The sequence below is a fragment of the Pelorhabdus sp. sgz311002 genome (assembly GCF_056134285.1).
Genome location: NZ_JBWBCL010000004.1, coordinates 57,672 through 288,357 on the forward strand (window position 1 = coordinate 57,672; position 230,686 = coordinate 288,357).

The 230,686-nt window shown below is 43.4% G+C and carries 184 protein-coding genes, 4 riboswitches and 1 other annotated feature (2 of these 189 only partly in view); of the genes, 144 read left to right on the top strand and 40 right to left on the bottom strand.

Features of this window, described 5'->3' with window-relative positions:
* On the top strand, nucleotides 1–611 hold the 3' portion of the coding sequence (gene splB, locus AC0NJP_RS08075; RefSeq protein WP_474699431.1) for a spore photoproduct lyase. The gene continues 412 nt to the left of window position 1, outside the view; the window shows 611 of its 1,023 coding nt (coding positions 413–1,023); the start codon falls outside the window, past its left edge; the stop codon is at nucleotides 609–611.
* Between the two features lie 61 nt (nucleotides 612–672).
* On the opposite strand, the gene AC0NJP_RS08080 is transcribed toward splB, so the two are convergent.
* Nucleotides 673–1,125, bottom strand: coding sequence for a staygreen family protein (locus AC0NJP_RS08080; RefSeq protein ID WP_474699432.1), 453 nt, complete (start codon nucleotides 1,123–1,125; stop codon nucleotides 673–675).
* Nucleotides 1,126–1,405: 280 nt separating this feature from the next.
* Between AC0NJP_RS08080 and catA the strand changes: the two genes are divergently transcribed.
* Nucleotides 1,406–2,071, top strand: coding sequence for a type A chloramphenicol O-acetyltransferase (gene catA / locus AC0NJP_RS08085; RefSeq protein WP_474699433.1), 666 nt, complete (start codon nucleotides 1,406–1,408; stop codon nucleotides 2,069–2,071).
* A 151-nt stretch (nucleotides 2,072–2,222) separates the two neighbouring features.
* On the opposite strand, the gene AC0NJP_RS08090 is transcribed toward catA, so the two are convergent.
* Together AC0NJP_RS08090 and AC0NJP_RS08095 are read right to left on the bottom strand one after the other, a co-directional pair.
* A complete protein-coding gene (locus tag AC0NJP_RS08090) occupies nucleotides 2,223–3,506 on the bottom strand; it encodes an SGNH/GDSL hydrolase family protein (RefSeq protein ID WP_474699434.1) in 1,284 nt (427 codons plus the stop codon).
* A gap of 163 nt (nucleotides 3,507–3,669) precedes the next feature.
* Complete coding sequence (locus AC0NJP_RS08095; RefSeq protein WP_474699435.1) at nucleotides 3,670–5,316, bottom strand: Cache 3/Cache 2 fusion domain-containing protein; 1,647 nt, start codon at nucleotides 5,314–5,316, stop codon at nucleotides 3,670–3,672.
* A gap of 233 nt (nucleotides 5,317–5,549) precedes the next feature.
* On the opposite strand from AC0NJP_RS08095, the gene AC0NJP_RS08100 reads away from it, so the two are divergent.
* The 6 genes from AC0NJP_RS08100 (at nucleotide 5,550) to AC0NJP_RS08125 (ending at nucleotide 12,752) form a co-directional block, all read left to right on the top strand.
* A complete protein-coding gene (locus AC0NJP_RS08100) occupies nucleotides 5,550–6,878 on the top strand; it encodes a sigma 54-interacting transcriptional regulator (protein ID WP_474699436.1) in 1,329 nt (442 codons plus the stop codon).
* A 287-nt stretch (nucleotides 6,879–7,165) separates the two neighbouring features.
* Entirely contained in the window at nucleotides 7,166–8,413 is a 1,248-nt protein-coding gene (locus tag AC0NJP_RS08105; protein WP_474699437.1) for a hypothetical protein, read from the top strand.
* Between the two features lie 104 nt (nucleotides 8,414–8,517).
* Nucleotides 8,518–9,234: a CoA transferase subunit A gene (locus tag AC0NJP_RS08110; protein WP_474039699.1), complete on the top strand. Its 717-nt coding sequence runs from the start codon at nucleotides 8,518–8,520 to the stop codon at nucleotides 9,232–9,234.
* Between the two features lie 38 nt (nucleotides 9,235–9,272).
* Nucleotides 9,273–9,965, top strand: coding sequence for a 3-oxoacid CoA-transferase subunit B (locus tag AC0NJP_RS08115; RefSeq protein WP_474039698.1), 693 nt, complete (start codon nucleotides 9,273–9,275; stop codon nucleotides 9,963–9,965).
* Between the two features lie 171 nt (nucleotides 9,966–10,136).
* Nucleotides 10,137–11,141, top strand: coding sequence for a hypothetical protein (locus tag AC0NJP_RS08120; RefSeq protein ID WP_474699438.1), 1,005 nt, complete (start codon nucleotides 10,137–10,139; stop codon nucleotides 11,139–11,141).
* A gap of 333 nt (nucleotides 11,142–11,474) precedes the next feature.
* The gene (locus AC0NJP_RS08125; RefSeq protein WP_474699439.1) at nucleotides 11,475–12,752 is read left to right on the top strand and encodes an MFS transporter; all 1,278 of its coding nucleotides are present in this window, start codon (nucleotides 11,475–11,477) and stop codon (nucleotides 12,750–12,752) included.
* 39 nt (nucleotides 12,753–12,791) lie between these two features.
* Here the strand turns inward: AC0NJP_RS08125 and AC0NJP_RS08130 are convergent, their stop codons facing one another.
* A complete protein-coding gene (locus tag AC0NJP_RS08130; RefSeq protein ID WP_474039695.1) occupies nucleotides 12,792–13,118 on the bottom strand; it encodes a hypothetical protein in 327 nt (108 codons plus the stop codon).
* 334 nt (nucleotides 13,119–13,452) lie between these two features.
* On the opposite strand from AC0NJP_RS08130, the gene AC0NJP_RS08135 reads away from it, so the two are divergent.
* From AC0NJP_RS08135 to AC0NJP_RS08145, 3 genes are all read left to right on the top strand, one after another.
* Nucleotides 13,453–14,742 carry an MFS transporter gene (locus AC0NJP_RS08135; protein WP_474699440.1) on the top strand — a complete coding sequence of 430 codons (1,290 nt, stop codon included), beginning with the start codon at nucleotides 13,453–13,455 and terminating at the stop codon, nucleotides 14,740–14,742.
* A gap of 689 nt (nucleotides 14,743–15,431) precedes the next feature.
* Complete coding sequence (locus AC0NJP_RS08140) at nucleotides 15,432–17,411, top strand: methyl-accepting chemotaxis protein (RefSeq protein WP_474699441.1); 1,980 nt, start codon at nucleotides 15,432–15,434, stop codon at nucleotides 17,409–17,411.
* A complete protein-coding gene (locus tag AC0NJP_RS08145) occupies nucleotides 17,411–17,584 on the top strand; it encodes a hypothetical protein (protein WP_474699442.1) in 174 nt (57 codons plus the stop codon). The genes AC0NJP_RS08140 and AC0NJP_RS08145 overlap by 1 nt, the downstream gene beginning before the upstream one ends.
* Nucleotides 17,585–17,769: 185 nt before the next feature.
* On the opposite strand, the gene AC0NJP_RS08150 is transcribed toward AC0NJP_RS08145, so the two are convergent.
* Complete coding sequence (locus AC0NJP_RS08150; protein ID WP_474039691.1) at nucleotides 17,770–18,066, bottom strand: hypothetical protein; 297 nt, start codon at nucleotides 18,064–18,066, stop codon at nucleotides 17,770–17,772.
* A gap of 322 nt (nucleotides 18,067–18,388) precedes the next feature.
* Between AC0NJP_RS08150 and AC0NJP_RS08155 the strand changes: the two genes are divergently transcribed.
* The 13 genes from AC0NJP_RS08155 (at nucleotide 18,389) to AC0NJP_RS08215 (ending at nucleotide 34,827) form a co-directional block, all read left to right on the top strand.
* Nucleotides 18,389–18,973 carry a TetR/AcrR family transcriptional regulator gene (locus tag AC0NJP_RS08155; protein WP_474699443.1) on the top strand — a complete coding sequence of 195 codons (585 nt, stop codon included), beginning with the start codon at nucleotides 18,389–18,391 and terminating at the stop codon, nucleotides 18,971–18,973.
* A gap of 23 nt (nucleotides 18,974–18,996) precedes the next feature.
* Complete coding sequence (locus tag AC0NJP_RS08160; protein ID WP_474699444.1) at nucleotides 18,997–19,359, top strand: response regulator; 363 nt, start codon at nucleotides 18,997–18,999, stop codon at nucleotides 19,357–19,359.
* 28 nt (nucleotides 19,360–19,387) lie between these two features.
* On the top strand, nucleotides 19,388–21,499 hold the full coding sequence (locus AC0NJP_RS08165; RefSeq protein ID WP_474699445.1) for a chemotaxis protein CheW: 2,112 nt from the start codon (nucleotides 19,388–19,390) through the stop codon (nucleotides 21,497–21,499).
* Between the two features lie 130 nt (nucleotides 21,500–21,629).
* Nucleotides 21,630–22,118: a chemotaxis protein CheW gene (locus AC0NJP_RS08170; protein ID WP_474699446.1), complete on the top strand. Its 489-nt coding sequence runs from the start codon at nucleotides 21,630–21,632 to the stop codon at nucleotides 22,116–22,118.
* A gap of 57 nt (nucleotides 22,119–22,175) precedes the next feature.
* Complete coding sequence (locus tag AC0NJP_RS08175) at nucleotides 22,176–24,428, top strand: HAMP domain-containing methyl-accepting chemotaxis protein (RefSeq protein ID WP_474699447.1); 2,253 nt, start codon at nucleotides 22,176–22,178, stop codon at nucleotides 24,426–24,428.
* A 50-nt stretch (nucleotides 24,429–24,478) separates the two neighbouring features.
* On the top strand, nucleotides 24,479–26,191 hold the full coding sequence (locus tag AC0NJP_RS08180; RefSeq protein WP_474699448.1) for a methyl-accepting chemotaxis protein: 1,713 nt from the start codon (nucleotides 24,479–24,481) through the stop codon (nucleotides 26,189–26,191).
* A gap of 54 nt (nucleotides 26,192–26,245) precedes the next feature.
* Complete coding sequence (locus AC0NJP_RS08185) at nucleotides 26,246–26,743, top strand: chemotaxis protein CheW (RefSeq protein ID WP_474699449.1); 498 nt, start codon at nucleotides 26,246–26,248, stop codon at nucleotides 26,741–26,743.
* Between the two features lie 15 nt (nucleotides 26,744–26,758).
* Nucleotides 26,759–28,609: a methyl-accepting chemotaxis protein gene (locus AC0NJP_RS08190; protein WP_474699450.1), complete on the top strand. Its 1,851-nt coding sequence runs from the start codon at nucleotides 26,759–26,761 to the stop codon at nucleotides 28,607–28,609.
* A 14-nt stretch (nucleotides 28,610–28,623) separates the two neighbouring features.
* On the top strand, nucleotides 28,624–29,439 hold the full coding sequence (locus AC0NJP_RS08195) for a CheR family methyltransferase (protein WP_474699451.1): 816 nt from the start codon (nucleotides 28,624–28,626) through the stop codon (nucleotides 29,437–29,439).
* A gap of 3 nt (nucleotides 29,440–29,442) precedes the next feature.
* A complete protein-coding gene (locus AC0NJP_RS08200; RefSeq protein WP_474699452.1) occupies nucleotides 29,443–30,480 on the top strand; it encodes a protein-glutamate methylesterase/protein-glutamine glutaminase in 1,038 nt (345 codons plus the stop codon).
* Nucleotides 30,481–30,522: 42 nt separating this feature from the next.
* The gene (locus AC0NJP_RS08205) at nucleotides 30,523–33,219 is read left to right on the top strand and encodes a PAS domain S-box protein (protein WP_474699453.1); all 2,697 of its coding nucleotides are present in this window, start codon (nucleotides 30,523–30,525) and stop codon (nucleotides 33,217–33,219) included.
* 15 nt (nucleotides 33,220–33,234) lie between these two features.
* A complete protein-coding gene (locus AC0NJP_RS08210; RefSeq protein ID WP_474039678.1) occupies nucleotides 33,235–33,639 on the top strand; it encodes a response regulator in 405 nt (134 codons plus the stop codon).
* A gap of 84 nt (nucleotides 33,640–33,723) precedes the next feature.
* Nucleotides 33,724–34,827 (top strand): HD-GYP domain-containing protein, encoded by a 1,104-nt coding sequence (locus AC0NJP_RS08215; RefSeq protein WP_474699454.1) that lies wholly within the window; start codon nucleotides 33,724–33,726, stop codon nucleotides 34,825–34,827.
* An 86-nt stretch (nucleotides 34,828–34,913) separates the two neighbouring features.
* On the opposite strand, the gene AC0NJP_RS08220 is transcribed toward AC0NJP_RS08215, so the two are convergent.
* On the bottom strand, nucleotides 34,914–35,729 hold the full coding sequence (locus tag AC0NJP_RS08220) for a substrate-binding domain-containing protein (RefSeq protein WP_474699455.1): 816 nt from the start codon (nucleotides 35,727–35,729) through the stop codon (nucleotides 34,914–34,916).
* Between the two features lie 266 nt (nucleotides 35,730–35,995).
* Here AC0NJP_RS08220 and AC0NJP_RS08225 point away from each other — a divergent pair, with 266 nt between their 5' ends.
* The 3 genes from AC0NJP_RS08225 (at nucleotide 35,996) to AC0NJP_RS08235 (ending at nucleotide 38,345) form a co-directional block, all read left to right on the top strand.
* Complete coding sequence (locus tag AC0NJP_RS08225; protein WP_474699456.1) at nucleotides 35,996–36,844, top strand: AraC family transcriptional regulator; 849 nt, start codon at nucleotides 35,996–35,998, stop codon at nucleotides 36,842–36,844.
* Nucleotides 36,845–37,074: 230 nt separating this feature from the next.
* Nucleotides 37,075–37,521: a MarR family winged helix-turn-helix transcriptional regulator gene (locus AC0NJP_RS08230; protein WP_474699457.1), complete on the top strand. Its 447-nt coding sequence runs from the start codon at nucleotides 37,075–37,077 to the stop codon at nucleotides 37,519–37,521.
* Nucleotides 37,522–37,646: 125 nt separating this feature from the next.
* Nucleotides 37,647–38,345 carry a pirin family protein gene (locus AC0NJP_RS08235; RefSeq protein WP_474699458.1) on the top strand — a complete coding sequence of 233 codons (699 nt, stop codon included), beginning with the start codon at nucleotides 37,647–37,649 and terminating at the stop codon, nucleotides 38,343–38,345.
* A 161-nt stretch (nucleotides 38,346–38,506) separates the two neighbouring features.
* Here the strand turns inward: AC0NJP_RS08235 and AC0NJP_RS08240 are convergent, their stop codons facing one another.
* Nucleotides 38,507–38,899 (bottom strand): MerR family transcriptional regulator, encoded by a 393-nt coding sequence (locus tag AC0NJP_RS08240; RefSeq protein WP_474699459.1) that lies wholly within the window; start codon nucleotides 38,897–38,899, stop codon nucleotides 38,507–38,509.
* 97 nt (nucleotides 38,900–38,996) lie between these two features.
* Between AC0NJP_RS08240 and AC0NJP_RS08245 the strand changes: the two genes are divergently transcribed.
* On the top strand, nucleotides 38,997–40,436 hold the full coding sequence (locus AC0NJP_RS08245) for an aldehyde dehydrogenase family protein (RefSeq protein WP_474699460.1): 1,440 nt from the start codon (nucleotides 38,997–38,999) through the stop codon (nucleotides 40,434–40,436).
* A 245-nt stretch (nucleotides 40,437–40,681) separates the two neighbouring features.
* Nucleotides 40,682–41,308 carry a lactate utilization protein gene (locus AC0NJP_RS08250; RefSeq protein ID WP_474699461.1) on the top strand — a complete coding sequence of 209 codons (627 nt, stop codon included), beginning with the start codon at nucleotides 40,682–40,684 and terminating at the stop codon, nucleotides 41,306–41,308.
* A gap of 53 nt (nucleotides 41,309–41,361) precedes the next feature.
* Here the strand turns inward: AC0NJP_RS08250 and AC0NJP_RS08255 are convergent, their stop codons facing one another.
* Nucleotides 41,362–42,501 carry a 5-methyltetrahydropteroyltriglutamate--homocysteine S-methyltransferase gene (locus AC0NJP_RS08255; RefSeq protein ID WP_474039668.1) on the bottom strand — a complete coding sequence of 380 codons (1,140 nt, stop codon included), beginning with the start codon at nucleotides 42,499–42,501 and terminating at the stop codon, nucleotides 41,362–41,364.
* A gap of 97 nt (nucleotides 42,502–42,598) precedes the next feature.
* Nucleotides 42,599–43,534 (bottom strand): LysR family transcriptional regulator, encoded by a 936-nt coding sequence (locus AC0NJP_RS08260; protein ID WP_474039667.1) that lies wholly within the window; start codon nucleotides 43,532–43,534, stop codon nucleotides 42,599–42,601.
* A gap of 228 nt (nucleotides 43,535–43,762) precedes the next feature.
* Here AC0NJP_RS08260 and AC0NJP_RS08265 point away from each other — a divergent pair, with 228 nt between their 5' ends.
* From AC0NJP_RS08265 to AC0NJP_RS08280, 4 genes are all read left to right on the top strand, one after another.
* Nucleotides 43,763–45,490, top strand: a complete 1,728-nt coding sequence (locus AC0NJP_RS08265) for a methyl-accepting chemotaxis protein (RefSeq protein ID WP_474699462.1) — start codon at nucleotides 43,763–43,765, stop codon at nucleotides 45,488–45,490.
* Nucleotides 45,491–45,697: 207 nt separating this feature from the next.
* The gene (locus tag AC0NJP_RS08270; RefSeq protein ID WP_474699463.1) at nucleotides 45,698–46,801 is read left to right on the top strand and encodes a GGDEF domain-containing protein; all 1,104 of its coding nucleotides are present in this window, start codon (nucleotides 45,698–45,700) and stop codon (nucleotides 46,799–46,801) included.
* Nucleotides 46,798–47,226 (top strand): N-acetyltransferase, encoded by a 429-nt coding sequence (locus AC0NJP_RS08275; RefSeq protein WP_474699464.1) that lies wholly within the window; start codon nucleotides 46,798–46,800, stop codon nucleotides 47,224–47,226. The genes AC0NJP_RS08270 and AC0NJP_RS08275 overlap by 4 nt, the downstream gene beginning before the upstream one ends.
* Nucleotides 47,227–47,565: 339 nt before the next feature.
* Nucleotides 47,566–49,278, top strand: a complete 1,713-nt coding sequence (locus AC0NJP_RS08280; protein ID WP_474699465.1) for a methyl-accepting chemotaxis protein — start codon at nucleotides 47,566–47,568, stop codon at nucleotides 49,276–49,278.
* A gap of 172 nt (nucleotides 49,279–49,450) precedes the next feature.
* Here AC0NJP_RS08280 and AC0NJP_RS08285 read toward each other — a convergent pair whose 3' ends face one another.
* The 3 genes from AC0NJP_RS08285 to AC0NJP_RS08295 form a co-directional block, all read right to left on the bottom strand.
* Nucleotides 49,451–50,854: a DASS family sodium-coupled anion symporter gene (locus AC0NJP_RS08285; protein WP_474699466.1), complete on the bottom strand. Its 1,404-nt coding sequence runs from the start codon at nucleotides 50,852–50,854 to the stop codon at nucleotides 49,451–49,453.
* Between the two features lie 15 nt (nucleotides 50,855–50,869).
* The gene (locus AC0NJP_RS08290) at nucleotides 50,870–51,694 is read right to left on the bottom strand and encodes a beta-keto acid cleavage family enzyme (protein WP_474699467.1); all 825 of its coding nucleotides are present in this window, start codon (nucleotides 51,692–51,694) and stop codon (nucleotides 50,870–50,872) included.
* A gap of 235 nt (nucleotides 51,695–51,929) precedes the next feature.
* Complete coding sequence (locus tag AC0NJP_RS08295; RefSeq protein ID WP_474699468.1) at nucleotides 51,930–53,306, bottom strand: sigma-54 interaction domain-containing protein; 1,377 nt, start codon at nucleotides 53,304–53,306, stop codon at nucleotides 51,930–51,932.
* 120 nt (nucleotides 53,307–53,426) lie between these two features.
* Between AC0NJP_RS08295 and AC0NJP_RS08300 the strand changes: the two genes are divergently transcribed.
* The 12 genes from AC0NJP_RS08300 (at nucleotide 53,427) to AC0NJP_RS08355 (ending at nucleotide 65,512) form a co-directional block, all read left to right on the top strand.
* On the top strand, nucleotides 53,427–54,305 hold the full coding sequence (locus AC0NJP_RS08300; RefSeq protein ID WP_474699469.1) for an NAD(P)-dependent oxidoreductase: 879 nt from the start codon (nucleotides 53,427–53,429) through the stop codon (nucleotides 54,303–54,305).
* A gap of 289 nt (nucleotides 54,306–54,594) precedes the next feature.
* On the top strand, nucleotides 54,595–55,641 hold the full coding sequence (locus AC0NJP_RS08305) for an ABC transporter substrate-binding protein (protein ID WP_474699470.1): 1,047 nt from the start codon (nucleotides 54,595–54,597) through the stop codon (nucleotides 55,639–55,641).
* 18 nt (nucleotides 55,642–55,659) lie between these two features.
* Nucleotides 55,660–56,439, top strand: coding sequence for an ABC transporter ATP-binding protein (locus tag AC0NJP_RS08310; protein WP_474699471.1), 780 nt, complete (start codon nucleotides 55,660–55,662; stop codon nucleotides 56,437–56,439).
* Complete coding sequence (locus tag AC0NJP_RS08315) at nucleotides 56,439–57,230, top strand: ABC transporter permease (RefSeq protein WP_474699472.1); 792 nt, start codon at nucleotides 56,439–56,441, stop codon at nucleotides 57,228–57,230. The genes AC0NJP_RS08310 and AC0NJP_RS08315 overlap by 1 nt, the downstream gene beginning before the upstream one ends.
* 215 nt (nucleotides 57,231–57,445) lie before the next feature.
* Nucleotides 57,446–58,180: a hypothetical protein gene (locus AC0NJP_RS08320; RefSeq protein ID WP_474699473.1), complete on the top strand. Its 735-nt coding sequence runs from the start codon at nucleotides 57,446–57,448 to the stop codon at nucleotides 58,178–58,180.
* Between the two features lie 17 nt (nucleotides 58,181–58,197).
* Nucleotides 58,198–59,268, top strand: coding sequence for a magnesium/cobalt transporter CorA (corA, locus tag AC0NJP_RS08325; protein WP_474699474.1), 1,071 nt, complete (start codon nucleotides 58,198–58,200; stop codon nucleotides 59,266–59,268).
* Nucleotides 59,269–59,560: 292 nt separating this feature from the next.
* Nucleotides 59,561–60,157 (top strand): LysE family translocator, encoded by a 597-nt coding sequence (locus tag AC0NJP_RS08330; protein WP_474699475.1) that lies wholly within the window; start codon nucleotides 59,561–59,563, stop codon nucleotides 60,155–60,157.
* A 5-nt stretch (nucleotides 60,158–60,162) separates the two neighbouring features.
* Nucleotides 60,163–60,939, top strand: a complete 777-nt coding sequence (locus AC0NJP_RS08335; protein ID WP_474039653.1) for an AraC family ligand binding domain-containing protein — start codon at nucleotides 60,163–60,165, stop codon at nucleotides 60,937–60,939.
* A 149-nt stretch (nucleotides 60,940–61,088) separates the two neighbouring features.
* Nucleotides 61,089–61,886: a TrmB family transcriptional regulator gene (locus tag AC0NJP_RS08340; protein ID WP_474039652.1), complete on the top strand. Its 798-nt coding sequence runs from the start codon at nucleotides 61,089–61,091 to the stop codon at nucleotides 61,884–61,886.
* A 45-nt stretch (nucleotides 61,887–61,931) separates the two neighbouring features.
* Nucleotides 61,932–62,762 (top strand): pyrroline-5-carboxylate reductase family protein, encoded by an 831-nt coding sequence (locus AC0NJP_RS08345; RefSeq protein ID WP_474039651.1) that lies wholly within the window; start codon nucleotides 61,932–61,934, stop codon nucleotides 62,760–62,762.
* Nucleotides 62,763–62,783: 21 nt separating this feature from the next.
* Nucleotides 62,784–63,101: a pyrimidine/purine nucleoside phosphorylase gene (gene ppnP, locus AC0NJP_RS08350; protein WP_474039650.1), complete on the top strand. Its 318-nt coding sequence runs from the start codon at nucleotides 62,784–62,786 to the stop codon at nucleotides 63,099–63,101.
* 437 nt (nucleotides 63,102–63,538) lie between these two features.
* Entirely contained in the window at nucleotides 63,539–65,512 is a 1,974-nt protein-coding gene (locus tag AC0NJP_RS08355) for a methyl-accepting chemotaxis protein (protein ID WP_474699476.1), read from the top strand.
* 70 nt (nucleotides 65,513–65,582) lie between these two features.
* Here the strand turns inward: AC0NJP_RS08355 and AC0NJP_RS08360 are convergent, their stop codons facing one another.
* Nucleotides 65,583–66,170, bottom strand: coding sequence for a TetR/AcrR family transcriptional regulator (locus tag AC0NJP_RS08360; RefSeq protein WP_474699477.1), 588 nt, complete (start codon nucleotides 66,168–66,170; stop codon nucleotides 65,583–65,585).
* Nucleotides 66,171–66,190: 20 nt separating this feature from the next.
* Entirely contained in the window at nucleotides 66,191–68,188 is a 1,998-nt protein-coding gene (locus tag AC0NJP_RS08365) for an oxidoreductase (protein WP_474699478.1), read from the bottom strand.
* 245 nt (nucleotides 68,189–68,433) lie between these two features.
* Here AC0NJP_RS08365 and AC0NJP_RS08370 point away from each other — a divergent pair, with 245 nt between their 5' ends.
* The 21 genes from AC0NJP_RS08370 to AC0NJP_RS08470 all read left to right on the top strand — a co-directional run bounded on the left by AC0NJP_RS08370 (nucleotide 68,434) and on the right by AC0NJP_RS08470 (nucleotide 94,889).
* Nucleotides 68,434–71,643 (top strand): EAL domain-containing protein, encoded by a 3,210-nt coding sequence (locus tag AC0NJP_RS08370; protein WP_474699479.1) that lies wholly within the window; start codon nucleotides 68,434–68,436, stop codon nucleotides 71,641–71,643.
* A 118-nt stretch (nucleotides 71,644–71,761) separates the two neighbouring features.
* Nucleotides 71,762–72,886 carry a radical SAM protein gene (locus tag AC0NJP_RS08375; protein ID WP_474699480.1) on the top strand — a complete coding sequence of 375 codons (1,125 nt, stop codon included), beginning with the start codon at nucleotides 71,762–71,764 and terminating at the stop codon, nucleotides 72,884–72,886.
* Nucleotides 72,887–73,065: 179 nt separating this feature from the next.
* On the top strand, nucleotides 73,066–74,676 hold the full coding sequence (gene glpA / locus AC0NJP_RS08380) for an anaerobic glycerol-3-phosphate dehydrogenase subunit GlpA (RefSeq protein WP_474699624.1): 1,611 nt from the start codon (nucleotides 73,066–73,068) through the stop codon (nucleotides 74,674–74,676).
* Nucleotides 74,660–75,919 (top strand): anaerobic glycerol-3-phosphate dehydrogenase subunit GlpB, encoded by a 1,260-nt coding sequence (gene glpB, locus AC0NJP_RS08385; protein ID WP_474699481.1) that lies wholly within the window; start codon nucleotides 74,660–74,662, stop codon nucleotides 75,917–75,919. The genes glpA and glpB overlap by 17 nt, the downstream gene beginning before the upstream one ends.
* Nucleotides 75,912–77,096, top strand: coding sequence for an anaerobic glycerol-3-phosphate dehydrogenase subunit C (locus tag AC0NJP_RS08390; protein ID WP_474039643.1), 1,185 nt, complete (start codon nucleotides 75,912–75,914; stop codon nucleotides 77,094–77,096). Before glpB ends, AC0NJP_RS08390 begins: the two co-directional genes overlap by 8 nt.
* A 308-nt stretch (nucleotides 77,097–77,404) precedes the next feature.
* Nucleotides 77,405–78,487 (top strand): NADH:flavin oxidoreductase, encoded by a 1,083-nt coding sequence (locus AC0NJP_RS08395; RefSeq protein ID WP_474699482.1) that lies wholly within the window; start codon nucleotides 77,405–77,407, stop codon nucleotides 78,485–78,487.
* Between the two features lie 166 nt (nucleotides 78,488–78,653).
* A complete protein-coding gene (locus AC0NJP_RS08400) occupies nucleotides 78,654–79,559 on the top strand; it encodes a carbon-nitrogen hydrolase family protein (protein ID WP_474699483.1) in 906 nt (301 codons plus the stop codon).
* Between the two features lie 147 nt (nucleotides 79,560–79,706).
* Nucleotides 79,707–80,345: an alanyl-tRNA editing protein gene (locus AC0NJP_RS08405; RefSeq protein WP_474699484.1), complete on the top strand. Its 639-nt coding sequence runs from the start codon at nucleotides 79,707–79,709 to the stop codon at nucleotides 80,343–80,345.
* A 289-nt stretch (nucleotides 80,346–80,634) separates the two neighbouring features.
* A complete protein-coding gene (abc-f, locus tag AC0NJP_RS08410) occupies nucleotides 80,635–82,113 on the top strand; it encodes a ribosomal protection-like ABC-F family protein (RefSeq protein ID WP_474699485.1) in 1,479 nt (492 codons plus the stop codon).
* 73 nt (nucleotides 82,114–82,186) lie between these two features.
* Nucleotides 82,187–82,633: an acetyltransferase gene (locus AC0NJP_RS08415; protein WP_474699486.1), complete on the top strand. Its 447-nt coding sequence runs from the start codon at nucleotides 82,187–82,189 to the stop codon at nucleotides 82,631–82,633.
* A 48-nt stretch (nucleotides 82,634–82,681) separates the two neighbouring features.
* On the top strand, nucleotides 82,682–83,518 hold the full coding sequence (locus AC0NJP_RS08420) for an MBL fold metallo-hydrolase (protein WP_474699487.1): 837 nt from the start codon (nucleotides 82,682–82,684) through the stop codon (nucleotides 83,516–83,518).
* Nucleotides 83,519–83,676: 158 nt separating this feature from the next.
* The gene (locus AC0NJP_RS08425; protein WP_474699488.1) at nucleotides 83,677–85,398 is read left to right on the top strand and encodes a sensor domain-containing diguanylate cyclase; all 1,722 of its coding nucleotides are present in this window, start codon (nucleotides 83,677–83,679) and stop codon (nucleotides 85,396–85,398) included.
* A gap of 179 nt (nucleotides 85,399–85,577) precedes the next feature.
* A complete protein-coding gene (locus tag AC0NJP_RS08430) occupies nucleotides 85,578–86,738 on the top strand; it encodes a methyl-accepting chemotaxis protein (RefSeq protein WP_474699489.1) in 1,161 nt (386 codons plus the stop codon).
* Between the two features lie 268 nt (nucleotides 86,739–87,006).
* A complete protein-coding gene (locus AC0NJP_RS08435; RefSeq protein WP_474699490.1) occupies nucleotides 87,007–88,308 on the top strand; it encodes an ABC transporter substrate-binding protein in 1,302 nt (433 codons plus the stop codon).
* 120 nt (nucleotides 88,309–88,428) lie between these two features.
* Entirely contained in the window at nucleotides 88,429–89,334 is a 906-nt protein-coding gene (locus tag AC0NJP_RS08440) for a carbohydrate ABC transporter permease (RefSeq protein WP_474699491.1), read from the top strand.
* A complete protein-coding gene (locus AC0NJP_RS08445) occupies nucleotides 89,324–90,145 on the top strand; it encodes a carbohydrate ABC transporter permease (RefSeq protein WP_474699492.1) in 822 nt (273 codons plus the stop codon). Before AC0NJP_RS08440 ends, AC0NJP_RS08445 begins: the two co-directional genes overlap by 11 nt.
* Before the next feature lie 43 nt (nucleotides 90,146–90,188).
* The gene (locus AC0NJP_RS08450; protein ID WP_474699493.1) at nucleotides 90,189–91,274 is read left to right on the top strand and encodes an ABC transporter ATP-binding protein; all 1,086 of its coding nucleotides are present in this window, start codon (nucleotides 90,189–90,191) and stop codon (nucleotides 91,272–91,274) included.
* Nucleotides 91,275–91,276: 2 nt separating this feature from the next.
* Nucleotides 91,277–92,071 carry a sugar phosphate isomerase/epimerase family protein gene (locus AC0NJP_RS08455; RefSeq protein WP_474699494.1) on the top strand — a complete coding sequence of 265 codons (795 nt, stop codon included), beginning with the start codon at nucleotides 91,277–91,279 and terminating at the stop codon, nucleotides 92,069–92,071.
* A 236-nt stretch (nucleotides 92,072–92,307) separates the two neighbouring features.
* Nucleotides 92,308–92,730, top strand: coding sequence for a MarR family transcriptional regulator (locus AC0NJP_RS08460; RefSeq protein ID WP_474699495.1), 423 nt, complete (start codon nucleotides 92,308–92,310; stop codon nucleotides 92,728–92,730).
* A gap of 24 nt (nucleotides 92,731–92,754) precedes the next feature.
* Entirely contained in the window at nucleotides 92,755–93,951 is a 1,197-nt protein-coding gene (locus AC0NJP_RS08465; RefSeq protein WP_474699496.1) for an MFS transporter, read from the top strand.
* A gap of 122 nt (nucleotides 93,952–94,073) precedes the next feature.
* On the top strand, nucleotides 94,074–94,889 hold the full coding sequence (locus AC0NJP_RS08470; protein WP_474699497.1) for an alpha/beta fold hydrolase: 816 nt from the start codon (nucleotides 94,074–94,076) through the stop codon (nucleotides 94,887–94,889).
* Nucleotides 94,890–94,949: 60 nt separating this feature from the next.
* Here AC0NJP_RS08470 and AC0NJP_RS08475 read toward each other — a convergent pair whose 3' ends face one another.
* Nucleotides 94,950–95,813 carry a LysR family transcriptional regulator gene (locus tag AC0NJP_RS08475; protein WP_474699498.1) on the bottom strand — a complete coding sequence of 288 codons (864 nt, stop codon included), beginning with the start codon at nucleotides 95,811–95,813 and terminating at the stop codon, nucleotides 94,950–94,952.
* Nucleotides 95,814–95,923: 110 nt separating this feature from the next.
* Here AC0NJP_RS08475 and AC0NJP_RS08480 point away from each other — a divergent pair, with 110 nt between their 5' ends.
* The 5 genes from AC0NJP_RS08480 (at nucleotide 95,924) to AC0NJP_RS08500 (ending at nucleotide 102,244) form a co-directional block, all read left to right on the top strand.
* Complete coding sequence (locus AC0NJP_RS08480) at nucleotides 95,924–97,360, top strand: MFS transporter (protein WP_474699499.1); 1,437 nt, start codon at nucleotides 95,924–95,926, stop codon at nucleotides 97,358–97,360.
* Nucleotides 97,361–97,455: 95 nt separating this feature from the next.
* Nucleotides 97,456–98,709, top strand: coding sequence for a purple acid phosphatase family protein (locus AC0NJP_RS08485; protein ID WP_474699500.1), 1,254 nt, complete (start codon nucleotides 97,456–97,458; stop codon nucleotides 98,707–98,709).
* Nucleotides 98,710–98,746: 37 nt separating this feature from the next.
* Nucleotides 98,747–99,607, top strand: a complete 861-nt coding sequence (locus AC0NJP_RS08490) for an MBL fold metallo-hydrolase (protein WP_474699501.1) — start codon at nucleotides 98,747–98,749, stop codon at nucleotides 99,605–99,607.
* Nucleotides 99,608–99,910: 303 nt separating this feature from the next.
* Complete coding sequence (ahpC, locus tag AC0NJP_RS08495; protein WP_474039622.1) at nucleotides 99,911–100,474, top strand: alkyl hydroperoxide reductase subunit C; 564 nt, start codon at nucleotides 99,911–99,913, stop codon at nucleotides 100,472–100,474.
* Between the two features lie 93 nt (nucleotides 100,475–100,567).
* Complete coding sequence (locus AC0NJP_RS08500) at nucleotides 100,568–102,244, top strand: FAD-dependent oxidoreductase (protein WP_474699502.1); 1,677 nt, start codon at nucleotides 100,568–100,570, stop codon at nucleotides 102,242–102,244.
* A 70-nt stretch (nucleotides 102,245–102,314) separates the two neighbouring features.
* On the opposite strand, the gene AC0NJP_RS08505 is transcribed toward AC0NJP_RS08500, so the two are convergent.
* The gene (locus AC0NJP_RS08505; protein ID WP_474699503.1) at nucleotides 102,315–103,334 is read right to left on the bottom strand and encodes an alpha-hydroxy-acid oxidizing protein; all 1,020 of its coding nucleotides are present in this window, start codon (nucleotides 103,332–103,334) and stop codon (nucleotides 102,315–102,317) included.
* A gap of 144 nt (nucleotides 103,335–103,478) precedes the next feature.
* On the opposite strand from AC0NJP_RS08505, the gene AC0NJP_RS08510 reads away from it, so the two are divergent.
* The 3 genes from AC0NJP_RS08510 to AC0NJP_RS08520 all read left to right on the top strand — a co-directional run bounded on the left by AC0NJP_RS08510 (nucleotide 103,479) and on the right by AC0NJP_RS08520 (nucleotide 108,424).
* A complete protein-coding gene (locus AC0NJP_RS08510; RefSeq protein WP_474699504.1) occupies nucleotides 103,479–104,015 on the top strand; it encodes a hypothetical protein in 537 nt (178 codons plus the stop codon).
* Nucleotides 104,016–104,177: 162 nt separating this feature from the next.
* On the top strand, nucleotides 104,178–105,509 hold the full coding sequence (locus AC0NJP_RS08515) for a methyl-accepting chemotaxis protein (RefSeq protein ID WP_474699505.1): 1,332 nt from the start codon (nucleotides 104,178–104,180) through the stop codon (nucleotides 105,507–105,509).
* A gap of 164 nt (nucleotides 105,510–105,673) precedes the next feature.
* Complete coding sequence (locus AC0NJP_RS08520) at nucleotides 105,674–108,424, top strand: EAL domain-containing protein (protein WP_474699506.1); 2,751 nt, start codon at nucleotides 105,674–105,676, stop codon at nucleotides 108,422–108,424.
* Between the two features lie 69 nt (nucleotides 108,425–108,493).
* On the opposite strand, the gene purB is transcribed toward AC0NJP_RS08520, so the two are convergent.
* The gene (purB, locus tag AC0NJP_RS08525; protein WP_474039616.1) at nucleotides 108,494–109,849 is read right to left on the bottom strand and encodes an adenylosuccinate lyase; all 1,356 of its coding nucleotides are present in this window, start codon (nucleotides 109,847–109,849) and stop codon (nucleotides 108,494–108,496) included.
* 283 nt (nucleotides 109,850–110,132) lie between these two features.
* On the opposite strand from purB, the gene AC0NJP_RS08530 reads away from it, so the two are divergent.
* Nucleotides 110,133–111,860 (top strand): methyl-accepting chemotaxis protein, encoded by a 1,728-nt coding sequence (locus tag AC0NJP_RS08530; RefSeq protein WP_474699507.1) that lies wholly within the window; start codon nucleotides 110,133–110,135, stop codon nucleotides 111,858–111,860.
* An 82-nt stretch (nucleotides 111,861–111,942) separates the two neighbouring features.
* On the opposite strand, the gene AC0NJP_RS08535 is transcribed toward AC0NJP_RS08530, so the two are convergent.
* Complete coding sequence (locus tag AC0NJP_RS08535; protein WP_474699508.1) at nucleotides 111,943–112,248, bottom strand: hypothetical protein; 306 nt, start codon at nucleotides 112,246–112,248, stop codon at nucleotides 111,943–111,945.
* 223 nt (nucleotides 112,249–112,471) lie between these two features.
* Nucleotides 112,472–112,715: a binding site (T-box leader), on the top strand.
* A gap of 67 nt (nucleotides 112,716–112,782) precedes the next feature.
* On the opposite strand from AC0NJP_RS08535, the gene AC0NJP_RS08540 reads away from it, so the two are divergent.
* From AC0NJP_RS08540 to AC0NJP_RS08560, 5 genes are all read left to right on the top strand, one after another.
* Entirely contained in the window at nucleotides 112,783–114,471 is a 1,689-nt protein-coding gene (locus tag AC0NJP_RS08540; RefSeq protein WP_474699509.1) for a carbon starvation CstA family protein, read from the top strand.
* 159 nt (nucleotides 114,472–114,630) lie between these two features.
* Nucleotides 114,631–115,611: an alpha/beta hydrolase gene (locus AC0NJP_RS08545; RefSeq protein ID WP_474699510.1), complete on the top strand. Its 981-nt coding sequence runs from the start codon at nucleotides 114,631–114,633 to the stop codon at nucleotides 115,609–115,611.
* A gap of 341 nt (nucleotides 115,612–115,952) precedes the next feature.
* The gene (locus AC0NJP_RS08550) at nucleotides 115,953–117,626 is read left to right on the top strand and encodes a ShlB/FhaC/HecB family hemolysin secretion/activation protein (RefSeq protein WP_474699511.1); all 1,674 of its coding nucleotides are present in this window, start codon (nucleotides 115,953–115,955) and stop codon (nucleotides 117,624–117,626) included.
* A gap of 12 nt (nucleotides 117,627–117,638) precedes the next feature.
* Nucleotides 117,639–121,463 (top strand): two-partner secretion domain-containing protein, encoded by a 3,825-nt coding sequence (locus AC0NJP_RS08555; protein WP_474699512.1) that lies wholly within the window; start codon nucleotides 117,639–117,641, stop codon nucleotides 121,461–121,463.
* A 214-nt stretch (nucleotides 121,464–121,677) separates the two neighbouring features.
* Nucleotides 121,678–123,744 (top strand): methyl-accepting chemotaxis protein, encoded by a 2,067-nt coding sequence (locus AC0NJP_RS08560; RefSeq protein ID WP_474699513.1) that lies wholly within the window; start codon nucleotides 121,678–121,680, stop codon nucleotides 123,742–123,744.
* Nucleotides 123,745–123,862: 118 nt separating this feature from the next.
* On the opposite strand, the gene AC0NJP_RS08565 is transcribed toward AC0NJP_RS08560, so the two are convergent.
* Both AC0NJP_RS08565 and AC0NJP_RS08570 read right to left on the bottom strand, forming a co-directional pair.
* Nucleotides 123,863–125,254 (bottom strand): tryptophanase, encoded by a 1,392-nt coding sequence (locus AC0NJP_RS08565; protein ID WP_474699514.1) that lies wholly within the window; start codon nucleotides 125,252–125,254, stop codon nucleotides 123,863–123,865.
* A 219-nt stretch (nucleotides 125,255–125,473) separates the two neighbouring features.
* The gene (locus tag AC0NJP_RS08570; RefSeq protein WP_474699515.1) at nucleotides 125,474–127,099 is read right to left on the bottom strand and encodes a sigma-54 interaction domain-containing protein; all 1,626 of its coding nucleotides are present in this window, start codon (nucleotides 127,097–127,099) and stop codon (nucleotides 125,474–125,476) included.
* A gap of 408 nt (nucleotides 127,100–127,507) precedes the next feature.
* Between AC0NJP_RS08570 and AC0NJP_RS08575 the strand changes: the two genes are divergently transcribed.
* From AC0NJP_RS08575 to AC0NJP_RS08595, 5 genes are all read left to right on the top strand, one after another.
* The gene (locus tag AC0NJP_RS08575; RefSeq protein ID WP_474039606.1) at nucleotides 127,508–127,771 is read left to right on the top strand and encodes a TM1266 family iron-only hydrogenase system putative regulator; all 264 of its coding nucleotides are present in this window, start codon (nucleotides 127,508–127,510) and stop codon (nucleotides 127,769–127,771) included.
* A 31-nt stretch (nucleotides 127,772–127,802) separates the two neighbouring features.
* Complete coding sequence (hydG, locus tag AC0NJP_RS08580) at nucleotides 127,803–129,221, top strand: [FeFe] hydrogenase H-cluster radical SAM maturase HydG (protein ID WP_474039605.1); 1,419 nt, start codon at nucleotides 127,803–127,805, stop codon at nucleotides 129,219–129,221.
* A gap of 196 nt (nucleotides 129,222–129,417) precedes the next feature.
* Entirely contained in the window at nucleotides 129,418–130,056 is a 639-nt protein-coding gene (locus AC0NJP_RS08585) for a TetR/AcrR family transcriptional regulator (RefSeq protein WP_474039604.1), read from the top strand.
* Nucleotides 130,057–130,060: 4 nt separating this feature from the next.
* The gene (locus AC0NJP_RS08590; protein ID WP_474699516.1) at nucleotides 130,061–131,110 is read left to right on the top strand and encodes an HlyD family secretion protein; all 1,050 of its coding nucleotides are present in this window, start codon (nucleotides 130,061–130,063) and stop codon (nucleotides 131,108–131,110) included.
* A 1-nt stretch (nucleotide 131,111) separates the two neighbouring features.
* Entirely contained in the window at nucleotides 131,112–132,665 is a 1,554-nt protein-coding gene (locus AC0NJP_RS08595; RefSeq protein ID WP_474699517.1) for a DHA2 family efflux MFS transporter permease subunit, read from the top strand.
* A 63-nt stretch (nucleotides 132,666–132,728) separates the two neighbouring features.
* On the opposite strand, the gene AC0NJP_RS08600 is transcribed toward AC0NJP_RS08595, so the two are convergent.
* Genes AC0NJP_RS08600 through AC0NJP_RS08610 form a run of 3 tightly spaced genes read right to left on the bottom strand, consistent with a single transcriptional unit; the run spans nucleotide 132,729 to nucleotide 135,831 of the window.
* On the bottom strand, nucleotides 132,729–134,729 hold the full coding sequence (locus AC0NJP_RS08600) for a hypothetical protein (protein WP_474699518.1): 2,001 nt from the start codon (nucleotides 134,727–134,729) through the stop codon (nucleotides 132,729–132,731).
* A 23-nt stretch (nucleotides 134,730–134,752) separates the two neighbouring features.
* Entirely contained in the window at nucleotides 134,753–135,361 is a 609-nt protein-coding gene (locus AC0NJP_RS08605) for a PulJ/GspJ family protein (protein ID WP_474699519.1), read from the bottom strand.
* Between the two features lie 14 nt (nucleotides 135,362–135,375).
* Nucleotides 135,376–135,831 carry a type IV pilus modification PilV family protein gene (locus AC0NJP_RS08610; protein WP_474039599.1) on the bottom strand — a complete coding sequence of 152 codons (456 nt, stop codon included), beginning with the start codon at nucleotides 135,829–135,831 and terminating at the stop codon, nucleotides 135,376–135,378.
* A 307-nt stretch (nucleotides 135,832–136,138) separates the two neighbouring features.
* On the opposite strand from AC0NJP_RS08610, the gene AC0NJP_RS08615 reads away from it, so the two are divergent.
* The 14 genes from AC0NJP_RS08615 to AC0NJP_RS08680 all read left to right on the top strand — a co-directional run bounded on the left by AC0NJP_RS08615 (nucleotide 136,139) and on the right by AC0NJP_RS08680 (nucleotide 150,338).
* Entirely contained in the window at nucleotides 136,139–136,750 is a 612-nt protein-coding gene (locus AC0NJP_RS08615) for a type II secretion system protein N (protein ID WP_474699520.1), read from the top strand.
* Nucleotides 136,740–138,029 (top strand): secretin N-terminal domain-containing protein, encoded by a 1,290-nt coding sequence (locus AC0NJP_RS08620; protein WP_474699521.1) that lies wholly within the window; start codon nucleotides 136,740–136,742, stop codon nucleotides 138,027–138,029. The genes AC0NJP_RS08615 and AC0NJP_RS08620 overlap by 11 nt, the downstream gene beginning before the upstream one ends.
* A 19-nt stretch (nucleotides 138,030–138,048) precedes the next feature.
* Nucleotides 138,049–139,716: a GspE/PulE family protein gene (locus tag AC0NJP_RS08625; protein WP_474699522.1), complete on the top strand. Its 1,668-nt coding sequence runs from the start codon at nucleotides 138,049–138,051 to the stop codon at nucleotides 139,714–139,716.
* Between the two features lie 17 nt (nucleotides 139,717–139,733).
* Nucleotides 139,734–140,789, top strand: a complete 1,056-nt coding sequence (locus AC0NJP_RS08630; protein WP_474699523.1) for a type IV pilus twitching motility protein PilT — start codon at nucleotides 139,734–139,736, stop codon at nucleotides 140,787–140,789.
* Between the two features lie 36 nt (nucleotides 140,790–140,825).
* Nucleotides 140,826–142,046: a type II secretion system F family protein gene (locus tag AC0NJP_RS08635; RefSeq protein ID WP_474699524.1), complete on the top strand. Its 1,221-nt coding sequence runs from the start codon at nucleotides 140,826–140,828 to the stop codon at nucleotides 142,044–142,046.
* A 35-nt stretch (nucleotides 142,047–142,081) separates the two neighbouring features.
* Complete coding sequence (locus AC0NJP_RS08640; RefSeq protein ID WP_474699525.1) at nucleotides 142,082–142,498, top strand: type II secretion system protein; 417 nt, start codon at nucleotides 142,082–142,084, stop codon at nucleotides 142,496–142,498.
* 107 nt (nucleotides 142,499–142,605) lie between these two features.
* Nucleotides 142,606–143,355, top strand: coding sequence for a prepilin peptidase (locus AC0NJP_RS08645; protein WP_474699625.1), 750 nt, complete (start codon nucleotides 142,606–142,608; stop codon nucleotides 143,353–143,355).
* Nucleotides 143,356–143,377: 22 nt separating this feature from the next.
* Complete coding sequence (pilM, locus tag AC0NJP_RS08650) at nucleotides 143,378–144,451, top strand: type IV pilus assembly protein PilM (protein ID WP_474699526.1); 1,074 nt, start codon at nucleotides 143,378–143,380, stop codon at nucleotides 144,449–144,451.
* 3 nt (nucleotides 144,452–144,454) lie between these two features.
* On the top strand, nucleotides 144,455–145,009 hold the full coding sequence (locus AC0NJP_RS08655; RefSeq protein WP_474699527.1) for a PilN domain-containing protein: 555 nt from the start codon (nucleotides 144,455–144,457) through the stop codon (nucleotides 145,007–145,009).
* A gap of 3 nt (nucleotides 145,010–145,012) precedes the next feature.
* Nucleotides 145,013–145,699, top strand: coding sequence for a type IV pilus inner membrane component PilO (locus AC0NJP_RS08660; RefSeq protein WP_474699528.1), 687 nt, complete (start codon nucleotides 145,013–145,015; stop codon nucleotides 145,697–145,699).
* Between the two features lie 92 nt (nucleotides 145,700–145,791).
* On the top strand, nucleotides 145,792–146,286 hold the full coding sequence (locus tag AC0NJP_RS08665; RefSeq protein ID WP_474039589.1) for an acyl-CoA thioesterase: 495 nt from the start codon (nucleotides 145,792–145,794) through the stop codon (nucleotides 146,284–146,286).
* A 204-nt stretch (nucleotides 146,287–146,490) separates the two neighbouring features.
* Nucleotides 146,491–147,852 carry a PTS galactitol transporter subunit IIC gene (locus tag AC0NJP_RS08670; protein ID WP_474699529.1) on the top strand — a complete coding sequence of 454 codons (1,362 nt, stop codon included), beginning with the start codon at nucleotides 146,491–146,493 and terminating at the stop codon, nucleotides 147,850–147,852.
* Nucleotides 147,853–148,022: 170 nt separating this feature from the next.
* Nucleotides 148,023–148,946 (top strand): EamA family transporter RarD, encoded by a 924-nt coding sequence (rarD, locus tag AC0NJP_RS08675; protein ID WP_474699530.1) that lies wholly within the window; start codon nucleotides 148,023–148,025, stop codon nucleotides 148,944–148,946.
* Between the two features lie 33 nt (nucleotides 148,947–148,979).
* Nucleotides 148,980–150,338 (top strand): hypothetical protein, encoded by a 1,359-nt coding sequence (locus tag AC0NJP_RS08680; RefSeq protein WP_474699531.1) that lies wholly within the window; start codon nucleotides 148,980–148,982, stop codon nucleotides 150,336–150,338.
* Here AC0NJP_RS08680 and AC0NJP_RS08685 read toward each other — a convergent pair.
* A complete protein-coding gene (locus AC0NJP_RS08685) occupies nucleotides 150,319–151,671 on the bottom strand; it encodes a hypothetical protein (protein ID WP_474699532.1) in 1,353 nt (450 codons plus the stop codon). The genes AC0NJP_RS08680 and AC0NJP_RS08685 overlap by 20 nt on opposite strands.
* A gap of 303 nt (nucleotides 151,672–151,974) precedes the next feature.
* Between AC0NJP_RS08685 and AC0NJP_RS08690 the strand changes: the two genes are divergently transcribed.
* A complete protein-coding gene (locus AC0NJP_RS08690) occupies nucleotides 151,975–153,225 on the top strand; it encodes an MFS transporter (RefSeq protein WP_474699533.1) in 1,251 nt (416 codons plus the stop codon).
* A gap of 66 nt (nucleotides 153,226–153,291) precedes the next feature.
* The gene (locus AC0NJP_RS08695; RefSeq protein WP_474699534.1) at nucleotides 153,292–154,911 is read left to right on the top strand and encodes an N-acyl-D-amino-acid deacylase family protein; all 1,620 of its coding nucleotides are present in this window, start codon (nucleotides 153,292–153,294) and stop codon (nucleotides 154,909–154,911) included.
* 87 nt (nucleotides 154,912–154,998) lie between these two features.
* On the opposite strand, the gene pdxK is transcribed toward AC0NJP_RS08695, so the two are convergent.
* A complete protein-coding gene (pdxK, locus tag AC0NJP_RS08700) occupies nucleotides 154,999–155,808 on the bottom strand; it encodes a pyridoxine/pyridoxal/pyridoxamine kinase (protein ID WP_474699535.1) in 810 nt (269 codons plus the stop codon).
* 340 nt (nucleotides 155,809–156,148) lie between these two features.
* Here pdxK and AC0NJP_RS08705 point away from each other — a divergent pair, with 340 nt between their 5' ends.
* The 3 genes from AC0NJP_RS08705 (at nucleotide 156,149) to AC0NJP_RS08715 (ending at nucleotide 161,421) form a co-directional block, all read left to right on the top strand.
* On the top strand, nucleotides 156,149–157,435 hold the full coding sequence (locus AC0NJP_RS08705; protein WP_474039579.1) for a lactate racemase domain-containing protein: 1,287 nt from the start codon (nucleotides 156,149–156,151) through the stop codon (nucleotides 157,433–157,435).
* A gap of 196 nt (nucleotides 157,436–157,631) precedes the next feature.
* Nucleotides 157,632–160,514: an ATP-binding protein gene (locus AC0NJP_RS08710; protein ID WP_474699536.1), complete on the top strand. Its 2,883-nt coding sequence runs from the start codon at nucleotides 157,632–157,634 to the stop codon at nucleotides 160,512–160,514.
* Nucleotides 160,492–161,421, top strand: coding sequence for a GGDEF domain-containing protein (locus AC0NJP_RS08715; protein ID WP_474699537.1), 930 nt, complete (start codon nucleotides 160,492–160,494; stop codon nucleotides 161,419–161,421). The genes AC0NJP_RS08710 and AC0NJP_RS08715 overlap by 23 nt, the downstream gene beginning before the upstream one ends.
* Here the strand turns inward: AC0NJP_RS08715 and AC0NJP_RS08720 are convergent.
* From AC0NJP_RS08720 to AC0NJP_RS08755, 8 genes are read right to left on the bottom strand one after another with little or no spacing between them, the layout of a single operon-like run.
* A complete protein-coding gene (locus AC0NJP_RS08720) occupies nucleotides 161,378–162,514 on the bottom strand; it encodes an amidohydrolase (protein WP_474699538.1) in 1,137 nt (378 codons plus the stop codon). The genes AC0NJP_RS08715 and AC0NJP_RS08720 overlap by 44 nt on opposite strands.
* Before the next feature lie 41 nt (nucleotides 162,515–162,555).
* Nucleotides 162,556–163,509, bottom strand: a complete 954-nt coding sequence (locus AC0NJP_RS08725) for a S66 peptidase family protein (protein ID WP_474699539.1) — start codon at nucleotides 163,507–163,509, stop codon at nucleotides 162,556–162,558.
* The gene (locus AC0NJP_RS08730; RefSeq protein ID WP_474699540.1) at nucleotides 163,509–165,104 is read right to left on the bottom strand and encodes a peptide ABC transporter substrate-binding protein; all 1,596 of its coding nucleotides are present in this window, start codon (nucleotides 165,102–165,104) and stop codon (nucleotides 163,509–163,511) included. Before AC0NJP_RS08730 ends, AC0NJP_RS08725 begins: the two co-directional genes overlap by 1 nt.
* Nucleotides 165,101–165,904 (bottom strand): serine hydrolase, encoded by an 804-nt coding sequence (locus AC0NJP_RS08735; protein ID WP_474699541.1) that lies wholly within the window; start codon nucleotides 165,902–165,904, stop codon nucleotides 165,101–165,103. Before AC0NJP_RS08735 ends, AC0NJP_RS08730 begins: the two co-directional genes overlap by 4 nt.
* Nucleotides 165,905–165,945: 41 nt before the next feature.
* Complete coding sequence (locus tag AC0NJP_RS08740; protein ID WP_474699542.1) at nucleotides 165,946–166,914, bottom strand: ABC transporter ATP-binding protein; 969 nt, start codon at nucleotides 166,912–166,914, stop codon at nucleotides 165,946–165,948.
* Nucleotides 166,911–167,918 (bottom strand): ABC transporter ATP-binding protein, encoded by a 1,008-nt coding sequence (locus AC0NJP_RS08745; protein ID WP_474699543.1) that lies wholly within the window; start codon nucleotides 167,916–167,918, stop codon nucleotides 166,911–166,913. Before AC0NJP_RS08745 ends, AC0NJP_RS08740 begins: the two co-directional genes overlap by 4 nt.
* Before the next feature lie 11 nt (nucleotides 167,919–167,929).
* Nucleotides 167,930–168,841, bottom strand: a complete 912-nt coding sequence (locus AC0NJP_RS08750; protein ID WP_474699544.1) for an ABC transporter permease — start codon at nucleotides 168,839–168,841, stop codon at nucleotides 167,930–167,932.
* A gap of 4 nt (nucleotides 168,842–168,845) precedes the next feature.
* Nucleotides 168,846–169,778, bottom strand: coding sequence for an ABC transporter permease (locus tag AC0NJP_RS08755; RefSeq protein WP_474699545.1), 933 nt, complete (start codon nucleotides 169,776–169,778; stop codon nucleotides 168,846–168,848).
* 195 nt (nucleotides 169,779–169,973) lie between these two features.
* On the opposite strand from AC0NJP_RS08755, the gene AC0NJP_RS08760 reads away from it, so the two are divergent.
* Together AC0NJP_RS08760 and nfsA are read left to right on the top strand one after the other, a co-directional pair.
* Nucleotides 169,974–171,323: an MATE family efflux transporter gene (locus tag AC0NJP_RS08760; protein ID WP_474699546.1), complete on the top strand. Its 1,350-nt coding sequence runs from the start codon at nucleotides 169,974–169,976 to the stop codon at nucleotides 171,321–171,323.
* 78 nt (nucleotides 171,324–171,401) lie between these two features.
* A complete protein-coding gene (nfsA, locus tag AC0NJP_RS08765; RefSeq protein WP_474699547.1) occupies nucleotides 171,402–172,136 on the top strand; it encodes an oxygen-insensitive NADPH nitroreductase in 735 nt (244 codons plus the stop codon).
* 34 nt (nucleotides 172,137–172,170) lie between these two features.
* Here the strand turns inward: nfsA and AC0NJP_RS08770 are convergent, their stop codons facing one another.
* Nucleotides 172,171–174,396, bottom strand: coding sequence for a HelD family protein (locus AC0NJP_RS08770; RefSeq protein WP_474699548.1), 2,226 nt, complete (start codon nucleotides 174,394–174,396; stop codon nucleotides 172,171–172,173).
* Nucleotides 174,397–174,698: 302 nt separating this feature from the next.
* On the opposite strand from AC0NJP_RS08770, the gene AC0NJP_RS08775 reads away from it, so the two are divergent.
* The 5 genes from AC0NJP_RS08775 (at nucleotide 174,699) to AC0NJP_RS08795 (ending at nucleotide 181,619) form a co-directional block, all read left to right on the top strand.
* Nucleotides 174,699–176,729: a methyl-accepting chemotaxis protein gene (locus AC0NJP_RS08775; RefSeq protein ID WP_474699549.1), complete on the top strand. Its 2,031-nt coding sequence runs from the start codon at nucleotides 174,699–174,701 to the stop codon at nucleotides 176,727–176,729.
* Between the two features lie 90 nt (nucleotides 176,730–176,819).
* Nucleotides 176,820–176,892: riboswitch (glycine riboswitch) on the top strand.
* Nucleotides 176,893–176,904: 12 nt separating this feature from the next.
* Nucleotides 176,905–177,003: riboswitch (glycine riboswitch) on the top strand.
* Between the two features lie 171 nt (nucleotides 177,004–177,174).
* On the top strand, nucleotides 177,175–178,341 hold the full coding sequence (locus AC0NJP_RS08780) for an ABC transporter substrate-binding protein (RefSeq protein ID WP_474039564.1): 1,167 nt from the start codon (nucleotides 177,175–177,177) through the stop codon (nucleotides 178,339–178,341).
* 393 nt (nucleotides 178,342–178,734) lie between these two features.
* On the top strand, nucleotides 178,735–179,916 hold the full coding sequence (locus AC0NJP_RS08785) for an acetyl-CoA C-acetyltransferase (RefSeq protein ID WP_474699550.1): 1,182 nt from the start codon (nucleotides 178,735–178,737) through the stop codon (nucleotides 179,914–179,916).
* 12 nt (nucleotides 179,917–179,928) lie between these two features.
* Nucleotides 179,929–180,786 (top strand): 3-hydroxybutyryl-CoA dehydrogenase, encoded by an 858-nt coding sequence (locus AC0NJP_RS08790; RefSeq protein WP_474699551.1) that lies wholly within the window; start codon nucleotides 179,929–179,931, stop codon nucleotides 180,784–180,786.
* Nucleotides 180,787–181,010: 224 nt separating this feature from the next.
* Entirely contained in the window at nucleotides 181,011–181,619 is a 609-nt protein-coding gene (locus AC0NJP_RS08795) for an acetate uptake transporter (RefSeq protein WP_474699552.1), read from the top strand.
* Nucleotides 181,620–181,701: 82 nt separating this feature from the next.
* Here the strand turns inward: AC0NJP_RS08795 and AC0NJP_RS08800 are convergent, their stop codons facing one another.
* Nucleotides 181,702–182,184: a pyridoxamine 5'-phosphate oxidase family protein gene (locus AC0NJP_RS08800; RefSeq protein WP_474039560.1), complete on the bottom strand. Its 483-nt coding sequence runs from the start codon at nucleotides 182,182–182,184 to the stop codon at nucleotides 181,702–181,704.
* A 197-nt stretch (nucleotides 182,185–182,381) separates the two neighbouring features.
* Between AC0NJP_RS08800 and AC0NJP_RS08805 the strand changes: the two genes are divergently transcribed.
* Nucleotides 182,382–183,476, top strand: a complete 1,095-nt coding sequence (locus AC0NJP_RS08805; protein WP_474699553.1) for an iron-containing alcohol dehydrogenase family protein — start codon at nucleotides 182,382–182,384, stop codon at nucleotides 183,474–183,476.
* Between the two features lie 65 nt (nucleotides 183,477–183,541).
* Here the strand turns inward: AC0NJP_RS08805 and AC0NJP_RS08810 are convergent, their stop codons facing one another.
* On the bottom strand, nucleotides 183,542–184,762 hold the full coding sequence (locus AC0NJP_RS08810) for a (Fe-S)-binding protein (RefSeq protein WP_474699554.1): 1,221 nt from the start codon (nucleotides 184,760–184,762) through the stop codon (nucleotides 183,542–183,544).
* A complete protein-coding gene (locus AC0NJP_RS08815; RefSeq protein ID WP_474699555.1) occupies nucleotides 184,759–186,177 on the bottom strand; it encodes an FAD-binding oxidoreductase in 1,419 nt (472 codons plus the stop codon). The genes AC0NJP_RS08810 and AC0NJP_RS08815 overlap by 4 nt, the downstream gene beginning before the upstream one ends.
* A gap of 235 nt (nucleotides 186,178–186,412) precedes the next feature.
* Here AC0NJP_RS08815 and AC0NJP_RS08820 point away from each other — a divergent pair, with 235 nt between their 5' ends.
* Together AC0NJP_RS08820 and AC0NJP_RS08825 are read left to right on the top strand one after the other, a co-directional pair.
* Nucleotides 186,413–187,483 (top strand): HD-GYP domain-containing protein, encoded by a 1,071-nt coding sequence (locus tag AC0NJP_RS08820; RefSeq protein WP_474699556.1) that lies wholly within the window; start codon nucleotides 186,413–186,415, stop codon nucleotides 187,481–187,483.
* A 12-nt stretch (nucleotides 187,484–187,495) separates the two neighbouring features.
* Nucleotides 187,496–188,011 (top strand): lysozyme inhibitor LprI family protein, encoded by a 516-nt coding sequence (locus AC0NJP_RS08825; RefSeq protein WP_474039555.1) that lies wholly within the window; start codon nucleotides 187,496–187,498, stop codon nucleotides 188,009–188,011.
* Nucleotides 188,012–188,079: 68 nt separating this feature from the next.
* On the opposite strand, the gene pgtP is transcribed toward AC0NJP_RS08825, so the two are convergent.
* Nucleotides 188,080–189,438 (bottom strand): phosphoglycerate transporter PgtP, encoded by a 1,359-nt coding sequence (gene pgtP / locus AC0NJP_RS08830; protein WP_474699557.1) that lies wholly within the window; start codon nucleotides 189,436–189,438, stop codon nucleotides 188,080–188,082.
* A 153-nt stretch (nucleotides 189,439–189,591) separates the two neighbouring features.
* Here pgtP and AC0NJP_RS08835 point away from each other — a divergent pair, with 153 nt between their 5' ends.
* The 9 genes from AC0NJP_RS08835 (at nucleotide 189,592) to AC0NJP_RS08875 (ending at nucleotide 200,373) form a co-directional block, all read left to right on the top strand.
* Nucleotides 189,592–190,536 carry a substrate-binding domain-containing protein gene (locus tag AC0NJP_RS08835; protein WP_474699558.1) on the top strand — a complete coding sequence of 315 codons (945 nt, stop codon included), beginning with the start codon at nucleotides 189,592–189,594 and terminating at the stop codon, nucleotides 190,534–190,536.
* Nucleotides 190,537–190,543: 7 nt separating this feature from the next.
* Entirely contained in the window at nucleotides 190,544–191,962 is a 1,419-nt protein-coding gene (locus AC0NJP_RS08840; protein ID WP_474699559.1) for an ATP-binding protein, read from the top strand.
* 4 nt (nucleotides 191,963–191,966) lie between these two features.
* A complete protein-coding gene (locus AC0NJP_RS08845) occupies nucleotides 191,967–192,638 on the top strand; it encodes a response regulator (RefSeq protein WP_474039551.1) in 672 nt (223 codons plus the stop codon).
* A 120-nt stretch (nucleotides 192,639–192,758) separates the two neighbouring features.
* Complete coding sequence (locus tag AC0NJP_RS08850; RefSeq protein ID WP_474699560.1) at nucleotides 192,759–193,493, top strand: 2-phosphosulfolactate phosphatase; 735 nt, start codon at nucleotides 192,759–192,761, stop codon at nucleotides 193,491–193,493.
* Nucleotides 193,494–193,799: 306 nt separating this feature from the next.
* Complete coding sequence (locus AC0NJP_RS08855) at nucleotides 193,800–194,657, top strand: aminotransferase class IV (RefSeq protein WP_474699561.1); 858 nt, start codon at nucleotides 193,800–193,802, stop codon at nucleotides 194,655–194,657.
* A gap of 228 nt (nucleotides 194,658–194,885) precedes the next feature.
* A complete protein-coding gene (locus AC0NJP_RS08860; protein ID WP_474039548.1) occupies nucleotides 194,886–195,947 on the top strand; it encodes an HD-GYP domain-containing protein in 1,062 nt (353 codons plus the stop codon).
* 158 nt (nucleotides 195,948–196,105) lie between these two features.
* Nucleotides 196,106–198,109, top strand: coding sequence for a methyl-accepting chemotaxis protein (locus tag AC0NJP_RS08865; protein ID WP_474699562.1), 2,004 nt, complete (start codon nucleotides 196,106–196,108; stop codon nucleotides 198,107–198,109).
* 155 nt (nucleotides 198,110–198,264) lie between these two features.
* Nucleotides 198,265–199,170, top strand: coding sequence for an alpha/beta hydrolase (locus AC0NJP_RS08870; RefSeq protein ID WP_474699563.1), 906 nt, complete (start codon nucleotides 198,265–198,267; stop codon nucleotides 199,168–199,170).
* 84 nt (nucleotides 199,171–199,254) lie between these two features.
* Nucleotides 199,255–200,373 (top strand): M20 peptidase aminoacylase family protein, encoded by a 1,119-nt coding sequence (locus tag AC0NJP_RS08875; RefSeq protein WP_474699564.1) that lies wholly within the window; start codon nucleotides 199,255–199,257, stop codon nucleotides 200,371–200,373.
* Nucleotides 200,374–200,389: 16 nt separating this feature from the next.
* On the opposite strand, the gene AC0NJP_RS08880 is transcribed toward AC0NJP_RS08875, so the two are convergent.
* On the bottom strand, nucleotides 200,390–202,396 hold the full coding sequence (locus tag AC0NJP_RS08880; RefSeq protein ID WP_474699565.1) for a cache domain-containing protein: 2,007 nt from the start codon (nucleotides 202,394–202,396) through the stop codon (nucleotides 200,390–200,392).
* Between the two features lie 180 nt (nucleotides 202,397–202,576).
* Nucleotides 202,577–202,773, top strand: a riboswitch (cobalamin riboswitch).
* Between the two features lie 86 nt (nucleotides 202,774–202,859).
* Between AC0NJP_RS08880 and cobT the strand changes: the two genes are divergently transcribed.
* Nucleotides 202,860–204,815, top strand: a complete 1,956-nt coding sequence (gene cobT / locus AC0NJP_RS08885) for a nicotinate-nucleotide--dimethylbenzimidazole phosphoribosyltransferase (protein WP_474699566.1) — start codon at nucleotides 202,860–202,862, stop codon at nucleotides 204,813–204,815.
* Between the two features lie 4 nt (nucleotides 204,816–204,819).
* Here the strand turns inward: cobT and AC0NJP_RS08890 are convergent, their stop codons facing one another.
* Entirely contained in the window at nucleotides 204,820–205,476 is a 657-nt protein-coding gene (locus AC0NJP_RS08890; protein WP_474699567.1) for a response regulator transcription factor, read from the bottom strand.
* Between the two features lie 236 nt (nucleotides 205,477–205,712).
* Here AC0NJP_RS08890 and AC0NJP_RS08895 point away from each other — a divergent pair, with 236 nt between their 5' ends.
* The 20 genes from AC0NJP_RS08895 to AC0NJP_RS08990 all read left to right on the top strand — a co-directional run.
* Nucleotides 205,713–206,309 carry an N-acetylmuramoyl-L-alanine amidase family protein gene (locus AC0NJP_RS08895; protein WP_474699568.1) on the top strand — a complete coding sequence of 199 codons (597 nt, stop codon included), beginning with the start codon at nucleotides 205,713–205,715 and terminating at the stop codon, nucleotides 206,307–206,309.
* A gap of 118 nt (nucleotides 206,310–206,427) precedes the next feature.
* The gene (locus AC0NJP_RS08900) at nucleotides 206,428–207,732 is read left to right on the top strand and encodes a hemolysin family protein (protein WP_474699569.1); all 1,305 of its coding nucleotides are present in this window, start codon (nucleotides 206,428–206,430) and stop codon (nucleotides 207,730–207,732) included.
* 268 nt (nucleotides 207,733–208,000) lie between these two features.
* Nucleotides 208,001–209,323, top strand: coding sequence for a TIGR00366 family protein (locus AC0NJP_RS08905; RefSeq protein WP_474699570.1), 1,323 nt, complete (start codon nucleotides 208,001–208,003; stop codon nucleotides 209,321–209,323).
* Between the two features lie 169 nt (nucleotides 209,324–209,492).
* On the top strand, nucleotides 209,493–210,980 hold the full coding sequence (locus AC0NJP_RS08910; RefSeq protein ID WP_474699571.1) for an ATP-binding protein: 1,488 nt from the start codon (nucleotides 209,493–209,495) through the stop codon (nucleotides 210,978–210,980).
* Nucleotides 210,973–212,334, top strand: a complete 1,362-nt coding sequence (locus tag AC0NJP_RS08915; RefSeq protein WP_474699572.1) for a sigma-54-dependent transcriptional regulator — start codon at nucleotides 210,973–210,975, stop codon at nucleotides 212,332–212,334. The genes AC0NJP_RS08910 and AC0NJP_RS08915 overlap by 8 nt, the downstream gene beginning before the upstream one ends.
* A 174-nt stretch (nucleotides 212,335–212,508) precedes the next feature.
* Nucleotides 212,509–212,772, top strand: a complete 264-nt coding sequence (locus AC0NJP_RS08920) for a hypothetical protein (protein ID WP_474039536.1) — start codon at nucleotides 212,509–212,511, stop codon at nucleotides 212,770–212,772.
* A 205-nt stretch (nucleotides 212,773–212,977) separates the two neighbouring features.
* On the top strand, nucleotides 212,978–214,339 hold the full coding sequence (locus tag AC0NJP_RS08925) for a TrkH family potassium uptake protein (protein WP_474699573.1): 1,362 nt from the start codon (nucleotides 212,978–212,980) through the stop codon (nucleotides 214,337–214,339).
* Nucleotides 214,340–214,351: 12 nt separating this feature from the next.
* Nucleotides 214,352–215,011 carry a potassium channel family protein gene (locus AC0NJP_RS08930; protein WP_474699574.1) on the top strand — a complete coding sequence of 220 codons (660 nt, stop codon included), beginning with the start codon at nucleotides 214,352–214,354 and terminating at the stop codon, nucleotides 215,009–215,011.
* A gap of 187 nt (nucleotides 215,012–215,198) precedes the next feature.
* Nucleotides 215,199–217,232: a methyl-accepting chemotaxis protein gene (locus AC0NJP_RS08935; RefSeq protein ID WP_474699575.1), complete on the top strand. Its 2,034-nt coding sequence runs from the start codon at nucleotides 215,199–215,201 to the stop codon at nucleotides 217,230–217,232.
* Between the two features lie 99 nt (nucleotides 217,233–217,331).
* A complete protein-coding gene (locus AC0NJP_RS08940; protein WP_474699576.1) occupies nucleotides 217,332–217,988 on the top strand; it encodes a hypothetical protein in 657 nt (218 codons plus the stop codon).
* A 103-nt stretch (nucleotides 217,989–218,091) separates the two neighbouring features.
* Nucleotides 218,092–218,181, top strand: a riboswitch (cyclic di-GMP riboswitch).
* Between the two features lie 197 nt (nucleotides 218,182–218,378).
* Nucleotides 218,379–220,067: a methyl-accepting chemotaxis protein gene (locus AC0NJP_RS08945; RefSeq protein WP_474699577.1), complete on the top strand. Its 1,689-nt coding sequence runs from the start codon at nucleotides 218,379–218,381 to the stop codon at nucleotides 220,065–220,067.
* A gap of 132 nt (nucleotides 220,068–220,199) precedes the next feature.
* A complete protein-coding gene (locus tag AC0NJP_RS08950; protein ID WP_474699578.1) occupies nucleotides 220,200–221,606 on the top strand; it encodes an isochorismate synthase in 1,407 nt (468 codons plus the stop codon).
* Nucleotides 221,607–223,442: a 2-succinyl-5-enolpyruvyl-6-hydroxy-3-cyclohexene-1-carboxylic-acid synthase gene (gene menD / locus AC0NJP_RS08955; protein ID WP_474699579.1), complete on the top strand. Its 1,836-nt coding sequence runs from the start codon at nucleotides 221,607–221,609 to the stop codon at nucleotides 223,440–223,442.
* Between the two features lie 3 nt (nucleotides 223,443–223,445).
* Nucleotides 223,446–224,279 carry a 2-succinyl-6-hydroxy-2,4-cyclohexadiene-1-carboxylate synthase gene (gene menH, locus AC0NJP_RS08960; RefSeq protein WP_474699580.1) on the top strand — a complete coding sequence of 278 codons (834 nt, stop codon included), beginning with the start codon at nucleotides 223,446–223,448 and terminating at the stop codon, nucleotides 224,277–224,279.
* A gap of 16 nt (nucleotides 224,280–224,295) precedes the next feature.
* Nucleotides 224,296–225,117: a 1,4-dihydroxy-2-naphthoyl-CoA synthase gene (menB, locus tag AC0NJP_RS08965; protein WP_474699581.1), complete on the top strand. Its 822-nt coding sequence runs from the start codon at nucleotides 224,296–224,298 to the stop codon at nucleotides 225,115–225,117.
* 81 nt (nucleotides 225,118–225,198) lie between these two features.
* Nucleotides 225,199–226,737, top strand: coding sequence for an o-succinylbenzoate--CoA ligase (locus tag AC0NJP_RS08970; protein ID WP_474699582.1), 1,539 nt, complete (start codon nucleotides 225,199–225,201; stop codon nucleotides 226,735–226,737).
* A gap of 12 nt (nucleotides 226,738–226,749) precedes the next feature.
* Nucleotides 226,750–227,877, top strand: a complete 1,128-nt coding sequence (menC, locus tag AC0NJP_RS08975) for an o-succinylbenzoate synthase (protein WP_474699583.1) — start codon at nucleotides 226,750–226,752, stop codon at nucleotides 227,875–227,877.
* A 205-nt stretch (nucleotides 227,878–228,082) separates the two neighbouring features.
* On the top strand, nucleotides 228,083–229,138 hold the full coding sequence (locus AC0NJP_RS08980) for an HD-GYP domain-containing protein (protein ID WP_474699584.1): 1,056 nt from the start codon (nucleotides 228,083–228,085) through the stop codon (nucleotides 229,136–229,138).
* 117 nt (nucleotides 229,139–229,255) lie between these two features.
* Nucleotides 229,256–230,131 (top strand): DMT family transporter, encoded by an 876-nt coding sequence (locus AC0NJP_RS08985; RefSeq protein WP_474699585.1) that lies wholly within the window; start codon nucleotides 229,256–229,258, stop codon nucleotides 230,129–230,131.
* 174 nt (nucleotides 230,132–230,305) lie between these two features.
* A protein-coding gene (locus AC0NJP_RS08990) for a PucR family transcriptional regulator (RefSeq protein ID WP_474699586.1) crosses the window boundary here: on the top strand, nucleotides 230,306–230,686 show its 5' end (the start). It continues 837 nt past the right edge of the window; 381 of the gene's 1,218 nt are visible here — the first part of the coding sequence; it begins with the start codon at nucleotides 230,306–230,308; the stop codon falls past the right edge of the window.

A 230,686-nucleotide genomic window follows, 5' to 3' on the forward strand; every position in this document is an offset into this window, starting at 1 on the left:
CGGCCACTTCTGACCCTATTCCTACGGAATATTTAACGGGAGTATTGAGGCAATCGATTGAATTCTTTGCGAATCGAACGTTGGGGCGATTTCGGTTTGTAACTAAGTATACAGATGTTGACTCACTATTGACTGTTAGGCATAATGGCCGGACTCGGTTCAGATTTAGTATTAATGCTCCAACTGTTATACGGGAATATGAGCATCTGACCCCGACGGCGGCAGAAAGGGTGGCAGCTGCGGTCAAAGTAGCTGATGCTGGTTATCCGTTGGGTTTTATAATTGCTCCTATTTTGTACTTCGAAGGTTGGGAGGCAGAGTATAACTGGCTATTTCAATCTCTATCTGGTCAGTTGTCCAAGACTGCTCGTCGGGATATTACCTTTGAATTTATCAGTCATCGTTTTACAAAACGAGCAAAAAATCAGATACTAGATCTGTTTCCGCAAACAACTCTTCCCATGGACGAGGGAATGCGACGATTTAAATATGGACAATTCGGTTATGGCAAATATCTTTATCAAGAGGATACAATGACTAAATTAAAGGAGTTTATGTTTGCTCAGGCAAAGCAGTATTTTCCAGAAGCAAAAGTGGAGTACTTTGTTTGAATTGATTGGTATAGCAAATAGTGGCTCTTTCTGTTATAGGAAGCATTTTAGAGCTGAATAGTTATTCCGTCCTATACAGACTTGGGGTTCCCCAATATTGGATTCCCTTATATTCGGGGTACCTAGACGAGAACGAAATCCAAATTGGAGCATCGTCCAATGTAGGATGGGCGCGAAAAAACTTTCTGTCACCATAACGGATAGCTTCCAAAGCTAAAGGTAGATTTTCCTGGAATATCTTATATCGCACTGCGGATGCAACTTTATTTTCATCCTGGGAATCTACTTGAACACGACCGAACAAGGCATAGCCGTTTTTATGACGATACCATTTAGCTAGAACTTCATCGCGCATAGGGCCAATAGCTTCATAAGCAAATTTCCATCCCACTGCAAGAAATAGCTCTGCGGTTACATCCGAATGGGTAAGGGTGTAGTTGCGGGGTATAACCGGTTGTATAGGGGTAACACCATGAAAGGTCGTGCTTAACTTCTTCGGGTCTAGTGTTTTCATCTAAGGTAATCCCCCTTTGCCGCACAGCATGTTGTATACTATGTCAAATCAGTCTCAAATGATACGGGAAGGCGACAAAGAGGTGTTTGGGATCGATCAAACAGAATCCTCAAATATTGTCCTAATAGTCCGATTCCATATATAATGGAATAAAGTCATCTGTTGATATAGTGAGAAAAATTGTTGACTCAATTTTTATATGATAAGGTGAGAACATGAAAAAGACAGAGAAATAGCCTCCTAAAAGAAGAATTCATTTAATCTTTTAGGAGGGTAAACAATGAATTTTAATAAGATTGATATGGAAAAATGGGAACGTAAGCAACATTTTGAGCATTATTTAAGGAGTGTAAAATGCGGCTTTAGCATCACATCCAATATAGATATTACAGCGTTAGTGCCAGCGGTCAAAGCAAAATCATTAAAGCTTTACCCCGTATTTCTTTATATGATATCCAGTGTAGTCAACACACGTCAGGAATTCAGGGTATGTTTCAATGAGGATAAGGAATTGGGATATTGGGATAGGATGAATCCTTCTTATACGATATTTCATAAGAATACAAATACTTTTTCGAGTCTTTGGACGGAATATATGAATGATTTTAGTGAATTTTATCAAAATATTCAGGTTGATATGGAGAAGTACTCGAATAGCAAGGACCTTTTTCCGAAACCTGATTGTCCACCTAATTGCTTCCCCATTTCCTGTATTCCGTGGATGAGCTTTACTGGTTTTAACCTAAATTTATTTGACGATACCGAGTTTCTTTTGCCTATTATTACAATAGGTAAGTACTTTGAACAAGGTGATAGCTTACAATTGCCAGTATGTTTACAAGTTCATCATGCTATAGCAGATGGTTATCATGCATCGCAATTTATGAATGATTTGCAACAGTTTGCTTCAGCATCTGAGAACTGGATGATCATAAACGACCAGTAGTTTGATAATCTATTTTAAGATAAAGTATAAAAGTAGTCAGCAAACTACCTTATTGTATGGGAATCCGGAAATAATTAAAACCCGCGAAATTCGCGGGCTTTTTACTATGCATTTTTTTTTGAGGTTTCAGATTGCTGCATCAAGTTGTATTTCAACTTTCATCAAAAGTACGAAGGAACTTAATTACCGCGTCGGCGATTACTTTTTTGCCGGAGATATCAGGATGTAACCCATCTTGAGAATACCTGACAGGCAAAATGCCGTTATTGTCGCTTAACAAAGGATTGATATCAATTACATATTGCTGCTTTTTTAGGAATGCATTTACGATGTTAGTTTGATATTGCCAGTCATCAACAGATGGCTTATGAAAAACTTGTTCAATTCTGGCCGGATTGATGGGGGGGATGGTTAAGAAAATGGGGGTTATGTCATTTTTCTCACATTTCTTTATTAGCTTTTGGAATTGGTCAATGACATCCTCTGCTTTTGTTCCGCCTCTTATACCGTTAGCGCTCGCGAGGATCAACAGATATTTGGGATGGAAGGGCAAAACGTCATTGTTGAAACGCTTGACTAACAATTCCACACTGTCACCGCTTCTTCCCAAGTTTTTCATTTCATAAGGTAGGTAGGATGAGTAATCAAATCTAATATCTGAAGGCGGGTTGGATACAGCTCCGCCGCCATGGGTAATGCTGTCGCCCAAAACGGCCCACGTGTAATGTTTTAAAGTAACATGAAAAGGAATGGCATCCGAATAAGTACCTATAGGTTGATCGTCACTATTTAGCGCCAGTACTCTCCAGTAATAGGTACCTTCTTCTACGTAGGCATGTTGGTCATAACAATCAGCCCCTCCATCTACGTCGTAACTACGCACTCGGTTTTTTGAGGGGGTGATTCCATTGGGATTTTCTGGAGCTTCTTTCGTAATCTCAATAGTATAATGGGTAGCTCCGAGTACTGGAATCCAAGAATAGGTCGGGTAAAGCGGTACGGGCCGATTGGTATTAAAAAGAGCTGTGGGCTGCGGTTTTGTCGGATTTAATTGACCGCTAGATAGTGGCATCGGTTTAGAAAAAGGCCCAATAGGCTTTCGGTCTAAATCTAAGGGTCTAATTCGATAGTAAGTTTTATCAAGATCAATCTGTGCAAGAGCAGGCTCATTTAAATCTAGTTCAACACCTGGCGTAAAAATAGCTGTGGTATGGTAGAGGATATTTTCTTTTGGTACGGATTCATTTGCTTGATAAGGTTTTGACAGGATCTCTAGTTCATACATCACAACATCTTCCCCATTATTCCAGGCAAGATAAAGCTTATTGGTTTGAAGCGTGGGGGTACTTGCGGGTCGGGAGAAATTAGAGGCTGAGGCATAACCGCATAGTAAGGCAATAATAATAAGCAAGATGGCAAATTTAATTACTTTCATAGGGACTCCAATCTAAAATAACGAGCATGTAGCAACCCGCCAAAGCGGAATGTTCATTGTATTCTTAGTTATATTATAGCAATTTCAAGGAGCAATTTGGCAAAAATTGCAGAACTTGATGTAAAAAACGCCAGCCGTGGTTACGGTGGCGTTTTTGTGTTGGTTATTCATCTTTCTCAATTTTAAAAGAATTCACATGGCGATCCAGTGATAAGGCAATATCGTCAAGGCTTGAGGCTGAGGATGAAATATTCTTTAGCAAAAGTTTCAGTTTTTCCACTTCGACTTCTAAATGAGATATTTGATTCATCGGGTGAATCGCTGCTTCCGGTGTTTTCTGGTAGTCACTCGGAGAAACTATGGGGTTTGCTTGGCACATGGTTGATATTTTCTTTAGAAGATGTAAGGCTTCTTCGGTTTTGTCTAATTGCTTATTCAGTATGATTTGTTCAAGCAGTTGATTTAGTTGGTGAACGGTTTCTTGAAACTCAGTATGTAAGGCTTTATTGGAGGCAAAGGCGTAGCTTTGTAATAAAGGGATAGAATCCCCTTGTAAATCCTTCACGCCCTTTTCAATTCCCTGTAAGGCGTCTTTGGATTCGGTGATGTCAATGAGTAAGCGTTGTGAGGCTTCTTTGAGTTTGGTGGAATTCGAAAGGATTCTTCCGATGAGTAGTGAGATATTGTTAAGCATGACATTGAAAGCATTGCCTAGCACGCTAAATTCATCATCAGAGAAATGCTTCAGTCTTACCGTTAGATTCCCGCTTTGACACTGTCGCATTACTATCATCAGTTCATTAATTGGTTTAAAAAAAGTATTGGATAATAGTAATGCAATTGATGCGGAAATAGCGACAACGACCAGTATAGCAAGAATCAGCATTTTAGATAATTGATGGGTGGTATTAAATATTTCAGATTCATAACTTCCCGTGACAATATACCAGTTCCAAGGCTCATAGTACATAAAATAAGCAATCTTGGTTCGACCATTAAACTCATAAGTAACGGAGCCATTTTTCTTCTGAATGATTTCTTTCACCCAGGGATACTCTAAAGCATTTTTGCCTTGTAAAGTAGGATGGATAATCATCATTCCTGATGGGTCAAGAATAAAAGCATAGCCAGTTTCACCAACTACAATATTTTTTATTGCAGCAATCATTTCGTACTCCTGCTCGCGACGTCCGAGGACGAAAGCGCCAATGAGTTTCCCACTACTATCCCAGATTGGCTGATAAATCGTAGCATGCATAATTCCTTCGACGCTGGCTCTGCCCAGATATTGCTGGCCGTTTATTAGCCTTTCGTAAACATTACCTGAATCAATATATGTTCCAGAAATTCTAGAACCGTCTGGCTGTCTGACATTTGTACTGACTCTAATAAATTTGTTATTATGTAATTGAAAGATCGTAGCTGGCAATTTTTCCTTTCCGATTAAACTATCAACTAAAGTAGAATCGTCGGTTATTTTTTGATTCCCAATATACCAAGTGGGCAGACGATAACCACCAATATCCACCATATTATCATAATCAAAACGACTATTTCCTAAAGAATTTAGTCTTTCTACAAAAGATGCGTCGGCGCTCTCTAACCAACGTGACAATACCTTTTGCTGCGTATCAACCATATTATAAATACCTGTATTAATATTGGTGATCGTTTCTTCATTCTGTTTTGCAATCTTTTGAGAGATCAGGTAATAACTGAATCCACCTATGACGATCATTGGAATTACGGCGGCAAGAATGAACCAAATAAATAAACGTGATTTAATGCTCGATTTAATGCTTGGCTTCATAGGTGAACCTCCCTTTTACAAACAGGTAATAAATATGCTAACATTATACTATCTTGTTACTTATTGTACAATTTGATAAAATCAAAGTATACTAATTTTTTTGAAATATCTTAATTTTAGAAAAAAATAATTTAGATAAAGCTCAACTATGGAACTTAGTGGAATTCCCTACTTATAAGTGCGAATGAAATGGTAAGTTAAGGAGGAGGATATCCTTGAAGATAAGGCAAATTATGGATCATTTTTTTACGATATGTTCCTCCTCTGACACTATTTCAGCAATTGCCGAAAGAATGGCAATCTCTAAAGTCTCTTTTGTTATAGTTGTTGATCATAGAAATATGTATAAAGGTGTTATTAGGGCTTCCTCATTATTGGTTAGAAATTGGCAGGAGCATTCATTAGGGGATTTCTTACAGGAAATTCCTCCCCTGGTGGAAAGTGATCATATAACTTCGCTGAAGAAGGTTGTCTTAGACATTGTACCGGTAATCAATGAGGAACGGAATGTTGTGGGGGTTATCAGTTTTAGAAGCTTGGTGGATTATCTACCTGAAGTGATGGCTGGCTGCGAGGAGCGAAATCTGAGTATTGTCAGAAAGGATAAGCAGCATAAATCCAAGTATACGATTGACGACATTATTGGCAAAAGTCATACTATATTGTCACTAAAGGAACGGATTATAGCGGCTGCGAAGACAAAGTCAAATGTTCTCATCTTAGGCGAGACAGGCACAGGAAAAGAGTTGGTGGCTCACGCCATACATAGGCTGAATAGCAGAAGGCACCAAGCCTTTGTTCGAGTAAATTGTGCTGCTATTCCCGACAACCTGCTTGAGTCAGAGTTATTTGGTTATGAGCAGGGGGCGTTTACCGGTGCTGGTAAAGGCGGCCACCCAGGAAAATTCCAAATGGCTGATGGGGGAACCATTTTTTTGGATGAAATCGGCGATATGCCTCTCTCGCTACAATCGAAGATACTGCGGGTTTTACAAGAACGGGAAATTGAAAAGGTTGGTGGCCATTTTCCAGTTCCCATTGATGTTCGAGTGATTGCCGCTACTCATCATGATTTGCACCAGTTGATCAAGGAAGACAAATTCCGTCAGGATTTATTCTTTAGGTTGCATGTTATACCTATTCATATGCCGGCGCTAAGAACACATCCCGAGGATATTCCTTTATTAGTAGAGCTGTTTTTAGAGAAAACCGCAGATGAATTAGGGATTGAAAAACCAAAAGTAGAACATGATTTTATGAAGGCGCTATTTGAGTACCACTGGCCTGGAAACGTGCGAGAATTGGCCAATATAATAGAGGCAGCTGTATCTTTGTCAGCGAATGGAATTATCACTTGTGAGTATATACCGGATTATATCTATGCCGCTAGAATTCCCAATAGTGGCGAGGCTTTGCGAGCCCAGGCGGATGAGGCGGAACGGGACGCCATTTTGAAAGCAAGCAAGACTTACAAGGGTGATAAGCTAAAGATTGCGGAAGCTCTGGGAATTTCACGTAGCAGCCTCTACAATAAAATGAAAAAATTTAATATTGATATTTGACGGGATAAACCGTAAAGTGTTAGTTGCTGTACCAGGTAAGAAGTGGTATAGCCAGTATAGGTGATTGAGGGTTACTTAACCTCAATCACCTTTTAAATTTATGTACAGAGTAAATAAACCATAGGAGCATTGAAATTATAACAAGATGAAAATCCAAGAAGCTGGACGAATTTTCAGAAAAGTAAATGCTTTGTTGGAAGGGGCCGCGATAAAGCAAGGGTTCTTGCTTGGCACAAGAATTGCAATAGTATGATATTGGCAAATAAAATATGAAAAGAGGGTGGCGTATGACAGAGTATCTAGTCAAAAGGCGTTTTGAGAGTCCTCTTACCACAGGTGTCGTATTAACAGTTATTTGTTTTATGGTAGCACTGATTTATTGGCCCATTTGGGGATTAATTGTCAAATCAATAGCGATTAGTTTAGCTGGTCCGGGTCTAGCAGCCGTTGATGCTAAGGTGGCAGCAAAGTATATTGGCGTTTTAGGCGAAGGAACTTTTTTTTGGATGGTTATTAATGCTTGGATTTGGCAAACATTACTTTTTGGTAATTACGGCAAGTATCATGTAACTGAATTGCAGCCCAAGGCTGGTATTCGGTATAGTTTGATTGGACTGCTCACAGGGATTGTTGGATTTTTTATCTTAATTGGGTTTATCGGCATATGGTGGAAACCTTTCAGTCTGGGAATTTTATTCATGCCTAAGACCGCGGCAGAAGTTCAACTAGCAATCGAAGGCTGGGAAGTCGGTAATTTTTATTGCTTAGCCGTTATTATTACGCAAATTAGTTATGTCGCGCTCTTTCAAAAGTGGCCGTTTGCTGGCAAAGCTGCTGCGCCGATCGATAGTGTTGGGGCAATGGCGATCAGTACGGTTCTCGCATTAATCGTTTGGTTCGCCATGTTTTTCCCCAGCTTGATGAGTGGTTTATCCTTGGGCGGACATGGAATTGTTGATAAGCCATTTGGGTCGTGGGCCGCATTTTTAGCTTTCTGCCAGGCTTTTATCTTCTTCTTTTTAATCCCTGCTGAGGGGGGCGAGCGTTACCCACAGAAATTGTTTGCAAAAACCCAACCTTATGCTGGTTTGGTGGGGCTAGCCATTGCCTTGGCAGCAGCACTGATTGTTCCGCCGACCTTGCGTGCGATAGTAGAACCGTTGAATCTCGTGCCTGGAGTACCAGCTGATTTAGTGGTTGCTTCACTAGAATTATCGACAATCTGTTTCCAATTGACCTGGCATCACTTGTTTGATGATTATCCCAGCGCCGAAATCGTTTCTAACGATTTAAATAGGGCACTGATTCGTTTTGGAATTTGGCTAGGCGGCGGGATGATTTTTGGTCTTCTCTGGTTGCAAACGTTTAAGCTTTTATCTTATGGCGGTAATGACTTGGGACTTGGCTATCCGGTCATGGGTCTTCTTGCTGGTCAATTTGCCTTGTTGATGGTGATTTTGTATTGTAATACCTTCTTCGACAAATGGCCATTAGTTTATAAAGTACCTGTTAAAGTTTCAAATAAAAAAAGCTAGTTCAATTTCTGATTAAAGATGACTTCTAAAGCATAAGCAAGCTAGAAGAAGCTACGCAAGCTTATCAGAGCTTTAAGGTGATAATCATAGAAGGGGGAAAATGTATGAACAAAGTTATGAATTTAGACGAAGTTATAGAAAAAGTTTGCGATGGGGCTACCATTATGATTGGCGGGTTTCTTGGTATTGGGTCACCGTTAAAGTGTATTGAAAAATTGGTCGAGAAAAAAGTAAAAGATTTAACGGTTATTGCTGTAGTGTGTTCGTATCCTGGCGGTGATTTTGATTTGGCGCCGCTATTCAAAAATAAGCAGGTTAAAAAATTTATTACCGCTCATGCTGGTACTTGTCCAGAAGCCTTGGAGGTCTTTAAAAATGGCGAGCTTGAAATAGAATATTACCCAATGGGTTCATTTATTGAAAAAATTAGAGCAGGCGGTTCTGGTCTTGGCGGTGTGCTAACGCCAACTGGCAATGGCACTTTAGTAGCAGAAGGGAAAGAGAAGCTCACGATCAATGGCAAAGAGTATCTGCTAGAATTGCCGCTTACAGCCGATTTTGCTTTTATTAAGGGATATCGTGCTGACAAACTAGGCAATGTCCAATATCGCGGCGTATCACTTAACAGCAATCCAGTAATGGCAACGGCTGCAACCTTTACTGTTGCTGAAGTAAACGAGATCGTAGAAGTTGGTGGAATTAACCCAGAACTTGTGGGTACTCCCGGGATATTTGTAAAGGCTGTTATCCAAGGGGACTCCTTACAGGAACAGCAGGATGTTCTTAAAGAATTATGGGTGCGGACTGGTCGACTGGCTTAACAGAAAGATTGACGAAATTGGGTAGGGAGGTATATAACATGGATTTTAGAGAAATGATCGCCCGCCGGGCTGCTTTAGAGCTTAATGATGGTGAAGTGGTAAATCTCGGTTTTGGTATGCCAACGGCGGCCGCTAATTATATTCCACCTGGTGTCAATGTAATTTTACAGTCGGAGAATGGGTGCCTGATGTTTGGACCGACTCCCAAGCTGGGAGCGCAAGATGCTGACGTGGCTAATGCCGGCGGGCAGCCGATTACGTTACTGCCAGGCGCGTGCATATTTGATCTGTCAACATCTTTTTCGATTATCAGAGGGGGGCATGTAGATTCCACGATTCTCGGGGCATTAGAAGTAGACCAGGAAGGGAGTATTGCGAACTGGGCGATGCCAATTGCTCCCGGTAAATATTCTCCTGGTATGGGAGGGGCCATGGATCTCGTTGTTGGGGCTCGTAAAGTGGTTGCTACGTTGCAACATAATGACAAAAAGGGGAATTCTAAAATCTTAAAAAAATGTCTCCTTCCCTTGACTGGTAAAGGCGTAGTCGATGTTATCATAACCGACAAAGCCGTATTTAGCGTGACTCCGCAAGGCTTGATACTGAAGGAAGTGGCTCCAGGTTTCTCGGTGGAAGATATCATACAGATGACCGAGGCTGAGTTCACAGTCGCGGATGACCTGTGTGAGTATCGATTATATCCAGGCAGTGCTAAGCTGATCGAGCGATAATCGTAGAAACAAGGAAATCGAAGCAAAAAGATGTCTTAAGCGCTCGTCAGATACTTGACGGGCGCTTCTACTGCAATTGCTGAGAAAAATAATGGCGACACTTAAAAAGTCTCTAATAGAATACGATGTATAGTATGTGAAAGTAATTTTATCAAGAAAGAGGGGGACTCTATGCCGATAAGAATGTTAAGTCCATTTTCGCTGACTAATGTAAGCACGCAACTTTCGCCGCAAATCGAAACAAGTATCCAGCTGGATCCTGAGGCTGTAAAAGAGATGATGGCCAAAACTGCTGAGAATCCACTACCATCAGTTGTGATAAGTCAGGACCAATACAACTCAATCGCACAAAAGTGCGTTTCATCTGAGATGCAGAATGATGACTTTGCTTTTTCGGTTTCTGATTGCACTTCACCCCAAGATGCGCAAAATTGGCAGGACTATTTCAAAAAAACGGCACTGACATCGCAAAGCATTCGGCAGGATTTGGCTGCGACTAATCCTGATAGTATTGACGGTAATGTATATTACCAAGACTTTAATGGGCCGCGTATTACTTCTGTTACTGACAATGGTACAGACTATCTTAATAATCTTATAGTCAAGACAAGTTTCTACAAGAGTGAGCTGCAAAGCAATTTCCAAGGTGATGATCTGCAAGCACGGGTAAACAGCTTGGATGATTACGTTAATAATCTTGTCGGGAATTTTGCTCAGAAAACAGCCGATAAAATCTATAATAAGCTACAAACTACCGATCCCACGAGTAGCCTCACTAACGAAAAAATAAAAACAGACATTCTAAATATTTTCCAAGATAATTCGCGGCAAATGCAAGAAATTATAAGTAATAACCCGGACAAATGGCAAACGGTTTTAAAAACAGGGGGCGATTATTTAAATTATTTTAGAAGCAAGTTGGAAACAGCTACGACAACTGCCCCTACTACAAACATAGCCGAGAGTAATACCGGCGATGCATTAAATTATTCTGGTCTAAAGAATTTGATTCAAACTACGGCAGGTATAGTCGCTCCTCAAGAAGTTAGTCCAATAAACTTAACTACCAATAATCTTGATGGTATTATCTCTAAAGACATAGATTCTATTATAAGAAAAACGTATCTTTCCAATTACTCTGAAAATCAGCCGTATATACTTTATATAACTGCATAATAAGTTACTTATCTTTGTGGATGAAATGACCTTTTTTCTTCGCAGCTTCATTTTTATTCTTAAATAATGCCTGTGTAGTCAATATCGGTTTTTTGCGGCTTTACTTGATGTGGGGAAAATTAGTATTGACAAGCTTAGAGGCTCCTTCCGAGTTATTGAGTAATTGGGAAGGGGCTTTTAATTTCAATGGAAAAAAGAATGAAGTGTAAGATTTTTGCAAAATATTCTTCCAGGCAGTTAAAAAACTGAACAGGGAGGTTTTGCCTACTAAGGTTTACTTTGGAGCGGTTTTACGATATATTGGGTGATATAATGCAGCTACAGGGAGACGTTATGTTACCAAGAAAAAGTAACAGATCGGGAATTACTGTTGAGATTATTGAAACAAGAAAACCGTGGTGGCAAGAGATTACTATTTCGCAGTGGAAGGCTTTGGCTGCGGCTTTTTTTGGTTATACGCTTGATTCATTTGATGTGATGGTATATGCATTTGCTCTGACTACGATTGTGCAGGAAATGCAGTTGACTACAATTAGTGCTGGCTTTTTGGCGTCGCTTACTTTATTTGCTTCGTCCTTTGGTGGTGTTCTTTTTGGTATTGTGTCAGACCGCTTTGGCCGGAAAAAGGGGATTATGCTGACTGTCTCTATATTTGCTGTGTTTTCCTTTTTGAGTGGTATTTCACAAAATGTTATACAGTTGGCTTTAGCCAGAACTTGTTTGGGGATTGGTATGGGCGGTCAATGGACTGCAGGCGTTCTTCTACTGGCAGAAACATGGCCTCCCGGGCATCGGGCGAAAGCGATGGGACTGATGCAAAGTGGCTGGGCATTAGGCTATGTACTGGCTGCCTTGGCGACAATTATGCTGTTGCCGTCTTATGGTTGGCGTGCTTTATTTATGATTGGTCTGCTGCCGGCGATTTGTATTTTATGGCTTGTCTACTACATTGATGAAACAGTACACTGGAAGAAGGCACAGGCGCAAAGCAAAGAAAGTCGTATGGACTTTTTCCAGATTTTCCGGCCTGCTTTACGGCGGTATACGGTTGTGATTACGTTGATTAGCACCTTGCTGATGCTGGGGTACTGGGGACTGTTTTCCTGGCTGCCAAGCTATCTGAGTATGCCTGCAGAAAAAGGCGGGGCAGGACTCAGTATTGTTCAATCATCACAGTTTATGATTCCTGTGATGATTGGTGCATGGCTTGGCTATGTGACGTATGGTTTTTTTGCGGATCGTATGGGACGACGACCGGTTTTCTCTTTCTATCTTATGGTTGCTGCTTGTCTCGTTTATTTTTACGGAACTTCACGCGATCCGGAAATGCTCTTTCTTTTAGGCCCATTTGTCGGTTTTTTCGGTTCTGGCGCTTTTAGTGGTTTTGGTGCATTCGCCTCCGAGATATTTCCTACTCAGGCTCGGGGATTTGGAACCGGATTTACGTATAATATGGGACGGATATTCAGTGCAGGAGCGCCTCTGTTTATTGGTTATCTGGCTTTGTTTTACGGACTTGGCTCAGCTCTTTTGTTTACCGGAGCCGCTTACTTCTTAGCTGCCGCAGCGATCTTTCTGCTTCCGGAAACGAAGGGACGTGAATTAGAATAAGTTTTTACAAAAAATAAACTCCTGACATGTGTCAGGAGTTTATTTTTGTTTTTTCTTAATGACAAGCTGAATGATTGCCTTAATATCAGCTCGTGCTTCTTCGCTGAGCGGTTGTCCATCAACAGTTAACTCTTGTTGATCAAGAATATCGATGAGATCAGGAATATGAGGCGTGTTTAAACAGAAAAAATCAATCAAAGCATTTTGGAGTTTTGTTGTTAAATTGGTTCGCTCGTTTCGCTCAATCATACTCAAATAGGCACCAGAAAGACGCACATTATAGCGATTGCGGATCAGCTCAGCAGCTTCATCTAAAGTTATATGTGTATGGAGTCTTGCTGTACGGACTTGTTCACCAAGATTCATAATCATCACCACGTTATTAGTTTTTTATTCGTATGCCTATTGACAATGGATTTAACTAGCAGTTAAAATAAAACTACCTGTAAAAATGTCACATTTCAAATAATAGGATATTACTAAAAATATATCATATTTCATCTTCTATGGCTAGAAGTGAAAAGCAGTTCCTTAAAACAGATCAAAGAAGTGTTTTCTTTTTTTATTTGAAAAATTTACTGGCAGTTAATATTTGAATGACTGAGTAATCAATGAAATCAATTATGAGGAGCTCTATGTAAAAAATATAAACTATCAGTTAATATAGGTGAAATCAGCAAAAATAATGAGGAGGTTTGGAATGGAAGCTGTAAAGCAAGGTGTTGAAGAGGAACTGGATAGGGAAAGAAAGAAGGAAGACGTGGCGCAATCCTGGTGGCGAGGCGTTACAAAGAAAGAATGGAATGCCCTAATTGCCGGCTTCTTCGGGTATGCACTAGATGCATTTGATGTCATGGTATATGCATTTGCTCTTACAACACTGCTGGGAGAGTGGGGACTTAGTGCCGTGGAGGCAGGTTTTCTTGCCACAGTTACTTTGTTTTCCTCGGCAGTAGGTGGTATTGGTGCAGGGCTGTTTTCTGATAAGCTGGGGCGGAAAAAAGCCATTATGACAACAATTCTTTTGTTTTCTATTTTTACAGGACTGAGTGGTTTGGCGCAAAATCTGGTGCAGCTGGCAATTGCTAGAACGATTTTAGGCCTTGGCATGGGAGGACAATGGACTGCCGGTGTTCTTTTGATTTCAGAGACATGGTCAACTAAAAATCGTGCAAAAGCAATTGGCATTATGCAAAGTGGCTGGGCATTTGGCTACGTTATGGCTGCGATTGCTTCCATGGTTATTCTTCCTGTCTGGGGTTGGAGAACATTATTTATGATTGGAATTATCCCGGGAGCACTGCTTTTGGTCTGGCTTGCAGTTGCTGTAGAGGAAACTGATATGTGGAAATCGATGAAGCAGGGAGAAAATGCACAAAGGGTCAGTGTATGGCAGATCTTTAGTCCGCAGCTCATTCGTTATACGCTGGTGATTACGCTTTCGAGTACTTTTATGATGTTTGCTTACTGGGGGCTATTTACCTGGCTGCCCGGTTATTTGAGCACTCCCGTTGAAAAAGGCGGTGCAGGACTTAGTATTCTTAAGTCTTCCGGCTTTATGATTCCGACGATGCTGGGGGCTTGGGTCGGCTATGTTACATATGGTTTTTTTGCTGATAAGTTTGGTCGTCGCCCTGTATTTGCTATTTATTTAATGATTGCGGCTGTTTTAGTCTATTTCTATGGTTCGGTACGCGATGTTACTACCCTGATGATCTTAGGGCCGCTTGTAGGGATCTTTGGCTCCGGCTCTTTCAGCGGATTTGGTGCGATTTGCTCAGAGTCTTTTCCCACAGCTGTTCGTGGTGTAGGAACGGGCTTTACTTATAATGTTGGGCGGATGATTAGTGCTGTATCGCCAATGGTGATTGGTTATTTTGCCGGTCTGTACGGAATGGGATCTGCACTAGGGCTTACTTCCTTTGCTTATTTTTTGGCCGGAGTCAGTATTTTTCTGATTCCTGAATCCAAAGGAAAAAGTTTGGAATAGGAAAGTGGTCAGCTAAGATTTTTCTTTACACCAGCAAACTCCTTGTGTCATATATAACGAAATTGCACAGGTAGCTTCAGCAGGAATTCATATTAACAATGGAAGTAAGAGTGACATTGATATAGTAATTCAAAATGTTAAGGAGCTTATAAAGCAGCTCATATTCATTGCCAATAATCAGCAATAACTTTGGCACTAGGTAAATATGAAAATATGGAAAATAAAGAAACCCTAGTGTATGATATTAGTATTGTAATCTTTATAATGTAAGGAGCGGACTATGAAAACAATTGGGTTAGGTGGTATGAGTTCCATAATATTATTTACAATGAATTATGCAGCTGTTGAATATGCACTAAAATAGCTTTATTTATTGGGGTTGAAACAAAACGAACGGGCCTGCATCAGTGCTGATACAGGTCCGTTCGTTTTGTAAATAGGGAGTGCGCGTACCGATGAATATCAAGCTGATAATAATGAGTCTTGTGTTTTTTTGTATTTTTGATAAACTAGTTAATAATTAACAGGTTATTTATTGAAAAAAAACTGTTCTTAAGCGAATACATAAGAAAAAAAGTATGCTTATGAGATCAATAACATGATAGCGTTTAATAATGAAAATGAGTGTAACTATGCTGTAATTATCTCAATCAAAACGAATGATGGCAAAGAGGGGTGTGAGATTACGAATGAAATTGAAAGCAAAAATAGTAACGGGACTTTTTTTATTAATTACATTGCCCTGTCTGACTTTAGGAATCCTTTCATATCGACAAACTGCGGATTCTTTAAAGGTTAAGAGCGAAGAACAGACCGTAAGTATAGCGGAAAAAATGGGCTTGGTGCTAGAGGCAAATATGGAAAGTGCAGATATTTTAGCATATACAGCAGCGATGGATGGTGTTTTTCGCGAGTCGGTATTGTCCGGTAATGGTGAAATGGCCAGAACGACACTGCAAAATTTACAACAACAGAATCAAGAATTATTAGATGGAATATTCATTGTCGACGCCAAGGGAACCATTATTATATCAAGTCAGGATGGTTCGGCAGGCTATTCTGTAAAAGAACGTGATTATTTTAAACAAACTATGGCAGGCCAAAAAGTTACCAGTGAAGTATTGGTATCAAAAACGAATCATAAATCGATCATTCTTATTACCCAGCCTATTAAGGACAATGGGAAAATCGTCGGTGTATTGGCGGCTAGTGTCAATTTTGACTATCTTGTCCGCCAGGCAGATAGTTTAAAAATTGGCGAAACGGGCTATGCTTATTTGCTCAATAACAAGGGGCAGTTTGTGTCTCATCCCAATAAGGAGCTTGTTTTAAAGGACTCCTTGCTTGAAAGTAAAGATCAGGGGACCGCGGAACTGGCTAAAGCGATGACTACTGGAAGAAGTGGGCAGGGATTTTATGTAGAGCAAGGCCAAACGATGTTAGCTGCATATGTGCCTGTTAAGCAATTTTCATTGGCTGTGACACTTCCTGTTAAAGAGTATATGAAAACGGCTGATCGAATTTTGTATAATACGGTAGCGATACTAGTTATAGCCTTGGCGTTGGCTTTAGCGATCGCGTATATACAGGCTAATTCTCTTGTCAAACCAATTGAACACTTGCGCAGCTTAATGCGCAAAGTGGAGCAAGGGGATTTGACCCAAGGAGTTACAAGTACCAGAAAAGATGAAATTGGTGATTTATTTCGCTCCTTTGACGCTATGCTGCGAGGGCAGGCGGGCATCGTAAAAAACGTGCGAAGCAGTAGTGACCATTTATTTGCTAGTTCGTCACAAATGGCGGCCTCTATCGAACAGGTCGTAGCAGCAGGAAATGATATTACGGAAAATACGCAGGATGTAGCAGAAGATGCTAGGGTTGGCAATGAAGATTTGCAAAAAACCAGACAGATACTGGCGGAATTAGCGCAACTCATCGGGGATGCGAAAATAAAGGTTGATACGGCGGTAGAAAAGTCGCATGCTACAAGCTTAGCCGGTGAAGCGGGGCGCCGTAAAGTTAGCGAAACTGTGAGCTGTATGCAGGATATTAAAGCTGAAACACAAAGTACAGGGAAAGCTATTGAAGAACTGAATCAGTATGCTCAGCAGGCTGGACAGATTATTGAAATGATTACGGCTCTAGCTAAGCAGACTAATTTGCTTGCTCTAAATGCTAGTATTGAAGCGGCGCGAGCTGGTGAACACGGCAAGGGGTTTAGCGTTGTGGCCGAAGAGGTGCGCAAATTAGCGGAGCAATCCGATAGCGGAGCGCGTGATATTAGTGCATTGATCTATAAAATTACGGAAAACACCAGTAAGGTTGTGGAAGCAATCGATAAAAATGCTCATCAGGTTGCCAAGGGAGTTTTGGCAGCACAGAGCACAGATGATTCCTTGGCACAGATTGATCAGGCTGTAGCGGATACGGTTTTGGCAATTGCAGAGATTAATCAACTCGCCGATCAGGAATTGGCTAATTCAGAAGAGATCGTAGGTCAAATTGAAAAAGTAGCTGCTGTCATGGAAAAGGTAGTAGCGAGTTCGCAGCAGGTAGCTGCAGCCATGGAAGAACAAGCTGCAGGCATGCAGACACTGGCTGCCGGTGCAGAAGGAAATAAAGAGATGGCAGGAAATTTGCAAGCGCTGACTTCTCGGTTTGACGTATAATGCTGGAGTTTCGTACCTATCCGTTATTAAAGTTTGAGGAAAATATAATTTTATATCATCACGAAAAGCTCGATGGAATGGGATTTTTTGGCGTGGTAGAGGATGAAATTCCGCTAAAATCGCAGATTATTAGTTTTGCCGACTATATTGATGGTGGCAGGCGGGTTTATTGATAGATAAATTGTACAAGACATAAATCACGTTTTTGACTGATATCTGAGATGAGTCGCGTCGCCTTTTATGCATCATTTGTAGTGAAAAAGACAAGAAGGCCTGCCAAATTAACAAAAATTTGGCAGGCCTTCTTGTCTTTTGGGGGATTTCCTCCATGTCCCCGCTTTGCTATTTCCTTCGGCCGTTACTGTTGCGGCGTATATGCTGAGTTAATCGTATTTTGTATCATTTGGACGGTAATTCCTTCTGTCCATTTATCAAAATAGCATGGATAGTAGGTTCCGCAGCTCTTGCATTCTATATATTGCTTACCATCCTTTTGTTCTCGCCTATCATACATATAGGGAAGAAGCTCTTGGGTATTATTAACTCCCGGGGCATTTGCATCTATTCTATAAGAATATTCATAGGTAGCTTGGTATTTTAACATCAATTTATCAGAGTTGCAAACTGGACATACAACTCGATTATTATGATGCATATTCGTTCACCTCTATTGTAATGTGCTGATATAATTTTGGCTTCGTGAGGAACTAACGTCATAAGAACTAGAGTTATTCAGTGATATTATGTCCATAAGATAATAGACTAATGCTGACATAAAACTTTTGGGAAAATATCATCGAAATGAAAAAGATACTATCAAAACATCTTTGTTCGACAATTTCCCCGCTTACTTTACCATAATTGTTAAATTTATGTAAATGAGTAAAAAATTATATTGAAAAATGTTGACAAGCAGTTAGGCGAACTTATAAAATAAAATAAAAAAGCGAGTGATCACTCGCTCGGGTGGTAGAGTTATGAACAGTTTTTTACATCGAAAAGAGAGAGTTATCCTTTCGGCAATCGAAATCATTGATGAGTTGGGCATCCAGGGCTTATCAACGCGTGCGATTGCAACACGACAGGGGATTTCGGAGGGAACGCTTTTTCGGCATTTCAAGTCAAAGAACGAGATTATTCTGGCAGTCCTGGACCATTTCTCTCAATATGACGCTGATATTTTTCAATCGGTCAGGTTGAAGGGGTTGCGGACGAAAGAAGCTATAACTTTTTTGGTTGATTCTTATGCTATTTACTATGAAAACTATCCAGCCATTACCGCTTTGACACAAATTTACGGCGTACTATCATCAGAGCCTGAATTTGAAGATAAGGTACATAACATTCTGTTCAGTCGCAAGAACTTTCTCACGGAAGTTATTGAGAGGGGACAAAAGCTGGGAGAAATAAAAGAAGACCTAGACAGTGCAATACTAGCTGATATTATTTGGGGAGCTTTCAGTAGTATCTGTTTATCTTGGCGGATGAACGATCGTAATTTTTCTCTAAGAGAAAAGATCCTTACCGCCCTGGATATGCTGCTTGAAGCATTTTGTTTATAAAAAAACATAGCTGGAGGAAGAAGATGAAAAGAGTATTGGTAGTTGATGATATGGTTTTTATGCGGTTAGCCCTGAAGGGAATGCTTGAGAAACATGATTATGAGATAGTAGGAGAAGCGGAGGATGGTGCCCAAGCGATAGAAAAATACAAGAGTTTAAAGCCTGATATCGTGACAATGGATATTACCATGCCTGTAAAGACTGGAATCGAAGCGCTGAAAGAGATTATGGCCTTGGATCCTCAGGCTAAGGTTGTTATGGTTTCGGCTATGGGGCAGGAACGTTTCGTCAAAGAGTCCATTATGAACGGTGCCAAATATTTCGTGGTGAAGCCATTTAAAGAACCGCAGGTGCTAGAAACGCTTAACAAGGTCGCGGCGTTGTAATAGAGTACAGTGAAGGAGGAGATGGGCGATGTCGGATCAGAATACTTTGGAGCCAATGCTTGATCTATATCTGTTTGAAACAGCGCAGCTACTAGAACAGTTAGAGCAAACGGTAATTGGCAGTGAAGAGTCGGGTTGCTATGGCGCCACAGAGATTAATGAAATATTTCGGGTGATGCATTCCATTAAAGGCGCGTCGGCTATGATGCTGTTTGATAACATGGCGACTCTCGCCCATTCTCTTGAAGATGTGTTTTTCTATCTTCGCGAGGCGAAACCGGAAAAGGTAGATTGTTCACAATTGTCGGATCTTATTCTCAGTGGCGCTGATTTTATTAAGAACGAGCTAGAGAAGATCCGAAACGTCGGTAGTTCCGATGGGGACGCGAGTTCTCTTATCAGCGCCATAAAAAGTTTTTTGGATGAGATGAAGACTGCTAATCTCGATTCTACAAAAGCCAAAGCCGAATCGTCCCCAGCCGAGATTAAGACTGAAGCTCCTGTAAGCAAGCAGCAGTATTATATCAGTCAGGACAAATCTGGCAGGGCCTTCGATAAACGATTTTTTTCGGCGACGATATTCTTTGAGGATAATTGCGAGATGGAGAATATTCGGGCCTATACCATTATCCCTACACTGAGGGAGACGGCCGAAGATATTTCTTACATACCGGACAATATTATGGAAGACGATTCCACGGCCGCGATTATCCGTAGAGACGGTTTCAAGCTATTTTTCGCCACAGAACGAACGTACGACGAAATCTATGAGCTTTTGGATAAAACGATTTTTCTTAAAAGCCTTGAACTGATCGAAATCAGTGAACCAGCCCCAGGCAAGATTACGCCGGTCGCTCAGATTGTTCTGGACGAGCCTGAGGTAAAGATACCGATTCCCAAAGAAAAGAACATCGCCGAAAAACGCACTAGCGAAAAAAATGCTGGTGTAGCTGCGGCAAGCAATCAGAGCATGATCAGTGTCAATGTCGCAAAACTGGACATGCTGATGGATTTGGTGGGCGAACTAGTGATTGCAGAGGCTCTAGTCACGCAAAACCCTGATCTGAAAGGGCTTTCCCTGGATAACTTCACCAAAGCGGCGCGGCAGCTAGAGAAGATAACGAGCGAGCTACAGGATACGGTAATGTCGGTTCGAATGCTGCCGCTTACGGCAACTTTTCATAAAATGCACAGGATTGTCCGCGACATGAGCAAAAAGCTTGGCAAGGAAGTCCGGCTGAACCTAGTGGGAGAAGAAACAGAGGTCGATAAAAATATTATCGAGCATGTCTCCGATCCGTTGATGCATTTAATCAGAAACTCCATTGATCATGGAATCGAGTCTGGTGAGGAGCGGGTGGCGGCAGGAAAACCGGCCGCTGGGAGTATTACGCTAGAGGCGAAGAACGATGGCAGTGACGTCGTAATCGTCATTAAGGATGATGGCAAGGGTTTGAATAAAGACAAGATATTGAAGCGCGCTAGGGAGAATGACCTCATTCACAAGCCTGAGAATGAATTGACCGACAAGGAAATCTTTTCTTTCATTTTCTCACCAGGATTTTCCACGAAGGATAAGGTGACGGAGTTTTCTGGCCGCGGCGTGGGAATGGATGTAGTAACCAAAAATATCAACAGTATTGGCGGGGCGGTGCTGATTGACAGCTCTCCTGGCGCCGGAACGACTATCTCGCTGCGGATTCCCCTCACTCTGGCGATTATTGACGGTATGACGATAGGTGTGGGAAACGCCCGTTACACGATTCCGATCGCTGTGATAAAAGAATCGTTCAGACCCAAAGAACAGGAAATTATCATTGATCCTGACGGCAACGAAATGATAATGGTTCGCGGCGAATGCTATCCGATTCTGCGTATCAGTCGGGTTTTTAAGGTGGATCAGGCTGTCACGCGTATTTCGGAGGGCATCATTATTATGGTGGAAAATGAGAACAAAGCGACTTGCCTGTTTGCGGACGAACTGATCGGCGAGCAGCAGGTGGTTGTAAAAGCGTTGCCGACCTATATCAAAAATATTAGGCAAGTGGAAGGTTTGGCGGGATGCACTCTCCTGGGAGATGGTGGCATCAGCCTAATACTTGATATTGGCGGGTTGATGAATCGAAAATACGCCGAGTAGGCGGTAAAGCAAGTTCGCCAAGTATTTCTTAATGACAGTAAATTCGGAAAATAGTGGTATCGTCTGGCACTAGCTAAAAAGGCGAGCAAGAGCGGTTAAAAGTGATGGGATGAATATGGGAGGAGTGCTTGTGTCCGAAAAAGTGGAAATGGAGTTAGAATGCGAGGAAGATACCCAGAAGGACAAATTTTTGACATTTCCTATGGGGGCAGAAGTTTATGGCTTGGAAATCAAGTTTGTTACGGAGATCATTGGACTGCAGCCTATTACTAAGGTACCGGACTTGCCGGAATACGTAAAAGGCATTATCAACCTCAGGGGAAAGATCATTCCGGTTATTGATGTACGGCTTCGGTTTAAGAAACCCGCGATGGAGTATAATGATCGGACATGCATTGTCGTAGTTGATATCAGCGGGATTGCCGTCGGCCTTATTGTCGATACTGTCGCCGAAGTATTGACAATCGGCGAGTCGGATATTGTTCCACCACCGGAATTGAATCATGGGAGTTATCAGCAGCGATTTACAAAGGCGATCGGTAAGGTGAGCGGCGCAGTGATACTGATTCTGGATTGTGACAGATTGCTCGGCGATGATGCGATGCCGAAGATCGATTAATCAAGATGCAGCGAAACATTGTCTTAGGTCAACTCAATGAAGTAGGAGGAGTACTAAATGTTTTGGTACAAAGATCTGAATATCAGCAAAAAATTAATTCTCGGCTTCGTTCTCGTCAGCCTGATTACCGGGTTTGTGGGACTTTTTGGTATCTATAATCTACGCCATATCACTGCGGAGGACAAAGTACTTTACGAAAAATTCACGGTGCCTGTCGGGGAACTAGTGGATATGACGGAGCAGTACTGGGTTGTCCGAGTGGAGTTTAGAAATATGCTGTTGGAGAAAGACCCCAGCAAGCGAGGTTCATCGGCGGCTAAGATCAAGGAAGCCATGCAGAAACTGAAAGCTTTACTGCAGAACGTCGAACAAACCACTTATACTGATGAGGGCCGCAGGATAATTACTGCGTTTCGGGCTGCTATCGGTGAATATGAAGCTTATCTGGACAAGTTGATCGCTCTAGCTCAGGCGAACCAATTGGATGCGGCAACGCAGCTTATGGAAGCTGATGGACCTAGGATTAATAAAGCGATGGATGAAGGCTTGAGTGGACTTCAGACCCTCAAGATTACACTAGCCAAACAAAAGGCCGAAGCGAACCAGGAAACCGCTGACAAGGACACAATCGCTGTTGCCGTAATTATAGCGATCGCGATTGCTCTGGCGATATTCCTGGGACTGATGATATCGCGTATCATCAGCAGGCCGATTGGCAAGTTAGTCGAGGCGGCGGATAAGCTTGCCGTAGGCGATGTGAATGTTACTGTTACTGCCACATCAAAAGACGAAATAGGAACTCTGATGCACTCTTTTGCCAGAATGATCGAAAGCATTCACGAGCAGGCGCTTGTCGCCGAGAAGATCGCTGCTGGCGATATGACCGCTCAGGTAAAAATAAAATCGGAGAATGATCTGCTAGGAAAAAACTTACATAAATGCATTAATAATATTAATCAGATGGTTACAGATGTCAATATGCTGGCTTCGGCAGCCGTGGCAGGCCAACTGGCAACCCGGGCCGACGCGGCAAAACATGGCGGTGAGTTCCGGAAAATAGTCGAGGGGATTAATTCTACTCTAGACGCTATTGTTAGGCCGCTCCAGGAAACGACGGAAGTTTTGAAGGAAATGTCAGTCGGCAATCTCCATGTCGCCGTTAAAGGCGATTATAAAGGAGATTATACCATTATCAAGGATGCTCTCAATGGCACTATCGACTCTCTTCTGGGATATATAAGTGAAATATCACAAGTTTTGAGCGAAATGGCCAGGGGCAATATGAATGTCGATATTACCAGAGATTATCGGGGCGATTTTGTCGAAATCAAAAATGCGCTCAACCAAATTATCATTTCCCTAAATGAAATTCTGGGAAATATTAATGAAGCCTCGGAACAAGTGGCGTCGGGAGCTCAACAGATTGCTGAATCCGGCGAGGTTTTATCGCAAGGGTCTACTGAGCAAGCTAGCTCGATCGAAGAAATCACGGTTTCCATGGAGCAAGTTGCCGCCCAAACGAAAGAAAATGCGATGAACGCTAGTGAGGCCAACGAACTGGCCACTGTCGCTAAGGATAATGCGGTTCAAGGAAATCGACAAATGCAAGAAATGGTTCACGCCATGGCCGAGATCAATGAATCTTCCGCCAGTATTTCTAAAATCATCAAAGTAATAGAAGAGATTGCTTTCCAGACCAATATACTGGCGCTCAACGCTGCTGTTGAAGCCGCTAGGGCCGGTCAGCACGGCAAAGGCTTCGCCGTGGTGGCGGAGGAAGTTCGGAATCTGGCTGCTCGCAGCGCCAATGCCGCGAAGGAAACGACTGCAATGATCGAAGGCTCGATCAAAAAAGTCGATATCGGAACAACGATTGCCAATGAAACGGCTGAAGCCCTCAATGGCATCGTGGATGGGGTGGCAAAAGCGGCCACGCTGGTTGGCGATATTGCGGCAGCTTCAAACGAACAGGCTACGGCGATTGCCCAAATCAATCAGGCGATCACCCAAGTTTCCCAAGTGGTGCAGACCAATTCAGCCACGGCAGAGGAAAGCGCCTCGGCCAGCGAAGAACTGGCAAGCCAGGCTGATCTGCTGAAAAAGAATATAGCTAAGTTTACTTTAAAGCAGTCTTTCGCAAGATTTTCAGATATGGGAAATTTGAATACGGATATGTTGCGGACCATTGAAACGATGATGAGGAATAAAAAAGAAAGTCACAGGCAAGGGGAACGGATCGGTAAATACGAGCCTGAGTTGGCGGCAAAGGGGAAAATCATCCTTGACGACAGCGAATTCGGTAAGTACTAGTAGGTGGGGTCAGAACAATGAGGCTAACGTTGAAGGGAGACGAATAACGAATGAATTGGTTTCAGAATCTCAAAATCGCTAAAAAGCTGATTGTCGCTTTTCTCGGCGTAGCCCTAGTGGCTGGCGTCGTCGGGGCGGTCGGCATAAATAATCTTTATAGATTGGCTGAGGAAGATACCAGTCTGTTCGAGAATTATACTGTGCCCATCGAGCTAATCGGGAGTATGTCCGATGCCTATCAAAGAAGCCGCATCAATATAAGGGATCTAGTGTTAGATAGGGACCCCGCCCATCAGGCGGAAAACGTAAAGAAAACAGCCGAACGCATCGCCGAAATGAAGGGGGCGACAGCCAGGCTGGCCAATGCCATGAGCAGCGAGGAAGACAAGAAGCTTTACAAAACAATAGCAACTGCTGTTCCCGAATACGAGGCATATAGTAAGAGACTCATTAGTTTGATTCAGTCGGGTCAGTACGAGCAGGTCAGTCAGCTGATGGCGACCGAGGGGATCCGCTATGCTGATACTTTCCGAGACTCGCTCGGTAAAATTACCGAGCTGAAAATTCAGCAAGCCCAGCAAAAAGCGGCTAAAAATAAGCAAGACGCTAACGCAGCTATCACCATAATGATTGCTTTCGTTATCGCTGGAATTACCTTGGCGATGGTGCTCGGTATCTACATAGCTCGGGCGATTTCTCGGCCAGTGAACAAGCTGCTTCAGGTAGCCGATAAGATTGCCGAGGGGGATTTGAACGTCGAGGTGGAGGTCAAGACCAAGGATGAAATCGGTGAATTGTCCCAGGCTTTCAATGTGATGGCCAACAATGTAAACAAGACGATGTTTAATATTAATTCGGCTGCGGAGCAAGTGGCTGCAGGCGCTCAGCAGATTGCCGCCTCGGGCGAGGCACTCTCGCAGGGATCGACCGAGCAGGCCAGTTCTATTGAAGAAATTACGGCATCGATGGAGCAGGTGGCGGTTCAGACGAAAGAGAACGCCATGAATGCTAGTCAGGCCAATGAATTGGCCACTGTCGCCAAAGACAACGCGATCCAGGGGAATCATCAAATGAAGGAAATGGTCCAAGCCATGGCTGAGATCAACGAATCCTCAACTAATATTAACAAGATCATCAAAGTTATCGACGAGATTGCTTTCCAGACCAATATCCTGGCCCTCAATGCTGCGGTGGAAGCCGCCCGGGCGGGACAGCACGGCAAAGGCTTCGCCGTGGTCGCCGAGGAGGTTCGCAATCTCGCCGCCCGCAGCGCCAATGCCGCCAAGGAAACAACAGCCATGATTGAAGGCTCCATTAAAAAGGTAGATGCCGGTACAAAAATTGCCAATGAAACGGCAGAAGCTTTGAATGGTATCGTAGACGGGGTAGCGAAAGCCGCCACGCTAGTCAGTGATATCGCCGCCGCTTCCAATGAACAGGCTACAGCCATATCCCAGGTAAATCAGGCGATTGCCCAAGTCTCTCAAGTGGTGCAGACCAACTCGGCCACAGCAGAGGAAAGCGCATCTGCTAGTGAGGAATTGGCCGGTCAGGCTGAGATGATGAAAGACAATGTCGCTAAATTTAAACTCAAGTCCACAGGCTTTAATTCACTAGGGGATGATGGCTTGAACCCTGACGTATTGCGGGCGCTAGAGGACATGATGGATAAAAAGCGGCAAAAACAGTCTAAGTCTGAACCTACGCTGGCTCAGACAAAAGCCAGAATCGTTTTAGATGACAACGAATTTGGTAAGTATTAACAAATGGATGCCGGAGTGTGTTGATGCGTTAAAACGCTTGGGAGGGGAAAAGTCATGACTGAAGAATTTGCAGCAGAGCTGGAAGCGGAAGATACCCAGAAAGACAAATATCTTACTTTTTCCTTGGGCGCTGAGGCCTATGGCATCGAGATTCAGTATGTCACAGAGATTGTCGGCATGCAGACCATCACTGGACTGCCTGATCTGCCGGATTATGCCAAGGGGATCATCAACCTCAGGGGGAACATCATCCCGGTTATCGACATGCGATTGCGGTTTAAAAAATCTTCTGTCGAAATTAATGACCGAACTTGCGTGATTATAGTGGATATCAAAGGAATTGCCGTAGGCTTGCTTGTCGACACGGTGGCCGAGGTCCTAAATATCGCTGAAGCAGATATTGTACCGCCGCCGCAACTGAACAATGGCTATCAGCAGCGGTTTATCAAGGCCATCGGCAAGGTGGGCGATGCCGCCAAACTGATTCTTGATTGTGACCGTATTCTGACAGCTGATGAGGTAAACAACCTAAGTGACTTGAACGATAAATAGAGGAGGGCGATGAATATGCAATGGTTTTACGACAAGAAAATTGGGACAAAACTTATTATCGCTTTCGTTGTTGTTGCCGTTATGGCGGGCATTGTTGGGGCGGTTGGCGTAATCAATCTTTATAAACTGGCTGAAGAAGATACGAGTCTTTTTGAAAATTATACGGTGCCGCTGGAGGAAATAGCGAATGTAAAAGAGGCTTATCAAAGAAGCCGCGTGAATATAAGAGATGTGGTACTGGATAGAGAACCTAGCCATCAGGCGGATAATATAAAAAAGGCGGGGGAGCGCATCGCTGAGATGAAGGGGGAGACAGCCAAGGTGGCCAGAACCCTAGTCAGCGATGAAGGTGGGCGACTACACAAGACGATTGAGACCGCCATTCCCGGATATGAAGCGTATACTAAAAAGCTGTTTGGGATCATTCAGAATGGCCAATATGACCAAGCCAATCAATTGATGGCGACTGAGGGCGCCCGGTATGCTGATCTTTTTCGGGACACACTTGATAAGCTGACGGATAGCAAAGTCGAGTTGGCCAAAGAAAAAGCAGCAAAGAATAGGCAAGACGCTAATAGGACGATCACCATTATGATTATTGTTGTCCTTGCTGCAATGCTGGCGGGTATCGGTCTAGGTATATTCATTGCCCGGATCATTAGTAATCCGGTGAAGAACCTTATGGCAGCAGCGAATAAGCTGGCGCTTGGCGATGTCAACGTTAGCGTTACTGCTACTAGCAAAGATGAGATCGGAGCTTTGGTGCAGTCTTTTGAAAAAATGGTCGAAAGCATTCGGGAGCAGGCGCTGGCCGTGGAACGGATCGCCGCTGGCGATCTTACGGTAGATGTCAAGGTGAGGTCGGAACAAGACCTTCTGGGCCAGAAGCTTAGCGAGATGGTCGAAAAAACGAACGAAGTGCTCAATACAATCCAGACGGCATCCGAACAGGTGGCCGCAGGTTCCCAGCAAATTGCCGCCTCTGGTGAGGCGCTGTCTCAGGGTTCTACCGAGCAGGCTAGTTCCATCGAAGAGATTACTGCCTCCATGGAGCAGGTGGCCGCCCAGACAAGGGAGAATGCTATTAATGCTAACCAGGCCAATGAACTGGCTACTGCAGCCAAGGACAAGGCACAAGAAGGCAATGATCAGATGCGAGAGATGGTTCAAGCCATGGTCGAGATCAATGACTCTTCTGCTAATATTTCCAAAATTATTAAAGTGATTGACGAGATCGCCTTTCAAACAAATATTCTTGCTCTCAACGCAGCAGTGGAGGCCGCTCGGGCTGGCCAGCATGGCAAAGGTTTTGCCGTTGTGGCCGAAGAAGTAAGGAACCTTGCCGCTCGTAGCGCTAACGCGGCCAAGGAAACCACCGCGATGATTGAGGGATCCATCAAAAAAGTCGAGGCAGGCAGCAAAATTGCTGATCATACTGCAGAAGCGCTGGATTCCATTGTTGATGGCATCACAAAAGCGGCTGTACTTGTCGGTGATATTGCCGCCGCATCTAATGAGCAGGCTACAGCTATTTCGCAGGTAAATCAAGCCATCAACCAGGTATCTCAGGTTGTACAGACCAATTCTTCCACAGCGGAGGAAAGCGCTTCAGCCAGCGAGGAATTGTCCGGCCAGGCCGAAGTACTAAGAGAAAATGTGCGTAAATTCAAGCTCAAGCGAACCCATCGCCTAGTAAGCGGCGGCGATGGGATGAGTGACGAGGTTTTACGGGCGATTGAAATGGTGATGGAAAAGACGAGAGCAAATCAGGCCAAGACCGAAAATGGGAGCGGACTACGAGGGTTAACCCTGGCTCAGGCTAATGGAAAAATTGTGCTGGATGACAGCGAATTCGGAAAGTACTAGGTGGCGGATGACTGATGGAACAAATAACTACACAGGAATTTAATGATCTTGTCCAATTTATTAAGAAAAATTACGGCATTAATCTGTCACAAAAGCGGACCCTGGTAGTGGGCCGATTGCACAATTATATCACCCAGAGCGGTTTTGATAGCTTTTCTGAGTACTTTCAGCATGTGGTCCGTGATTCGACTGGTAAGATGGGGATCACCCTTGTCAACAAACTGACAACTAACCATACTTATTTCTTGCGGGAACCAAAGCACTTTGAGTTTTTGGAGCAAACAGTACTTCCCCATTTCGCCAAGACGGAGGGTCAAACCAAAGACCTCCGTCTGTGGAGCGCCGGTTGTTCAACAGGAGAAGAACCGTATACTCTAGCTATGGTTATTGACACCTACTTTGGCGCTGAAAAGTGGCGTTGGGACACGAAGATTTTGGCTACCGACATATCGACCGCCGTCTTGGAAAGGGCTGGGCAGGGAGTATATCCCAGAAGTCAGATGGATACTCTGTCAGGCAACTGGCAGAAGAAATATTTTCGTAATATAGATGATGAGTCATGTGTTATCAATGAGAAGATCCGGCAGGAAGTCATATTCCGCCGGTTCAATCTTATGAATGAAGTATTTCCCTTCAAAAAAAAGTTTCATATCATTTTTTGTCGCAATGTTATGATTTATTTTGACGCTAAGACAAGACGGGATCTTATCAATCGGTTTTACGAGCATACGGAACCAGGAGGATATTTGTTTATTGGCCATTCCGAATCCGTCAACCGCCAGGAGAGCAAGTACGAATTTATAGCCCCTGCCGTCTACAGAAAGGAATAAAATATGAGCACTGCTAAAAGACGGATCAAGGTGCTAGTGGTTGATGATTCCATTGTATTTCGGGAAACTTTGGCCAGGAAAATAGCCTCCGATCCATTTATTGAAGTCGTGGCGACCGCGTCCGACCCCTATATGGCTAGAGATAAAATACTTGAGTTTCAGCCTGATGTGATGACACTGGATGTTGAGATGCCAAGGATGAATGGTATTGAATTCTTGCGTAAGCTCATACCGCAGTATCCTATTCCGGTGGTTGTTGTCAGTGCGACCAGCGAGAATATCTTTGATGCACTTAATGCGGGGGCTGTGGATTTTGTTACGAAGCCGGATACAAAGTCATTTAATCAGGAAGTATTCGTTCGTGAGTTGATTATTAAGATCAAGATTGCATCGACCGCTAAGGTCGAACAGCCGAAAAGGGAACTCGGTGGCGATCTGCCTGTCTCCGGCGGTGTTGAGCGGGGCGGCCGCGAAAGAATCATCGCTATCGGCGCATCTACAGGCGGTACGGAGGCAATCTATGAAGTTTTGCGGGCTTTGCCGCGGGAAGTGCCTGGCATTGTTATAGTTCAACACATGCCGCCTGTTTTTACTGCCATGTATGCTAAGCGACTGAACGGATCCTGCTGCATCGAAGTAAAAGAAGCGCAAACAGGCGATGCTGTCGTGCCAGGAAGAGCGTTGTTGGCGCCAGGCGGCTATCATATGCGTCTTGACCGCAAGGGCGGCAAATATGTTGTGGAAGTTTTTAAGGGCGATAATGTAAATGGACATTGCCCGTCAGTAGATGTTCTGTTCAATTCGGTGGCGGACAAAGCCGGATCGGCGGGACTTGGCGTTATTTTGACTGGTATGGGTTACGATGGGGCCAAGGGATTATTAAAAATGAAGCAAGCAGGTGCGATTACCTTCGGACAGGATCAACAATCTTGCATTGTTTATGGAATGCCTAAAGTTGCCTATGAGATAGGAGCTGTGGAGAGACAAGCGCCGCTAGCCAATATTCCGCGGCTTATTTGCTCAGCAATTAATAGACGGTAATAGAGGCGACGAAGGCTTAAAGCTTTAGTGCAGGTGATGATGATGGATAAACGATTGATGGCTCAGTTATTGACTTCCATCGGAGATGGAGTCATCGCCGTCGACTCGGCGGAGAAAATCATATTTATGAATGAGGCTGCCGAGCGGATTACTGGTTGGGAAAGCGCCAAAGCGCATGGGCAGCCCTTCGATGTTGTATTCAATTTATATCATGCCCAAACCAAGAAGCGACTGGCTAGTCCTGTCGCCGAGGTTCGGCAAAGCGGCCTTGCCACCGGTCTTCACGATCAGACCGTTCTGATTACCAAGGATGGGGCGATGAAATACTTGTCGGCAAGTTGTGCGCCTATCGGTCCTCAAGGCAAGTATTTTTCTGGCGTGGTGGTCGTTTTCCGCGATATCTCCCGCTACAAGGTGATGGAGAAAACAATCGAGAATGAAAAAAACAATCTACGGACAATACTCAATTCCGCTCCAGTGGGAATGTATATTGTTGATGAGTCTAGAGCGATAAGGCAGATCAATGGCGCTGCCCTTAAACTTCTGGGCAGGAATCTTGGCGAGGTTATCGGACGTACTTTCGGCGACGCCTTTTGCTGCAGAAATAGTCTGGAGAAGGAAAAAGGTTGCGGCTATAGCGACTCATGCCAGTACTGCGAATTTCAGCGGGCTGTGTCGCTCGCTTTTGAAGGTTTGGCAGTATCCGGCATTGAGTGCAGCAAAACAATTGTGCATAATGGTAGAGAGGTGCTGTTCTGGTTTCGAGCTAGTGCATCTCCGATCGTTGTTGATGGGAAACCCATGGTAATGGTTGCTCTTGTTGATATTACCGACCAAAAACAGAAGGAAAGTTCCATCATCAAAACCAGGGATTATTACCTGCGTATTTTCGAAAGCTTCCCAACAATTATCTGGAGAATCAATATAACAGGTGAAATGGAATCCATCAACGAAACATGGCAGACTTTGACCGGTCAGACTATTAGTCAAGCGGCAGGGCATGGTTGGCTAGAGCGGGTTCATCCTGAAGATCGAAGAAAATGCTTTGATCCAAATTACAGCAGAATTAATGAGAAAGGCTTGTTTGAAGGCGAGATTCGAGTATTGGACTTGAGCGGGCAATATCGCTGGCTGTATTGTGTTCATAAGTTGTACTCCAATATGACCGGTATTGCCGAAGGGTATATCGGTATGGGGATTGACATTACCGACAGGAAAATCGCTGAAGAACAGCTCAAGGGAGCCAGGGATAAAGCCGAGGCGGTCAATAAGGCCAAAAGCGAGTTTCTCGCCAATATGAGCCATGAAATTAGGACTCCCATCAATGGAATTATGGGTATGATTGATTTAACACTCTTGACGGGGCTAAACACCGAGCAGAAGGAGAATCTGGCGACAGCCAAGTCTTGCGCCCGATCCTTATTAGGCATTATTAACGATATTCTTGATTTCTCCAAAATGGAGGCAGGAAAACTTTTGTTGCAGAGCCATAATTTCAAGCTGAGAACACTGTTGGATGAGGTGATCAAAGCCCACTCGCATCGAGCTAAGAGAAAGGGGCTTGACCTGGACTACACTTTTTCCACCGCTATTCCAGAGATCTTGAGCGGCGATTCTAACAGGCTGCGCCAAGTACTAAACAATTTGATCGACAATGCGATAAAATTCACTGAACATGGCGGAGTAGCTCTGGCCATTAAAGCCAGCGAGACGGGAAAGGGCTCAGTCGAAATCGTTTTTGTCGTCAGGGATACGGGTATTGGGATTGCGCCGCATGAGATGGACAAGTTGTTTAAGACTTTCAGCCAGGTGGATGGATCTACTACTAGACGCTACGGCGGAACCGGATTGGGCCTGGTTATTTCCAAGCAACTCGTTGAAATGATGGGTGGGAAGATGTGGGTAGAGAGTGAGAAAGACCTGGGAAGTACTTTTTACTTCACAATTCCGTTTCAGGTTGGCAGGGAGTTACCGGACAGCCAACAGAAAAAAAGAAATGCGGCCACAGCCAAATCGCCAATGAATTTGTTGTTGGTCGAGGATGATCCCCTCAACAGGATTGTGATTCAAAGACAGTTAATAACGGCAGGCCACGCCGTTGATTTAGCTGAAAATGGCGCCGTGGCGCTAGAACTTTGGCGAAAGAAAAAATACGATGCCATTCTGATGGATATTCAAATGCCTGAAATGGATGGAATAGAGGCGACGAAAAAGATAAGGGAAGCCGAGGCTGATACAAAAGCGCATATACCCATCCTGGCTCTTACCGCCCATGCGCTTGTCGGAGACAGGGAAAGGTTTCTGGCGGCAGGAATGGACGAATATATGGCGAAACCGGTGCAAATGGAGGATCTGTCAGAAATGCTAGAATCGTTTTCACCGCGTAAACAAAGTTACCGGCTGGCCACTAGCGGCAGCGTTCAACTTAATGAAAGTGGTGATATTGTCATCGCCCCTAGCACCACAAACTCTCTCTCAGCAGACCTTCCTGTTCTGGTCGATATTGAGTCTTTAGTAGCCAGCATTGCCGACGAAGTCCCCTCCGACATGGAACTGATTGAAGGAATTGCCCATAAGATTAAGGGCTTGGCAAACAAAATTGGTTCCGATGAAATGAAAAGTGTCGCTTTTAAAGCGGAGCTGGCCGCGAGACGGGGAAATCAGGAAGAAGCTCTGGAACATATCTGCCACATCAGGAGGATGAGTGAAGCCTTTAAGAAAAACGGGTTTATTTCATAGAAGGAGGCGGGGAAAATGAGAATATTGATAGCCGAAGATGACATGATCAGCAGAAAGTTTCTTTTTAAATTCATGTCTCAATATGGGGAATGTGATTTGACCGTAGACGGGCTGGAGGCTGTCGACGCATTCCTGATGGCGCTGAAAGAAAACAAGTGTTATGATTTAATCTGTCTGGACATCATGATGCCCAAGGTAGACGGGGTAAAGGTACTGAAAACCATCAGAGACCTGGAAAATGAAAATGGCATTGCTCCGGAAAATAGAGCCAAGGTGATTATGACAACGGCTCTGGGAGAGACATCCTATGTTCAGCAGGCTTTCGATATTGGCTGTGAGGCTTATGCGTCGAAGCCTATCGATGTCGAAAAACTGGTAAAAGTTATGGAAAAACTGGGGCTGATTGGTCAGCCCACTTGAGTAGACTGTTATGCTGTGTCAATTTTGTTATAAGCAGCGACAGCCGTTCTGAGTTTGTTTAATTGGTATTTCAGGGGGATAATTATGCTTCGTTTGACAGTGGATCAGCTTCAACCCGGGATGGTGACTGCCCGAAATATTTTCAGCGCGAACGGAAAGCTCTTGCTGGCGCAGAATATTATACTGGACGAACCGATGATTTCCAGGTTGGAGACCATGGGTATCGATTCGGTTTTCGTCAATCATCCATTCTTGGAGATTGAGCCGCAAGAGATCATTAACGAGGCGACTCGGATAGAGACCATCAAATTGACTCACCGAGCCTTTGAACATTTTGAAAAAAAGCAAACTCTCAATTTAATGGGGATACACCAGGTGATGCGTAAGGTCATTGAAGATGTCCTGGAAAATCGCTATGCTCTGGTACATCTTACTGATATCCGGATTCACGGCGATTACACTTTTGGCCATGCTATCAATGTTTGTCTGCTCTCGGTAATGATGGGGGTAAAGATGCAACTTGGCCAGCAGGAACTGTATGAACTGGCTATGGGAGCGATTTTGCATGATCTGGGAATGATGCTGGTTCCGGCCGATATTCGGGACAAAGACGGCCCGCTTTCGTCTGATGAACAGAAAATAGTGAAGGGGCATACGGAAGACGGGTTCAATATTCTTCGCAAGGTAGGTCCGATTCCGCTGGTGTCAGCCCATGTGGCCTATCAGCACCATGAAAGCGCCGATGGCTCGGGGTATCCACGAGGACTGTCAGGAGAAAGCATTCATCTGTACGCAAGAATTGCTGCAGTTGCCGATCTTTACGACGCCATTACTTCCGACAGGCCTTACCGCAAAGCGTTTCCGCAGCATGAAGCCTATGAAATCATGCAAGCTTCCCGCGGTTCCAGGCTTGATGCCCAGTTGGTTAGTTTTTTCTTGGAAAGCGTGGCGCTCTATCCGATGGGAGCTACTGTTCTCCTGGATACCGGCGAAATCGGCGTGGTTGTGGAGGTTTTCCCGAAATTACAGGCGCGACCACGGGTGAAGGTTATCGCTGATAAGGCCGGTCGTCCGTGGACCGGCCCGGAAAAAGTTGTTGACCTCACTAAGGATCTAATCAGGTCGATTGTCAAGGTATTATCGCCGGAAGAAATCTTTCAAGCGCGCAACATGGGAAAGCTGTCTTGAAATAGGAATACCTCGTATCTATTGGATGATGTTTTAACCAATGATACGAGGTATTTTACTTGTGGTATGAGAAGTTGGATACTTAATTAATGAGTAGCTGCTTCTAAACCTTGTTTTTTGATGATTGGTAGGGCGTCAGAAGAAGTAAGGAATTCAATCAGTTTATTTCCTTCAACGGATTGTTGTGATACAGCAGCGATCCCTGCCGAAAATATCGTGACTTTTTGAATGTCATCCGGAATGGTTCCTACAAAGTCAATACCAGGAATGGGGAGTATTTCGCTTACTTGCTGAAAGCCAATCTCAAATTCTCCGGCAGCAACTCGTGAGGCAACCCGATCCTTTACAACCATTTTGGTCTTATCTTTGATTTCGTTCCATATACCAAGACGTGGGAAGAGTTCCTTGGAAAGATATGTACCGCTTGCGCTTGCTGAGTAGCCTATTGATTTTGCATCCCGTAAGGTTTGTATAAAAGCTTCGGTGGTGCTGATATCCGGTTTAGGCGCACCTGCCGGAACACACATTCCTATTTTTGAAAGAACAAGATCTACATGGCTTCCTGAAACAACAAGTCCTTCTTCGGCTAACTTATCAAGTTCCGTACCTGCCATGATTATGACATCCGCTTTCTCTCCACGCTGAAGTCGAGCGGGAATCGCTGTTGGCGAGGATCCCATCGAAGAACCTGATATTAAGATAACTTTTTTGCCGGTCTTTTTTTCATAAATGGGGGCAAGCTCCTGTAGCGTGGAATAAAATCCACCGGAACACATAACTGTAACTTCCTTTTCGTTGCTTTTTACTGCGGGGTGGTCAGCGGTTTGAGCAAAAGCTGTTCCGCCCAGAGAAGATACCACTACTAGCATAAATGACAAGACCTTAATTAGCTTTAACTTCATAGAAAATCCTCCTTATAATTTGTATAGTTCCGTTTCAGTAACCAGAATATATAGATTACTCAGATTTTATCTTACAACTATTGCAAATTAATATGAAATATATTTTTTATATGGATGTCCATATAATTATTTGATATAGAGGGGGTTATGTTAGGGGAGACTCTTAGCGGTGCGTGGAAATTTGTTTTTATCCTGTCATTAGATAGCAGGTAAAGACAGGAAAGATGATTCGGACAGGTATACTATATTATACATGGAGGAGTTCTATGGATTGGCTTAATGCAATGAACAAGGCGATAGAATATCTGGAAGAGAATATTACGGAAAAGCTTGATATTGCAAAGGTAGCGAAGATTGCATTATCGTCCCCGTTTCACTTTCAGCGGATGTACCATATGATGACTGGAATTACAATAGCAGAATACGTCCGAAGAAGAAGACTGACACTTGCTGCGCAGGATATTATATCTGGTGAGAAAATTATTAATGTGGCTTATAAATACGGATATGAAACACCGGAAGCATTTACAAAAGCTTTCGGAAAAATGCATGGGATGACTCCTTCTGCTGCACGGGAACCGGGGCGAAATCTTAAGGCATATCCTAAACTCTCATTCCATATTTCAATAAAAGGAGATAAAGATATGGAGTATAAAATTGTTGATAAGGAAAGCTTTACGGTAGTAGGTAAACAAAAAAAGATAACGATGGTTGATGGAGAAAATTTTAAACAGGTACCGCAATTTTGGGGTGAATGTATGAATGATGGAACCTACGATTGGATTTGCAATAAAGCCGGGAAACTTGGTATCTTAGGTGTGTGTAAGGATTTTGAAGAAGATAAGTTTAACTATATGATAGCCGTTGAGGGCGTGAACGAAGACCTGCCTCAGGGCTATATTTCAGCTAAGATACCAGCAACAACGTGGGCAGTATTTGAATCAGTTGGAGCATTACCTGATGCGATACAGGAGCTGACTCGACGGATATTTACAGAGTGGCTGCCAGCGACTGGGTATCAGTATGCTTGTGCCCCCGAGATTGAGGTTTATCCTAAAGGCGATACAACTTCTCCCGAGTATCGGTGTGAGATTTGGGTTCCTATCAAAAAGTGAAAGTTATAGAAGTGAAAATAAGAGCAAGAAGTGTTTTTTGAATTTGAGAATACTTCTTGCTCATTTGCGATTTGAACTTGTTTTTATAACATTACAATACTGTTTTCTGGAAGGCGTATGGGACAAGAAAGCTGTTTTTTATAGGAGATATTCTATTTTCTTGACAGCCAGAAAAAGGTGTTTTATAATATCTTTAATTCAAGATATTATAAATTGCGATAGGTGATACAGTGGAAAATGACGCCATGCCAATTAATCGACAAGCCATGCGACTTTATATTGCATTAACTAGAACCTACAAGAAGTTGCTTGATCGGGATTTGCAAAATATTCGTGGCTATGGACTTAATGCGACGGAATTTGGAGTATTGGAATTTCTCTATAATAAAGGAAGTCATCCGTTGCAGCAAATCGGAAATCACATTCTTATTACGAGCGGTACAATTACCTATGTGATTGATAAGTTAGAAAAGAAAGGCTTGATTACTAGGCGGTCTTGTGAGAAAGATCGACGCATCATTTATGCGGAACTCACAGAGGCTGGTCGGAATAAGATGTCTGAAATTCTACCGATTCATTATGCAACTTTTGATGAAGCCTTTGAAGGTCTTACTCCTATTGAAATGGAACAGACAATAGATTTATTAAAAAAAATAAGCTTTTATTCTAAGGAATAAAAGAAATTTTTTTACTTTAAAATCTTTAAATTAAGATTCTTTGATTGAAAGCATAATAAACATATCATGAAAAAATAGTTTAATAACGAGAATTACTGTTGCTTTAAAATAAGGAGGGAAATACTATGGTAAAGAAATATCCTGCAGCTAAGCATGGAAGAGCAGACCACGGTTGGTTAAGAAGCCTGTTTCACTTTTCCTTTGCGGAATACTATAATCCAGAGCGTCTGGATTTTGGCGTTTTACGGGTCGTGAATGATGATTTAGTGGAACCAAATACTGGTTTTGAGATGCATCCTCACCGTGACATGGAAATTGTGTCTTATGTTATCGATGGCGAATTAACACACGGTGACAGCATGGGGAATCAGAATACCATTTCCCGCGGACACATTCAGTATATGAGTGCTGGCACTGGCGTTTTTCATAGTGAGCATAATTTAGGCTTAAAGACAGCTCGATTCTTGCAGATTTGGATAAAGCCTAGTCAAATAGGGCTGAAACCGCAGTATGGCGACCATCGATATGAGTGGGATTTAAGAAAAAATAAATTATTGCATCTAGTGTCATCGCCAGAGGGGGGGGCCCCAGTCCAGTTAAACGCAGATGCCAACTTCTATGCTTTAGAGCTTGATAGCGGATTGAAAATGGAGTTTACGGTGAAACCCGATCGACAAGCCTATGTCGTTCAGATTGAAGGAAGTTCTGATATTAATGGGATAGAATTAAATGCAAAAGATGCTCTCGAAAGTGTGGGAGAGTCTTTGCAAATCAAAGCATTGGAAACAATGCACCTATTAATCATCGAAATGAAAAAAGCGTAAGCCAACTTGCCCCATTATTGTTTTTTCTAAAAGACTGAGGTTTGTCCTACGCTGATAGGTACGAGATTTGTGTAAGCAAATAGAAAAATGAGGGATAGGGAGCGTATTTCATCAAATTTGAAATACAATCCCTATCCCTTTGCTTTTTAGGGGAGATAAACTCATTTATCAGTTAGCTTTTCTTGATAATTATGCTTTTTATGTTCAATAAAAGCCAGTTGTTGTTCAATTTCACTTTTTTTGGCTAAAAGAAGTTCCTCTTGTTTCAAAACAATTGAATAACGCTCTTTAAGTTCAATTTGGTTTTCATTAGAAAGGTCTATATAATGACGGATTAGATCGATTCCCATTCCTGTGCTTCGCATACATTGGATCATTCGCAATCGCATAATTTGATCATCGGAGAATAAACGAATATTATTCTTATCTCGAGCTATATCTTGGAGTAATCCGATATCCTCATAATAACGTATGGTAGGTTTAGATAAGTTTGTTATTTTAGAAACTTCATTAATTGTATATTTGGGTTCAGATCCATAAATAAAATTTCCCATAAAAAATCTCCTACATTTTCTTGACTTAAAGTTACTTGAATGTATTAAAGTGAGTGTAACACAGAGAAATACGAAAATCAATTTTGGAGGTAAAGAAATGGATAATAATAAAAAAATGAACCGAATTGATAAAATTTACATTAATGGAGAATTTGTAAGACCTAAAGGGACAGACTCAATGGATATTATAAATCCTTCAACAAAAGAAATCATTGGACGTGTCACATTAGGAAATGAATTGGATGCACAAAAAGCCATTGCAGTCGCTAAAGAGACATTTAAGACATTCTCAAAAACTACGATAGAAGAGAGAAGTGAAATGCTTAAAAGTCTTCATGCTGCTGTAATGTCGAGAGCGGATGAATTAACTCAAGCATGCGTAGAAGAGTATGGCGCTGCAATACAGGCAGCTGAAGGTCGCACGAAACTTACTGCTAATAGTTTTCTATGGGCTAAGGAAGTGTTAGAAGAATTTGAGTTTACGAAGTACATTGGTAAAGCCAAGGTTGTCCTTGAACCTTTAGGCGTAATTGCTTTGATCACACCTTGGAATGCAAACAATTCTCAGATTGCTATAAAATTAGCAGCAGCTATTTCGGCAGGATGCACCGTAGTTATAAAACCCAGTGAATATTGCGCAATACAGACACAAATTCTAGCGGAATGCTTTCATGGAGCTGGAATACCAGCAGGCGTAATTAATATGGTACATGGTCTAGGCGGCTCAGTTGGGGCTGAATTAACGCATAATCCAGATGTTGCAATGATTTCTTTTACTGGCTCTAGTAAAACCGCTAAGATAATTCATCATGGTGCTGTTGATACCATGAAAAGAGTTGTTCTCGAATTAGGGGGTAAATCCCCTAATATAATTCTTGATGATGCTGATTTTACCAAAGCTATTCCACGTGCAGTTAGGAGTTGTTTTGGAAATAATGGACAGATGTGTATTGCAGGAAGCCGTCTATTAGTTCCAGAACACCGTCTTAATGAAGTTAAAGAACTTATTAAAATGGCTGTTGAAAATATAAAAGTAGGCTATCCCTGGGAAGAGGATACGTTTATCGGCCCTATGATAAATGAAAATCACTATAATAACGTTCAAAAATACGTAAAGATTGGTATAGAAGAAGGTGCAGAATTAGTCGTTGGCGGGGAAGGGCATCCAGAAGGACTGGATAATGGTAATTTTGTAAAGCCAACGGTTTTTGCAAATGTAACTCGGGATATGACAATTGCTAAGGAAGAAATATTTGGCCCCGTTTTGTCTATCTTAACCTATAGAACCGAAGACGAGGCTGTAGAAATTGCAAATGATACAGAGTATGGCTTAGGCGCATATATAAGTTCTTCTAACATAGAAAAAGCAAATCAGATTGCATCTAAAATAGTTGCAGGAACAATTTATATAAATGATGTCATGCTTGAAATGAAAGCTCCTTTTGGCGGTTTTAAGCAGTCTGGAATTGGTAGAGAGTGTGGCATCTACGGACTTGAAGCGTATTTGGAACCTAAAACAATACTCGTTTCCGATTAGTATGACAGTCGTTTGGTGTGAAACAAAGGCAATATGGTTAAGTAATTGCTTATTTCGGCATTATAATTGATATGGGGAAAGGTATCAGGTATAGTTATAGAGAGTAAAGACTTGCGTTATTGTAAATTTAATTTGTTTTAGTCAAGAGTGTGGCATTAGTTTACAGGTTTTTGATGCTTATCTGTATAAATTTGATAGATTTTTTAGATTGGAGGAGTTTAATTTAAAAAAAGGAGGAGATAATCATGTCACTTTTAGAAATTTGTCAGAAATCGCTTTTGAAAAATAATTTTAACTGTGAAATCGTAGAAAATGCAGTAGAAGCAGGTAATAGCATAAGAAATCTTATGGAAGGTATTAAGCCTAAAACTGTATCATATGGTGATTCGGAAACTCTTAGAAGTACAGGAATTATTGAATACTGTAAAATTTGTAGTGATTTCAAATTCATTGATACATTTGACCATGATAAATCATTTAAAGAACAGATCGCTCTAAGAAAAGAAGCACTCTCTGTGGATTTGTTTTTAACCGGAACAAATGCAGTAACCGTTGATGGTGTTCTTGTGAATCTAGATATGATCGGCAACCGTATTGGTGGAATCATTTTCGGACCCAGAAAGGTTATTTTAACTATAGGAATAAATAAGATAGCACCGGATATTCATTCTGCTTTTAAAAGAATTCGCGAGAATGCCGCACCGAAAAATGCGGCGCGGCATCCTGAGTTAAAGACTCCCTGTGTAAGCACTGGTATCTGTATGGATTGTTCTTCGCCGACAAGAATATGTAACAACTGGTCGATAACAGAGAAGTCCTATCCTAAGGGAAGGATACATGTAATTCTTATCAATGAAGAACAGGGACTCTAGTCAGCCACACCTTGGGGGAGAAATTGGTTCTCGCGGGACGGGGGAAGTGTTGTCTAGCCCCACACTTGTTCGGCGATTTCTTTAATAAAAGCAATCTTTTTCCATTGCTGATCTTCGGTCAGAAGATTCCCCTCTTCGGTGGAAGCAAAACCGCACTGGGGACTTAGAGACAAGCAATCCAGCGGAACATACTTTGACGCTTCATGAATGCGAGCAATAATCTGTTCTTTATTTTCAAGTTCTCCTGTTTTAGAGGAAACCAAGCCAAGCACTACTTTCTTATCCGCGGAGATTGATTTTAGCGGCGAAAAATCACCAGCGCGATCCGTATCATATTCTAGGAAGAAGCCATCAACATGGCATTTGCTGAATAGTGGTTCCGCTACAGCTGTATATCCCCCGGAAGAAAACCAGGTAGATCTAAAATTGCCACGACAAATATGCATGGTAATAGTCATATCTGTCGGCTTATTTTGTATAGCCAGATTGATCATCTCTACATACTTTTCAGCAACTTTATCCAAATTGATCCCTTTTTGTGCATAGGCTGATCTTTTTTCCGGATCACAGAATTCTCCCCAGGAAGTATCATCTAACTGCAGATAACGGCAGCCTGCATCGTAGAAAGATTGAATGATTTTTTGATAGGCTATTGCAATATCAGAATATAAGGCATCCTCATTTTTATAACGTTCAATGGGGATATATTGCTCGGCTCTGATGCAAGCAATTAAATGCAGCATCGATGGTGAGGGAATTGTCAGCTTGGCTATGTGGTTTCCCGCAACTGTTTTTAAATATTGAAAATGATCAAGAAAAGGATGCGTGGTAAAGTCGACTTTATCGACAATTTCTAAGGTTGCAGCTTTTGGCTGATGGCCTTTAAAGTCTACAGACCAACGTTCAGCCTTGATTTCTTTGACTCCAGCTAAAGCTGCCAAAAAATCAAGATGCCAATATCTTCGCCGAAATTCCCCATCGGTAACAGCTTTTAGTCCCACAGCTTTTTGTTTATCGACGAGTTTTTTTATTGCTTCATCTTCAACGCGTGTAAGTTCTTCCTGAGTGATTTTATTTGCTGTAAATCCTTCTCTAGCTTCTTTTAAAGCCTGTGGGCGCAAAAAACTTCCCACTATATCATACCGAAACGGTCCTGTTGCTGTTTTGGTGGTATTTACTAATCCATGATCCATCGGGGATCCTCCTTGCTATTCATAATTTTTGTTAGTATAGCATAGGAAAAGTGATATAGGGTAACATATAAAACTTATCCAGAGATATAGCTTTTAGCTATATCTCTGTCTGTGTTGTGCAGGAAAGTCCGTAGCTTTGGATTACTAGCTCTAATTCCTGTAAATAAGCACTTGCTTGTTTGCTCAGTTGCAGCTGATGATTGGAAATCCAGCCAACATCGATCTGATCATCAACTTTAAGCGGAACTGATATGATATTATCACCATTTAAATCGGCGCTGACAATTCCCGTAGAAATCGTATAGCCGTTCAAGCCGATCAAAAGATTAAATAGCGTGGCCCGATCACTGACATAAATGCTTTTTTTATGAAATACCGTACTTAAAATTTCTTCTGAAAAATAGAACGAATTAAATTCGCCTTGTTCAAAGGACAAGTAAGGATATTCCTGTAAGTCATCTAGTGTTACAAAGTCTTGGTTTGCAAGCGGATTTTGTGTACTAATAAAAATATGAGGTTTGGCCGTAAATAGGGGATGAAAATCAAGACGATTTTCTTTCAGCAGCTTCTCGATGACTTTTCGATTAAAGGGGTTCATATACATAATGCCAATTTCACTACGCATATTTTTAACATCTTCAATAATTTCATAGGTTCGTGTTTCCCGTAACGTAAATTCATATTCATCAGCGCCGCTTTGTTTTATCAGATTGACAAAAGCATTGACAGCAAAAGCATAATGTTGAGTAGAAATAGAGCAAAGCTGTCGGGACGGCTTATTATTCAAATATCTTTGTTCTAAAAGTCCGGTCTGTTCCACAACTTGTCGAGCATAACCAAGGAATTCCACACCATCGCGAGTGAGCACGATCCCTTTTGGTGTCCGAATAAAAAGCTCGATTCCAATTTCAGTTTCCAGTTCTTTAACTGCATTCGACAAACTAGGCTGTGTAATATAAAGTCTTCTTGCCGCCTCATTTATTGATCCGCAATTTACAATTTCGATTACATATTTTAGCTGCTGTAGTGTCATTGTGCCCTACCCCTTTTGCATTAAGCTGACTTAATATTTGTTTTGCCAACAGGTTACTTGGATTTATTGTACCATTATTGTAAGGACAAATCTGATTCAAAATTAAATAATTACCGGATGGAGGATTTTGTCATAATAAGTCCGAATATGAGATGATAATGAAACAATCGAAAGCAAATACCTAAAAGAACTTGTGGCTAAATTTAAGATTAGAGGGGGATAGAGTTTATGAATATCATTAAAAGGATGAGCATTGGGAAGAAAATACAAGCAATTTCTTTTTTGTTAATTGTGGCTTTAATTGTGAACGCAATAATTAGTTTTTACTTTGGTAAAGAGACAAACAAAGATGTTGATGAGGTCTTTTCACATCTTTATATGATTGAATGGGCGAATGATCTGCGACAACATAACCGAGCGGCTGAAGGAGATATGTTTAAAGCGATTAATGCCGCTAATGATACGGATAGAAAAGCCTTTTTAGATAGCTTAACTAAGCGCGATCAAAGTTTTGAAAGTCTCTTAGGCAAAATTGAGTCACATGGAGACTTAACGAATGATGAGAAGTTGTTGGTCAAAAAGGTGCAAGATAATCTTAAAATTATACAAGAAAAAAGACCTTTGATTATTGCGCTTACGCAGCAAGGCAAGCAGAGTGAAGCCTTTGTTCAAATGGGGCAATTACAACCGACCTATGAGAATGTTGCTTCTGGTCTTCGCGATTTAGCTAGTGAATTTTCAAAACAAGCAGGGATATTAAAGATCAGTGTGAATGAAAAATATAGCAATTCAGTCCGAATCCAGTTAATTATTATTGTTTTATCTGTAATTTTTGGCATAGGGGTAAGTTGGATTATCGCAAGAATCATAACGCGAGTTCTTAAAGCAATGGTAGCACAAGCACTCACTATCGCTAAAGGAGATTTGACGGGGTGCCGGGACGAAAATGCTTGTGTGGAAAATTATAGTCAAGATGAGATTGGTCAATTGGAAAAAGCTTTTGGTGAAATGTGCGTAAACCTTCGCGTATTAATCGGGAAAATTATTGATTCAGCTGTGCTTATGGCCGCATCGGCGCAGCAACTGAGTGCAAGTGCGGAACAATCGGCGCAGGCTTCGGAGATGGTGTCAGTTTCCATTCAACGCGTAGCCGATGGAGCGGAAGGGCAAAATAGTGTAGTTAGCCAGGGAAATAGTGCAGTTGCGACAATTGTCAGCCAGCTTGGTGAAACAGCGGAAAATGTTCAAAGAGCCATTGTTATTAGTGACAATATGACGACAGCTACTACGAAAGGCGTCAGTGGTGTTGAGCAAGCGATTGCGCAAATGAAGAGTATAGGCGATGGAACTAGACAAGTTAAAACTGCCGTAGATAGTCTCGCACAAAGTGGACGTAGTATTGGTGAGACCGTAGGGATTATTAGTGAAATTGCCGGTCAAACCAATTTACTCGCTCTCAATGCAGCAATTGAAGCGGCTAGAGCGGGAGAACAAGGCAGGGGATTTGCCGTTGTAGCGGAAGAAGTTCGTAAACTTGCCGAACAGTCAGAGTCAGCGGCGAAACAGATTGCTTTGATGATAAAAGAAAATCAAGTGCAAATTGATTTGGCAGTACAAGTGATGGAGACCGGAAATAAGGAAGTTGACAATGGTATTGTTGTTGTGGATGAAGCAGGCAATGTTTTTATGCAAATTGCTGACTTAGTAAAACGATCATCGGTTGAAACGGGTGATATTTCGAAAATCGTACAGAGTATGGTGAGTGACAGCCGCAATGTTAGCTCAGCTATGGCGGAAATTTCAACAATTAGTAAAGAGACGGCGAGTGAAAGCCAAACCGTATCTGCTGCGACAGAAGAGCAGACGGCGGCCATGCAGGAAATTGCTGAGGCAAGCAAAAAAATGGCTCATATTGCCCAGGAACTCCAAGATGCGAGTAATCGTTTTCGTCTGTAATGATTTCTTAATAAAAGAATTTTCTGAATTGAGTTGCTGATAAATGTAATTTTTTAGCAGGAGATGGTGTTTTGAAAATAGAAATAACCCATACCTTATATTGTCAAAGGTGTGGGTTATTTCTATTCTTCACCGCTGAGCAAGGGGAGGGGTGGAAGGGGTGAATGAATAATTAACACAATGCTGGTAGTTCAGCTGAATTTTTTTATGGTCATATTATTGTCAAGCATTGCTGTTCATGCTTGGTTTAAGTTAGATAGAAAAGAAACCCTGCATAAGTTGTTTTTAGGATTAATACTCATAACGACATTCATCTTACTATTAGAAATTTTAAGTGTCTTATTGAATTCTACTACGTACATTCATTTTATTACCATACATAAAATAGTGGATACTTTGGGATTTTTGCTGGCGCCATTAGTACCGATTTGTGCAGTATTATATGTATATGAGAGAATGAATAAAAGCACAAGTATAAATAGAAATCAGTTTCTCTGGCTAGGGTTACCTTTGGCGGTAAATAGCATTATATCGCTGGGGTGTTTGAATTTTAATTGGATTTTTTCGATAACGGATGAGAATATTTATGTACGAGGGCCGCTGTTTTTGGTTTCGCCAATCACAAGCTACTTCTATTATTTGGCCAACTTAGTCATTTTATATCGAGCTCGCGCTAAGATTTCGCGAGAAGAAATGGCTATATTGAGTTTGCTTACCCTTATTCCTTCCGTGTTATCAATCTTTCAACTATACTACTTTATCTATCTAACGATTTGGAATAGCGTAGCCATTGCGGTTGTCATTAATTATGTTTTCCTAGTACAAAGTCAGGCGAGGATCGATCCGCTAACACGATTAGGTAACCGCATTGCATATAATGAATACCTTGCAGCCTTGGCTAACAAAAGTAATATTGTTTTGGCCGCAATCAATATTGATTTAGATGATTTTAAGAGTATTAATGATAATTATGGACATCATGAAGGCGATCGAGTGCTGCAACTTTTTGCGAGGCAACTAGAAGAAGTTTTTGAAGGAAAAGGTGCTTTGATTCGTTGGGGCGGTGATGAGTTCATTATATTGATCAATGAGAACCGGCCAGAATTTCTAAAAGGGTATATAGAAATGCTAAACAATCATATTAACGCTTATAATGTTAGCAGCAACAAACCGTATCACATTAAATATAGCTGTGGAATGGCTATTTTTGATAACACCTACAATACGATACACGAACTAATCGAATATAGTGATAAGCTCATGTATGAAGCAAAAAATGAAAAACGTTTAATGAAGAAGGAACCGATATGATTGCAGAATTTAACGCAAATGAAATTGATGAAGTCATGGAGATTTGGCTTAATACCAATATAGATGCTCATGTGTTTATCCCTAAAGAGTATTGGCTTGAAAATTATAGCGTGGTTAAAGAGCAGTATATGCCAATCGCAAATACCTTCGTGTATAAAGTGGATAAGGTTGTTATTGCATTTATTAGTATTATTGACGCCTCATTTATCGGCGCTTTATTTGTAAAAAAGGAATATCAAAGACAGGGAATTGGTTTAAAACTAATCAACTACTGTAAAACTCTATATCCCCTTTTAAAACTAGCTGTTTATGTTGATAATGTGAATTCTGTTGCGTTTTATAAAAGTTGTGGGTTTGTAGTAGAAGCTGAACAAGCGAATGAAAGCTCTGGCTTTAAGGAATATATAATGAGTTGGGGAAAGTAGGAATTGTAAGCTGAAGATAAAAAATACTCGCTAGGTACAACAGACAACAGAAAAAGAGAAGCTCGATAAATGCTTTATTTATCAGGGCTTCTTTTTTTATCACATTGAGCGTTTGTATGGAGATAATTGATCGAATAGTTAGAATTTAGCAATTATTTTTCTTGCTGGGGAAGGATGGGGAGGTGTGATGTCGAATTGTATTCTAAAATGTCAAAAAAGATAGCGGGATTAAATATACGGGGGATAGTCTGGGTAAATGGCACATTCGATAAAGTGGGGAGGGATTTAATTCATTATATTTCAATAGTTCATGAGTAGTGGAGAAGGGAAGTGGCGTAGTTGAATTTTGGAAATTTAGGAATAAAGAAAAAGTTGATTGTCAGTTTTCTTACGGTGGTACTCTTGTCATCATTAGTAAGCGGCTTTGCTATCCTAAAAATATTAGGCATGCGGGATAATGCTAAAGAAGTCAATGATATGTGGTTACCGAGCCTATCTATGATGGCGTGGATGAATGGCGCTGTTTCTGATGTTCCTCGTTTAGTTTCGGCTATTGTGATAGAAACTGATGCCAGTAAAATGGATAAGCTTGAGATAGAGCTGAATCAGTTGCTTAAAGATCTAGAGAAGAATCGAAGAATCTATGAGAAAGATCTCATTAGTGGTACTGAGGAGCGTAAGCTCTATGAGGATTTCTCCCAAAATTGGGGTCTGTATATGGAGAAACTCCCCGGTATCGTAGCGGCCGGAAAGGCGAACGATATTGCTTTATCAGGCCAGCGATTTATTGAAGCGGTTCCAGTTTGGAACAAAGCCAATGATCGCATTTCAGACCTTATTGAATTCAATAATAAAGGGGCTGAAAAAGCAGGGCGGGATTCGCTCGCTGATGCTCAGTCGGCATATATTTGGGTCGCAGTTCTTTCAGTTAGCGTTGCCGTACTTGCAGTTTGTTTTGGGTGGCTTATTGCTCGCATGATAGCTAATCCGTTAATCGTTATGGTAGATCTCATTGAGGAAGTTGCTAATGGTAATCTTGCTATCAAGCAAGTAGAAGTGACGACAAAAGATGAAGTGGGACAGCTAGGAACCGCGTTCAATACCATGAGCACCAACCTACGAAATCTAGTACGACAAGTATCGCAATCAGCTGAACTAGTCGCCTCATCCTCGGAAGAACTAACGGCTAGTGCTGAGCAATCGGCACAGGTGACCAATCAGGTAGCAGTATCTATTTCGGATGTGGCGCAGGGAGCTGATAATCAGGTACGGGCTGTAGGTGAGACCTCTGCAGTCATTGAGCAAATGTCAACAGGCATTCAGCAAATTGCTGTAAACACCAACAATATGGCAGGCATATCTGATAAAACAGCTAATGCAGCCAAGAACGGCAGTACAGCGGTTCAGACAGCTGTGAACCAAATGGTAAACATCGAAAAAACCGTGACGAGTTCGGCTGAAGTAGTGAGTAAATTGGGAGAACGATCCAAGGAAATTGGACAAATTGTAGATACTATATCTGGAATTGCGGGACAGACCAACCTTTTGGCGCTTAACGCTGCTATTGAAGCAGCTCGTGCCGGTGAGCAAGGAAGAGGTTTTGCCGTAGTAGCAGATGAGGTTCGTAAATTAGCAGAGCAATCTCATGAGGCAGCTCAACAAATCGCGAACTTGATTAGAGAAATTCAAGGTGATACAGATAAAGCCGTTGTGGCTATGAATGACGGTACTCGTGAGGTGAAGTTAGGGGCCGAAGTTGTAAATACTGCAGGAAAGGCGTTTGGTGAAATCGAGATGCTGACTAACCAAGTGTCGGAGCAAGCGACCGACATTACGGCGTCAATCCAGCAGATGGTTAGTGCTAGTCAGCAAATTGTGACCTCTGTGCGGGAAGTCGATAAAATAGGTAAAAACATTGCAAGTCAGACGCAGACGGTTTCGGCAGCTACGGAAGAACAATCTGCATCAATGGAACAGATCGCAAGCTCAAGCCAGAGTCTGGCCCACATGGCGCAGGAGTTGCAACATGCCGTTAGTAAGTTTCGGGTATAGTTAGCGAGATAGAAGCGGCGTAGAATAGAGAAGGCGTACTAAATATGGGAAAATATCATTTATAGTGTAAGCAACGATGTAAGAGGAAAAAGAACAAGGAGACGGTAGAACCGTCTCCTTGTTTTATGGCTTTTCTAATTAACATAATGTTGTTTTGCGCGAAAAACCGAATCTACCACAATCCTAAAACCTTCCACCAAGCAAGTCCCACGCCAAGCCAGCAGACTAGATAGACTAGTGACATGGTAAATCCGATACGCCACCAAGTCCCTTGCGACATATAGCCAGCTCCGAAGTAGATGGGGCCGACGCCGTTGCCGTAATGCGTCAGGCAGGAAAAAAAGTTAGAGAAGAAGCCCATTGTCAGAGCCACAAGCATCGGAGGAGCGCCAGCAGCCCCGGCCACAGCAATAAATGCCGGGTACATAGCTACAACATGTCCTGTAATGGAAGCGAAGAGGTAATGGGAATACAGGTAGATTACCAGGATTGCAATTAAGGTCAGCAGCCAAGGAATCCCTACAAGCGAGGCCGTTGCGGCTTTGCTAAACCAAGCAATTAACCCGTGCTTATTTAGCAGGCCAGCAATCGTACTTAATACGCCAACCCATACCATAGCATCCCAAGCGCCATTTTCGTTCAATACGTCTTTCCAAGTTAGTACGTTCGTTACCATCAGAATAGCGCCACTGCCAAGGGCGATGAGGGTCGCGTCGATATTTGTCATAGTAGCCGTAGCCCAGAGCAGAATACTGCCAATAAATACGATGAACATGATCTTTTCATCAGGGGTCATGGGGCCCATTTTTTTCAACTCTTCACGAGCCAAAGTTGGAGCCTCTGGCGTGTTCTTCTGTTCCGGCGGTAGGATATAGTACATGAGCACTGGGATTAGAATCATCGCTAATGTACCGGGAACAAATGCGGCGATGGCCCAGTCCATCCAACTGATTTTCAGTCCGAAAGCTTGCTGCGCAAATACAACCATAACCGGGTTAGCAATCATTGCTGTCAGAAAGAGGCTGCCACTCATGCAGTTGGATTGAAATCCGACTTGCATGAGATAGGCGCCAATTTTTTTTGCGGTCGGCCCAGGCTCCGAATTAAAGGCAGCAGCTAAACTACGGGCAATGGGATATACAATAGCGCCACCGCGAGCGGTAGTAGAGGGGGTAGCAGGACTAAATACATATTCACTTAACATGATGGCAAAACCAAGCTTCATTGCCTTATCGCCGAAGTTCGATATTAAGAGATAGGAAATACGACGTCCCAGCCCCGTTTTACCGAAGCCTCTAGCTAGTAGAAACGCAGACACAATCAGCCAGATTGTTGAATTAGAAAACCCAGCCAGTAATTCGTTGATTGTTGCCAGACCCAGAAATCCCACAAGGCAAAGACTTACCATTGAGATGGCTCCCAGCGGAATGGGTTGGATGATACAGCCCACAATTGTGGCGACGAATACAGCTAGGAGTTTCCAGGCAATGGGTTTAACACCTGTGGGAATGGGGATTAGATAGATCAGCAGGCCGGTGAAGATTACGATAAGCCATTTTTTAATTTGGTCATTCACGTTAAGTCCCCCGTTCTACTGTTTCTTTAACCCTAGAATCTCTCTTGCTTCAGTTGGTGTAGCAATTTCTTTACCCATCGCTAGGACAATATTTTTTATCCGGTTAACGAGGTCAAGGTTTGTAGCTAGGACTCCTTTGGAATAGTATATATTATCTTCTAAGCCGACGCGTACATTGCCGCCGAGTGATAAGGCCATGACGGATAAGCTGACATGATCTTTGCCGATAGCGGAAATGGTCCAGTGGACATCTTTAGGCAAACACTCGAATAAGTAGAACAAGCCCTTCGGCGTTGCTGGTTGTGAACCGGGGACTCCCATTACGAGATTGATTTGGAGCGGTTTAGCAATCAATCCTTTTTCGGCTAATTGAATGGCACTAAATAGCATGGCTGTGTCAAAGACTTCTATTTCCGGCTTCGTTCCATACTGGTTCATTTCGTTGGCTAAATACTTGACTGTTTCCGGATCATTCAAATTTGCTTTGGCGGGAAAGTTCGAGGAGCCTGTTGCTAGACTCGCCATATCAGGAGCTAAACAGATCATTTGACCTCGTTCGGTATAGGAGTTGCCGGCTCTGCCTCCGGTGGAAAGCTGCCGAATAATATCACAGTCTTCATATTTATCTAGTTCAGCCATAATTTCTCGGTAGACATTTACATCAGATGTTGGCTTTCCTTCTTTATCACGGGCATGGATATGGGCTACAGCAGCCCCGGCTTGCCAACATTCATATACTTGGGCGGCAATTTCTGCCGGCGTTACCGGTAAATTCGGGTTCATTTCCTTTGTTGGAACATTTCCAGTAGGGGCAATGGTAATAATGACCTTGTTATTCATCAGGCACACTCTCCTTTAATTTTTTTCATTTATTGCAATTTTGTTGCTATTTATCTTTGCAAGTTATATGCCAACAAAAAAAGCCAGAATGTATCGACAGTTTACTCCAGAGTAATTCCGAATATCTGGAATAATGGATCGAACAAATCGGCTTATTTTTAAGCAGGACAAGTATTTATTTAACAATATATTTATTCTGGTTTTCTGGAATAGTATTCCGGAAGTATAGAATGGTTCAAATGTTATATTTCTTTATCTTTTCATAGAGTGTTGAAACTGAAATTTGCAGCTCTAAGGCGGCTGCTTTTCTGCCCTTTAGCGTTTGATCATGTTTAATAAGCACCTTTCGAATTAACTCTTTCTCATAAGCAAGCATTTGTTCGCCTAAGGACTTTTTTACAGATCGTAGCCCGCTCGCAGGAACAGCGGCAATCAATGCTTGCGGTAAGTGATCGGCTTGAATGGTGTCGCTATCACTAAGCGCCGTAGCCAATTCTAAGGCATTGATTAGCTCTCTGACATTACCGGGCCAAGGGTAGTTTGTAAGAATCTCCAGGGCGTATTCACTGATTTTGAAGTGCTTTTTCCGGCGTTGGCTTATCGCAGCTAATTGGGCTGAAACAATGATTGGGATATCTTCTTTTCGTTCCCGCAGTGGGGGGATCATAATTTGGGCTACATTTAAGCGGTAATAAAGATCTTCACGAAATTTATTTTGAGAAACGAGTTTTTGTAAATCTTGGTTTGTTGCAGCAATTATGCGAATATCTAAGGCGATTTCCTCTTGACCGCCGACGCGGCGGATTCGTTTGTACTGGAGCGCTCGCAGTAACTTTGCCTGTAACTTAAGGGGCATTTCCGCAATTTCATCAAGAAAAATGGTGCCTCCATTCGCTAGCTCAAACAAGCCGACTCGTCCGCCTTTTTTTGCGCCAGTGAAGGCGCCACTGTCGTAACCGAACAATTCACTTTCCAGTAACTCGGCGACAAAGGTTGCACAATTTACTACCACGAAGGCTTCGTTGGTCCGTTCACTGGCCGAATGAATCGCGTGAGCGAACAGTTCTTTGCCTGTACCACTCTCACCAGTCAGCAGAACGGTTGTGTCAGCTCGGGCTATTTTTTTGGCAATTGTGACGATATTTTTCAAGCCGCCGCCATGGCCGACAATGTCATTAAATGAAAAGTACGCATGGTGTAAGCCCTTTACGCCGTCGTGCAGCTCTTTCACTTTTGTTTTCATTTCGGTGAGTTGCTTGATTAACGACTTTACCTCAGTCAAATCTTTCGCAACGGTCACAGCGCCAAGTACTGTACCATTTTCTTTAATGGGCTCGATACTAACAGCATATTCAGCATCGTTAGCTTCTTGCTTTATTACATTCACGATCGCTTCACCGCTTTTTACAACTAAGGGCAGCAAGGCATTGGGGCGAACCTGCAGGATGGGTCGGCCAATAATATCTTCGGCACGAACTCCGGTCATTCGGCACCAAGCGGGGTTTACATATTGCACAATTGTATTCTTATCGGCAACGACAATGCCATCATGAAGTGAAGAAATAACAAGTTTAAACCATTTTTCAATAGAGGCTTCTATTGCTTCGTTCATATCTCTTCCCCTTATTTTCTATGGTATGTATTTTACAATAAATCGAAAGGATTTCACTAGAACGTACTGGAATGGTTATATATTATACTTTTAATAGCTAACGTACAAGGGGGACATCATATGAAACTTGGATTCATTGGATTAGGACAAATGGGCAGACATATGGCACTCAACTTGAGTAAATACGGCGATAAATTTATTGTCTGCGACAAAAGTTCAGCAGCATTTCCTATGTTCGAAGCAAAGGGCATTGAAGTAACTACGAATCAAGTCGATTTAGCGGATTGTCCAATTATTTTCCTCTGTCTACCGAATACAGAAGTGGTGACGGACGTTATAAATCACTTATCGCCCTTACTACAAGCCAATCAAATCATTGTCGATATGAGTACCATTGATTACACGGCAAGTGTAGAGTTAGCCAAGAGTCTGAAAGCTAGAAACGTAGAATTTATTGATGCCCCGGTAACTGGTATGGAGGCGCGGGCTATTGACGCTACTTTGACGATCATGTGCGGCGGCAATAAAGACACCTATGAAACTGTGTTGCCCTATTTCAAATTTATGGGCAACAACGTGCTGCATATGGGGGCGCATGGCGCCGGTCAGCTCACTAAGACCATTAATAATATATTATTTGATATTAATATTTCGGGACTAGCAGAAGTTCTTCCCATGGCCGTTAAACTTGGCCTAGATCCCGAAAGTATTGGCGCCGTTATTAACAGCGGATCAGGCAGAAGTTATGCGTCAGAGTTCTTTATCCCACGTATTCTTGCAGCGAATTTTAAAGATGGGTATCCCTTAAAGCATGCCTATAAAGACCTAGTTGCCGGTGCGACAATTTCGGCGAATCATAGTATTCCTTTGCCAGTAACCCATGCGGCCACGTCAACCTATCAAATGGCTTTACTAAAAGGACTGGGTGACAAAGATAAGGGAGCTATGATCGAAATATTTGAAGAGTTACTTGATACGAAGTTCCGTAAGAAATCGTAAATCGATTTGCCGATACGCGTCTAAAATGTCATGGCTTTGACAAGAACTAAGCAGCAATTCGGGTTGGGATATGAATAATGCACACTCCATAAAGACATCGGTTGTATAATTGCATAAAAATCTTGAAGGTCGCTATAAGCTGTGTTATATTAGTAGGAAATACAAGACCTGCGAGAAAAGTTCTCGTCTTTAACCGGATGAGAACTTTTGCATTCTTAGGGGGAGACAAACAACTAGGAATTTTGTAGGATGGTAGTATGGAGTGGTAATGAAATGGGGGAATTGGACAATGTGTAGAAACGTAGGCAAAGTAGGTAAGGGAATATTGTCAATCCTGGTAGGCGTTTTCTTGGCAGCCCTGTTGCTGACTGGCTGTGGTAAGTCAACTGAGCCGGAAAAAGTTAATGTAGGCTTGTTGAAACTTACGAGTTCCGCGCCCATCTTTATTGGGATTGAAAAGGGCTTTTTTAAAGAAGAAGGGTTAGATTTAAATGTGGAGTGGTTTGAAGCGGCCCAACCTATTGCTGTTGCGACAGCATCTAATAAAGTGGATATTGGTGCGACAGGCATCACGGCTAGCTTGTTTAATATGGTTGGCGGTGGTCAATCGCTGTCTATTGTCGCCGATAAAGGCCGGGAACAGGCGGGATATTCCTCTTCGGCTGTTCTGGTAAGAAAAGCGTTGTGGGATCAAGGAGTAAAAAAAGTTGAGGACCTAAAAGGGAAGCGCATTGGCATTACCCAGAAGGGATCCACTTTTCATTATATGATAGGCCGCTTATTAGAGGAAAAAGGATTAACCCTAGATGATGTAGAGATCGTTTCGCTTGGCAGTATTGGTTCGTTGATGGCCAGCTTGCAAAGCGGGCAAGTTGATGCGGTTATCTTGAATGAACCCAATATTAGTAAGGTCGAATCCGCTGGTTACGGCAAAGTAATGGTACAAGTTGGCGATGTCATGGATTATCAGACTTCAGGGATCTTTTTTTCACCGAAATTTACTAAAGATAAAAATGTAGCGACAAAATTCCTTAAAGGTTATATAAAAGCAACTCGCTACTACTATGATGCGGTACTCAATAAACAAGACGGCAAAGTAGTGCCTGGTGCAAACTATAATGAAGTCGTTGATATTATTGCTAAATATACGGGAGTTCCGGTAGAAGATGTGAAATCCGGGTTACCCTATATTGATCGTGACGGGAAACTGTTAAGTGCCGATATCCAAACACAGATTGACTGGTATGTCAGCCACAAAATGATGGATAAACCGATTAGTGGTTCTCAAGTCGTCAATACAGATCTGTGGGAAGCCGCATTGAAAGAGCTGAAGTAGGGCTTTCAGGAGGATAGAATGAGAGTAATTATTGAAGACGTTCATAAGAGTTTTTCGACGCGAGGGCAAGCGACAGTTGCCCTTGAAAAGATAAATTTTTCGATTGAAGAAAAGGAATTTGTTGTTTTAGTCGGCCCAAGCGGCTGTGGTAAATCGACACTCTTAAATATGGTAGGGGGGCTGCTTAGTCCCACCTCGGGAAAAATTTATGTAGAAGGCTTAACAGTGGATCGCGATCCTTCGATTGGGATTGTCTTTCAGGAAGTGGGCCTTTTTCCGTGGATGACTGTTTCTGAAAATGTGGCCTTTGGTTTAGAAGCCATACAATTACCGCAGGCAGAGCAGCAAAAGCGAGTACAGTATTATACGGAGCTTGTTGGTTTAACGAACTTTAGTCAAGCTTTTCCGCACCAGCTTTCCGGGGGAATGCGCCAGCGCGTTGGAATTGCCAGAGCTTTGGCGATTCAGCCGGACATCCTCCTGATGGATGAGCCTTTTTCAGCCCTTGATGCGCAGTCTAGGACGTTGATGCAGGAAGAGTTGCTGCGGATTTGGCATCAGACGCAGCTAAGTACGCTTTATGTAACCCATAATATTCAAGAAGCCGTCTACTTGGCAGATCGTGTGATTGTTTTGTCGCGGCGTCCTGGCCGCATCGTGAACACGATACCCATTGATTTGCCTAAATTCGGCAGAGATGACAGTCAATATATGACCGCTTTTAATGACTATGCAGAACAAATTTGGCAGATGATCCGTAAGGACGCCCAAGATGCCCTGCAGGAGGGAGACGAATAATGGCTTATCAACGTGAAGTTGTGAATCGTTTAGCTTCTATCGAAAAAGACGCAGGCAAATGGGTTTCTGTCGTGGCCATGTTATTCCTATTTGTGCTTTGGGAATTGATTAGTCGCAGCGGTGTTGTATCAGAATTGTTTTTGCCTGCACCAACCTCCATTTTGCTGACTGGCTGGGATATGGTGACAAGCGGCGAATTACTCATAAATGCGCAAGCTAGCTTGATCCGCATCTTAATTGGGTTCTTGATTGGCAGTACGGCGGGAATTTTAATTGGACTACTCTTAGGATTTTCTAAATTGGCTGATGCTATGGGCAATCCCGTGATTTATGCTCTATATCCTATCCCTAAACTTGCTTTATTGCCATTAATTATTCTTTGGTTGGGCATTGGCGAGTTATCGAAGGTTTTGATTATTGCTCTGGGTGTGTTTTTCCCTGTTGTAATCAACACCTATTCCGGCGTGAAAAATCTTGATCCACTTCTCATCAAGGTTGCGGTTAGTTTCAAAACGACTAAGTACAACATACTTCGTAAGGTGATTTTGCCAGGGGCTATGCCGGTCATTTTTGCTGGATTAAAGCTTGCCGCTGGGACAGCTTTGCTGCTCTTAGTTGCGGCGGAGATGATTGCAGCGAAGGAAGGCATCGGCGCGATGATTTTGCACTATGGCGATCTAATGTTGACAACGAAACTCATGGTTGGAATCTTGACGCTATCGTTGATGGGCGTTATTTTAAATCACTTTTTGCAATGGGTGGAAAAGCGTCTTATTCCCTGGAAAAATTAACTCATACTGTTTTCATAGACATTAAATCGTGGTGCCTGCCTTATAATGAAAATCCATTATAGTGCAGGCGCTTTTTCTTACTCAGAACGATTGTTGGTGAATCTAGTATTAGCTGTGTCAGAAAAACTTTAAGGCTAGAAAGGGAAAAAGCTTTACTTGTCCAATACTGAGAGAAATAGGAGTTTTATATTACAAAATAAGGGAGATGATATGAATTGAAAGCTAAAAGGATTTTTCTATTGTTTACTTTTGTACTATTTTTATCAATGTCAATCTGTCAGGCAGAAGAACGAAAAGATGAATGGAAAAGTCCTAGCTTTAATTTTGGTAGTGTGAAAACTGTAGTTGTTACTATGGCTATTGCTCCTGAAGCAAAGTTCGATGAATTTAGTTCGCGTAAGTTGGAAAATATTTATTTAAATACATTTTTTCAAGATAGAAATAGATGGGCAAAAAGTCATTTTCAATTTATTACGCTAAATCAATTAAAAGATCGAGTTAGTCAGGCGACAGGAGAAAATATTCGACAACTTGAAACGGAAGACCCAGTTCGTTATAAATCCGAAATTGATAAATTTACGCCGATCATAGCAGATGCTGTTTTAAATATTAAAGTAACTGCTTTTGGCTATGACAAACGTTTTGTGCCAGAATCATCTTATACTTACACGGAGCAAGTTGAGTCGGAAGCGGATATGGAGGTTCTAGACTCAAATGGCCGTTGGGTACATAAAAAAATGAAGGTCAGAAAACCGGTAGAGCGAACTGTAGTAACACCGGCTCACTATGATACCTACGCAAATGCCGGAATGGAGTATATTTTGCTTGATAGTAAAACTAATGAAGCAATTTGGATGCTACGTGATATTCGAGAAGCGAATGGGAAAGATCCCATGGGGATGACAGAACGCATTATGAATCGGGCAGCAGATTATATGTTGAAGCTTTAAGATTAGAGGGATCATGCATGAAGAAAAAAAGACGTTCAATAGCTGAAAAGGTGGGACTTCCGCCCGGAACGTTATTACATATTGGTGATGTTTATTCTGAGGAGGTTAAGATTCGCGTAATCCATTATAACGAGAATCTTATCGAGCAAAAGGAGAATCCGCCGCTGGCGCAGTTGAAGGACTTAATGCATCAATCTGGCGTGACTTGGATTGATATTCAAGGATTGAACGCTCAGGTTGTTGCAGATATCGGAATGGAGTTTTCAATCCATCCATTGACCTTAGAAGATATATTAAATACGAATCAACGGCCTAAGTTTGAAGACTATGGCGAATATCTCTGTGTCATTGCCAAGTCCTTAACAATCCAACAAAATCAAATGGGCTATGAGAGTCAACAAATTAGTCTTATTTTGGGAGAGGGATATGTAATCTCTTTCCGGGAGAGGACTGAAGGCATTCATGATGTGTTTTCCGGCGTTTATGAACGGGTTATTCAAGGTCGCGCAAAGTTGAGAACAAGAAAAGCCGATTATTTACTTTATGCTTTGTTAGATAATATGGTGGATCATTATTTTCTTGTATTAGAACGAATAGGAGAAAAAATTGAGACGGTGGAAGAGCAGATTGTTATACATCCCTATGAAAGGCTTTTACAAGAATTACATCAACTGAAGCGAGCTATGTTATTTATTCGCAAGGAAATCTGGCCAGTTAGAGAATTGATTGGCGAACTGGAGCGCGGCGAGTCGGTACATATTCAAGAAGCGACTTATATTTATCTGCGCGATATTTATGATCACGTGATTCAAGTTATAGAAACCGTAGAGATTTACCGGGACATGCTGTCAGGCATGCTGGATATTTACCTATCTAGTATTAGTAACCGTATGAATGAAGTGATGAAATTACTTACAGTAATTTCGACAATCTTTATTCCCTTGACTTTTATTGCGGGCGTCTATGGAATGAATTTTGAAAATATGCCAGAATTGAAATGGCAGTATGGCTATTATGGCGTTTTAGTAGTTATGGTTTGCTTGACTTCGGCCATGGTAATTTATTTCCGAAGAAAGTCCTGGCTGTAATGCCAACCATATCCGTGGGAGATATTGATTATTTTACTTGCAATGAAAGGATTTGCTGAGCAACTGGCTGACTCCGCTGTCGAACTGAACAAATTAGTTGCAACCTTTACAAGTTGCTTAAAGATTTGGATAGATCTACATATAGAAAAAGCTGTTACTGATTTATTTCAGTAGCAGCTTTTTTGCGCAAATTCGAGGATCTGATTCGTTTTCTTGCTTTGCAATAATGTACTATACCTACTTATCTTTTAGCTGTATTATCCTTGATAACAACTATTGAGGGGTGTATATCATGGATATTACAACTTTTTTTATATACTGCATTATTATAACCTTTACCCCTGGGCCGACTAATATTGTCATATTAGCTACAGTACAGGGATATGGAGTTAAAAAAGCGATGCAATATACCTATGGAGCAACGATTGCCTTTAGTATTTTACTTGTCATTTCCGCAATATTAAATACCATACTTGTAAGTGTAATACCTAAGATTTTGCTGATCATGCAGATTGTTGGCGGCTCTTATATCGCGTATTTAGCTTATCAGATATATAATATGGATACAGTAGATACAGCTGTAGCGGGAGTCGCCAACTTTAGCTCAGGGTTCATTATGCAGTTCGTAAATCCTAAGGTCGTGTTGTTTACTATGACAGTAATTCCAGGTTTTATTATGCCGTACTATACGGAATTGTATATGTTGGCAATATTTGTTGGGGTTATTAGTGTTATTGGCTTCTTAGCATTTGTGACTTGGGTGCTGTTTGGCGCAATTTTTAAAGAAATACTGCTGAAGTATCAAAAAATAGTGAATATAAGTATGTCACTTTTTTTACTCTATTCTGCTATAATAAGCTCGGGCTTGGTTGAAATGATTAGGTGGTGATGGGCGTGGAAAAGTTTATATATAAAAAATTGTCAAATATCACTGCATTATCGGCTAGTTTTACTGATTTCATGTATAAAAAGCATTGCCATGAAGAATACGCCTTAGGTGTAACGCTACGTGGTATTCAAGAGTATAATTTAGAAGGCAGTTTACATTCATCCTATGCTAGTGGGGTTATGCTGTTTAATCCCGAACAGATACATGATGGTAGGGCGCATGATAGGACGGGCCTTGATTATGTTATGCTTTATATTCAGCCACGGGTGTTTTTAGAGATACTAGGGAAAAGGAATATAGTTCGGTTTGTATCGCCTATTGTCTATAATCAAGGCCTTAGAAAACATATTTTGAGTCTTTCCAATGCCGTTTTGAGTGGAAAAGATGAGGACTTGTGTAACGAATTGCTGCTGTCTCTTATAAGTAAATTTGGACCAACTGAGATTTGTAAAGCGGATAAGAAAGATAGTAAACTAGTTACAAAGGCGAAAGAAATAATTTTTTCTAAACGAGAAGCGGTACTTAGTCTTGATGAAATATGCCAAGAACTTGCTATGTCGAAGTTTCAGTTTATCCGTTTATTTACTGCTAATACGGGAATTTCACCGTATCAGTATTTTATACTTTGCAAGGTACAGCGGGCCAAGCAATTATTAGAACGCAATGAAGATGTTTACTCGGCGATTGCCGAATGTGGTTTTGTAGATTTATCACATTTGAATCGGCACTTTAAGAGAATCTATGGAATAACAGCTTTTGAGTACAAAAGACATTTAATGTAATAGCAAAGAAGTGGCAATCCCTAATATGGGATTGCCACTTCTTTGCTATTATATTTTATTCTACTCAATATCAGTAGTTATTGCCTTTATTCTTACTCTTAGAGTAGTATATAGGTAAAAGCAAGGTAGCTGGTTAAAAGGAGGGTATTATGGATGATTTAATTCATAAGTTGACTCAATTAGGGTTCTCTACCTATGAAGCGAAAGCATATCTTGCACTTCTGCAAAAGAATCCGGCTATTGGATATGAAGTAAGCAAGATTGCCAAAATACCAACAGCAAAGATTTATGAAACTTTGACGAATTTAAAAAACAAAGGATTTATTCTATCAAGTACGTCTGAGCCGGTATTATATTATCCCATAGATCCTGATGTACTTCTGAGCAGAATTCATCGGGAATTTGACGAAAGAATGGAAAGCTTGAACGGGTTGCTAACTAAGGTAACACCAATACCGGATATTGATTTGACTTGGAACCTTTCAGGCTATCAGTCTGTAATTGAAAAAGCCGTTGAAGTTATTCAACATGCAACGAAAGATGTATTGGTTTCACTTTGGCCGCAAGAGGCTGAGGTGCTAAAAGAGCAGCTTGTTTTAGCAGAGCAGCGAGGAATACGGGTTATTGCTGGAGTATTTGGCTCTTATAGTCTCGGGTGTGCCTATACGATAAATCTGGATTCTTGCGGGGATAGCTCGCAAACACGACTAGGTAAGCGATTAAATGTCGTAGTTGGCGACTCAAATGAAGTTGTAGTTAGTGAGATGAGCGGTGATAAGGCAGCGACGGGAATTTGGACGACTACACCTTCCATCATCCTAATTACAAAAGAATATATCAAGCATGATATTTGGGGGAAAGCGCTTATTGATAAGTTAGGAAAAGAATGTTTTGATGAACTGTGCCAGGAAAGTGAAACCTTATCCTACTTAATTCGAAATCGTTGAAAGATCGCAAGATCACTAAATGCTGTAAAAGGAGGGATTTTCTTAATGCGTAAGCAACTAGAGTTACTGAATAACCTCAAAGTTGGAATTGTGGGATGCGGCCATCTCGGGCAAGCCATTACGCAAGTACTTCTCAGGCAAGGAATAAAAAAAGAAAATCTCCTTATTTCATACGGCGGAAGCCCTCAGACATACCAAAAGCTTGCAGCGAAGGGCTTGGATTCGTGTCTTACTACGAATCACCAATTGTTCCAAAGCGCGGACATTGTTTTAGTTACACTAAAGCCACTGGATATTTTTGTACTCAAGGAAGTTGCTATATCAAATGAGGTTCTCGTTGTCTCCTGTATGGCGGGAGTATCAACAGAAATGCTGGATCGGATACTAGGAAAGAAAGTCTATCGGATGATGTTTAGCGGACCGGATACGATAGCATCAGGCAAAGGGGTAGTAACGATGTATCCAGAGAATGATCTTTTGAAGGCGCTGCTTTTCTTGATGAATCAAACCTATGTTGATACAATGACGGAAGCTGATTTGGATATTTTTACTGTTGGCGTTTGTATGCCAGCGGCAATTTTGAAGCTGGAAAGTCCAGTCCAACAAAAAAAGGCGATTGACAGAATTAGCGTCGAATATCCGCTGTTTTCAGAGCTTTATACCTGGGCTTTAGGGGTGTTGCCTTCCTTTCAAAACGGTTCCGATAAAAGGGCCTATATTGAGAGAATGATTACGAAAGGAGGGGTTACCGAAGCAATTATTAAGAGTTTGATTAGTGGGGGCCAACTCGATGATTCCTTAAGGAAAGGAATTGCTCGGACAAAAGAAATCGTTTTTGAAATTCAGCAGTCAATTGATAACCAGGAGGAAGAGTAATTTATTTAACGGAGGGATACTATGGACAAGTTTGAAAATGCTACTATTGTTAAAAAGGCCAATGTGTATTATAACGGAAATGTAACGAGTCGTACCATTTTATTGGAGAATGGAATGAGAAAAACATTGGGCTTGATTTTACCAGGTCAATATGAATTCAGCACACAAGATAAGGAACAGATGGAGGTACTCGCAGGAAAGCTGGAGGTTTTGGCACCTGGCAGTACCGAATGGGAATGCTTTGAAGCCGGACAAACTTTTGAAATACCTGCCAACTCTACATTCAAGGTGTCTACGGATCAAGTGTCTGACTATTGTTGCTCATACATCAAGGCATAAGATTTGTAAATTGCAATAACCAATTTTAGAGCGTGAGATTTAATTTGTAAAAGGGGAAATTGCTAAAGTCACTGAAAGCGGTAGCCGAGGCATTGACGCCATGCAAGAATTTGCTGATCAACTGGCTGAGTTCGCTGCCAAGTTGAATAAATTAGTTGTCACCTTCAAAATCTAGTTGTTGCTTCAAGCTTTGGATAAATCTAACGCACAGAAAAGCTGTTACTGATTCATTTCAGTAGCAGCTTTTTTGTGCGAAACGGTTTAAAGGATGGCTTGTTATTTTTGGCAGAGGAAATTAATTACAAAACTTGTTATTTTCATGTTAATATTTATCAGAATTATGAGAAAAATAGCAGGGATTGTTCACTAATTAACGAATAGCTTAAAAACATAGCCATTTTAATAACACAAATTTTAAAAAGAGGAGGAACCGAAGCGTGAAGAGCATTCAGACTAAATTGACAGTTATAATATTGAGCATTTTTGTAGTTGCTACAGCGACTTTAGGGGGATTAAACTACTGGAAAGCTAGGGCTATTATTTTTGAAGATGTAACAACAAACTTGAAGAATGAAGCGCAAGATACGGCTGGATTGATTGATAACTGGCTTGAAACTAGTAAGCTGGAATTAGCCGGTATTGCTACATCGCCGGTACTTCAAGCAGCAAAAGGTGAAGAAATTGTTCCTTATCTTAAGTATCTTAAGCGGGAAAGAGGACGTTATGAAAATTACGGTTTTGTTTTTCCTGATGGTAAATATTATGATGAGGCAGGGAGTAGCGGTTCGCTGAAAGATCGAGCTTATATTCAGAAAGCTTTGCAGGGAGAAGCAGCGGTCTCAGATCCGGTTATTTCGCGCGGAACCGGAATATTAGTTACCCTTGTAGCTGTTCCGGTTAAGTCCAACAATCAAGTGGTTGGCGCTTTGTTTGGTGCAATCAGTATGGAAAATATGACAGAAAAAGTGCTGGGAAAACAGGTGGGTGATACTGGCTATGCGACGCTAATTCGCTCTGATGGGCTTACGATTATTCATCCTGATAAAAGTTTTGTAATGCAAGTAAATCCTGTTACAGATACTCGATTTTCTGAAGAGATTCGCTCTATCCATGCGAATATTATCAAAGGTGGAAAAGGCGTAACGCAATATTCTTATGCAGGTGTTTCGAAAATAGTAGCGTTTACGCCGCTAAACAATGCGAAATGGTTTCTCACGATCAATGTCCCGACTGCAGAAGTGACGGAATCGTTATCATCCTTAACCTGGATTTCACTAGTGACTATTCTCGTTGTTCTTGTGCTTACTGGTATTATTATTGCGTTCTTTGCTCGGCGAATTGCCCAACCAATTCAATCACTGGAATTGGCAGCTAATAAAATAGCGTCTGGTGATTTGTCACAAACGAATCTCAACATTCAATCGAATGATGAAATCGGGCGCCTGGCCAAAAGCTTTGAGAAGATGACCCAAAATATTAGTCGGTTAATTCAGCAGATATCGAATAATGCAGAACAGCTAGCTGCGTCTAGTGAGGAGCTCACGGCTAGCGCGGATGAGTCAACGCAGGCAGCCAATCAGGTTGCTGGTTTGATTCAGGAAGCTGCCACCGATGCATCAACGCAGATGAGAGCAGCAGATGAATCATCTGCTAGTGTAACTGAAATTTCGCTTCGCATCGAAGAGGTTGCCAGTAATGCCAATTCTGTGGCCAATCAGACCGAGTCGGCAACGGCTAAAGCGCTTCAAGGCGAAGCCGCGGTAGACAAAGCGGTTACTCAAATGGGACAGATTGAACAAACTGTCAACACCTCGGCGCAAGTGGTAGTAAAATTAGGAGAACGATCTCATGAAATTGGTCAAATTGTGGAGGTTATTTCTGGAATTGCTGGACAAACTAATTTACTTGCTCTCAATGCTGCTATTGAGGCTGCTCGTGCAGGAGAACAAGGGAAAGGTTTTGCTGTAGTAGCGGAGGAAGTGAGGAAATTAGCGGAACAATCTGAGGTAGCAGCGAAAAAGATCTCTGATCTGATTGTTGAAATTCAAACAGATACGGGTAAGGCTGTTCAGGCTATGGAACAAGGGACTCAAGAGGTCAAAATCGGAGCAGAAGTTGTAAATGCCGCAGGCGTTTCTTTTCGGGAAATTGCTGTTTTGGTGACTGATGTATCTGGGCAGGTTAAAAATATGTCTAAGGCGATTCAAGACATGTCGCAAGGCAGCCAAAGAATTGTAAAATCCGTCAATGCGATTAATGGCTTGAGTAAGAAAAATGAAGGGGCCTTCCAGGGGGTATCAGCAGCAACGGAAGAACAATTGGCATCTATGACTGAAATTGCACGAGCTAGTCGAGCTTTGGCAACACTGGCGCAAGAATTGCAAATTGCCGTAAAAAATTTTAGAACATGATTGATTTATGAAATAGCTTTATAAAAAGGACAAGGAATTTGACGTTGCGTCAGTTCCTTGTCCTTTTTCGTTAGGCCTGGTAGCGCAGGCCATTTACCATGATTTGCATAACTCGTTTCATTTCCTGTTTTAAGTCGATAGAGCCGTCGTAGAGGCACCATTCATAGACGACGCCGCGGCCTGCTATGAAGAGAATGTTAGTTATTTCTTGGGGCGATAGGCTGGGAGAAATCTGTTGCGACTGTTGTCCTGCTACAATAATTGCACAAAGTATGTTTTGCATAGCGCGGCCTTTAGTAATAAACATCTTATTGTCTGCCGTATAGAGTTTTTTTACCATGTCTAAGCCGTTTAATAGGGTAAAGTCAGCATAGCGATCAAAGAATTCAACGATTTGATCTAAAGGCTTTTCTGCTTCTAGCTGACTTTCCACGTGGTTTTCAAAGTATTCATCAGCCTTCTTGAAAATTTCACTAAATAACTCAAACTTAGAAGGAAAGTAATAGTAGTAGGTACCGACGGAAACGCCTGCATCCGCAGCAATTTGTTCTACTGTAACCTTATCAAAGCCGTATTTTCGAATGAGCTTTACGCCACAGTCGAAAATTTTTGCTTTGGTAGCGGCAGCTTGTTTGGCGCGGTTTGTCATAGTAGACATAAGATCACCTCGATCAATCTCTATAGATGGGCAGCTACTTCATAGGCATCCCAGATTGCATACATAATGTTTGACACTTTGCGGGCGTCGCCGATTAGATGCAGTTCAGCGATTTCATATTTAAATGCCTGGTACAGAGAATTTTCCGAAGTGTAGCCTACGGCTAGAATTACACTGTCAGCAGGGGAGTCCTGCTCTTGTCCATTATGCTGGATTAAGACGCCTGTTGGTGTGGTTTTTAAAACTTTGGCATCTGTTAGTACAGTAACGCCGCAATAGGGAACTAGTTTTTCTAGCATATCTGAATTGGCATGACAGAGGGGGCCGTTTAGGGCGAGTAGCTTGTCTTGAATTTCCACTAGAGTAACCTTTGTATTGGCTTTGGCCAGCCAAATAGCAAGTTCGCAGCCCACTAAGCCGCCGCCGACAATCACGACCTGATTACCTGGTTCAACTTGTTTTAGCAATACTTCGGCAGCCGAGTATACCTTGCTGTTATCGCCGAGACTGAATCGCTTTGGTTTAGAACCAGTTGCGATTATCAGGGAATCGGCGGAAGTTTCTTTTATCATAGAAGGAGTCATTTCTGTATTGAGATGGATTTCTACTCCCAATTTGTTGAGGGTATGTTCATACCAGGCGACAAGGGCGTGATCATCCTCTTTAAAATCGGGCGCTCCGCCGGGAATCAGATTTCCGCCAAGGCGGCTAGTTTTTTCATAAATCACTGGGCTATGTCCGCGCAAGGCTAAAACTCTAGCGGCTTCACAACCAGCAACACCACCGCCGATAATGGCGACTTTTTTTCGGATTAAGGCGGGCGTTAATGCAGCTTCTTTTTCCCGGCAGGCCGCAGGATTTACGGCGCAATTTAAGGCCGAGTATTCTTGAATGCGTCCCATGCAGCCTTCCTGGCAAGAGAGACAGGGACGAATTTCAGCTAACTTATTGGCACGAAGTTTATTTACGTAATTTTCGTCCGCTAAGAGGGGGCGACCGAGGCTGATCATATCGCAAGCGCCATCATTGACAGCTTGCAGGGCTAAGGCGGGGTTATCCATTCGTCCGGCACATAGAATGGGCACGGAGACGACGTCTTTAATGATTTTCGCGTAGGGGATATAGAGACCTTTTTCTTGATACATCGGGGGATGGCTCCACCACCAGGAGTCATAGGAACCAACATCAATATCGAGGGCGTCATAGCCATAGGCGACTAACAGTTTGGCTGCTTCAATTCCCTCGGGAATATCCCGGCCTTTTTCTTCAAATTCCTCGCCAGGCAAAGCGCCTTCCCGCCAGTCTTTAATAAAGCTTTTCGGACTGTAGCGTAAAGTAACAGGGAAATCCTGACCGCATCTTGCTTTAATTTCTTCCACAATCTCCCGAGCAAAGCGCAGGCGATTCGGCAAGGCTCCGCCGTACTCGTCGGTGCGATTATTAAAGAAGGAAATGGCAAATTGATCGATAAGATAACCTTCATGTACAGCGTGAATTTGTACGCCGTCAAAACCAGCGCGTTTAGCCTGAAAGGCCCCCTCGCCAAATTTTTTAACGATGGTTTTAATTTCTTCGATAGTAAGCTCCCGGCAGGTTTTATCAAGCCAGCGATGTTTGATTGGCGAAGGCGCCACCGGGGGGAATTCTCCTAAATTAGTTGGGATTGTTACCCGACCAAAGCCGCCGCTAAGCTGCAGAAAAATTTTCGCGTCATAGGCGTGGATGCGTTCCGTCATTTCCCGGGCGGTACGGATAAAGTGGAGCGGATTATGGGTGGAACAGGGAACACTGGGCATGCCATGCTCTTCAATGACGTTATCAACAAAAGTTACGCCTGTAATGATCAGACCAGTGCCGCCGCGAGCGCGGGCCGTATAATATTCGATGCCGCGCTGGTTAAAGCCGCCCTCGGCGTCGGCTAGACCTAATGGACCCATCGGCGCCATGGCAAAACGATTTTTAATTTCTAGGGAACCAATTGTTACAGGTTCAAAGAGTTTTTTATATTTGTACGACATACAAGACATCCTCATTTCATCTAGTGTATTCAGTGAATTGATTAAGTTAATTTTATAACAAGCAGAAAGAAGCGTCAAGGCTTGGTATTTTTGTCGATAAATTACCCTGATATGTTTATTCGTTGACAGTTGATTCCAATAACAGTACTATTTAGATAATAATTACGACTAAAATGATGATTATAGCTGAACTGTTGAAATAAAATTTGCCAATATATCAAACTTTAGCCCAAGGAGTGAGACATGTGCATGATTGGAAGGAGAAATATCAGAAAAATATCAATAGTACGATCCCACTGGCGTTTCAATACATTGCGGAACGGGTCTTGGATGGGATTTTAGTATTTGATTGTTCGGGGAAAGTGGTATATACCAATCATGCAGCGTCTAAGATTTATGGGTATTCTGCTGAGGAGTTTAAGCAACTTAGCTTTCATGAATTGTATGCGATCCAAGAAGAAAGTTGTTTTGACAGACTGATGAGATCCGCGCGACAAGAGGCTGTCTTGTGTCAAGAAATTCACAGGAAGCGGGATAAGCTGACGTTTGCGGTAAGAATAAAGTATTGTAAAGTTCGGTTGGAAGAAACTGAATTTCTGATGGGCATTTTTAATGGGAAAGAAGGAAATCAGGCCGATAAGCTGCTTCCTGACGACAGTGAAAAGAACTATCAACTGCTTCACGAAGAGCTACTAGCCGCCTATGAAGAGCTCATGGCATCGGAAGAAGAATTGCGACAGCAATTCGATGAACTTCTAAGCAAGGAAGGAAAAATCTATCAACAAAATACAGTACTGAACTTGCTGCATGAAATGACGGCAGGCCTCATGACAGATAATGATTCTGATGATGCTATCTTTGAAAAGATTGTCGCCGGAGTTAAGGAGCTGTTTCAAGCTCCTCATACATATGTGCATGTTTTCGATGAAGCTAAGGGGACCTATACAGTAAAAACAGGGACTGGGATGTTTACCACTCATAAAAATGAAGTGGATATTACCAAGGCATTAGTCGGACAGGCTTACCGAACTGGTAAAGTTGCCGCTGTAAGTAATTATCATGCTTGGAAAGATCGGTTACCTCATTCTATATTTGACAATGTAGATTATTGTGTGGTAATGCCGCTTAAACAAAAAGACAGGATGTTTGGCGCTCTAGGGCTCGTCTTTGTTGAGCCAGGTCGGGTTTTATCAGAAGAAGAACTTTTTTTGTTGCAACGCTTTGCTGATCTGGCAGCCATTGCTTTGCGTAACTTTTTCTTAGTAGCTTCTTTGCGCAAGAAGATCGAAGAGCATCAACGAGAAGCTAAGCAGCGCAGGCAGTCAGAAGAAAGATTTTTTACAGCTTTTCAAATGAGCCCTAGTGCTGTAGCCATTGCCAGAATCGATGGCACCTATGCCGATGTCAACGAAAGCTTTTGCCAAAGTACGGGTTATACGAGAACTGAATTGATCGGCAGTACACGAGAACAAATTGGCCTTTGGCATGAAGCAGATAAAAAGCGATTGTTAGAGGAGCTCGAAAAACAGGGGCAAGTAAATAATCTAGAAGCATGGTTTCGTCGGAAAGATGGACGAGAAATTTGCGGACTGATGTCAGCGAGAATGGTCACCATTGAAGATGAAAGATATATTTTAACGATTACTCATGATATTACGCAGCGAATACAGGCGGAGCGGCAGCGCAGGCAACAGGAAGCGGCACTGATCGATAGCCGGAATATGCTGGCTGTCGCAGCTGGGCTGGCGAGTTTAGGACCATGGGAATATACTCCGTCAACGGGGCTATTTACTTTTAGCGATGAGTTTTATAATATATATGCTACGACTGTAGAACGCGAAGGACCCTCGATGTCGTGGGATCACTATGCTCAAGAATTTGTTCATCCCGAAGATCTGTGGATGCTAAAGAATGAACAGAACTTTCTTATTTTCGGTGAACGGGACGAAGCAATTGAACCGGTCGATGATCTGGTTCATCGAATTATCCGGCGAGACGGTCAAGTCCGTACTGTTCTGGTGCGGCGATTTGCTGTAAAAGATGCGGCAGGTCGCTTTATCAAAGTTTACGGTACCAACCAAGATATTACTGAACGCGTGAAGATTGAAGCCGAAAGAACTCGGCAGGAGGAAGCCATTAAGCATATGGCTTATTTTGACTCATTGACAGACCTGGCCAATCGGCGGCAGTTAAATGAATGGTTAGCTGCTGAAATGGAACATGCTCGTAAAGGTCAGGTTTGCGGCGCTGTTTTGTTTATCGATTTAGATGACTTAAAACTCATTAATGATACTTATGGCCACACTTATGGCGATAAAATTATTGTGGAGGCAGGGCTTAGAATTGTTAGTATAGTGGGAAAAGATGTTTTTGTGGCTAGAGTAGGCGGCGATGAGTTTGTTGTCGTTCTTTCAGGCATTAAGGAACACAGTAAAATCAAGAAAATTGTCTATGAGCTAAATATGGCATTAGGAAGAACCAAAGAAATTTTTGGCAGCCAGTTTCACATGGCGGCGAGTATTGGTATTGCTGCTTATCCTGCTGATGGCAGTACAACAGAAGAAATCATTAAAAATGCCGATAATGCCATGTATGCTGCGAAAAGAGGCGGCAAAAATTGTTGGCGCTTTTATACAGAAGAGATGCAACAGGAAGCCTATCAGGAAATGCGATTGACTAACTCGCTGCGTTATGCCTTGGCGTTACAGGAGTTTTCACTTGTTTATCAGCCGCAGATTGATCCTGTCAGGAAAAAAATCATTGGCTTTGAAGCGCTGTTGCGTTGGCGTAGCGCCGAACATGGCATAGTATCGCCGTTGCAGTTTATACCGCTTGCTGAACGCGCTGGTCTGATTCCTGATATTGGACAATGGGTGCTCAACGAAGCCTGCCGCTTTGCTCACCGTCTGACAGATCAAGGGTGGAGCGAAGTTCATGTTGCCGTAAATATATCGGCCAAACAAATTATCAGAGATGATTTTATTGCTATTGTTTTAAGTGCGATTGAAGCAGCAAAGATTGAAGCGCAACAGTTGGAGTTGGAAATTACCGAGAGCTCGCTGATGGCGTCAATGGAGGATGCTGTCAGTAAACTAATTCAGCTTAAGAACCTAGGAATAAAGCTGTCCCTTGATGATTTCGGTACGGGCTTTTCCTCATTGACTTATTTACTGAATTTACCTGTGACAACACTTAAGATTGATAAGTCTTTTATTGATATGATCACAGCTGAGGTTCCCGGGGTAAAAATTATCAGTTCGATCATTAACATGGCTCACGATATTAATATGAAAGTTGTGGCGGAAGGAGTAGAGACGGAAGAACAATTGGCCTATTTGCTGGATCACCGGTGTGATTATATTCAAGGCTATTTGTTTAGTCGCCCGCTTACCGAAACTGCGGCAATTCAACTACTTATAGAGCAGGCAGAGAATCTATATAAGCCGATAAAATAGTCTAGTGTAGTTAAAGTAGTTGAAGGAGATAAGTAAGATTTATGGAAATATAATAAGTTTGGCACAAATATGTGTTATATTTTTAATATAAAACAATGAATAGATAGGCGGATAGATAATGAAGATTTCGAAGCAAGATGCGTTAATCTGGTTTGATTATTTTTCACAAATGGGCGATAACGAAGCATTTACTGTAAAACATGAAGAGATTGTTTATGCGGTCTTTGCTCAAATTGAAGCAGCAATTGATCAGCGCAATGAACAGCTAATGGCTGAAATTACAGACTTAAAAAACTTAGAAAATAGGACTTTGTTTGTTGGTAATGACAGCAAATTTCCCAAAGGCTGCCGCTCCTGCCTGCTTGGGACAGGGCTAAGTGCAATTCGAAAAACGAACAAATGCAATTTGGAATGTAAGTTCTGTTATAATTATGGCGAGCTAGATGATATTCGGCCCGTTGGCGAGGGCTTATGGGATATTGGCGGCACGAAATTTTATGAGAAGGATCTCGATTTGCTTCTCTCCATTCACAAAAAGCCAACAGGGATTTCTTATGTTTATTTAGAGCCGTTCATGGAAATTGAAAAATACTATTCTATTATTCGAAAATTTAGCGAAGCTCAGATTCACCAGCACTTATACACCAATGGCACATTAGCGACCGAAGAAACTTTGAAAGCCTTAGGCGAAGCGGGTCTTGATGAGATTCGCTTTAATCTCGGCGCTTCTAACTGTGCCGATAAAGTCATTGCGAATATTGGTTTGGCAAAAAAATATATTAAAAATGTAGGAATTGAAACGCCTATGACACCGGAGTTTTTCGAAGCGTTTTTCAAGAAGAAGGAAGCCATTTTTGCCACTAAACTTGATTTTATCAATTGTGCCGAACTTCATTTAAATGCCAATAATATTGATAATTACTATGGGGAGAATATGTATATTTCTCGCCATGGTTATATATCACCGATTTGGAGTCGAGAACTGACTTTGAAATTCATGAAAATTGCTGCGGCAGAACAATGGGACTTGGTTGTTCATGACTGTTCTAATAATACCAAATTTGCCCGTAGCTTAAATTTGAGCAGCAAAGAAGGCATGTGGTTTGGCGCCAGTAATTATGCCTGTGAGTTTGCGATGATTCCTTATGAAGTTTTTATGCCAATTCTCAATGATGATAATTTTAAGTTTTTACAGGAAGAAGAACTGCCTGAAGAATATAAACCGGAACTCGTTGTGTTGTAGATTTTTACTTTTTAAAAAGTTTAGAATTGAAAAGGAATTTTGCCTGTCTATAGCTAATATAATTAGGCACGTATCTTATAATATATAAAGCGGATCAGAGAATAAGAGAGGTCCAATTACTTCCGGCAAGCATCGCTGCCGGAGTAATTGGGCTTTTTTCTTTTGGAGGAGGGCATATGATAAAACATTTTGACGTAATTGTCATTGGCGGCGGCGCAACAGGTACAGGAATTTTGCGCGACTTGTCTATGCGCGGCATTAAGGCGCTCTTAGTAGAACAGCGTGATTTGGCTTATGGCACAAGCTCGCGGTTTCACGGGCTCTTGCATAGTGGCGGCCGTTATGCTGTGAAAGATGGCGCGGCAGCGCGGGAATGTATTGATGAAAACACCATATTGCGACGTATTGGCAAGTATTGTGTGGAACCAACCGAAGGTTTTTTTGTTCAGGCGAAGGGTGACGGCGAAGAGTATGCGCTAAAATGGTTGAAAGCTTGTGAAGAAACGGGAATCCCTGTATCAAAGCTATCCGTTGACGAGGCGCGCAAACTAGAACCCGCATTATCGCCAGATATCGAGGCGGTTTATCGTGTGCCTGATGGGGCGATTGATGGCTTCCGACTAGTATGGCAAAATGTCCAGTCGGCACAGCGCTATGGCGGCGTTGTTCAGACTTATACAGAGGTTGTAGCGATCCATCATAGTAATGGGCAGGTTACTGGTGTAGTTGTCCGCAATACTTTGAGCGGCGAACAGGAAGAACTTAGCTGCAATATGATCGTGAACGCTGCCGGTTCCTGGGTGGGGAAAATTGCGGCTCTAGCGGGAGTCGAAGTCAATGTTCATCCTGATCGCGGTACGCTCATTGCTTTCAATCATCGGTTTACGAACCGGGTTGTGAATCGTCTGCGTCCGCCGGCGGATGCTGATATTTTCGTACCGCATGGTTCGATTACCATTCTTGGCACTACCTCAGTCGCTACAGATAGACCCGATGATTTTGCTGTTAGCAAGGATGAAGTTGTGCGTCAAATGAATGAAGGCAAGGCGTTGTTTGGCGATATTTATGATTACCGTATTTTACGGGTTTTTTCGGGCACGCGGCCCATTTATAGCCCCGGCGGAGCAGGACGGAGCGCCTCGCGCAATTTCGCGATTCTTGATCACGAAGAAATTGATGGTTTGCACGGTCTTGTTACCATTGTTGGCGGCAAGTTGACAACATATCGCCTCATGGCTGAAAAAACGGTAGATAAAGTATGCCAACTGCTCGGGATTCAGGCAATTTGTCGTACTGCCGACGAACCTTTAGTGGCGCCTGTCCCCGAGTCAATTATGAGTGCGGCTAAACAGCATTTACCAGCGTTTGGCGTGGAACGGGCGGCAGCGCGGCTCGGCAGTCAGATGGAAGCGGTGGCGCAGTGTATCGAGAAGGATAAAACAAAGAGTCAGCTTGTCTGTGAATGTGAAATGGTGACTTTGGCTGAAATCGAAACAGTGGCAGCTGATGCGGCAACTTTCACGCTTGATGATATTCGGCGTAAAACACGTATGGGCATGGGAACGTGCCAGGGCGCTTTTTGCGGCTTGCGGGGAGTCGGTGTTATGGTAACGCAGGGACTGCATCAAGAGCGACCGGCGACGGAAGTACTCTCTGAGTTTTTGGAAGCGCGGTGGGGCGGCGTGCGTCCTGTCCTGTGGGGCAATCAATTGAGAGAAACAGAGCTTACGCGTGCGATTTATGGTGCGACATTAAATATCAATGGAGAGATGCATGATGAAAAAGAGTGATGTCATTGTCATTGGCGCAGGCCTTGCTGGCTTAACAGCGGCATCAGCGGCGGCGAAAGGCGGCCACAGTGTGACCCTATTGACGAAAGGGGTCGGAACACTGGCCTTTGGCGGCGGTGTCATTGATATACTAGGCTATGCACAGCAGCGTTGCCTGCAGAGCCCCCGTGAAATTTTTGCGGCTTTACCTAAAGAACATCCCTATGCAATTAGCGGTCAAGCGGCTGTGGAACAAGGCGTCGAATATATTCGCAATCTTTGCGCGGCAGCGAATTATCCTTTGGACGGTTCACTTGATGAAAATATTTTCATTCCGACAGCGGCGGGAACCTTGAAACCAAGCTGTTTGGTACCGAGAACGATGAATGCCGCTGATATGCCAGCAGCAAAGGCAATTACCGTGATTGGCTTTGAAGGCCTTAAAGATTTTTATCCGGCTATGGTTATTATGGGCCTTAAAGGTCACAAGGGATATGGCGAGAAACAATTTTCATCCCTAATGGTACGGACTGATTTAGCGCAAGGCCGAGATATTACGAACTTAGATATAGCCAGATGGCTTGATCAGGAAGCGGCGCAGAACAGTCTAGTTCAGCAGATTTCTGCAACTGTTGCCCCTGGTAGCTATATTCTCATGCCACCTGTGCTGGGAACTGAGCCAAGTTATGATTTGTGGCAGAAGGTAGAAGCAGCCACAGGCTGTCGCGTTGTGGAAGTAGCAGCGCCGCCGCCAGCAATTACGGGCAGTCGGCTGCGGACGTTACTCATGCGAACGATCAAAGCGCAGGGGATCCGGCTGATTGAGCATACTCATGTGAGACGGGCCGAATATGAGGGAAAACGCTGCAGCGCTGTGATTACGCAGCATTTAGATCGGGAAAGAAGATACGAAGCGGGAGCTTTTATTTTGGCGGCAGGCGGATTTTTAGGCGGCGGCTTAGACGCGACGCCGGAAGGCTTCTATGAACCCATTTTTAACCTGCCTGTTACTTCAGAAGGCTTAGCTTGCGCGCCAAGCGGCAGCTTGTTTGATTCGAATGAAGTATTTCGCGCCGGAATTCGTGTCGATGCTTTGCTACGGCCTTGCGACGCCAAGGGCAATATGCTGTATGAGAATCTCCATGTGGCTGGAAAAATGCTGGCAGGTTATGATTACTCTGTTGAGAAATCCGGCAATGGCGTGGCTGTTGTTTCGGGATTTCAGGCAGCTCAGGCTGCGGTAAGGAGTGGGAAAAATGATTAAACAAAACACAATTGATCGCTGCACAGCCTGTGCGTCCTGCGTTATTGAGTGCCCTGTTACGAAAGCGACTGGAGAATTTCGCGGTCCGAAACTGCTCGGACCAGGTCAGGAACGGTTTCGTCTATTTGAAAACGATTTAGAAGCGTCCATTGACTACTGTACGAATTGCAAGAACTGCGATATTACTTGCCCCTCGAACGTGCCTGTATCGACATTGAATATGCTGGCTAAAACCGAGCTGTATCGCAAAAAGGGCCATCGCCTGCGGGATTGGATTTTATCTCATGGCGAATTGTTTGCGAAGCTAGGCAGCCCGGTAGCGCCGTTGACGAACTTTGGCATGAATTTTCCTGTCACCAAGGCCGTCTTGAGCTCCATTGGCATCGCAAACCGTCCGCTGCCATCTTACGCTAGCAAAAGCTTTTATCAACGCTTTAACGCTTATAAGCAAAAGCCAAGCGACAAGAAAGTCGTTTTCTATCCCGGTTGTTATATTGGCTACAATACGCCACAGGTCGGGATGGATCTTGTCGAGATTCTCCAAGCCAACGGTATCGAAGTCATTGTACCTGATGTTGTCTGTTGCGGTACGCCAGTCGTTTCGAATGGTTATATGGATACGGCTCGTGAAAAGGCGAAACATAATATTGCCGAGCTAGCCAAATGGGCCGAGAAGGGCTATCCGATCCTGACTTGCTGTACGAGCTGCGGGTTGATGCTGAAACAGGAATACTTGGAGTTGTATCAGATTGATGGCGCTGAAACAGTAGCGCAGCACCATTATGATGCTGGTGAATATTTATTAGAGTTGCAAGAAGCCGGGAAATTAACTGTGAACTTTACAGCGCCGCCGGGAGAATTTTTATATCATGCGCCTTGCCATATGCGGGCGCAGGGGATTGGTCTGCCTGGATTTGAGCTGCTAAAGGATATTGACGGAATGCAGATCATCGAAGCAAACGCTGGTTGCTGCGGAATTGCCGGAAGTTATGGTTTTAAGCAGGAGAAATATGATATTTCCTTGAAAATCGGTGAAAAACTTTTTGAAGCAGTCCAGAAGAATCCTGAGGCAATTGTTGTTACGGAGTGCGGCACTTGTCAATTGCAAATCACGCACGTAACCGGGCGAAAAGTGCTTCATCCCATATCGCTCTTGCGGCAAAGCATGACTAACTAATTATTTTAATAGGCTCCAACCTTGGCATTGTAGCAGCAACGGTTGGGGCTTTGTTTTCATTGAATTATTCTATTTAGTACGGCTAGTGGTGTTTGCATTTTGTAAATGCTGGTATCTAAAAGGTTACTATAGTACTTTAAAGTGCGTACTTGCTAAAAGAACACTAATGCTATATTATAAGTTCATAGCAGATTTAATTTAGTAGATTTAGCTATACCGCAAGCCGTTTTGTTTTATCTAAGGCTTGCGGTATAAAAATGGCATATTGGTGTATATGCACGCTATAATATAAATTAGGAGGAATTGTAATGAAATCTTTATTTGACTCAGTGAACTTAGCGGGAATGTCAGTTAAAAATCGGTTGATCCGTTCTGCTACTTATGAGGGGATGGCCAATCAACAGGGGCATTTGACGCAAGAGTTATTTCAACTTTATGAAGACCTAGCCAAGGGCGAAGCTGGTATCATTATTACTAGTGTTACGGCTGTGAGCCCACGTGAAAAATGGATTCCTTGGCAACTCGGCATTGACAATGATAGTTTTATCGAAGAATATAAAAAATTAACTGACACAGTGCATGAATATGGTGCGAAAATTATTATGCAGATTGGGGCAATTGGCGCTCAGACTATGGATGATAACAATCCAGATCGTGCCATGAAAGGTCCTAGCGCGGTCACCGATATAGGTTATGGTACTACACCGCTAACCTTGGATCAGGAAGAGATGCTGGCTTTTGAAGAAGAATTTGCTGCCGCAGCTTGGCGAGCAAAACAAGCTGGTTTTGATGGAGTACAGGTGCATGCTGCGCATGGTTATTTGCTAAGTAAATTTCTTACGCCCTATTATAATTTGAGAACAGATCAATATGGGGGCAGTATCGAAAATCGCAGTCGATTTTTAGTCGAAACATTTCAGCGAATTCGCGAACGAGTTGGTGTCGACTATCCGATCCTGCTCAAAATAAATGCTGACGATTTCATGGAAGCTGGCATGTCTTTTGAAGAATGTAAATATGTGTGCCAAAAGCTGAAGATCTTTGGTTTAAGTGCCGTAGAACTGAGCGGCGGAAGTCGATCTTCGCGACAAGGCGAGGGATATTCACGTCCCAATCCGCGAGTTCACTCCTATTTCTTTTCCTATGCGAAAGAACTACAAAAGGAAGTTGCGGTTCCGGTTATTGCAGTCGGGGGAAATCGTGATTTTGTGGCAGTTACTAATTTGCTCAATGAAAGCGAGATAGACTTCTTTTCTTTTGCCAGACCGCTGATTCGGGAACGAAATTTGTTCAGTCGCTGGAAGTCTGGTGACACGGCGCCTGCCTTGTGCATTTCCTGTAATCGCTGTTCTAAGTTTGGAAATAATCATTGCATCTTTAACGAAAAATGATATGAAGCTGTTCTTATTAATAGTGATAAAATGCAGGGTAACTTTTGCTATTTAGAAAAGATGGTGCTACAATTTAAATTATACATAATGTACAAAGAAGTGCAGGACAGTGCTAATGCTGTCCTGCCTTTTTTTGTAGCTTATGAATTTTAGGAGGTGTTCTAGTATGTTTAAAGATGTACTAACTATTTCTGTTGTTACGTTTAACGCCGTATGGGGAAATAAGGAGAAAAACCTCAATCGAATTAAGGATTACATTGAATGCGCCGCTCGGAAAGGAAGTCATTTCGTAGTGTTTCCAGAGATGTGCTTGACTGGTTATGATGATGAGGCAGCTAAACCGAAAGCCGAAAAAATGCAGAGCTTGTTGGCTGAGACTATTCCTGGACCGGCAACGAATCAAATTGCTGAACTGGCAAAACAATTTGGACTGTACATCATTTTTGGTATGCCGGAAAAAGACGCGCAAAAATCCGATACAATCTATAATGCGCTGGCTATTTTCTCACCTGAGGGACTCGTCGGTTCTTATCGTAAGATGCATTTGCCTTCCCCGGAACCAAACTGGGCAACGCGGGGCGATAAACCATTTATTTTAGATACACCATGGGGGCCTGTAGGCTGTAATATTTGCTATGACTCTTATTGTTTTCCTGAAATGGTTCGTTATTATGCCGCTATGGGTTGTCGGCTATATATCAATTCGACCGCTTTGGCTAAATGTCATGGCCGCGGCTTGGGGACAACAACGTTGGAAGCCAGTGTGATTCGAGAAGGCGTTTATATTGCTTCGGCCAATCTTGGCGGTTTAGATGTAGATAATTACTTCTGGGGCGGTAGTAGTATCATTGGTCCTAGCCGAAAGACTTGGGAACCTTATTATTACGCTGGCCACAAATTTACAGATGAAGTGGCTGATGAATCGGAGATGTTTACTGCAACTATTGATCTGTCGCTGGCGGAGCGCGGGCTTTATAAGCACAATCCCGCTGTAGATGGGACTGATTTTAGACCTGATAAGTATATTGCTATGTACCAAGAAATTCTGAAGAATCCTGATTTCGGTAAATAGCATTGGCTTAACTATAGTAGAGCAAGGCATCGATTCCTGTAGTACAGGGGATCGATGCCTTTTGCGCTTTGAAAATGAGATTAGATTCGTTATCCTTAAAGTGATATAATAAAAACTAAAATGTTGACGTGATAGGAGAAGCGAATCATGTTTGTTATAAAAAAGTTTTGGGAAGATCCTTATCTAACCGAATTAGACGCTAAAGTAACGAGTGTTGATGGCGATCATGTCACAGTTGACCAGACGATAGCCTTCGCCTTTTCCGGCGGGCAAGAATCAGATACTGGCACTATTGGTGGCTATAAGATCTTGAAGGCGGAAAAACGAGATCAGCAGATTGTCTATCAACTGGAAGGCCATAATCTTTCAGTTGAAGACGCTGTTTTAATCAAGATTGACTGGGAACGGCGTTATCGTCTTATGAGACTGCATTTTGCAGCAGAGATTGTTCTGGAGCTGGTAACTCAGCGATTTAATCATCCCGAGAAGATTGGGGCGCATATTTCCGAAGACAAGGCAAGAGTCGATTTTTATTGGCAAGGCAACATCTCGCAAATTTTTGATTCGTTGCAAACAGAAATAGAAACTCTTGTTAAAAGCAATTTGCCGATCCGAAGTGACTTTAGCGATACTCTAAATGAGGTTCGTTTTTGGGAGATCGAAGGCTTCGCCAAAGTTCCCTGTGGGGGAACTCATCCGAAACGAACTGGCGAAGTTGGCGAGCTTTTGCTTAAAAGAAATAATATTGGTAAAGGTAAGGAAAGAATTGAGATATATTTAAAATAGTCCAGGTTTTGTTTATTGAATTTCAAAAAACGCTATGATATGATGAAGACAAATAAAAAGACTGGAGTTGAAAAGATGATTATTCTTTCTTGCTAAGTTTACAAAGCATAATAAATGATAGAGCGAGGACGCCTCTTGTTTTGTTATGCCTAGGCAAGAAAGATACTAATTCTTTTCACTCAAAATATATCCTTGCCATGCCCATTTTAGGGCTTGGTTTTGCTGTATTTATGAGCTGCAAGAAAGTACTTTCTTGCAGCTTTATAATTTTATTACAGGAGGATAATTTATGTCTTTAATAAGTGTTTCAAATGTAAGCTTCGCCTATGATGGCAGTTATGATAACATTTTTGAAAATGTGAGTTTTCAAATTGATACAGATTGGAAATTAGGCTTTATCGGAAGAAATGGTCGAGGCAAGACTACATTTCTCAATTTATTGCTTGGTAAATTTGAATATCGCGGTACGATTAAGGCTAAGGTCAATTTTGAATATTTTCCTTTTACAGTAACTTGCCCTGAAAATAGCACTATGGATGTCATCGAAAGCATTGATCCGGATTGTCTGCAGTGGCAGATCATGCGGGAACTTTCGCTGTTGCAGGTCTCTGAGGATGTTTTGTATCGCCCTTTTGCTACGCTATCTCAGGGAGAGCAAAGCAAAGTGCTGCTTGCTACTTTATTTCTTAAGGAAAATAGTTTCTTACTGATTGATGAGCCGACGAATCACCTGGACATGACCGCTAGAAAAATTGTTAGTGATTATCTAAAAACAAAACATGGCTTTATTTTGGTGTCCCACGATAGAGCTTTTGTCGATCACTGTGTTGACCATATTCTTTCGCTGAATAGAACAAATATTGAAATTCAAAAAGGCAATTTTTCGTCTTGGTGGGACAATAAACAACAACAGGATCGTTTTGAACTTGCCGAAAATGAAAAATTGCGCAAAGACATTACCCGCCTCCAGTCCGCTGCTAAGCGTACAGCCGATTGGTCTGATAAAGTAGAGAAGACCAAAGTAGGTACAAGAAATTCAGGTTTACGGCCAGATCGAGGCTACCTAGGACATAAATCCGCTAGAATGATGCAACGCGCCAAGTCACTAGAAGCAAGACAAGAAGCGGCTATTGACGATAAGTCCAAGCTACTTAAAAATGTTGAAACTTCGGCTCGATTGAAACTTTCCCAAAGTTCTTTTTATGCGGAGCGTCTGGTAGAACTTGATCAAGTAACGATAGATTATGACAGCAAGATCGTATGTGAGAATATAAGTTTTACGATTGAACGAGGGGATCGAGTAGCCCTTTATGGTAAAAATGGTTCAGGAAAATCTAGTCTTATGAAATTAATCTGCAGCGAAGACCTTTCTTATCGGGGGACGCTAAGAAAAGCAAGCCAGCTTCGCATTTCTTATGTCCCGCAGAATACTTCACACCTTACAGGGAATCTTACTGATTACGCCAGAGAGAATGGGATTGATGAAAGTATTTTCAAGGCTACTCTAAGGCAACTTGACTTTTCTCGAGTGCAATTTGAAAAAGATATGGCTCATTTTAGCGGCGGACAAAAGAAAAAAGTGCTGATTGCTAAGAGCCTTTGCGAGAAAGCGCACTTGCATATCTGGGATGAACCACTTAATTTTATTGATGTGATTTCTCGCATGCAAATCGAAGAACTGCTGCTTGATTACTCACCGACCATTTTATTTGTTGAACATGATAGTGAATTTTGTGATAATATTGCAACAAAGATTGTTAGACTCTAAATTTATTGTAAAATGAAATTTGATAGACGGCATAAATGAGTGAGAGAATCTGTGGTAACGAAAGGGGAAAAACATGATTATTCAACCGACTGTAAATGAATATGGTACGTTAATCAAAATTTGGGAAAACGCAGTTCGAGCAACACATGATTTTCTTACAGAAGAGGATATCCAGTTTTATAAACCACTAATTTTGAACGAATATTTTCAACAGGTGAAATTATTTTGTCATAAAGATAGTAAGAATCAAATTACTGGCTTTATGGGTATAGCCGATGGAAATTTAGAAATGTTGTTCATTGATCCTAGATCACGGGGCCAAGGCCTAGGAAAAGCGTTACTGCTTCATGCGATAGAGCAAGAAAAGGTCGAACATGTCGATGTGAATGAGCAGAATGATCAAGCGATTGGTTTTTATAAGCATATAGGATTTCAAGTCATAAGTCGTTCTGAATTGGATGGACAAGGGAAACCATATCCTATTCTGCACATGAAATTGACTACTCACGCGGGGCGTTAACTAATCTAAATAAGAAGAAAGGCGTTAGAAATAACGTAAGAAGTAAAAATGATTCTAAAAGTACTTGTTGATAATAATACGCTCATTGACCGGTATTTTTTCGGCGAACCAGGCGTATCTTACTATATTGAAGAAAGCGGCATAAAGTTGCTATTTGATGTTGGTTATAGCGATGTATTTTTAAAAAATTCCCGTAAGATGAATATTGATTTAGGAGCAATCAATTCGGTTGTGCTTTCACATGGACACAATGACCATACGGGAGGACTCTTTTATTTAATTCAATATTATACGGAGCTTTTTATGGAGCATGGCATATATAACAAGCCCCAACTGATTGCTCATCCTGTGGCGTTTGAGAATAAGTGGGAAGGTCAAGTCGCTATAGGCTCATTAATTAACGAAGATAAATTGAGGCAGCATTTTGATTTAATATTAAGCAAATCAGAGCTATGGCTGACTGACAAGTTAGTTTTTCTAGGTGAAATTGAACGGGAAAATAGCTTTGAAAACCAAAGGTCGGTCGGAACAATTCGCTGTGAAAGCGGCGATGCGCCTGATTTTGTCCTTGACGATTCGGCGTTGGTTTACAAGTCCGTCGACGGTCTAGTTATCATAACAGGCTGTTCTCATGCGGGAATTTGCAATATCATCGAAACAGCGAAAAAAGTTTGTAATGATACAAGAATTGCCGATATTATCGGCGGGTTTCATTTGTTGAATCCTAGTCAAGATTTGCTTGACAAAACGTGTGAATATATGAAGAAAAATAACGTTACCCATATAGCTCCTTGTCATTGTACGGATTTGTCTTCTAAAGTTGAGTTAGCTAAAAATTTTTCGATACAAGAAATTGGTGTTGGCTTTGTCCGGGAATACAAATAATATGAAGAGATACTATATAAAATCCTCCTGGATCAGAGCTGATACAGGAGGATTTGCTTTGAAATGGCCGTAAAAGCAGGGGAATGTTTTTTGATAGCAGGGATTGTAGCTTATTTGCCGAAGAGCTTTTTAACTACTTTAACTATTTGGTGTGTGCGATGGCTAATTTATATGTGCGGAAAATAAGCATATTTTTTTCTCTGATTGTTCTGGTGTTGTTACTGGGGAGTGCGAGCTCCACGTATGACAAAGATCAGAGCTCACAAGTTGGTCCATTCATTTTTAACTTTGACATATTAGAGGATAAAAATGCTGAGGAAGACATACAAACTGTGAGTGATCCCCAAAACGTTTCTCAATTCCGTTACTATAGTAAAAACGCGATCTCCCAAGGAATTTCACCATCGATCTATTGGGTAAGATTTGTGTTGCCAAATAATAATTTAACGGGGGAGAAACGTTTTCTCGAATTTATCAGCCCCAATTTTAGTAAAATTGATATATATTTTCCGACAGGGATAGTGAATGGTACAACGCAGTATACGGTAAAAAAGGTAGGGACTTTTAGACCGACAAGAAATAATGATGTTTTAAATAATACATGGACGATTGCCGTTCCAACGGAATATATGACTGGACAGTTTGTTTATTTACGGTTAGATACGGTATCTGCTTTTCGATTGCCTGTCCGAATTTGGGATGAAAAGGACTTTTTAGCACAGGCTCTTATTAAACATTTAAGTTACGGGATTTTTTTCGGCATAATTATTGCCGCTTTTTTATATAATTTTCTTGCTCTTTATATTTTAAAGGATAAGGCCTATTTCTTTTATGTCTTTTATGTGGCAGCTTCCTTTATTTATCAGATTGCGGCTTGTGGCTATTTGCGACTTTTACTCGATCTAAGTTATCCGATGTATCGAGGGATTTTTTGGGCGTCATTGTCGCTAGCCTTCATGTGTTCTATTTTTTTCACTGGTTTTTTTCTTCGGGTACGTCGCGGTGAAATGATTTGGTTTAGGCTATTGGGCTCGTTTGTGGTTATTGCTTTGCTGGGAGGCGTTTTAGGAGTCTTAGGCTATGAACTTTCGGCGAATCGGATTGCGTATGCTTTGGGAATGACTTTGTCTGTTGCGTTTATGATTTTGGCATTTATTCGCTTTCGACAAGGGTATCAGCCGGCAAGGTTCTATTTGTTGGCTTGGGGCGTATTAGCGGTGGGCGTTTTCATTTGGACTATCTTGCCTTATCGACTTTTTGGTGTCAATGGCTTACTCGTGTCATCCGTAGTTGAAATGTTGTTATTATCCTTGGCACTATCAGAGCGATTTAAGCAATTGAGATTACGAGAGTTAATGCTTACAAAGCATATTGATTACTATAAAGATTTAAGTGATATTGATGAGTTAACAGGACTTTATAATCGACGTGGCTTGAATCGTGTGATCCAAAAAGCCATTAAAACAGCCGCACAGGAGAAGCGTAACTTGTCAATCATGGTCTTAGATATTGATTTTTTTAAAAACTATAATGATAACTATGGTCATTGGCAAGGTGATCAAGTCTTAGTTTCTCTGGGCAACTTACTGTTAAATAATCTTGAAGTAGCTAAAATGGCATTCCGTTATGGCGGCGAAGAATTTGTTGTTTTAGTGATGGATATACAACAGGCGGAAGTGATGAGGATTGCCGAACAAATCCGACAAGATTTTGCTAAAATGGAGTTTACGCCGATTCAAAATCAGAAAGTATCTGTAACATTAAGTATCGGCGTAGCGGCGTTTAAGCCAAGTGATTCTATGGCAAGCTTATTTGAGCGTGCCGATAAGGCTCTATATGATGCGAAAGCGCAGGGGCGGAATCAGGTTGTTCAATTATGACAGAAGTAAAAAAGTATACCGACTATAATTATAAAAAGTCTACGATGAAATTATTCGAATTAGCAGGAAAAAAGTCGAAACAAAAGAATTCATGCAATATAATAGGTGTCATTGCTAAAATTACTTGCGTTTACTCATGGCATAGCTATGAGGATATTAATTAGCGGGAGTGGAATTGTATGGATGATTTTCGTGTGCATCAACAAGACTTGAAATTCCTTCAGGGGTTTTTTGGTATGGCAATCTATGCATTTGAAGATGGTGCTTGTTTTTTTGTAACAGATAAAGAAAAGGTAACCTTTAAATTGGAAAATGGCTTTCATATCCCGGGATTAGAGGTTGGCGGCGGTTTCAGTGACAGCGGCCCAGCGGCGCAGGCGATGAAAGCGCGAAAAGTTATTTCGATTCGTATTTCGCGAGAGGTCTATGGGGTCAGACTCATTGCTATAGCGGGGCCTGTTTGGGATGCTGCAGAATCGGAGGTTGTAGGCGCTTGGGTTCTGCCAATTCCGCGACAGCACACGATTGTAAAGGCTTTTGATTCTTTTGCACCGATTCTCGCAGAATTGATGCCTGAAGGCGCCTTCTTATATTTGAGTGACAGACAAAAGTTTTTAAAACGCCAGTCGTCTAAGAAGTTCGATATGCCAACGATTCAGGCGGGAGACCCAATTCGTCAGGGAAGCACGGCTGATAAAGCGATGAATAGCAATCAACAGTCTTTAGAGGAGATTGACGCTAGTATCTATGGTTTTCCAGTATTAGCTGTATCATCTCCGGTGAGTGATGAAGAAACGAAAGAGGTTGTTGGTTCGTTTGGGATCGCTGTACCCAGAAAATTAGCCCAGGAGTTAAAGCAAGTTGTGCTTTCTTTAGAAGAGGGGCTAGGCGATGTATCAGCGGCAGTAGAGCAGATTACGGCAGCAACTAGTGATATTAACGGGAATCAACAGACCTTACATAAAGAAATCGGGACCGTTGCTGAATTAGTTCAAAAGATTAATGAGGTGATGACTTATATTAAAAACATTGCCGATCAAATCAATATGCTGGGCTTGAATGCCGCCATTGAATCGGCTCGTGCTGGTGAGTTAGGTCGAGGTTTTAGTGTGGTAGCGGAAGAGATTAGAAAACTGTCCGATGTTTCGAAAAATACGGTCTTGCAAATTCGAGAATTAACAGATCAAATTGAACGGTCTATGAATACAACGAAGGCATCGTCGTCGGCAACGCTGACGATTGTACAGCAGACCGCTGCTTCGACGCAGGAAGTGAATGCCAGTATTGAAGAAATGACGGCCATTGCTAAAAACCTTGCCGTTACAGCTAGTGAGTTGTAGGTTGGTTGCAGCCAGATCTTACATTTCAACAGCCTTTGTTTTTAAATTTAATAAAGCTTTGTTATAAAAGGTGTTTTTCTTTGTTGGTAAAGTCTTGCAGAGTTGCTAAGTCAGTAATTCTGTGGGACTTTTTTGTTTGTAATAAGACTCGTATTCTGTTGCTTAGTAAAAATTTACATATTCTTCATCTTATCTTAAAACTTATTGCTCTAATCCTTGTTATACTAAGGCTGAACTTTTAAGAACCTAGAACGAAAGGACGCTGAAGATGAAAAAGAATATTATAAAGAGTATTGCCCTGGCTTTGGTCAGTACGGTCCTGTTAGCTGGTTGCGGAGCGTCTTCAAACTCTGCGGGCAATGGTGACGCTGGGAAAAAGGTTAAAATTGAATATTGGCATTGCAATGCGGAAACCCAGGGGGGCAAAACGGTAGATGAACTCGTCAAGGAATTCAATGCCCAAAGTACGGATGTAGAGGTTGTAGCGCGATATAATCCCGATATGTACAAAGGTTTAATGCAGAACCTGCAAGCCGAAGTAGCCACAGGGAAATCTCCTGCTGTTGTACAAATCGGCTGGGCTTTCCTAGACTATTTTTCCAATAATTTTCAGTACGTAGAGCCGCAAAAGATTATCGACAGAGATTTTTCTGATGATAAAACCTTTTTGCAGGATAAATTTTTACCTAATGTGTTGGGGCTAGCAAAAAATAGCAAGGGTGTTCAGGTTGGGATTCCTTACTCCTTAAGTACGCCGGTATTATATATCAATAAGGATTTACTGCGGCAAGCTGGTTTAAACGAAAATGGCCCGAAGACCTGGGAAGAAGTGATCCAGTTTTCTAAAGTGATTAAAGAAAAGACTGGCAAGTACGGTTTCTATATGCAAGAGCCAGCCGATAATTGGGCGCAGCAGTCTCTGATCGAGAGTAATGGCGCAAAGATGATTACGGATGGTAAAGCAAGCTTCGCGTCGGAAGACGGGATTAAGGCTTATCAAGCGTATGCTGACATGGTGACAAAAGATAAATCAGCGCTGCATATTTCTTGGGGAGAAGGCGTACAGTCCTTTATTGATGGCAATGTGGCGATGCTCTATACCACGATTGCGCAGCGAGCGAATGTTCAAAAAGGGGCTAAATTTGATGTTGCAGCGGTAAGTTCTCCTGTATGGCAGGGAAAACCAAGACGATTACCAGCAGGCGGCTGTTTCCTCGCGATTACGGCACAAAAACCAGAAGAGCAAAAAGCTGCTTGGGAGTTTATGAAGTTTTTGTATAGTGTAAAATCGATGGCGGAATGGACGAAGGGAACTGGCTATGTACCACCGCGTAATGATGTAGCTGAGGCCCCGGATGGTCTGAAAGATTTCTTAGCGAAAAATCAAATGATGGTTGCTGCCACTTCGCAGATGGATGGCGTGGTACCTTGGGCATCCTTCCCTGGTGACGCTGGCTTGCAAGCGGAACAGATTTTGCTTGATGTACGTGATCGGATTTTACAAGGCACAACTCCTGTTCGTGAAGGCTTGACAGAAGCGCAGAATAAGATCAATGCGTTGCTTAAATAACGATTGATTATTATTGGGAGAATTGTGAAAACGGTGGCGCCAGAAAGTCATTCTGGACCATCGTTTTCACGTATTTAGGTTCAAAATTCGTAAGAAAGATCGGAACAAAGGGGTGAGAGCGTGGATAAAAAGCAAAAGCTTTGTGGCATCAAGCGCAGCACTTTGTGGGCCTGTGGCTTGATACTTCCTTCCTTGCTGGTTTTTACAATATTTATGTTTTATCCGCTGATGTATACGGTTTATTTAAGCTTTTTTGACTGGAATATGATTAAACCTTTCAAAACCTTTGTGGGATGGGCCAATTATGCGGCTGTCTTTCAAGATCCGCTTACTTATGTAGTACTTAGAAATACGTTAGCTTATCTGGTCATTTTGTTGCTGCTTAACTGCGCCGCTCCTTATGTACTTGCCTTTGTTCTATCCTTTGTGGTTAAGCGGGGGCGAGGCTTTTATAAAAGCGCCTTTTTTCTACCAAGTGTGATTTCACTCGTTGTTGGCTCCATATTGTATTTGTGGATACTCAATCCTATATCAGGGCCAGTGGCGATACTTGCTAAATATTGCGGTATAGTCCTGCCTGTCTGGAGTAAGACACCAGGGCTGGTGATTATGGTGCTAAGTCTGATTACAACTTGGAAAATATTTGGCTATAATTTCATCGTTATATTTGGCGGCGTAACCGGTGTACCTCAGGAAGTGATTGAAGCTGCCCGTATCGACAATGTGCCGCTGCACCGGATTTTTTGGGATATTGTATTGCCCATGAGCGGTGCTACGGGGATCTATATTTTTATTATCACCATAGTGCAGGGACTGCAGTATGTATTTACGCCGATCAAGGTAGTGACGCAAGGCGGGCCTGATAATGCCAGTTCGAATTTGATCTACAATGTCTACCAAGAGGCCTTTACTTTTTATCATACCGGCGTGGCTTCAGCCTTTGCTATTATAACGATGGTGCTGTTTGTAGCCTTACTCTTGCTGGAATTCAAGTATGTAGAGAAGGGTATCTATTATGAAAAATAATCAACAGTATACGTGGCACGTGTTGTTAGGGATTGCCTTGTTTTGCTCGCTTATGCCCATTGTTTTTGCTGTCTCTAGTTCCTTCAAAGAACTCAGTGAGGCCTATAGTAACGTGTTGGGCCTTATTCCCCAGCACCCAACGTTCAATAATTATACGCAGGTTTTTTCGCAGCTTCCTTTTGGGCGCATTGCCACGAACACCTTTCTCGTTGCCGCAACAGTTACGGTATTTCAGATCATTACGAGTGTGCTGGCGGCTTACTCTTTTGTATATTTTGAATTTAAGGGGAAAAATGTGCTGTATTTTGTCTTGATTAGCACGATCTTTATTCCTTTTACGGTTACGATGATTCCCAACTATCTCACTGTATCGCAGTTAGGTTTTAGGGATCATATTATCGGTGTTATTTTACCGCAGCTTAGTGATGCGACGGGGATTTTTCTGATTCGCCAAGCCATGCGAACCATTCCGTATTCTTTGGTGGAGGCCGCTCGGCTGGAACAGGCCGGACACATGCAGATCCTCTGGGATATTATCCTTCCTTTAATTAAACCAGCCGTGGTGTCCACAGCGATTATGTTTTTTATTAACTCCTGGAATGAATTTGTCTGGCCAGTCATGATCTTAAAAGATAAGATGAATTTTACGCTGCCGCTGGCCTTGCAGTTATTTATCAGTGCCGAAGGCGGTACGGATTTTACGTTGGCTATGGCTGTAGCGGTGATTACTATGGTGATTCCTTTAGTACTTTATCTCATTTTCCAACGTTATATTATTAGCACTTTTACTTCCTCGGGCGTAAAAGGGTAGACTCCTATCGAGCTAGATCAGTAGTGAAGAAAGGCGGGCAGACATGAAAGAAATTATTTTTGAAAATGTGTGTAAATCCTACGAAAAAGCAACAGTCATCGATCACTTAAACCTGACGATTCGTCCTGGTGAACGGCTGATTTTGCTCGGGGCCTCAGGGTGCGGTAAGTCGACTACTTTGCGGCTGATTGCCGGGTTGGAAGAGATTACTTCAGGTAACTTGTATATGAACGGGCAAAAAGTGAATGATGTGGACAGTGGCGCCCGTAATGTAAGTATGGTCTTTCAAAATTACGCTCTGTTTCCTCATATGACAGTCGCTGAGAATATTATTTATGGGTTGAAGGTGCAGAAACTGCCGCAGGCCGAAATGAAGGAACGGCTGCAGACAGCGCTGCAGATGTTGGAACTCACGGGTCTGGAGAACCGAAAACCCAAGGACTTATCAGGTGGTCAGCGACAACGAGTAGCTTTGGCGAGAGCTGTTGTCAAACGCAGCGACGTGCTGTTACTTGATGAGCCGCTTTCGAATCTCGATGCTCAACTACGTGGTCATGCGCGAAAAGAACTCGTTAAAATTCATCAGGCTTATGGCCAGACTTTTGTTTATGTAACTCATGACCAGGTAGAGGCCATGACCGTAGGCGAGCGGATTGTTCTCATGGATAAAGGTCGCCTGCAAATGATTGATACGCCGCATAATGTATATCATCGGCCAGCTAACGTATTTACTGCTAAATTTATCGGCGCGCCGCCTATGAATATTTTTACGGCAGTCTATGAGAATCGACTATTACGGTTAGGCAGTCAGACGGTTTCCTTGTCAAATGCCTGGAATGATTATATTGGCAAGATCGGTTGCAACCTGATCTATCTGGGTATTCGACCGGAGCATATTCAATTGCAGACAGAACCCGTAGAAAATGCTTTTGCCGGAACCGTAAAGTATATTGAAGAATACGGAAATCGCTGCGGTATTTACTTTGAAATCGAAGGCGCCGAGGCAATTGCGATTTGCGATCAAACGAGTTTGCAGCCAGGTCAGCCAGTATGGTTTGCGCCAGATGCCGCTCAACTGCATGTTTTTGATAATCAAACAACAGCCAATATTGGCTATCCCGAGGTGTAATTATGAATTTATATATTAGTACGAATATGTATGGGCCGGAAGACTTGCCTAATATTTTCCCCCTACTAGCAGCTTCTCAAGCAGAGTGTCTGGGGATTGAACTTTTTCCGGAGTGGCATGATCCGGTATTTTCTACGGTTATTGAAAAATATGACGAGGCGTTTAGCCAATATCCGATCTCCTTACATGGCCCCTATTATCGCACCGAACATAGTAAACCGATAGGCAGTAAGGAATATCTCCAAGCCATGGATTTCTTTCAGAAAACTATTCAATTATCGCAGCAGTTTGATAGCAAATATATTGTATATCATCATAATAACTGCCGCGTTGCTGCTAACGAACGTGATGAAATGGTGCGTGTTGCCGACGAAAACTTAAAGCAACTTAGTGAAGTGGCCAAGCCGTTTGGCGCTCAAATCATTGTTGAAAATGCCGGTGTTTTATCGCAAGGTAACATGCTTTTCGATGAGGCTCAGTTTATCCAAATGGCGCAGGAAATTTCGCAAGCTATTTTAATTGATATTGGTCATGCCCATGCGAATGGTTGGAATTTGGAGCGACTGATCGAAAAACTAGCTCATAAAATTATAGCCTATCATGTGCATAATAATGATGGGAGAGAGGATCAGCATAATCGTATTTTAGATGGAACACTTGATTTTGATCGATTTCTAACTTTATATAAAAAGTTTACGCCGCAGGCCGATCTTGTTATTGAATATGGGAAACATTGTGCGCAAGATACTGCCGGTATTCTTGCTGATGCAGCCTATATTCGTGAGAAACTACGGTAGGAAGAGATGGTTGGTGTGACTCCGGGAATTTATATAAAGTCCGTAAAATAATAAGAATAAAAACGATTTTTAGGAAGCTGCCAGCGTATTTGAGTTGGCAGTTTTTTTTATAACTATAATTATTATTTTGAAAAAATGTTTACATGGAAACAAAATAGGAGTATGATTATATTGTTTCCATAGAAACAAAGGAGGAGATCGTTATTATAGACTATAATGTGGCGATTATAAAATCGTTGGCGAGGATACAAGAACGGGCTGGTATTTTTGAGCATCACCACGCCGACGTTATTGGTGTCGCCACTTTGGCGGAAGCGCATTGTATTGATAAAATCGGTTCGATCGAGTACGCCAATGTTACCAAGGTAGCGGCGGAAATGGGTATGACACGGGGCGCCATAAGTAAGATCACGAAAAAACTGCTCAATAAGAAGTTAATTGCTAGTTACCAAAAGCCAGACAATAATAAGGAAATTTACTTTTCTTTGACGCAGCTGGGCAAGCAAGCCTATGAAGCCCATAAAACGTGTCACGAGCAGATCAGAAAAGAAAAATTAGCGATTTTATCAACATATAGTGAAAGTGAACAAGTGATTATTCTGCGGTTTTTGAATGAAATGAATCAAAATTACGATAAAAAAATGGCGGAAGAAGAGTAATTTAGCTATAAAGGGGCTGAAGATATGAATCGAAATTATGTGTATGTAGTCGCATTAGGGCATTTTTTCTGCGATATTGGCATGGGAGCCTTGCCAGCGATTTTACCGTACTTTATTTTACAGTATGGCATGGATTATCAATCCGTGGCAGGTCTTATGTTTGCCTCCTGTTTTTTATCTTCCGTAGTACAACCGACCTTTGGCTGGTTGGCTGACCGTACATCTAAGACTTGGCTTATGTCGTTGGGGATTTTTTTGTCAGGGGCAGCTATGGGGCTTGCTGGCCTCTTTACAAATTACTGGGCGATTTTTGCCGTCGTAACAGTGAGTGGTATTGGCAGTGCTATTTTTCATCCCGAGGCGGCTAGAATGATTCACAAGCTTTCGGGTACGAAGCGTGGTACGGCGTTGAGTATTTTTTCCGTAGGCGGTAACGGCGGTTTTGCTGCTGGCCCGGTTGTTGTTGTTGCGGCAATCAGCGCTTTTGGCATGGCAGGAACGACGGTATTTTGTGTGCTGGCGGCTACAATGTCTATCGCTTTATTGCTAGTTGTTCCCAAGATGAAAGCCTATATCGAGAAAAATGTTGTAACGACTGCAGGCGGGTCAGTCAATAGCGCGACATCTTCTCAGCAATTTCAAAACGATTGGAGTTCCTTTGCTCGTTTGACCTTGCTTATTATTTTTAGTTCAATTGTTATTTGCGGTTTGCGCAGTTTTATTCCGCTTTATCTAGTCAAGGTTACTGGTCTTTCTGCAGCAGCGGCTAGCTCAGCCTTAACGATACTATTTATGTTTGGCGTAGTGACTACGTTGATCGGAGGAATACTAGCTGATAAAATCGGTTATTTGAAGGTTGTGCAGCTTAGTTATGGACTCTTAGCGCCGATGATTGGTTTATTATCGCAGTCGACGAGTGTGTTTGCTTGCTATGCTTTAATGATTCCCATTGGTTTTGCTATGTTTTCGCCCTTTAGTTCTATTGTTGTGTTAGGACAGAGTTATTTAGCGCGTAGCATTGGTTTTGCTTCAGGTGTGACGCTAGGTCTTAGCTTCAGCGTCGGCGGTATCTTTGTTCCGCTCATTGGCCGATTCGCCGATACGTATGGGTTGACAGCTACGATGGAGCTTTTAACAGCTTTTGCCTTAGGCGCTGCATTCTGCTCAATTTTTTTATCGCAGCCGATCAAGAACGAAGTAAGCAAAGCAAAAGCTATGTAATAGAGAAGATTGCTAGGTCATGTTAATAATAAGTGAATACAAAAAAGTGCGCTGATTTAGCGCACTTTTTTTGTATTTGAATAAACTGTAAGAGACAGTTTATTGGGCAGAGGAGTGAGTGTATGGGCTATTATGTTAAAGCAGAAAAGGATGTAAAAATCTATGTGGAAGATATAAACCCGACAGGACGTGAAACGATACTATTTATTCATGGATGGCCAGCAAACCATAAGATGTTCGAATACCAATATTCGGAGCTTGCTTGTAGAGGCTATCGTTGTATCGGTGTTGATACAAGAGGTTTTGGCAAATCAGATAAGCCCTTTCACGGCTATTCTTATGATCGGTTGGCAGATGATATTCGTTGTGTGATTAATGCACTGGAGCTAAGAAATATTGTTCTAGCTGGTCACTCTACTGGCGGGGCAATTGCTATACGCTATATGGCGCGCCACCAGGGGCACGGTGTAGCCAAACTGGCGCTGTTTGCCGCCGCAGCGCCGAGTCTGATTCAGCGGCCTGATTTTCCTTATGGAGTAAAGCGGGAAGTTGTACTAAAAATTATTCAAGATACATGCCAAGATCGTCCGAATATGTTAGTTGGTTTTGGCAATCTGTTTTTCTTTCAACATGTGACGCAAGCCTTTTCTGATTGGTTTTTCCAGCTTGGTTTGGAAGCGGCTGGTTGGTCTACTGTGGCAATAGCCAAGACCTGGCTTGATGAAACTCAATTATTCGCGGACTTAAGGCAGATTTGCGTTCCCACGTTAATCCTTCACGGGATTCATGATCAAATTGTTCGCTTCGAGTTAGGCGAGATCCAAAATCAAGCGATAAGAAATTCCAAGTTGATTCCTTTGCAATACAGTGGTCATGGAGCATTCTACGATGAGCGTGAAAAGTTTAATCATGAGTTGATTGGTTTTATTAAAGCATAGACTTTGTTGTTGTCTCAGTCTCTCTTTGGAGGTTGAGGCTTTTTATTTTCATTACAAATCTTATTTAGAGTGCGTTATATTTTTAACCAGAACGATAAATTCTTTTAAAGCCTTTGTCATTATGGTGTCCTTATGGCGTATTAGAAAGGTTTGCGAAAGACTATATTCTGGCGGGACTGTAAATGTTTTTAGCATACCCATTGTCTCATAATAACTAACTGTTGAATGGGGTACTAAGGATACTCCTAATCCGGCGATTACACCACTAATAATGGCATCAATATTGTTAAACTCCATGAAGCGGGGATGATTTACACCGTTGACTTTTAGCCATTTTTCGAGCTGAATTCGACAAGGGCAGTTAGGCGGATTCATTAGAAAAGATTGGGAGTAGACATCTGTCGATGTGGTAATTAATGGATGGGTAATGAGGACAAGTCTATCCTCTAAGATCAACTCGCTTATTAAATTTTCGTGTTGTACTGGTACGGTAATAAAAGCGCTATCTAATTGAAAATGCAATATCTTTTCTACTAGCTCCTCAGTTTGACCTGTCGTAAGCGATAAGGCTATTTGAGGAATTTGTTGATGATAGTTAGTTAAAATTTTAGGAAGGTTTATTGTAGAGAAAGTCTGGTTGGCGCCGATTTTGAGCTCTCCGCTTAATTCATCAGCGTTTATTAAAACTTGGTTCGCTTCAGCAAGTAAATGTAATATTTTTTCGGCGTACTGTAATAATATTTCACCCTTTGGGGTTAATATCATGCCCCGCTGCCGATAGAAGAGCGGACTTTGTAGTTCTTCTTCTAATTGTTGGATTCTCGCTGTGATATTTGATTGCACATAGCCTAATTGTTGAGCTGCTTTTGTAACGCTGCCAGTGTGAGCTACTGTACGAAAAATTCGCAGATCATGACTTTCCATTCACATCACCCTACATATCATTTTAAATGAAGTATTAAATCACATATATTCATTTTACTTGATTCATATTTCTGTGTAAACTATAAAATAAAAAAGTGAAGGGGAAACTTATGAAGCATCTGCATAAAAAATGGTTTATTTTAGCGGTTATTACGCTAGTTTCTTTTATTACAAATCTCGATGCGACCATAGTTATCATTGGTCTGCCTGCTCTGATGGAAGGATTGCATATTTCTGTTGTTACGGGAACTTGGATCATTACTTCGTATCTTATTACAAGTACGACTTTTTTGTTGCCGGCCGGGCGTTGGGCGGATTTGTGGGGCACAAAGCGAATTTTTATTGCGGGATTGGCAATTTTTACTGTTGCTACGGCTTTATGCGGTGTAGCAGATACGGGAGTCATCCTAATTTTTTTCCGTTTTATAAAAGGTATTGGCGCAGCTTTGGCGTTGGCTACAGCGACTCCAATCATGATGAAAAGTTTCCCATCCCATCAACTTGGGCTGGCTATCGGCTTAAATTCTACATCTTGGATTATTGGATCTCTCGCGGGCCCTGTAGCAGGCGGATTTCTCATTGAACAATTTAGCTGGTCAGCTATCTTTTTGGTTACTGTTCCATTTGGTATCGCAGGAATCATAGCAGCGTGGTTTCTTCTTGATGATACTTTTATTCGGATTCGCAATAAAACGGATTGGAAAGGCGTGATAACCTTTGGTTTGGGGCTTATTTCGCTGCTAAGTGTTTTGTCCGAGGGACAATCTTTAGGGTGGGGATCAGTGCCGATTCTTTCTTTGCTGATTATTTCTGTTATATCAGGAATTTCCTTTATACGTGTTGAACTGATCAATCCTTGTCCTTTATTTAATTTAAAACTTTTTCGCAATACACGCTATACAGCCGGACTAGGTATTACAATCACTTACTGCATCGCTTATTTCGCTGTTTCATTTCTTATTACGTTCTACCTGCAGGGTATTTTGCAGGTAACGCCGCAAACGGCTGGGATGTTAATGATTCCACTTTCGGCGCCACAACTGCTAATGGGGCCGATTGGCGGGATTTTTGCTGATCGTTTTGGTTCTTTGCGCATGATATATATAGGTATTACTTTATTAATTAGCGTTACTTATGTGTTAGGAACCATAACGGAACAGTTTTCTATTGTGGCACTTATTGTTTCGTTAACAATTCTTTCGATAGCCAATGGCCTTTCCTGGCCGGCGTTGGCAAAATTAGTGCTATCATCAGGTTCGACAGAGCAGGCGGGGGCTATTTCAGGCATGTTTTATACAGTATATAATGTAGGCAGAGCTTTAAGTCAGCCATTAGCGATAGCTGCGATGCAATTTGTTATACCAGCTGATATGGTTTCAAAAGTATTAGATAAGGCAATTCCTATTGATAATATTAGCAAGGTTCTATTTACAGGATCTATCAACACCGCGTTTCATTTGGTTTGTTTTATTTTTATACTTTCGCTATGCATTACCTTATTTTTAGATTGGCAAATGAAATATCAAGTGCGTAATGAAAATTCTTAATGCAGTAAGGCCACTTTTAGAGCAGGATTTGTTAAATCGTTGCTAGAAGTACCCCCCATAACTAAAATTAAGAGCTTGTTTTGGGGAGGCTGAGGATGCTAAAACAGCAACTGGAAGTGTTACTTAAGCGAAAGCGGTTTTTTCTGGCTTTCATCGGTATTGCAGTTTTGCTATATGGGATCACTCTCCCTCCATTTCGTTTACAACCTCGTAACATAATGCTTACTTGGACCGGCGCGCCAGATTCTACACAGACCATTTCCTGGCAGTCAGGCCGCCATGCTGCTTCAGGCAAGGTCGAATATGCTCCGATTGATGAGGCGAGCCATCCGCTTTTACAGGAGGCTATTGCCAGTAAAGTAGATACTGACGGCGGGATGATTTGCACCTATGCCGCTGAGCTAAAAGACCTTAAATCGGAAACTACCTATCGATATCGCGTCGGGAATGGCTTTTTTTGGAGTTCCTATTATACGTTTACCACAGCTCCTAGCAAGGTAAGACCTTTTAAGTTTTTGCTGTTTGGCGATTCGCAGGGGAATTCTTATCGTGTATGGCACAAAACTTTACGAACTGCTTATGACAGCAATCGCGATGCTTCGTTTCTCATCAATATAGGGGATTTAGTGGATATCGGCCTTAATTACGAACAGTGGGATGATTGGTTTCAAGCAGGTCGAAAGGTGATTGATACAATCCCAGTTATGGCGGTCATGGGAAATCACGAGACGTATACCAGCGACTGGAAGATTGCTCGGCCTTTGCTATATACAGCTTTTTTCCGTCTGCCCGCTAATGGTCCGGAAGCATTGCGGGGCAAAGTATATTCCTTTGATTATGGCGACGCTCATTTTTCAATCCTTGATAGTCAAGTGCAGGAAGAAGCAGCGTGGCTGCCAGATATGCTGGCGTTGCAACAAGCCTGGCTGGAGCAAGACTTAGCAAAAACACAGAAACGTTGGAAGTTGGTATTGCTCCATAGACCGCTTTATCATAATCGTCCGAGCGAAGGCGATCAGGATTTGCGTGATACCTTTGCACCGTTATTGGATCGTTATAAGGTAGATGTTGTTTTTTCTGGCCATGATCATGTTTATGCGCGATCTTATCCGATCTTTGCCAGTCAGTGGAGCAATGAACAAGGTAACGGTACTGTGTATTTTACTAGTGGACGAAGCGGCAAAAAGACGTTTCCCCGTGCCGTGGCAAAAGATTGGGATGCCCTATTTTATAACCCTGTGGACGAACCGAATTATTTAACTATTGAAGTGAGTAAGCAGAATATAACTGTTACAGCATTTTCTTTAAATGGCGATATTATTGATGCATGGAGCAAACACAAAAATTAATGATAAATAGGGTAAATGTAATAAGGAGAGTGGTGACATGAAAGTAGGCGATTACACAGTTTTCGTATTATCAGATGGCATCAATCGGCGGACTTTGGCGCAGCAGGCCGAGTTATTGCAAGGCGACAAGGCGGAGATGCAAGCCGCTCTAGCCAAAGCGTATCCTTTAGGTGAGATCGAATCGACAGTCAATGCGTTTTTAATTTGCCGCGGCGAGAAACTGGTATTAATTGATACAGGCAATGGAACGTTTGGCGCTCCCACAATGGGGAAAGTCGTTGACAATCTGCGGTTGATCGGATATCAGCCAGAACAAATTCATGAGATTTATTTGACGCACATGCATGGCGACCATGTTGGCGGGCTGGTTACTGCAACAGGAGAGCCTGTTTTTGCAAACGCAACGGTTTATGCGAATGAATATGAAGCTGCTTATTGGCTTGATATGAATCATTTTGATTCCGCACCGGAAGCAACGAATCGGACTTTCCATACGGTAAAAGCGGCGTTAGCTCCTTATCAACAAGCGGATAGGTTCAAGACCTTTCAGGGAAATTGCCAATTATCTATGGGGATTCATGTTAGAGATTTATTTGGTCATACGCCGGGACATACCGCTTTTTGTATTGAAAGTCAGGGGAAAACCTTGGTTTTATGGGGCGATATCATCCATGTAGCCGCGATTCAATTTTACGATCCTGCTGTAACTATTGCTTATGATAATGACAAACAGGCGGCAGCTAGCATTCGTCAGCACATTTTGGCGGAGGCGGCACGGCAGCGTTGGCTTGTTGGCGGCGCCCACTTTGCTTCACCAGGTTTTGGATATGTACAAGCCCAAAAGAGCGAAAATAAGAAGTATCGTTTTATTGCAATCGAAGATGACGAGGACATTTAACTACATAAACATATAAGAATCGGTTAGGTTAGGCGAAACAGGGAACTATTTGGTTGATGATAAATAGTTCCCTGTTTTTTTTGCAATACCTCAATTGCATATTGTGAAATTACTTACAAGTTTTGATTGACAAAAGATGTGAAATAGAGTAATTTATTAACTGAGAAGAGTTATTGATACTAATTAATAATAAATATTAATTAAGTAGAACCGATTCAATAAGTTCAGGCAAAACTCTTACATGTGGAAACCTAGTGATCTTAAACTTTAGGATCACTGCTAAATAAAAAGGAGGCTTATATTATGTCTTTAATTGGAAAAGAAGTTAGTGATTTTACAGTGCAGGCTTTTGTCGATAAGGATTTCAAAGAAGTTACGAAGCAAGATATCTTGGGAAAATGGTCGGTCTTCTTCTTCTACCCTGCGGATTTCACTTTTGTGTGCCCAACAGAGCTAGAAGATTTAGCTGATAAGTATGAAGAGTTCCAGCAAATTGGCACTGAAATTTACTCTGTATCTTGCGATACCCATTTTGTTCATAAGGCTTGGCAGGATGCATCGAAAACCATTCAAAAAATTAAATACCCGATGCTAGCTGATCCTACCGGAGCACTGGCTAGAGATTTTGATGTAATGATTGAGTCTAAAGGCCTTGCTGAAAGAGGTACTTTTATTGTGAATCCTGCTGGGGAAATTGTTGCTTATGAAGTTGTCGCAGGGAATATTGGCCGGAATGCTGATGAACTGCTTCGTCGCGTTCAGGCTTTGCAGTTTGTTGCGGAACATGGCGATCAGGTATGCCCAGCTAAATGGACGCCAGGCAAAGAAACTTTAAAACCGAGTCTTGACTTAGTCGGTTTATTATAAACACAAAATCTGTATGCGGCAGCGGACGATGGTTTCGTTTACTGCATACAGATTTCTTTTATTATGATGTTAAAGGGGGAGATTGCCGCAAACATGGAACGCTATGATGCAATTGTGATTGGTTCAGGCCCAGCCGGAATGACGGCTGCTTTATATTTGGCGCGAGCACGTTATCGTGTCGCCGTTTTGGAGAAGGATAAGGCTGGCGGCCAAGTAGGAACTACAGCAGAGGTCGTCAATTACCCAGGAATTCGCACAATCAGCGGTAGCCAGCTATCGGCTACGATGCGCCAGCAAGCGGAAGACTTTGGCGCTGAATTTATCAATGGAGAAGCGATTGGGTTTGATGCAATCGGCGACATTAAAACAGTACATTTAGCTGATGGCAGGTCGCTAACAACTTTTGGCATTGTTTTGGCGCTGGGAGCCAATCCTCGTAGGGCTGGATTTCGCGGCGAAGACGAATTTCGCGGTAGGGGCGTAGGCTATTGCGCCACTTGTGATGGGGAATTTTTTACGGGAAAAGAAATTTTTGTGATTGGCAGCGGTTTTTCCGCAGCGGAAGAAGCGCTTTTTTTAACGCGTTATGGGCGGAAAGTTCACTTGCTCGTGCGTGGCGATAAACTGAAGTGCGCGGCTTCGATTACGGAAAAAGTGGTAAAACATCCTAAGATTGAAGTACACTATCATACGCAGGTCTTGGAAGCTGGCGGCGATTCTGTTTTGCAGTATCTTGTCTTGGAAAATCGACTGACAGGCGAGACACAAAAATATATACCAGCAGAAAAAGATAATATAGGCGTATTTGTTTTCGTTGGCTATGATCCGGCGACGGAAGTTGTTAAAGGACTTGTCGAAACGGACGAAGCAGGGTATTTGCTTACCGATCGAAATCAAAGGACGAATGTAGCTGGCATTTATGGCGCTGGTGATGCCTGCCGTAAGAATTTACGACAAGTCGTGACGGCCGTGGCTGACGGAGCTGTAGCGGCTACCGAACTAGAAAACGTGCTTGATGAAATTTATGAACGGCTGCAGTTAGAACGAGTTGCTATAGTAACGCAACAAGTTAAGGCAGTCGAATCTTTGGCAACGGTTGAAATGCCGCCGGAATCAGCTCAAGAATTTTTTGATACGCCCATGCAGAAGCAGCTAAAACAAGTTTTTAAGAAGCTGACAAAACCGGTGACTTTGCGAGCTAGGCTTGATGCACGGGCTGTTTCTACAGAGCTTCGCCAGTTTGCGCAGGAAATCGCTGCTTTATCAGATCACTTGTTATATGAAGAAGAACAGGGCGAGCCAGACGAACTGTTGCCGGAGTTATGTCTTGATGTGGCTGGGCAATACAGTGGCTTAAGTTTTCATGGCGTTCCTGGCGGGCACGAGATCAATTCATTTATCGTTGCGCTCTATAATTTGGGTGGCAGCGGTCAGCCCCTTGATAGTCAGCTTGTTGCCCGGACGCAGGCAATTAAGTCAAAAGTTCAACTGGATCTTGTTGTAACTCTTTCATGTACAATGTGTCCGGAACTTGTTATGGCGGCACAGCGAATTGCTGCTTTAAATCCGCAGATAACGACTCATGTTTATGATTTGAATCATTTTCCTGCTTTTAAACAGCAGTATGAGATTCTAAGTGTTCCTTGCTTGATTATCAATCAGGAGAAGGTTTTGTTTGGCAAGAAAGATATCCCTGCCTTGCTAGCTTGTTTGGAAGAGTATCTGATAGACAAGAAAATGGGAATTAGGCCTTTAGCTTCGGCCATGTAATAAAAAAACTCTCGACGTGATTCAACTGAATCCCACCGAGAGTTTTTTGTTAGGGTTTTAAGTTTGTTTGTTAGGGTCTTAATACCATGTCTTTCGTAATTTCATTTAAAGTGAAAGCACCGCACATAGCCATGGTATCTTTTAATTCTTCTGCGAGCTTTTCAATATAAATTTTTACGCCCTCCGCATCGCCGCCATACACTGCTGTAACAAAGGGACGGGCGATAATTACGGCATCAGCGCCAAGGGCTAGAGCTTTGAATATATCAGTGCCGGAACGAATGCCGCCGTCGACGAATATTTTCATACTGTCGCCTACGGCTGCAACGATATCTGGCAAAACTTCAACAGTGGCCGCACACTGGTCAAGAACGCGACCGCCGTGATTGGAAACGACAATAGCTTTAGCGCCAGCTTCTTTGGCTTTAAGCGCACCTTTTACTGTCATAATGCCTTTGACGATAAAGGGAGCGTCGGCTATTTCAGCAATTTGCCGCAGTTCTTCTACGGATTTACTGCCGGCAGGCGGCGTCATGTTTTTTAGAAAAGGCAATCCGGCGGCATCGATATCCATGGCTACGGCAAAAGCGCCTGATTTATGGACAAGTTCCATTTTTTCTTGAATGACCGCAAGATTCCAAGGTTTTACCGTCGGAATTGCGCTGCCTTCTGCTTTAGCAATCGCTGCTGTAGCGCTTTTCATCACTTCTGGATTTGCGCCATCGCCAGTGAAAGCGGCAATTCCGTTTTCTTTGCAGGCGGAAACCAGAATGTCGTTATAAGTCATATCAGTATGTTTATCGCTGTAGTGCAGATTGACAGCACCGACAGGACCGGCAAAAAATGGGTATTTGAAGGTTTTTCCGAATAAATGGAAGGTTGTATCGACAGGCTTATTTTCACAAAGCGTGTCCATTTGAACGCGGATTTCCTGCCATTTTTGATAATTGCGAATTGCTGTATCGCCCACACCTTTAGCGCCTGGACCGGGCATTGTGTTTTTACAGGCAATTCCGTTACAGACTGGGCAGGCCTTGCAATGTGTTCCGAGGGCGGTGCGGGCGCTTTCTAGTAGTTCTTTATAATTCATACAAATTCACCTTTTTCTTTGACATTATTTTACTAAAGACTTCCATAACTGTGTCAGAAATCCTGCTCTGATTGTTATTTTTCCCTCGCATCAGCTTTGAAAAATGCGAAACACTAGAATTAAACCAAAGCGAGGGGGAATAGTATGATAAAAAACTTAGCAAAACGGAAACAATTACGGCGAAAATTACGGCGCCGTGCGGCGGCTTTAGTGGGAACAGCTATCATGACAGGCGCCGTTTTAGCGGGCGTGCCTGTCAGTAAAACTTTTGCATCAGAGGCCCCGCTAAGTCCACAAACAGCAAAAATTGCTCAAGAGCAGGCCGCAAAAGATCAGTCTATGGCCAGAGAAGGCTGGCATGAGCATAAGCATAGCTGGCCAGGATCTGATGAAAATGAAGCATGGTATAAAGACGGCAAGCTGTATTATCGTAGCGGACAAGACAATGAAGACACCTATTTTAATGAGTATGCCTATTATGACCAGAGTCCTGTGTCTTATGTGCAAGACCATGCAGGAGATTATGGGTTTAATACTGCAAAAGACACTTTTTCTTTAGTTACTGTCAATCGACACAGAGCATTAGTGCAGGTGATTAAAGCTGATACAGGCCGACAATATCGAGTCATACTGCGCTGGGGTGACGATGGTTGGACGATTCGGGGCGTTATACCAGCTTAAAGGCAGAAAATCTGCCTTTGTTTTTTTATTGAGAAATAATTTTGAATCGATTGACAATAAGGCAAAACGAAATGTATACTAAAGCGGTAAGGTATAGGGCGACTTTTGAAATCTGTTCTAGGTACTGTAAGTATTAGCTTAGATCACAGTAGGGGGAGAGCAATGGACAACATATTAGAACAATTTAGTTTATTTGCTTTTTCGCACTCAAGTATTGTGCGGTGGTGGTTCAATCTGAGACTATCTTGGAAGTTGGTTCTGGCTTTTACGGTTAATGGAGCTATTACAATGATTGCTGGATTTATTACATATTATTTTGTTAAAGAAGGAACCGAATTTGAACAGCAGGCGGTTCTTGTTCTTATTGCTTTGGCTAGTTTGCTGAATATTGTATATGGCTGCTACATTGCTTATTTAACAACGGCGCCGATTCGGCGTAGTGTTCAATTTGCTGAAACGGTAGCTCACGGTGATTTGACGCCCAATTTAAGCTGTATGACGGAAAAGGACGAAATTGGCCAGCTCTGTAAATCGTTGAATATCATGGTAAATCGGTTTCGGTCACTTGTCGGCGATATTTCCCAGGGCGTTGATGTTTTTGATGAGACGTCTACCATTTTATCGGGACAAGCCGAGGCGACGATGCAAGCCGCGCAAGAAGTGATTGATGCAGTGAGCCAAGTGGCGGCAGGGTCACAAAGTCAGGCTGAACGGATTGATGAAATTAAAGTAGCCATAGATAAAATGCTGATCGGTCTTAAAAATATTGAAAGGAGTGTACAGACGACCAAGGAGGCGGCAGGGCTGGCTTTACAAATTGCCCAGGCCGGTACGGACTCAGTGGAGCAAACAAACTCGCAAATGGTTCATATTCATCAGAGTGTGGAAGAAACGAATCAAATTATTCTAGAACTTGGTAATAAATCAGCTCTAATCGGCGGAATTATCGAGACGATTAAAGCCATTTCTGATCAGACTAATTTACTAGCCCTTAATGCCGCTATTGAGGCGGCGCGGGCGGGAGAGCACGGCCGCGGATTTAGTGTAGTCGCGGAAGAAGTTCGCAGACTTGCTGAACAGTCGACCTTATCTAGTTCTCAAATCGGAATAATCATTCAGGATATTCAACATAATGTAGAACGAGCCGTGAGTAGTATGAAATTTGAAACAGAAGTTGTTATGGCTGGTTCGCAAGTGATTCAAACCACGCAGCAATCGTTTCATCGTATTGTCGATAGTGCCAAAACGGTGAATCAGCAGATTGGCGAAGTTTTTGGTTTTGCTAACACGATTGCCGTTGGTTCAGATGAGGTTTCTGATAAAATGAATGAAATTGCTCATATTGCGCTGGAAAGTAGTGCTCAGGCCAAAGAAGCGGCAGCGAATGGCGCCAACCAGCTAGGAGCTATGCAGGAAGTCAATGCTTCTGCGAGTGAACTGTCTGATGCCGCTCATAAATTGCAAAGAGCATCAAGACAATTTAAGTTAGCTTAGGGTAGATTTTTAGATTAGCTGTTGATTCTGAGTGTAGATTAGTCTTGCTTATTTCGAGCATTTTCTTTTTTGGAGCACAAAGGATTTTTAGAGGCTAAAACAGAAACTTCCCAGTAAATAGACAGTAGGCGCTAGTATGTTGCGGCCCCAAGGAGAGTGCTCCGTTGTATAAGCAAGAACCGGAAAAGCAAATTGAAACCTTATTTGATTGTGATGGATTTCAAATTTTTTCAGAGCAGGTTGATGATGGAATCCTGGTTATTGATAATCAGGGAAAAATTTTATACAACAATGAAGCGGCTTCTTTGCTTTATGGTTATTTGGCAAGTGAGTTTTGTATTTTGACTGCGGCTGATCTGTATGCTCCGGAGAAAGCAGAAACCGTTGCGGCACAACTAAATGCAGGCCGAAAGACGCCTATTGTCTTGCAAACGGTTCATCGTCGGCGCGATGGCGGGCTTTTTCCTGTTGAAATCAGTTTTCAACAGGCTAAATGGAATGGCAGTAGCGTTTTAATAAGTTCCGTGAAAGATTTAAGTGTATCAACGTCAGGCCGTGTGCTGCAAAGAAGCGAAAGAAAGTATCAGATGCTTCATGAGGATCTTTTGGCTGCTTATGAAGAGCTGACAGCTACGGAAGAAGAACTGCGACAGCAATTTGATGAACTCATGAGCAAGGAAGATAAGTTATATCAACAAAATCGGGTATTGAATTTACTGCATGATGTAGCCTTAGATCTGATTAAAGATCTTAACTTGGAAGATTCATTACGGAAAATTGTTGGGAGTATTAATGAAATTTTCAATGCCCCCCATAGTTTTATTCATTTTGTCGATGAGGCTAAGGAGCACTTTCAGCTGAAAATAGGTACTGGCATATTTACTGGTCTTTTAGTAGGAGGAAATCTGTCTGAAGGTATTGTTGGTGAGGCCCATCAAACTGGTGAAGTTGTTGAAGTAAGAGATTATTGCCGTTGGGAAAAACGACTACCTGACCGTATTTTTGATGCCGTTCATTATTTTGTTGTGGTACCGTTAAAAGATGCTGAGAAGATGTTTGGCGCCATTGGCGTTGCCTTTACCGAACCGGAAAAGCGTCTTGCAGAGGATGAATTGATTCTTTTGCGCCGATTTGCTGATCTTGCTGCTTTGTCCTTGCGTAATGCTGAGCTTGTAAGCGCCTTGCAAGCGGAAGTAAAAGAGCGCCAAAGAATTGCTGAAGGTCTGCGCTTGTCCGAAGAAAAATTTTCTCAGGCATTCTATCTGAGTCCTGATACAATTACGATCAGCCGAATGGATGGAACTTATCTTGAAGTGAATGAAGGTTTTGTTCGGATGAGTGGTTTTTCTCGGGAAGAAGTCATTGGGAAAAAAGCGATTGATTTAGGAATTTGGGTTGATCCAGCTGAACGAGACAAGATGGCGGCCGAGCAACAGCGGTACGGTTCTATTTCCCATATGGAAGTGCCTTTTCGGCGTAAAGATGGGCAAGTTCGTTATGGGCAATTGTCGGCCTCCTTGATTTATGTGGCAGGCGAGCCTTGTCATATGGTGGTTGTCCGAGATAATACAGAGATTCGGTTAGCTGAAAAAGAACACCGTCGTCAAGACGCTGTCATTCAGCGTATGGCTTATTATGATCCTTTAACAGATTTGCCAAATCGCCGCTATCTAACAGAGTGGTTACAGGAAGAAGTAGACAAAGCTCGGCAGGGAAAAACTGCTGGGTTTGTCTTGTTTGTTGATTTAGATGATTTAAAGCTAGTGAATGATACTTATGGTCATAGTTGTGGTGACGAAATTATTATTGCCACAGGGCGAAGAATTATTGAAACCTTGGGGAACGAGGCTTTTGTTGCGCGGGTTGGTGGCGATGAATTTGTTGTAGTTTTGCCACATGGCCATGATTACAGCAGTGCTGAAACTGCTGTGGTGCGGTTACTTGAGGTTTTAGGAAAAACCTATACAGTGGCGGAAACGCATTTTCACATGTCCGCGAGTATCGGCATCGCTGCATATCCTGCTGACGGCGATACGATGGAAGAGGTAGTAAAAAATGCTGATAATGCCATGTACGCTGCCAAGCGAAGCGGCAAAAATTGTTGGCGCTTTTATACGAAAATGATGCAGACTGCAGCCTACGAAAAGATGCGTTTAACAAGTGGTCTGCGGTATGCTTTGCCGCGAGGCGAGCTTTTTTTGGTGTATCAGCCGCAGATCCTGTTGCGTGAAGGGCGAACCGCTGGTTTTGAGGCTCTGTTACGCTGGAATAGTTCTGAGTATGGGGCCATTCCACCGTCTCTATTTATTCCGTTGGCAGAGCAGGCAGGAATGATTCATAGCATTGGTCGCTGGGTTTTTGAAGAAGCCTGTCGATTTGCTAAGCAGCTTGCCGAGCAGGGATGGGAACAGATTCCTGTGGCTGTTAATATTTCATCCAGACAGCTTGATGATGCGGAATTTCTCTCGTTTATCGAACAAACGATTACTCAAGTCGGTATAAAACCGCAGCAGCTGGAACTTGAAATTACGGAAAGCTTTTTACTGACTTCTATAGAGGATGCAACAAAGAAGCTAACAAGGCTGAAAGAGTTTGGTGTCAGGATGTCTTTGGATGATTTTGGCACAGGCTATTCTTCTTTAACTTATTTGCACAAATTGCCTGTAGAGACGCTTAAAATTGATAAATCCTTTATTGATATGATTACTGTTGATGGACAAGGCGAGAAAATGATTGCTTCGATGATTGCTATGGCTCATATGATGAATCTCAATGTTGTAGCTGAGGGAGTAGAAACAGAAAGACAGCTTGCCTATTTAAAAGCCAAGGATTGTGATCGAATTCAAGGCTACATTTTCAGTCGGCCTGTGCCAGCAGAAGCAGCAATGCAGTTTTTGCAAAATAATAATAGCTAGATGACAAAAGCTCCTGACCTATTATAGGCAGGAGCTTTTTATCTAGACTGAATTAAAGTTTATAGCGGTTTAAATATGTTTTAGTAAAGCAGGGCCAATGCCGATGTATTCCGAGGGAGTCAAAGCAAGTAGCCGTTTCTTATCAGCTTCCGGCAGATCTACACTGGCGATGAAGGCTTTAATGTCTTCTTCGCTGATGCCTTTGCCGCGAGTAATGGCTTTGAGCTTATCGTAGGAATTGGCATGACCATGTTTGCGCATGACCGTTTGCACAGCTTCCGCCAGTACTTCCCAGGCATGAGTTAAATGCTCAGAGAGGGCGTCTTCATTGATGACCGTTTTCTTCAGACCTTTTAAGGTATAGGTAATGGCTAGATGGGAATGGGCGATGCCTGTACCAATATTGCGCTGGGCCGAAGAGTCACTCAAATCACGTTGCAAGCGGGAAATCGGCAGTTTGTTCGCTAAGTGATCAAGTACAGCATTGCTTAAACCCAGATTCGCTTCGGAGTTTTCAAAGTCGATCGGATTTACTTTATGCGGCATGGTGGAAGAACCAACTTCGCCAGCAATCGCTTTTTGTTTGAAGTAGCCCATGGAAATATAGAGCCACATATCGCGGTCGAAGTCGAGGAGAATATTATTGAAGCGGGTCATGGCGTGGAAGACTTCTGCCACATAGTCATGTGATTCAATTTGGGTAGTCAGAGGATTATAGTTCAATCCGAGTCCTTCGACAAAATCACGTGATACAGCTTCCCAATCTGCTTCGGGGTAAGCGATGCTGTGGGCATTGAAGTTGCCAACGGCGCCGTTGAATTTTCCTAAGTATTCTTGTAGGCGAATTTGTTTTAATTGACGCTGCCAACGGTACACGAATACCGCAAGCTCTTTGCCGACGGTTGTCGGTGAGGCTGCTTGACCGTGCGTGTGGGCCAGCATAGGAACCTGTTTATCGGCTTCTGCCATTTCGGCAACGATTGTAGTCAAATTTTCTGCTGCTGGCAGCCAGACTTTTTCGATGCCGTCTTTCAGCATTAATGCATAGGAAAGGTTGTTAATGTCTTCAGAGGTGCAAGAAAAATGTATAAATTCCAGTATGTCAGCCAGCGACATAGCGCCGAGCGTTTCGCGTAAAAAATATTCTACTGCTTTTACATCATGGTTTGTCGTTCGTTCAATTTCTTTGATTCTTGCCGCCGCTGTATCATCAAAATTAGCGACGATGTTACGTAAAAAAGTGATTTCTTCTGTGGTAAATGAACGGATTTCTGGAAAAGACGAATTACTAGCCATGGCAATTAGCCATTCGACTTCAACATGAATCCGATATTTAATCAAAGCCCATTCCGAAAAAAAGTCGCCTAGAGGCGCAGTAATGGCTCCATACCGCCCTTCCAGCGGTGTAAGCGATTTAATACTCATCTCTATCCCTCATCATTCTTCTTAAATTAACAGCAGCTATGGAAATTGCCGTTCAAAATCTATGCCTATTATACTACATTAGCGTCTTAGAATACCACGCTCTTTTTCTTTCTTTACAATATCGGCTAATAGGTTTTCAATTATTTTAGCTTGGTCTTAGTTTAGCTTTTGCATATTTTTTTAGGCAGTATCTATTTTGCAAAAAAGGGAGACTAATTATATGATTCGCTGTTCATTGCAACAATAAATTCTGTTTATAGATAAATAAGGGGAAGTGAACTGTATGATGCGACGGCTCATTGATGTAAAAATGTCGGTGAAAATTTTAGGTTTTGTCACCTTTATCGCCCTAGCGCTAAGTTCGGTGGGGGCTTTAGGTTATTATCATCTTATGGCGGCTAATGATGATATTGCTATTTTATATCAAGAAAGGCTGCTGCCTGTGCAGTGGCTGAATGAGAATGCTACTTATACGAGAGCCATTCAGACAGATCTGTTTGAAACTATGGTTACAACTGATTTGGCGAAAAAACGAGAATTGCTGCAAAGCATTGATCAACGGGCCGCACTATTTCGTCAGAACATAAAGCAGTTTGAAAGCACGCCTTTAACTGATTTTGAGCGTCGTAAACTGACTGAAATGGAGCAGAACTTAAAAGCGTATATGACGTATCGTGATCAAATTATTGCGCTGGCTTTGCAAAACAATAACAATGCGGCTTATGCACTGTATAATCAATCCGCTCGTCCACTAGCGGAAGCTTTCATTCGTAATTTGGAAGAGCTGGCTCAGTTTAATAATGAGGCTTCAGCACAGCTAAAAGTAAAGAATGAAGCGAAACTTGTCAGTAATAAGCGGCTAGTTATTGCTGTGGTAGTTAGCGTTCTCTTCCTTGTAATCGCCTGGGGTGTTTTACTTGTGCTTGCTGTGACCAGGCCGATTCAGCGTGCGGGCGTTCACGCAGCGGCTATTGCCAAGGGGGATTTTACGCTGGCAGTTGCTCCTAATGATTTAGCAGCAAAAGACGAATCAGGCATTTTAGCAAATGCCTTTCACTTAATCAATCAGGAAATGCAGCGACTGATTCGAAAGGTTGTCCAGTCAGCTGACCTTGTCTCGGCTTCTTCACAAGAAATGAGCGGTATTGCTGAAGCCTCAGCTGCTTCAGCTACGGAAATTGCTGCTGCTACGGTGCAAATTGCCAGCGGCGCACAGCGACAGGTGCAGAAGGTTAAAATGGCAGAAACAGTTATCCGTAAAATGACAGAAAATATGCAGCAAGCGGCAGTAAATCTTGATGAAACGGCTGCTGCATCACAGGATGCAGCTACAGCGGCCCAATTAGGCAGAGAGTCTGCTCAAGCAGCTACGAATCAAATGAAACATGTTGAGCAGCGTGTAGCTCAGTTGACTGCCGCTATTAAAAATTTAGGGGAGCAGTCAGATCGGATCAGCTCTGTAGTCGATACGATCGGCGGGATTGCCAGTCAAACCAATTTGTTAGCGCTCAATGCCGCCATCGAAGCGGCTCATGCTGGAGATCGCGGTCGCGGCTTTGCGGTAGTAGCGGCAGAAGTACGGAATTTGGCAGAGCAATCGCAGACCGCTGCCAAAGAAATTGCCGTTTTAATTCGTGATGTGCAAAATGGTACGAATGAAACAATCGTTGCTATGGAAGAGGGGAATACCGAAATTCTTGCGGGCACGCAAGTTGTAGAAGCCACAGTCAGCAAATTTGTTGAAATTGCCGCTACGGTGGAAAAGGTATCGCAGCAGACTTTACGTACAACTGATTTTGTGAAAAGCGTTAGCAGTGAAAGTGATGAAGTGATTGACGCCATGCAAGAAATTTATGAGATTGGCGCCCAGATGGCTGCCGCCACTAAAAATATATCATTAGGTACGGAAAAAGAATCTTCTATGGTAGAAGAGCTTGCCGCATCAAGCCAAGAGCTAGCACGATTAGCGGAAGACTTAAAAGGGACGCTGCGGCAATTCCAATATGAATAAACAGCACGAATGGTAATGAAATAAGAAAACCGCCGATTCAGAAAGAAATTTTTTTGATCGGCGATTTTTATTGGCCTGTTAATTATACGACGGTAACTGGTAGTACAAGGATAATAGAGTTTACATTAATCGCTAGGTCTGTCGTTAATTCGGCGATTGTTAAGGGGAAGCCGACTGGAAGAACGGCTGAGGTGACGCGGACAATGAAGAACTCTTCTTCGGCGGTTACTTCGCCGTCAATTTCAATTTTTTTCGGGAAACACGTTGGCGGATCGTCATGATGACGCGGCAGTTCAGCGAGGACTGTGCCTGTTATTACAAGTGGTGCAGTACCGCCGACATTGACTAAAATCGTGACAGTACCGAATTTAATTTCTTCTAGTTTCATAGTCTCACTCCACTTCATTATTTTACATAAGACTGTTTACAGAGGCTTACGCTATAGCGTATTCGGGAAATTGCTAAGAAGTGAGCTGAAATAAGAAAAAACATAAAAAGTTTGAAAATTGCCACAGGGAAATTTGGTTGACAAAGAAAAAAACGCGTGTTATATTGTAAAGCAAATGTTACGTTGTAAAGCACGTGTTGCATAGTAACTCCATAGAGGTTTTAAAAATGCGATGATCAGAATAAAACAGAAGCAGATTTTTCTGGCAGAGAGCTGTCGGTTGGTGCAAGGCAGTAGAAAAACTTCTTCCTATCTCCTCTGTGAGCAGAATGCTGAACAGAAGTAGGCATATCCGGTATTCTACCGTTATGAAGAACCATATTCGGATTGCATCCCGATATGAGTGAGCGGTTGCGCAAGCGGCAAATGAAGTGGTAACGCGGAGAATTTATTCCTTCGTCTTCAACATGGAATATCCATGGGAGGCGAAGGTTTTATTTTTCTCTGACAATATATAAAAAGGAGCTATTTCACATGAATGGATTAACTTTATTAGCAATTGCAATTATTGTTTGTGCAAGTGGTTACTTCATTTACGGCCGCTGGCTGGCGAAGCTTTGGGGAATTGATCCTCAGGCGAAAACACCGGCCTACCGTTTTGAAGATGGGGATGATTATGTCCCTTCCTCTAAGTTTACTGTTTTTACCCATCAATTTTCGTCGATTGCCGGGGCGGGCCCAGTCACAGGTCCGATTATAGCCGCTATGTTTGGTTGGGCGCCGGTTATGCTCTGGCTGATGATTGGCGGTATCTTTTTTGGCGCCGTACAAGACTTTACAGCATTATATGCTTCCGTAAAAAATGATGGAAAATCGATTGGTATGATGATTGAACAATATATCGGCAAAACCGGCAAGCGCATGTTCTTGCTCTTTTCCTGGCTATTTACGCTCTTAATCATTGCCGCTTTTGCCGATATTGTAGCAACAACTTTTAATGGTTTTAGTGCAAATGGCGCTTTGGCGACGCCGAATGCGGCGGCTGCGTCTATTTCCATGCTGTATATTGTTGTGGCTATTTTCTTCGGACTTTTCCTAAAAAAATATCCCTTGTCCGAAAAAACGAAACTGGCTGTCGCCCTTGTATTAATTGCGGCAATGCTGGCCGTTGGGATTGCTTATCCTCTGTACTTTACAAAAACGACTTGGATTTATGTGGTTTTTGCTTATATGTTTATGGCAGCAGTTATGCCGATGTGGCTGCTTATGGAGCCGCGCGACTATTTGAGTTCCTTTTTGCTGCTAGGGATGATTTTAAGTGGTGTTGTTGGTGTTATTTTTACGAACCCAACGATTGAATTACCAGCCTTCAGTGGCTTTGAAGTGGGCGGTAAACCCATGTTTCCCATTCTCTTCATTACGATTGCTTGCGGCGCTGTATCTGGTTTTCACAGTCTCGTTTCGTCTGGTACATCCTCAAAAACGATTTCCAACGAGAAAGATATGCTCTTTGTCGGCTATGGCGCGATGATGGTGGAAACAATTTTAGCCGTAGTCGCTCTCATTGTAGTAGGGGCGGCTTCGGTAGGCGGCGTTCTGCCAAAAGGCACACCTTTCCAGATTTTTTCAGCCTCTGTCGGCAATTTTATGGCTATGTTCGGCCTGCCTAGCGCGATTGCAACCTGTATTATTACGATGTGCGTATCAGCCCTGGCTTTAACCACCTTGGATTCGGTGGGGCGAATTGGCCGTATGTGTTTACAAGAATTGTTTACGGGGGATACGACGGATCCGGTGCAAATGACGACAGTGCAAAAAATCTTTACGAACAAATATTTTGCTACGATCCTGACACTTTTCTTTGGCTATCTGCTCTGTCTCGGCGGTTATATGAATCTCTGGCCGCTCTTTGGGGCGGCGAATCAGCTTTGCTCCGCCCTAGTATTAATTGCCTTGGCCGTATTCCTAAAGGTAACAGGTCGGCAAGGCAAGATGCTCTATATTCCCATGTTGTTTATGTTTAGCGCTACCGTGCTAGCTCTGTTGATGTCAGTCTATGGTATCGTGAAAAAAGTGCTGTATACAGGCGGGTTCTCTTTCTTGACGGATGGATTGCAGCTTATTGTCGCGATTGCCTTGATTATTCTCGCCATGCTTGTGGCTTCGACGAGTGTGCGTAAGCTTGTTGATTCACCGGCTCGTCCAGCCGTCCAACAAGAGTAATTTTAGTCATTCAACCGAATTCGCTTTATATGAACCAGCTTTTTGTCATTATCAGTGACAGAAAGCTGGTTTTTTAGACGATTATAAAAAGGAATTTGTTTAAAAATGCAGAAAATAAGTCGTATTTAATAAGGGGTTCATACTACGGAGGCACTTACTATGGATGGACAAGTGAGAATAGCGAAAAAAAGCCGGAAGCTGTGGCGCTATGGAATGGTATTATTTGCAGCAATCGTGTTTTTTAGTGTCAATGGCGTCGGATTTTTCTTAGGAAATAAGGTTTTTGAAGAAGCCAGTGTGCTCCATACTAGACCCAATCGGTCCGATTCTGCTCAACTGAAAGCGAGATTGGAATGGGGAAAAGCGCAGTTAGGCTGGCAAGACATTACAATTACTTCTGATTTTGGCTATCCGTTGCAAGGAACTTTTATTCCAAACTCACGGCCTAGTACTAAAACAATTATTTTTTTACATGGCTTTACGGGGAGCCGTTTAGATGGCTTGGGCTACGCCCGTATGTATCTGAATGCTGGTTTTAATTTTTTAATGATTGATTCGCGCCGCCATGGCGACAGCGGTGGTGATTCGGTGTCTTGGGGCGTCTACGAAAAAGAAGATTTAGATCGGTGGATTGCCTGGCTGCAGCAGCGCTTTCTCCATGGTCAAATCGGTGTTCACGGTATTTCCATGGGAGCGGCTACAGCGTTACTCCATGCTGCTAAAAATAATCAAAATGACGCGGTTTCTTTTTATATTGCTGACAGTTCTTTTGATGATTTTGATGCGCTATTACAAGAGCAAATTAGGCAGCGACTGCCGCAGCTTGAGCCCCAGTTATCCGATCTGCTACTGGTTTATGCAAATCTAGCCGCATACTGGCATGGCCGCTTTTCGTACTATGATGCATCCCCGATTCGTGTTGTCAGTCAGATTCATACGCCTGTACTCTATCTACATGGCGAGGCCGACAAACTGATTCCTGTCGCTATGTCTCATACGCTTTATGAACGGACTGGCGCACTAACGCAACTGGTAACTTTTCCGGCGATGGATCATATTCAAGCAGCTTTTCAGGCGCGCCGCGAATATTGGCAGACCGTTGAAAGCTTTATAGCGCTAGTACCTAAAACGCCGGGGTAGATTAAAAAAATATTGGTAAAATAAGTAATTGCAAGTTTCGGTGTTTTTGTTGATTTTTTTCGTTATTGCTTACCAAGATAATATGAATAAAAAGTGGTTATTTGCCAAGAAGACGACAGGTAACCACTCTTCTTTTGTCGAAAATGATCAAAAATAAGTCTGAAAGCCTATAATGTTTATAGCAATTTTACACGAATTACTAATAGCAATCTTTTTATTATAGGATATTGGTGAACTGTAATTTGGTTTGTTTTTCCAACCTGCTCTGAAATGAGTAGTAGTGACGAATGATAAGCAAAAGGTGAATAGCAATAAACCTAAAATGTAGATGGAGTTGCAGTATGGAAAAACAGAGTTGGCAGTCGTGGCGTTTTTTGATGGTATTGATCTATATGCTAGGAATGGGAACTGTCTGGGCGGCGGAATTGCCTGACAGCGGGCAACTTATTGGAGCAGGCAATGAAAAGCGCTTGATAAGCCCGGAAAAGAAAACACTGCAGATTGTTGTTCCAACGGAGGAATCAGGGAAAGAAAGTGGAACAACTGCAGTGTTTGTTCGATCGATTCGGATTCAAGGTGATAGTTTATTTGCTGGGGAGCAATTGCGTTTTTTGTGGCGAGACCATTTAAATAAACAATTATCGCTCGCGGAGCTGGAGCAGATAGCTGATCAAGTTCGCTCCTATGTACAGTCGCGGGGATATTTTTTAGCGACGACAGTCATTCCCGCCCAGAATATAGTCAATGGCGAAGTAGAAATTGATTTATTTGTCGGTCATTATGGCAAAATCCTCATTAAAAATGAGGCAAAGCTTGATTCAAAAGTATTAAAAACGCTTTTGGCACCGCTACAGTCGGGCGAACTGATTGATAAAGATACTCTGGATGGAGTACTTTCGCGACTAAATGATCGTGCGGGCATTAGTGTTAGGGCAACGCTTTCGCCCGGGGAATTTACCGGTGAAAGTGATTTACTGGTGGAATTGTTGCCAGGCCGATCTGTGAATGGTCAAATCTATAGTGACAATTATGGCAACCGCTATGCCGGAGCCAACCGAAGCGGCGTAACTGTCTCCTTTTCAAACTTGACTGGGCGCGGCGATCAACTGCTTCTAGGAGGCGTTATGACTAGTGGCGCTTTGCTGCGGGATGGAAGTTTTCGCTATACTTGGCCCATGTTGGGCAATGATATAAATTGGACGATTGCTTATTCTTCGCTAGGGTATCGTCTTGGTAATCCTTTCGCCGAGTTACAGGCATCAGGTCGTATAACGGAAAAAGGCATTTATGAAGAGATTCCTTTAGAACGACTGAGAAACCGTTCACTGACAGCAAAAATTGGTTATGAAGTAAAAACAAGTATTGATGAAAAAAGGGGTCTAGCCTACCGCGCTGACAAAAAAGTGCAGCAGGCTGTACTTGCTCTATATGGTGATAGTAGTGATGATCTAGGCAATGGCGGCGTAAACTATTTTTCCTTGGCTTATTATCGGGGTAAGCTCTCCTTGCAATCAGAAGATAGTCGGCTTGACGATCAATTGCCCCAAACTGCTGGGAAGTACGACAAGTGGCTCATTAATGGGTATCGGCGTCAGTCTTTAGGGAATCGTCTTGATTTGTCTCTAGAGGTAACAGGGCAGTTGGCGGGAAAAAATCTTGATTCAGCGGAAAAATTTTATTTGGGAGGTCCTCATGGCGTTCGGGCTTATCCGCAAGGGGAAGGTGGCGGCGATGAAGGATGGCTTTGGCGTAGCGAAATAGCTTGGAAGATGCCTGATGATCAGTTTCAAGTCCTCGCTTTTTTTGATCGTGGCCAAGTGAAAATCAATAAAAACGCTGTTGATTCGGGGCCTAATGGACGGTTGTTATTGGGGGCTGGCGTCGGATTATTATGGCAGCAACCAGGAAAGTATGGAGTTCGATTGGATTATGCCTGGAAAGTAGGTCGCGAAGCCGCACTGTCCGCGACTGATAGCCCGTCGCGTTTGTGGTTGCAAGGCGTTATGTATTTTTAAGGAGGAGAAGCCATGAAAAAAAGCAGTGTAATGTTTCTCTGTTGGATTTTTTTCGCTTCTTCTGTAGGGGCTAATCCGGCGGGCGGGCAGATTAGCGGTGGTACAGGTCAAATTACGCAAAATGGTGGTCAGGTAACTATTACGCAAAGTAGTGAAAAACTTTCCATAAATTGGCGCGATTTTTCCATACGACTTGGCGAGGCCGTCCGGTTTATTCAGCCGGGCAGCCGATCGATTGTTTTAAACCGCGTTAATGGTTTAGGTAGGTCCGATATTTTTGGTTCTTTGACAGCGAACGGTCAGGTCTTTTTATTGAATCCTAACGGTATTTTATTTGCACCAGGCGCGCAAGTCCAGGTCGGTGGTCTTGTTGCAACTTCACTGGGAATGACCGATAGTGATTTTTTTGCTGGGAAATATGTTTTTTCTGGCAGTGGTACGGTTGCGAACCAAGGAACTATTGCGGCTAAGAACTATGCTTTACTATTAGGCAATACTGTAACAAACGAAGGGGAAATTTCTGTATCGCAGGGATTTGCTGGACTGGCGGCAGGGAAGCGTATGACTGTTGATTTTTATGGTGATGGATTGCTGAACTTGTCTGTCGACCAAGCTGCTATTCAGGGGGCAGTAAAGAATATGGGGTTGATCCAAGCTGATGGCGGTCAAATTACGATGTCAGCTGGAGCTCGTAGCGGCTTGCTTCAGACTGTTGTCAATAATGGCGGCGTCTTGCGGGCGCGCAGTGTTACCGAGAAAAATGGCGTAGTCCGTCTGGAGGGCGGTTCAGTAACACAGCAGGGACAGATTGATGCACGCGGCGAACATAGCGCGGGTGGCCAGGTTTGGCTACTGGGACAGGATATTGTTCTTAGTGGAGCTTCGAAAATTGATGCAAGCGGCAATACCGGCGGGATGATTCGTGTCGGTGGCGATTTTCAAGGGGTAGGCACGGCTGAAAAGGCCCAGAATGTTACGGTTAATGCTGGGGCAAAGCTTTATGCCAATGGTTTAGGACGAAGTGATGGCGGCACCGTTGCGATTTGGTCTGAGGGGCAGACCGTTTATGACGGGGTGATTTCAGCGCAAGGTGGGCCTGAGGGCGGCAATGGCGGTCGTGTTGAAACTTCAGGGAAAAGCTTGCGGCTTACAGGAACTGTTACAGCTGGCGCACCGCGCGGCGTTGCGGGAACCTGGCTTATCGATCCGTACGACGTATATATTGAGGATCACGGTTCTTTGGGAGATCAAGATATAGTAAGCGACCAAAGTACGACTGGGATTACGGTACTAACGCCTGCGGCTCCGGTGGGAATTATCGATGTTATTAGTACAGGCAGTCTGACTACGGCGCTTGCCTCAACGGATGTAACGGTGAAAACAGCAGGGCCGTCGGCTGCACCCGTGGCATATGGTGATATCACGGTAGCTAGTCCTTTTTCCTGGAGCAGCGGTCATTCTCTGACGCTGCAAGCGGATCGAAATGTAATCATTGATTCTTCTGTCCAGTCTGCTGGAGGTGCTTTAACTCTTCAAGCTCCTAGTGGAAAAGTTCAGATTACTCCTGCTGGTTCTATAGCGACCCAGAGCGGTCATGTTACGATTTCTGCTGGCGATAGCGGCGTTTCCATTAAGGGACCAGTAACAACACAGAGTGGAAATATTACGATTAATGGTACGAATCAAGCAGTACCCGGGGTAAGTGGTGTTGAAATTTCTGGAAATATTACTACATCCACCGGTCAAATTAAAATTACTGGTACCAATCTGGTAACGAGTTCTAATGATTACGGCATTTTACTTTCGAATGGTACTGTCAAAAGCACGGGTTTTACGAGTAATGGGGATGGCTTAATTGCGCTTGATGGTACTGGCGGCGTAGGTACTCAGAACGAGTATGGTATCTTTATTGATGATCATAGTCATGTGACAACGGCTGGCGGGTCTATTACGCTGACAGGAAAGTCGCAAGGAGCAGGCCCAACTGGTTTGTCCAATCATGGGATTTTGTTAAGTAATAACAGCAGTGTTGCGGCCACTGGCAATGGTGCTGTTACCGTGACTGGGACGAGCGGCACCGGCCATAACGATAATTACGGTATTCAAGTTGACTATAATAGCAGTATGTCAGTTGAGAATGGAAATCTTAGTATGACCGGAACAGGAAATGCCATTAGTGCTAATGGTATGGGGATTGTGATTGATCACAGCGGTTCTAACATTGCAGCAAGTGGCAGCGGTAACATTACTCTTAATGGTACGGGAAACGGCGACGCCGACAGTATCGGTGTTTGGTTTGTTAATGGATCTGCCAGCGACGTAGCGCTTGCGGCGAACACTGGTGATGTAAAAATTATTGGCACAGGCGGGACAAGTGGCACTGGTTCCGGCCGAGACGGAATTCGGATTGAGGGCGGTGTTACCTTACAGAAAATTGGTTCCGGATCAATGCTGTTGGTGGGAACTGGCAACGGCGCTAATAAAAGTATTAATCTTGTTAATGGAACGGTAAGCTCTGGCGGGAATCTAATTCTTGTTGCGGCTGGAAGTGGTGATGTTGTCAGTGGAGGCTCCGCTTCGTTTTTAGCTGGTTCTGGCAAACGATGGCTGTTTTATGGGCAAAATGCTGCGCAAAATCAAACGAATCTTTTGGATAATGCTTTTACGCTTTATGGAACAACCTTTAATGCCGCTGCGCCAGAAGTTAGCTACAGCGGCAACGGATTCATTTACGCAAATCCACTAATCTTGACGGTAGTACCTCAAGGAACGGTAACGAAGGTTTATAATGGAACTAAGACAGCATTGCTTACAACAACTAATTTTTTAAGAACGGATTCTTTTGGCGGCACAGCCAATATTACTGGTGGTAGCGGCTTATTTGATACGCAACAGGTGGGTAGCAGTAAAGTCGTTACAGTAACTGGGGTTTCGGTTGACACTCTTATAGATGGCAGCAGCCATCCTGTCTATGGCTATACAGTCAACGGTGCTTCCGGCACGATCAGTGGTAGCATCACCGCGGCGCCGCTGACGGCAAGTCTGGTCGGAACAGTACAGAAAAACTACGACGGAACAGCAACAGCTACGTTAACAGGCAGTAATTATCATTTGGTCGGTAGTGTTTTGGGTGATGATGTTACTGTTTCTGGCAGTACAGCCACTTATGACAGTGCAGCCGTAGGTAGCGGCAAGACTGTGACGGTAACAGGACTGACGCTTTCTGGGGCTGAGAGAGCCAATTATACGGTGAATTCTTCAGCAAATGCAGCCATTGGACAGATTATTGCAGTTGCACCACCAGTAACACCACCAGTAACACCACCAGTAACACCACTGGTAACTCCGCCCGTGACTCCGCCCGTGACTCCGCCCGTGACACCACCGGTAACACCGCCGGTAACACCACCGGTAACACCGCCCGTGACACCGCCAGAGACGCCCCCAGTGAACCCCTCGATAATGCCGCCAGAAGTAGAACGGAGTGTCAAGGCGTTACCTGCTTCATTGGTACAAGGGGAGCCGCAGCGAGTCTCTGAAACTGGGATTGGAATGGTTCTAATTTTTCCCGACAATAGAGTGTTGAGAGCTGGCGATTTTTTTGAACTTGTAGTGCCGCCCGAACAATTGCCGCCCGATTTGCCGCGTTGGCGGCAGACGGTTCGGCAAAAAAATGGCAACAATCTTCCGCCATGGATTTTCTTTGATTCTCGTCGGGTTCGTTTTTATGGCCGTGTTCCGATCGGCTTTAAGGAATCGCTGGATCTTGTTTTATTGTTGCAGCGAGGGGATGGACGAGAATTGCGGTTGGTATTTCCCGTACGGCCAATAGCGTAAACGGAATTGATTGATCTAGTTGCGAGCTTAGAACCCCGCTGTGGCGGGGTTCATTTTATTTTAGGTTTATACAAAAGAAATTTTCTTGTAAAAAAGAGGATATTTCTCCCTGTACTTTTAGATAGTGGAAAAGAGGTCACTATTTGTTATTCTAAATAGTAAGTACTGACTTTGTGAAATCGACTGATTTCGCCATTATAAGGGGATGAATAAAATGCTTCAAAAACTGTTTCAACCGGGAATTTTTATAATGAGTCGATTTCGCTTGATGACTAAATTTTTTATGGTCAGTATTATTTTAGTTGCTTTGCTGGTGCTAGCTTTATATCAATTTTTTGCGGGAAATGGTGAAAGTAAGGATTTTTCCCAAAAAGAAAAATATGGCGTAGAATATGCCGTAGCGTCTTATCAATTAGCGCGATCGATACAAGACTATTCTTTTCACTCGCGACAAGGCTCTGAGAATGTGGAAACTGCTTTTTCTGAGATTGAAAAAGTAGACCAAAAATTTCACAGTGTTTTAGATGCGCCAGAACAGAAGAAAGAAGTATCAAAAGACATTGTGAAAGCAAAAGAATTATGGGCAGGGCTTCGCGGCGGCCAGGAGGTTTATAGTGAGCTTTTTGGGGCGTTGACGACGCTACATAGCGATATTTCGGATAACTCGAATCTTACGCTCGATCCGGATCTTGATTCTTATTATAGTATGGATGTTGTCATGTTTCGTAGTCTCGCACTTTCCGACGCTTTATTTCAGGTGCGGGCTTTATTAGAAAAACAACAGACGGGACCACTGACTTATGGCGATCGCAAAAATTTAATTGCCTTAAGTACAAAAATCGGTGGACTTGTTGATACGATGAATGCAGATTGGGAAACTGGACTTGCTTTTAACCAGACTAAGGGCAAAGGTGTGCTGACGCCACTGCAGTCGGAAGCCGATGGCTTCAAGACAACTTTTAGCGCAATGTTGCAAAAACTGGATGACGGTTTAGCTCAAGAACAAGGTGTTATCGCGCTTTCACCTAGAGATATTGATCAGGCTGTTAGTGTGAATGATCACTTATTTGCCAATTTAGGACAGGCGCTAGGCGAATTGTGTTCGTTACGAGTCGAGCAATATGAGCGAAAAGCCAATATTGTTTTGATTGCGCTCGTCATTGCGTTACCAGTCTTGTTATATGTTTGTATTGCCTTGGTGTTATCCATAGTGAATGCTGTTTCGGTTATTAGCAGCGGCCTTGTGAAAATTGAAAAAGGGGATCTTTCTTCTAGTGTAGAAGTGAGTTCGCACGATGAGTTAGCGCAGATTGCGGCAGGAATTAATCGGATGACCGTAAATATGCGTGATATTTTGCAGAAAATATCTGATTTTTCCCGACAGATTGCAGCATCGGCAGCGGAGCTGCAGAGTGGCACAGAAGAATCAGCTGAAGCTGCTGGCAGTGTGGCTCAGTCAGCCGGTCAGGTCGCTGATGGGGTTCATTCACTTTCCGCTTCCGCCGAGGAATTTACCGCCTTTACCGCAAATGTTAGAAGTCATGTTCATCAATTATCTGATAGTTCGCTAGAGGGGAGCCGAGTTGCGAAAACGGTAGATCACAAAGCTGCTTTGTTACAGCATAATGCAGCTGATTCACGCCAGGCGGCTTTAACCTTGTATGACGGCATTAACTCTAAAGTAGTGCAAGCCATTGAAGACGGTAAGGTAGTCGATGAAATTGTAAAAATGGCTGATTCCATTGCTGCTATCGCGGCACAAACCAACCTATTAGCGCTTAATGCCGCTATTGAAGCGGCTCATGCCGGTGAAAGCGGCAGGGGATTTGCCGTAGTCGCTGAAGAAGTTCGCAAACTGGCGGAAGAATCGTCGCGTACTGTTGATACGATTCAACACTTAACAGAAAAGGTTCAGCTCACAATGCATGTTCTTGTGGATAACAGTAAGGAACTGCTGGAGTTTATTAATGCCAAAGTACTATGCGATTACGACGCGTTTGTTCAAGGGGGCGTTCAGTATAAGCAGGATGCCGACGCATTCTTAGCAGTGACGGCGGAAATTAGCGACCAGTTAGGGAAAGTATCGACTGAGATGCAGGAGATTAATGGAGCGATGGAGTCTGTAGCTGCAGTAATTGTTCAAAATGCCCAAGAAACTGAGACGATTTCCAATGGTACTGATCAGGTTAGTCAAACAATGCAGGAAATTAAAGCAGCGGCGAACTCTTTATCATCTGTGGCTACGCAGTTAGAGGGACTCGTTCTCTGTTTTAAATTATAAGAAATGGAATAAGGAGCTTTCTGTTAGATTCGCCTCAGGCGATCCAACAGGAAAGCTCCTTAACTTTTTTAGGTCGAGGCCAGCGCTACTCGTAGGCAAAATATATTCGTTTGATCTATTATTGGGTAATCGGTGTAAGCGAAGCTTGGAAATGCCGCAGAATAGGTGGCTCCCAAGTGATTTTATAGCCATGCTTGATTTCATGAGCACGAGCTTTGATGGCAATCAACGCTTCCGCCATAATATCAAAATGGGCCTGCGTATATACGCGGCGCGGGATAGCCAGACGAGTAAATTCAAAGTCGGCCTGCAATTGTTCTTTCGTGTCAGGGTCATTGCCCAGCATGTAGGAACCAATATCACAGGCGCGAATTCCCGCCTCTTTATAAAGTTCTACAGCGAGAACCTGGCCAGGGAATTCATGGTAAGGAATTTGAGGGAACAGAGCTTTGGCATCGACGAAAACACCATGTCCGCCTACGGGGGATTGATAAGCAATGCCTGCCTCATCCAGTTTAGCAGCTAAATATTCCATCTGACCAATTCGATATCGTAGATAATCTTCATCTAAACCTTCATATAGGCCAATGGCTAAAGCTTCTAAGTCTCGGCCGGAAAGACCGCCATAGCTTGTAAAGCCTTCATAGGAGATGCAGTTTGCCTTGATTGGCAGAATCAGCGCTGACTCGCTATTCTTTACGCCGATAAGCCCGCCCATGTTGACAAGCGTGTCCTTTTTCGCTGACATGGTAAAGTAATCAGCGCAGTCGAACATCGCGCGGATAATTTCTTTAATTGATTTATCTTTAAATTCTGGCTCACGCTGTTTAATGAAAAAAGCGTTTTCGGCATAACGAGCTGCATCAATATTAAAGGGGATTTGATATTTTTGGCAAAGCGCTGCTGTTTCGCGGATATTTTGCACGGAAACGGGCTGACCGCCAGCGGAATTATTTGTCACTGTCATAACGATGAGGCCGACTTGCGCTGCACCATGCTCTTGAATCAGTTTTTCTAGTTTTGCTATATCCATATTGCCTTTGAAAGGCGCTTTTTTTACGGGATCTTTTGCTTCGGCGACGACGCAGTCAATTGCTCGAGCGCCGCATAGCTCAACATGGGCCCTTGTTGTATCAAAAAACATATTGGAAATAGCCACTTGCCCTTTTTTTAGAATGGCGCCAAAAAGTACTTTTTCTGCTGCTCGCCCTTGATGGACTGGTTGAATGTACCCATAATCAAAGATATCTTTACCTGCTTCGATCAATTTATAATAGCTGCGCGAGCCGGCATAGGCCTCATCACCGCGCATGACACCAGCCCACATTTGGTCAGACATGGCATTTGTGCCTGAGTCGGTTAATAGGTCAATATAGACGTCTTCGCCAGCCAAGTTAAAGAGATTATATTGTGCCTTAGCGATTTTTGCTTCGCGTTCTTCTCTTGTAAGCATTTTAATGGGTTCAACCATTTTAATGCGAAACGGTTCTGGAATATACTTAACTGCCATAATAATTCCTCCAATAATTTTTTCAGAAGATTTTGATCATACTTCTAAGTACTCTGCAAAACTCATGCCAGCTTTTACAAAAGTAGCAAAAGGTAGCTATTACTAGCCAAATTATTAAAAAACTGCGATTGTATAGAAAGGATTATAAGTAGTTTTGATAGAAAAATTGCCAAGATATTTTATCGGTGATAAAATATCTTGGCAATTTATTTTGACGATTTAATTCTGATGAGAGTGTCTTTGCAGCTGATAAGCATGTATTTTATTTAGAATAGTTGTATTTGATACGCCTAAAGCCTGGCCAGCGGCGCGTGATGATGGGTATTGTTCCAATACGGCAGCAAGAACCTCTTTTTCAACGGCGGCCACAATTTCTTTTAAGGTAGGCCAGGGCCGTGTCGATGACAACGGAATTTGAATGGCGAGCGATTCTTCCTGGTGACTGACTGTTTCAGGCCTAAAAGCTGCAGAATCAAGATCCGACCAAGCTGCAATATCTTGCGGCTGAATTTCACGACCATCAATAAAATTAATGATTCGTTCTAACGTGTTTTCCAGTTGACGTACATTGCCTGGCCAGCTTTTTTTGAGCAGCAGAGCAACACTGGCTGGTGTCAGTTGTAAAGGCGGCTTATTCAATTTTTGGCAAATTTTCTTAACTAGATGTTGCGCTAATAACGGAATATCTTCTTTGCGGTCACGCAGCGGCGGCAGCGTTAAGGGGATGACATTGAGACGGTAATAGAGATCTTCGCGAAATTGGCCGCAACGAATCAGTTCTTCCAGGTTGCGATGCGTCGCCGCGATGATGCGAACATCTACTTCAATTTCCCGAATACCGCCGACTGGGCGAATGGTGCTGGTTTGCAGCACGCGCAAGAGCTGGACTTGAAGACGTGGCGAAATATCGCCAATTTCATCAAGAAACAGCGTTCCACCGTTCGCTTGTTCAAATAGGCCCTTTTTTCCCTGTTTTGCGGCACCGGTAAAAGCACCAGCTTCATAGCCGAAAAGTTCGCTTTCCAGTAGTGTGTCAGTTAGGGCGGTACAGTTGATCGCCAGTAAGCGTTGTGTCGCCCGTTGGCTTGCCTGATGAATGGCGGCGGCAAATAGTTCTTTTCCTGTGCCGCTTTCGCCCCGTAGCAATACGGTAGAAGTGCTTTTCGCAACTGTTTTGGCAGCGGTAATGACTTGGTTCATGCTGGCGCTTTGACAAATGATATCGTCAAACGTAGTTTGACGAGAGCCCTGTTCCGTATTTAGCAGAGCTTTTTCTACTTGCTTTAAATCTTGAATGGTTGATACGGCGCCAATAATTTCGTTTAAATCATTGGTGACAGGTAGAGTACTTGTAAAAAATGAGAACTTTTTCCCTTGTATTTCTAGTTTTTGTTCTTGGAGACGATAGACTTTGCCGCTATCCAGCGTTTTTTTGATGAGGGAATGGGGGCCGAGAACAGTTTCGACTGGCAGTCCAATGACAGTAGCTTTGCAGCCGAACAACTTACAGGCCACTTCATTAATATGAGAAATACATCCTTTTAAATTAATGGCAATGATTCCTTCGCTTACAGAGTTTAGAATCGTTCCGAGTTCTTGTTCCTTTTCACGATAAGGCATTTGATTCAGAAATTGAATGGACTTAATGCTCGGCAGCGCCGAGAGATCAGTCATTAATTGCTGAATCTGTTCTTGCATCTCACATTCGAATTGTAGGGCCATACCGATTTTCGGCAGTACTTCCATGGCAATTTTATTGATTTTATTTTTATCAGTGATTTTAAAAATTTCATAACCTAGCCCTGGTGAATCAATGAAGTCGATTTGCATGATATATTCTGGCATAACAGACGTTCCTTTCCCGCAACTATCCAATAATTAAATCTTACTAAAGCCTTCCGTATGAAGTTCTCAGTTATACTTTGATTATAAGCAGGGGCGTCTTGCAAAACAATACAGAGATTTATCTCAGCAAGCAATTTGACGTAATGATCAATTTTCTTGAGATTTTCTGTGATTTGTGATACCATGCAAATAGTATTCGGTGAGTCTTTTGAGCAAGAGAAAATAGTTGCTTGAGGCAAACCACACTGTTTAGCAAAATCGTACTGATTACACGAGGGGTATCCCGAATGAGAAGGCGAGAGCATAGGAGTTGGAGAAAAAAGGTTTACGTAAGCCTTTTGGCTTCGTTATAACATTCTATCCTTGCGCTTATAGCTGCAAGGATTTTTTAGTTATTTGGAGGGCTAGATGGAAACAAGACTTGCTTTAGTAGGAATTATTGTAGAAAATAAGGAATCTGCGAAGAAGCTAAACGATATTTTGCACGATTATGGCGAGTATATCGTAGGTCGTATGGGGATTCCTTATCATAAACGGAATGTTTCTGTCATCAGTATCGTTATGGATGCTCCCAATGATGTAATCAGTGCTTTCGCCGGCAAATTAGGGATGGTTCCACAGGTAAGTATTAAAACAGTTTACTCGAAAATGACCTTTTCTGGAGAGGAATAGGTCTTAGTCGAATGGTAAAGGAGCCAGAAGAATGTATAATGTAAAATCAAAGCAAGCGGCAGAATTTATTGATGATCAGGAAATCCTCGATACTCTTGCGTATGCGTCTGCCAATAAGACGAATCGATCATTAATTGAAAGCATTTTAAATAAGGCGAAAGAATGTAAAGGTTTGAGCCATCGTGAGGCAGCTGTTCTTTTAGAATGTGAGCTTGATGATGCCAATGAGGCCATGAAGACTTTGGCGCGAGATATTAAACAAAAATTCTATGGCAATCGGATTGTCATGTTTGCTCCCTTATACCTTTCTAATTACTGTGTGAATGGCTGCGTATACTGTCCTTACCATCAAAAAAACAAGACCATTACCCGCAAGAAACTGACGCAGGAGGAAATTGTCCGCGAGGTTATTGCGCTCCAGGATATGGGACATAAGCGCTTGGCCTTAGAAACTGGCGAAGACCCTGTCAATAATCCCATTGAATATGTGTTGGAAAGTATCAAGACGATTTATAGTATTAAGCATAAAAACGGGGCGATTCGCCGCGTCAATGTGAATATTGCAGCTACCACTGTGGAAAATTATCGCAAGCTGAACGAAGCTGGGATTGGCACGTATATTTTATTTCAAGAAACTTATAATAAGAAAAGTTATGAAGAGCTTCACCCGACTGGGCCGAAGCATGATTATGCCTACCATACGGAAGCGATGGACCGCGCTATGGAAGCTGGGATTGATGATGTTGGCGTTGGCGTTCTCTTTGGACTAAATATGTACCGCTATGATTTTGTGGGACTATTAATGCATGCGGAACATTTAGAAGCTACGATGGGCGTCGGACCGCACACGATTAGTGTACCGAGAATTCGCCCGGCTGATGATATTGATCCAGAAAACTTTACGAATGCCATTTCTGATGAGATTTTTGCTAAAATTGTCGCTGTTTTACGGATTGCTGTGCCTTATACCGGTATGATCGTATCAACTCGTGAGTCGCAAGCAACGCGGGAACGTGTGCTGGAGCTGGGAATTTCTCAGATTAGCGGCGGTTCCAGTACGAGTGTGGGCGGCTATGTGGAAAAAGAACCGGAAGAGGAAAATTCGGCGCAGTTTGAAGTAAACGATAACCGTACGCTTGATGAGATCGTGAATTGGCTGCTAGGACTTGGCTATATTCCGAGTTTCTGCACAGCCTGCTATCGAGAAGGCCGCACAGGGGATCGCTTCATGAGTCTTGTTAAATCAGGACAGATTGTGAATTGTTGTCAGCCGAACGCGCTGATGACGTTAAAAGAATATCTAGAAGATTATGCAGCAAAAGATACTCAGGTAAAAGGGGAGCAGGTGATTCAACAGGAAATTCCTCGCATTACCAATGAAAAGGTGAGAAAGATTGCGATCGAGCACTTGCAGGAACTGCATGATGGTAAACGAGATTTTCGTTTCTAATTCACTTCACAAGAAAAAAGATTATCAAGAAGGTAGCCGCAGAATGATTTCTGCGGTTTTTCTATTGACCAATTAGGAAAAGTATAGTAAATTTACAATTAAAACAAACGTTTATTTAAAACGATTGTTTTATCTATTCTGAAAAGTCTATTTAATGTTGTTAAATGTTCGTTTACAGTTAGGGGAGGCGTATTTTATGGAAGAAGATAAGCGAAGTCGTTTGCTTGCGACTGCGACAGAATTATTTGCTCATAAGGGATTTTCTGCTGTTTCCGTGCGGGAGTTGGCTATTGGCGCCAAATGCAATGTAGCGGCAATTTCTTATTATTTTAATGGCAAGGAAGGGCTGTATCAGGCTGTCTTAGAGGAGCAACTTGCCCCAATCTTAGCGGCTCTACAGAGTGTTAAGAGCCGCGTAGACCTTTCACCTGTCGACAGGCTCGCATTTTATGCCGATCAAATTGCCAATATTCATGGCACTCGGCCCTGTTTAGCTTGTTTCATTATGAGTGAAATGATTAATCCGACAGAATGTGGCGGGGAAACAATTCAGCGTCATATCTCGCAAGCTTATCAATTTATGTTTGAGGCCATTGCAACAGGGATCAAAGAAGGCTTCTTTCGCTCGGATTTAAATGTGAATTTCACGGCTGTTTCTCTGGCCGGTATTTTAAACTTTTTCTTTTTAATGAAGCCTTTAATTCAAAAAAATGTGCCCCTATCACCGCAATCAAATGAAGAATATACGGCCCACGCTTTTCAGGTATTTTTGCAGGGGATATTACCACCAGATGATAAGGCGTGTATCAATATAAGCGAGCAAGAGAGGAAGTGATTTGATGAAGATCACAGCAAAAAAAGCAAGGATCATTATCGCGCTGCTCCTTCTGGTTGGCGGAATCGGCGGTTATTTCTATCTTCAACGAGGGGCCGTGTCGACTGACGATGCCGCGATTGAAGGTCAGATTGTAACGATTAGCCCGAAGGTGCAAGGGTATGTAAAAAAGCTAAATATGGCAGACAATCAGCTTGTTAAGGCGGGAGATGTTCTTGCCGAAATTGATTCAACGGACTATGTGATTCGCCGCGATAAGGCAAAAGCAGCGCTAGCCGCAGCCGAAGCGGCAGCCAGTGCCGCTAAAAGTAATGCAGCGACCGCAGCAGTTACGGCACCGTCGAATTTGGCGGGAGCGTCAGCTCAGGTAGCTGTAGCGGCCGCAACATGGGAAAAGACTTCGCAGGATTTAAGTCGGATGGAAAGCCTATTTGGCTCTGGGGCTGTTTCCCGGCAGCAACTTGATGATGCTGTAGCCGCCGAAAAATCAGCGAGATCGACGCTTGAAAAAACGCGGGCCGATCAACGTTCAGCCAGTACCGCATCCACAGTCATTGCTGCATCGCAAAATACAGCGGAACAGTTAGCAGCGCAGGTTCAGCAGGCGCGAGTCGATTTAGCGCAGGCGGAAAGCGACTTGGCTAATACGAAAATAGTGGCCCCGATTGATGGACGGATTACAAAACGCAGTGTTGAGCTTGGCAATTATGTCCAGGCAGGGCAGCAACTTTCTTCTTTAGTCGGTACAGAGCTTTGGATTGTAGCGAATTTTAAAGAAACACAGCTGGCTCACATGCGAGTTGGTCAAAAAGTTCATATCAAGGTTGATGCTTTTCCTGATTTGCTGCTCAGTGGGACGGTAGATAGTCTACAGGCAGGAACTGGTTCGCGATTTTCCCTGTTTCCCGCTGAAAATGCTACAGGGAATTTCGTGAAAATTGTACAGCGCGTTCCTGTTAAAATTCGTTTTGACAGTCAGCCTGACGCCACTTTGGCGATTGGGCCAGGCATGTCGGTACTTCCAACTGTCGAGACGGAAAAGGCAGGCTGGTAATATGGTCGAAGCAGCCTTTAGACCGAAAAACCCCATGCTCGTCGCGACGGTTGTTAGTATCGCCGCTTTTATGGAAGTGCTTGATACAACGATTGCCAATGTAGCACTTTCGCAAATTGCCGGTTCCATTGGCGCTAGCTCGGAAGAGAGTACGTGGATTCTCACCTCATATCTTGTATCAAACGGCATTGTGTTGCCGCTATCAGGCTGGCTATCAGGGCTGATGGGGCGTAAGAACTTTTTCATTGCTTGTATTCTTGGGTTTACCCTGACTTCTTTTCTCTGTGGTATTGCTAATTCCTTAACACTTCTGATTGTATTTCGCTTGCTGCAAGGGCTGGCTGGCGGCGGATTGCAACCAGCCCAGCAAGCAATTATTAAAGATAGCTTTCCCCCAGAAAAACTAGGGATGGCCTTTGCGATTACCGGGATTACAACCGTGTTGGCGCCGATCATCGGACCAGCGCTCGGTGGGTACATTACCGATAACTACAATTGGCGCTGGATTTTCTTTATGAATGTGCCTGTCGGTCTGCTAGCTGCCTTTTTAGTTAAATTACTTGTAGAAGATCCGCCAAGCGCCCAAAAGCGTCCTGTAGGATCAATTGATTATATCGGGCTGAGCTTGATTGCCCTAGGGTTAGGCGCACTTCAGATTGTTCTTGATAAAGGGCAGCAGGAAGACTGGTTTGATAGCTCCTTTATCATTGTATTTTCCGTGATTGCCGCTGTGGGACTCATCACAGCCGTTTTCTGGCTGCTGCAACAAAAGCATCCTGTTGTGAAACTGCAGCTATTTAAAATTCCCAGTTTTGGCATGCCTTGCGTAATGATGTTTTTTGTCGGCTTTGCTCTCTATTCCGGTACGACGCTTCTGCCTATGCTTGTGCAGACTTATTTCGGCTATAATGCTACGCTATCAGGGCTGCTACTATCGCCGGGCGGATTAGCGGTTTTGACGGTTATGCCGCTTGTCGGGCGACTTGTGAATAAAGTACAGGCAAAATATCTCGTTTCTTTCGGCATGGCCATTATGGCCCTGGGAATGTGGGCCACAGGTCAGATTACGCCGCAGACCGATTATTGGACATTTGCACTTGTGCGGGTCTTACAGACTCTCGGCCTGCCCTTTCTGTTCGTGCCTGTTACGACTTTAGCTTTTTCCAAGATCTCACGCGAAGAAAGCAGCAATGCGTCAGCTATTATTTCGCTCATGCGAAATTTAGGCGGCAGTGTAGGAATTGCCATTGTAACGAACTACCTGATTCATCGGCAACAGGTCGAGCAAGCTTATTTAGCAGAGCGGCTGACAGCAAGCGACTGGGGCTACTCACATGCTATGGCTACTTTATCGCAAAAGCTTACGCAATTTGGAATTCCCAGTGGCGAGGTTTCTCAGTATGCTATGGGGAAGATTTATCAGGAACTGATCCATCAAGCGGGCATATTGGCTTTTTGCGACGCCTATCATTTTGTCGCGGCTGTTTCACTTTGTCTTGCTGTGGCGGCGTTATTTATGCCTAATAATAAAAATAGCGATGAAATAAAAGCATAATAATAAGACCAGACAGCAATTGTAACAAGGCTGTCTGGTCTTATTTTAGAATGCACAGGATGGTTATGGTTCTAATTCAGTTTTGATGATGGCGGCGCTAAAGCCGGACGAGGAAGAAAGTAAGCCCAGCGTGTCCATTATGCTTTTGTTATAAGTCAGTGTGGCTGCACTTGTCAGTCTTAGTGTTCCATTTGTATAAAAGGGGCCGATTTGGGAGCCGCTTGTTACCTCTGAAATGCCGCCTCCAGCCATAAATACCGTATTTCTTTGATCTTTGGTTCCTGGCAATACAATCGGGCCTTGATTTGTTACAAGTACGGCTTTACCGCCGATAGCATAGGAGTTATCAAACTGCATGGTATTTGTATCATTAGAGAGGATGCGCGTAATCGCGTTGGCGTAAGCGCCATTGGTTTTCTTGATAGTTTGATAGTCGATCGGGATATTTTCTGTATTCATCGCCGCATTTACCGTCAAGTTGCAAGCCTGAGCCGATTGGATTTTTATTGTATCGCCGGCTAGCAAGCTTGAATTATTCGTTAGTTTTACAGGGCCATTCGTGCTTGTGATTGTAATTTTTCCAGCTGGCGGGTCTTTTTGGGGGTCTTTCGGTGTTCCCGGAGTTTCAAATCTGGCATAATTGTCAAGCAAAATGCCACTATAGCCCTTTACATCGATTTGTCCGCCATATAGCGTGCTAGAGTTGGTAAAGTGTAATGTACCGGTAGTTGAAGCAAGTGATAGAGATCCCGTATCCTTGGCGATGATACTAGAGGGATTGCTCATACTCAAGTCACTTACTGTTTGAATATTGACGACACCGCTCTGGATTTTAGCCGCGGTTGACATAGTTAAAGTTTTTGCTGTGTAGATATTTACAGTTGAGCCAGTTGGCAGAGCATTTTGGATATCTTTTACAGTTGCTTTGCCTAGAGCGTCTTGTATGCCGATATAGGCTCCGTTCGACAGGGAAACCGAACCTGTCACATAAATCGTTAGGCTCGAATTTTCCTGAGTCTTTTGATAGAGGGCGGGGATTTTAGCCGCATCTTGAATATTCAAGGTTAAATCGCCATTGATAAATAGAGTTACATTGGGACTGGTAAAGGTCAGGGTTGAAGAGTTTAGAGTATAAGAACCGTTGCAATAGTAGGCGCTTTCACTTAGTGTTAAGTTCTTCATAGCTACCGGAGAACCGCCAGTGGCAGCGACAAGATCGGTATACTTGCTCCACTCTGTTTTGGTTGGAAAGGGTTGGGATGAAATAGAATCAAAAGTTACTTTGGGTACTTTTAGCACTCCGACGGGATCAGCGAATTTCCAGTTGTGCACATAATCTCGAACAATAGCTCGAGTATTATAATACTGGTTGTAGGGGGGAATATAGCTTTCCGCCCGCGCCCAGGCATAGTCAACTACAGGCTTTGTTGTGCCGGAGATATTATATTGACCATTGCTGCCGATATGAGTTGCGGGAGTGGGGTCGTCTGGAGAAGGCGTAGAGTTATTAAAGAAATAAATCGTATCATTCGTAAGGATAAAATCCCCATTGGCATAAGCCACATACTTACCGGCAACATTACCAAAGTCGCCATCTCCGCCACTATTTGGCGTTAGATTTACGGTCAGGTTAATCGCTTTGCTTATCGTTTTTTTCGTAGTATCAGATCGGAGTGTGGCCTCTGATCTAATATGAAAGACTCCGTCTTTATCTTTCGAGAGGGTAACAACATAAGAGCCCGTTTGATTTGGTTGCGGTGAGAAATTTTGCAGGGAAGAAATCGTCACTAGCTTGTCAACCGCTTGTCCCGTTTTATGAATAGCATCATTTATTTTAGGATCATGTGCGCCTGCTTTGATTTGGGCCAACAGGTCATGTACACCTGCTTCGGCAATATACTCGGTAGCTACTCCGTCGCGATAATCTGTGGCTGTGTTTTGACTTGTCTTGCTTATCGTCATAAGGCCAGCGCCTAGGATACTGAAAATAAGCATTCCGCCTAAGACGAGTATGGCTGTTGAGCCTCTAGAGTTCTGTAAAATTTTGCGAATTGATAAAACCATAAACTAACTCCCTTTCAGTGAATTTATTGCAATTCAAAGGTGGCTTTAGCGGAAGTGATCATCGTAGAAATGGCTAATTCCGGCGGGTTATGAGTATTGGGATCTGTCGTAGTGGGGTTGACCAACTTGAAGTGGATTGTTACAGATTCGTTGGTGGAATTGGGGTCGACTATGAATAAAGGCCAACTGCCGCTGGCATTGCTGTCAAGTTCAATTACAATGTTGCTGCCCTGACCATATAATTTGCGCTTTTCTTTTGTAGCAGTGTTAAAGAGCATCAGTTGCTTGGTGGTACTGTCACGATAAATAATTTGAACTACTTCTGGCGGATTTTCGGTTGAAGAGTTTAATGGCGGTGCTGTAAATTGAATGGCTTGTCCTGTTGCAGCACTAAAATTGGGATTATTATTTACCAATTTGTAGTCATGGCCTCCATGCAAGTTCGATATTAAATCATTTGTTAATATGGATGCAGAGGTTCTTACTTCAAATTTACTGCGACTATCAAGCCATGCTTTCACCGTTGCGGAAAAATAGCTACCCACCGCACCGAGCAGAACGGCTGTGATTGCCATCCAAACTAACAGTTCAACCAAAGTAAAGCCCTGCTGGCGGGAATGACTGAATTTCATAAAAGCCTCCTTATCTAGCGCTGCGGAATAAATGTAATGAGTTCAACTTGTAATGGTTTATTTTGTTCTTGCCAAGTCACTTTTACGGTATAGGCGACAAGTGTTTTAGCGCTATTCTTAGCAGTATCGCTTGTTGTTACTGGTTCGGGCGTGAAAGTGACTGTGTAATTTTCGTATATTTTCGGCAAGGTTTTTGGATCAATTAAGGTGGCGCCATCAAAAGCAGGGGTCTGAGTTGCTGTAACTTTGAATTGTTGCGCATCAGGGGATGTGCTTTTTTGTGCTGCCTTAAAGGTTTCTATGTATAATTGGGCCAAATTCGTTGCATTGGTATAATTGGCTGAGTTTGTTGTTGATTTGCTAAGCATTATATAAAAACCGCCAAGCGCCAGTAGGGCGACACAAAACATGATAGCAATTAAGGCTTCTGCTAATAAAAAACCGCCTTGGGAGTGCAAATCTTTTTTCATAATTAGACTCCTTTAGAGAAAATCAAGTTCAATATAAATGACTGGTATATCTTTATAGTAGTAGTTTATTTCATTTTAATATAAGATTACAATAGCAAGATCCCATATATTAAGATTTCTTAATAATAAATTGTCTTTTTAAAGATTATTTTAATAAAAATTAGTTCTTAATAAAATTGTCGTTTTATTGAATATCTGTTACAATAAATTACACAAAGACTAGGACTCTTATCCTGGTTTTATTGTACAGTTATGGAGCTTTATAATGGAATAGAGTCTTGTTTTATCATAACGGGAGGCAAAGAGTTTGCAAATACCAAGTTGGCTGCAGCAAGAGATTGTAATTTCTGAAGCAATGAAAAAAAAGTTAATAGGAGTTGCAGTTGTCGTCGTAATTATATTTTGCTGCTGGGTGTATTTGAATTTAAGCGACGGTCAATCACGTCCTGTCTCGGTCAGTGAACCGCTTAAAACGCCAATAGCGGAACCCAAAAAGAATCCTCCCGGAAAAATTAGTTCTGGCGAACCAGATTTAATTACTCGCAATCCTTTTTCGCTTCCGCCTGAGTATCGGCAGGACGGTCAGCCAGCAGCGACTAATTCGCCGCAACCGCCGGTAAATTCTACAGGAGCAATGAAGCAGCCTGATTTTTCACGGCAGGATACAGTGACAACCTGGCGTCCGGCTACTGGCAGTACCACTATGAAATTAACCGGGATTGCAGAATCAGACGGTCTTCGTTTAGCTGTTATTAACACAGGGGGAGAGTCCCAGGCTTATCGCGTCAATGAGCAGGTCGGACAATATCGCCTAATTTCGATTGGTGCAGACTATGTGGTTTTACAATCAGCTGGAGCAAGAAGAATTCTTCAGTTAGAAGATATAAGAGAAAATGGAGGCGCCGCAAATGGAAGATAAAAGACGCCGTAGTCGCTGGAATTGGAATAAAATACTTTTTTCCTTCTTAGCCGTAATTCTACTAGGACGAACAACTTGTTTGGCCGAGGGGAATTTTTATAATCTCGTATTTGTGAGGGAAAATCTCCCTGTGGTTTTTCATACTATGGCTAGTTTAGAAGGGGTAAATATTGTTTTTGATAGTGATAGCCTAAAGGATAAGTCCAGTGAGCTTACCATCAAACTAGATCATGTAACTTTTGCTGAGGCGATGAGTTTGATTACGCAGAGCAAGGGATTGACCTATCGTTATATTGGCGAAAAAAATATTCTTGTCGAGAAAAATGATTTGGCTAGCTTGAAAACGATCAAGCTGGAACATGTTATGGCTGATGATCTAAAAAAATCACTGACTGGCGCAGCGGATGGTCTTAAAGTAAAAGTAGATATAGATCCTGTTTCCAATTCGTTATTAGTTAGTGGGCCAATTGCTGGAATTGAACGGATGACTGATATGGTTGCAAAGCTTGATGTAGCCGTTCAACAGGTAGAGCTAGAGGCTAAAGTTTTGGCAATTAGTAAATCGGCTACGAAGGATTTGGGTATTGACTGGAAATGGGATGCAACGCCGAAGACTTACGATTATACGGCGCCGACTTATACAGCGACGACTGACAGTAATGGGAATGTTGTCTATACGCAGACCACGGCGGCGAAAATCACCCGTAACAGCACTTTGACAAATCCTGGTGTGGTTCAGTTTGGCAGAGGGCCGGAAGGCCAGCCTTACGAATTTTACTATCAGGCTACGATTAGCGCTCTAGTCAGTAACGGCAAGGCGCAAGTTCTGGCCAAGCCTAAAATTGCCACAGTAAGTGGTAAAGAGGCGCAAATTATGATTGGTGATAAAATTCCAGTACAGACGCAAACGATACAGAATGGTCAAACTACCACATCAATACAATATGTCGATGCCGGGATTAAATTGATTTATACGCCAGTCGTTTCACCAGACGGGCAGATTTTTGCCAAGGTACATACAGAAGTGAGTACGCCAGAGCTTGTGTCAGATATTAAACAATATAAAATTTCGACGCGGGAAGCGGAAACGAATGTAAAAGTGAAAGATGGCGAAACCATGGTGATTGGCGGACTAATTGGCCAGCAAACATCAGAGACGGTAAGTAAAGTACCCTTTTTAAGTGATCTGCCGATTTTAGGAGCTTTGTTTAAAAGTGTTCACAATACAGGGAGTGATAGTGAAATTGTGATTTTCCTAACAGCCCATATTGTGAAATAGATAAATAGGCGAGGATACTATGGTGATACAACGGAAGCGCTTAGGCGACTTGATGATTGAGACAGGCATTATTTCTCAAGAACAATTGAATAAAGCCTTAGGAATACAAAAAGTTTCCGGGGAAAGACTCGGGCGGATTTTTTTAGATCTCGGTTATATTACGGAAGAACGGATGGTTGAAGTTCTTGAGTTTCAATTGGGCGTACCTCACGTTGAGCTGGCTCAGATTGAAATTCAACCGGAAATCCTAAAAAAGGTGCCTGTGGCGATTGCCGAAAAATATAAAGTTTTTCCGGTAAAACAAGATGGACGCTTTTTGACACTGGCCATGACGGATCCTACGAATCTTTACGCAATTGATGATGTGCGCATGGCTGCCGAGTGTGAAGTTACGCCGGTTATTGCGACAGAAAGAGATGTTCTGCGCGCGATTAGCAAGTATTACGGTGTCAATGAATTAGTCGAAAAAGCTGTAAGCCGCTTGCGGATCGAAGAGACACCCATCGAAGAATTGCAAACGGCTGACGACGCCCCCATTATTGGCATTGTAAACTCCTTATTTTTGCAGGCTGTGCGTGAACGGGCCAGTGATATTCATATTGAGCCGCAGGGAGAAAATCTGCGGGTCCGTTTTCGGATTGACGGCGTGTTGCGCGAGATTTGCTGCTTTACGGCGAATATTCAGGCAGCGATAATTTCCCGAATTAAAATTATGGCCGGCATGGATATCGCTGAAAAGCGGTTGCCCCAAGATGGGCGAATCTTTCTAAATGAGCTAGGCCCTACTGTAGATATTCGGGTATCAAGTTTACCAACGATTTATGGCGAAAAGATGGTTATGCGAATTCTTGATCAAAGAGCGGTAGTGCTTGATATGGAGAAACTCGGTTTTTCTGGCGAAAACTTAGCTCGTTATCGCCGCTTGTATCAGCATGCCTATGGTATGATTCTCGTTACTGGTCCAACTGGTTCCGGTAAGACAACGACACTCTACTCTTCCCTAGAAGAATTGAATGATTTGCAGCAAAATATTGTGACTCTAGAAGATCCAGTCGAATATCGTTTAGCCGGAATTAATCAGGTTCAGGTCAATGCGAGAGCAGGCTTGCATTTTTCTACGGGGTTGCGATCCATTTTACGCCAAGATCCGAATATTATTATGGTTGGGGAAATTCGCGATAATGAAACGGCTGATATTGCTGTCCGTGCCGCTCTTACAGGGCATCTAGTGATGTCAACTTTGCATACCAATGATGCGCCTAGTACGATAACGCGCTTAATTGATATGGGAGTTCCACCGTTTCTGGTGGCTTCTTCGATTCTTGGTATTGTGGCTCAGCGACTTGTTCGGTTGTTGTGCCCTCATTGCAAAGAGCCTTATCAATTGAATCCAGATTCACCAGAACGCTTTTTTTTAGGACTTGATGCTTCCGAGCCTGTGACGCTTTATCAGGCGCAAGGTTGTACGGAGTGCAGTAGTACAGGCTATCGCGGTAGAATTTCTATTCATGAAGTCATGGTTATCAACGAAGAAATTCGTAATTTGATCAGCCAGAGCGCTTCCACCGATCAAATTCGATCAGCCGCTAAAGCAAACGGCATGACAAGTATGCTTGATGATGGGATTCAAAAAATTCTGCAGGGACTTACGACAGTTAAGGAAGTTATGCGCGTTTCGCAGGGGTGAAAGGTGAGGAATCAGTTATGATACGAGAATTACTGGAAGAAGCCGTGCAACGGCGTGCTTCTGATGTACATATTACGGTAGGCGTTCCACCGGTTTTTCGCATAAATGGCCATTTGATTCACACCGATCGACCAGTGCTCACGGTAGCTGATACAGCAGCTCTGGTTACTGCAATACTGAATGAAGAGCAACAGGACCGCTTTCGCGAGAATGGAGAACTTGATTTTTCTTATGCTATTCCTGGTGTAAGTCGCTTTCGGGTAAATGCTTTCAGGCAACGTGGTTCCATGGGAATGGCCATTCGACTCGTGAATGAGACCATTGCGACGTTGGATCAGTTAGGACATCCGGAAATTTTAAAGAACTTTGCTCGTTCCACCCGCGGCCTTGTTCTTGTTACCGGACCGACCGGCAGTGGCAAATCTACTACGCTAGCGGCGATGATTGATCTCATCAATACCGAGCGAGATTGTCACATTCTGACACTGGAAGATCCCATTGAATATTTGCATAAACATAAAAAAAGCATTGTTAACCAACGGGAGATTCATGCGGATAGCAAATCCTTCAGCAATGGGCTGCGAGCGGCCTTAAGAGAAGATCCTGATGTGATTCTCGTCGGTGAAATGCGTGATGCCGAAACAATCGGCATTGCCGTAACTGCAGCGGAAACAGGGCATCTTGTTTTTGCCACGCTTCACACAGGGGATGCTTCGCAGACGATTGACCGCATTATAGATGTATTTCCGCCTTATCAGCAGCAACAGATTCGAGTACAGCTTTCATTGACGCTGCAAGGGATTATCTGCCAACAGCTCTTACCGCGAAAAGACAATACGGGCAGAGTGGTAGCTTTAGAGATTCTAGCAGCTACGCCTGCTTTACGCAATTTGATTCGCGAAGGGAAAACTCATCAAATTTTATCAATTATCCAGACTGGTATGCGTAGCGGCATGATTTCTATGGATATGTCTTTGAAGAATCTTTACACAAATGGTTTAGTGACATACGAAGACGCAGTGATGCGGGCGTCTCATCCAGAGTCTTTTGTCCGTTTGGCTCAGCCTTACTAGCAGCCTACTTTATTTTGACGGCGAGAGGAGTAGAAAGTGGCTAAGACATATATTTATACAGCTCGCAGCCGAGACGGGCAGAGTCTTTCTGGTACCGTTCTAGCTGACACGCAGCAGGCGGCGGCATCTTATGTGCGAGAAAGAGGATATTTTGTTACGGCTTTAAAAGAAAAGCAGGCAAGTTTTTCTCTGCGAGACATAAAAATTTTCAGTTCGAAAGTCAAAACAAAGGATTTAGCTGTTTTTTGCCGACAATTGAGTACGATGATGAATGCTGGCGTGCCAATGGAACGCTGCTTAAATATTCTTGCAGAGCAAACGACGAAGTCTTCGCTCAAAACGGCTGTGCAGGACGTATATAAAAAAATTCGCGAAGGCGAGGCGCTTTCGGTTGCCTTAAAAAATCACAGTGAAGTTTTTCCTACGATTATGATTCATATGGTTGAGGCCGGCGAAGTTGGCGGTGTGCTCGATATTGTGCTAGTACGGCTGGCAGCCCATTTTGAAAAAGAGCATAAACTCAATCAAAAGGTTAAATCGGCTATGACATATCCGGCCGCAGTCCTTACGATTGCGTTGATTGTCGTTACCTTCATTTTAACGTTTGTATTTCCAACTTTTATGGAAATGTTTAAAAATATGAAGACGGAACTGCCGCTGCTTACGCGGGTTTTGCTTGCTGCTAGCGCCTTTATCAGGGAAAATCTGCTTGCCTTGGCGTTGTTAGTTGTTGGCAGTGCTTTCTTGCTAGTGCAGTTTTATCAGCGGCCGACAGCAAGGCGGTTTATTGATGGAGCTTTCTTTCGTATTCCTGTCATTGGCGGATTAATTCAAAAGGTTGCAGTGGCTCGCTTTAGCCGGACGTTAAGTACCTTAATTAAAGGTGGCGTACCGATCTTAGCTGCTTTAGATGTAGTGAAAAAGACGCTGGGGAATTTTGTCATGGTCGAGGCGCTTGATAAAGCCCAATCTCACGTCGCCGAAGGAATGGGACTAGCCTATACGCTGCAAGAAAGTAAAGTCTTCACGCCGATGGTGGTACAGATGATTTCTATTGGCGAAGAAAGCGGCGCGACAGATGAAATGCTCGAGAAGATTGCCGACTTTTATGACGACGATGTCGATGATCTCGTCAGCCGCCTTAGCAGCTTGATGGAGCCCGCGTTGATATTATTTTTGGGCTTGACTATTGGTACGATTATTGCCGCCGTTATGCTGCCGCTTTTTGATGTGATGACATCGATGAACTCGCTCTAAGGCATATTATTTGATCAAAGAAGGGAGGTGAAACCATGATCGAAAGAATCAGAAAACAGTTAAAACTGCAACAAGGCTTTACCTTAATTGAACTTCTTGTCGTTATTGCTATCATCGGCGTTTTGGCAGCTATTGCTGTTCCTAAGTTTGCTGATGCGACAGCTACCTCCGGGACGGCGAAGATTCAGGCGGATCTGAGTGCGATTGATACGGCCAGCCAGATTTATCAGGCCAATAATGCTGGAAAGATGCCAACTAAGTTTGATGATCTTACTTCTCTTGCATCTACGCCGAAGCCGCCAGCAAAAGCCATGATTGCAGGTGAAGTTAAGGATACTTCTGGGGCTGCATATAGTGTAGATACTACCGCTACTAATACTACCTACGGCAGAGGCATTATTACCATTGGTGATACACCTTACACAGCTGATTCAATTAAGGCTGGTAAGTAGCTTAGTACTTCTAAACAACTCTCGACTTTCACAACGTATTTTTCAGCCTGCCGCTGCCTAAAAGCGGCGGCTTTGGCTGAGTTCTTTAATCTAATTTGTTTGGGATGATGACCGTGTTATTCCTCTTTTTTATAGCAGGGCTGTTTATTGGCAGCTTTTTAAATGTTTGTATTTATCGGTTGCCGCGCGAAGAATCGATCCTTTATCCGCCTTCGCATTGCCCGACTTGCAAGCACCCCTTAAAACCTTGGAACTTAGTACCGCTTCTTAGCTATATCTGGCAGCGCGGGCGTTGCAGCCAATGCGCTGGCAAGATTTCGTTGCGCTACCCAATGGTAGAACTGGTAACCGGAATTTTATTTGCTTTTTGCTACTGGCGCTATGATTCGTTTGATTATGGAGCAGCAGTGGCTATATTTGCCGCTTTTTTACTTGTTATTACTTATATCGACTATGATTACCAGCTGATTTTAGATAAGGTTTTGTTGTGCCTTAGTGCGGCTGGTTTTATAATAGAAATAGTGTTGTTTCATTTAGACTGGATTGATTTCTGTGTTGGGCCGCTGTTAGGCGGCGGTGTGTTATTATTATTAGCGATTATCAGTCGTGGCGGTATGGGTGGCGGCGATGTGAAATTTGCGGCGGTCTTAGGGCTGTGGCTGGGAATTAAAGGCGTGATTCTTATGTTATTTATCGCCTTTCTATTAGGTGGCTTTATCGGGATTGTTTTGCTAGCCTTGGGGCGTAAAGGAAGAAAAGACGCGATTCCTTTTGGGCCGTTTATGGCGGTTGCCGCTTTGATCACCTGGCTTTATGGCGCCGATCTATTAGCATGGTATTTTGGTATGGTACTTTAATTTTGCAAGCAGGTGAGAGGCAATGATTGGGAAAATAGTGAAACGTATAATATTAGGACAGTCCGCCGAAGCTCTAGGCCTCGATATTGGCAGCGGTTATATTAAAATGGCCTATATTTCCCATAAAGATAGCGCGCCTATGCTACTGGGAACAGCTATTCGCGCGATTCCGGCTGAAGTTATGCAGAATGAGGAAATTATTGATATGGAGGCTTTAGCGGAATTGCTTCGTAGCATGACAGCGCAGTTTCCGCAAGCTAGAAAAAATGCCGTTTTTGGTATTGGCGGCAGGATGGTCTATTCCCGAGAAGTTATATTACCTGATTTATCACCCAAGGAAATGGCAGAAGCGATCAAATGGGATATGGATTCCTATGTTCCTTATGCCGCAGACTCCTACTATTACGACTATACCGTAGTGGAAAAGGTAAGCGGCGAAAAAGGGACAGAAGCAAAAGTTCTCATAGTTTCGGCCTTAAAGGAACGGGTGAATCGATTTATCCAGTTAGCCGAAGCGGCAGGATTGCAAATCGGTGCGATTGACTTTGAAGCGCTAGCTGTGCAGCGTACTTTTCCCACTTCTCTAAATGGGATTGTTGTCGATATCGGGAAAAATGTTTGCCAAATTATGATTTTACAAAAAGGCTCACCTGTAGTAGTTCGTACAATTCCTTTAGGCGGACATCAAGTTACACAAACCATGATGCAGCACATGGCAGTGGATTATGTAACAGCAGAGGCTGTGAAGGTAAAAGGGAGAAATCTCTTGCCATCGCTTACTGCCAAAGGGCCGACAGAGGAACTGCATAGCCAGATTCAATATGTTGTCGATGATTTAGCGCGGGAAATTAGGCGAACTTTTGAATATCATCAAATGCAGCACAAAGAAATGATTGCTGAGCAAGTCTTTTTGACTGGTGGTGGCGCTTTACTGAAAGGTCTTGCTGAGCATTTAGCGGCACAGATTGAACTGCCTGTCCTGCTAAATAATCCGTTCGAGGCGGTTCGAATCAGCAAGAAGCTTGACCGAAGCTCACTTTATGCCGCAGCGCCGCAGTTTACAGTCGCCATCGGTTTGGCTCTACAGGAAGGATAAATTATGCTAAGAGTAAATTTGTTACCGCCGGAGCACCGGCCACCCTCGCTTCCCCTTGCTCGAATTTCAACTATTTTTAGTAGTTTGTTATTACTAGTCTGTGTAACTCTTTTCTCTTATAACCTATACTCTATCGGACATATGGATTCACAAATTCAAGTACTTCAGGCTCGCAATGATGAGCTTGAACCGCTGGAAAAAGAGATTGCCCAAACAGAAGGGCAGCGACAGGAAATTGCTAAGCGACAAGGGCTAGTTCAGCAAATTTCCCAAGCGAGAATTCCGTGGTATCATATTATTTCGCATCTTACAGCGATTGCACCGCCTGATCTTTGGTTTATAAACTTTTCATCGGAAGATAAAGAGCAGAGTGCCAGAAAAGTCATTAAGATTACGGGGATTGCCAAAAACTATCTGGATTTAACCTTATTTATTAATAAGATGGAAAATGATGCGATGTTCGTAAATCCCAGTTTAGCAATTGCTGAGGAAAATACGAATAAACTTCAATCAAGTAAGCGTTTTGAAATTACGGTTCAAATCCGGGAGTTGAAATGATCAATGGATAGCAAGCAGTTGCTAGATAAGTGGAAAGAACAGCAAAGACAATGGACTGTAAAGCAAAAACTAGCGCTGCTCGGTTTAGGGTGGCTCTTTGTGTTAGTTTTGCTATACTTTTTTGTTCTTGTGCCGCAGCAGGAATTTTTACAGGAGCGAACGAGTCGGTTGCAAGCGGTTACCGTGAAAAATACACGCCTAGAAACCTTTCGTAAGGATCATCCTGATGTTAGCGTCTATTGGGGAGAGCTTGATAGTGAGCTAGCTGCTGTTTCCTTGCAAATTCCTGATCATAATGATTTGAGCGGCATTTTATTTCAAGTAGATCAAGTGGCTAAGAAAAACAATTTAGAATTGGCTCGAATTAAGCCAGGAGCACCGATCAATCAAAAAAATTACCGCGAGATTCCTCTTGAATTAGATGTACGGGGCATGTTTTTTGATACGATGCACTTTCTACAGGATTTAGAAAAAACAACGCGTTTGGCTAATGTTGTTGTCGTCGATACCCAGGCAAAACAAGATAAGTTACAAACGAAAGTCGTAGTTGTTGTCTATAGCTATGGAATTCTTCCGAATAGCCCGGCAACCAGCCAGCTAGTGAAACCAGCCGGAGCGGCTAAAGAGCAGCCGATCAATACCGTTGAGTCAGCCGCTAGAGGCGATAGTTCTAGTGCTAAGCAAAAGTAAAATTTCTTCATTCTTTTGCCGATTCCAGCATAGAAATGTATTGTGCTGTTTTTAAGGCAGTGCGAAAATGCATTGGAAAAGGTGAGAAGAGAATGGAAGGAAAAACTGTTGCAAGCTCTGCGTTGATCATGTCTGTAGTAATGCAGCCAGATCAAGCAAATCCCTCGGGTAATGTCCATGGCGGCGAAATCATGAAACTAATGGATAACGCTGCCTATGTAGTAGCGCAGCGCCATGCCCGCACAAATGTTGTTACAGCTAGGGTTGATGAATTGATTTTTCATCAACCGATTTTTGTAGGCAATTTGGTGACTTGCCATGCTTTTCTTACCTTTGTGAATCGTTCATCTATGGAAGTCGTTGTTACTGTGGAAGTGGAGGATTTATTTAGTGAAGCTTCGGCAAAGGCTGCTTTATCGGCTTACTTTACCATGGTCGCACTGAATGTGGGCGGCAAGCCGCTTAGTGTTTCGCCACTAAAATTAGAGACGGAAGAAGAGAAAATTCGTTTTGAGGCAGGCCAGCAGCGACATGAAATGAACAAACGTAAAAAGGAAGAAGGTCAAACTGTATTATTTGATCGCTAAAAAGGTGATTTGACAGCAAGAGAGATTTCCGATAGTTTTCAAAAATTTAGGAAATCTCTCTTATTTTTGCAGGAATTATTTTAAGACTCGCGAAATTAAGAATAATTCGTGGCTTAGTATATTTTAAATGGTATACTGTACACCTTAATGATGGAAGCCATTGAAAATTACAGAAAATGCATAGGAGTAGAGAAAGGAGTTTTCATGGAAATTTTTGCAGTATTTAAAGGAATTATTCAAGCGGGGCCAACGGTATTATTGCCCATTATTATCTTTTTATTTGCACTGGCTTTCCGGTTGGAGTTTGGCAAAGCTTTGCAAAGCGCCTTAACGGTAGGCGCGGCTTTTGCTGGTTTGAAATTAGTTATTGAGTTTTTAGGTAAGAGTTTGGGACCAGCGACGAAAGCAATGGTTCATCATATGGGAGTGTCGCTGAATATTGTTGATATGGGTTTTGGTACCGTTGCGGCCATTGGCTGGAGCTCTCCGATTGTACCGATTATGGTTTTAGCAATTATGGCTACTAATATTATTTTACTAGTATTAAATAAAACGAATACTTTTAGTGTGGACATCTGGAATTATCATCATGCTTTAACCGTAGGCGCTTTAGTCTATTTTCAGACGGACAATGTAGCGGCTGCCGTGGGTGCTGCGGCTTGTACCGCTTTATTTGTCTATAAGATGGCCGATTGGGCAGCGCCACTTGTTAGCAAATATTATAAAATGCCGGGTGTTACGATTCCGGCGATTCATGCTCTGATGAATTTGCCGATTGCCGTTCCTTTGAACTTATTATTTAATCGTATTCCTGGTTTTAACAAAATTGATTTTAATATGGCGAGTCTGCAGAAATATTTTGGTCCTTTCGGCCAACCGTTAGTAATTGGTTTGATTTTGGGTGTTGGGATCGGTTTTCTCGGCGGTTATGACTTCTATAAGGCTTTTGGTTTAGGGATTAACATGGCTGCGGCTATGTTGCTTTTACCTAAAATGACGCATATTTTTGTAGAAGGCTTAAAGCCGATTTCTGAGCAGGCCCGCAAAATTAGTGACGAAAAGTTTAAAGGCAGAAAAATTTTGATTGGTCTTGATCCTGCTATTTTGCTTGGTGACGCTGCGGTTATTACGACGGCGCTGCTTATGGTACCAATTCTACTGGCCTTAGCTGTGTTGTTACCTGGAAATAAACTGTTACCTTTTGCCGACCTAGCTGCTTTGCCTTATAAGGTAGCAATGGTTGTTGCTTTGACGAACGGAAATATTTTTCGCAGTTTGATTTTATGTACGATTGCTTTTATTCCATACTTCTTTTTTGGTACCTGGACAGCATACTTGGTTACGGCCGCTGCCACTTCAGTCGGTCTTGGCGATACCATTCCTGCCGGTATGATGATTAGTTCCTTTACTGGTACGACGATGCCGATTGTCTTTATGATTTATAAGGTATTTACAGGCAATCTATATTTGACTGTACCGATTTTGTTGGCATTGTTTCTGGCGATCTGGTTCTACATTGAAAAACGAGTGTTAGCAAAAAGAACCGTGCAGGAAACTGCTGCTTAATTATAAAGTGTATTCGCTATAATTACTGTAAGGTATGTCTTTAATAAAACCGCTTTTAGCCGTTTTGGCAAAAAAGCGGTTTTGCTTTTATCTCCTTCTTGTATTATTATAAATACAATATTGTTTAAAATGATTCTCAATTGATGAGGATTTATATTAGGAGAGATTTTATGAGACTACAAGACAATTCAGGATTAGCTGCGGCTGTAGGAGCCTATGTTTTATGGGGGATTTTGCCTGTTTATTGGAAGCTGTTAGGGGGAGTTGCGGCTCCGGAGATTTTGGCGCATCGCATTCTCTGGTCCTTTGTATTTATGATTTGCCTCATTCTATTGATTCGTCGTCAGCGGGAATTTTGGGAAGAAGTAAAATCTATTGTATCTTCTCCCCAAAAAACATTTGTTGTGATTTGCGGGGCTTTATTAATTAGTTTGAATTGGCTTGTCTATATTTGGGCTGTCAATGAGGGCCGTATGATCGAAACAAGTCTAGGCTATTATATCAATCCGCTTGTGAATGTCTTATTAGGCGTAGGCGTATTGAAAGAACGGTTGAATGGTTGGCAAAGTTTTGCTATTTTGTTAGCCGGAGCGGCTGTTGGCTACTTGACCTGGCACTTTGGGTCCGTTCCCTTTGTAGCTTTAGCGCTTGCTAGCAGTTTTGCGCTATATGGATTATGTAAAAAGCTAGTGAGGGTCAGTCCGATTACAGGGGTTACTTTAGAGACGATGCTCATTGCACCGGTCGCTTGCACCTATTTATTCTATTTAGAAAAAACGACTGGGAGCTCTTTTTCTGTTTCGTTTACGGCAACATCATTTTTTTTGATTGGTACAGGTATTATTACGGCAATTCCGCTATTATTATTTGCTCAAGGCGCTAATAAATTACCGCTCAGTATTTTAGGGTTGATTCAATATGTATCGCCCACGTTGACCTTGTTACTGGGGATCTTTCTGTATCAGGAAGTCTTTACAGCGGTTCATTTTATTTCCTTTTCTTGCATTTGGCTCGCTCTGCTACTTTTCTCCTTAGCGAAGACCCCTTTCTTTACCGCCTTGGGAAAATCTTTTGCAAAGGTTTTGGTTCGCTAAGAGACGTGCTGCCAAGAGGCAAGGAGGCCTAAAATGAATAAGTTTTGCAAATTCACTATTGTTGCTGTTGCTTTACTACAACTTTTTAAAATTGTTGAGCCAAATGGCTTGTCGGTTTCGCTAGGTATCGTGTCATTGCTGTTATTTCTTACAGGTTTTCCGGCTCAGGGAAAATCTTTTCAGAAAATGACGCTCTTTTTTCTCGCTTGCGGTACTTTTTTACTTTGGAACTATCAATTGCCGCTGTCTATCTGGCTTGACTCTTTTATTTCGATGACGAATGTCATTGCAATTATTGTGGTCATGCAGCTATTTACTTTGCCTATTAGTCTGGGAAAGTATAGCGACACGATTGAATATTGGTTGAAAAAATCTTTTCGTAAAGAAAGCGGCTTATTTCTGTTTGCTACTTTAATTACCCATGCGTTTTCCAGCTTTCTGCTTTTTGGTACGGTTCCGGTTATGGTTGCTTTATTTAGCAAGGCCTTTAAAAATACAATTTCTGATTATCCGCGCTTTTTATCAGCAGCTATTGTACGTGGTTACGCTATGGCCTTGCTTTGGGCGCCAGGCGCTGTCATTATGCTATTAGTATTACAAGTGACAGGCGCTTCTTGGTTTTCCTTATTTTTGCCTAGTGTTTTGTTAAGTATACTAGGTTTAGCGACAGCCTATGTCTTAGAGCATTTCTCTGGTTTAAATCGACCTTTGGCTATTTCAGCTCAGCAGGCAGCGCCTAGCGCAACAAAACAGACTGCCTTACGGCAGTCTGTTCATATTGCGGCAGTTGTTCTTGGACTTATCGGCTTGATTGCCCTGTTTGAGTTAGGCAACATCGGTGCCGGGTCAGGAAGGATTTTACTAGCGGGACTTACCGTTTCGGGGATTTGGCTGCTGTCTTTTTGGCGACAGACAGGTTTTCGCGATGCTCTGAGAACTTACTGGGAATCAGGCGTGGCAAAGGCCGTTGATTTGTCGGTCTTTTTTTTGGCCATGGGCTTTTTTGCCGGAGCGGTAGAGAAAAGTAATATTTTAGGACAGCTTCAGCCGCTGCTTCAGATTTATATTACACAGTTCGGTTTATTGGCTCTCTTGGTGATCCCGTGTGTTTTTGTTTTATTGGCAGTTGTCGGCATTCATCCGTTTATTTTAGTCGTTCTGTTTGGCAAAGTTCTTATGGCGCTGTCGCTCCCTTTATCGCCTGTAGGAATTTCACTGCTCTTATTGCTTTCTAGCGCCATTTCTTTTATTGCTTCGCCTTTTGCGGGCATGGTTTTGATGACGGCGAAATTTTTACAAGTAAAAAACTTCGATGTAGCCTGGCGCTGGAATGGGCTGTATTCTTTGATCTTTTTTCTGGAAGGTCTTCTGTTCATTTGTCTTTGGCCGTAAGCGGTTCTTTCATTGCTTTACTTTCCAACTGAATTTGAATAATACGTCTTGGCCGACCAGTGCCGCTAGGGCTTTTTTTGCCCACAATTGCGCAATAGCCATGGTCTGCCAGTTTTTCAATGATCCGGTTCATCGTGCGCAGTGTGACGCCAGCTAGCTCTGCTAAATCGCTGGCGGTGAAGGTGTTTTTTCCATGCTGTTCGATGAGGCCATACAGATGAAAGAGTGTATTAATGCTGATGCCTGTTTGATCGGAAATTTGAAGAAATTTTTCATCGACTTTCGGTGGGGTGTTTTCTGCTTGCGAGCTGGTTGCTAATGGTCCAATAAGCTTCTTTTTATTATAGGAAAAAGCTTGATTGCCGCCTGTTTGGCTGGCTTTACGCATGCCGATCATCGCCCCGTATTTGGCTTCTTTGGCTGTTTGCCCAAACCCGATTCCCAGGCTGATTGTGCCGGAGGAATTTTTTTTTACGGCTTCTAAGAGGGGGATTTTCTGTAGTTTATTTGTTTCCTGTTCTAAGAGTTGTCGTGTTGAAAAGAGTAGGTATTCTTTGGGGCTGACCTCAATAACGGCCGCTTGGATTTTTTGTGCAAAGAGGTAAATTTCTTTCGATAGCTTCATGCGATCAATGGCAGCCTGGTATTCATTTTCCTGGAAGAGGGAGTATTCGTTTTGTTCATCAATTTGAATACAAAGCGCTACGATTTGACTTTGTTGGCTAAGCTGAAGTGCATAGTTAAGCTGGAGCTTTGTTAAGGCTTCTCGAATAATAGCTTCTGTTGGCTCAATCATAATATAGGGAATTTCTTTTGCTTTCAGGTAAGATACCACGCCCTGTAGCGCCGTAAAGCAGCAGGCGACGTTATTGTTTCTAAATTGCTCTTCATGAAAGGCGCAGACATATTCTAAATAATCCGAGCGCGATAGGTCGGTATCGGCGGCATAAAGTGATAGCTCTTTGGGCGTCAGATTAATCTCACCGTAAACTTCGTAAAGTGTTTGCATTGTGTAAGAGTCGAAACTGGCTTTGGTAATATCATAATGGTATAACCAAGCCGCTTTTAATAAAACCCGTAACAAGGCACTGCTATTTCGCTGAACATATTCCCAAGGAATTGTAGGAGTCAAGGCTCGCTTGGCGACTGTAAAAGGCGTTGTTCCAGCAAATAGCAGTGCGTCTAAGTGGGCTTGTTGATATTTTACGATGGTAGGCGCTTCTGTATAAATACTATAGTTGCAGGCAATCGGCTCCATATGATGGAATTCTGCTGTGATTAAGCGGCTAATCCGCTCGGTTTGATTGATGGGGCCAATAATGCCGATTTTCATAAAAATGCCTCCTGTAATTTGTCTTCGTAAGAGTAAATAGTTTTAGTCAAATTAAAGAACTGTTCAGGACTTGGTCTTTAAAGCTATAATATCATTAATTTCATATTTACAAAAGGTTGTTTTTAATGTTTTTTCTGTAGGGAAGTATGTGTTTATGACAAATTCGAACCTTGATAACATCAATGACGATGGATAGCTCACTTAGAGACTGTCCATTTTTTGTTATCTGGGGGAAAATCGTTGGAGCAGGCAGAAAAAAACAGCACGATCTTACGTAAAACAGCAAACAGAAGGAGGAGCTTCATGGAAACGATTCAAAAGAAAGCAACAGGAAAGTATTTTGTGTTTATTCTTCTCTATTTAGGATGGTGTATTTCCTATATCGACAGAGCGGCTATTAATATTTCGCTTGCCGCGATTGGCAAAGAGTTTCTCATGAGTCCTTCGACTATGGGGATTGTGCTTAGCAGTTTCTTTGTAGGTTATGCTCTCATGCAGCTGCCTGGCGGGTGGCTGGCTGATAAGTTTGGTTCGAAGAAAATCATTATAGCAGGGATTTTATTCTGGTCCATTTTTACAGGAATTACAGGTCTTGCCTGGTCTTTTGCTTCTTTGATTGCGATCCGTTTTCTTTTCGGAATTGGTGAAGGCGCTTTTCCGCCTGCGAGTTTAAAAGGCATCGCCGAGAACTTTTCCAAAGAAGATAGACCGAAAATGACATCAGCGCTTCTGTCATCTAACTACATCGGCAGTGCGATTGCACCGATGGTGATTGCCCCTTTATTGATGTTTCTTGGTTGGAGACATATGTTTGGCGTTATCGGAGCTTTAGGGGTTATCTTTATTATTGTGTATTGGTTTGGCGTAAGAGAAACACGCCCTAGTGAGGCTGGCGAAACGAAAGCAAAAGTACAGAAAGTCCCTATGAAAGAATTATTAAAAATGCCGTTAATGTGGAAACTGGTTATTGCCTGGTTTGGTCTCAGCCTTGTAAATAAAGGACTTGATTCCTGGATGCCTACGTATCTATTGACAGTAAGACATCTTGATCTGAAAGCAATTGGTTTGTTGACGCCGCTGCCGTTTATTGCGGCAGGGATCTCCACGGCTATCGGCGGCTGGCTCATGGTTCGTTTCTTTGATAAAAAAGAAAAGTATTTCCTCATTGGCAGTGCTTCCATGACGGCTGTGTTCCTCTACTTCATGTATACAGCACAAACGGTCGGAATGGTTATTTTTTTCCAAAGCATCGTCTATTTCTTTAAATCATTCGTAATGGCAATTTGCATGTCCTTACCAATGAAACTTCTTCCTGGGACTGTATCTGGCTCTGCTGCCGGTATGATTAATCTGGGAGGGCAGTCAGCCGGATTTGTATCGCCGGTTATTATTGGTTTTATGATTAGCGCCTTTAACGGTTCCTATGATGCGGCCTTCTTTTTCCTGATTGGCGCAGCTTGCTTAACAATTATTTCAGCCTTGACGATTCGTACTGACAAAGTGGTGGCCGTTACGGTTACTGAAGATGGAAAACTGGTACGATCCTCATCATAATATGCATAGGGTAGTGTAGAAACAGTTAGTTAATAAAATTCACTTTATAAAGGAAGAAGGGCTTTCATGTTTGATCTGAAAATTGTCAACGGACAGCTTGCCGATGGGACAGGCCGCCCCCTATACAAAGGCGATATTGGAATTACGGGAGATCGCATCACAGCGATTGGCGAGCTTGGCAGTGCGCCAAGCAAAACTACGATTGATGCCGCTGGAAAAGTCGTCAGTCCCGGCTTTATCGATATGCATACCCATTCCGATTTGTCAGTTTTGGTTGATCCTCATGCCAGTAGTAAAATTCATGATGGCGTGACGACAGAGGTCATCGGTAATTGTGGGATTGGTGTGGCGCCTGTAAAACCAGGGCAGGAAAAACTGCTTGTTGATTATTTAGGAACACGGATGATTGGCACAATTCCAGTAGAAATAAAATTGCACTGGTCTTCTTTTGCGGAGTATCTTGACTATATCAATGCTCATTCGCCAGCCGTCAATATTGCACCGCTTTTGGCCCATGGACCGATTCGGATTGCGACGATGGGCTTTTCACCGGACCATCCATCACTTGAACAGATGGAAGCTATGAAACAGTTGATTCGCGATGGCATGGAAGCAGGAGCGCTTGGTTTTAGTACGGGCCTAATCTACATGCCTGGTGAGTTTTCTACTACCGACGAGTTAGCTGAATTGACGGCGGAAATTCGCTCGAAGAATGGTTTTTATGTAACCCACATCAGAAATGAAAGCCAGGATGTTTTTACAGCTTTAGAAGAAGCTCTGACGATTGGTCAGAAAGCAGGAACTCCTGTTCACATTTCTCATTTGAAGCTGTGCGGTTCCTCCGTATGGGGTCGCACGGATGAACTGTTAGGTCGAATTGATCGAGCTGTGGCTGACGGGATTGAAACTAGCTTCGATTTATATCCTTATACAGCTGGAATGACCAGCTTAATGGCTTGTCTTCCTCCCTGGGCCTTTGAAGGCGGTGTGGAAAAGCTGCTGGCGCGTCTTGGCGACAGTACGCAGCGGATGAAAATGATTGAAAGTATTGAGCAGGGAATTCCTGGTTGGCAGAACATGTCAAAGGCGGCTGGCGGTTGGCAAAATATTATGCTTTCCACTGTATTTACCGAGAAAAATAAAGAACTCGAAGGCAAAACAATAGAGGAACTTGCCGAACTGCTTGGTAAAGATCCTTACTCAGTTGTTTTTGATCTTTTAGTGGAAGAACGAGGCCGGATTCAGATTGTTCTCCATATGATGCAGGAAGCAGATTTGCAGGCAATTTTACAACATCCCTTGTCATCGATTGGTTCTGACGGTATGAGTATGGCGAATAAAGGCGTTTTGTCGACAGGAAAGCCTCACCCGCGTGCTTTCGGCACGAGAGCTCGTGTTCTTGCCAAGTATGTTAGAGAAGAAGGTCTGCTCACGGTAGAGGAAGCTGTGAAGAAAATGTCCTATATGCCAGCAAAACGCTTGGGTTTAAAAGATCGCGGCGTTCTTGCTGAAGGAAACTTTGCGGATCTTTTGATTTTTGATCCAGCGAAAGTATCGGATCAGGCAACGTATCAAGATTCTAAGCAGTATTCCGTCGGTTTTGACACGGTGATTGTGAATGGCGCTGTAGCCCTTCAGGACGGAATGGAGCAAGAAGTATTCAATGGTCGCGTTGTTACAAAGTAAGCAGTGATAAAAAAAGACTGGGCCTTTTGCGTAAAAGCGAAAAGTCCAGTCTTTTTATGGCTAACATTATTTATAGTTTATGTCACCTTATTTATAGAGTCGATGGGCGGCATGGCAGGTAGGTCCGACATACTGATTTAAAGGGAAGGAGTGTTCAATGGCTTTACTGATGAACACTTTAGCTGCCTGAACTGCTTCTTTGGCGGTGAGCCCTTTAGCTAGACCCGCTGTAATTGCAGCGCCATAAGTGCAGCCAGCGCCGTGCGTATAGGCCTGTTCGAATTTAGGCGACTCGAGGACAACAAATTCTTTGCCATCATAGAAAAGATCGATGGCTGTCGGTGTGCCTAGTTTAGCGCCGCCTTTGATTAAAACATTTTTCGTTCCTAAGGCATAAATTTTTTGAGCTGCTTCTTTTAAGGCATCAAGGGAATGAATTTCTTTTATACCGCTTAGCTGAGAAGCTTCAAATAAATTAGGCGTTAGAACAGTTGCCCGCGGGGCAAGGACTTTGGCAATAGCTTCAGCAGTCTCAGGATGGAGTACTTCGTCCGTTCCTTTGCAAGCCATGACGGGGTCGATGACTACATTTTTTACGTGATAGGCATCAATCTTGTTCGCTACAAGATCAATGGTTTCTGTTGTGGCGAGCATACCTGTTTTTAAGGCATCGACGCCAATCCCTTTTAATACGGTTTCCAACTGCGCCTCTAGTACATCTAAAGAAAGGGGATAAATGTCGTGAGCCCAGTTATTATCAGGGTTTTGTGCCACAATTACGGTAATTGCTGTCATGCCATAAACGCCAAGTTCTTGAAATGTTTTTAAATCAGCCTGCAAGCCAGCGCCGCCGCTTGTATCTGAACCGGCTACAGCCAGTGCCTTATACATCGTCATTGATTTTCGTCCTCCTAGCATCACTTGTTTTTCTTTAGTTCATTCTATTTTAAAGAGTTACAGTAAAACAATTACTAGTATTATAGAATGATTTGGCCATTATGAATAGAGCCAGAATAGATCATTTTTAACCGACCACTTTTCTTAAGCGGCGGCGATGCTGCTGGTCGTCGCGCTTTTTCGTTGAAAGGATTGACAGGGGAAGCGCAATAGGAGTATAGTGGTTACAAGTTAACAATAAACTTCTGCTTTTTGTTGCCTTTTTCGATTGATAAAGGTAGCAGGGGCTTTTATTTTTTAAACTGACAGCAGTATTGAATGAGATGGGGGAGAAGTATTTATGAAAGAATTTTCTTTGGCTTATGGCACAACAGAAATGAAACTGCAGGTGAAAGAGGAAAATATTCTGCAGGTGATTGAAAGTAATCCGGTTTCCTTTGCTAAGAGCGAGACAGAATTAATTCAAGCAGCGTTGGAACAACCGATTGCCAGCGCTCGTTTGTCGGAGTTAGTGCAGGCGGGACAAACGGTTTGTATCGTGATTCCTGATGTGACGCGACTGTGGCAAAAACCGCACTTGTATTTGCCATTGCTTGTGGAAGAACTTCATAAGGGTGGCGTTAAGGATAAAGATATTCTTTTTGTCAGCGCCTTAGGCAGTCATCGTAAACAGACAAGAGAAGAACATGAAATGCTGCTCGGACCCGAGCTTTCCAAACGGTTTACCGTAATTGATCATGATTGTTATGATAAAGAAAATCTTGTTTATAAAGGAAAGACAACCTTTGGTACGCCTGTATGGCTCAATAAACAGGCCCTTGCTTGCGATCATCTTGTCTTGACCGGCGGCGTTGTTTATCATTTCCTTGCTGGCTGGGGTGGCGGCAAAAAGTCGGTTTTGCCTGGGATCTCCGCCTATGAAACGATTATGGCCAATCATGGTTTGTCATTAAGCCCTGAACGCGGCGCCGGCGCTCATCCTGATGTTCGTTCTGGCTATGCCGAGAAAAACCTGATTCATCTTGACATGCAGGAAGCAACAAGTTTTGCGAAACCATCTTTTTTATTGAATGTTGTCCTGGCGGAAGGTCGTATTGCTGGTGCTGTTGCCGGAAATTGGCTGGCGGCTCATGAGAAAGGCCAACGACTTGTTGATGATATTGATGGCGTAGCTGTGCAAGAAAAAGCCGATCTTGTGATTGCATCAGCTGGCGGCAGCCCGAAAGATGTGAATCTTTATCAGACCATTAAAACGCTGGTCAATGCTAGGGAAGCGACAAAACCGGGCGGAACGATGATTTTGCTGACAGAGTGTCCGGAAGGGCTCGGTGGCAATGCCGATGTGCAAAACATGATTTTAGGGTATGATACGGTATTAGATCGTGAAGATGCCCTGCGAGCCGATTATAGTATTTCGAAATATGTAGGCTATTATTTCTGTGAATCCGCCGTGAAATTTGATTTGATTCTTGTGTCTTCGCTCGAATCACAACTACTAGCGAAGGCGAATATTACGATCGTGAAGACTCTGGATGAAGCGCTCAAGCTTGTATATGACAAACGCGGGGAAAATTTGAAGACTCATATTATGCCTCACGGTGCGAATACTTTTCCGCGAATTGATTAAAGCATTATAACCAAAGTGGGTAAATAAGCAAGCTGTCTTGCAAGGAGATCTGTTTTTTAGCAGATCTCTTGTAAGACAGCTTTTTTAAATGGTAGTCCTCAAAATTTATAAATTATTAATTGGTAAACTGTGGGACAGGAGTCCCTTTGTTTTTTGTAGAATAAAGATGGGAAATGTTTAGATGACAGGAGTCAGTATGCAGATAAAAAGAAACTATATACCGTTTAAATCGCTTATTTTCCTCTTGCTATGCTTTCTGCTGTTGCTGCTTGGCGGTATGGTGACTTTAGCGCCAAATCGATTTGAGAGTAAAACTGACGAAGTCGCTTTCCCGGTCCAGTGGCTATACTATCGCGGCGATGGCGCGGCGGAAAACTTTTCGGGCAATCCTGATTTTGCCAAAACACCATGGCGAACTTTTCCTTCGCAATTTGTTAGTGGCGGAATGCCCAATGATTCAAGCCGCTTCCTAGTTTTGACGACAACGGTTCCGAATCTTGACCCACTAGCAAGTCCCGCACTTTATTTGCCGTCAGTAGATCAATCTTTTGAAGTATATCTTGATGGCCAGAAGATTTATCAGTATGGTTGGAACGGGGAGAAGCCTTTTTTTGCTGGTTGGAGCTGGCATTTAGTTTCTCTACCAGAGGACGCCGCCGGAAAGACGCTTTTGTTACGGATTTACTCCATCGATAAAACGATTGGCGTGATTGGACAGGCGCGTATTGGTTCTGATGCTGATTTTCGATTGGCTCTATTTGAACAGGATTTTCCGTGGCTGTTATTTGGTTTCTTCTTTTTCTTTGCTGGCATTTTTACTTTTCTTGCTTGGGTGCGCCGTACAGAAAAGCGCGAATATCTTTACTTTGCGCTGTTTAGCCTAGCGGTAGGTTTTTGGCATATCACGCAAGTGAAAAGCAAGTTGATGTACTGGGATGCTCCGCTGTTTTGGACTTATAGCGATCTTTGTTCCCTTTATTTAGCGCCTGGGTTTTTACTGTTGTTTCTGCGTCATATTTTTGGACGTACCGCTTGTTATGGCAATTCCAGCTGTTATGGACTATATACGTGGCTGTTTCGCTTGCACTTTGTTTTTTGGCTGTCTACCTTTATGGGAGCACAACTGGGAGGCTTCTTTTTGCCGGACAGTTTAATTTATTTTAATTTCCTTGAAGTGTTGGATCTTTGTGCGGTTGTACCAACGATGTTTATTTTGGCGTGGAAAAAACATTCGGAAGCGCAAATTGTTTCTATTGGGATATTTTTATTTTCCTTGCTTTCTGGTAATGACATACTAGCCAGTATGGGGTGGCCGCTTTTCTCGTTCCAAAGTATTTCCTGGGGGACTTTCTCCTTACTGCTTACTCTGGCTTTTTTGTTGATGTATCGTTTTGAAAAAGTGCAGCAACAGCTTGTCGCTTATACGGAGGCCTTGGAAGTAAGCGAAGCTGAGTTGCTGCGTCATCGGACGGAATTGGAAAAGTTAGTCGAAGCGAAAACCTGTGAACTTCGTCTGGCCAAAGAGGCAGCGGAAGCGGCTAGTGAAGCAAAAAGTCAATTTTTGGCTAATATGAGTCATGAAATTCGTACTCCTATGAATGGCATTATTGCGATTGCTGAGCTGCTTATGGAAAATTTGACCCATCCTGATGAACGCGAACAAGTGGCGGTTATGAGTCACTCCGCCGAAGCGCTGCTTCATTTGATTAATGATGTACTCGACTTTGCTAAGGTGGATGCTGGTCAAATGACACTAGAGGAATCGGATTTTTCTTTGAAGGAACTGCTGCGGGAAGTGACGCTGCTGATGGAGGTACAGGCTCGCTCTAAGCAACTCCATATTTATACAGAACTGGCGCCAGATTTACCGGAAATGCTTTGCGGCGATCCATTACGGCTACGTCAAATTTTACTTAATTTAATGGGCAACGCTGTGAAATTTACGGAAGCAGGCTGGATTAAACTATCTGTGAACTGGCGAAACGAGGCAAGTGACAGTATTTTGCTATGTATTGGCGTAGAAGATACGGGAATTGGGATACCTCGTGATAAACAGCATTTATTATTTCAATCGTTCCAACAGATTGATACATCAACTGCTAGGCGCTTCGGCGGTACGGGCATTGGTCTGGCTTTGACGGCAAAACTTGTTGCGCTAATGCAAGGGGAAATTACGGTAGAAAGCGAGGCTGGCCAAGGCGCGCTCTTTACTGTGAAGCTTCAGCTTCGTCGTTGTGCCGATACTTTATTGCAACCGATTCGCGAGAATGTGGTTACGGCGTTAAGAGCATCGCAAGCGATGATTCTTGTTGTGGAAGATCAAGAAATTAATAGTAAAATTGCGTTAGCCCAGTTAGAGCGTTTGGGCTTAAAAGGCAAAACAGCGAAGGATGGTTTGACGGCGCTAGAACTGTTACGCCAAGAATCTTTTGATATGATATTACTTGATTTGCACCTGCCTAAGGCCGACGGGTATTTTGTCACTCGGGCCATTCGCAGTGGCGAAGTGAGCGATAAAGTGCAGCATATCCCTATTGTGGCTATGACGGCAAGTGCGCAGCCTGAAGATCGGCAAAAATGTTTGGCTGCTGGAATGAATGAATACTTGACAAAGCCTGTCCGGCTGCGGCAGCTGGCTTCGGTGATTTCTGCCTACTTAGATTGGACGCCTGAGTGGCAGGAGGTAGAAGCGCTGAATCAAGTAGATCAACTGATTTTCGATCCCTCTGTTTTAGCGGCCAATTTACCAGGAAAAGACGAGTTGATTCGTCAATTGTTACAAGAATTTATGACGGAGCTGAAAGTAAGTCTTGGTCGATTGAATCGGCAGTATCGCAGTCAGTCTTGGCAGGCGATGAAGCGGGAAGTTCATGCTGTAAAAGGACTTGCTGGCAATGTAGGCGCGAGACAAGTCTTTTGGATTCTGCAAAATCTGGAAGAACAGCTTCGAATGGAGTCTTATCGGGAAATTCCCGTTCTATTGAGTGAGTTGGAAGGCCAAGGAAATTATTTTTACTCACTGTTGCGGCGCGAGCACTATATAGGAGACGAAACGAATGAAAATTTTAGTGGCCGATGATAAAAAGATCAATCGTTCTATTTTAAAGAGTATGCTCCTAGATATGGGCTATGAAGTCATTGAAGCGGAAACGGGAGAACAGGCTCTTGCGATTTTATCAGATCGCGAAGGTCCGTTGATTGCTTTTCTTGATGGCGAAATGCCTGACTATGACGGACCGGATCTTTGCCGGATGATCCGGTCGCAGGAAAGGGAAAGCCTAGATTATAAATTTCTTGTTCTCGCTACAGGACATGATCGGAGAAGTGATAAAGCTGCGGGCTTTGCTGCTGGTGCCGATGATTATATTGTAAAGCCTTTTGACAGACAGGAATTGCAAATGAGGATACGCGTTGGCGAACGTCTTGTGCGTCTACAGGAAAAGTTGCGTTTTTTGGCGACGCGTGATGAACTGACTAGACTTTGGAATCGCCGGACAATAATGCAAGGACTCGAAGCAAAGCTAAGAGAAACTAGCGGTTTAGTTGCAGCGGCAATTCTTGATCTAGATCATTTTAAAAGGATTAATGATACCTATGGCCATTTGGCAGGCGACGAAGTCTTACGCGAAACGAGTCGACGCTTGATGTCAGTTTTAGATTCTAAAGGCATGGCTGGTCGGATGGGCGGCGAAGAGTTTATTGTGTTTTTTGCTGTACAGTCTATTGCCGAAGCCGAGAACTTTTGCGAAACTGTGCGGGAGAAGATTGGTCGTGTTCCTGTGGTATATAGATCAAGTGATCAGCAGGATTTGGTGAAAGAAATTCCGGTTACAGCTAGCCTTGGTTTAGTCGTGGCTTTTGTACCAAGCGATTTGGAAAGTGTGCTACGGCTGGCTGACCAGGCCTTGTATGAAGCAAAAGAAACCGGAAGAAACCGCAGCGTTAGATGCGAGTTTCTTCCGGTAACAGATCAAGAGCCGTCATAGCCATGGCTTTGGCGCCGATTAACAGGCGCTCCTGAGCATAAGGGGAGCAAGCAGCTGCGGCAAATTCCGCTGTATGGGCGGAAAGATCAGCGCCAATCGAAATATCGGGATGCAGTGTAGGGATGATATGACTAACTGTGCCCACATCGGTTGAGCCGCCTGCCTCTGCGTCGTCAAGAATGGTGACTTCTTCGCCGAGCAGCGCCATGTTTTGCCGAAATAGAGCGGCTAACCTTTTGTCATTGATTAATTCTTTATAAAGGGGTTCGTAATGTTCTACTGTTACTGTTGTGCCTGTCGCTAAGGCAATTCCCTCGGCAAGGCGGCGAAAAGCTGGTAGAACCGTGTCTTCTAAATAGCGGTATGACAGTGCACGGACTGTAAATTTAGCTTCGGCTTTATCTGGAACGATATTTGGCGCAATGCCGCCATGAGTGATAATACCGCCAAGAATGGTTTTTTCAGTGAGGCTTTCTTTCAGTTGCTTCAGGCCACTGTAAAATAAGACGAGGGCGTCAAGGGCATTGACTCCCTTATGAGTACTACTGGCAATATGAGCGCTTTGACCGTGGAAAGTTACTTTGACCGGATGGGTGGCGTAAGATGTGCCGCCTACACTGTTTACATCAGCGGGATGAATAATGAGGGCGGCAGTGAGCGGATCAAAGAGACCCGCGTCGGCCAGCGTAATTTTGCCGCCTGTCGTTTCCTCGGCAGGGCAGCCGAATAAATATGAGGTAGCTTTTTCTTGTGCGGCGGCGGCAAAAGCGACGGCAGCACCGTAGCTCATGGCGGCAATGAGATTATGGCCGCAAGCATGGCCTAATTCCGGCAGAGCGTCGTATTCGGCTAGAAAACCGATTTTAGGCCCGGAAGAACCTTTCGAAGCCTGAAAAGCTGTGGGGAGATTACCGCAGTTTCTTTCTACTGTAAAGCCATGTCTGGCAATGGCTGCAGTTAAGCAGGCGACGGCTTGATGTTCTTCGTTGCCTAGTTCGGGATGATTATGAATAAAGCGACTGATTTCGTTTAATTCAGCAGCTAAGGCGTCGACGGCGGCGCAGGCTGTTTTTTTTAATTCATTACGATTCATAAACAGGACTCACTTTCTGATAAAATAGGCACACGTTCACCTTAGTCAGTCAAGGCGCTTTCCGTAAGTATTAAACCGCCCTCGGCAGTGCTAAGGCGGGCTCTTACGCCAAAGGGAAGTGTTGTTTTATCCCGTTGGTGGCCAAAGGCTAGATTGCCAAGAATCGGAATTGATAAATCGCTTAAACGATCTTGCAACACTTCTTCCAAAGAAAACCCTCTTTCTGATTCCTCATCTGGCTCTTCTTCGCAATGTACGAAGCGGCCAAGCACAAGCCCAGCTGCTTCCTGTAATTTACCAGCCAGCCGCAATTGTGTGAGTAGGCGATCAACTCGATAAGGTTCTTCACCGACTTCTTCTAGACAAAGAATTTTATTTTTTGTATCAATTTCGTAGGGAGTTCCTAGCGTTGCCGCAAGCAGGCTCAGATTACCGCCAGTAAGAATCCCTGACGCTTCGCCAGGACAAAGCCAGTTCAGCGGCTGCTCTGGCGGATTGCTGATAAGGCCAAGGGGGCGGCTTGTTTCCAGAGCTCGGAGCATTGCCGCTATAGTATAGTCTGAGGGATTTCGCCCTAAATCAGATGCGACCATGGGACCATGAAAGACAGGAAAGCCGCAAGTTTGGCTGATGGCGGTAAACAAAGCCGTCACATCACTGTAGCCTAAAAGAATTTTGGGATTTTGTCGTAGCAGTTCATAATTAAGTTCTGATAGATAGCGCATAGCGCCATAGCCGCCGCGCAGGCAGAAAATGGCCGCAATCGACGGGTCGGCAAACATTTCTTCAAGATCACGTAACCGAGCCGCATCGGAGCCGGCGAGGTAGCCCCATTTTTGTTGAACGCTGCGGCCAATTCGTACTTCGTAGCCTAATTTTTCAAGCAAATCAATGCCTGCGCTTGCTTCCTGCCAGTCGCCGCAGCTTGCTGGTGCAATTAGGCCGATACATTGGCCCTTTTCAAGTTTCTTTGGTTTTATCGAGGCTTTATTCATTATAGTCCGTCCTCCTCAAGATAGGCGCTTTTAAAATCGGCCAGACCTAGTACGGACCAGGAATAATTTTTCAGGCGAGGGCTTACAAGATAGGGCTGTGTCGTATAGTAAATGGGGATGACTACGGCGTCTTTTAAGAGTAGCTTTTCGGCCTGATGCATAGCAGTCATGCGAACAGACGGATCCAACGTGGACTGCGCCTGCTTTATGAGTTCATTATATGCTTCGTTTTTATATTTGGCGTCATTTTCTGGGTCTTTGAAGACGTCCATAAAGGTCATGGGGTCACTATAGTCGCCAATCCAGGAGGCGCGAGCTACCTGAAAGTCGCCTTGCGCCCGCGACGAGAGAAATACTTTTGACTCCTGATTCACTAAGGTGACTGATACGCCGAGATTCTGTTTCCACATTTCTTGAATTGCTTCCGCAATGGCCTTGTGCAGTTCGCCAGAATTAAAGAGAATCGTAATGGGCGGCAACCCTTGACCGTCAGGATAACCTGCTTGTGCTAGCAGGTTTTTTGCTAAAGCGATATCTTCTGTCACCAGATTTCCGCCTTCCAGACGAAAGTCTTGCCCTGTTGCCGGATTCTTTAAACCAGGCGGTACCCAGGCGTAGGCAGGTTCTTTGCCGCCCTTGATAATATGGTTGACGAGAAATTGGCGGCTTAAAGCCAAACTGAAAGCTTGGCGTACTTTCGGGTTATTAAAAGGCGCTTTTTCTGTATTAAATACATAATAATAACTACCGAGATAGGGAGCAATTTTGAGCTTGTTTGTCTGGGACAGCCGGTCATACTCGGTGATGGGCGGTTCCACCATCATATCTACCTGATTGCTTTCCGTGAGCAGCATACGTGTTGTCTGTGAGTCCACAATCGGCCAGGACATGCGCGTGAGTTTTACGGCGCGGCGGTCCCAATACATTTCGTTAGGGGAAAAATCAATTTTGCCATTATGAAGCCACAAGTCGATTTTAAAAGGGCCGTTACTGATTATGGGACTTTGGATTGCCCAGTTGTCGGGATGCGCTTCGATGGCAGGTCGGTAAACGGGATAGAAAGCATGAAAGGCCACCAAACTTAAAAAATAAGCCGTAGGTTTTTCTAGTTCTACGTCAAGCGTATGCGTATCGACAGCTGAAATACCGACGGAATCTGCCGATGCTTTATCACTGTTATAGTCTTCGGCATTTTTAATACTATATAGCATGTAGGCATTTTCCGAGGCAACTGCCGGATCAAGCGCTCGTTTCCAGGCATACTCAAAATCGGCGGCAACGACAGGATCGCCATTAGACCACTTGGCATCTTCGCGTAGGTGAAAGCGATAATGTAGTCCGTCGGGGGAAATTTCCCAACTAGTGGCTACGCCGGGAAGCGGCTCATCATGATTGCCAAGGCGTGTTAAGCCTTCAAAAATCTGCAGTTCTACTAGCGATTCAGGAATTGCTGTTGATTTGGCCGGATCCAGTGTTGCCGGTTCTGTCTCCAAGGCATAACGGAAAGGGGCCTGCACGGATGATTTGCAACCAACAGCGCTGATGAGTAGGACAAGCAGTAGAAAGCAGAAAAATAGACGTTTTAGGATCGTCATGAACCTGCCTCCTTTGTTTGTAAGGGGCCGCTAAAATATTCATAGAGGATTTTTCCAATTCTAGCGCCGAGCATTAGGCCCTCATAATTAAAGGTAAGGTTTTTGGTCATGATTGTTACGATATAAGGACCGCCAGGCAGATAGAGAATTCCGCCGTCATGTTCTGCGCCTGGCAATGTCCCGGTTTTGTGGGCGATTGGGATTTCTTCCGGCCAGGTAAAGGGGAGTTTGTCACGAACCTGCTGACGCTTTAATACAGACAGCATGTGATCGCAAATCGAACGAGGCAATGTTGCTCCGTCATAAATCAGACGAAAAAGTGTAACAAGATCGCGCGGGGACGAATAATTTTCCCGTCCTTTTTGAGCAGCTGTAAAATCCATCATTTTTCGTTGCAACCGTGTTTCTGCTAGATTTAATTGCTCCATCGTTTCATTGATTTGTGCCATGCCTAGACGTTCAATGAGTAGATTCGTAGCTGTATTATCACTGATGACAATCATCAAGTTAGCTAATTCCTCGATGGTCAGGCTGGTGGGGCGAATTTCCATCAAAATGCCGGCGCCGCCGACAACCTGCTGCGGTTTAAGTGGAATGGATTCCTGTAAATCAAGCTTACCAGCAGCGACTTGACGCATGATTTCGTAAAAAATCGGCACTTTAATCATACTGGCAGAAGGAAAAGACTCTGCCTCATTTATAGCCAAACTGTCGCCTGTGCGGGGATTGATCAGTAAAAAGGCGCAACAGCCAGAGCTTTGCGTAAATTCTGCTTCAATTTGTTTTTTTAATCGTTCCATTGACAGGATCATCCTTTATATAGAGTATCAGATAGATAGTATTAGATAAAATGACAGGCCGCTTCATGGTGCGAGCCGCAAGTCTTTAACGCTGGTTCTGTTTCGGCGCAGAGCGGCTGGACGTTCGGGCAGCGCGTACGAAACCGACAGCCTGAGGGAAGCGCCAAGGGACTCGGAAGTTCGCCTGATAGCAGCACCAGTTGCTCACTTGCTTGCTGTGGATCAGGTATAGGAATGGCCGCGAGCAACGCTTTCGTGTAGGGGTGTCTCGGCTGTTGATATAACGTAAGACTATCGGCTATTTCTACAATTTTTCCTAGATACATTACGGCAACGCGATGACTAATATGTTGAACCATGGCTAGATCGTGAGCAATAAATAGATAGGTCAAGTTTAAAGCTTGCTGCAGATCTTCTAAAAGATTCACGATTTGGGCTTGGATGGAGACGTCAAGGGCGGAAATCGGTTCATCACAGACGAGAAACTCTGGTTCCATGGCGAGAGCGCGAGCAATGCCAATGCGCTGTCGTTGACCGCCGCTGAATTCATGGGGATAGCGACCGAGAGCTGTAGCGGAAAGACCCACAAGATCTAGCAACTTTTCCAAACGGCTGGAAACTTGTTTTTGGGGAACGATGGAATGGAGGATAAGGGGCTCGCGTAAAGTTTCGGCCACGGTAAAGCGGGGATTGAGCGAGGCATAAGGATCTTGAAAGATCATTTGCAAGCGCGGTCTTCCCGTCAGTTGACTGTTATTTGGCAGTGGCTCGCCATGAAAAAGAATTTCGCCGCCAGTTGGCTTATAAAGCTGGACAAGCATCCGGCCTACGGTCGATTTACCACAACCGCTTTCGCCAACGAGGCCGAGAGTTTCGCCGGCAAAGACCGAGAAATCAATGGAATCCACGGCTTTTAACTGCGCTTGAGGGCGCCCCCAAAAGTCTGTTTTAACCGGAAAGTATTTTTTCAATGCTTTGACTTCGAGTAAGGGTGTTTTTGACTGGTTCATTCGTTGCGCCGCCTCCTTCTTTCCTGGGCCAGCGGGTGCTCAAGCCAGCATTTTATCTTATGACTTGTTGTTGCGGTTTCATAATAAGGCGGCGCCGTTTTGGCGCAGACTTCCATAGCATCAGGGCAGCGCGGGTGAAAGGCGCAGCCTGTTGGTTTTCGGCCGGGATGGGGCGGTTGTCCCGCTATAGCTGTTAATTTTTGTTTGCCTGCTGTTTGTAATCGCGGCAGGGCTGCCAGCAGGGACTTTGTATAAGGGTGGCCGGGATGATGAAAGATTTCGCTTGCTGCGCCTTCTTCAACTAAGGTACCGGCGTACATAACCAGAACACGCTGACACAAAGTGGCAACAGCGCCAAGATCATGGGAGATGAAAAGAATCGCCGTATTTTTTTCTTGTTGCAACTTCTTTAATAAAGCCAGAATTTGTGCCTGAATGGTTACATCAAGAGCAGTGGTTGGTTCGTCGGCAAGCAGCAGCTTAGGTCTACAGGCGAGCGCCATGGCAATCATAGCTCGCTGACGCATACCGCCGCTAAACTGATGCGGGTAGGCAAGAATACGTTCCTCTGGTGAAGGAATGCCTACCTGCTGCAAAAGCTCGACTGCAGCTGCCAAGGCGGCGGTTTTATTCATATGACAGTGCAGCATAAGGCTTTCGGCAATTTGATCACCGATTGTCAAAACCGGATTTAACGCTGTCATGGGATCTTGGAAAATCATACTGATATCCTTGCCGCGTATTTTAGCGAGTTCTCTGTCGCTCTTTTGACGCAGGTCTTCGCCGTTAAAGTGAATTTTTCCCGCATCATACAAGGCAGGTGGTGCGGCAATTAGGCCGAGAATGGCCTGAGCTGTCAAGCTTTTGCCACAGCCTGATTCTCCCACCAATCCGACAGCCTCACCGGGAAAGAGTGAAAAGCTAACCGATTCGACGGCCTGTAGCCGATTTTGCTCGGCAAGAAAGGAAATTGCGAGATTTTCTACTGTGAGTAGAGGTTTCATGGAGTACCTCCTTAGCGTCGGACACGCGGGTCAAGCGCATCGCGCAGACCGTCGCCGAGAAAATTAAAGGCCAGCATCGTCAGGCTGATTGCCAGAGCTGGGAACAGGAGTTGGAAAGGATAAGAACGGATACTCGTGATTCCCTCGGAAGCGAGTACGCCCCAACTGGCCATCGGCGCCGCTACGCCAAGACCGATAAAGCTTAGAAAAGCTTCAGTGAAAATCGCTTCGGGAATGGCTAGAGTCATGGTGATTAAAATGGGACCAAGACAGTTTGGCAGCAGATGACTATATAAAATTCGCCAGCGGCTGACGCCCATGGTTTGAGCTGCCAGAATATATTCTTGTTCTTTTAATGTAAGGATTTGGCTGCGTACCACACGCGCCATATTTAGCCAGTAGGCAATGCCAAGGGCAATAAAAATATTGCTTAGGCCTGGTTTCAGTACCACCATCAGCACAATGACATAGAGCAGTAGCGGAATACCATATAAGATATCAACAATCCCCATCATGATCCGATCGACGCGGCCGCCGAAAAAACCGGAAACTCCGCCGTAAATTACGCCAATCGTCAAATTGATGAAACTGGCAACAATGCCAATGGCCAGGGAAATACGAGCGCCGTAAAGTACGCGGACAAAAAGATCGCGACCGAGATTGTCTGTGCCGAACCAGTGAGCGGCGCTTGGCGGTTCATTGGCGGCAAGCAGATTTTGATCAGAGTAAGAGTAGGAAGAAAAAAATGGTCCTATGAGAGCAACAAGTAGAAAAAAGAGAATCAGATATAAACCCGCCATAGCAAGCTGGTTGGCTTTTAAGCGGCGCCAGGCGGCTTGACGGGAAGAGAGACCTGGCGTAAAGTGTTCTTGGTCGCCTTCGGTCCGCGCCAGCGGTTGAAAGGATTGGGGCGTAAGTTCCATTCTGTCAGCCTCCCTGCTTTTTAGTCAGTTGAATTCGCGGATCAATCAAGGGATATAAGAGGTCGACAACTAGATTGAGCAAAATGACCAGCAGACTGTAGAAGACCGTAATTCCCATAATGACGGTATAATCGCGATTATAAATACTTGTAATGAAATGTTTACCAAGACCAGGGATAGCAAAAATCGTTTCAACAATAAAGCTGCCTGTCAGAATCGAAGCCGTTAACGGGCCAAGAAACGTAAGAACAGGAATGAGTGCATTTTTTAAGGCATGCTTATACAGAATGGTCCTTTCGGGCAGGCCTTTGGCTTTGGCTGTTTTTATATAATCCTGCGTTAGTACCTCGAGCATACTAGCCCTGGTAAGACGAGCGATGGCAGCTGCCGGATAAGCAGCAAGGGCGATCGTCGGCAAAATTACATAGGACGGGCCTTCCCAGAGGGCTACAGGCAGCCAGTTTAGCTGTAGGGAAAAGACGTAGACAAGCAGTGTTGCCAAGACGAATCCCGGGATAGACATGCCCAGAGTAGTAAAGAAAACTGACACGTAGTCAGGCCAGCTGTTTTGACGCAGGGCCGCCAAAGATCCTGCCGGGATGCCAATGGCTAAAGCTAGAGCAAGGGCAAGCATTCCCAGTTCAAAAGATACGGGGAAGCCTTCAGCGATAAGATCGCTTACGAGGCGCCCCTCATATTTAAAGGAGGGACCTAAGTCAAAGTACAGTAGGCTTGTTAAGTAATCGCCGTATTGTTTATAAAGCGGGTCCTGCAAATGATAGTGTGTTTCAAGATTTTTAAGTACGGCTGGCGGTACATTTTTTTCGGCAGTAAAGGGACCGCCGGGAATGGCGTGCATGAGAAAGAAGGTAATCGTAATAATGGCGAATAGTACAAGCAGCGCGCTGAACAGACGCTGAGTGAGATAGGACAGCAAGAAAAGTCACTCCCTTCAAAATAGATAAAGAGACATACGCCAAGTATGTCTCTTTGATTGCGCGGCTTTATCGATTTTGTTTCTATAAAAACAGGAAAAGTCCTGCTCTTGAGCGATGGTAAATTTACATTCGTTGTCATAACTGTTCTAGTAGGTTACTATTAAGAAAGATCATGTTTTAGCTATAAGGAGTTTATGATGGAAGAAAAGAAAACGATACAGGGTAAATTACGACAGCTTGCCGTGATTTTATTCCCTATTTTAATTACCCAACTTGCTTTATGTGCTATGAGTTTTTTTGATACGATGATGTCAGGGCATGCCAGTCAGCTTGATTTAGCTGGCGTAGCGATTGGCACAAACTTGTGGATGCCTGTATTTACGGGGATTAACGGCATTCTAATCGGCATTACGCCGCTCATTGCCCAGTTTCACGGCGCGAAGAACGAGCAAGCGATTTCTCGTGCCGTCATTCAGGGGCTTTATGTAGCTGCGGCAATGGGTCTTACTGTTATTGTCGGCGCCATAGTACTCCTGCCGTTCGTACTTGCCGCTATGGGGCTAGAACCAGCGGTAGAAACAATTGCTCGCCGCTTCCTTGGCGGCATTGCTTTTGGCGTAATGCCCCTATTCATGAGTACCATTTTGCGCAGCTTTGTCGATACCTTAGGCTACACGCGTATTACCATGATGATTACGGCCGGTGTTCTACCTTTGAACATTCTGCTGAATTATTTGCTAATTTATGGTGAGTGGGGGTTTCCTCGTCTAGGTGGCGCTGGCGCTGGCTATGCTTCGGCCATTAGCTACTGGTTTATTTTGCTCATTCTCGCGGTTACGGTGCTGAAGCGCGAGCCCTTTTGCCATTACCGAATTTTTGCGACTTGGCCGCGTCCTGCTTGGCGCGATTGGCAATCTCAACTCAAACTGGGAGTTCCCATTGGTACGTCCATTTTTTTTGAGACAAGTATCTTCGGCGTAGTCGGTGTGTTAGTGGCGGCTTTCGGGACTGTAACGATCGCTGCTCATCAGGCGGCGATTAATTTTGCCAGCCTTGTTTATATGCTGCCGCTGTCCATGAGTATGGCGCTAACGATTCTTGTTGGGTTTGAGGTCGGCGCCAAACGGGAACAGGATGCCAGACAGTATGCCTATCTAGGTCTTGGCGCCGCTTTGACCCTAGCGGCTTTCTGTGCGATCGGTCTGTGGCTATATAATGGGCAAGTAGCGACTTTATATACGAATGATTATGACGTATGGGAATTAACAAAGCAGTTCTTGCTTTATGCCGCGTTCTTTCAGTTATCCGATGCGGTTGCTGCTCCCATTCAAGGGATTCTACGCGGCTATAAAGATGTAAATGTTCCTTTTATTGTAGCCTTTGTGTCTTATTGGGTCATTGGCTTGCCCCTTGGGCTGTTTCTTTCTCACTTTACGGCTTTCGGCGCTTTTGGCTACTGGGTTGGGTTTATTGTCGGACTCGCCTTTGGGGCTACGGCGCTTGTAGCTAGATTGCTTAAACTGCAACGGAAGCGGCGGCAGTAGCAGGATTTGTTTTTAGAAACAAGAACTCTATAGCAACAGAGTTCGTTATAAAACAAAATGTGTTTAGGAGGGCTTTTTATGACTGATACCATTGCGCTGTTACAGCAGCATAGTTCTGTACGGGATTTTTTAGCAAAACCTGTTGCTGATGAACTACTCAGAGAAATTTTGTTAGCTGGCCAGCAAGCGGCTACATCAAACCATATTCAGGCCTATTCGATTTTGCGAATGCGCGATCAGGAAAAACGCCAGCAATTAGCTGTGTTATGTGGTCAGCAAAAGCATGTGGCTGTAAGTCCCGTCTTTCTTGTGTTTTGCGCTGACCTAAAACGGTTGCAGCAAGCCTGTGAACTCCATGGTGAGACGATCTTTCCCGGCGCGGCGGAAGCCTTTATTTTAGCTACTGTCGATACGGCCTTAGCGGCGCAAAATGTAATGGCTGCTGCTGAATCAGCCGGACTTGGCGGGGTCTATATTGGCGGAATTCGGAATCATCCCCGTGAAGTTTGTGAGCTTCTGGCGATTCCTAAATACGTTTATCCTGTGTTTGGTATGTGCCTTGGTTATCCGGCTAAGGTGAATGATGTAAAGCCGCGTCTGCCACTGGAAGCTATTTTAAAAGAAGATGCCTATACGCCCGATGATCCTGCGCTTATCGCTAAGTATGACCAACAAGTGGCGGAGTATTATGCGAAGCGAACGGCTGGCGAGCGGACAACAAGCTGGACCCACGGCGTGGCGGCTATGATGAAAACGAAACAGCGCCCCCACATGAAAGCTTTTTTGGCTGAGCAGGGTTTTGACTTTGATTGAGAGTGATTAAGCAAGTTTTTTAGAGCGATTCTACTTAGGTAGGATCGCTTTTTTTACGCAATAAGGGAGTCAGAGTTCCTTGATACATAATATGAAGATCATGCATGGCCCGCGATAAAGCTACATAGAGTAAGCGCGAGTCAAGGGGCGTATTTTTATAGGATTCCAAGGAGGCGTTCCAGAGAATGACGCTGTCAAACTCAAGGCCCTTGGCGAGCGAGACTGGCACGAGTGAGATGGCGCCTTGATAAGAAGCCGCTTCGCCTGTAATTAAATGAACAGGCAAGGCAAGGTCGGAAAAACATTTCTGCTGCTTCAATTCTTCATAGAGCAGTGTTGCTTCAGATTCTAGCTTGGTGATGATGCCGATGGATTTTACGCCTTTTTGTACTAAATCGCTAAGGCGCTTCATTAAACTGACTGCTCCCTGCGCTACAGAATGAATTCTTTCAGCAGTAGGCTTGCGGCCAATTTCATAAACTGGAATGGCTTTGCTGTGACCGCTGGGCATGACGCGGTTGAAGAGATCAACAATTTCTTTGGCGGAGCGGTAACTATACAGAATTTCCCGATAGACCGTTCGATCTTGGCTGAATACTTCTTTCAGCAACACATTCCAACTGCCAATGCTGCGGTACGAATGGATTCCTTGGGATAAATCACCCATGATTGTAAATGAGCCGTTTGTTGACAACTGTTTTAAGACGACAAATTCAAAGGCGTTTAAATCCTGAGCTTCGTCGATTACAATATGATCATATTTGTCGACTTGACGCCAGCCGTCTAGCAATAGAGCGAGATAGGCTAGTGGCGCCAGATCTTCCCGATCAAGCTCGCCTGCCCCTAAAGTAGTCAGCGTGTGCTGCCGAATATCTTCGAGATCATAATTTTTTTCTTTTACAAGCTTAAAGGCGCTTTTGACTGTGAAAATTTCCTGGTAGGTTTCTAATAGATCAAGAGAATGCCAACGTTTGCCGAATTTTTGCAGAAAAGCATCTGCTTTGTTCCGTAGCTGCGTCATTTCTTTGTCATCATGGCCTTTTTTCTTGTGAGTTGCGGCGAGAACATCTAGATAATTTGTCACTCTAAAAGTGACAAGATTGACTAAGGAACGCAGTCGTTCATTGCAGGGAACGGCCGCATCGCTCAAAAAGCGCTCCAACTGGTCTTTTGCTGGTATCGTCAACTTTCCTTCAAATAGGCTGATGTCTTCGAATTTTAGACAGTATTTTTGAATCTTTTGTGCTAAGTAATTTTCTAAAATTCGTTGAAAATCGAGCGAGCCTTTGAGACGAGCCCTGGCTTCAATATTTTGAATGCGGCTTTTGTCTTGGGCCGCTAACAGTGTATCAAGACGATCTGCTTGACTTAAGGGACGTTTAATGCCCGTAATAGCGGTAACAAGATCTTCCCAGACGAGCTGAGTTACATCGGCAGCATCGATTTCCGGCAGCAGCTCCGAAATATAATCGAGAAAAATTCGGTTGGGTGCAATGACAATGAGCTTTTTGGGATTGAGTTTTTCGCGGTACAGAAGATAGGAGAGTCGATGTAGACCAATCGTACTTTTGCCAGAACCAGCTACGCCCTGAATGACTGTGACTTGATTTAAAGGCTCGCGAATGATTTTGTTTTGCTCAGCCTGAATCGATGTGACAATGTCTTTTAGTTTTTCCGCTGCGCCTTCTTTCAGACGGTCTACCAATAAAGGGTCGGCTAGCAGCGCTTCTTGTTGGTTCGAAAGAATCTGATCTAAAATGAAATTGTCTACCATATTTTTGAGCTGACCTGCTTCAATTTTATATTGCCGTTTTAGGCGAACGTCGCCCTCATAGTGGTATTTATTTAAGACTTCATAGGAAGCCCGGCCGCCGTAGCATTCGTAAAATACGGTAGCTATGGGGTCGCGCCAGTCAAAAATCAGAAAATCTTCGGGCCCGTTAATTTGCAGACGCGTCACTTTACAACGACCAATATAGTAGCTTTGAAACGCTTCGGTACCATCTTCGCGAAAGTCAACACGGCCAAAGTAAGGAGATGGCAGGGCGTTTTCAATATCTTGAATTTTACTGGCGTGATCGCCGCGTAACATAGCGTGAACATAGGCGCTGACCTCATCTTTGATCAACAGCGACTGCTGCATGCTCGTAAATCGGTTGTCAATATCAGAAGCGAGGTCAGTCATGACTTGCTTCATTTCTTGGATTGTAGCGGCTAAATGATTCTCCTCAATGGGAAAATCAGGATGGTTTTCAATCATAAGGCCTCCTGGGAAAAAGTAATAAAATGCGCGATAAAAGAAGCCTCTGCTCAGATGATCAGAGGCGTAATTTTTAAAATAAGGTGTCTTTATTATAAGTCTAGGCGTCGGTGAATACAAGTCAGGCTTATCAGTGAATTGTGATCGTCTTATTCAATGAAAATAATCCACGAATCGACAAAAATTGCTTTACTTGGATTTAGTTTTATTCGATAATGATGCTAGGAGCATTCAATGAAGATAGGAGAGAAACGGATCAGCTTTGTGGAGAAATGATTTGACAAATTGAAAGGAGAATGGCGATGAAAATCACAACAGTTCGTACGAAACTCATGTTGTTATTATTACCATTTTTATTATTTGCCTTTAGTATTTTATCAGGCATCGGCTATTATTTTTCCAATCAAGCCTTAGAGCAGAGCGCCAGAGAAACAGCACTGGCCATGAGTTCTGATTACTCACATCAAGTGCGGGATGCTATTAACGAACGGGTTATTGATCTTGAAAATTTGGCTAGTAACTGGACTGTGAAAAATCATAATGATATGGGGCTGATTGTCAAGTTGCTACAAGAAACTCATGACCGTATCGGTAATTTTGATAATATTAACTACCTTTTACCGTCGGGTGAAGGGGTTCGTTATAATGGAACAACTACAAATGTAGCAGATCGTGACTACGTAAAAGCGGTTGTTAGTACGAAAAAGATTTATATTTCTGACCCCATATTGACAAGAGGGACAGGGCGCATGGGGGTTATCATTGCCGTTCCTGTTTTGGAGCAAGGAAACTTGACCGGGATTATTACTGGCAATGTATCGCTTGATAAGGTTACTGATTTAATTAAAGACAGTCGTTTCAAGGAAACTGGTTTTGTAGCGATTGCCGACAATAACGGCATGCTCATCGGTCATTCGCGCCAACCTGAACTTGTTGGCAACGTGAATTTTATGGATCGCAAAGTTAGTGATGCTGTCAAAACGACGCTGCCAGAAGTGGATAGTCGGTTTACGGCTCACTTTACGTCGGTTGCTGGTGGCAAGACGGTCATTGGTCAATATAAAAATCTCGATGGGGTTAGTCATGTGGCTGGCTTTGCGCCGATTTCCTTACCAGGAGGGAAGCAGTGGGTTACGATTGTATCAGCGCCTGAGGCGGAAGTTTTTGCAGCGACGAACCGATTGGCCAAAACACTGCTCTTTGTCTCGATAGCCGCTTTATTAGCTGCCGTGTTTTTTATCATTTGGATTAGTAATCACTTTGCTAAACCGATTCAATGGATTCGCGATGAATGCCAGCTTTTGGCCCGAGGGGATCTGTGCCCTGTTGCGTCGAAAGTGCAGTCAGACGATGAACTGGGACAACTGGCGCAAAGTTTTGCGGATATGCGTCTTACGCTGTGTCAGCTTGTGCAGCGGGTGAAACAGCAAGCGGAGGCAGTGAATAGTTCAGGCAGTCAGCTTAGGGAAAGCGCTGATCAATCGGCGCAGGCTTCGAATTTAGTGGCGCATTCTATTACGGAAATTGCTGGCGGTATGGCGGCAACGGCTGCTTCGGCGACTCATATCGCTGAAATTATTGATAACATGTCGAATCGCACAGCTCAAATAGCTGAGACGGCTCAAGCTGCTGCGGGAATTGCTCAAAATACGGCGAAAGAGGCTGAAATTGGCCAGAAAGCGGTTGGACAGGCAGTAGGGCAAATGGAACAGATTAATTCGGGGTCACAAGCAGTAGCCGCCGCGATTGAACAATTAGCAAAAGGATCAGATGCAATTCGTCCGATCGTGGCAATGATTTCGGAAATTGCTGGCCAAACGAATTTATTGGCCTTGAATGCCGCAATTGAGGCGGCTCGTGCCGGCGAGCAAGGCCGTGGGTTTGCCGTCGTAGCGGAAGAAGTAAGGAAATTAGCTGAGCAATCCAATCAGGCTGCCCAGAAAGTTACTTTACTGATTCAGGAAAATCAAACGAATATGGATCAGGCGATTGCTGCGGTACAGCTTGGTACAGAAGGGGTGCGCGTTGGTCGGGAAGTCGTGAATTCTGCTGGGAAAACCCTAGAAAATATTATGATAGCCATTGTAGCTTTATCAGAGCAGATGAAGGGGATTTCTGATTCGATCCAAACAATGGCGGATCATAGCAAATCAGTAGCTAAGGAAATTCACGGTGTCGATACAGTGAGTCGTAAGACAGCCGCGGAAGCTGAAACTGTTTCTGCCGCTACAGAGGAACAAGCTGCATCTATGGCGGAAATTGCATCGGCAAGTAAACGGTTAGCTGATCTTGCTGTAGATCTAAAGACAGCCGTAGAAAAATTTTCTGTGTAATTTTATATTTAATTACACTTGCATATTAAGCTATCTTGTTTTATAATTATAAACGTTTTCGATGTACACACTAAAACTACATATTTCCGGATGAGGTTTGCGAGAGAGAGGCTGAATCAGCCCGCCGAAGGAGTAAAACTCTCAGGTACTCATAAAATTGGGTGATATCGTAAAGGGACGGGACTCTGGAGAGATCCGAGCGCATCGGACGCCGAAGGTGAAATACAGCAGAATTGCTGGCAAAGCTCTCAGGCAAAAGGACAGAGACAAAAAGTGCGAATGTATTTAGTTTGTTTTATTCGTATTTTCTTTGTGATTCCAGAGTCAAATCATAGCTGATTTGACTCTGTTTGTTTTTGGGGGAGCTTTTTGGCATCGTTGCATGTAAGGTACATCGCAGATCAGTAAAGAAAGCAGCGATAGCTGTAAAAGGAGAGATTTTGAGATGGGGAAAAAATGGTTTCGGAGTATGACAGCGGCGCTTTTGGTACTGATGGCAGCCAGCTTTTTAGGGGGCTGTGGCGCTAGTTCTTCCAATGAAGTGCAAATTGGTCTACTGAATGAATTAACAGGCGGCAACGCTACCATGGGAAATTCTACTACGAATGGAGCGAAGCTAGCGATTAAAGAAGCGAACGCGAAAGGTGGCGTCTTGGGAAAACAAATTAAAGCCGTAGTGGCTGATAATAAAAGCGAGCCGTCTGAATCGGCTAATGCCATGACGAAACTAGCGACACAAGATCGTGTAGCAGCTGTTACCGGTATCTTTTCTAGTTCTAATGCCATTGCCGCTTCGAGCGTAGCTGAGTCGGTAAAAGTACCGCTGTTGGCAGTGGGGGCGACAAATCCCAAAGTAACAGTCGACGAAGGCACTGGTAAGGTAAAGGATTATACTTTTCGAGTTTGCTTTATTGATCCTTTCCAGGGGACCGTTGGCGCCAACTTTGTTTTAAATAATTTGAAACTGAAGAGCGCTGTTATTCTTGTCGATAACAGCAGTGACTATAGTAAAGGGTTGGCCGCTTTCTTCAAGAATGCCTTTACTAAGGGTGGCGGCGCCGTGCTTGCTGAAGAAGCGTATTTGCAGAAAGATCAGGATTTCAAAACGATTTTGACGAAAGTCAAAGGGTTACATGCTGATATTATTTATGTGCCTGGTTATTATGAAGAAGTAGGCAAGATTGTAAAACAAGCTAGAGAACTTGGAATCACATCGCCCATGCTTGGCGGCGATGGTTGGGATTCGCCTAAACTCGTAGAGATTGCTACGCCAGAAGCGCTTAACAATACTTATTTCACGAACCATTATGCGGTTGATAACACAAATCCCACATCGCAGGCTTTTGTGGCTGCCTATAAACAAGAATATGGCCAATCGCCTGATGCGATGGCGGTACTTGGCTATGATGCAGCCAATGTTTTGATTCACGCCATTCAGCAGGCTAATAGCTTAGAGCCGGCGAAGATCCGTGAGGCTTTGGCGGCAACAAAAGATTTTGCTGCAATTACGGGAAATATTACATTGAATGCGACGCATGATGCCGTAAAAAATGCGGTAATCATCGAAATGAAAGATGGCAAACAAGTCTTTAAAGCTACAGTCAATCCCTGATTAGCGATGGAAGAGAATATAATACAAGAAATTTTGTAAAAATAGGAGCAGCAGGAATGATTTAGAATTCCTGCTGCTCTTACATATTTTGTGAAAAAATATACTTAATAAGACGGTGAACTTTTTGGAGAATTATCGGGAATTGCAGTATATAGACACAAATGATGAAAAACAAGACATGATACGAACAAAATAATAGACATGTTAGACAAAGTTATCATTTTAATTTTCAGATTATTTTAAAGAAAACGTATATTTTGAACGGCTTTTCTGCAAATAAAGCCAAGTCTAATTTTTGTCGGAAAAGCTGGTATGGATCTTGCAATATAAAGACCGTGAGAGCCAAAGGGACTCTTGCCAGAATAAGAGAGAAAACTGTGAGGGGGTATTTTAATGAAAGAAGCAGTTATTGTGAGTGCTGTACGTACGGCTGTTGGCAGTTTTAATGGTTCATTGGCGTCACTGTCGGCGGTAGAATTAGGGGAAATCGTAATTCGTGAAGCCTTGTGCCGAGCAAAAGTGAATCCAGAGCTTGTTGATGAAGTGATTATGGGCAATGTATTGCAGGCTGGTCTTGGCCAGAATCCGGCAAGGCAGGCTGCTGTTAAGGCGGGGATTCCGAAAGAAGTTCCGGCATTTACTGTAAATAAAGTTTGCGGCAGTGGTTTGAAGACGGTGAATCTAGCGGCACAGGCTATTATTGCGGGCGATGCTGATATTATTGTAGCAGGCGGCATGGAAAGCATGTCGAATGCACCCTATCTGTTAGGCAATCAGGCGCGGTGGGGCTATCGTATGGGCCATAGTAAAGTAATTGACAGTATGATCCATGATGGTTTATGGTGCGCGTTTGAAGATTATCATATGGGTATTACCGCCGAAAATGTGGCAGAGAAGTTTGGTATTACCCGCGAAATGCAAGATGAGCTCGCAGCATTATCACAGCAACGAGCGATTGCTGCCATTGAAGCGGGGGCTTTTAAAGAAGAAATTGTACCAGTTACCTTGAAAACTCGTCGGGGCGAGGCTGTTTTTGCTGTGGATGAATATCCGAAAGCGGGTACGACTAAAGAAACAGTAGGTAAACTCAAGGCGGCTTTTCGTAAAGATGGTTCAGTGACAGCTGCTAATGCGTCGGGAATTAATGACGGTGCTGCGGCGCTTGTCATTATGAGCGCTGAAAAATGCGCCGAATTAAAGCTTACGCCGTTAGCGAAGATTCGTTCCTATGGTGCAGCTGGCGTGGATCCGTCCATTATGGGGATTGGTCCGATTCCTGCTACACGGAAAGCTTTGCAGAAAGCTGGTCTTTCTGTAGCGGATCTTGATTTAATTGAAGCAAATGAAGCCTTTGCGGCGCAATTCTTGGCTGTTGGTAAAGAATTAGGCTTTGATCAAGAAAAAGTGAATGTCAATGGCGGTGCGATTGCAATTGGTCATCCGATTGGGGCCAGCGGGGCGCGGATTCTTGTTACATTGCTTCATGCCTTAAAACAGCGCGATCAAAAGATCGGCCTAGCTACGCTTTGCATTGGCGGCGGCCAAGGAATCGCGACAATTGTGGAAAGAATATAAGGAGGAGATAATATGGCTATAGAAAAAGTGCTAGTAATTGGCGCCGGACAAATGGGTAGCGGCATTGCTCAAGTTATGGCGCAAAGCGGTTTAGCCGTAGTTTTGCGTGATATCAAAGAAGAATTTGTTCAAAAAGGGTTTCAGGGAATTCAAAAGAATCTGGCGAAGCAAGCTGAGAAAGGCAAAATAACGGAAGCCGAAGCGGCGGCCATTTTAGAACGGATTTGTCCAGTTACCGAAATGGATGCAGCTGCCTGCAAAGTGGATCTTGTGATTGAAGCTGCTATTGAAAATATGGCCATTAAAGCGGACATTTTTGGTCAGCTCGACGCTTTATGTCCTGATCATACCATTTTCGCCACGAATACTTCATCGTTGCCGATTACCGCTGTAGCAGCTAAGACGAAACGACCAGATCGCTTTATTGGGATGCATTTCTTTAATCCAGCGCCAGTTATGAAGCTTGTGGAAGTCATTCGTGGTTTGGCCACTAGTGAAGAAACGTATCAAGCTGTCTATAATTTGGCGGTTCAGACCGGCAAATCACCGGTGACAATTCATGATGCGCCTGGTTTTGCTGGCAATCGTATTATGATTCCCATGATTAATGAAGCTATTTTTACGTATGCCGAGGGCGTTGCTTCCGTAGAAGATATTGATGCTGTAGCGAAGTTAGGTTTTAATCACCCCATGGGACCGCTAGCTTTATCAGACTTGATTGGCAATGACACGGTACTAGCGATAATGGAAGTTCTCTATGAAGGTTATGGTGATCCTAAATATCGGCCTTGTCCGCTGCTCAAGAAGATGGTCCAGGCTGGGTATTTAGGGAGAAAGACAGGCAAAGGCTTCTACGATTATAAGAGCTAAGCTGTAAAGTTCGCCAGGAAGAACATCTTCCTGGCCTTTTTTTGACAAAAAAATAATAAAAGCACTAAAAATCAAATATTCAAAAATATTTATAATGCTTTATTTATCTTTAAAAATCGTTATAAATCATCATTTTTAAAAGATAAACCTATCATAATTCGATAATTGACGATTTACTTGCATTATGATATCTTTATTGTGAATTATATTAAAGGAGGTATGGAATGAGTCACGGAAATGAGCAAAAAATGCAAATTGTTGTCGCAGACCCTTCCGCATTAGGTCTTTTTGGTTTAGCAATGGTTACTTTGGTGGCGGCATCGCAAAAATTAGCCTGGACTACAGGTGTATCTTTCGTGATTCCCTGGGCGATTTTTTTGGGTTCTATTGCCCAGATGATGGCTTGCGTTTATGATTTCAAGCATAATAATCTGTTTGGCGCTACTGTTTTTGGCGCCTATGGTCTGTTCTGGATTAGTGTAGCTATGGCTTGGATGATTAAAGCCGGCGTGTTTGGCGCTACTTTAGCGAATACAGCCGATCTGAAACAGCTTGGTTTTGCCTTTATTGGGTATCTTATTTTTTCGCTGTTCGGGACAGTAGCGGCAGCAGAGACGAATAAGATTATTTTTTCGATTATGGTCTTAATTGATGTATTATTTATTACGTTGGCGCTCGATAGCTTCGGGGTTCACTGGGCTCATTCGATTGCTGCTTGGACAGAATTAACAATCTCTATGTTAGGCTTTTACGGTTCAGGCGCGACGTTTCTTAATAAGTGGTTTAACAAGCCATTTCTGCCATTAGGGAAACCCTTTGGCGTCTTTAAATAAAACTTTTTTTAAAATAAGAAGAAGCCCTCTTACCAGCCTTGCTTAACAGCAAGCTAGTACAGAGGGCTTCTTCTTTATGTTGTTACTCTACCAGGCAGAAGCCGCCTTGGCAGAGCGCCATTTCAATGTCGGGGTCGTATTCCTGAGGCAAATTTACACGAGTTGTTGCTGTATGGTGATCTTGGACATAGCGAATTTCATGAATGCCAAGACGATAGTACACAAGTTTCGGGTCATCCGGTCCGGTAAAGTATTTTTGTAAGGCCGGAACTTCTCTAAAAATAATTTCTTTTTGCACGGCTAATTCTTTTTGGATACCTAGTTGCGCATGGAGACGACCATAGATATTGACAAGTTCGCCATTTTTGCCATAGACGCAAAGTTCAACGCGGGGATTTTTTTCAATTTCGCTGAATTGTCTTGTTTCACAGCTATTGAAAAGCCAGATATGGCCATCCTTATCAATATAAGGATACATGGGGCGTACATGAGGGCGATTGTCCTCTACTGTGCCGACAAAAGCGATTTCGCTTTTGACAAGATCAATGACTTGTTGTTCGTACATTTCAGAGACCTCCTCTTGTTTGTAACGTTAAATTCCTATTTCGTCAAAGAAAAAAAGATTCCTGCTGGATAATTATTTTTTTCGTTCTTTTTATACAGAAAAATCATCTTTTTTTGGTGGCTTGTTACATAGACGGCGCTTCTTTTTTCTTGTTATTATAATAAAGTAACTATTTGGATTTTAAGGAGCGTGTTACGATGAAACTGAATTTTTATATGCCTACCAAGGTATTCTTTGGGGAAAACTGTTTGGCTGAGCAAGCGGCGCAGTTCAAGCAGCTTGGCACAAAAGCCTTTATTGCTACCGGCAAAAGCTCGGCGCAAAATGGATCGCTGGCGGCGGTTACGGCGGCCTTAACAGCAAGCAATATTGATTATACGCTGTTTGATCGTATTTCCAGTAATCCTTCAGTTACTTTAGTCCGCGAAGCGGCAAAGTTGGCCAGGGAGGAAAAAACCGATTTTATTATCGGGATTGGCGGCGGCTCGCCCATGGATGCGGCAAAAGCAATCGCTGTATTAACTTATAATGAAGTTGATGATGTTCGCCTGTTTAGCGGTCCCTATGATCAGCCAGTGCTGCCTGTTGTTGCTGTGCCTACTACAGCTGGTACCGGCAGTGAAGTGACGCAGTATTCTATTTTGACCAATGAGAAAGAAGAAACTAAGACAAGTATTGCTAGTGAAGTGATTTTTCCGAAACTGGCCTTTTTAGATCCGGGGTTTATGGCCGATCTGCCGCAGCGAGTAACGATTCATACGGCGGTTGACGCATTGTCTCATGCGGTGGAAGGCTATCTTTCTACAAAGGCAACGACTATGAGCAGCTTGGTTGCAACTGAGAGTATGACGCTGCTCGGCGAATGTTTAAAGCAGCTTACTGGACCAATTGATCAGTCTGTGCGGGCCAAACTTTTATATGCATCCATGCTCGGGGGGATGGTCATTGCGCATACGGGGACAACGGCAGTTCATGCCATGGGCTATTCGCTCACGTACTTTAAAGGCATTGATCATGGGCGGGCTAACGGTCTGTTGCTTGGCGAATATTTGGCAGTTTTAGCGCCAAGCCAGCCGGAAAAAGTACAAGAGGTTCTTCGCTGTCTTGGCTTCTCGCAATTAGTAGAATTTAAGCAGGTTCTTGATCACCTTCTAGGTGAAAAAGAAAGTGTAACAAAAGATGAATTAGAGCGTTTTAGCGCCAAAGCCGTTCAGGCTAAAAACCTAGCTAATACGTTAGTTGCTTTGAATCAAAAGGATTTGGCCGGTATCATTGAACGAAGTCTTGCTTAATGAAACAGACTGTTTCACCTTCGAGCTGCAGTAGCTTTTGGCGAAACAGTCTGTTTTTATTTTCTTTATAAAATCTGACTGATATGCATGACTTTAAATTTGCCACCGCTCTTTTGGGCGGCTTTATTCATTTGCACGAGACAAGTAGGGCACTCTGTTACAACGATTTGTGCGGCGCTGTCTTCAATGTTTTGCCGCTTTTTATCAAGCAGAGAATCAGAAATGGCGGGATAGTCCATATGGAAGGTGCCAGCGCCGCCGCAGCAGCTGTCAGAACCTCTCATTTCGACGTAATCGGCTGCCGCTTGTAATAGGACGCGCGGCTCAGTCCGTAGTTTTTGACCTCGCACTAGGTGACAAGGCTCATGAAAGGTTACTTTTGCTGTTGTTGTCTGCCGCGGTTGATAGCCTGCTTTAACAAGGTATTCGGTAAGATCCATGATCTTTTCACTGAAGGCCTGCGCCTTGGCCTGCCAGAGAGGATCATTCGTAAAATGAGCGGCAACCTGTTTTAAGGTGCTACTACAACTGGCGCAGTCGCTTACGACGATATCAGCGTCTTCATAGAGAATAATATTCTTTTTAGCCAGATTCAAAAAGTCTTCTCTTAGTCCGTGCGCTAAATGAGGAATGCCGCAGCAGACATTGTCGACAAATTGCGGCTTGGTTAGGCTTTGCAGCAAGGTCTTAGTTTCTTTGACAGCCTCAGGAAACATCATTTTCATGCCGCAACCAAGAAAATAGGCTACTTTGGCGTTTTTAGTGATGATCGGTTTCTTTTGAATCGGTGTCTTTTTGAGGACAGCGGGTCCGGCGAAAGCAGCCATATATTTTTCGCGGGAAAATTCCTTTGGCGCCATGCCGAAAGGGACTAAAGCCTGGAGATTGGTTTTACGCAGGACCGTAAGTGCTGTAGCTGACAGCTTCACAAGCGAGCGGTTTTTCATAATTTGACCGATTGCTTTATATTTTACGGCAGCACCGCCAGAGCGATCAGCTAAATATTGCCGGACAAACATCATGGCTTGGTCAGTTTGAACTTTGTTGGGGCAGCTGTCAACGCAAGTGCGGCATAACAGGCAGAAGTTAACTGACTTTTCCAGCTCGTCTGAGGGCTGTAAGAGACCTTGATAGAGTGCTCTAGTCAGGTTATTCTTACCGCGGGCGGCCGAGGCTTCAATGTTTTTGGCGTCAAAGAGTGGACAGACTGTTAGGCAGGTGCCGCAGCGATCACATTGGCTGACAATTTCGTTAGCCTGCACCAATAAGTTTGGTTCTTGACTCATTTGTGGGCAGCCTCCTTATCGTCTGGCAGCCAGATCTTGGCGGGATTTAAAATACCTTTCGGGTCAAGGGCTTGTTTCACGTTCTTTAAGACAGCTAGTCCAGCCTGACCGAGAGCGTTTTCGATATAAGGGCGTTTGGTGAGGCCAATACCGTGTTCCCCTGATAGGGTTCCGCCTAGTGCTAAGGCTTCGGCAAAAATTTCATCAATTGCTTCATGGGCTCGCTGGGCTTCATCTTCTTTGGCAATGTCGCATAAGACAGAGGGATGGACATTTCCATCGCCAGCATGACCGTATACGGCAATCGTTAAATCATACTTTTTCGCGATTTTGCCAATGCGGCGAATGGCTTCCGGAAAAGCATCGCGGGGAACGGAAATGTCTTCGCCAAAGCGATTGGGCGCCATAGCGCCGATGGCAGAACTTAAACCACGGCGAATCGACCAGATGCTATCGGCTTCTTCCGGCGTTTTGGCGACACGGACTTCACGAACATTAAATTCTTTAGCAATTTTTTGGATCTGTCCCGCTTGTTTCATTAGATCTTCTTTGGTTTCACCGTCAATTTCTAAGATGACGCAAGCTTCAATTGCTTGGTCGATATCAAGGTGACGATGGCGAGCAACGGCTTGAATGCTTGTTTTATCCATTAGCTCAGCCGCGGCGGGAACGACGCCTGATTGGAGCATTTTATGAATCGTATCGCAGGCTCCGTTTAAAGAAGGAAACATGAGCTGCAATGTATTGCGTTCTTTCGGCATGGGGATCAGACGCAAAATGATTTTGGTTACAATCCCCAGCGTTCCCTCTGAGCCTGTGAACAGAGCTGTTAGATTATAGCCTGTTACATTTTTAATGGCTTTACCGCCTGTGTTGATAATGGTGCCATCGGCGAGGACGACTTCAAGGCCCATGACATAATTATTGGTCACGCCGTATTTTACTGCGCGCATGCCCCCGGCGTTTTCTGCAACGTTTCCGCCCAGGGTAGAATATTTCCAACTAGCCGGATCAGGCGGATAAAAGAGACCTTTCGTAGCGCAAAAATTATAGAGTTCCATAGTGCGGACGCCTGGTTCTACCGTAACCATCATGTTTTTTTCGTCAAGCTCCAAGATGGTATTCATTCGGTCTAGGGCCAGTGAAATGCCGCCACATACGGGAATACTACCGCCAGTTCGGCCGCTGGCAGTGCCTCGCGCTGTAACGGGAATTTCTTCGGTGTGGGCAAGCGTCATAATAGCCGACACTTCTTGCGTTGTCCGAGGACGTACGACAATATGAGGCGTATTTTCCAACGAAAAGGGAATAAAAGAGGAGTCGTAAGAATAGCCGAAACGGTCAATTTCTGAGGTGAGAACCTGGTCTGAGCCGACAATATTTTGTAACTTTTCGATAAGTGCAGTTGATACCATAGCAATCCTCCAGCAAACTTTATATTATCTTAATTATCTGATTGTAAATGATAACATAAAAGAAAACTGAAATATAATATGAGATTCACATGGAATCATACCTTTTTGGTATAATTGGCATAGGATGCGCCTTATGAATGTAAGCAGATGTTAGTGAAGCTGATTTTGCTGAAAAGGAGGATTTCGGCAGCTTAATACAGAAAAAGAATATATTTTGCAGATGAGGTGAGGATCGATGCATGATGAAGCGGCACCTGCTCGTAAAATTGTCGAGCAGCAGATTGGCTTTCTTGTACCAGGAATGGAAGTAGCGCGTGATGTTACATCAATTGATGGTGTCGTTTTAGTTACAGCTGGAACGGTATTACAAAAAAGTCATATTACGACAATGCAGAATTGGAATATAGCCAAAATATTTATTTTTGCAGAAATTTTTATGAATCCTATTACCGATCCCAAAGTACAACAGTTTATTAATAGTTATAATCAGTCTGTGACAATTGTTCAAAAAACGTTTGATACGATTCGCGAAACCCAGGAAGTGCCGCTAGAAACTTTCACTCAGACCGCCGATACGATTGCCGAGCAAGTTGTGACGATTGAAAATATGGTAGATCAGCTTTATAACTTGCCTGATTGCGATGATTATACGTTTCGGCATAGTGTAAATGTAAGCGCCGTATCAGCGCTGATCGCTACTTGGTTGAAATATCCTGCTGACAGCGTGAGCGCCGTTGCATTAGCCGGATTGCTTCATGATGTTGGCAAATCTCAGCTACCGCCGGAAATTTTAAATCGGGTAAATCGATTGACCCCTGAGCAATATGAATTGTATAAATCCCATACAACGATTGGCTATGATTTAGCGAAAAAAGCTAAGGGGATTGCTGAGAGCGTTCTAGCGGGAATTGTGGAGCATCATGAGCGAGTAGATGGCTCTGGTTATCCTAATCGTTTGAGTGGCGATGAAATTCATCCCTATGCCCGCATTGTAGCGATTGCTGATCTGTTTGACGAAGCGCTTACAATCGCTGCGGAGAAGCCGGGAGCTCTTAGTCCCTATACAAGCTTAGATAAACTAAGAGAGCAGATTTATTCGATCGATGCCAAAACCTGTATGATTTTTCGTAATAATATGCTTAATTTTCTCTCAGGAAACCGTGTTATCTTGACAAATGGCCAAGAAGCTCGTGTTGTTTGCATCAATAAGGAGCAGGCGGCAAAATCAATTGTGCAGCTTGATAATGGTAAGGTACTTGACTTAGCAGCAGAAAAAGATCTGTTTATTCACCACGTTATTAAATAAGGGGGGCTTTTTTTGGTACAAGCAGGAAAGAAATTGTTCATAGCTCTGGCTTTTTCGCTGATTTGTTTGTCAAACTACGGAACGGCTGGGGCCAGCGGCGCCTATGATATGAGTGGCGATTTTATCAAACAGTTTAATCAAAATGCTTTAGACCGCGACTATCAGCTTGAATTCAAGCAAGCGAAGACAACCCTTGATTATGTTCAATTAGAATCAAAATATATAAAACTTTGGGAACAAGAACTTGATAATACATATCAGAATTTGTGGCTGCAGCTAGGCGATAAAGACAGGGCGCTGCTCGCTGATACGGAAGAGAATTGGCTGCGTTGGCACAATAAAGAAGCCGAATTTGCCAATACCTTTTTATCGCGTCAAGGTGGATCGATATGGCCTGTTGTTACGGCGAGAACTTATAAGGAAAGACTGCGGGAACGTACCATGGAGCTTATGGAATATCGATATTTGATCCGTCATGAAGTTGGTTTTTTGTATAATGGAATAAGCGATTCGGCCACTCTTCATTAAATAAAAACAGCAGTGAATCCAGCCTAATAAGGCAAGCTGGAATTCACTGCTGTTTTATTGTTAGTTTGTTATGCGGCAGAGGCTTTGCGTTTTGCTTCTAATTCTTTCGCGCCGCGATGCGTTAGAAAACAGAAAAAGATACAGCAGATAACGCCGCCGAGCAGAGTATAGAAGCCGCCATTCCAACCAACACGGTCAACCATAATCCCAAAGAGGCTTGTTCCCATAGAGGCTCCTAAAATATAGCTCATGAAGCCGCGTAAGCCCACAGCGGAGCCGACAGCAAAGGGCGGCACCACTTCCATGGTTTGAACGGAAGCGAGAAATTGGGGAATGTAGATTAGGCAGCCCACGATAGCAGCGAAAATAGTTGTTGATAATAAGGTCGTACTTTGCCAATAACCGATGAGGCAGAAAAAGATCAAAACCATACTAATAATGGCTGGTGGCATGCGGTAGCCTTTAAAGAATTTATCTGATAAATAACCAGCAAAGAGAGTAGACGGAATAGCCGCCCATTCAAAGATGAGGAAAGCAATGCTCATTTCTGCTTTGCTGAAGTGTTTTACTTCCAGTAGATAGATGGGCAGCCAACTAATCATACCGAAGCGGATCATATAGACAAAGGTATCGACAAGGGATACAAACCAAGCGTTCTTGTTAGGCAGAACGTAGGTTTTAAAAATTTGCCAAGCTGACATATTCTCTGGTACGGCGCTGTTCTTAGTTACAGAAGTGGTCCCGGTATCTTCTTGGACGATTTGTGATAACGGCGGCAGGCCTTCACTGACTGGCGAGCCTTTTAATAGCAGAAGTACAAGTAAGGAGAAGCCTACAGCTACAAGGGCTGGTACTTGATAACTGGCAATTTGCCAGTGTTCTGTGCCGACAAGGTAAAAACCAATGCCCACAATCGGGGCGACAATGCCACCGCCAACATTATGGGAAATGTTCCAGATGGCGCCGACAATGCCTCTTTCTTTACGGGGAAACCAGTTAGCGATGGTAATGAAGCAGGGACCTACGCCCATTCCTTGAAAGAAGCCATTTAGGATGACTAAGAGAGCGAACATCCATACTGCAGAGCTGAAGCCCATGAATACGTTGACGATAGCGCAAAGGATAAGGCCAAGGGCCATATATCTTTTGGGGTTTGCTTTGTCTGATAGACTGCTCATAAGGCCTTTACTGATGCCGTAGGCAATCAGCATATAGCTGCTTAATAGGCCTACATCCGTAGCGCTAAGGTGTAGATTTTGTTTTAAATAAGGTGTTGATAAAGCAAAATTATTGCGGACAATGTAATAGGCGGCATAACCTAAGAAGGAACCAGCTAAAGCTTGCGTGCGTAGCTTTTTATAAACGGACTGGACCTGTTCTCGTGGAATGGGATTTTTAGCCGCTTGGGGCTTTAGAAAAGAAAGCATAGAATCACCTCATAAAATTTCTTATAATATCATTATGATTTAATAACATTTTTTTCACTAGCGGGACATTTCTGATTTGTTTGTCAGGGGGAACTTAGTGATCTGTCCGGAATTTTCTTACTTTATATTGCGGGATTGAGGAGTCAGTTTATTATGAGGAAAAAACAGTGGCGTTTGGTAGGATTGTTGGGATGTATGGGAGTGTTCCTAGGTGTAATTTTTGCTGCTTGGCCGCATTATGCGGCGCAGCAACAAGTTGATATTCTATTTCACCAGCGTTTTGATGTGCCCACCGTATCTGCTAAAACACCGAATGCCCAAGCGCTTCGCGTAGCTGTTTCATCGGTGTTGTCACCGAAACAGACGATCGGCTATTATCGGGCGATTGCTGATTATTTAGGAGAAGCTTTAGGACGTCCAGTCATTTTAATTCAGCGGCAAAATTATGGTGAAATTGGTATGCTGCTCTTAAATGGCGGCGCCGATATTGCCTTTTTTTCCGGGGGCGAGTACGCCGCTTACAGTAATTTTACGGATATCGAGCTTTTAGTTAGTCAGGTACGACAGGGAGCGCCTTATTATGAAGGCTATCTTTTGGTCCCTAAAGATAGTACTAGCCAGAGTCTCGCGGACCTACGGGGAAAATCAGTGGCTTTTACTGATCCATTAAGCTATTCCGGCTATAGTTTTATTGCCTATCAACTACGGCAGAATGGCGAGACGCCTGAACGATTTTTTAGTCATTATCTTTACACGTATAGTCATGATAAATCACTGCGGGCTGTAGCGAGTAAAGTCGTCGATGCTGCACCTGTGACGAGTTTGGCTTATAACAAGGCCAAATTAACCGCTCCGGATCTTGCGGCAGCTGTCAGAATTATTGCTGTATCGCCACCAGCGGGGATTGGTCCTGTTGTGGCTGGTAAAACACTTACCGTTGAAGAACGAGAGAAACTGCGCAGTTTGTTTTTATCGATGCATACCGAACCACGTTTGGCAGCGGCATTACAGGGGTTATTGATTGACCGCTTTATTATGCCTCAGCCAGAATTGTATATAATCAATCGGAAAATGATGGGATCGAATCAGGAAAGGTAATGAGAGGATGCTAGCCAAATCTTTATCGATATATCAAAAAATATTGCTGCTTGTTTTAGCGATCATTTCATTTCTTGGTTGTGTCGTGAGTCTGCTTGTGTGGAATTTTATGGATGATCTTGTATCACAGCAATTGAGAAAGCGCGCTAGTGAAATTGCCGTCCACGTGGCGCAGCGCAGCGCGAATTTGATTCTGGTGGAGGATTATTACAGCCTTTACGAACTAATTAATCAAACGAAACGAGAAAGTAATGATGTACGTTATATTTTGCTGATTGATTATGATGGCAGGTTACTTGCACACACTTTTGCCGAGGGGATTCCTGAGGGTCTTTGGCCCGTTAAGGATCTGTCACTTCGCGGTGTGCAGAAGTTAACTTCTGATGAAGGAGTAATTTATGATACGGTTGTACCAATTGAAAAAGGGGAAGTCGGCTTTGTCCGTGTTGGCATGACTGAGGAATACAGTCGAAACAGTATGACGAAAAAAATTCATAAACTCCTTATTGTCACTATGATGGTATGCTGTTTAGCCGCTTTGTTTTGTTGGAAAATGACCTTTTTTATTGCACGGCCGTTACGTGATTTAGCGCAAGTCGCTAAACGGATTCGCGCTGGCGATTTTACAAGTCGTGCTAAAATAGAAGATAGCAGTGATTTAGGCAACTTAGCCTTTGCTTTTAATGAAATGACAGCAGAGTTAATTGCGGCAAACCAGGAGAAAACGAGCTTGCTTGGTGAGTTGGAAGCGAAAGAAGCCTTGCGAAATCGTTTGATTCAAAAACTTCTGAGTGCTCAAGAAGATGAACGAAAGCGCATTTCTCGCGAGCTTCATGATGAAACCAGCCAGGCTTTAACATCATTAATGGTAAGTATGAGAGTGCTAGCAGAAGAAGCGGAAGATGATTCACAGCGCCGGGCGCTACTCGTCAGTCGTGATATTACTGCTGGCATTCTGCAGAATTTGCGTAACTTAGCGGTAGAGCTTAGACCGCCAGCTCTGGATGAATTAGGTCTTAGCCCTGCCATGGAAAAGTACGCCTTGCAATTTGGCGAACATTATAAATTAGCGGTTTCTTTCACTGTGAAGGGGCTTGACGGACATGTAACAGGTCAGATTGCTTTGGCTTTATATCGGATTTTGCAGGAAGGACTTACGAATGCAGCCAAGCACTCCGCCGCTACTAAAATCAGAATTTTCGTGGAAGAACAAGCGTCTGCTTTTTATCTTTGTCTTGAAGATGACGGACGAGGGATTTCTGAACAGGATTTAGCGAAAGCGAAAGCCGAAAATCGTTTAGGGCTTTATGGAATGCAAGAGCGGGCTGAAATTCTTGGTGGATCATTTTCAATTGAAACTGCTACTGGCGGTGGTACCCGTCTTGTGGTGACAATTCCAAAAGAAATACATAGGGGAGAGGGCTGACATAATGAAGGAATCGATTCGCATTTTACTTGCTGATGACCATGCTCTGCTGCGCTCAGGCCTAAAACTTCTCTTAGAACGACAGGGCCGTTGTCAGGTGGTCGGCGAAGCGGCTGATGGTGAAAGAGCTGTTCAGCTATTTTTTGATTTGCAGCCAGATCTTTTGTTGCTAGATTTGTCGATGCCCAAAAGCAATGGGATTGAATCTCTGCAACAAATTAAACAACGTTGTCCTGAAGCGAAAATTCTTGTGCTGACCATGCACGATGATAAGGAGTATATTAAGCGGGCTATGGAGGCCGGAGCTTGCGGCTATGTCAAAAAAGCGGCTGTTGATGTAGAACTGTTTTCAGCAATCGAGTCGGTTATGGCTGGAAATCTCTACTTAAGCCCAAATGATTCGCAAGCGCTTATTCAGTTGCTCCTAAAAGAACAGGAAGAGCCAGACGAACGAGATCCTTATATTTTGCTGAGCCAGCGGGAGCGCCAGGTTTTACGACAAATTGTATATGGTTATTCCTTAAGTGAAATTGCACAAACCTTAGCGATTAGCGTAAAAACGGTAGAGACCTATAAGACGCGACTGATGGAAAAGCTCGCTGTTACTAAAAAAAGCGGTCTAGTTGAATATGCGCTGCGCTATGGCTTACTTGCTGCTAAAGACAACGAGCTTTAACAACGGTTTTTCTGACAAGGTATTACTGCTTTTCCTGACGGGATCATCAGATTACTTCTGCTAGAGCGTCGGACCTTTTTGTGTCATGCTAAAAGGGATTCTTATTTATAGGAGGTTTTTATGGAAGTTGATGTAGCATTTTTACCAAGCGAGCTACAAGGCCGAGATTTGTCCGACACAGTATGTATTGTTCTCGATGTCTTTCGGGCGACTAGCTCTATCGTCACGGCATTTGAACAAGGCTGTCAGCGTATTATTCCGGTAGCTCTGCTGGAAGAAGCTTACGAAACAGCCGCGGCAATTACGCCATCGCCACTCTTAGCTGGTGAGAGAAAATCCATTAAAATAGAAGGTTTCGATTTAGGGAATTCTCCCTTTGAGTTTTCAGCTGATAAAGTAGCAGGAAAAACCATTGTTATGACTACAACGAATGGTACGGTTGCTATCAAAGCGGCTGAGCGGGCGTACGAGATTTTAATTGGTTCTTTTCTTAACGGGCAGGCCTTGTGTGAAGAAGCTCAAAGTTATGGGAAATCGATTGTCATTCTCTGTGCTGGTACGGACCGCGCGTTTTCACTAGAAGATAGTTTATGTGCTGGCTTTTTGGCTCAGTACTTGGAGCAGCAGTATCAGGTCGTTTTAAGTGATACGGCTTTGGCGGCGGTGCTCATGTATCAGGGAGCGGCAAATTTGCTGGCCAGGGCAGCAAAGCGCAGTGAAAATGGGCGACGTCTTATGGAACTCGGGAAGGAAAATGAAATTTTATACTGTCTTACACCGAATCGCGTGAATGTTGTGCCTGTTTACAAACAAGGTAAAATTATCGTTCACCCTAGAAATACATTCGCAGAATGAGAGTTGCGTTATTGGTGTTACAATGCTATAATAGCAATTGTTACAGTTCTTTGATATCAAAATGATAAAGCTGTAATGTTTTTGCATAAATAACCATCAACGGTGATGGATAGTCTGCGGAATCAGACTATCCATTTTGTGTATCTATTTTGCTTTATCGCGAGTTCCTAACAGAACTTTTATTACTTATTTTTGTATTTTTTTTCATGGCTAATTATCACCAATTCTTAAGGCAGCAGGCGGCGTTTATACCGCTTAAACAACATCAGCGTGCTAGCATGTGAGATGATAAGGAGAGGAATAGGAATGAAAGAATTAGGATTTTATGATGGCAAGATTATTGAAAAAAATGAGCCCGTGATTTGTATTGAAGATCGTGCATATCAATTCGGCGATGGCGTATATGACGCTTGGATGGTATTAAACGGGAAACATTTTTTACGCAAAGAGCATTTAGACCGCTTTGAACGAAGCTGCAAAATGCTTGATATTACGCCTAGCTTTACTCGTGAAGAAATTGAAAAATTCAGTGATGAAATGCTTGAAAAGTCAGGTATTGACAGAGGCATGTTTTATTTCCAATGGTCTCGCGGTTTGCAGATTCCTCGAAACCATGTATATGTGAATAAGCCAAGCCGGGCAATTTTGACGGGATCCATTATGCCGGTTGGACCAAAACCAGAAGAATACTTCACAGAAGGCGCGAAAGCGATTTTCTATCCTGATCAAAGACAACATTTTTGCAATATTAAAACCTTGAATCTCCTAGGTAGTGTTATGGCTAGCAACGCAGCGGCAAAAGCTGGTTGTTATGAAGTTATTTTTGTCCGTGAAGACGGCGGCAAAAAGTTCGTTACGGAAAGTGCTCACAGCAACTGCTATGCTGTGAAAGACGGCGTAATTTACACAGCTCCTTTGGGCAATCTCATTCTGCCTGGCATTACACGAGCTACTGTGCTTGATATTGCTAAAAAGCTCGGCATAAAAATTGTAGAAGAATTCTGCACACCAGAATTTTTTGCTGAAGCAGACGAAATTTTTGTATCTGCTGCCAGCGGGGTAGTACCGATCGGTACACTTGATAATAAACCTGTTGGTAAAGGTGTCGGCCCTGTATTTAAACAATTAGCTGATGAATATCAGAAGCTGATTGACGCTCTATAAGCTTTAGCTAGATTTCTTGTGACCATCAAGATAACAGATGGACTAGGGGTTGCCCTATTAAGAGGAGTTTTCTTAATAGGGCAATCTTTTTTTGTGTAAAGTCAGGATAGAAAAAACTCTATTAACGGTGAAAAGTAGGAGTAAAGCCCTGATAAATTTTTTCAGTAGGAGTTTTTTTATAGAGCAGCGAATCAAAAGACAAGAGAGTTTATCGGTAGGAGGGGTACGATGCGGCGTATAGCCATTGAAGATATCGAGCCAGGCATGTATTTAGCCAGACCGCTTATAGCCTCAGATGGAACTGTTTTACTCCATGAAGGCATTGAAATGAAAGAACGTTATATTCGTTTTTTGCAAGAACAGGGGATTTCTGAATTATATATGGAAGATGGGGCCACAAAAGATATCATTGTGGAAGATGTCATTGACCCGATGTTGCGTCAGAAGGCTATGCAGGCAGCTTCGGAGATTGTTGACCATTTTCAGGTTGGGAAAGGCGTTTCCTTAGATAAGGTCAAGATGATTGTTGAGACGATGATTGATCAACTTGGTCAAAATCCAGCCAATATGATTCACTTTATCGACTTACGGCGTAAGCAAGACTATCTCTTTTCTCATGCCGTAAATACTTGTATTTTATCAGTTATGACAGGAATTTCATTAGGCTATGAACCGAAGCAGCTCGAAGAGCTTGGTTTAGCGGCCATGCTTCATGATATTGGTAAGTTACGGTTTCCCTACCGATTAGCATTGCAATATCCGGGCTCGCTGTCGGAAGAAGAAAAAGAAGAATATCGTCAGCATCCCTTTTACGCTTTGGAAATTTTGCGAGAAAATACCGCTTTGCCAATGGAGGTTGCAAATGCCTGTTTTCAGCATCATGAACGTTGGGATGGCAGCGGCTATCCTATGGGATTGATCGGAGAAGCTATTTCAGAGTACGCTCAGATTATCAGTATTGCCGATGTTTATGATCGACTAGTTTCTGGCACGCCGAACCGGCGTCCTATGCCAGTTTATTATGCCGTAGCAATATTGAATAAAGCAGCTGGGACATATTTTAATCCGATGTTAATCGACAGTTTTACCGAAAATATTGCCGTGTACCCCATTGGAACAACAGTCCGTCTCAGTAATAATCAGGTTGGCGTAATTCTCAATGTTGATAAAACGAGTAAGACAACGCCGATTGTGCGGATTATGTCTGGCGAAGATAGTACAAAAGTCAATCAATTGCTTGAACTGGATCTTAAAAAACATCCTGAACTATTTATCCTTGATTTTTTATAACACCCTTTTTCTTTTACAAGAGCCTGTCGAAAGATGGCTCTTTTTTATTTTTGCTTCCCTATTGCTTTCTGGTTCTATTCGTTGTAGACTCTACAAAAGACAGGCAAAAAATATGTTCAATTTTTGTATTTTCGATTAAATGTGGGGGCAGAAAAGGTATGAAAGAAAAAGAAATTTTTACTATGCAGACTGGCGGTCAATGGAGCAATCGCCTGCAAACAAGACTTCTTATTTTATTAGTTGTTTTTTCCCTGATATCAGCCGTTGTTGTTGGTGGTATTAATCTTTATTTGAGTGTTACGACGGCAAAAACTAGAATTTATGAAAATGACGCCATGTTGGCTAAACAGATTGCCAGTGAAATGAACCGCTTTCTAAATGATGCCAAAGGTTTGACAGAAACTTTAGCAGCTTCGCCGACAGCGGCTTCGCTTGATGCTGCTAAGATTCGTGAATTGATTTTGGCGGCCCAACAGAAAAACCCGCAATTCGAATTACTTTACGTGATGGATAAGTCCGGTATGCAAATTGCTCGGACATCCGGTACTTTGGCGAATCGGAGCGATCGTCCGTATTTTAAAGAAGCTATTTTGGGTAAAGTCTTTTTTACCGATACATATATTTCTTCGTTTACGAATGCACCGACCGTGACGATCTCTTGTCCCATTAAAGATAGCAGTGGCGCCAATGTCGGCGTACTAGCAGCCGATATTTCCTTAAAGGCGTTATGGGATATGGTAGAGAAAACAAATGTAGGAGTCTCTGGCTATGTAGATGTTGTCGATAATAAAGGGACCTTATTAGCCCATCCAGATAAAGAAAAGGTTATAAAAACAGAAAATGTTGCTGCTTTGCCTTATATTCAGACCGTTATTACCGGACAAAGCGGTGTAAGTCAGGCGACAGCGACAACCGGGGTCGATTCTTATATCACTTTTGCACCGATTGGTGAGTACAAATGGGGTGTTATAACCTACTTGCCAGCAGCAGAATTAAATCAGACTGTGTTAAAAGCGGTTCTGACAATGTTGTTATTACTAGTTCTGATTTTGTGTTTGGCTGTAGGCGGCGCTCTAGTTATGGCTAAGAGCTTAGCAAGGCCAATTCAAAATCTTGCAGCTAACGCTAGTGCTATGGCGGCAGGGGATTTAAGTCGAACCATTGCGGTTGAAGGTGTTGCTGAGGTAGTGTATTTAGGAGAGGCCTTGGAACAAATGCGTAAAAATCTCCAACAGATGATTCGGCAGATTATGCAGTCGGCTGAGCAGCTTGCCGCGTCAGCCGAAGAGATGAACGCTAGTTCTGATCAGTCCGCTCAGGCGGTAAATCAAGTGGCAATTTCTATTAGTGAGGTAGCCTCTGGAGCGGAGCAGCAACTCTGTGCTGTTGACGCAGCCACTCAGGTTGTTGCTGATATGTCTGGCAAAATTCAGCAGGTCGCCGCAGCTGCTGGTTCGGCAGCAGATCATTCGCTGCAAACAGCCGAAACAGCCCGTGAAGGGGAGACTTCTCTGCAGAATGCCATCGGCCAAATGACCAAGATTACTGACGCAGTCAATCATTCAGCGCAGGTTGTTATGAATCTGGGGAATAAGTCAAAAGAAATCGGTCAAATTATTGATACCATTTCTGGTTTGGCGAGTCAGACGAATCTTTTAGCGCTGAATGCAGCGATTGAAGCAGCTCGTGCTGGGGAACAAGGCCGCGGTTTTGCTGTTGTTGCTAGTGAAGTAGGTAAGCTGGCGGAACAGTCGCAAGAAGCGGCGCAACAAATTGCCGCTTTAATCTATGAAGTACAGGGCGAAACCAATAAAGCCGTTTTGGCGATGCAGACAGGCAATGAAGAAGTGAAAGCTGGCAGTGTCGTCGTAGATGCCGCAGGCAGCGCTTTTACCAAAATTACGGCACTCGTAGATCAAGTTTCCGAGCAGATTCGTGATATTTCCAATGTAATTGATCATATTGCCGCCGGCAGTGAAAAAATTGTTCTGTCAGTAAAAGCGATTGATGAACAGAGCCAAAAAGCTACAGAAAGGACGCAAACGGTTTCAGCCGCTACGGAAGAGCAGTCGGCTTCTATGGAGCAAATTGCTGCCGCTAGTCAAAGCTTAGCGCAGACAGCCCAGGATTTACAAAAGTCCGTCAGCCAATTTAAAATTTAGCTTAACAATAAATCAATTAAACAATTTAGTAGGAAAATAAACTTCTTGGCGCGAAAATAAGCGATAACCTGTTAACAGGTTATCGCTTATTTTTTTCAAACTTGAATTGACAGTAAATTTTGTTCTCATAAAAGGAGTTGAAGGGGATTTTGACAATGAATATACTCTGCTTCTGGCGCAGCAAGCGAGCGATGAAGTTTGCCGGAGCTTTGCTAGCATTGCTACTACTGGTTGTTTTTGGTCTATCGGCTTATATCGGCTGGGCCTTGACTCATCCACATCGTAAGGCATTGCGGGAGTTACCAAGTGAGGCTGGGCTGACTTATGAGAATATAAGCTTTTTTAGTCGTCAAGATTCTCTAAAAATGTCAGGTTGGTTGCTGCCAGCCAAAGAAAATAAAGGAACTATAATTTTTGCGCATGGTTATAGACAAAACCGCTTACAAGACGATGTGCCTGGTCTCTCTCTCGGGCAGGCGTTAGTAGCGCAGGGCTATAATGTAGTGCTCTTTGATTTTCGCAATTCAGGGGAATCGGCAGGAAGCCTTACCTCTGTAGGGGAACTGGAAGTGCGTGATCTTTTAGGCGCTGTTGATTTTGTAAAATCGCGACAAGATCTGAATCAGTCGATTACTCTTTTCGGATTTTCCATGGGGGCGGCAACGGCTATTGTAGCTGGATCTGAGGAAAGCTCTGTTAAAGCAGTCATCGCGGATTCGCCTTTTGCAGACTTACGCTCATATTTGGCCGACCACTTGACTGTTTGGACCCATTTACCATCATTTCCCTTTAATGAGACGGTACTTACGATGATTCCGCTTATGACTGGTATTGACGCTCGCGGCATGAGTCCCTTAAAGGATGTAGCAAAGCTGGCTGGGCGGCCGTTGTTACTGCTTCACGGCAATAGTGATATAACCATACCCATTACTGAAAGTCAAAAATTGCAACAGGCTTATCCGCAAGCTAAGCTTGTGATTATTCCTGGTGCCAAGCATGTGCAAGGATTTCATAAAGCGAAAGAACTTTATTTGGAGCAGGTTCTTGCTTTTTTGCAATAATTGACTTTTAATTTCAGTCAAGCTACTATAAAGACAAATCCAACTCTTTTATGAAGGTTTTTATTCTACGATGAAGGTGATAAAATGACAGATTTAGCAGCAAGAGCAAAAGAAGTATGGACCTATCTTCACTCTATACCGGAAATTGGTTTTGAAGAAGTAAAAACGGCAGCCTATTTAGGCGATGCCTTAGAAAAAGCTGGTTTTTCTGTGACGCGAGGGATTGGCGGAACAGGCGTTGTCGGTGTCTTAGATAGCGGTAATCCTGGGCCAACTTTGGGGCTACGTGCTGATATGGATGCGCTGGCTCATATGATCGATGGCCAGGTTTGTGCGATTCACTCCTGCGGTCATGACGCTCATAGTACGATGGTATTAACTACAGCGGAAGCCGTGGCGGCCAAAGGATTGCAACAAGGCAAGCTGAAGATCATTTTTCAGCCAGCTGAAGAAAAACTTTTTGGCGCTTTAAAGACGATTGAAGATGGCGCCATTGATGATGTAGATATTTTGTTTGGTATTCATTTACGCCATATTCAGGAAGCAAAGCTTGGCGAGGCAACTCCGGCGCTTTGCCATGGCGCCAGTTATATGATGACAGCAGAAATTACGGGAGAGGCAGCTCATGGCGCTAGACCCCACTTAGGCGTGAATGCCATTGAGGCAGCTGCCGCTATTGTTAGCGCAGTAAACGCAATTCACGTAAATCCTGTGATTCCGGCTACGGCTAAGGTGACGAAGCTGATGGCGGGCGGCGCTGCTTTAAACGCAATTCCTGATAAAGCGTCAATGGCTTTTGACCTGAGAGCGCAAAACAATGCAGTGATGGAAGAATTGCAGCAAAAAGTGATTCGGGCGATCGAAAATGGAGCGGCAACAGTGGGCGCAACGGCGAAGATCGAACTGATTGGCGGTTGTCCTGCTGCTGAATATGATTCTGCCATGGTAGCATTAGCAGCGGAGGCGATTACGGCTGTTTTAGGTAAAGAGGGCCTGTTAGATCCAATTACAACGCCAGGCGGCGAAGACTTCCATTACTTTGTAAAGCATAAGCCTTCGCTAAAAGCAGGCTATATTGGTTTAGGCGCAAATTTAACACCAGGACTTCATAGCCCGAATATGCAGTTTGATCAAGCTGCTTTAGGCGACGGAATCGCGGTTCTTTGTTATATTGTCAATAAACTGCTGGGAATAAAAGCATAGACCCATTTATTGAATACTAGTTTTCTTTTCTTTGATACACAGAATCAGGCGGCTGCTGATTATTAAGTAGCTGTCGATTTTGTGTATCTTTTTGCAAGGACTTTATGGCAAAACACAAGGCGGAACAGTCGTCATGAGGTTTGTTCTTACTAAGGTCTCGTAGCTTTTGTACGGCAGCGTCAAAATTGTGGCAGTGAGCATTCACTTCGCCTTGTAGGCTTTCATAGAGGCCGTCAGTCATGAGATAAAAGGCAGCATCGTCTTCGAGCGGTAGCGTGATCGTGCCAAATTCAGGATTCTTAGTAATGCCAAGGTAGATTCCTGGTAAAGTAATCATGGTACTTGCGGCTTTGCTAGCAGTCCAAAAATAGTTAATGCCGCCAGACATGCAAGATAAAGTATGCTGTTTAAAGTCAAAGGTGAAAGTAAGTAAAGCTGCAAAGGTGTTATCAGGAAAATAATGTAGTAGATATTCGTTTAGTTCATAGAGCGAATCTAGCGTCCAATCGCCTTTTTTGGTCATAGTTTCCGTGAGCAAGCTGCTGATTGCTGAGGTATGGAGTGCGGCGGCTACGCTATGACCTGTCACGTCAAGTAAATAACCATGCAATTTGTCGCCTGCGGCGGACCATTGATAGCCGTAAAAATCGCCGCTTACGATGTTTAGCGGTTCAAAGAGCGGAATGATCTTTACTTTGTCGTTTTCCTGGGCGATTGGCAGCATTGATTTTTGGACACGTCCTGCCAGCACCAGTTCATCCTGCAATTCATAAGTCCGTTCAAGTACTTTATTTTCCAGATTGATGTTTAAATGGTAGAGCAAATTTTGTGTTGCTTGATGTTCGGAAATTTCACCTTCAAGGCAGGCATTTACTGTTTGGATTTTTTCGACTTGTTCTTCAAGCTGTGCTTCTTTCTCGCGGAGCAGACCAATCGTATCTTTGATCTTAAGACTCATAGCAATGAAAGTTTGGCAGAGCAGACGCAGTTCTTGTGGCATATTCATGGCATCAGAACCACGGAGTGAACGGAAGTCGTCATTGGCAATTCGGTTGGCCTGCTCAGTTAGCCAAGTGATTGGTTGCTGCAATTGACGGGTTGCCCAGATTGCAATCGGGTAGATAAATAATAGCAGCAAAAGCATTTCAATTCCCATGATTTTCAGCTGTTGATACAATGGGGCCATAACTTCTTCTTCACGTATGGACCCAATAAGCGTCCAGCCTCGTTCTGGCAAAGCATGATAGGCTACTAGCACGTTCTTTCCCTGGTAGTCAATCCAGGAGGCTGTACCTGTTTGGCCAAGCTGAATTAATTGTAAATTCTCTATGGGCAGCTTCATTTTTAACTTAGCGCTTGTCTCGACTTGACCTGATTCAATGAGTTGCTCTAGATAACGCGGTTCAGTCAGCATAACGCCTGCCTGATTGATAAGCAGAATTTCGCCTGTTTTGCCAATCCAGTTATCTCGTAGTAAGTTTTCAAGCGTCTGAGTTCGGACTGATCCGAGCAAAACGCCTTGGAATTGTCCCTGATGATCATAAATCGGTGAGGAAAAATTGATAATGGAGCGGCCACTGTTGCGACCAATTACAATATCTGAGATCGAACTTTGGCCCGCAAGGGCGGCTTGATAGTAAGGCTGATTGGTTGCTTGGGGAAATTGAATCGGACGATTGAGCGTAGAAAAACGGAAGTAACCGTCTTTGTCAATATACGATAGAGAATCAAAATTTTTATTACTATGCTGTACTGACTGCAGCATATCATAGAATTGCTTATAATCAAGCTGGCGAATGGATTCTATTTCACTTAGACTGAGAATGTCATTGGCCCGTTCATCTAGCCAGTAGTTAATCAGGCGTTCCTGAAAAGCGACCCGTTGGCTGATGAGTTCTAAATTCTGCTGTTTGGTAAGTTTGACTTGATTTGCTGCATAAATTGCCATCGTGAGGAGGCTGGGCGCTAAAATTAGTAAAATTGTCCACGCACGAAACTGACGGCTTAGCGTGTCTAGTTTCATAGGGTCCTCCTTTGAATCTTTCGATTCTACATAATTGTCGAAAAATGAAGAAAAATATTATTCTATAATATTTGCGATTTCAGCGCGAACTCCTTTTTTTAGTAGGAAAATTGCAAAAATTATTCTTGTTTTTCTTTAAGAGTCTTGACGCCTTTACAACGGCTTGCTATAATTTTGGCAATTAGATAATTTAGTTTAGGTGCCGCTTTTGGAAGGTAAAAGCGGATAATAGGGAAGTCTGAGCATGGTTTTCCATGTGTAAGCGCGGGCCCGCCACTGTACCGAGGAGGTTCCACAAATTGCCACTCAGCTATCGGGGAAGGCGTGGATACTAATGAATCGGGAGCCAGGAAACCTGCCTAAACTGTAAGATAGTCTTTATGGAAAAAAAGACTTTTGGGAACGATAACTCCCAAAAGTCTTTTTTTTATGAAAAATTTATCGTGATAATGGGGGAGATTCGGTGGATTTATTACAACAAGCAATACAAAACATAGAGCCGCTTGACCAAGCCGCTATGGCGCAAGCAAATGGACATTTGCAGGAACTTTCGTCAAGTAAAGGCCAGCTAGGGAAACTGGCGGAAATGGTGGTTCAATATGCTGGCATCACTCGGCAGGAAAGGCCGCTTGCGCCTAAAAGCGCTATTATCTTGGCATCAGCCGATCATGGCGTTGCCAAACAAGGTATTAGTGCCTATCCGATCGAGACCACTAAAGAAATGACGGCAAATTATCTGCTAGCCCAAGGCGGTACGGCCAATGCTTTTGCTAATTATTCCGGTTCCGATCTTGTGGTTGTCGATATGGGTATAGCGGGAGATTTATCCTTTGTGCCAGGTCTTGTGCAACGAAAAATTGCCTATGGCACGAAAGATTTTACGGAAGGTCCAGCAATGACGCGGCAAGAAGCGATTGCCGCTGTCGAAGCAGGGATTGCTCTGGTCACAGAAAGAGTAAGACAAGGTTATACTTGCTTTTGTCTTGGCGAAATGGGAATTGGCAATACTACGGCTAGTGCAGCGATTGTAGCAGCTTTTACTGGCTTAGCTCCAGAAGTTGTAACTGGTCGGGGAACTGGAATATCAGATAGTCGCATGAAGGTGAAAGTTGAGGTTGTTCGCAAGGCTCTGGCTATAAATCAGATTGATTGCGGTGATGGTCTCGATGTACTTAGCAAGATTGGCGGGTTTGAAATCGGGGCTTTAGCAGGCGTTGTTTTAGGTTGCGCTGCAAACCGTGCGGCTGTTGTGATCGACGGACTGAATACAACAGCTGCGGCGATGATTGCCTATGCGATTTCACCGCGTTGTCAGCCCTATATTTTGTCATCCCATTTGTCAGGAGAACCAGCTCATCGCATTGCCTTATCTTTTCTTGGACTGGAAGCGTGTGTGGATGTTGGCGTAAGACTTGGCGAGGCGATCGGCGCCTCCGTCGTTGTTGATTTATTAAAGGGCGCGTGTCGTCTCTTTGATGGCGACTGGCTTAAGTCAGCAGAGGGCCTCAGTTTTTGGCGGCAAAATTTAGCTGCAATAGATCAGAGCGAGTCGGAGCTGCCAAGTATTAGGCCCTTAGATGAGGCGGCTATGGAAAAATGCCAACTTCGTCTTGACAATTTAACCAAGCCTTTGGGGAGTCTTAAAGCATTTGAAGAACTTGGGCGAAAGCTAGCAGGCATTATCGGTCAGCCACGGCCCCGATCTTGCGACAAGAAGTTGATTTTAACAGGTCCTTGCCAATCCAGCGAAAACGAGAATGAGTTTGTAGCAAAGTTCAAAGTGCTTCAAGCCTTTAGCAAGCATTTTGGCGCAGAGATTCTTGTTTGCCGTCACGAAGAAGCGTCCGAATTTCCTACAGAACAAGGTGTGAGGCAGTTGGTTCAGGCGGGAGTTGACTTTAGCAAGCAAGCCGCTCTATCAAACGAGATTATTGGCATTGGCAGCCTAGAACTTGTAAGTCAAGAGATGGCTGCAGCCAAGACCCTGCTTGCCCGAAGCGACGGCCAAACCTTACTGCCACGATTGGCAAGACTCGAACATTCACAGAACATCTGCTTTTTAGCAGGCCTAATTTTAGGTGCTGCCAGCTATGGTTGCGCAGTTGTTTTAGACGATGACGCTGCTTTAGCAGCTGCTTTGGTTGCTGTTGAGCTGAATTCGACGGTAAAAGACCATTTGGTGGCATCTCATTTGCCCTTTACGGCAGAAGCGACAGGAGCGCTGACGCAACTAGACCTTTGCGCTTATTTCTCATTGCAGCTTACGAAGCCTGCGGGAATGGGCGCTTTGCTAGGATTTTCACTCTTTAATGCTTCTTTGCATGTTTTGAGTGATATGAAAACTTTTGGCGAGGCTGAAGTTTCTGTGGCGCAGGATGGGCCAGGGGCATTGCGACAAGATAAAGCCGTGCGAGAATAGACTGTTACTTTATAAAACCGAACTCTGTGCCAAGAGCAGCTAATTTACTACGATTGCTTACAGCAAATTTACTAAAGAGATTGTTGAGATGGGTTTTGACTGTACCGACCGTAATATGAAGCTCTTGGGCGATTTCAGCATTCGAATGACCTCTGGCGACTAGTTGTAGAATCTCCTTTTCTTTTACTGTTAAGAGAATATTGGGAGCGTCCTTTTCCAAAGTGGGGGCGGCAGTCTGGTGTGAATTGTTAACAGGGAGATTCTTTGATTCTTTTTGTTTTTGATAGGCGTGCAAGGCGCTTAACACGACAGAACGAATGGCCGAAGCTGGCGTAGGTTTGGTTAAAAAAGCATTGATTTTACCATGGTTAATGGCATCAATGGTCATTTGCAGCTCGGCGTGACCGGTAATCAAAATGCGCTGGGCTTCATTGTCAAGTGCTAAGATGCGCGAAAATAATTCAATGCCATTCATAACAGGCATGCGAAAATCGGAAATAATAACAGTAAATGGGCCATGATGTTCCACTAATTTTAAAGCCTGTAAGGGGTCGCGCGTTGTGGTAACTGTAAAGGTTGCTTGTAAAATGCGGCGCAGAGAGTTTAAGTAGTTTTCTTCATCATCGACAATGAGAATTTTGGGCAGCGGTTCTGCAGCCATAGTTTTCACCTCGCTGTTATCAGTTCCTATTTTCAGGTTATGTTTGAATAATTGGACAAATTCAGCGTGGTTCCTCTATCCGATACATATAAATCTTCTTCGATGCGAATCGCTGGGTTTAAGCGAGTCTGGGAGTTTTGTCGCAATTTTGCCATATTATGATTTAAGGCAGAGGAGTTCTAGGCTTTGCCAAGAATGTAGACAATCTTAAGTGCAAAATATAAGGGGTAGATAGAATGAATGAACAAAATCCTTTATCAGGAAAGATGATTGTAATTGATCCAGGCCATGGCGGTTCTGACGAAGGCGTGGTTAGTCCTAGCGGTTGTACCGAAAAAGAAGTGACCATGCAGCTTGCCTGTCGACTTCATGATAGGCTTAAGCAACAGGGCGCTGTTGTACTTTTGACGCATTACGATGATCAGTGTGTCTGCGCGAATGCCTCATCCATTTCCGATGAACTTTTTGCCAGGACAGCGATTGCCAATAAACATATAGCCAGAGCCTTTATCAGTATTCATCTAAATGGATTTTATGACACGAGCGTAGGCGGTACGGCTACCCTTTATAAGTCTGATGACGAAGCAAGCGAAAAACTAGCAGCTTGCGTGCATCAGGAAATAACTAGAACCTGCACACTTTTAGATCGCGGCTATGAGCCTTCCGATCTTTACTTGTTGCAGCAATCGAATGTTCCTGCGATACAGATTGAACCTGCTTTTTTATCCAATTTATCAGAAGAAAAGTTTTTGCAAAACCCCTTATTTCAAGAAAGGCTGATTCGGGCCATCTGCAAAGGGCTGGAAAAATTCTTTTCTTTGTCGCCGCTATAGACGAATTTTATTGACAAAGAAAGGTTTTTATCTTGACATCGGAGAATAAGAGATAAGATAAATTTGGATTTTCAAGGAGGTGACCCGATTCTTCCGTAGTTAGGAAGATAGGGAATTATTGGACCCTGCGTCTACCATGAGTTATCTTGTTTTAGTGCTTGTTCTTGTTGGAATTAACGGATTGTTTGTCGCTGCTGAATTTGCTATGGTGAAAGTGCGCGGCAGTCGCATTGAGACACTGATACAAACAGGCAGCCGCCGTGCTAAATTTGGCAAAATTGTTATTTCGAATCTGGATGCTTATTTGTCGGCCTGTCAGTTAGGTATTACGTTAGCGTCTCTAGCGCTCGGCTGGGCCGGTGAACCGGCAGTTGTCGCTATTGTAAAGCCGCTAATGCTTTCTTGCGGATTTTCTGAGGAAATAGTTCACAGTGTTTCCTTCTTTTTAGCGTTTGCGTTGATTACGGCATTGCATATTATTTTAGGCGAATTGGCGCCAAAATCAATTGCGATTCAGCGTTCTGACGCCGTTACTTTATGGCTGGCTGTTCCTTTGATCGGTTTTTACAAAGTGATGTATCCCTTTATTTGGCTACTCAATACTTTGGCAAATTTGTTTTTGAAAATGCTAGGCGTAGAAGCAATCGGTGAGCAAGAAGCGGCACATACGGAGGAAGAAATTCGTATCTTAATGGCAGAAAGTCATCGGCAAGGATATATTGATCAGACGGAATTAACATATGTTGACAATATTTTTGCTTTTTCCGAACGAACGGCCAAAGAAATTATGATTCCGCGGACCGATATGATTTGTTTGTATGCTGAGGACTCTTGTGAGGAAAGTATCAAAAAAGCTTTATCAGAACAATTGACGCGCTACCCCTTATGTGATCCTGATAAAGATCACATTATCGGGTTTGTTCATATTAAGGATTTGCTAGAGATGGTTGTGAATGGACAAGTCTGTAATATTCGCGGTTTAGCTCGCGAGATCACGGCGATTCCTTCCTCTATGGCCATCAGTGAGCTATTAAAGCTATTGCAGCGCAATAAGGCGCAGGTTGCTCTTGTCGTCGACGAATACGGCGGAACTGCAGGGCTTGTTACTGTTGAAGATATTCTCGAAGAAATTGTCGGGGAAATTCAAGATGAGTTTGACGAAGAACGACCTTTAATTGAAGAGCTTTCTGAGCAAAGTTATTCGGTCGATGGACGTTTGCTGTTAGCAGAGGCGAGTGAAATGCTGCAAATTGTCTTTGAAGCGGAAGAAGTTGATACAATTGGCGGTTGGCTTTATTCTCAGCTAAGAGATCGAATTGCTGTCGGCGCTCGGTTTATTTATCAAGGCTATGAATTTGTCATTGAGGCAGGCGATCCTGTACGGATTTATCGCGTACAAATTTCACCTGTAAATGAATTGTAAATAGAAGTCGCATCACTGTAAGAAAGTGAGCAATAAGTAGCCACTGTGCAAAAAAATGCGCAGTGGCTACTTGGCTTATTGGGTGAATCTCTCAAGCTATAAGGAGAAAAGAACCTGTAATTACAGCGATTTAATGAATTTTACAATAATTCGAATTTTTGGCAAGAATTTTGCATAATTAATAGGCAAGTTAAAAAATTCACGTAGGGAGGCATTGAAGGAGTTTGTGAAATTTTTCATTTAAGTCTAATTGTAAAGGAGCTATTTTATGATTACGAGAATTTCACGGTTTTTAACGCTGATTGTGCACAAATTTTTACCTGATCCGCTCGTCTTTGCCATTATCTTGACTTTAATTGTTTTTGTCCTGGGAATTTCCATGACGCCCCATAATCCGATACAAATGGTTCAACTCTGGGGCAAGGGTTTTTGGAATCTGCTAGCTTTCTCGATGCAGATGGCCATGGTTCTTGTTACAGGCCATGCTTTAGCAAGTTCACCTTTGTTGCGTAAAGGAATGAGTAATTTAGCTTCTGTTGCTAAAACTCCGGTACAAGGCGTTATGCTTGTTGCCTTTATGTCGGCGTTTTGTAGTGCGATTAACTGGGGTTTTGGCCTTGTTGTTGGCGCTTTATTTGCGAAAGAAGTAGCTCGACGTATCGCAGGCTCCGACTATCGCCTACTTATTGCCAGCGCTTACATTGGTTTTTTAACTTGGCATGGCGGTTTGTCCGGTTCGGTACCACTCGTTGCCGCGACGAAGGGAAATCCCATGGAAGCGACAATTGGCCTAGTGCCAATTACGCAGACGCTCTTTACTCCTTATAATATTTTCATTACCGTTGCTTTGATCGTTTCAGTACCTTTCCTGTGCCGTTTAATGCAACCTAAACCTCATGAAATTGTAGCGGTTGATCCTGCTCTCTTAGCAGAAGATCCGCCTACATCACGGCAGCTAGGACCGAATGCAACTTGGGCGGAAAAAGCCGAAGAAAGCACACTTCTAGCCATGTTAATTGGTGCTTTTGGCGTGGTTTACCTTGGTATGTATTTTATGAAAAATGGCTTTAATATTAATGTAGATACTGTAAACTTGATCTTCTTTACGGCTGGTATTGTTCTCCATAAGACACCAATGTCGTATATGCGAGCTGTGCAAAATGCTGCACGGGGAACGGCAGGTATCATGGTGCAGTTTCCTCTCTATGCCGGGATTCAAGTGATGATGGAACAATCTGGTCTTGGCGGGATTATTACGAACTGGTTTATTCATATTTCAACGAAAGAAACTTTTCCGATTTTGGCTTTCTTTAGTTCTGGTGTTATCAATTTCGCTGTTCCGTCCGGTGGCGGTCACTGGGTTGTACAGGGACCCTTTATTATGCCAGCAGCGAAGGCTTTGGGGGCTGATATGGGCAAGGCCGCTATGGCTATTGCGTACGGCGAGGCTTGGATGAATATGGCTCAGCCATTCTGGGCTTTGCCAGCCTTGGCAATTGCCGGTCTTGGCGTACGGGACATCATGGGATATTGTGTAACAGCTTTGATTTGGAGTCTACCGATCTTTTTGATTGGCCTTGCCTTCTTCTAAGCTTTCGCGGTAGCCGCCGTTTGTTTTAACCGAGTCAGCATAGGGAGGCAAATATGCATCTCCTTAGGCTGACTCTTTCTTTATTCAAGCAAATAGGGCAGGACTTAGATTTGTTTTTGCCGAAAAAGAAAGATATTATGAGTTTCGGTGATGACTTAGGAGGCGCTTTATGTTGCCGCAGAGCTTAAGGGGAAGATTGCTGCTGTTGATGACGATTGTTGCAGTGGTTCCTCTCGTGTGTGCCGGCTATCTAATTACAGTCAGTGCGGAGAAGGCCCTCGTTACGGAAAAACAGCATAAGCTGTACGGAGCCGCTCGCATTCTTGATGAACAATTTACCGGTACGTATGAGGATATATTAAGAAGTAGAGGCGCTCTCGGTGCTGATAAGCAAACACAGCTTACTGTCTTAAATGAGGCGTTGCGCAGTAGAACTGACAAAGTAGCGGCTGCTTATCCGGGGATCGGCGTGGGGTATTATTCGAAAGAGCTTGATGCCATCGTGACCTATGGGCCTAGTGATATATATGGAGACCGCGTGGGAATGCCAATCAGCGAAAGTCACGAGGGGCGTCTCGTTATGGCTACAGGGGTTCCGCGCATCCAAGAAGGTCTTTTAGTTCGTGGTTCTATAATGAATGCGATGGAGCCCATTCGCCGTGATGGACAGATAATTGGCTATATTTGGGCCAACGAGTTAACTGCGGATATTATGAATCAGATTGCTGATATGAAACGGCAGATTTATTTATTAATTTTAATTAGTTTATTACTGGCGTTAACAGCGATCTTTTTTTTGGTTCACCGTTTTAGTAAAGATATTGAAACTGTGGTGGCTGGCGTCGGTGATTTGTCGCATGATCTATCACAGCCTCTGCCAACATTACCAGGGGAAGTGGGAGTTATTGCTGCCGCTGTAAATAGCATGGCCGGAGAGTTGGCTGAGAAAAAACAGCGTGAAGCCCAGGTACAGGCAGCGGAAAGAATGGCTGCTGTCGGCGAAGTCGCTGCGGGGCTGGCTCATGAAATTCGCAATCCTCTTATGGCTATCAAGGGTTTTGCTCAACTGATTCATGAGGGGATTACCGAGGCCGAGCAAGAAGAGTATGCTGCGATTATTGTTAGAGAAACAGATAGACTAAACCGTTTAGTGGAAGAATTACTTTGTCTCTCCCGTCCATCGGCAGCGTCGGTTGAACCAGTTCTAGTTCGGGAGGCTTTGGAAGACACACTGAGTTTGATTGCGGCGAAAGCCAGCAAGCGGCAAATTGTAATTTCTGATCAAATTCCAACAGATCTACCGCTTGTCCTTGTGGAACCAGAACGACTAAAACAAGTCTTTTTAAATTTACTCCTTAATGCGGTACAGGCGATTGGGCAGCAGGGGACTATCGAAATTACGGCAGGTCCTGGCCAAAATAGCGGCGAAGTGGCTGTTTGCATAAAAGATACCGGACGGGGGATTGCCTCAGAGGATTTTACCAAAATCTTTGATCCTTTTTTTACGACAAAGCCGAATGGTACGGGACTAGGGCTTTCTGTAGCTAGGCGTCTTGTCGAAAACTGGGGCGGACAAGTTGCCGTCGAATCAATCGATGGTGAGGGAAGCAGTTTTACTTTGACTTTACCTGTAGCGGGAGACGAGCGGAATGAATAAAAAAAGTCGCGTATTAATTGTCGATGATGAACAGAGCGTACGTAAGCTGCTTTATGAAATTGTAAAACGGTTAGGCTGTGAAATTCAGCTAGCTGAAAATGGTCAAGAGGCTTTAGAAAAGTATCGCGCGTTTCAACCGCAGGTAGTGCTTATGGATATCAAAATGCCTATCTTAGATGGTTTAAGCGCTTTTCGACAGATGCAGCAAGAAGAAACGCAGGCTTCGGTGATTTTAATGACGGCTTTTGGAACCGTCGATACAGCCGTTGAGGCCATGCGGCAGGGTGCTTTCGATTATTTAGTAAAGCCTTCTAACTTGACGGAAGTACGGTCCGTACTGATGCGAGCTTTAGCTGTTCATCAAGTAGCGGCGGAACAACCGCTGTTAGGACCGACTGAACCTTGTTTGACTGGCGTAATCGGCAATAGTTCAATTATGCAGCAAGTTTACAAAATCGTAGGACGTGTGGCTCCTACGAATGCCACTGTACTCATTTCTGGCGAAAGCGGTAGCGGGAAAGAGTTGATTGCAAAAACTATTCATTATAATAGTAAAAGGCGGTTAGGCCCTTTCATTAAAGTCAATTGCGGCGCCTTGCCGGACGGTCTCATGGAAAGTGAGATGTTTGGCTATGAAAAAGGTGCTTTTACCGGAGCGGTGGCTAGAAAATTGGGTCGCTTTGAACTGGCGCATCAAGGGACGTTGTTTCTTGATGAAGTGGGGGAATTACCACAGGCGCTTCAAGTAAAATTGCTTAGGGTTTTGCAGGAACGAGAGTTTGAGCGCGTTGGCGGCACAGAAACGATTCAAGTTGATATTCGTCTAATTGCTGCTACGAACTGTGATCTGGCCTCAATGGTGAAAAAAGGTCTCTTTCGCGAAGATTTATTTTATCGACTGAATGTAGTGCCCATAGAAGTACCAGCTCTACGTTATCGTTCTGAGGATATTCCTCTCTTAGTAGACGCATTTGTACGACGTTTCACCGAAGAGGCTGGTAAATCATTGCCTTATGTTACGCCTGGAGCGATGGCCGCGCTCTTAGCCTATTCTTGGCCTGGCAATGTGCGTGAATTGGCTAATTTAATGGAACGAGCTGTAATTATGACCAATGGCGTGATTGATGTAGAAGATTTCCCCCTGCCACTAGCGGAACAAGATCAGGAACGAATCACTTCTTATAGTAAAAGTGCTTTGGGCAAAGGAACTTTAAAGGAAGTAATGCAGCAGGTAGAAAAAGAAGTGATAGCCAGGGCCTTGGTTGAGCATGGCGGGAATCGTGTTCGTACTGCTCAGGCTTTGCAAATCAGCCGCCGTACATTGCTTTATAAGATAGAAGAATATCAGCTATAAATGAAGCTTTATGCGACTAGAAAAATAAAAGCTTTTTAAGGCTTGCGGGACAAAATTGTCTGTATAGCCTTTTTTTCTGCTTTTTTTCCTTGAATCGCCAAAAAAACAAATTGGCGAAATAGTCGGAAAAGTGATAGTATTTAATTAAAAGATAAGCATAGGGGAGGCGGCAAAATGAAAAACACGCTTGGATTTTTGTTCGTACTGACTATCTTATACTGTTTAGCGTCACTACCGGCTTTTTTGCTTTATGTTTTTGTAGGAGAATATTTCTTTCCAATTATTGGTGGTCCCGAACATAACACTTTTCTTATTTTTAGAATCATTTTTACGGTGATTGCTTGTGTCATTGCTTTTTGGGGCTATAAAAAAGATTTGTCACATTGGCTTTCTTGGCCTAGCAGTTTCTTTAAACATCATGGACCAGTTATGAAATGAGAAGGAGATGGGGATCCTGTTGTCAGATAATTTTTGGTAAGTCCAGTCATCCATTCGGGAGAGACTGGGCTTTTTTATTTGTGTGAGAAGATATTTGCATACTGGCGAGGATCCATGTATGATAATTAAGGTATAGAATAAATAGTAAAGTTAGAGTGGCGTTTTAATGAGTTAGAATTTGCAAGCGATTGGAGAGATGATCAGGTTGAAACTATTACAGTTACTGCCGCTCAGAGGGGGATCTTACGGATTTCGCCTCAGTTCATCGCAAATCTTAGTTGGCGGCTTTGCGGCCTTTATTTTTTTCGGTGCAGTATTACTGTCTCTGCCGATGGCGTCGCAGTCTGGTGCGGGCGTTCCGTTTATTGATGCTCTGTTTACGGCAACTTCAGCTGTGTGTGTTACAGGTCTTGCTGTCGTCGATACAGGCACCACCTATTCTGTGTTTGGACAAATTGTACTTATTTTATTGATTCAAATTGGTGGTCTCGGTATTATGACGGTAGCCACGCTGTTTGCCATTCTCAGTGGGAAGCGAATCCGTCTGCGTGAACGAATGTTAATTCAGGAAGCAACAAATCAGCTTGATTTGGCTGGAGTTGTTCGTTTAGCTGTATATATTATAAAAACGACGCTATTGGTCGAGTGTATCGGCGGTACGATTTTAGCAATTCGTTTTTATCAGGATTTTGGCTTGCAAGGAATTTATTTTGGCTATTGGCATGCTGTTTCATCGTTTTGTAATGCAGGCTTTGATTTGATGGGGAATTTTACAAGTTTAACGAACTATGTTGATGACTGGACGATTAATCTGACTGTGGCTATGCTCATTATCATTGGTGGTATTGGTTTTCCTGTTATCGCCGATCTCTGGCGCTATCGTCAGCAACGGCGGTTGACACTTCATACAAAAGTAGTTCTTCTGACGACGTTTATTTTGATTTTCCTAGGATCCTTTTTGATTTTTGTATCTGAGTTCTCTAATGGCGAGACGTTGGGGCCTTTAACTTTATCAGGCAAGATACAGGCTAGCTTTTTTCAATCTGTATCGACGCGAACAGCAGGCTATAATACAATTGATATTGGTTCGATGCGGGAAGGCACTTTGCTAATCATGATCTTGCTCATGTTTATTGGCGCATCTCCTTCTTCTATGGGAGGCGGCATTAAAACAACTACTTTTGCTGTACTTGTTGCGTCTTTATTTGGTGAGATTACAGGTCGCGGCGAAGCGCAGCTTTTTCAGCGGGTTGTACCGAAAAATATGGTATATAAGGCTTTTATGGCCGTTATGCTGGCATTACTTTTAGTGTTAACTGTAACAATTGCGATGAGTTTTACCGAGGAATTCCCCATTTTTAAACTTTTATTTGATGTTGTGTCAGGCTTTGGTACAGTTGGACTGACTATGGGAATTACTCCTTTGTTAACGCCTGTCGGTAAAGGCTGGCTTATTCTAACTATGTTTGCAGGTCGTGTTGGTACTTTGACATTACTGATGGCTTTGGCTGTAAGACATAAAAAGTGTTCCCTGAAATATCCCGAAGGGCGTTTGTTGATCGGATAAGGAGGAAAAATCATGAAGAAGAAACATTATGCTGTCATTGGTCTCGGTCGCTTTGGTCTCGGCGTTGCGACAACTTTAGCTGCGGCTGGTTACGAAGTACTTGTTATTGACAGCGAAGAAGAACGGATTCAGAAAATATCAGAGCTATTTACTCATGCTGTCGTTGCTGATACGACCGATGAGGCAGCGTTAAAATCACTTGGTATTCGCAACTTTGATATTGTGATTGTAGCCATTGGCCATAATATTGAGGCAAGTGTCATGACGGTGCTATTACTAAAAGAATTGGGCGCGCCTTATATTGTAGCGAAGGCCGACAGCGCTATTCATGGAAAAATGCTAGAGAAAGTCGGGGCTGATCGTGTGGTCTTTCCTGAACGGGATATGGGGCAGCGTATTGCTCATAACCTCGTGTCAACGAATGTAATCGATTATTTCGAAGTTGCGCCTGATTTAGGAATTATTGAAGTCGCTGTACCGGAAAATCTAATCAACAGTAACTTAATAGAAGCGGATCTGCGTTCGCGTTATAAAATTACGATTATTGCGATCCGTCGCGGCACTGAGATGCTATTGTCACCGGATCCTACCGAGGCCTTTTTACAGGGAGACGGACTGATTCTTGTTGGCGACAGTAGTGGTATTCAACGCTTTGAATCAGAGTATTTTTGATACTCTTGAAACGAGCGTAAGCTTTATTTATGATTTATTTTGAAATGATTATCGCTTACAATCGTTTCCTTTTTATTAAAATTTTATAAGAATTTACAAGAATTTTGGAAAATTGGCAGGTTTCTTGATTCAATTTGTATAATTATATCTATTGATCATAAATTCCCAAAGAAAGTAGGTCCTGCTTGTGCAGATAAGAAGTGTTCGCGCTAAATTTCTTCTTACTTTAGTACCTTTATTTATGATATCCTTTGCAATTTTGGCTGGCGCAAGCTATTATTTAGCAAATCAGCACTTAACGAAGAATGTCAAAGATACGGCAGTCGCAATTGGTGAAAAGTTTTCTACGCAGATTTCTGGTGATATGCATGAACGAATGGTTCGTCTTGACGATTTAGCATCAGATCCGGAAATGCAAGCTGGTACGCGTGAACAAAAGGTAGCGATTTTGGCCGCGGCGAAAGCGCGACTTGGTTCCAATTTTGATAGCATCTTTTTTATTAATCTTGACGGAAGCGCGGTAGCTTTTGATGGTAAGGATTATAATTATAGTGACCGCGAATACTTTACAAAGGTTAAGGCTACACAAATGCCTTATAGTTCCAAACCGCTCATTTCCAGATCCACAGGAAAATTGGCGCTTGCGCTGATAACACCAGTGAAACGCAATGGACAGATGATTGGTATGATTGGCGGTACAATTTCATTAGAAAAATTGTCACTGCTATTAAAAGACCTACAGTTTAAAGATACTGGCTATGGCTATTTAGCAGATAGTTCTGGCGTGGTCATTGGTCATTATAAGGTACCGGAAACGATTAACAAGTTGAACTTACTAGAGAAGAAGATTCCCCAGGAACTAAATTTTCCTGTAAAAGAAATTGATGATCATCTGACGCAGTTGTTTAAAACAGCGGTTGACTCAGGAAAAACCGTTGAGGGATCTTACCTTAGTGTGTTTGGCGATTCCAGTGTAGCTGTGTTTACGCCAATTACTTTAGACGGCGGCAATAAATGGATTATGATTGTAACTGCGCCAGAAGCGGAAGTAACGCGAGAAGCTCGTTCGCTACTTTGGTCAACCGTGATTTTATCTTGTGTATTTTTACTTATCGCAGTAATTGCTATTTTATTTATTGTAAAACGCTTTACTAAGCCATTGCAGTTTATTTTGCAAGAGGCATTACAATTAGCGGAAGGGGATCTCAGAGAACGAGCAGCTGTAGTGCAATCGCAAGATGAAATCGGCCGTTTGGCTCAAGGTTTCTGTGAAATGCGGACAAAATTACGTCAACTTATGCAGCATGTGAAGGGGCAATCTGAAAAGGTAGCCGGTGCTAGTGAGCAACTGACGGAAAGCGCCCATCAATCTGCTTCGGCAGCGAACCAGGTAGCAGAAGCTGTGACTACCATTGCAGCAGGTACGGATAAACAGGCTGATGCGGCTGCGACTATGGCTGAAACAACTCGATCTATTGCCGAGAGTACCGGAAATATTGTTACTTCCACTCGCTCCTTCGCCCAAATGGCCCATGAAACATCGGTGCAAGCTGAGCAAGGACGAGAAAGCCTGAATGAGGCTGTGGCAAAAATGGAAGATATTCGACTGGGTTCTGAGGCGGTGCAGACAGCGATTGGTGAGTTGGCAAAAGGATCTAATGAAATCAATGAAATTGTCAATTTGATTTCAGCGATCTCCGGACAAACGAATCTACTCGCTTTAAATGCGGCGATTGAAGCGGCTCGCGCTGGTGAGCAAGGACGCGGTTTTGCCGTCGTCGCCGAGGAAGTACGCAAACTAGCAGAAGAATCTAATCAGGCGGCTGGCAAAATCAGTGAACTGATTCGTCAAAATGATATGAATATGCAGCAAGCTATCCTCAAAACTGAGGTCAGTGTAGAAAGTATTCAAGGCGGAATTGAATCAGTCAACGGTGCTGATTTGACCTTTAGAAAAATTGTTGAGGCCGTTGTATATTTGTCGCAGGAAATTCAAAAGACAGCTCATGCCTTAGAAGAAACGGCAACCAAAAATGATTTGCTCGTAACGGCTTCCAAACGGATTGAAGACATCAGTAAGGAAAATTCCGGGGAAACCCAGACGATTTCGGCTGCTACAGAAGAGCAGTCTGCTTCGATGGAAGAAGTAGCGGCGGCCAGCCGGAGTCTGTCTGATTTGGCGAAAGCCTTAGAACAGGAAATTCAACGGTTTAAATTGTAAAGCAAATTTTAATAAATGATTAGAGCAAAGAAGCTCTCGGAGAAATCCGGGAGCTTTTTGTTCTTTTTTAAACAGACTGAGTAAAGGAGGCGTCTAAACATGGGAACGCTAACAGATATTGAATCGTTTTTGCAGGATACAGTCATTATGGTCGCAGATATTCTTAGCCTTGAAGCTGTTGTCGTAGATTGCAACTTGAAAGTGATTGTTGGAACAGGAATTTATCGTGAGGAAAGAGGAATGTATGTAGGGGAGGGGACTTTATCAGCTTACTGCATGAAGCTGCGAGAGACTCTCTTAGTAGTCAATCCTAGACTGCATGATTTGTGCCATTCGTGTGCGCGGCGGGGACGTTGTCCCGATGCTGCTGAAATTTGTATTCCCATTGAAGTAGAAAACCGAGTTTATGGTACGCTTATTTTACTTGCTGTCAACCAGGAGCAGCGGAGTCTACTTTTAGGGCAAGAAGTTAAATTAATACGCTTTGGCCAGTGGCTTGCCGAGATATTTAGTCAGAAGCTGATTGCTTTACAATTTGGGTCTAATCGGGAACCGGATAGAGAAAAGGCAAAACCGATCGTGTCTTTTGCTGAACTAGAACATCAAGCGCTGTTAGCAGCTTTGGCGCGTTTTGGCGTTTCTACAGCGGGAAAACTTGCTATATGTCAAGCACTAGGCATTAGCATTGCAACCTTCTATCGTAAAGTCAAAGAGTATGGGATTAATATTCGCGATAAACAATATGAGAGGAAATGAATTTTTTAGAATTATCTTGACATTTTTTTTCTTTCAGTACAGAATAGAATTCGACAGTTTTGTTTGTTTTTATAATGCCTTATGGCGTTAATTATTGTAAAATAGAAATATATAGCAAACTTGTCGAAAGACAAGGACGCAAAGCTATTGGGTCTAAGGAAAGTATATATTCTAAGACAGCCAGGTTGCTTGATTTTTGCGGGAATTCGCCGGGGCGCCGAAAAGCACTGCGTCGAATTTTTTGCTATGTTTGCAATACTTAACAAATGAGGTAGTTGATGAACGGTAAAGATAGCAGCGAAAAAGCTGCACGCCGCAGGAAGGGAGGTTAGTTGTTAGTTTTGATTTGAGGGTCTAGCGGGACTTATCAAGCACAAAGGCGGGACGATTATGCGTGTAACAATTGGTAAACAAATTATCTTGGTATGTGTTCTTATTGTGTTGGCTTTTACGGGTCTAAATATTTATACCTATTTCCAAATTCAAAAGGTGCAGGAAGATTATGAAGGCTTATTAAAACGCAGTGTTCCTTTAGTCGTTGATATTAAAGAATTAAGTCGCGAACTGAGTACTCAGTCGGCTCAAGTCAGAGGCTTTATTTTGTCAGCGGATCCACAGTATGTTGATCGTTATGAAGCATCAAAGAAGAAAACAGCAACTGTTTTGTCGGACTTAGAGGGAAAGTTGATTACGCCTGAAGGCAAACAGAAAGTGGCCGAATTGAAAGCCTCTTTAGCTGATTACGATAAAATTGCCGAGCAAGGACTTACCCTTCGAAAGACCCAAGGCCAGGCGGAAGCGGTGAAAGCGGTTGCGGCTTCTGGCGCCAAGATTATTGCCGCCGATAAGAATATGGAAGACACTGTTAAGTTTTTAGAAGATCGTATGGAGCTGAGAAGACAGGAAACTCAAGCCGATGTAACAAAGATTCAGTCTCTCTTATTTATTCTTGACGGAATTATTCTTGTGATCGGCGCCTTACTAGCTTGGTATTTGGCTAGACGAATCTCTCGGCCGCTCAATGATGTGTCGCAGGCAGCAGAGCGTATTGCTGCCGGGGATTTGGGCGTACATAATATTTCTTATCAAGCCAATGATGAAATCGCTGATATGATCCGCTCTTTTTCGCATATGCGCGAAAATCTGCGGAAGTTAGTTGGAAGTGTAGCTAAGTCAGCGCAACAAGTGGCTGCTGCTAGTGAAGAGCTGACAGCGAGCTCGAATCAGTCAGCTCAGGCCGCGACACAAGTGGCCGAAACTGTTACCTGTGTGGCTGGTGGCGCTACCAATCAATCGACAGAAATTGATAAAGCAGCCAGTGTAGTGGAAGCTATGTCGCAGGAGATTCATCAGATTACATCACATGCCCAGGAAGTGACCAAAAAATCCGAAGAAACAGCACAAGCTGCTAGCGTGGGCGGCGAAGCCGTAACACAAGCTACGCAACAAATGAATTTGATTCAAGATTCTGTGGTATCATCAGCAAAAGTAGTACGCCGTCTTGGTGAACGTTCTCAGCAGATTGGTGAATTTGTTACGATGATCAGCGGGATTGCCAGTCAGACGAATTTACTGGCGCTCAATGCGGCTATTGAGGCGGCGCGGGCTGGTGAGCAAGGACGCGGCTTTGCCGTTGTGGCGGAAGAAGTTCGTAAGCTGGCTGAACAGTCCCATGAAGCAGCAGAGAAAATTACGGGAATTATTCATGATATTCAATCCGAAACAGCTGAAGCCGTTAACGTTATGGATCGGGAAACTGATGAAGTATCTAGAGGGGCTCAAGTTATTGCTACAACAGGTGAGCGTTTTCAGTTTATTGAACGCATGGTTCTTGACTTGACGGGACAAATTGGTTCGATTAATTCGGCTGCGCAAAATCTGATGACTGCCAGTGATGACGTTGTCAATTCTGTAGAAGCCATCAGAGGCGTTGCATCGTCGACGGCTTGTGATACTCAGTCAATTTCAGCAGCGACGCAAGAACAGTCGGCTTCGATGGAAGAGATTGCTTCAGCCAGCCAAACTTTGGCGCAAATGGCTATGGAATTGCAAGATGTTGTTGCTAAATTCCATCTTTAATATAATAGTTTAGAAAGATTATAAGAGAGACTTGTCGATTTGACAGGTCTCTTTTTGCATCCATTGAATATTTTGAGGGGCAAGTGTACAATAAATACAGAAATGGATTTGACCTTTAAAGGTGGACAGAATATGAGTGGATGTTCTCAGTGGGAAGATTGTTTCAGCGAGTTAGTACAAGCAGGCTTATTACGCAGCAAAGCGACAGGAAGACCTGTTTTAGTGAGCCATAGCGAAGAATCGCCTTGGAACCTTTTGGATTTTTTTGCAAAAACCGCGGCAATACGATCCCAGGGATTTTACTGGATAAGCGCCAGTCGAGAAGAAATGTTTGTTGGTGTGGATGCGGCTTATACGATAGAAGTGAAGGCGGAGGAAAAAAATCCCCTCACAGCAGCAGAAGCAAGGTGGCAGTCCCTTCGTGGGGATGTACTGCTGTCGCCAAGAACGCAAGAATTAGGTCTCAGTCCTTTATGGATTGGCGGCAGTCGCTTTGACCCGTTACGGCCCAGAGAGTTGAAGTGGGGCAAGTTTCCCGCTGCTCGGTTTCAAGTCCCGAGTTGGCTGCTGCAGGAAAAAGGCGGCAGGCGGTATCTAACAACGACTCTGCTTGTTTCTCCCGAAGATCAGGTCGATCTGTTAGTTCAGCAGAATTTGACCATGTTCGATCGGTTAAGAAAAGCGATGAATCAAGAATCTAGCGAAATAACGGCTGAACAGTGGGATGCTTTTCCGGGAGATTATGAAGACTATATCAAAAAAGTGACCTTTTTACGGGACCAAGTCCGACAGGGTACTTTAGAAAAAGTGGTGTTTGCCCGAGAACTGATCTTGCAGGGAGATAAAGATTTTTCCATTGCCGCGGTGTTACGGCAATTAGAGCTGAAACAAAACAACAGTTATGTTTTTGCCTTTGATTATGGGGGGGATGTTTTTCTGGGGGCTACGCCAGAGCGTCTCACGAAACGTCGGCAAGGCATTTATTACTCAACCTGCTTAGCGGGATCAGCGCCAAGGGGTAACGATGACGCTAGCGATGAAGTTTTAGGCAGTGAGCTTCTGCACGATGCGAAGAATCGGCAAGAGCACTTTTTGGTCGTTAAACGGATTCGGCAAATTCTTGATAAGCATTGTGAAGCTCTAGATATCCCGAATGAGCCTATTTTGATGAAACTAGCTCAAATTCAGCATCTCTATACGCCTGTTAGCGGTAAAGCTAGATCGGAGTCGTCCCTATTATCGCTCTTGGCAGATCTTCATCCGACGCCTGCTTTAGGTGGTTTGCCTGTTGCAGCAGCTGTAACTGCGATTCGTGAAAGTGAAACTTTTGATCGTGGCTGGTACGGCGGTCCGATCGGCTGGATAAATTTTGACGGCGATGGGGAGTTTGCTGTAGCATTACGCTGCGCTTTGTTGCAAGGACGAACTGCTTCACTATTTGCTGGTGGGGGTATTGTGGCTGATTCTGATCCAGCCAGCGAATATGAAGAGACAGAAGTGAAACTTCAACCGATGATAGTTGCTTTGGGGGGCGAGTAAATGAAGCAGGAACAAGTATTAGCAATTTATCTTGGGCCCATTGTGGGAGCTTTAGCAGCTGCTGGCGTAAAACATGTTGTAGTCAGTCCGGGATCGCGCTCTACTCCTTTGGCGCTGCTTTTAGCGCATCATAAACAGATCAAAGTGTGGTTGCACGTCGACGAGCGTTCTGCTGGTTTTCTGGCTTTAGGAATGGCTAAGGCGAGCCAAGAACCAGTTGCTCTCTTATGCTCTTCTGGTACAGCCGTAGCCAACTATTTACCGGCTGTAGCTGAAGCGAAGCATTCACGGACGCCGCTGATTATTCTTACAGCTGACAGACCTCATGAATTGCGCGATGTAGGAGCGCCGCAAACGATGGAACAAAATCATATTTTTAGCTCTTTTGTAAAATGGTTCTGTGAACTGGCGGAACCAGCGCCGCTTCAAGAGCTTACTGCCTATGGGATTGCTGCCGCTGCGCGAGCTGTTGCTACGGCTGTAAGTAGTCCTGCCGGCCCGGTTCATTTAAATTTTCCTCTAAGAGAACCGCTGTTGCCTGATCTGGCCTTAGCTGAATCGCTGTGGAATGAAAATGACCGCAAGATCTGGGTAAAGAGCGGTAAGCAATGCATTGCTGCGGCTGAGGCGGCGAAGCTTATGGAAGAACTTATGAAGCAGCCGCAAGGGATTATTGTTTGCGGACCAAGCGAGACAGAGGATGCGACCTTTGCTAAGGCGGTTACAACATTGGCGGAAACGCTCGGCTATCCGCTGCTAGTAGATCCGTTGTCGCAGCTTCGCAGTGGTTCGCACAATAAAATGATGCTTATTGAGACCTATGACGCCTTTTTGCGTGACATAGCAGTGGCTGAGACGCTGCGTCCAGAGGTCATTCTCCGTTTTGGTGCGTTGCCTGTATCAAAAAGTTTATTTCAGTTTTTGAAAAAACATAGCAGCGTCCGCCAAATTCTTGTTGATGCGACAGAAACTTGGCGTGATCCGGCGCTTACGGCAACAGAAGTATTTTATAGTGATTCGAGTGAGTTTTGCCGCAGTCTTCTTAGTCATCAGGTAGAGTTGCAGTCAAAGCAAGTTACATTGCAGGCTTCGCTAGATACAGCTAGTGCAGCTAGGACTAGGAGTGCTGCTTTGTGGCAAAAAAAATGGCTTTCGATGAACAAGGCTGTACGAGCGGTTATAACAGAGGCCACAGAGTCAGGAACGATGGCAGAAGCAATTATGGCAAAAGGCGATCCAGTCGGATATTCCTATCGTTCGCTGCTGAGCGCTCTGCCTGATGCCGCGACGATTGTAGTTGGAAATAGCATGCCGATTCGCGATTTAGATACATTTTTTCTAACTCAAGAGCCTAAGCTCTGTGTGATCGGCAATCGTGGCGTTAATGGAATTGATGGTCTTACTTCGACGGCACTAGGAGCGGCTGTTTTTTCTCAGCCTTGCGTGCTTGTTGTGGGCGACTTATCCTTTTTTCATGACTTAAACGGTCTGTTAGCGGCCAAGCTTCATGGAATTTCCTTAACGGTTATTCTTATTAATAATGATGGCGGCGGGATCTTTTCTTTTTTACCTCAGGCTAATTTGCCAGAGCATTTTGAAGAATTATTCGGCACGCCTCTTGGACTTGATTTTTCTGCAGTTGTAGCGATGTATGGCGGGTCTTTTATTCGTTTAAAAGAGGAAAAATCTTTGCAAGATTGTTTGGCAAGAGTTTTGCCTTTGCCAGGACTTAAGGTGATTGAAGTCGAAAGTGATCGAAGTGACAATGTAGTTTGGCACAAGCAACTGTGGCAAAAAACAGCAGCTGCAGCGCGGCTTGTTTTAGAAGAGGTGTAAAGGATGCGCCAAGTTTCTGTTCGCAATGTACCTTTTGCTGTTGCTGAGGCTGGGACGGGAGAAGCGGTGGTTTTGCTGCACGGCTTTACGGGGGCAAGTTTTGACTGGCAGTTGCTTATGCAGAAACTGTCAGCTCACTATCACGTGATTGCACCTGACTTAATTGGTCATGGCGCTTCTGCTGTACCTGATGATTGGCGGCGCTACTCACAAGAAGAGGCTCTTTTGGATCTAAAAGCTCTGCTGAGTCAGCGCGGTGTTCGCAAGTTTCATCTCCTCGGTTATTCGATGGGCGGACGTTTGGCATTGCGCTTTGCCGTGGAACACTCTGAACTGCTTTATTCGCTGATTTTAGAGAGTGCCTCGCCGGGATTAAAACTTCAGAAAGAACGGGAGGAACGGCAAAATAGCGATAAGGCCTTGGCTGACTGGCTGGAGCGAGAAGGCATAGAAGCCTTTGTGACGCGTTGGACGAATCTTCCACTCTTTGCTAGTCAGGCGAAATTGCCGCTCGCAACACAACAGGCGCTAAGGGAGCGGCGGCTGAAGAATGCGCCGCAGGGGTTGGCTAATAGTTTGCGCGGCATGGGAACAGGCACACAGCCCTCGTTGTGGCCTACCCTAAAAGCTTTGCGAATTCCTACCTTACTAGTGGCTGGAGAGCTTGATCAAAAGTTTACTTGTTTGGCGAAAGCTATGGCGCAAGAATTGCCGCAAAGCTCACTGAGCCTTGTGGCGCAAGCAGGTCATACGATTCACTTGGAGCAGCCAGATATTTTTTGCGAGATCGTAACAAACTTTTTAACGAAACATCAATTTAACAAAACTGCAATTTAATAAGGAGGATTTGTAAATGAGTGAATTTGCTTGGCAATCCCAGGGAAACTATGAAGATATTTTATACGAAACCTTTGAAAACATAGCAAAGATTACGATCAATCGCCCTGAGGTCCGCAATGCTTTTCGGCCGAAAACGGTATTTGAATTGATTGACGCTTTTGCCAGAGCGCGTGATGACAGCAGTGTTGGTGTAATTATTTTGACTGGCGCCGGCCATATGGCTTTTTGTTCTGGCGGCGACCAGAAAGTACGCGGTCATGGCGGCTATGTAGGAGACGATCAGATTCCCCGCTTAAATGTACTTGATTTACAGCATTTAATTCGCATTATTCCTAAGCCTGTTATTGCAATGGTAGCTGGTTATGCTATTGGCGGCGGTCATGTACTTCACATTGTCTGCGACCTGACCATTGCCGCGGATAATGCAATTTTTGGCCAGACGGGACCGAAAGTAGGTAGCTTTGACGGCGGCTATGGCGCTGGTTATCTAGCGAGATTAGTGGGTCATAAAAAAGCGCGGGAAATTTGGTATCTATGCCGTCAGTACACGGCGCAAGAAGCATTGGATATGGGACTTGTTAATACGGTAGTACCGTTGGCCGAGCTCGAACGAGAAACGGTCCAGTGGGCCAAGGAAATTTTAGCCAATAGCCCGATGGCGCTGCGGTTCTTAAAAGCGGCTTTTAATGCAGATACAGATGGATTAGCTGGATTACAGCAGTTTGCTGGTGATGCTACGCTGCTGTATTATACAACTGACGAGGCGAAAGAAGGTCGTGACGCCTTCAAAGAAAAGCGGAAACCCGATTTTGATAAATTTACTCGGTTTCCTTAAGCGTTAGTTTTTAAAAATTTTGGAAAAAGCAACCGCTTGGTGATCGATGCCAAGCGGTTGCTTTCTCAGGAGTCGAATAAAATGACACAGGAAATCATGCAAAACTGGCTGGCAAAACGTGCCCAACTGTCGCCAGAACGGTTGGCGATTGTCGATGGTGAACTACGCTGGACTTTTCAGGAACTCTATGAAATGGTGCAGAAAACGGCAAAGCGGTTACACACAGCGGGAATCCATCAAGGTGATTTTGTCGCGCTATTGTTAACAAATTCTTTTCGCGCGCCGCAGCTGATTCATAGTGTGGCTCAGGCTGGCGCGGTAACGGTTTTGCTGAATAGCCGTTTGACAGCACAAGAAATTGCCTGGCAGTTAGCTGACAGTCCGACAAAGCTGCTGATTTATGATGAAGAATTTGCGGCAGTGGCGCAACAAGCCGTAGTTTTGGCTCGGAAGCTGCTTTATGAAGCGAACGAAGCTGAGCGAGCATCGCAGTTTTCTTTGCTGTCTTATCAGGAGCTATCAGATCTACCGGAGACAAGCGTTATTTTTCCGGCACATGTTGCCCTGTCTGATGTGCATACCCTGCTATATACTTCCGGCACGACAGGAACGCCAAAGGGCGTTTTACTCACCTATGGCAATCATTGGTGGAGCGCTGTCGGTTCGGCGTTGAATCTGGGTCTTAGTGCTTCAGATCGCTGGCTTGTTTGCGTTCCCCTCTTTCATATGAGCGGGTTATCAATTTTACTGCGTAGTCTGATTTATGGAATTCCTGCTATTATCCATCGTAAGTTTTTACCATCAGCAGTGAATCAAGCGATTGTAGCAGAGGGGATTACGTTAGTCTCTGTCGTAAGCGCTATGCTGCTGCGACTTGTTGACGGCTTAGGCGAGAGAAGCTACCCCGCCTCGTTTCGCTGTATGCTTGTGGGCGGCGGGCCAGTGCCGCCAGAACTGTTAACACGGTGCCGCAATCAGGAAATCCCTGTATTTCAAACTTATGGCTTGACAGAAACGGCTTCACAGTTGGCTACGTTAGCACCGGAATATATGGATCAAAAGCTAGGATCGGCTGGTAAGGCTCTTTTTCCGGCTGAAATTAAAATTGTTACCGAAAACGGCGAAGCAATGGCAGGCGAGGCGGGGGAAATTCTTGTGCGCGGACCAAGTGTTACGTCAGGCTATTTAAAAGACCGCGGCAGTGACAGCTTCCTATCTGGTAGTTGGCTCAAGACCGGTGATCTTGGCTATTTCGATGCGGAAGGCTTTCTCTATGTACTTGACCGCCGGAGTGATCTAATCATTTCCGGTGGAGAAAATGTCTATCCCGCCGAAATAGAAGCAGTTCTTGTGAAACATGCCGCTGTATTAGAAGCAGGCGTAACGGCAATGGCCGATCTTGTATGGGGCCAGGTTCCCGCGGCGTTTGTTGTTCTGCGCCAGGGGGCGGCGGTAACAGAATTAGAACTGCAAAGTTTTTGCCGTAGTCATTTAGCAGGCTATAAATGTCCTAAGCGAGTTTATGTTATCTCGCAGCTGCCGCGCAATGGTGCGAATAAGCTAGTTCGACGTCGCTTACAGGAGCTTGTGCCAGTGATTGAAACAGGCCAACGCGGGTAAGGAGGACAGATCATGCCAACAGATGTAAATATTCCACTGAAAATTCAATCCGTGACGCTGTATCATGTTCAGATGCGCTTAAAGGACCCTGTTACGACAAGTTTTGGCGCTATAAAGAAGAAAGATGCTATCCTTGTGGCTGCGTGTGATCATGATGGAATCGTTGGTTGGGGTGAAACGCCAGTTTTTGCGATTCCCTGGTATCAAGAAGAAACGATTGATACCGCCTGGCACGTACTTAGTGATTTTTTGATTCCCCGTGTTTTACAGCAACCCTTTGTTACAGTCCCAGGAATTGTCGCACTGTTTGCACCAGTGCAGCGTAATTATATGGCTAAAGCTGGTTTAGAAGGCGCCTTATGGGATTTAGCTGCTAAACGGCAGGGCTGTTCCTTAGCTGCTTTACTTGGCGGCAAGCGGCGGCAGGTTCCGGTTGGTGTCGTAGTCGGATTAAAGACGACTGAGACCGAGTTATTACATAAGATAGCGGCGTACCAACAAGCCGGTTATCAAAAAATCAAGCTGAAGATTAAGCCAGGTCAGGATCACAGTGTGATTGCCGCTGTGCGCAAAGTATTCCCGCTACTTTCTTTAGCGGTTGATGCCAATGGCGCTTATAAAGCTACCGACGCTTTTTTTGATGAAGTGGATCAATGGCAGCTAACGATGATTGAACAGCCCCTTGCCCCAGGCGATCTATTAGGTCACAGCAACCTTCAAGCTAGGCTAAAAACCCCGCTTTGCCTTGATGAAAGTATTGCTTCTTTTCATGATATCGAACTAGCCCTTGCTTTAAAAAGCTGTCAAATTATCAATATTAAATTGAGTCGCCTTGGCGGACTCAGTGCGGCAAAAGCGGCTCATGATTTATGTGCGAGCCAGAGAATTCCTGTATGGTGCGGCGGGATGTTTGAAACCGGTGTTGGTCGGGCTCATAATATTGCACTCGCTTCTTTGGACGGTTTTACGCTTCCTGGCGATTTATCGGCTTCAGAGCGGTACTGGGACTTTGATATTATCGAACCGGAAGTGACTGTTCATCAAGGTGAGGTAGTTGTACCAACAGAACATGGCATTGGTTTTGGTGTGGCAGAAGAAAAACTCAAAAAGGTTACTTTAGCTAAAACTGTATACTCTTAGCCATGAATGGTTTGTTTGACGCTTTTTTGTATTTTTTAGCGGAAAAAATCAAAGGAAAAAAGTAGTTTGGCGCTTTTTTTTGTATTATAATTAGAGAACGGTATCAACAAATTTTAGTCCCGAGAAAAGCGAATAAACGACGACTGCCAACAATATATGACGTCGGTTGCTAGCGGTAAGATGAAAGAAAGACGGGGTGTCTATTTTGCTTTCTAGCCAAACATGCAGCATTAGACAAGCGCAACCGGGAATGAAGTTAGCCAAAGCGGTTCTGACGGAAACTGGAGTCGTTTTATTGAATGCCAGGGCAATTTTGACAGATTCATTGATTCAAACATTAAGCAAACGCGGTATTTCTGAAGTTGTTGTCGAACAAGAGAAGCCAAGTACGGTCGAGGATGCTTTGACCGCAGAGCGGCAACGGTTTATCGATGTGCGAAATCAGATGATTACAGCTGTTGCTGAAGTTTTTCAGGATATAAGTCGGTTGCAGCCGCTTCCTGTGACCAAACTAGAAAATTTGGCAGATTCATTGCTACTGCCTCTGTTGGAGCGATCTAATATTATTTTCCCCTATTTACATATCATGGATAATAGGGGGGATTATTTATTTCGCCATAGTGTCAATGTGGCGGTACTATCAGGGATCTTGGGCGCATGGCTTAAGTGGCCGCAGGAAGATTTGCGTGATCTGGTGTTAGCAGGTCTGTTACATGATGTGGGGAAGGTGTCTATTCCTAGTCCGATTTTAGATAAGCCCGGAAAATTACTTTCCTATGAGATGGAAATTATGAAATTTCATGCTCAACTAGGTTTTGATTTAGTCAAAGATTGCAATCATCTTTCTCCGGCTGTTAAAGAAGGCGTTTGGCAGCATCATGAGCGGATTGACGGTACTGGTTATCCGCGAAAACTGGTGGCGGAGGCGATTAGTCCGATTGGTAAAGTCATAGCTGTGGCCGATGTTTATGATGCGATGGTTTCCCGCCGTGTCTATCGGGAGCCCTTGTCTCCCCTTGTGGTTATGAAGGAAATCTATCAAGCCATGTTTAGTTCGCTTGATGCAAAAATTTGCTTAACTTTTCTGGAACAAGCGGCTAAAAGCCTGATTGGGTCTTGCGTAAGATTGAGTAATGGTTTGCTCGGCAAATTGGTTTATATGAATTATGGCAGCTTAAATCCATTGATTGTACAACTGGATTCTGGGGAATGTCTTTGTCTGGAACAATGTAATTTGAAAATTGCTGAGATAGTAGTCTAGCGCTTGTCGTAGTGCCAGGCCAGAACAAACTGTTCTGGCTTTTTCTTTTTGACTGCCCTTGCCGCTATTTAGTGCTATACTGAAAGCGTTAAGTCTATTGTTGAAGGGGTTTAAACTATGTTGCCTAAATATCATTTGCTGTTGCTTTTGACTAGCTTTTTATGGTCAGGCAGTTTTATTGTTGGAAAAGTTTTAGTAAATCATGCGTCACCTATCACGTTAACGATTTTGCGTTGGGGGCTCTCACTGCTGTTTCTGCTTCCTCCGTTGTTATATGGTCAAAAGAAAATGGTTCCGCCGCGAGGGGCTTTATGGCCGCTCTTTGGTATGGGAGTTACGGGAGTTCTGTTGTTTAATGTACTTCAATTTTGGGCTTTGGCTAAGACCACAGCTATGAATGTTGGACTTATTTCGACGTTAAACCCCTTATCAATTGCTTTATTCGCCTCCTTGTTTCGCTATGATAAGCTACGACCGTCGCAAATTGCGGCCATGCTGCTTTCTTTGGCCGGTGTAATTCTTGTTATTTCTAAAGGAAATTTACAGCAACTTTGTCACCTGCAATTTAATGAAGGTGATTTATGGATGGTTGCCGCTGTGAGCGTATGGGGGCTTTATTCCATATTTACCAAAGCAGCAATGCAGTATGTAACACCGCTTGCTGCTACGTTTTATTCCGGTCTGTTCGGTTTTTTGCTGCTTCTGCCTTTAGCCGGACCTGATTTTGCGATTGATCAAGCTGATGGCGCTTTTTGGGGCGCCATGCTTTATATGAGTTTTCTTTCTACTGTTTTATGTATGTTTTTCTGGAATTTGGGAGTCCAGAAAGTGGGCGCCACAACGGCGGGGGTTTTTTTGAATTTCAATCCGATTTTTACGGCGATTATTGCTTTTTTATTATTAGGAGAACCTTTAACACTGTTACAATCTGCCGGGACGGTTATTGTAGTAAGCGGCTGCTATCTTTTTTCACGGTTTAGCGGGAAAAAATAAGACGATCTTTTGTAGGGAGTTACTAGAATTTATTTGATTTTTTGGTGAATCGGCACATAGAGATTCCCGATTATCTTTGTTATAATAAAATTAAGTTGATGAGCAATGACGCTACAGCGCAAAGGGCGCTTAGCGTCTTTTTATTAACTGACTGAAAGAGGGAGGCTTTAGACTATGGTTGTCAAGCTGGCTGATTTATTGCGGCTTCCGGCCCTAAAAGAATGTAAGCTTGTAGCTGGCAACAGCGGTCTTGAGCGAGTGCTTCATTGGGCTCATGTTTTGGATTTGCCTGATGTGATGGAATGGGTACAAGGCGGCGAGCTATTATTTACGACCGGGATTGGCATGCGGGGTAATCTTGCTGATTTACCTGATATTGTTCGTGCCTGCTACGATAAAGAAGTAGCGGGACTGGTGATCAATGTAGGTCCTTATATTCAAACAACACCGCCAGAGGCGTTAGCAGCAGCCGATGAGTTGGGATTTCCGATTTTTGAGCTGCCCTGGGAAGTGAAACTCGCCGAAGTGACGCGAGCGATTTATAATTTTATCGCT

Bases quoted from the DNA above. Each gene is read 5' to 3' on its own strand.
- AC0NJP_RS08295 (WP_474699468.1), bottom strand. From the start codon at position 53,306: ATGAACGAAGCAATAGAAGCCTCTATTGAAAAATGGTTTAAACTTGTT.
- AC0NJP_RS08450 (WP_474699493.1), top strand. From the start codon at position 90,189: ATGAAAGAAATTATTTTTGAAAATGTGTGTAAATCCTACGAAAAAGCA.
- AC0NJP_RS08585 (WP_474039604.1), top strand. From the start codon at position 129,418: ATGGAAGAAGATAAGCGAAGTCGTTTGCTTGCGACTGCGACAGAATTA.
- AC0NJP_RS08415 (WP_474699486.1), top strand. From the start codon at position 82,187: ATGATTATTCAACCGACTGTAAATGAATATGGTACGTTAATCAAAATT.
- AC0NJP_RS08595 (WP_474699517.1), top strand. From the start codon at position 131,112: ATGGTCGAAGCAGCCTTTAGACCGAAAAACCCCATGCTCGTCGCGACG.
- AC0NJP_RS08330 (WP_474699475.1), top strand. From the start codon at position 59,561: ATGGATATTACAACTTTTTTTATATACTGCATTATTATAACCTTTACC.
- AC0NJP_RS08630 (WP_474699523.1), top strand. From the start codon at position 139,734: ATGATACGAGAATTACTGGAAGAAGCCGTGCAACGGCGTGCTTCTGAT.
- AC0NJP_RS08455 (WP_474699494.1), top strand. From the start codon at position 91,277: ATGAATTTATATATTAGTACGAATATGTATGGGCCGGAAGACTTGCCT.
- AC0NJP_RS08625 (WP_474699522.1), top strand. From the start codon at position 138,049: ATGGTGATACAACGGAAGCGCTTAGGCGACTTGATGATTGAGACAGGC.
- AC0NJP_RS08120 (WP_474699438.1), top strand. From the start codon at position 10,137: ATGCCGATAAGAATGTTAAGTCCATTTTCGCTGACTAATGTAAGCACG.
- ahpC (WP_474039622.1), top strand. From the start codon at position 99,911: ATGTCTTTAATTGGAAAAGAAGTTAGTGATTTTACAGTGCAGGCTTTT.
- AC0NJP_RS08270 (WP_474699463.1), top strand. From the start codon at position 45,698: ATGGTCATATTATTGTCAAGCATTGCTGTTCATGCTTGGTTTAAGTTA.
- AC0NJP_RS08950 (WP_474699578.1), top strand. From the start codon at position 220,200: ATGAGTGGATGTTCTCAGTGGGAAGATTGTTTCAGCGAGTTAGTACAA.
- AC0NJP_RS08250 (WP_474699461.1), top strand. From the start codon at position 40,682: ATGTCACTTTTAGAAATTTGTCAGAAATCGCTTTTGAAAAATAATTTT.
- AC0NJP_RS08805 (WP_474699553.1), top strand. From the start codon at position 182,382: ATGAAACTGAATTTTTATATGCCTACCAAGGTATTCTTTGGGGAAAAC.
- AC0NJP_RS08465 (WP_474699496.1), top strand. From the start codon at position 92,755: ATGAATCGAAATTATGTGTATGTAGTCGCATTAGGGCATTTTTTCTGC.
- AC0NJP_RS08205 (WP_474699453.1), top strand. From the start codon at position 30,523: ATGGATAAACGATTGATGGCTCAGTTATTGACTTCCATCGGAGATGGA.
- AC0NJP_RS08690 (WP_474699533.1), top strand. From the start codon at position 151,975: ATGGAAACGATTCAAAAGAAAGCAACAGGAAAGTATTTTGTGTTTATT.
- AC0NJP_RS08345 (WP_474039651.1), top strand. From the start codon at position 61,932: ATGCGTAAGCAACTAGAGTTACTGAATAACCTCAAAGTTGGAATTGTG.
- AC0NJP_RS08470 (WP_474699497.1), top strand. From the start codon at position 94,074: ATGGGCTATTATGTTAAAGCAGAAAAGGATGTAAAAATCTATGTGGAA.
- AC0NJP_RS08100 (WP_474699436.1), top strand. From the start codon at position 5,550: ATGGATCATTTTTTTACGATATGTTCCTCCTCTGACACTATTTCAGCA.
- AC0NJP_RS08300 (WP_474699469.1), top strand. From the start codon at position 53,427: ATGAAACTTGGATTCATTGGATTAGGACAAATGGGCAGACATATGGCA.
- AC0NJP_RS08105 (WP_474699437.1), top strand. From the start codon at position 7,166: ATGACAGAGTATCTAGTCAAAAGGCGTTTTGAGAGTCCTCTTACCACA.
- AC0NJP_RS08145 (WP_474699442.1), top strand. From the start codon at position 17,411: ATGCTGGAGTTTCGTACCTATCCGTTATTAAAGTTTGAGGAAAATATA.
- AC0NJP_RS08545 (WP_474699510.1), top strand. From the start codon at position 114,631: ATGGATGGACAAGTGAGAATAGCGAAAAAAAGCCGGAAGCTGTGGCGC.
- AC0NJP_RS08475 (WP_474699498.1), bottom strand. From the start codon at position 95,813: ATGGAAAGTCATGATCTGCGAATTTTTCGTACAGTAGCTCACACTGGC.
- AC0NJP_RS08840 (WP_474699559.1), top strand. From the start codon at position 190,544: ATGCTAGCCAAATCTTTATCGATATATCAAAAAATATTGCTGCTTGTT.
- AC0NJP_RS08365 (WP_474699478.1), bottom strand. From the start codon at position 68,188: ATGTCGTACAAATATAAAAAACTCTTTGAACCTGTAACAATTGGTTCC.
- AC0NJP_RS08080 (WP_474699432.1), bottom strand. From the start codon at position 1,125: ATGAAAACACTAGACCCGAAGAAGTTAAGCACGACCTTTCATGGTGTT.
- AC0NJP_RS08340 (WP_474039652.1), top strand. From the start codon at position 61,089: ATGGATGATTTAATTCATAAGTTGACTCAATTAGGGTTCTCTACCTAT.
- AC0NJP_RS08175 (WP_474699447.1), top strand. From the start codon at position 22,176: ATGTTTTGGTACAAAGATCTGAATATCAGCAAAAAATTAATTCTCGGC.
- AC0NJP_RS08430 (WP_474699489.1), top strand. From the start codon at position 85,578: ATGGATGATTTTCGTGTGCATCAACAAGACTTGAAATTCCTTCAGGGG.
- AC0NJP_RS08745 (WP_474699543.1), bottom strand. From the start codon at position 167,918: ATGAAACCTCTACTCACAGTAGAAAATCTCGCAATTTCCTTTCTTGCC.
- AC0NJP_RS08290 (WP_474699467.1), bottom strand. From the start codon at position 51,694: ATGAATAACAAGGTCATTATTACCATTGCCCCTACTGGAAATGTTCCA.
- menB (WP_474699581.1), top strand. From the start codon at position 224,296: ATGAGTGAATTTGCTTGGCAATCCCAGGGAAACTATGAAGATATTTTA.
- AC0NJP_RS08240 (WP_474699459.1), bottom strand. From the start codon at position 38,899: ATGGGAAATTTTATTTATGGATCTGAACCCAAATATACAATTAATGAA.
- AC0NJP_RS08945 (WP_474699577.1), top strand. From the start codon at position 218,379: ATGCGTGTAACAATTGGTAAACAAATTATCTTGGTATGTGTTCTTATT.
- AC0NJP_RS08710 (WP_474699536.1), top strand. From the start codon at position 157,632: ATGCAGATAAAAAGAAACTATATACCGTTTAAATCGCTTATTTTCCTC.
- AC0NJP_RS08560 (WP_474699513.1), top strand. From the start codon at position 121,678: ATGCTTCAAAAACTGTTTCAACCGGGAATTTTTATAATGAGTCGATTT.
- pgtP (WP_474699557.1), bottom strand. From the start codon at position 189,438: ATGCTTTCTTTTCTAAAGCCCCAAGCGGCTAAAAATCCCATTCCACGA.
- AC0NJP_RS08770 (WP_474699548.1), bottom strand. From the start codon at position 174,396: ATGATTGAAAACCATCCTGATTTTCCCATTGAGGAGAATCATTTAGCC.
- AC0NJP_RS08195 (WP_474699451.1), top strand. From the start codon at position 28,624: ATGGAACAAATAACTACACAGGAATTTAATGATCTTGTCCAATTTATT.
- AC0NJP_RS08880 (WP_474699565.1), bottom strand. From the start codon at position 202,396: ATGAAACTAGACACGCTAAGCCGTCAGTTTCGTGCGTGGACAATTTTA.
- AC0NJP_RS08855 (WP_474699561.1), top strand. From the start codon at position 193,800: ATGAAAGAATTAGGATTTTATGATGGCAAGATTATTGAAAAAAATGAG.
- AC0NJP_RS08485 (WP_474699500.1), top strand. From the start codon at position 97,456: ATGCTAAAACAGCAACTGGAAGTGTTACTTAAGCGAAAGCGGTTTTTT.
- AC0NJP_RS08695 (WP_474699534.1), top strand. From the start codon at position 153,292: ATGTTTGATCTGAAAATTGTCAACGGACAGCTTGCCGATGGGACAGGC.
- AC0NJP_RS08680 (WP_474699531.1), top strand. From the start codon at position 148,980: ATGAATAAGTTTTGCAAATTCACTATTGTTGCTGTTGCTTTACTACAA.
- AC0NJP_RS08150 (WP_474039691.1), bottom strand. From the start codon at position 18,066: ATGCATCATAATAATCGAGTTGTATGTCCAGTTTGCAACTCTGATAAA.
- AC0NJP_RS08655 (WP_474699527.1), top strand. From the start codon at position 144,455: ATGCTAAGAGTAAATTTGTTACCGCCGGAGCACCGGCCACCCTCGCTT.
- purB (WP_474039616.1), bottom strand. From the start codon at position 109,849: ATGAGTATTAAATCGCTTACACCGCTGGAAGGGCGGTATGGAGCCATT.
- AC0NJP_RS08260 (WP_474039667.1), bottom strand. From the start codon at position 43,534: ATGACACTACAGCAGCTAAAATATGTAATCGAAATTGTAAATTGCGGA.
- AC0NJP_RS08705 (WP_474039579.1), top strand. From the start codon at position 156,149: ATGAAAGAATTTTCTTTGGCTTATGGCACAACAGAAATGAAACTGCAG.
- AC0NJP_RS08645 (WP_474699625.1), top strand. From the start codon at position 142,606: ATGACCGTGTTATTCCTCTTTTTTATAGCAGGGCTGTTTATTGGCAGC.
- AC0NJP_RS08720 (WP_474699538.1), bottom strand. From the start codon at position 162,514: ATGAATCGTAATGAATTAAAAAAAACAGCCTGCGCCGCCGTCGACGCC.
- menC (WP_474699583.1), top strand. From the start codon at position 226,750: ATGCCAACAGATGTAAATATTCCACTGAAAATTCAATCCGTGACGCTG.
- AC0NJP_RS08670 (WP_474699529.1), top strand. From the start codon at position 146,491: ATGGAAATTTTTGCAGTATTTAAAGGAATTATTCAAGCGGGGCCAACG.
- AC0NJP_RS08610 (WP_474039599.1), bottom strand. From the start codon at position 135,831: ATGAAAAAAGATTTGCACTCCCAAGGCGGTTTTTTATTAGCAGAAGCC.
- AC0NJP_RS08125 (WP_474699439.1), top strand. From the start codon at position 11,475: ATGTTACCAAGAAAAAGTAACAGATCGGGAATTACTGTTGAGATTATT.
- AC0NJP_RS08970 (WP_474699582.1), top strand. From the start codon at position 225,199: ATGACACAGGAAATCATGCAAAACTGGCTGGCAAAACGTGCCCAACTG.
- AC0NJP_RS08795 (WP_474699552.1), top strand. From the start codon at position 181,011: ATGAGTCACGGAAATGAGCAAAAAATGCAAATTGTTGTCGCAGACCCT.
- AC0NJP_RS08760 (WP_474699546.1), top strand. From the start codon at position 169,974: ATGATGGAAGAAAAGAAAACGATACAGGGTAAATTACGACAGCTTGCC.
- AC0NJP_RS08555 (WP_474699512.1), top strand. From the start codon at position 117,639: ATGAAAAAAAGCAGTGTAATGTTTCTCTGTTGGATTTTTTTCGCTTCT.
- AC0NJP_RS08665 (WP_474039589.1), top strand. From the start codon at position 145,792: ATGGAAGGAAAAACTGTTGCAAGCTCTGCGTTGATCATGTCTGTAGTA.
- AC0NJP_RS08910 (WP_474699571.1), top strand. From the start codon at position 209,493: ATGTTGCCGCAGAGCTTAAGGGGAAGATTGCTGCTGTTGATGACGATT.
- AC0NJP_RS08390 (WP_474039643.1), top strand. From the start codon at position 75,912: ATGATTAAACAAAACACAATTGATCGCTGCACAGCCTGTGCGTCCTGC.
- rarD (WP_474699530.1), top strand. From the start codon at position 148,023: ATGAGACTACAAGACAATTCAGGATTAGCTGCGGCTGTAGGAGCCTAT.
- AC0NJP_RS08115 (WP_474039698.1), top strand. From the start codon at position 9,273: ATGGATTTTAGAGAAATGATCGCCCGCCGGGCTGCTTTAGAGCTTAAT.
- AC0NJP_RS08915 (WP_474699572.1), top strand. From the start codon at position 210,973: ATGAATAAAAAAAGTCGCGTATTAATTGTCGATGATGAACAGAGCGTA.
- AC0NJP_RS08215 (WP_474699454.1), top strand. From the start codon at position 33,724: ATGCTTCGTTTGACAGTGGATCAGCTTCAACCCGGGATGGTGACTGCC.
- AC0NJP_RS08605 (WP_474699519.1), bottom strand. From the start codon at position 135,361: ATGAAATTCAGTCATTCCCGCCAGCAGGGCTTTACTTTGGTTGAACTG.
- AC0NJP_RS08640 (WP_474699525.1), top strand. From the start codon at position 142,082: ATGATCGAAAGAATCAGAAAACAGTTAAAACTGCAACAAGGCTTTACC.
- menH (WP_474699580.1), top strand. From the start codon at position 223,446: ATGCGCCAAGTTTCTGTTCGCAATGTACCTTTTGCTGTTGCTGAGGCT.
- AC0NJP_RS08395 (WP_474699482.1), top strand. From the start codon at position 77,405: ATGAAATCTTTATTTGACTCAGTGAACTTAGCGGGAATGTCAGTTAAA.
- AC0NJP_RS08200 (WP_474699452.1), top strand. From the start codon at position 29,443: ATGAGCACTGCTAAAAGACGGATCAAGGTGCTAGTGGTTGATGATTCC.
- AC0NJP_RS08165 (WP_474699445.1), top strand. From the start codon at position 19,388: ATGTCGGATCAGAATACTTTGGAGCCAATGCTTGATCTATATCTGTTT.
- AC0NJP_RS08265 (WP_474699462.1), top strand. From the start codon at position 43,763: ATGAATATCATTAAAAGGATGAGCATTGGGAAGAAAATACAAGCAATT.
- AC0NJP_RS08600 (WP_474699518.1), bottom strand. From the start codon at position 134,729: ATGGTTTTATCAATTCGCAAAATTTTACAGAACTCTAGAGGCTCAACA.
- AC0NJP_RS08535 (WP_474699508.1), bottom strand. From the start codon at position 112,248: ATGAAACTAGAAGAAATTAAATTCGGTACTGTCACGATTTTAGTCAAT.
- AC0NJP_RS08245 (WP_474699460.1), top strand. From the start codon at position 38,997: ATGGATAATAATAAAAAAATGAACCGAATTGATAAAATTTACATTAAT.
- pilM (WP_474699526.1), top strand. From the start codon at position 143,378: ATGATTGGGAAAATAGTGAAACGTATAATATTAGGACAGTCCGCCGAA.
- menD (WP_474699579.1), top strand. From the start codon at position 221,607: ATGAAGCAGGAACAAGTATTAGCAATTTATCTTGGGCCCATTGTGGGA.
- abc-f (WP_474699485.1), top strand. From the start codon at position 80,635: ATGTCTTTAATAAGTGTTTCAAATGTAAGCTTCGCCTATGATGGCAGT.
- AC0NJP_RS08445 (WP_474699492.1), top strand. From the start codon at position 89,324: ATGAAAAATAATCAACAGTATACGTGGCACGTGTTGTTAGGGATTGCC.
- AC0NJP_RS08480 (WP_474699499.1), top strand. From the start codon at position 95,924: ATGAAGCATCTGCATAAAAAATGGTTTATTTTAGCGGTTATTACGCTA.
- AC0NJP_RS08845 (WP_474039551.1), top strand. From the start codon at position 191,967: ATGAAGGAATCGATTCGCATTTTACTTGCTGATGACCATGCTCTGCTG.
- AC0NJP_RS08210 (WP_474039678.1), top strand. From the start codon at position 33,235: ATGAGAATATTGATAGCCGAAGATGACATGATCAGCAGAAAGTTTCTT.
- corA (WP_474699474.1), top strand. From the start codon at position 58,198: ATGAAGAAAAAAAGACGTTCAATAGCTGAAAAGGTGGGACTTCCGCCC.
- AC0NJP_RS08835 (WP_474699558.1), top strand. From the start codon at position 189,592: ATGAGGAAAAAACAGTGGCGTTTGGTAGGATTGTTGGGATGTATGGGA.
- AC0NJP_RS08220 (WP_474699455.1), bottom strand. From the start codon at position 35,729: ATGAAGTTAAAGCTAATTAAGGTCTTGTCATTTATGCTAGTAGTGGTA.
- ppnP (WP_474039650.1), top strand. From the start codon at position 62,784: ATGGACAAGTTTGAAAATGCTACTATTGTTAAAAAGGCCAATGTGTAT.
- hydG (WP_474039605.1), top strand. From the start codon at position 127,803: ATGTATAATGTAAAATCAAAGCAAGCGGCAGAATTTATTGATGATCAG.
- AC0NJP_RS08875 (WP_474699564.1), top strand. From the start codon at position 199,255: ATGACAGATTTAGCAGCAAGAGCAAAAGAAGTATGGACCTATCTTCAC.
- AC0NJP_RS08815 (WP_474699555.1), bottom strand. From the start codon at position 186,177: ATGGTATCAACTGCACTTATCGAAAAGTTACAAAATATTGTCGGCTCA.
- AC0NJP_RS08920 (WP_474039536.1), top strand. From the start codon at position 212,509: ATGAAAAACACGCTTGGATTTTTGTTCGTACTGACTATCTTATACTGT.
- AC0NJP_RS08895 (WP_474699568.1), top strand. From the start codon at position 205,713: ATGAATGAACAAAATCCTTTATCAGGAAAGATGATTGTAATTGATCCA.
- AC0NJP_RS08360 (WP_474699477.1), bottom strand. From the start codon at position 66,170: ATGTCTACTATGACAAACCGCGCCAAACAAGCTGCCGCTACCAAAGCA.
- AC0NJP_RS08620 (WP_474699521.1), top strand. From the start codon at position 136,740: ATGGAAGATAAAAGACGCCGTAGTCGCTGGAATTGGAATAAAATACTT.
- AC0NJP_RS08785 (WP_474699550.1), top strand. From the start codon at position 178,735: ATGAAAGAAGCAGTTATTGTGAGTGCTGTACGTACGGCTGTTGGCAGT.
- AC0NJP_RS08095 (WP_474699435.1), bottom strand. From the start codon at position 5,316: ATGAAGCCAAGCATTAAATCGAGCATTAAATCACGTTTATTTATTTGG.
- AC0NJP_RS08110 (WP_474039699.1), top strand. From the start codon at position 8,518: ATGAACAAAGTTATGAATTTAGACGAAGTTATAGAAAAAGTTTGCGAT.
- AC0NJP_RS08400 (WP_474699483.1), top strand. From the start codon at position 78,654: ATGTTTAAAGATGTACTAACTATTTCTGTTGTTACGTTTAACGCCGTA.
- AC0NJP_RS08405 (WP_474699484.1), top strand. From the start codon at position 79,707: ATGTTTGTTATAAAAAAGTTTTGGGAAGATCCTTATCTAACCGAATTA.
- AC0NJP_RS08420 (WP_474699487.1), top strand. From the start codon at position 82,682: ATGATTCTAAAAGTACTTGTTGATAATAATACGCTCATTGACCGGTAT.
- AC0NJP_RS08275 (WP_474699464.1), top strand. From the start codon at position 46,798: ATGATTGCAGAATTTAACGCAAATGAAATTGATGAAGTCATGGAGATT.
- AC0NJP_RS08890 (WP_474699567.1), bottom strand. From the start codon at position 205,476: ATGGCTGCAGAACCGCTGCCCAAAATTCTCATTGTCGATGATGAAGAA.
- AC0NJP_RS08435 (WP_474699490.1), top strand. From the start codon at position 87,007: ATGAAAAAGAATATTATAAAGAGTATTGCCCTGGCTTTGGTCAGTACG.
- AC0NJP_RS08865 (WP_474699562.1), top strand. From the start codon at position 196,106: ATGAAAGAAAAAGAAATTTTTACTATGCAGACTGGCGGTCAATGGAGC.
- AC0NJP_RS08930 (WP_474699574.1), top strand. From the start codon at position 214,352: ATGAAGAAGAAACATTATGCTGTCATTGGTCTCGGTCGCTTTGGTCTC.
- catA (WP_474699433.1), top strand. From the start codon at position 1,406: ATGAATTTTAATAAGATTGATATGGAAAAATGGGAACGTAAGCAACAT.
- AC0NJP_RS08730 (WP_474699540.1), bottom strand. From the start codon at position 165,104: ATGACGATCCTAAAACGTCTATTTTTCTGCTTTCTACTGCTTGTCCTA.
- AC0NJP_RS08155 (WP_474699443.1), top strand. From the start codon at position 18,389: ATGAACAGTTTTTTACATCGAAAAGAGAGAGTTATCCTTTCGGCAATC.
- AC0NJP_RS08130 (WP_474039695.1), bottom strand. From the start codon at position 13,118: ATGAATCTTGGTGAACAAGTCCGTACAGCAAGACTCCATACACATATA.
- AC0NJP_RS08510 (WP_474699504.1), top strand. From the start codon at position 103,479: ATGATAAAAAACTTAGCAAAACGGAAACAATTACGGCGAAAATTACGG.
- AC0NJP_RS08570 (WP_474699515.1), bottom strand. From the start codon at position 127,099: ATGCCAGAATATATCATGCAAATCGACTTCATTGATTCACCAGGGCTA.
- AC0NJP_RS08140 (WP_474699441.1), top strand. From the start codon at position 15,432: ATGAAATTGAAAGCAAAAATAGTAACGGGACTTTTTTTATTAATTACA.
- AC0NJP_RS08500 (WP_474699502.1), top strand. From the start codon at position 100,568: ATGGAACGCTATGATGCAATTGTGATTGGTTCAGGCCCAGCCGGAATG.
- AC0NJP_RS08375 (WP_474699480.1), top strand. From the start codon at position 71,762: ATGAAGATTTCGAAGCAAGATGCGTTAATCTGGTTTGATTATTTTTCA.
- AC0NJP_RS08940 (WP_474699576.1), top strand. From the start codon at position 217,332: ATGGGAACGCTAACAGATATTGAATCGTTTTTGCAGGATACAGTCATT.
- AC0NJP_RS08310 (WP_474699471.1), top strand. From the start codon at position 55,660: ATGAGAGTAATTATTGAAGACGTTCATAAGAGTTTTTCGACGCGAGGG.
- AC0NJP_RS08725 (WP_474699539.1), bottom strand. From the start codon at position 163,509: ATGAATAAAGCCTCGATAAAACCAAAGAAACTTGAAAAGGGCCAATGT.
- AC0NJP_RS08565 (WP_474699514.1), bottom strand. From the start codon at position 125,254: ATGGCAGTTAAGTATATTCCAGAACCGTTTCGCATTAAAATGGTTGAA.
- AC0NJP_RS08790 (WP_474699551.1), top strand. From the start codon at position 179,929: ATGGCTATAGAAAAAGTGCTAGTAATTGGCGCCGGACAAATGGGTAGC.
- AC0NJP_RS08425 (WP_474699488.1), top strand. From the start codon at position 83,677: ATGGCTAATTTATATGTGCGGAAAATAAGCATATTTTTTTCTCTGATT.
- AC0NJP_RS08735 (WP_474699541.1), bottom strand. From the start codon at position 165,904: ATGGAACGATTAAAAAAACAAATTGAAGCAGAATTTACGCAAAGCTCT.
- AC0NJP_RS08135 (WP_474699440.1), top strand. From the start codon at position 13,453: ATGGAAGCTGTAAAGCAAGGTGTTGAAGAGGAACTGGATAGGGAAAGA.
- AC0NJP_RS08590 (WP_474699516.1), top strand. From the start codon at position 130,061: ATGAAGATCACAGCAAAAAAAGCAAGGATCATTATCGCGCTGCTCCTT.
- nfsA (WP_474699547.1), top strand. From the start codon at position 171,402: ATGACTGATACCATTGCGCTGTTACAGCAGCATAGTTCTGTACGGGAT.
- AC0NJP_RS08540 (WP_474699509.1), top strand. From the start codon at position 112,783: ATGAATGGATTAACTTTATTAGCAATTGCAATTATTGTTTGTGCAAGT.
- AC0NJP_RS08750 (WP_474699544.1), bottom strand. From the start codon at position 168,841: ATGGAACTTACGCCCCAATCCTTTCAACCGCTGGCGCGGACCGAAGGC.
- AC0NJP_RS08530 (WP_474699507.1), top strand. From the start codon at position 110,133: ATGATGCGACGGCTCATTGATGTAAAAATGTCGGTGAAAATTTTAGGT.
- AC0NJP_RS08905 (WP_474699570.1), top strand. From the start codon at position 208,001: ATGATTACGAGAATTTCACGGTTTTTAACGCTGATTGTGCACAAATTT.
- AC0NJP_RS08800 (WP_474039560.1), bottom strand. From the start codon at position 182,184: ATGTACGAACAACAAGTCATTGATCTTGTCAAAAGCGAAATCGCTTTT.
- AC0NJP_RS08515 (WP_474699505.1), top strand. From the start codon at position 104,178: ATGGACAACATATTAGAACAATTTAGTTTATTTGCTTTTTCGCACTCA.
- AC0NJP_RS08190 (WP_474699450.1), top strand. From the start codon at position 26,759: ATGCAATGGTTTTACGACAAGAAAATTGGGACAAAACTTATTATCGCT.
- AC0NJP_RS08235 (WP_474699458.1), top strand. From the start codon at position 37,647: ATGGTAAAGAAATATCCTGCAGCTAAGCATGGAAGAGCAGACCACGGT.
- AC0NJP_RS08160 (WP_474699444.1), top strand. From the start codon at position 18,997: ATGAAAAGAGTATTGGTAGTTGATGATATGGTTTTTATGCGGTTAGCC.
- AC0NJP_RS08850 (WP_474699560.1), top strand. From the start codon at position 192,759: ATGGAAGTTGATGTAGCATTTTTACCAAGCGAGCTACAAGGCCGAGAT.
- AC0NJP_RS08305 (WP_474699470.1), top strand. From the start codon at position 54,595: ATGTGTAGAAACGTAGGCAAAGTAGGTAAGGGAATATTGTCAATCCTG.
- AC0NJP_RS08225 (WP_474699456.1), top strand. From the start codon at position 35,996: ATGGATTGGCTTAATGCAATGAACAAGGCGATAGAATATCTGGAAGAG.
- AC0NJP_RS08090 (WP_474699434.1), bottom strand. From the start codon at position 3,506: ATGAAAGTAATTAAATTTGCCATCTTGCTTATTATTATTGCCTTACTA.
- AC0NJP_RS08820 (WP_474699556.1), top strand. From the start codon at position 186,413: ATGCATGATGAAGCGGCACCTGCTCGTAAAATTGTCGAGCAGCAGATT.
- AC0NJP_RS08255 (WP_474039668.1), bottom strand. From the start codon at position 42,501: ATGGATCATGGATTAGTAAATACCACCAAAACAGCAACAGGACCGTTT.
- AC0NJP_RS08490 (WP_474699501.1), top strand. From the start codon at position 98,747: ATGAAAGTAGGCGATTACACAGTTTTCGTATTATCAGATGGCATCAAT.
- AC0NJP_RS08810 (WP_474699554.1), bottom strand. From the start codon at position 184,762: ATGAGTCAAGAACCAAACTTATTGGTGCAGGCTAACGAAATTGTCAGC.
- pdxK (WP_474699535.1), bottom strand. From the start codon at position 155,808: ATGACGATGTATAAGGCACTGGCTGTAGCCGGTTCAGATACAAGCGGC.
- AC0NJP_RS08185 (WP_474699449.1), top strand. From the start codon at position 26,246: ATGACTGAAGAATTTGCAGCAGAGCTGGAAGCGGAAGATACCCAGAAA.
- AC0NJP_RS08660 (WP_474699528.1), top strand. From the start codon at position 145,013: ATGGATAGCAAGCAGTTGCTAGATAAGTGGAAAGAACAGCAAAGACAA.
- AC0NJP_RS08870 (WP_474699563.1), top strand. From the start codon at position 198,265: ATGAATATACTCTGCTTCTGGCGCAGCAAGCGAGCGATGAAGTTTGCC.
- AC0NJP_RS08860 (WP_474039548.1), top strand. From the start codon at position 194,886: ATGCGGCGTATAGCCATTGAAGATATCGAGCCAGGCATGTATTTAGCC.
- AC0NJP_RS08685 (WP_474699532.1), bottom strand. From the start codon at position 151,671: ATGAAAATCGGCATTATTGGCCCCATCAATCAAACCGAGCGGATTAGC.
- AC0NJP_RS08550 (WP_474699511.1), top strand. From the start codon at position 115,953: ATGGAAAAACAGAGTTGGCAGTCGTGGCGTTTTTTGATGGTATTGATC.
- AC0NJP_RS08780 (WP_474039564.1), top strand. From the start codon at position 177,175: ATGGGGAAAAAATGGTTTCGGAGTATGACAGCGGCGCTTTTGGTACTG.
- AC0NJP_RS08180 (WP_474699448.1), top strand. From the start codon at position 24,479: ATGAATTGGTTTCAGAATCTCAAAATCGCTAAAAAGCTGATTGTCGCT.
- AC0NJP_RS08505 (WP_474699503.1), bottom strand. From the start codon at position 103,334: ATGAATTATAAAGAACTACTAGAAAGCGCCCGCACCGCCCTCGGAACA.
- glpB (WP_474699481.1), top strand. From the start codon at position 74,660: ATGATGAAAAAGAGTGATGTCATTGTCATTGGCGCAGGCCTTGCTGGC.
- AC0NJP_RS08740 (WP_474699542.1), bottom strand. From the start codon at position 166,914: ATGAACCAGTCAAAAACACCCTTACTCGAAGTCAAAGCATTGAAAAAA.
- AC0NJP_RS08715 (WP_474699537.1), top strand. From the start codon at position 160,492: ATGAAAATTTTAGTGGCCGATGATAAAAAGATCAATCGTTCTATTTTA.
- AC0NJP_RS08775 (WP_474699549.1), top strand. From the start codon at position 174,699: ATGAAAATCACAACAGTTCGTACGAAACTCATGTTGTTATTATTACCA.
- AC0NJP_RS08575 (WP_474039606.1), top strand. From the start codon at position 127,508: ATGGAAACAAGACTTGCTTTAGTAGGAATTATTGTAGAAAATAAGGAA.
- AC0NJP_RS08315 (WP_474699472.1), top strand. From the start codon at position 56,439: ATGGCTTATCAACGTGAAGTTGTGAATCGTTTAGCTTCTATCGAAAAA.
- AC0NJP_RS08985 (WP_474699585.1), top strand. From the start codon at position 229,256: ATGTTGCCTAAATATCATTTGCTGTTGCTTTTGACTAGCTTTTTATGG.